The organism is Shinella sp. 838, assembly GCF_029623935.1.
Classification (GTDB): domain Bacteria; phylum Pseudomonadota; class Alphaproteobacteria; order Rhizobiales; family Rhizobiaceae; genus Shinella.
On the sequence record NZ_JARSBQ010000005.1, the window covers coordinates 111,667 to 339,089 of the forward strand.

Genomic DNA, 227,423 nt, shown 5'->3' on the forward strand with positions numbered 1-227,423 from the left:
GTGCTCGACCCGGGCCTGCTTGACCCAGATGACGTCGTCAAAAAGCAATTCATGGCAATTGGAAGGGGTCAGGCGGGCCAGTGCTGCGCCAGGCCGGTGGACCAGAACACGTCGAAGCTTTCCGACCTCCGAGTGAACGCCATAGGTGAGGGTCATTGGAAATCTCCTTTATGCAATGACGGTGGCGACGCTGAGGCTCGCCATGATGATGACGGTGAGGATCACCAGCAGGGGCCACATGAAGCGCAACCACCGCTCGTAGGGCACGCGGCCGATGGCGAGCGCTCCCATGACGACCGCGAAGGTGGGGTTGATGAGATTCACCACGCCGTTTGCCGACTGATAGGCGGTCACGACGTGGTCACGGCCGACACCGGCAAAATCTGCGACCGGCGCCATGATCGGCATGGACAGAACCGCAAGACCGGATGACGACGGCACGAAGAACGACATCAGCACCTGAAGCCAGTACATCACGTTGATGAAGGCGACCTTGCCCAGGCCCGCGACCGCCCCTTCTGCCCAGTGCAGGATCGTATCGGTGATCTTGCCGGCATCCATGATGACGACGATGCCGCGCGCCAGGCCGATGATCAGGGCGACACCGAGAAGGTCACGAGCTCCATTGACGAAAGCATCCGTGAAATTCTTCTCACCCGTTCGGGCTATGAGGCCGACCACAATGGCGGACGCGAGGAACAGGCCACTCATTTCGCCCATCCACCAGCCGCCCTTGAGCACTCCCCACACCATCACGACAAAGGTGAGAGCGAAGAGGGCAAGCACCAGCTTGTGGGTCGTGGTGAACTCGGCTCCATCATGATGCGTGCTGAGGAAATGTCTCTCGTTGTCAGCCTTCATGTCGTAGACCAGCGATCTGGTGGGATCGAGCCGAACCCTTTCCGCATAGCGCATCACATAAGCAACGCAGGCGAGCCAGCTGAGGCCAAGGATGACGATACGCAGCACGAGCCCTTGGGTGAACGGCACGCCGGCAGCATCCGAAGCGATGACAGTGGCGAACGCATTGACGGTCGAGCCGAGAACGCCGACGCCCGCACCCAGCAGGATGATGGCAACGGCAGTTACTGCGTCATAGCGCGCCGCGATCATGATCGGGATCAGAAGCATATAGAAGGCGAGCGTTTCCTCGGCCATGCCGTAGGTGGTGCCGCCGAAGGCGAACAATGCCATCAGGAATGGGATCATCCATTTCTCACGGCCCTTCAGACCTCTCATGGCCCGCTCGATGCCCGCATTGATCGCGCCGGTGGCGGTCACGACCCCGATGAACCCGCCGATCACCAAGACGAACAGAGCGACGTCGATGGCGTTTGCCGTGCCGGCCGCGGGATCGTAGAACCCGCGGATCGGCGCCATGAAGACCTCAACGATTCCCTGGGGCGCCGAATCTGTGATAGCATATGTTCCCGCAACGGGAACCTCTTTGTTCAAGGCAGCGTTCTGGACGCGCGTATACTGACCGGCTGGAACGATCCATGTCAGCGCCGCGACCAGAATGATCAGGCCGAACAGGATGGTGAAGGCTGTCGGAAACCGGAAGCTGCCTTCCTTGGATGCGTCTGTATCAATGCTCATTTACCCCCTCCAGGGAAATACCGAAATCTGCAATGAATTTCGCGCGCTCCGCTGCAAGTATCGTCATGCAACGAGAGGCATCATCGCGCTTTGACGGCTGGCGATGAGACAATTGGCCAATTATTAGGCTGATTGATCGCAGGGAGTCAACAGCTGATGACCATCAACATCGATTTGGTGCGATCTTGCCTTTCTGCTGGGAGCCCCTGGTGCGTTTAGTGAAAGCTTTCGCCGGCCAATCCAGTAGAACAGACCCTGCGGGTGTGTTCGGGCACGCCTCGTTTTCTTGAGATATTTCTTAGTCGGTGCGGATTACCGCGCGCCGGTTTCCAGGTGTGGGTAAACAACGACCTCGGCACCTCAGGCCGCTTACTGGGAAAAACTCGCACCCGGAATTCCCTCCACGACGCATTGCACAGCGCGCAGTTGAAGCTCCGTCAAGTCCGCTCTCACAACCGTCACCGTTCCCTCACTGACATCGACCTGAAGTAGCTCAGGGCCGAAGCCGAGGTCGTTGCGGATGCGCGCCGACGCTGCAACCCTGATGCCTTCATCTCCCCGCGCAATCTGTTCGATTCCGGAAAAGGATGTCGCCTTGAGGAGATCGCGGCGGCTGACGATACCCACAACCGCACCATCCGAGATCACGGGAAGCCGTTTGACGTTGAAGGTGAGCATCGCTTGCGCCACCTTGATCAACGGCGTGCCGGGTTCCACGGTCCTGACCTTGGCTGTCATGACGTCGCCGACGCGCCAGCTGTTGGAATGAATGTAGTTTGCGAGATCCTGCTCATCGGTCATCGGTTGGTCCTGCCGGTCGAGCAAGGCCGTTCCGATCTCCCTGCGGGACATCAGATCGCCCTCGGTAATGATCCCGACAAGGTTGCCATCACTGTCCGTCACCGGCAGACCGCTGACACCTCGCTCCAGCATCCGGGAAATGGCATGACGCACGTGAGCATCAACACTGATCGTGGCAACATCGCGCGTCATGATGTCAGACGTAATCATACTCACCTCCTTTAGGCCCGGCACCGAGTGCGGTCAGGCCGTCATCGCCGCCATGTCAAGAACCATCCTGCCCTCGATCCGGCCGGCCTTCAGGTCATCGAATATCCGGTTGATGTCGTCGAGGGCGCAGCGGTGACATGCGCCTTGACCTTGCCCTCGGCAAAAAAGGCGATGGCCTCGTCGAGATCCTGGCGCGTGCCGACGATTGAGCCACGCACCGTTATCCGCTTCAAGACGACGTCGAAGATAGGGGTCGCGAATTCACCGGGGGGCAATCCCACCAGGGCGACCGTACCTTTTCGCCGAACGAGTTGGGGTGCCTGCGAGAACGCTGGCGGCGATACGGCTGTGACGAGCACGCCATGCGCTCCGCCGCCTGTTGTTTCAAGGGCTTCGGCGACCGCGTCGGATGACCGCGCGTCGAGAGCCAGATCAGCACCCGTTTGCTTGGCCAAAGCGAGCTTTCCAGGCGACACGTCGAGCGCAACGACCTTCAACCCCATGGCTTTCGCATACTGGATCGCAACCTGTCCCAGTCCGCCGATGCCCGAGATCGCCACCCACTGGCCGGGGCGCACTTCGGTTTCCTTGAGGCCCTTGTATGTCGTGACCCCGGCGCACAGAATGGGCGCGACCGCTTTAAAATCAACGTTGTCAGGCAGTCTTGCTGCGAACGCGGCGTTGGCGATCGCGTATTCCGCGAAGCCTCCATCGCAGCTGTAGCCGGTATTGTGCTGATGCTCGCAAAGCGTCTCCCAGCCCGTTTCGCAGTGTTCGCAACGCATACACGCATCGTGGAGCCAGGCGATGCCGACGGCATCGCCGATCTCAAAATCCGTGACGCCCGGGCCGATGGCAGCAACCGTGCCGGCGACTTCGTGGCCGGGAATGAAGGGCGGCGATGGCTTGACCGGCCAGTCGCCGGAAGCAGCATGCAGGTCCGTATGGCAGACGCCGCACGCCATGACCTTAACCAGCAGTTCCCCGGGGCCCGGCACTGGAATCGGGACGCTTACGATGGTCGTCGGTTTCCCAAATTCATGAACGACCGCAGCTTTCATCAGTTCTTGCATGGTCATTATCTCCTGATCCGGATTTATAGTTGTTACCCTTCGATCGAGCGGTTTGGTCCGTTGCACGGTACCCGCTCCTATCGTAGGAAGCTTCGGAAGCGGCGCAGCGCGAATACGAACAGTGCCGCCCCGATCAAAACGAGCGTCAGCAACTGCGGCCACACCACATCGAGGCCCGCCCCGCGAAACAGGATCGACTGGGCGAGGATGACGAAATGTGTGTTCGGCGCGGCCATCATGATGTCCTGGATGACCTGAGGCATGCTCTCGCGGGGCGTGACGCCGCCTGACAGGACCTGCAACGGCAGCAGGACGAGCATCAGCAACAGGCCGAACTGCGGCATGGACCCGGCGATCGTCGCAAGGAAGATCCCCATGCATGTCGTGGCGATGAGCTGTAGCGCCGCCCCTGCCAGAAAAAGGCCGACAGAGCCTTGAATGGGAACCTGAAGGACGCCCTGCACGACGAACACGATCGAGACAGCGGAAGCAACGAGAACGACAAGCCCCATCGACCAGATCTTGCTGAGCATGATCTCGGTCGGCGTCACCGGCATCACCAGCAGATGCTCGATCGTCCCGTGCTCGCGCTCGCGGATGAGGGCCGCGCCGGTGAGGACGATCGACAGCATGGTGATGGACGAGATCACGTTGGTAATGGCGCCGAACCAGCCCTTGTTGAGTTCCTGGTTGAAGCGGGACCGCAGCGCCAGATCGACAGGAACCTCTGTGCCACCCCTGTACCGGTTGAGATATTCGCTGACTTCACTGGAGACGATGGACTGGATGTATCCGCCGCCGCTGAAGGCCTGCGACATGCGGGTGGCGTCAACGTTAAGCTGGATGGTAGGCGCTCTGCCGGCGAGCAGATCGCGCTGGAAATTGGGTGGAATGTTGAGGGCGAAAGTATCGATACCGGCGTCCATGCGACTGTCCATCTCATGTTGCGATATGAGCTTCGGGATCGAAAAATACGGCGGGTAGAACGCGGTCAGGATGCGGAAGGAAACCGGCGACTGGTCCTCATCGACGACGGCGATAGCCGCCTTGTTGAGTGTCTCGGGCATTGAAGTCGATGCCGTGTAGATCGACAGGGTGAAGGCATAGAGGATCAGGACGACGAGCATGGGGTCACGGGCGAGACCGCGCAGCTCCTTGACGCCGAGTTGGGCGATGTTGGCCAAGCGCATGGATCACCCCGCCTGTTTCTTGAGAAGTGCCGCCCCGCAGCAAAGAAGAACCGGGACGGCGATTAAAAGTGGAATGAAGGAGGCGGCGAGATCCTTGAACTCGAGAGCCTTCGAGAACGTGCCACGCACGATGGTGACAAAATAGGTCGTCGGATAAATCTGGCCGATATAGGCGCCCGCACCTTGAAGCGAGGAGACCGGATCGATCATCCCCGAATACTGCACGGCCGGAATGAGGGTTAGCAGCGCTGTGCCAAAAATTGCCGCGATCTGGCTGTTCATGAAGGTGGAAATCAGCAGTCCGAGCCCGGTTGCAGCCGTGACGTAGAGCAGCGCGGCACCCGTCAGCGTCAGGAAGCTGCCAGTCAGCGGCACCTGGAAGACGAAGATTGCGAATGCCGTCAGCATGAAGAAGTTGAGCATGGCAAGCGCGATGTAAGGGATCTGCTTGCCGAGCAGGAATTCGATCCTCGTCACCGGCGTCACATAGAAATTGATGATGGAGCCGAGCTCCTTCTCGCGCACCACGCTCAGAACCGCGAGCATAGCCGGGATCATCATCAGCAACAGCGGTATGACCGCCGGCACCATCGCCTTGAGGCTCTCGACACTCGGATTGTAGCGGTATCGAAGGGCGATCTGGAAATTGCCGATCGTTGCTGCGTCACCATAGAGTTCACGCGCCTTTTGGGTGAGCCATGTCTGATGCATGCCCTGCACGTAGCCTCGTACGGTCTCGGCTCTCGAAGGCATGGCGCCGTCGATCCAGGCACCAATCTCGACATTGGTGCCACGTGCGACATCGCGCCCGAAGCCTGGAGGGATTTCCAATGCGAGGCTGAGTTCGCCGTTACGCATGCGACGGTCCAGATCGTTGTAATCGACAATCGGCGCCTTTTCCGTGAAATAGCGCGATCCGGCGATCTGAAGCGTGTAATCGCGGCTGATCGTCGTGTCGTCCCGATCGAGCACAGCAAAGGACAGGTTCTCGATATCCATGTTGATGCCGAAACCGATGACGAACATCAAAATGACGCTGCCGAGGATAGCCAGCGTCGCGCGGATCGGATCCCTGCGGAGTTCGAGCGACTCGCGTCGTGTATAGGCCAGCATACGGCGCAGATTGAAACTGGAGCTGGCGGATGAGGCCGGCGGGGGCGCAGCGGCTTCATCCGCCTCTTCACGCTGCGTGAGTGGGGCGGACGCAGGTGAAGCCTGTTCGCCGATGGCCTCCTCCAGATAGGAAATGAAGGCTTCCTCCAGCGTCTTGGCTGAACGTGTCTCGATGATGCCGCGCGGTGTGTCGCTGACGAGCACCTTGCCGGCATGCATGAGCGAGATACGGTCGCAAAGCTCGGCTTCGTTCATGAAATGGGTCGAAACGAAGATGGTCACGCCATCTTTGCGCGACAGGTCGGAGAGGATCTGCCAGAACCCGTCGCGCGCCACCGGATCGACGCCCGAGGTGGGTTCGTCAAGGATCAGAATGTCAGGCGCATGGATCATGGCGACCGCGAGCGACAATCGCTGCCGTATCCCGAGTGGCAGCGCATCCGGCAAGGCATCCATGATTTCGGTAAGATCGAAGCGTTCCGCCATCTCCGCAATGCGCGCTGGAATTTTCTCAGCCGGCAGGTTGAACAGCCTGGCGTGCAAGTCGAGGTTCTGGCGGACCGTAAGCTCGGTGTAGAGCGAGAAGGCCTGGCTCATATAGCCGACCTTGCGCCTGACCTCGATATCCTTCGGATCGACCTCTTGGCCGAACAGCTTCGCCGTTCCCTCTGTTGCCGCCAGCAGGCCGGTCAGCATCTTCATCGTCGTGGTCTTGCCGCAACCATTCGAGCCGAGAAAGCCGAATATCTCTCCGCGCGGGATCTGGAAACTAACGTTATCGACTGCGGTGAAGTCGCCGAACCGCATGGTCAGATGTTCGGCCTCGATAGCGAAGTCCGTCTGGGATTCATCGGATTGTGGCGGTATGACGACCTCGCGATGGCCGCGGCGACGTTCTTCCGGGAGCAGGGCGACGAAGGCTGCGTCGAGGTTCGCGGCTCCGGTGCGCGCGAGCAGTTCATTAGGTGTGCCTGTTGCGAGTATCTTGGCGTCATCCATCGCGACCAGCCAGTCGAAGCGCTGGGCTTCCTCCATATAGGCGGTGGCGACGACCACGCTCATCGACGGGCGGTCGCGGCGGATATCGTCGATCAATTCCCAGAACTGGCGGCGCGACAACGGGTCGACACCGGTGGTCGGCTCGTCGAGGATGAGCAGATCGGGGTCATGGATCAGAGCGCAGCAAAGCCCGACCTTCTGCTTCATGCCGCCGGACAGTTTGCCGGCCGGTCGATCAGGAAAGGGGGCGAGGCCCGTGCGCTTTAGCAAATCGTCGATGCGCATTTCTCGCTCGCGTTTGTCCTGACCGAAAAGGCGCGCAAAAAACTCGATGTTCTCGAACACCGATAACGTCGGGTAGAGATTCTTGCCCAGCCCCTGCGGCATGTAAGCGATCTGCGGGCAGATCCGGTCTCGGTGCTTCTTGTCAGCGATGTCGCCGCCCAGGACTTCGATATGGCCGTCCTGAATCTTATGAGCGCCGGCAACCAGGCTGAGCAGGCTGGATTTTCCCACACCGTCGGGACCGATCAATCCGACCATTATCCCGGCGGGAATATCGAGAGAGATCGCGTCGAGCGCGCGCGTCTTGCCATAGGACAGACTAACATCCGCGATCTTCACAACCGCAGGAGCGGGCTCTCGCGCATTTTGCTCTCCTGGCAACGAACCGCTCATTTCACCAGCGCCTCGTTAAGATGAGCAGGCCATTCGGCATCCTGCGCGATGCGGACATAGGCCATGCCGGGAAGCCCTGTCTTGACGTATTGGATATGCTCGCGGAGCAGTTCAGGCGCGATCTTCGCCCTGATGCGGAACATCAGCTTCTGGCGCTCTTCCTCGGTCTCGACGGTTTTTGGCGTGAACTGCGCGACGTCCGCCACGAAGCTCGCTTTGGCTGGGATGACATATTGGGGCGCGGCATCGAGAACCAGACGCACATCCGATCCTAACGGAATGCGGCCCGCCTGCTCTGTGGGCAGGAAGAAGGTCATATAGACATCGCTCAGATCGACGATGTTGAGGACCCGACCTCCAGCCGACAGCACTTCACCCGGCTGGGCTACGCGGTATTGCACGCGTCCTTCGCGGGGTGATCTCAGCGTGCTGTCGTTGATATCAGCAACAATGCTTTCAATAGCAGCCTGGGCGGCCACGACGGACGCCTCGGCATCGACGATCTGGGCCTTGGCGGCGCCGATTGCTGCCTCTGAAGCGGAAAGGGACGCCTTTGAGGCCGCGACGGCGGCGCGGGCTCTCTGTGCGGATGCGCGGTCGTCGTCAAACGTCTGCTGCGATGTCGTGTTGGTGCGGATCAATTGCTCGGTGCGCGCAAGTTTGCGTTCCGCGGCATCCTGTTCGGCTTCCCGCTGGCCGATCACCGCGGCGGCAGCCTCACGTTCCGCTTCACGCTGGGACAGAAGGCTTCGGGCGGTATCGACGCTGATGGCGGCGCGCTGCAGTGACGCTTCGGCCTGCTTTCGCTGCGCTTCAAGCTGTTGCGTATCCATGACGGCGAGGACCTGGCCGGCCGTCACGAACGCGCCTTCATCGACCAGGATCTCCTTGATGCGTCCCGCGGTCTTGGTGGAAATGTCGATTTCGGTCGCTTCGATGCGGCCGTTTCCGCCGGCAATCCCGGCCGGCAGACCGGATGGGTCGTAAATGCGCAATGCGTAATAACCACCGGCAACGACAGCAATGACGACGACGCCAATGATCCAGTTCTTCAGCGATTTCATGAGCGGACTTCCCCTTTCGCGGTTGCATAAGCGAGCTGGGCTTGGACGCGGAAACGATCTGATGTCAGGGTGCAGAGGGTCATTGTCATGGTGAGGAGCCTGCCTTGGTGGCGCAAACCCGCCGTTGGGCGGACGCGAGACGTCACGGCTGCCCAACCGGCTTGCTGATGAAAGTTCGATCTGATGCGGTCACTTGAAAATTCTGGAAATCCGGCAGAAGCGAAGCGTGACCGCCATCCGTCGTCAAAGCAGGTCTTGAACCTGATTTTTCTCGTGTAAGCGAGGCGTATACTTTGGAAAGCCGCCGCGAAAGGCGGTTTTGTTGGAGCGTTCTTCATTGCCCACCTGAGTGTTTGCGTGAAGAACTGCTATTTGCCCCAGTATCATCAGCGCGTGATTTGAAATTCAGAACATATCATCACCTGATGACAGGCATGTCAATGGTCAAGGCTGTAATACCACGGCGTGCCGGTTGCCGGCTTCGTATCTCGTCGGGTGACGACACCGTGAACCATGTCGTCGCTGCAGCCATGACGAAACGAAACGGTTTCATCAGCCGACGAAAGCCGAGATGATTAAGGCATTGACGATATCAATGAAGAAGCCGCATACCAGAGGCACAACGACAAAGGCGCGATGCGACGCGCCATGTTGCTGGGTGACCGCAGTCATGTTGGCGATCGCGGTCGCCGTCGACCCGAGAGCTATCCCGCCGAAGCCGGCTGATATCACCACGGCCTCGTAGTCGCGTCCCATAAGACGGAATACGACGACGATCGTGAAGATGATCGCGAGTGCGATTTGAACGGCCAGGGCGCAGGCAACGAATATGAAGACGCCGTTGAGCTGCCAGAGCTGAAGGCCCATCAATGCCATCGTCAGAAAAAGGCCGAGCGCAAGGTCTGATATCAGAGCAAGGCCGTCATCCACGCCGGGCCATAGTCTGAGCACCCTGGAACTGACAGCAATCGGCATGAGGTTCCGGATGACGATCCCGGCCATGAGGCAGCTTACGAAGCCTGGAAGATTGAGACCGGTGAGAGCGAGAATGTGACTGATGCCGAGACCGAGAATCAGAGCCAGGTTCAGGGCGAGGAGCGCCCAAAGGACTCAGAAATAATCCAGCCCGGATTGCCGGCCATCATTGGAAGCGCCTATGTCGAGTTCCGCGGAATGGGTAGGGACGACGCTATGGCGCTTGATCAGGTAAGCAGCGACCGGGCCGCCGATCATGCAAGCTGCGATCAATCCGATGGTGTTGGCCGCGACGCCAAGTTCCATAGCATTCGGGATGCCAAGCCTTTCGATGAAAATTGGCGCCCAGGCGAGCGTCGTACCGATCCCGCCCGTCAGCGAAATTGATCCCACCATCAGTCCGGCCCTCGCTTCAAGGCCGAAGACCGTGGCCATGCCCACGCCGGTGAGATTTTGAATGAGGATGAAGGCGATTGCGAGCGAGAGCAGAATGGCTAGCGGGCGACCGCCTGCAAGCAATGTCTTGACATCCGCCTTCAATCCGACACCGGCAAAGAATAGCAGTAAAAGGAAGTCACGCATCTGGAGATCGAAAGTGATCCGTCTATCGAACGCCGCATAGAAGAGAGCGACGACGACCGTGCAGAGAAGTCCTCCAACCACGGGTTCCGGAATGGAGTATTTTCGCAGGAGCGGCGTCTTCACGGTGACGATCTTGCCCACCAACAAAAGCGTGATAGCAATGGTGAATGTGTAGAAAGCATCGATTTCCATCTTGACCTGACATTGGACGCGAAGTGATAGACGGCGTTGCGACGCTTGGATCGTTACTGCCGAACAGGATTGCTATGAATCGGATCCCCGCCAAGTAATTCGGCGTGAGTACTCCGAGTTTGCAGGAATGGAACGAACAGACCATTCCAGCGTTAGCCAAAGGGAAGTCATCCGCTGTTGACTAACCACACTTATGCCGATAAACCTTTCAACCGTCAATCTGGAGAGATTATGCCCAACAGACTTATCCGCCCGGTCGTGGAAGACACAACGCGTGACCGCATCCTCAAGGCCGCGATCCTGCGCTTCTCCTCACATTCCTACGAAGAGACAGGGCTTCGTGACATTGCCTCCGATGTCGGCGTCGACATGGCTTACGTGCATCGATCCTTCGGGTCGAAGGAGAAGCTTTTCCGGGAGGCCGTCAGGGCGATGCTTCGCCCGGAGGTCTGGCTGGTCGGAGAGGCGAGCGAGTTGCATATGACACTGGCAAAGGACGTCCTCGCCGACAAGGGCGCCAACGAGATCCGGCCATTCGACATCCTCGCTCGATCCTTTTCCAGCCCCGAAGCTGCGCGGGTCTTTCGTGAGCTCATCGACGAAGGCTTCGTCAAGCCGTTCGCGTCCAAATGTCAGCTCGTGTCCGAGCCGCGCGCGTCAATGATCGCCGCTCTCCTGGCCGGTGTCAGCATCCTTCGTGACGTTATCGGCACGTCAGCCCTCCAGAAGAGCGGCAAGGATCACGAACTCGCGATCCTGATATCCCAGGTCGTCGAGTTTCTTATGAACGATGACAAGGAATGCCAGACAACAGCAACCCTACCGATCAGTCGGGAGCGACAATGAATGATTTGAGCAGGTTGGACGTTGAGGCAACGCAAATCTCTGACAAAACTTTGGGCACAGAGGTCTATCGCACCATCGATCGGACGCGCGAGGCGCTGAGGGCACGGATGACTGGAGGGTCTCCCTCCCATCGCGGCTTCGCCCGGCACCTATGTGTTCCAGAAGTGAGGGCGCGATGGCGGACAATTTGCTGAGAAACCATACCTTCGCCGATCTCAAGGTCGGCGATACCGCGAGCCTCACCCGTGTTGCTGGGCGTAACGATATCGATCTGCTGACTGCCATGGCTGGCGGGAGTTGGCCGGCTTCTTGCGATGCGGCGCCAGAAGCGACGACGCTCTTCAACGAGATCGTCGCCAACGGCCTCTGGACCGGAGCGCTCGTTTCGCTCGTCCTCGGCACAAGATTCCCGGGGCCCGGGACGATCTATCTCGGGCAGGACTTCCGCTTCGTGAAACCCGTCGCCGCAGGCGACACGATCACGGCAAGCGTGAAGGTGAGGCAGAAGAACACCGAAACGCGCATGGTCGCGCTGGAAACGACTTGCTTCAATCAAAAAGGTGAGCTTGTTTTGACCGGGACGGCGACAGTTCTTGCACCCGAACAATCCATCGAATGGACCGAGGCTGCTTCCATCTCTGGCTCCACGGCCTCGGCATCTGCGAGCCGGTACGAATCCTTCGTCGCGGAAGCGCGCAGCCTGCCCCCGGTGCGGGCCGCTGTCGTTCACCCCTGTTCTGCCGGCGCGATCCTGGCCGCAGTCGAGGTTCGCCAGCAGGGCCTGTTCGAGCCGCTGCTGGTCGGACCGGTCGCGAAGATCCGTGCTGCTGCTGATGCTGCGAAGGTCGATCTTGGTGATATGGCAATCGAAGATGTTGCCCATAGCCACGCGGCGGCCGCACGCGCGGTGGAGCTTGCTGTCGCTGGTGAGGTCGCGGTTCTTGTCAAGGGCAGCCTGCATACCGATGAACTTCTGGGCGCTGTCATCGCGACCGGTTCCGGGTTGAGAACCGAACGGCGCATCAGCCATGTCTTCGCGCTCGATGTCCCGGCTTACGACAAGCCGCTGATCGTTACCGATGCGGCGATCAACATCCAGCCGACGCTCGATCAGAAACGCGATATCTGCCAGAACGCCATCGATCTTCTCCGGGCGCTTGGCGTCGAGGAGCCGCGCGTTGCCGTGCTCGCAGCCGTCGAGACCGTCAATGCGAAGATGCCGTCGACCTTGGATGCCGCGGCGCTGACGGTAATGGCGGCGCGTGGCCAGATCACCGGCGGGCGCGTCGATGGCCCACTTGCATTCGACAATGCGATCAATATCGAGGCGGCGAGGACAAAAGGGATCGTCTCGCCGGTTGCGGGCGAGGCCGATGTTCTGCTCGTGCCGGACCTGGAGGCGGGCAATATGCTTGCCAAGCAACTGATCTATTTCGCGGGGGCGACGGCGGCCGGGATCGTGCTCGGCGCTCGCGTGCCGATCGTGCTGACCAGCCGCTCGGATCCGCTTTCGGCGCGCATCGCCTCGGCAACGCTCGCAAGGCTCCTCGTCGCTCGCAACCAGGCGCCGCAAACCGGAGCAACGCCATGAGCGAGCAACTGCTTGTCACCTTCAACGCCGGCTCGTCCACGGTCAAGATCGGCCTCTTTACCCGTTCCGAAGGTGCGCTCACACGCATCGGCAAGGGTATGATCGACTTTCGCAAGACGCCGTTGCGCTTCGAGCTTTCCGAGGGGCCGGATCGCTTCGACATCGAACTGGAAGCCGAAGCCGCGGAGGAATTGGACGATGTCTTGAGCGAGGCCTTCGGCCGCCTCTCGTGGCATTACGACATGTCCGGCGTCATGGCGATCGGCCACCGTATCGTGCACGGCGGCGATCTGTTCGATGGTGCCGTCCTGATCGATGATCGGCTGATGGCGCAGATGGAGGCGCTCGTACCGCTTGCACCGCTGCATCAGCCCCAGGCGCTGCGCCTCATCCGTGCGATCACGCGCCTCCGACCGGAGCTCAGGCAGACCGCCTCTTTCGACACTGCCTTCCATCGCACCATGTCCGAGGTCGCGCGACGCTTCGCATTGCCAAGGGCGCTCCACGAGGAAGGCATCAAACGTTATGGCTTTCACGGGCTTTCCTATCGATCGATAGCGGGGGAACTGGCCCGCAACTGGCCGGAGCATGCGGCGGGCAAGGTCGTCGTCGCCCATCTGGGGTCCGGTGCCAGCCTCTGCGCCATGTGCAACGGTGCCAGCCGCGACACCAGCATGGGGTTTTCGACGCTCGACGGTGTGCCGATGGCAACACGCTGCGGAGCGCTCGACGCCGGAGTGGTGCTGCATCTGGCAAGATCCGGTCGCGATCTCAGCGACATCGAGGACCTCCTCTATCACCAGTCGGGTCTACTGGGGGTCTCCGGCATCAGTGCTGACAGCCGCGCGCTTCTGGAAAGTGAAGAGCCGGAAGCGAAGGAAGCGATCGAACTGTTCTGCTTCAGTGTCGCAGGTGAAGTCTCGCGACTTGCCTCGACGCTCGGCGGGCTCGACGCGTTGGTGTTCACGGCCGGTATCGGCGAGCACCAGCCGGCGATCAGGGCCGATATCTGCACCCGCCTGATGTGGCTCGGCATCGATCTCGACCCGGCCGCGAACGCTGAGAACCGGACAGTCATCAGCAGCCCGGCAAGCCGCCTCGCCGTGCTCGTGATCCCAACCGACGAGGAACAGGTGATCGCTGCCGAAGCCTCAAGCGTTCTGGGAGGCTGATTAATGACTGCGACTATCGGTCTGTCCGGAATACGTGGCCTTGTGGTCGGCATCGCCAACGAAGCGTCGATTGCTGCCGGCTGCGCGGCCGAGGGCTTTGCATTGGCCATGGATGTGTCCTGCCATTCCTTCATCCGGATGGCGCGGCTCGCAGCTCCCCGGTTCGGTTGTCTACGCCGATAACGGGTTCCACATCACGGCCTGGCCGGATGGGACAATCTGGTGCCCCGAAAATACTGACGCCGCCTTTAGCGGCGGCAGGCCTGAACGCTGTTGTTCCGAAAGGCGCGATGGTTCCACAGCACTAGACATTGTTTGGTTTCAGTAAATGCGTGAATTCAGTCTTCGACTTGTATTTCTTCTCCTGACAAGCCTGCTTTCAGCCTGTGCCGGGCGTCCGGGCCCGGAACTGCTTGCCCAAACGGCTGAAACCGTCCAGGGGGCGAAGCTGACTACCGTCTATGTCGCAACCACGCGAAAGCGCGACGCGGCCGGTGTCTACACGACCGGGCGCAGCCGTGAGGTCAGCTACATCCGCTACAGGATATCTATCCCGCCGGGTCACAAGGCCGGCAATGTCGAGTGGCCGAAATCGAAGCCGAACCCGAAGACGGACTTCGTCACCGTAGACCAGCAGCTCCTCGACGCGGTGACATTCGAGGCCGAAGTCACGCGCAAACGCAATGACAAACCGCCAAGCGTTGGCGTGTTTGTGCATGGCTACAACACCAATTTCACCGAGGCCGTCTATCGCGTCGCACAAATGGCAGCGGATGCCGGCACTGGCGCCGCTCCGATTCTGTTTGCCTGGCCGTCCGAAGGGGCTCTGAGCGGCTACGTCGCGGATAAGGATGCGGTGACGTTTTCGCGCGACCAGTTGGCGGATCTGCTCACCACGCTTGCAGCCAAGCAGACGCAGGGACCGATCACGCTCGTCGGCCACAGCATGGGAGGATGGCTGACGACGGAAGCGGTGCGCCAGCTTCGGCTTACAGGCAAGGATGCGGTCATCCGCCGACTGCAGGTGGTGCTCGCGGCGCCAGACATCGACGTTGACGTGTTTGAAGCGCAATTGGCGGCGATAGGGCCACTCAACCCGCCCATGACCATCCTTGTGTCCAGGGACGACAGGGCACTGCAGGTGTCGGAACTTCTATCTACCGAACGTCAGCGTCTGGGCAGGATCGACGTGACGGATCCTAAAATCGAGGAGGCAACGCGCAAGGCGAATGTACAGGTGATCGATATATCGGACGTCGAGGCCTCCGATAGCTTCAGACACAATCGTTTTGTCGGTCTCGCCGCGCTTTATCCGAAACTCTCGGCTCGCAATGGCGCTGGCGACCCGCAAAACATCAGGCAAGCCGGAGCTTTCGTGTTCAATTCCGCCGGTGCGGTTCTTTCAAGCCCGTTCATACTGGCTGGCAAGATCGTCGGCGGCAACTGACACGCGTGAACACCCGCAGTTCCAGGAGGAAAAACCCATGACGACCATGAACTTCAGAATGCTCGATTCCACCGATCTGCGACTGTTACGGTCGCGATGGCAGTGGCTGTTGGCCGCAGGCATAGCACTTCTCTTGATTGCGTTTGCCGCCCTGTCCAATCTTCTGCTGGCGACAGTCGTTTCGGTGCTTTTTGTGGGCGTTACGATGCTGCTGGCCGGTGCGGCGCATATCGTCTTCGCCGTTCAGATGAAGCGTCGGAGCCATTTGCTCGGGTTGATCGCAATCGGCGCGTTGTATGTGTCGGCGGGCCTTGTCACATTCTGGAATCCGGTATTGGCATCCAGCGTCCTCACGCTGCTCATGGCGCTCAGCCTGCTGGTCGCAGGCATTGTCAGATTTGCCGCAGGTCTGGCGGTTCGACCTGTTTCGGGTTGGGGCTGGCTGGTTGCGGCAGGCGCCACCACCGTCCTCGTTTCAATGGTCATTCTGATGGGCTGGCCCGTCAACAGCCTCTGGATCATCGGCGCGCTGCTGGCGATCGATCTGCTGATCACCGGTTGCGGCCTGAGTGCATTGGCGCTTGCACTGCGGCGATCGCCGACTTCAAGCGAGATCATCGATAAACGACACAGAGCCTGAGGTCGTCATGAAACAAGTAAAGTCGTTCACTGTGGCGGTGCGGAAGAAGCGCCGGGTGCAGAAACATCAGACGAATTGTGAGTGGCCTGCTCCGAGCACAGTCGCAGAGCCTCACCCGACGAACGAGATTGAGGCGCCAGAAGGCATCAAGCCCGAGGAGACCTCATCCGGTCACCTGTCGCGATCGCGCAGGAATTGAATGCAGGCTGGAACTGAGCCAGGGGACATATCTCCATCGGTCTTATCATCAGCTGTTGACTAATGATAATCGATCGTTAAGTTGGTCAAGCAGGCGGGCGACGGGGAGATGGAATGAATACGCCAAAAGATATTGTCGTTTATATCGACACAGCGGAAGCTTCTGTCTGCCGGGTCTATATCGATTATGCTGTTTCACTTGCACGTGTATGGGATGCACACGTCGTTGTTGCTTTTGTGCCGGAAGATTTGATCGCAACTCCCTCGCATGGCTTCGCCCGGGGGGCTGCGATCGACAGCATGATAACCGCTTTCGAGAAGCGCCGACACGACGCCGAAGAGCAGCTTCGGAAGATCCTTTCGGAGATTGCCTCCGCCAGCGGTGTAAACTGCGAACTGCGGATATGTTCTCATGAAACGGGCGAAGCGCTCATGTTGCACGCCCGGCATGCCTCTCTGGCCATCGTCGGAACGGGGCGAGATCCGGCTCGTGCGGAGACAGCTCTTACGGTTTCGGAGGATATCATCTTTGCCTCCGGTCGACCCTCGATCCTTTTGCCTGCCACCTGGCCAGGTGACAGCGCCATCCCCGAAACCATCGTGATCGGATGGAATGCCAGCCGGGAAGCGGCCCGCGCCATAGCGGATTCAATGGCATTCCTTACAACTGCTCGCGCCGTTCACGTTGTTGTTGTTCCCGAGCCCAAGGTTGCAAGGCTTCTGGGGGAAGATCCCGGAAGCGATATCGCTCTCCACCTCGCACGCCACGGGATCAGGGTGACGCTTGACCGACTGGAAGGCGACAATGCCGGTGATCTTATTCTATCCCGGGCAGAAGAGCTTGGTGCCGATATGATGGTCATGGGCGCCTACGGGCAGTCCCGGATCACCGAATTCGTTTTCGGTAGCGCAACTCGTACCATTCTGGCCAACCCGACAGTCCCGATCTTTCTCTCGCGATAAAGACTTATCGCTGGGCAGGGCAGGTGGCCCGGGAAGCTACGGAAAAAGTGATGACAACACAGGAGAACAAAGCATGTCCGATCTGATAGTCGTCGGTTTCGATACGGTTGATGAAGCCGACAAGGTGCTTCTCAAACTCGCCGCCCTGAGAAAAGAGTATCTGGTCGATCTGGAGGATGCCGTCGTCGTCGTTCGTGACGGCGAAGGCAAGGTTCATCTCAAGCAGAGCCTTAATCTGACAACCCTTGGGGCGGCGTCAGGCCTGCTGTCGGGCACGTTGTGGGGCGGTCTGGTGGGGCTTTTGTTCCTCAATCCGCTTGCCGGCATCGCCATCGGTGGCCTGACGGGGGCTGGTGTTGGCGCCTTGTCCGGCTCGCTCGCTGACTATGGCATCGACGACACGTTCATCAAATCTCTTGGCGAAACGATCCCGAACAACTCCTCGGCATTGTTCGTGCTTGTCCGAAAGGTGCAGCCGGAAAAGGTGCTGGCGGAGTTCGAGGGGTTGCGCGGTCGTGTACTCAAGACGTCGCTTTCGCCGGAACAGGAAGAGAAATTGCGAGCCGCACTTTCGCAAACGGTTACAGGCTCCTGACGGATATTGAACGGCCCTGTCGTGAACGATCAACCGAGCCCGCGCCGCTCGGTTGATCGCAGGATAAAGGTACCTGCAGCGATACGACCTATAGCGCATATCACAGTTACCCAGATCGCTTTGCAAATTGATCATAATCAATGGCACTGCCGTCGACCTCCATAATCTTATCGGAGGCCGTCAATGTTTCGGGCGAAACCGGGTTGAGTTGAACATAATCGGAGGGGCGTCAGTATTGCAGGTGAGGGTAAAAGGCGGCATCGATCTTCGGTGGGAAGGCAAACCGGCAGAGACGATCGACGAAGAAGTTGCGGTTCGCTCGGCTGCGCTTCTTGGCGATGACTATCCTGACCTGCGCCCCATCTTCGACGTCGCGGAAGGGCAATGCGTGCTAGCGGGGCAGCGGCTTTTTACGGACCGTCGACGCCCCGACCTTAGCTACACTGCCCCCCTTTCCGGAACGGTCCGGGCAATCTCACATGGCCGGCGCAGAAGCCTCGATTCGATCGTCATCGATATTGATGGGGATGATGGCATCCGATTCGACCGGCCCGCGCAGCCGGATCGAGAAGCAATGCAGTCGCTTCTGATGACGAGCGGTTGCTGGCAGTCCTTTCGCACTCGCCCGTTCGGGCGGATCGCCGATCCCGCAAAAATCCCCGACGCGATCTTCCTCACCGCCATGGACACGGCGCCGCTGGCGGGCGATCCGGCGCCGGTCATAAAACGCTTCGAAACATGGTTCCGTTTGGGTGCCGCGGCGCTGTGCCACCTCACCGACGGCCCGGTTTACATCTGTCATGGCAATGATGCGTCGCTACCTGTGGTGGACGGCACCAAATCGGTCGCCTTCTCCGGCAGGCATCCGGCAGGACTTGCAGGAACGCATATCCATCACATTCACCCTGTCGATGCCACCCGGATGGTCTGGCATATCGGCTATTAGGATGTGATCGCGATCGGCTGTCTTCTGGATACGGGCCGGATCTGGACGCAGCGCGTCGTCGCACTGACGGGCCCGGGAACCCGCACGCCGCGTCTGGCTCTTGTGCCTCCAGGAGCCAATCTGCGCGATCTGTTCGAGGGCACGCTCGTGAGCCCCGCAGTCCAGTTGTTGTCAGGCTCCCCACTCTGCGGCATGGTCGAGCACTTCCTGCGGCGCTATGACGTGCAGGCCACTGCCATGCCGCACGGACATCCAGCCCGCCGCTCCTTCGTCGCCCGTTACCTTACCTCATCCGGTGAGCGGTTTCCTGCGCCGCTTATCCCCAACGCCGTCCATGAGCGGGCCGCACCCTGCGGGATCCTGCCTGCGCCGTTTCTGCGCGCTATCAGCACCGGCGATGTGGAAGCGGCCGCGAAACTCGGGGCGCTGGAGATCGTCGAGGAAGACCTCGCCCTGCTCGGCCATGTCGACGGTTCCGGCACGGATTACGGAGCCTTGCTGAGGGCGACGCTCGATGAGCTGGAGAAGGCGATATGACCGCTTTTCTGCAGGATTTGCGCGCCGGGCGCTTCGCACATATCCCATTGGCCAGCGCGGTTATGCCCGCGCTTCTGGGCCTGATTGCGCCGGTTGCGCTCATACTTTCCTTCGCCGGTTCAGCCTTCGCCATACGGCTATTGCTGGCTCTCGTCGTGACGGTCGGCTGGCAGTTTGTTTTCGCCCGCGTGCGAGGCATCGGGATCGGGCTCGACGGCATAATCACCGCCACCCTGATCGCGCTCCTCGTTCCTGTCGACGCGCCGCTTTGGCAACTGGCTCTGGGGATCAGCTTCGGCGTGGTGATCGCCGAACAGGTGTTTGGCGGACGCGGACGCAATTTCGTGCATCCGGCAGTCGCGGCACTGGCTTTCCTGATGTTCTCCTTCACCGATTTCGATTATCGGACTGGTCCCGACATTCCTGTCGCCGCCCTGGCGCCGGCAGCGCTTCTCCTGCTCCTCAGCGGGCAGGCGTCATGGCGTCTGCTGCTTGCCATTGTCGGTGCAATGGTCTTGTCCAGCTGGATGCAGGGTCAGGACGTCGCGTCTCTCCTGCTCTCGGGCGCCATCGGCTGCGCTATCCTTTTCCTGGCGGCAGATCCGGTCTGCTCCGCCGCCACCAATCCCGGCCGCTGGGCACAGGGGATCTTGACCGGCCTGCTCATCGGCCTTTTCTCGCAGGCCGGCTCGGCTTTCGGAGCCGCGATCTTCGCCATCCTGATGAGCAGCATCTTTGCGCCGTTGATCGACTTCCTGGTCGTGACCGTCCATGTGAAACGGAGGGCGAGGCGATATGGCTGATACCCCTCCCGGCAGCCGTCGATCAGGTCTCTGGCGCGGCTTTCTGGACCGGCCGAACACCGATCGCGTCAAGACGATCGGCATGTCGCTGCTGGTGGCCATCGGCTGCGGCGTGACCGTCTCGGTCGCGACTGTCACCCTGCGTCCGATCCAGCAGGCCAATATCGCCGCCCAGCAACAGGGCCGCATGGTCGCAATGCTGGAGAACCTGCCCGGGATCGGCGAGATATTAAAGGAATCCGGCGCGAGCGGCGTCGAAACACTCGTCATCGACCTCGCCAGCGGAACGGTCGCCGCCGATATCGACCCGGCGAGCTTCGATCAGCGCGCCGCGGCGGCGGATACTGAAAGAAGCACGACCGTACCACGCGCGGACGACCTCGCGGGTCTCGGCCGCCGTGAGAATCACGCGCTCGTCTACCTTCTGCGCCGCGGCGACGATCTGGCGCTCGTCGTGCTTCCGGTTCGCGGCGCGGGATATCAGTCGACCATCCGCGCCTATCTGGCGCTGGAAGCCGATCTCGACACGGTCGCCGCCTTCACTGTCTACGAACAGGGAGAAACGCCGGGCCTCGGCGCTCGTATCGCCGAGGATGGCTGGCAGGCGCAATGGGCGGGCAAGCGCATCTTCGACGATGGCGATTTCGCTATTTCCGTGGTGCGCGGAAATGCCAGCGGCCCCTACGAGGTCGACGGCATCTCCGGGGCCAGCGTCACCGGCTATGCGATCTCCGACATGCTCGAATTCTGGATGAGCGAGCACGGCTTTGGACCTTTCCTCGACAAATTGAAGAAAGGAGAAATCCGGTGACGATCGCCTTCCGCAACCTGACCGACCCTCTCGTCGACAAGAACCCTGTCACCGTGCACATTCTCGGCATCTGCTCGGCGCTCGCGGTCACGACATCGATGTCGACCGCTCTCACCATGTCGATCGCCCTGACCGTCGTGCTCGGCCTTTCGGCCGGCATCATCAGCGCGATCCGCCGCCATATCCCGTCCTCCGTCCGCATCATCCTGCAGATCACCATCATCGCCTCCCTGGTCATCGTCGCCGACCAGTTTCTGCAGGCCTTTGCCTATGAGATGAGCCAGCGGCTGACGGTGTTCGTGTCGCTGATCGCGACCAACTGTATCGTGCTCGGCCGCACCGAAGCCTATGCGCTGCACAATCCAGTGTTACCCAGCATGGTGGACGGCGTCGGCAACGGGCTGGGCTACAGCCTCGTCCTGCTGACGGTCGCGGCGATCCGCGAACTGTTCGGCTCGGGCAGCCTGTTCGGCATCGGCGTGCTGCCGCTGGTCGCCGACGGCGGCTGGTATCAGCCGCTGCGCCTGATGCTGCTCGCACCGAGCGCCTTCATCATTCTGGGGCTTCTCGTCTGGGCCGTTCGCAGCCTGCGACCGGCCCAGACGGAAGCGCCCGAGTTCGAGCTGCGCGAGCAGGAAAGGGCGGCGGAGACATGATCGAACTGTTCCAGCGCTCCATTTTCGAAGAGAATCTGGCGCTGTCCTTCTTCCTCGGCATGTGCACCTTCCTCGCCGTCTCCAAGCGCGTGGAAACGGCATTCGGCGTGGGCGTGGCGCTGATCGTGGTGCAGTCGATCAGCGTCCCCTTGAACTATCTGCTGCATGCCCATGTTCTCAGCGCAGGTGCACTCGGCTGGGCCGGCCTGCCGGATGTCGATCTCGGCTTCATGCGGCTCATCACCTTCATCGGCATCGTCGCGGCGATGGTGCAGATCATCGAAATGCTGCTCGATCGCTACGTGCCCGCTCTTTATAGCGCGCTTGGCATCTACCTACCGCTTCTCGCCATCAACTGCGCCATCATCGGCGGCAGCCTGTTCATGGTCGAGCGGCAATATGACCTTGCCGAAAGCACGGTTTACGGCGTCGGCACAGGCATCGGCTGGGCGCTTGCGATCGTCACGCTGGCGGCGGTCCGCGAGCGATTGCGCTACGCCAACGTTCCCGAAGGCTTGCAGGGCCTCGGCATCGCCTTCATCGTCACGGGCCTTCTGTCGATGGCGTTCTCCGCTTTCGTGGGAGTGCGCGTGCTATGACGGAGATCCTGCTCGGCATCGGCTTCATTTCCGTGCTGCTCGTCGTACTTGCAGCTCTTGTCCATACGGTCCGGGACTATCTGCTGCCGTCACGGCCTGTCGCGGTCACCGTCAATGGTAAGCGCGAGATCGCGGCTTTGGCTAACTTCAAACTGCTCGACATCCTTAACGCCAACGGCGTCGCCGTACCCTCGGGTTGCGCGGGCGCCGGAACTTGCGGCTTGTGCCGGGTGAGCGGGGTTTCGGGAACAGGCGACCCGCTGCCGACGGAGCGCGCTCGACTTTCGCCTGCCGACGTTCGGGCGGGAACGCGCCTCGCCTGCCAGATCGTCGTGCGAAACGATGTCGCTGTCACCGTGCCGGACGAGGTCCTCGGCATCACCACGATGCAATGCCGCGTGGCGTCATCGCGCAGCGTCACACCGCTGATCAAGGAAATCGTGCTCGCCCTGCCGGAGGGTGCGCAATTCGACTTTCGCGCGGGCAATTTCGTTCAGGTCACGGCACCTGCCTACCGCCTCGACTTTTCCGACATCGCGCTGGAGCCGCAGCACGCCGCCGAATGGAAGAAGCTCGGCATAGACAAGCTCTCGTCACAGAGCTCCCAGTCGGTCTCTCGCGCCTATTCTGTCGCCAGCCGGCCCCGTGATGCTGGCCTGATCGTCCTCAACATCCGTCTGGCCACGCCGCCGCCTGCCAAACCGCAGGCGTCTCCCGGCATCGTTTCGTCGTGGCTGTTCGGGCTGCGCGAAGGCGACGCCGTCGAAGTTGCCGGTCCTTACGGTCACTTCGGGGCTCAGGACAGCGAGCGCGAAATGGTCTTCATCGGCGGCGGCGTCGGTATGGCCCCCTTACGTGCCATCATAACGGACATGCTTGAACGGCAGGGAAGCCGGCGCAAGATCAGCTTCTGGTATGGCGCGCGCAGCCGGGGTGAACTGTTCTACGCCGAAGAATTCGATGAGCTTGCGCGACGCTACCAGAATTTCCGCTGGGTGCCGGCTCTATCGGAGCCTGCCCGTAACGACGCCTGGGAAGGCGAGACGGGCTTCGTCCACGACGTCGTCTTCAAGGCCTATCTCAAGGATCACTCGGCGCCGGAGGACTGCGAATATTACCTGTGCGGACCGCCACTGATGATCGAAGCCGTCTACGCGATGCTCGATGAATGCGGCGTCGAACGCGAAAGCATCTTCAATGACGATTTCGGGATCTAGGAGCATGAAGACTCGGCGCGACATTTTGCTTGGACTGGGTGGCCTGGCTGGACTGATGTCCATGGCGTCATTCGCGTGGGCCGATGCTGGCGATTTGGTGCGCATCTCCGGTCGCGCCTTCGGCACGAGATGGCAGGTCACCGTACCCGCTGACGCCGATGCCGGTGGGCTTGGTGCGGACCTGCGAAAAATACTGGCGGGGATCGATCAGTCGATGAGCCCGTTTCGCGCCGATTCTGAGCTTTCTCAATTCAACCATCGCTCGAGCACTGCACCGTTCGCAGTCTCCGTTCCATTTAGAACCGTCGCTGGCAAAGCCCTGGAGATCGCGCGGTTGACCGATGGCGCGTTCGATCCGGGCGTCGGGCCAGATGTCCATCGTTACGGTTTCGGGCCGATCGCATCGGGGCAATCCGGTCCTCATATCGCTTTTGCCCTCGGCGCCGAAGGCCTATCCAAGGCGGAGCCGGAACTGTCGCTCGATCTGTGCGGCATTGCCAAGGGCTACGCCGTGGACCGGCTTGCAGAACACCTGGCTGCGCAGGGCGTGCTTGGTTTCCTGATCGAGGTGGGAGGTGAAGTCTCTGCCCGCGGCCGGAGACCTGACGGCGCTCCCTGGCGCGTGGGCATTGCAGATCCGCTACGCACGGGCATCCATACGGCACTTCCCTTGACAGACATGGCGATGGCCACCTCGGGTGACGCCATCAACGCCTATGAGATTGCCGGCCGCCGCTACAGTCATACGATCGACCCCGCCACCCGCGAGCCGGTTCACAACAGCGTTGCCTCGGTTTCCGTCCTGGCCCCGACGGCGCTGGAGGCCGATGCATTTGCGACAGCGCTTCTGGTGATGGGGTCCGAACGCGGCCTTGCCTTCGCCACCGCCAATCGTCTGCCCGTGCTTTATCTGCTGCGAAACCCGGACGGCCTCGAAGTCAGAGCCAACAGGCTCTTCGTCGATCACGGGAGGGCATGAGACATGCAGACGGTTATCGCCGCCATTCTTCTGACCGGGGTCGCCATGCTGGCGCTGTCCGCCGGCCTTCTTGCCGGCCGCGCGCCACTGAAAGGATCGTGCGGTGGCGCGGCCTGCGGCGGCAAGTGCCAAGCGTGCGAAAGACCCGGAGGAATGAAACGATGAAGCTCGACACGGTTGCCGATCATATGCGCACCGACCTGATCACGCTGACTCCGGACATGGAAATCGTGCGCGCCGTCTCCGTCCTGATGCAGAACGAAGTGTCGGGCGCATGCGTGATCGACGACGCGGGCGATCTCGTCGGCGTCCTGTCGAAGCGCGATTGCCTGAAGGCCGCGCTCAACGCCTCCTATTACAAACAATGGGGCGGCAGCGTCGCCGACTATATGAGTACCGAGCTCGAAACGCTCGATGCGGGCATCGATATCGTCGAAGCCTGCGAGCGTTTCGTTGCAAGCTCGTTCAGACGGTTCCCCGTTGTTCGCCATGGCCGCCTTGTTGGCCAGATCAGCCGTACCGACGTCCTCAATGCCCTTTCGCGGCAATGGACATGAGCTGACACTCTTCACAAAAAGGAAAGGACAGATCATGACACAACAGCTTTCGAGAAGGCTTTTTCTCGCCGGAACCAGTGCCGCCGCATCCGCTGGCATCGTCGGTGCGGCCAACGCACAGACGCCCGCAGGCGGTGCCGCCAGTGTCTCGGTGCAGGAGGCTCTTAAGCAGCGCCGCTCGACAAAGCGCTTCGGGCGTGCCGACGTTCCCCGCGAAACAGTGCTGGAAGTCTTGTGGGCAGCCAATGGCGTGAACCGCCCGGACGAAGGCAAGACCACAGCACCCGCCTGGCACGGCTCGAAGGACGTCGACATCTATGTCGCCCTCGAGGATGGCGTCAGCCTCTACAATTCTGCTGCCAATACACTCGAAAAAGTGTCCGATGCGGATATCCGCGCCGATGTCAGCCCCACGGCGTTCGTGCGGCGTGCACCGGTCGTGCTGATCTATGTTTCGGACGGCGAGAAGCTGGCGGCCGCCGCCGGCGATATCGCGACGTCCGCGCCAGAAGAACTGGTCATCGCCGCACGCGTCAACTCGGCCATCATGGCGCAGAATGTCTATCTGTTCTGCGCCGCAGAAGGGCTCGGCACGTGCCTTTTGGGTACCGTGGACCGGACAGCCGTCAAAACGGCGTTGAAGTTCCCCGATCATCTTACCGTGACATATATCCAGCCTGTGGGTGAGATCGGCTGATCCGGGAGGTGGTCGCAGACCGGAACGTGAGCTCAGCTGCTCGTTCGGCGCTCGCGCCGGAGGGAATGCTGTGACGGTCGCAATTATCTGGTCGGTAGCTGGCCTGCTGGCTCTCGTCGGCGGAGCCGAAATGCTGGTGCGGGGCGGTTCGACGCTCGCGCGCCAGCTTGGCATTTCACCGCTGGTCATCGGACTTACAGTCGTCGCATTCGGAACGAGCACGCCGGAGCTTGCCGTTGGCATCGATGCCGCCCTGTCAGGAGAGGGAGGATTGGTGGTCGGCAACATCGCCGGCACGAACACCTTCAACCTGCTGTTTATCCTTGGCTTGTGCGCGCTCCTCAGACCCGTGGTCTTGGAGCCCGCCTCGCTCAGGTTTGAGCTTCCTGCAATGGTTGTCGCCGCAGCGGCCTTCTGGGCTTTAGCAGCAGACGGCTCCCTATCGCGGACCGAGGGCATCATGTTTCTGCTTGGCGGGGTCGGCTATACGATCCTGATCGTCCGGAGTGCGCGCAAGAGAATCTCCCAGGCCGAGAAAGAGTTGCCTGCCCTGCCTCGTAGGGTGCGGGAGGATCCGCACGCAGGATCGATCAGCGCAGTAGCCATGGTTGTCGGGATTGCGATAATCGTTGCAGGCGCCGACTGGCTCGTCTGGGGATCGACCGAACTCGCCCGCCGGCTGCAGGTCTCCGAGGCCCGCATCGGCCTGACCATCGTCGCTATCGGCACGTCGAGCCCCGAGCTCGTGACGACAATCGTCTCGACGATGCGCAACGAACGCGACATCGCCGTCGGTAACCTTCTCGGCAGCGGCTTCTATAACATCGCTGTTATCCTGGGCCTGACCATGTTGGTTCCAGGCAATCCGATGTCGGTGGAGGACAACCTGATCTCCGTCGACATCCCCGTCATGGCGGCGGCCACGCTGCTTTGTGTTCCGGCCTTTCTCAGCGGCAAGAGACTTTCCCGGGCCGAAGGCGCGGGCTTCGTCTGCTGCTACATCGGATATTTCGCTTACCTTATTCTCGCTCGGGGTTGATTTTGATGAGGCTGTATACGAATTTTGAGCGTAATCGACTCGTTTTGAGACGTATTGAATTGACCTTCGAAAACTGCGGACAAGGTAGCAACTACGCGTTGCGCGGGCAGATATTACAGGTCATGCGTCTGCTTCGAAGAGCAAGTTGTGATGTTTGCCCGTCCCCGCAACCATCTTTACTTGCTCGGGGCGCAAGTGAAGATTAGATCCTGCCCCCGCAACCACCGATACTAACAAACCCGTCGCATCAGCGGCGGGTTTTGTCGTTTTGGCAGCCTTTCCAATGGCTTGCCGCTCAACCCAATTGAGGATCGTGCCAAGTTCACCATGCAGCGTGGCGAGAATCTCGCCCCGTTCCGGGCTGGGCTGCTCTGATCCCAAAAAACTGGATCGTTCATAACTGGAGTTTTCCGCGTTAAATTCCCGGCTGGGAACAGGAGCGGAAGCGATGAAGGCATCGAAGTTTTCGGACGCTCAGAAAGCGTTCATTCTGAAGCAGGGCGATGACGGGGTGCCGGTGGCAGAAATTTGCCGCAAGGCGGGCATCAGCCAAGCGACTTATTTCAATTGGCGCAAAAAATACGCTGGGCTACTGCCCGACGAGATGCGCCGGCTGAAGGCTCTTGAGGACGAGAATTCCAGGCTCAAGAAGATTGTCGCAGATCTGACGCTGGACCGCGAGATGTTCCAGGACGTCATCCGGCGAAAGCTCTGAGGCCTGTCCGCCAGCGAAAGCTGATCGACGGGATGCTGGTGGATTGGGGCATATCGATCCGACGGGCTTGCAAGGTCCTGAGGTTCGATACGTCTACTTACCACTACAAGCCCCGCCGAACCGGACAGGCCCCACTCGAAAGACGCATCAAGGAGATTTGTGAGACACGCGTGCGGTATGGCTACCGGCGTGTCCATGTTCACTTGCGCCGTGATGGATGGAAGATCAACATGAAGAAGACACGCAGGATTTACAGCGAGTTAGGACTTCAGCTGCGCAACAAACATCCCAAGCGCCGGGTGAAGGCGAAGCTCAGAGACGATCGCCAGGAAGCGGTCGGGCCGAACGACGTCTGGGCGATGGACTTCGTTCACGACCAGCTCGCGACAGGCAAGAAGCTGCGCATCCTGACCGTGGTCGACACGCACTCGCGCTTCTGCCCTGCAGCCGATGCCCGCTTCACCTACCGAGGCGAGGATGTGGTCCAGACATTGGAAGGCATCTGCCGGCAGGCCGGCTATCCCAAGACGATCAGGGTGGACAATGGTAGCGAATTTATCTCCCGCGATCTCGACCTGTGGGCCTATGCCAACAACGTCACCCTGGACTTCTCGCGACCCGGCAAGCCGACCGACAACGGCTTCATCGAGGCGTTCAACAGCAAGCTGCGGTCCTAATGCCTGAACGCCCACTGGTTTCTGAGCCTTGCGGATTCGCGCGAAAAGTTGGAGACTTGGCGTCGATACTACAACGAAGAACGTCCTCACTCGGCGATCGGGTATAACGTCCCGATTGCCCTGCACAATCCCGGCGGCGCAACCAGCCCGTCATCGTGATCAGAGCCGGAAAACTCCAGCTCCCGGCGGTCCAAGCTTTGGGCTCAGAGCAGAAAACCCAAGACTCTCCGAAACGCTGGAGGAAACTTGGGGCTCAGGTCAGGGCGTCAGCTCAATCTTCTCGATCAGGGCGCGCAGGGTAAGGGAGGCTTGCTGCCGTTCCGCGGCCTGGTTCAGGCCTTGGTCAGCGCCGAGGCCTTCTTTGCATAGATCGCCGACGCGCTCGGAAGGATGTGGGGCGCGTCCACGGGTGCCCCAGCGAGGAGGGCGGTCAACTCCTCCTTGCGCGCCTTCAGCGTGTCCATCTCACCCTTCATGCTCGGATGGAACATGCCAGCCTTGATCGCCTCGCTGATGCCCCTGATCTGCTTCTCGACCTTCAGCAGTTCCGCCTTCCAGGCATCGCCATTCGAGCGGCGGTCGCGGTTCAGCCGGTTGGTTTCCTCGGTACAGGCACGCATGGTGTCCTCGACGATCTCCGGCGCCATCAGCCGGTCCTTCAGGCCGGCCAGCAGGCGGACCTCCAACTCGTCCTGGCGGATGCTTCGGCTGTTTTCGCAGGTACCCTTGCTGATGTGGTTCGAGCAGGCATAGCGCTGCGGGCCGCGAAGCGAGTAGGGGCCATCGCAGCAGCCGCAGAAGATCAGGCCGGACAGCAGTGTGCGCGGCCTGCGCGCGCCGTTAAGCTTGTTGTTCTTGTGGTGCTTGCGCACGCCCTCGGCGAGGTTGACGAACTTCTCGGCGATCTCGCCCTGACGCGCGCGCACGGACTGCCAGAGTTCGTCGTCGACGATGCGGAGTTCGGAGACGTGCTTGACGATCCATTCCGATTCCGGGTTCAGCCGCGACACGCGCTTGCCCGTCGACGGGTCCTTGATATAGCGAAGCCGGTTCCAGATGAGGCGGCCGATATTGAGCTCGTTGTTCACGAGGCCGGTGCCACGCTTCACATGACCGCGGATCGTCGTGTCACCCCACGGCTTGCCGCCGGGGCCGGGCACGCCTTCCTCGTTCAGGGTGCGGGCAATGGTGCGCGGCGCGATCCCGGCGGCGAAGTCGCGGAACACACGGCACACCACAATCGCCTCGGTCTCGTTGATCTCGCGATCGCCCCGGATTGGATCGCCGCGCGCGTCGAGCTGCTTCACGACCTTGTAGCCGTAGCAAAGACGCCCACGGATGCCGCGACGCGTCTGGCCGCGAGGTCTTTGAGGAACAGCGCGTTCATCGTGCCCTTCAGCCCGACATGAAGCTCGCTGATCTCGCCCTCGGCCAGCGTGACAATCGGCACGCTGGCGAACTTCAGGTGCTTGTAGAAGGTGGCGACGTCGGCCTGGTCACGCGAGATGCGGTCCAGCGCTTCGGCCAGCACCATATCGCACTGACCCGCCTGCGCGTCCTGCAGAAGCGCTTGGATGCCGGAACGCAGGATCATGCTCGCGCCCGAGATGCCCGCATCCTTGTAGCTGCCGACGATCTTCCACTGTTCGCGCTTCGCCCGCTCCCGACAGATACGGAACTGGTCCTCGATCGACGCCTCGCGCTGATTGTCGGACGAATAGCGGGCGTAGAGGGCAATGCGGGTCATCGGCGATCACTCCTACGCAACCTTGTCCATCCGGCTCGGCCGGATGAGCACCTCGGCCGAAATCCCGAGGCTGCTGTGCAACTGCCGGATCATGTCGATCGACAGGCTGCGCTTGCGGTTCAGCACATCCGCCACCCGGTTGCGCGGGCCGATCATCGGCTCCAGGTCCTTGCGGGTGAGCCCCTGCTGCTCCATGCGGAAGCGGATCGCTTCCACCGGATCGGGCGGGTCCATCGGATAGTGCTTCGTCTCGTAGGCGTCGATCAGCGTGGCCAGCACGTCCAGCCGGTCGCCTTTCGGCGTGCCGCTCTTGGCGCCCCACAGCCGTTCGACCTCGGCCAGCGCCTCTTCGTAATCCGCTTCCGTGCGGATCGGCTTCAGGTCAGTTGCCATGCTCGATCTCCTTCACGTCGATCCTGTCATAAGCCTTATGCGTGCCCAGCCACTTGATCCAGACGATACCCTTCTCGAAGTCCGCCGACACGATAAGGCGGTAGTCATTGCCCTTGATGTTGAAGACGATCCGCTCGGCGCTGACGATGCTCGCCGTCGCGTAGAGCCGCTTCACATCGGCGGTGCTTGCCCATTGCGCCTTGCTGACTTCGTCGAACCAGGCATCGAGCGCGGCCTTGACGGCTGGCTGCTCTTTCTGCCCCGCGAGGCTTTCGACAAATTCGCGCAAGGTGCGGCGGGCAATGATCCTCATCTGTCACCTATATCATGAGACCAAAACGGTCTCAAGGGAAAACTGCATCAGCCCGGCGCGGGGAGCCCGCTCCGGGTGAAACTCGCCTACCTATGACCAGGGACGACAGCTTGTCAGGACGCCGGGAAATACTTCGCAGGCCGCCGTTTCTTCGCCTTGCGCTCCAGGGGCAATCTCTGCCACTGGAGCGGCCCGAGGAAAACGCATAGAGATTTGGTTTCAGGATGAGGCCCGTATCGGGCAAAGGAACAAGATGGCGATACAGCGGTTCGCATGGCTGCACTTGACGCCGGCGCGATCGATTTTCTGACGAAGCCTGTCAATCCGCTCGAATTCCAGGCGCGGATGCGCAACCTCGTTGCACTCGTCGATGCGCAAAATAAGCTCGCCGACAAGGCCGCGTGGCTGAGAGCCGAAGTCGACAAGGCGGTATCTGAACTACGTTCCCGCGAGGAGGAGATCATCGAGCGGCTCACGCTTGCCGCGAGCTACAAAGATGCGGAAACGGCAAAGCATACCAAGCGTGTTGGTGAATACTCCGAGGCCATCGCGCTGGAGTTCGGCCTGCCTACGACGCTCTGTTCGGACATCAGGCTCGCCTCTCCCATGCACGACATCGGAAAGGTCGCCATTCCGGATGCTGTGCTGCTCACGAAGGGTATGCTGACCGAGCAGGAGTTTGCTGAAATGCAGAAGCACACACAGTGGGCTGCGATATCCTGCATGAATCCAAGTCGAGCCTCCTGCAATTGGCCGCCGAAATCGCCGGGAGCCATCACGAACGGTGGGATAGTCAGGTATATCCGCTGCGACTGACAGGATCGGCAATCCCCCTTTCGGGACGTATCGTTGCCCTTGCAGACAATTTCGATGCGCTGACCACCGCCCGCCCGTACAAGGAAGCTTGGAGTGTCGAGAAGGCGGTGGAGCATATTTTCTTGGAAGAGCGGGGTCCCAGTTCGATCCCACCTGTGTGCAGGCTTTCAAGCGGGCCCTTCCGTCGATCCTGCGCATCATGCTGGAAAACGCAGAAGGCATTAAGCATGAGAGGGCAGCAGCGCCAGACAACAACGCTGCAGTGATTGCTGCGTGATTTCCTCGTAGCTGGCCGCGGCGAGATGTCGCGATAGCGGCGACTGCTCTCGCGACCTCTCTCTAATACGAAGGCATGTTGCAAACTCTTGAAGCTCGACTTTGTGATGTATATTCAACGGTATAAGCAGTCAAAAAGTCGAGGGTTACAGGTCGCGTCGGTTCAAGAGCCATGCCCTTACCAGTCTCTGTGTACTCAGGCCTCCGCAACCAAATCTAAAAGCCTTTCCAGCGGGGAGGGCTTTCTGCGTTTGACGCCGCCAAAACAAACGGCCTTTTCCACGCCGCCAGCCACATCCGTAGAATGCTAACGAAATCGGTAACGGAGACGGAAACCCAGTGACCTGCCACTGAATCTCATCCAGCTGCGACTAGAGCCTCGGCGATTCTGATCAATTCTGACTACGCCAAGTGGCACGGCGGGAGCATCCGACGGAAACGCGAAGCTTTCATCTTGCGCAGCGTTGGAGCCGGTTGCGGCGATGGACCCGGCATAGTCTGCCGGGGCCTGGTATCCGAGCGATGAGTGCGGCCGGAAATGGTGGACGTCATCTGCCCACTCGGCCATGGCACTGCGGGCATGATCGAGGCCGAAGAACAGGCTCTCGTTCAGCAGTTCGTCGGGCATCCGACCATTGAAACTCACTCTATATATAGCCGTTCTGCATGGGTTTTCCTGGCGCGATGCAATGCCACGGGACTTTGTGATTGATGATCACGCCGGTGGTTTGACGATATGCCGTAGGGGCAAGGCGAAAAACGTGGTAAGCGCCACCTAAATTACAAACAGGAGTGTCTCTGTGAGCGAACCGACCGTAGCTGAAGCAAAAAACCGCATTTATGAATCGATCCAAGCGGACAATGCGGATATTGATGCGCATATCGCGATTCTCAAGTCAGCGTTGGCGCGGGAAGGCCTAAAAGAGGCGATATTTGACCCGGCCAGGCTCGCGCACAGCAACCGTTCCGGTAGAAAGCTGATGCAAGCTTACTTTCGGCAGCGCGGCGTGACGGTAAAATTCGCGGTTTCGTGAAGCCTCTGACGAATCTCCCAGGAGGGCAGGGGTTACGCTTGCTCTCCTATGTCTATCTACGGACATTGGGATTATCCGCCATTCGAGACCCATCGATATCGATATGGGAAGTCCGCAGATGTGCTGACCGGCATCCGGGGGCAGCCTCCTGTGCCGCCCCCCGGAACAGGAGCAACCCGACGTGCCGGCCATCGGGTGCTCTCGCGCTCAGTGGCCGATCATCCACTTCTTGCGGGTCGGCGTCGGCTTGTTGCCGATCTTGCACAAGGCACAACCGCAACCGGCGAGATGTGCCTTCTTCACCACCTTCGGCTCGCTGCCGCTTGCTTCCGAACGTGTAAGGGCACCGCGCAGTTTGCCGTTCATCAGGCTGAGGCGTGGTGTAGCCATGTCCCGGTTGCTCTGTTCTTCGCATTGCGGGCATGCGCAGGCTTTGAGCGCATCCTGCATCGACACCCATTCTTCAAACGGTCCACAATCGTTACAAACGTAGTTGTAGAGCGGCATTGCCAGTCTCCCCAAAAGTCATGAATCTAGAAAATGGGCGGGCCGCCAGTCCTTGCCCGCCCGCACGCGATCAATCGTGTTGCCGCGCGGTGCGCCAAGCCGGCATCACAGCTTGCCGTCCAGCAGCAGGAAACCTGGCAACCAGCCGGTGACGATGCCGGCCAGCAGCGTGACGACCGCTGTCAGGCGCAGGATCGGCCGCTGCATTGCGAGCAACAGGAAATACAGGAACCACAGGATCCCCCAGATCACCCAGTTGGACGCCAGCCAGAAATCGGTCGATGTCTGGGCGGAGGAAAGCCCTTGCACAGACACCGGAATGGTGGTGATGGCGACAAACAGGCTGAACCAGCCGAGGCCGCGTCCGTCCACCTTCACCACCCTGTTGTACGCCACCCAGAAATAGGTTGCCGAAAACAGGATCGTCAGCGCGGCACCCTTGATGGAGGCCGCGTCGGCATTGGGACCGAACGCCCAGGCCAGCGACGCGGACAGCGTCACGAAACCGGAGACGACATTGATGACGATGATTTCCCGGTCCTCGATTTTTCCGAGAAGCCAAAGCCCGTTGAGAAACAGGACTGCGCCGACATAAAGCAAGGCAAATCCGAGCAGCATGAAACCCCCTCCCAGGAGAGCAACGGCCAGGGCAGGGCCTGACCGTCGCTTCATTGTTGTTGTGCGGTCTGATCAACTCGTCTTGGCGACGTCTGCCTTGAAGTTCTGCTTCTTCGGCCCGAGCGCATTGGGGTTTATGTCGAAGTCGAAGATCGCCGTCGGTATGGCCAGCGTGGCGCAGACGTTGGGGATATCGACGATGCCGGCAATGCGCCCCTCCACCGGCGCCGTTCCCAGGATCATGTAGGCCTGCTCGCCGGAATAGCCGAACTTCTTGAGATACTCGATCGCGTTGAGGCAGGCCCGGCGATAGGCGACATGGGCGTCGAGGTAATATTGTTCGCCGGTGTGCTCATCGACCGAGATGCCTTCGAAGATGAGATAGTCATCGAAATGCGGGTCGATCGGACTCGGTTTGAAGATCGGGTTGATGACACCGTATTTCGCCATGCCGCCCTTGATGACATCGACGCTGATGTCGACCCAGCCGGCCATCTCAATGGCGCCGCAGAAGGTGATCTCGCCATCGCCCTGCGAGAAATGGATGTCGCCCATCGAGAGGCCGCCACCCTTCACATAAACAGGGAAATAGACTTTCGAGCCGCGCGACAGGTTCTTGATGTCGCAGTTGCCGCCATGTTCGCGCGGCGGAACCGTGCGCCATGCCTCGGCGGCGGCCTTCTTGGCAGCGTCGCCCTTCAGTTGCCCCATCAATGCGGTGTCGGCATAGGGCAGCGCTGCCAGTGGCGGAACGCGGCCGGGATCGGTCGCCACCAGTTCGGCTTCGCGCCGGTTGGCTTCGGCGAGCAGCTTGTGGTCCGGCAGGCAGCCGATCAGGCCGGGATGGATGATGCCGGGATAACGCACGCCCGGAATGTGGCGCGACGTCGTGTAGATCCCGTGAAAATCCCAGCAGGACTTGCTGGCTTCGGGGTAATGCTCGGTCAGGAAGCCGCCGCCGTTTTCCTTGGCGAACAGGCCGTTGAAGCCCCATTCCGAGTCGGGTTTCGCACCGAGGTCGAGAATGTCGACGACCAGCAGGTCGCCGGGTTCCGCGCCATCGACGCCGAACGGGCCGCTGAGATAGTGAACGCGGGTCAGATCGACGTCGCGGACATCGTTGGCGCTGTCGTTGTTGCCAATCTGGCCTCCCGTCCAGTCATGGCACTCCACCCGATAGGTATGTCCGGGCTTGAGGTGATCGACCATCGGAATATCCGGATGCCACCGATTGTGTGTCTTGATGGCATGATCTTCGGGCGCTTTGTTCAGATCGACTGAGAATACTGTCTGTGGCATGCGGCTGTTCCTCCTCAATGCCGGTGTGCAAGAGGTGGCGTGCGCCTCCCTCGTTCTTGCGCTGGGCAGTGCCGCCCGGCATCACCGTGCGTGACCACGATAGGAACCGCATGTAATCGCCATGCATCGGAATGCAGGCTGCTTTGTAATTTTTTGTAACCGGAATGGGTGCGGGCAGTGCGCGCTGCGTGCTGCGATCGTCTCGTTTTAGATAGCATTTTCAATTGATTATGAAATCCTTCCCGTATTTGGAAGGTGCAGGTCCGCCTTCGCCTGTTCTTGCGCGATGCAGGTCGCGACCAAATGCCATCTTCCCTTCTCGACCGCGCCCCCGAATTGCGACTATCGTAGCGGCATGTCCGTTGCCGAACTGAGATCACGCATCCTTATTGTCGACGACGATCGCCGGCTGTGCAGCTTTCTGGAAAAATTCCTGACGAGCGAAAGCTATGCGACTGTCAGCGCCCATGACGGGCGCTCGATGCGGCGTGCATTGGCCGATGAGGCGTTCGATCTCGTTATCCTCGATCTCGGCTTTCCGGTCGGGGAGGACGGGGTAACGCTCGCGCGCAGCATGCGCTCGCAATATGATCTGCCGCTTATCATGCTGTCGGGCAAGAACAGCACGATTGACAAGGTCGTCTGTCTCGAACTGGGTGCCGACGACTATATCACCAAACCCTTCGAACCGCGCGAGCTTCTGGCGCGTGTCCGCACGGTGATGCGGCGCTTTGCCAAGCGGATCGTCCTTCCTGAGGCGATGGAGGCCGATCCCTCGGAGGCCGTTTGTTTCGATGGATGGCGGCTCGATCCGGCGCGTTACAAACTGGCGTCGCCGAACGGCGAGAATGTTCGGCTCACCAGCCAGGAGTTCCAGATACTCTCGGCGCTTGTCGAGCGGCGCGGCCGCATTCTCTCGCGTGAGCAAATTCTCGATATCGTCGCCAACCGCAACTGGTCTCCCTATGACCGCAGCATCGACGTGCTGATCGGCAAGATACGTCGCAAGCTCAGGGACAATCCGCGCGATCCGCAGCTCATCAAGACCATTCGCGGCGTTGGCTACATGTTTACCCCTCAGGTGAGGGACTGAGGCGCGCGAGGCAGGTAGAGATTGATCCGGGTCCCCTCGTCGGGCTTGCTGGAAATGCCGAGGCGCCCACCGGACTGGCGGGCGAAGCCATCCACCATCGACAGGCCGAGGCCGCTGCCCTTTCCAGCAGGCTTGGTACTGAAGAGCGGTTCGAGCGCCCGGCGTTGCACCGCCGCGGGCATCCCGTGCCCGGTGTCGATGACCGAAATGACCACATATTGACCAGGCGGCAGGCCTGACGCCACGCGGGCATCGTCTGGTCGGAGGGCAAGATTGCAGGCCTCGAACCGAAGAGTGCCGCCGTCCGGCATCGCATCGCGCGCGTTGAGCGCCAGGTTGAGCAAGCTGGTTTCGAGCTGCGCCGGATGAACCTCGACAGCGTGCAGGCCATCAGCCAGCTGGAGCGACAAATCGATCTTGCCGTCCAGCGTACGGCGCAACACGCGTATCAGGTCCGGCAGCGCTTCATCCAGGCGAATGCAGACGGTATCGCCTCCTTCCCGGCGGCCGAAATTGAGAAGCCGGGAGGTCAGGTCCGTCCCGGCCTTCACGGCCTCGAGCGCGTCGTCGACCATCTCGGCCAGGTGGGGTTCAGCCTGCACATGCTCCTGCAGCCAGCGCAAATTGGCCAGCAGGACGGCCAGGATGTTGTTGAAGTCATGTGCGATACCACCGGTCAGCTGGCCCATCGCCTCGATGCGCTGCATCTGGCCGAGCCGCTCGGCGGCCAGGCGCTTTTCCTCCATCAGCCGGGTCCGCTCGAAACAGCGCTCGAGGGTCGCCAGCAGGTCGGCGCTGTGGAATGGCTTGCACAGGTAGTCGTAGGCGCCGGCCTGCAACGCCTCAACTGCCGTCTCGACCGAGGCATAGGCCGTCACCATCAGGCAGATAAGGTCGGGGCTCTGCTGCCGGAACGCCCGGACCAGTTCGACACCGTTGCCGATACCCAACCGCACATCGACCAGGGCAACGGCCGGCTGGCACGAGGCCAGAGCGCTTTGGGCGGTCGGTGGATCGTGGGCCGTGATCGTCTGGTAACCCTCAAGCTCGAGCAATCCGGCGAGGCTTGCGGCGAAGTCCTCGTCGTCGTCGACGATGAGGACACGCTTCCTTTCCGCCGGGTCCGTCCCATGCGGGATGACATCGTCGCCAACAAGATCGCTGTGCAGGTCGGTCAGGTCCGTCATGATGAGGCCGCACCCGCCCGCGGGAGAACGATCGATACGCGCGTGCCCGCGCCCTGTTCGCTTTCGATCAGCACCGAGCCGCCATGCTGCTCGACGATACGCTTGACCAGGGGCATGCCCAGCCCCACGCCAAATGCCTTGGTGCTGAACAGCGGCTCGAACACCCGTGCCGCCGTTTCGCGCGACATGCCGGCGCCGTTGTCGGCGACGCAGATGATGGCGCTGTCGGCCTCGCAGCGGGTCGAAACGGTGATCACCGCGTCATCCGCGTTCCCCTCGCAAGCCTGGACGGCATTGGCCAGGACATTGCAAAAGGCCTGCCGCAGCCGCTCGCCATCGGCGGATATCCTGCATCCGGCGGCAAGTTCCAGCTGGATCGGCCGCGCATTATCCTGCTCGGCGACTTGCTGGGCGACCCACCGGTCGATCAGAATTGGCGTCAGCGTCAGTGCGTGCCGGCGCGAGAAGTCGAGCAGGTCTTCGATGATTCGGACACAGCGCCAGGCGTTTCGTTGCAGACGCTGCAATTCGGAGAGCACAGGTTCGTCGGCACTCTTCAACGAGCGGCGCAAGACATCGGCTGACGTCACCAAGGTGCCCAGGGGGTTGCGCAGTTCGTGGCTGACGGTTGCGGTGATCTGGCCGATGGCTGCGAGGCGTTCGTTGCTCGCAAGGTCCCTCTGTGTCTGGCGCAGCTTTTCCAGCGAGGCGACGAGATCGCGTTCGGCGAGCTCACGGCTCTCCTGGGACAGGACGATCCACCAGGCGCCGATACCGAGCAGCGGCAACAGCGCGAGAAAGACCCTGAGAAGCAGTTGGCCGTTTGCTAGATGCGGCTGTTCCGACCCCGGCTCGATCAACCGGTAGGTCAGCAGGAACACGCCGCCGGCAATCACCGCCAGGGCAAACAGCACGCCTGCCACCTTGAGCAGACGCTGCCCCATGCGGGGCGCGATCTTGTCGCGCATGTGGGGCAGCGTCTGGCCGAAATAGCGCGAACTTTCGAGGCCGCCGCCTGGCGACTTGCAGACGTCATGGCAATGCGAATCCAGGCTGCAGCACAGCGAGCAGATCGGCTGCTCGTAGAAGGTGCAGTGCACCATGTCGGAGCGTTCGTATGTGACGCCGCAGATGGCGCAGAGATTGGCATCCAACTTCGCCGCCGGTAGATCGACGGGCGGGCGTGCGAGATAGTAGCGCCCCTTGGTGGCGATGCCGATCGCCACGGCGCTGACAAGGGCCGTGGCAAAAGCGATCGGCGCGGCATAGGCCTGCATCATGACGCCGAGAACGCCGGAAAAACAGACAAGCGCAACGAACGATGCCAGCGCCATCGAGCCGCAGCCGACAGGATTGAAGTTGTAGAGATAGGCGCGCCGGAACTCCGGGTATGCCGGGCTGATCCCCAACGGCTTCAGGATGGCGAGATCAGCGAAGATCGAGCCGATCCACGCTGCCGCAATGATCGAATAGACTGCCAGCACCAATTCCAGCGTCTGGAAGATGCCGAGTAGCATCAACAGCAGCGAGATCAGGATGTTGAACACCAGCCAGACGACCCGGCCCGGGTGGTAGTGGGTGACGCGCGAGAAGAAATTGGACCACGCCAGCGAGCCGGCATAGGCGTTGGTGACGTTGATCTTCACCTGCGAGATCAGCACGAAAACCGCGGCAAGGGCGAGCACGATGCGCGGGTCCGTGCTCACATACTGGTAGGCGATGATGTACATGTGGATGGGTTCAAGCGCTGTCGACCGCGACAGGCCGGCCTGGATCGCGAGCACCGCCAGCAGGCTGCCGCACAGGATCTTGAAGCCGCCGACGACAATCCAGCCCGGACCTGCGGCGACCACCGCCGCCCACCAGCGAAAACGGTTCTCGCGTGTCTTGTCGGGCAGGAAGCGCAAGTAGTCGACCTGTTCGCCGATCTGGATGGACAGGGCGCACAGAACGCCGATGGCCGAGCCGAAAGCAAGGAAATTGAACCCTTCGCTGCCCATGTCGCTGCCGACGAAGGCGGCCCATTCGTCGAGCGTGTCGGGATGCGCGAGCAGGATGTAGGCAAAAGGCGTCAAATGCAGGGCGATCCAGATCGGCTGCGACAGAAGCTGCAGTTTGCTGATCAGCGTCACGCCCATGAAGGTGATCGGGATGATGACGACCGAGGAGATGACATAGCCCAGAACGAGCGGCACATCGGCGAACAGATTGAGCGCCTGCGCCATGATCACGCCTTCGAGCGCGAAGAATATGAAGGTGAAGGTTGCGTAGATCAGCGAGGTGATCGTGGATCCGATGTAGCCAAAGCCCGCACCGCGCGTCAACAGATCCATATCGATGTTGTAGCGGCTGGAATAGTAGGCGATCGGCAGGCTTGTCACGAAAACGAACAGGCAGGTTACCAGGATTGCCGGAAAGGCGTTGGCGAAGCCGTAGCTGAGCGTGATCGCACCGCCGATAGCCTCAAGGGCGAGGAACGAAATACCGCCGAGCGCGGTGTTGGCGATGACAAATGGCGACCAACGGCGAAACGACGTGGCTGCGTATCGGAGAGAATAGTCTTCCAGTGTCTCGTTCGCGATCCAGGAATGGTATGATCGCAAGGCTGGCAGCTGTGGCGTTTCCATCAAGCGCCACACAGATGCGTCGTGGCACGACACTGTAATCGGCACATGAAACGGCTCCTCCCAAAGCGTATTCCTGCGGTGTGGCCGCGCTCAGCCGGGAACGATCTATCATCTCTCATGGGGGTCCATCAAACGGAAGAGAGAACATACCTAGATTTTTGGGGCGGGTTGCCGGGCGCGATTCCGGCCGGGCCTTTCTCGTCATCACGGGCATTGCCATGAACGGTCATATCTTTTTGGAGAGAAACGAACCGACAGGATGGCTGCAACGGCGATCGCACCCATGTGCCACTTCCAGCCCGCTTCAAAGCCGCCCGTCAGGTCGTGCAGGCTTGAAACGATCAGGGGCGGGAGCGCCGTCAGGAGGAACCCGCCACCCTGCACCAATGCCGACAGGGCGCCGGCGCGGGCCGAATCGGAAAAATGATCGAGCGTCACAACAAGGGACAGGGCGAAGCAGCCACCGAAGCCCATGCCGGTCAGCACCACGAACAGGAAGGGAGCGGCGTCCGGGGCCAAAGCGAAGCCGGAAAAGCCGATGAACTGGCAGGCAAGAGTGAGCCACAGCCAGGGGCGGTGGTCACGTCCGGTCCGGCTCGCGAGCATCGGAACCGCCAATGCGGCGAACGCCTGGCAGATCGCCATGATCGCAAGGAGGCTGCCGCTGGCCGATGCGGTCCAGCCGTGCTCCCTGTAGTAGGAGGCGAGCCAGGCGACCACCGAGGAGTAGCCGCCGTTCGCCAGCCCGAAGAAGACCATCAGCAACCAGGTTCGCGGACGGCCAAGGAGAGTCCCGACGATGTTCCGCTCCGGCGCCGGGACGTTCCCGCCCGGCAGGGCAAACCAGACAAGCGGCACCGCCAGAACCCCCAGAATGGCGAGAGACCCGAGCCCGATGCGCCAATCCCCGGTCCTTTCGGCAATCATTGGCAGGATCTGGGCCCCGATCGCGCCGCCACCGAGCAGCATGGCGGAATAGAGGCCCATCACGAAGGCCACGCGCCCGGGAAACAGCTGCTTGATGACGCCGGGAAAGATCGCCTGGACGATGGCGACGCCAAGCCCGGTCACCGCGGCGCTTGCCACCATCACCCAGGCGCTGGTGACAAACAGCCGCGACAACGTGCCGATGCAGACGATGACAAGCGCGGTGATCAGCACCCGTCGCGCGCCGGCGAGGCGTTGCAGGGCACGGCCCAGAAACGCAAGGAAACCCATCAGGGCCATCGGAACGAATGTCAGCGAGGCGATGCCGTAGGAGCCAAGACCGGTTGCGACACTGATATCCTCGACAAGCGGTCCGATGCTCGTCAGGAAAGGGCGCAGGTTGAGGCCGATGGCCGCGACGGCGATCAAGAGGATCCAGTTCGGCCTGTCCTGGCGCAGCATGTCTTTCGTCCTGTCGTCGCGCCTTGCCGGCATGGCGCGCAGCCCGCCGCAATGGCGGAGGGATGAAGAGCCGGTTTCGGGGTCTGGCCGGCGGCCTTTGCTGCCGCCGCACCGATCAGGCCAGACGCGCGTAGTGTCCGACGCCGACCGCTGTCATTGGCACCGCTTCGTGCCGGTATCCCACCGGACGGATCGGGCTCTTGAGCTCCCGTGCCGCAAGCATACGCTCGCGGCGGTGATCGGGGTGCACGATCGGCACGGCGTCCAGAAGCTGCCGCGTGTTGGGATGGGCCGGTGAGCCGAGCACAGCATTGCGAGGCCCGATCTCGATGATCTCTCCCAGATACATGACGGCGATACGGTCGCTGCCGCGTTCGACCACTGCCATGTCATGGGAGATGAACAGGATGGAGATGGAAAACTCCTCCTGAAGCTCTGCAAGAAGGTCGAGGATCTGCCCCTGGATCGACACGTCGAGCGCAGAGACTGGCTCGTCGGCGATGATCACCTTGGGGTTCAGTGCGAGGGCCCGGGCAATGCAGATGCGCTGCCGCTGGCCGCCGGAGAACTGGTGGGGGTAAAGTTCTGCCTGCGCCCGCGTGAGACCCACCCTTTCGAGCAGGGTAAAGACCCGGTCCCGGATTTCAGCCGCGCTTCCCACGCGGTGGATGTGCAGCGGTTCGGCGACGATCTGTTCGACGGACATGCGGGGATTGAGCGATGCATAGGGATCCTGGAAGAGCATCTGGATACGCTTGCGCATGTCCACCATCTCCGATGCTCTGATTTCCTGCAGGTTCTTGCCCTGCAGCAGGATTTCGCCGCTGTCGGGCTGTATCGGCCGCATGATGCTTCTGCCGGTAGTCGACTTGCCGCAACCGTTTTCTCCCACCAGCGAGAGCGTTTCCTTTTCCTTGAGGTCGAAGGAGACGCCTTCCACCGCGTGGACATTCGCCACCACGCGGTGGAACATACCCTGGCGCACGGCAAAACGTGTCACGAGGTTGCGAACGCTCAGAACTGCGCTCGGCTCGCGCGGTATTTCGGGCGCCGGCTGCGCTGCCGGGCTCGATACCGGTTCGACGCCGGTTTCTAGGCGCAGGCTGAGCTTGGGCGCCGCGTCGAGCAGCCGGCGGGTATACTCATGCCGGGGCGCGTTGAAGATGGCGGCGACATCGCCGCTCTCGACCACGTTGCCGTGCAGCATAACCACGACCCCATCGGCGATCTCGGCAACGATACCCATGTCGTGGGTGATGAGCAGGATGGCCATGCCGGTCTCGCGCTGGATCGTCTTCAGCAATGCGAGGATCTCGGCCTGCACGGTCACGTCGAGCGCCGTGGTCGGCTCGTCCGCGATCAGGAGGTCGGGTTTGCAAAGGATCGCCATGGCGATCATGACGCGCTGGCGCATGCCGCCGGACATTTCGTGCGGATATCCGAAGGAGGGCACGCCGATGTTCCGCGACAATTTCGCGGTGCCGGCAAACGCGCCTCATCCTGAAAACGCGAAGATTTTCATCAACTGGATGATGGCCCCGGAAAACGCCGCTGCCGTCTCCAACGCCATCGCCTATGCCAATGCCACCCAGGCCGACCAGTTCCTCAGCGAACAATGGCGCAAGATGGACGCGATCAACATGCCGGAGGAATTCGCCTCGCGTCTCGTGCCGACGCAGGACTGCGCCGGCAAGGCGCGCGAACTGCGCGACCGTATCTGGACCCGCCTGAAAGGCTGAGTTCGGGATCGAAGAGACGGGCACGGCTTTCGTCGTGCCCGACACTGTGAAAAGCAGACACAATGCGTATCACCTTCTTCCAACCGCTGCGGCACCGGTGGCATGTCCACCCATGAACGTCCCGATCGACAGTCCTAAAATCGTTGTGGGACAAGGACAGGCAGCGCTTCGCTGTACCTTCCGGCAAAGGCTGGAAAGTCCATGCTCTCGATGCCCTGCTGGCACCTTTGAACAGGTGAAAAGGCTTTGGTGCCGCCCGTCTTCATCCGGCCAAGACCACGCACCTGGTCAGTTGGAAACCGCTTTGCGTCCAAACGAGAGCAGTTCACGGGTATAGGCCGCGGTGGGCGCGCGGATCACGTCCTCGGTCCTGCCGAACTCGATGATGTCGCCGCGGCGCATGACGAGCAGGGTGTCGGAAACATGCGCGACGACCTTCAGGTTGTGGGTGACGAAGAGCATTGAGAGACCGCGGCTGGCCTTGAGATCGGAGAGCAGGTTCAGGATCTGTGCCTGTACGGAGACATCGAGCGCCGATGTCGGCTCGTCGAGGACAAGCAGGTGAGGTTCCAATGCCAGTGCCCGTGCAATGGCGACGCGCTGTGCCTGGCCGCCCGACAGTTCGCGGGCGCGCCGGCCAAGGAAGTCGGCGGGAAGGCCGCAGTCGGAGAGAAGGCCGGCGATCCTTTCGCGCATTGCAGGGCCATTGCGCCTGCCTGCCGCCAGCATGGGTTCGGCAAGGATTTCTTCGATCGTCAGCCGCGGGCTCAACGACAGGAAGGGATTCTGCGTGACGACGCCGATCTTCTGCCGCGCCTGGCGGAGCGCATCGCCCTTCAGGGCCAGCCAGTCCTGACCTTCCAGGCGGATCGTACCGCTTTCGACCGGTAGCAGCCGGAGAATGGCACGCAGCAGGCTCGTTTTGCCCGAACCGCTTTCTCCAACGATGCCCAGCGTCTCCCCCTGTTCAAGGCGGAAGCTCGCGCCGTTGACCGCCGGTTTCGGACATGCGGCGAAGAGGCCGGCGCGGTAGCGGATGATAAGCGTGTCGATGTCGAGAATGGGGGCCGAAGTCACGCAGCACCCTCCGGTAGGTGGCAGAGCCAGTGGTGGGTATCACGACAGCGTCCCGGCGGCGCCGTGGCAGAACAGACGGGCATCGCCTGCGGACAGCGTGGGGCGAAGGCGCAGCCGACAATTGCAGACCGCGGCGGCGGGATGGAGCCGTCGATGGCGGCGAGGCGCGCGCCATGCGGCGCGGCATCGGGAAGGGCCGAAAGCAGGGCACGCGTATAAGGATGGGCGGGGTGCCGAAGTATCGCACCGACCGGCCCCGTTTCGACGGAACGCCCTGCGTAGAGCACGGTGGCGCGGTCGCAGGCCTCCGCAATGACGTCCATGTCATGGGTAATCATCAGTACCGTGAGGCCGCGCTCGTTGACGAGTTTGCGCAGAAGCGCCAGGACCTGCGCGCCGACCGAAACGTCAAGTGCCGTCGTCGGCTCGTCGGCAATCAGGAAATCTGCACCGGTCGCCAGTGCCTGGGCGATGACCACGCGCTGCTGCATGCCGCCTGAGAGCTGGTGCGGGTAGCTCTTCAGCACCTTTTCCGGGTCTGGAAGGCCGGTTGCGGCCAGCAGCGCCGTTGCTTCTGCTTGGCGGACCGACCGGGGCAGGTCGCGATGGGCGCGGATCACGTCGTCGAGCTGGCGGGCGATGCTGAGCACGGGATTGAGCGCGGCCGCCGGATCCTGCGAGATGAGGCCGATCCGTCGGCCGCGCATCCCCCGGGCATTTTCCCGGAGGTCTTCGCCGTCGAAATGGAACCGGTCGGCAGCGATGCGGGCGCCCTTCGGCACAAGGCCGAGCGCTGCCATGCCAGTCATGGTCTTGCCGCAGCCGGATTCGCCGATCACGCCATGGATTTGGCCGCGCTCGATTTGGAGATCGACCGAGCGTACGGCATGGACGTCGCCGTCGGGTGTTGGGATGCTGACGGAGAGTTTGCGGACATCAAGCAGAGCCACGGGCAGCACCTCCCTTGCGGTCGCGTAACGCATCACCGAGCACGCTGAAGGCGAGTGCGATGATGAAGATGGTCATGCCGGGCATGGCCGAGTACCACCAGCGCGCCGGGAAGAACTTCCGGCCGGCATCGACCATCTGGCCCCAGTCGGCAGTCGGCGGCAGCACACCGAGGCCGAGGAAGGAGAGTGCGGCGGCCGTCAGCAGCGCCGGCCCGACGTCAAGCGCAGCCTGCACGGTCAGCGGGCGCCCGGTCGCCGGCAGGATATGGCGGATGATGATGCGCGGATGGGAGACGCCGGCAAGCCGTGCGGCCTCGACATAGGGCTGGCCACGCAACACCAGCACCTCCGCCCGGGCGAGACGTGCATACCAGGGCCACCAGGTTACGGCGACGGCAATGACGCTGTTAAGGAAGCCCGGGCCAAGCGCTGCGGCCATCAGCACCGCCAGTAGCAGTGCTGGGAAGGCAAGGAAGACGTCCGTGCCGCGCATCAGCGCCTCGTCGATCCAGCCGCCGAAATAGCCGGCTGCGAGGCCGACCGGCAGACCGATGAGCAGCGAGAAGGCGACGATCAGCACGCCGTTTGTGAGGGAGATGCGGGTGGCGTAGATGATGCGGCTCAGGATATCGCGGCCGAGATGGTCCGTACCGAGCCAGTAGTCCGCGGATGGCGGGGAGAGCTTTGCCGCCACATTGGGTGCGCCGGCGCCCTGCGCCGGGTACGGCGCGATCCAGGGCGCCAGAATGGCGACGGCGAAGAAAAGGACGACGACCGCAAGCGCGATGGTGCCAGGCCAGCCGAGGCGTTGAACGAGCTTCTTCATGAGAGCGCCACCCGTGGATCGACCAGAGCCTGGGCGGTGTCGATCAAGAGGTTCATCACGACATAGCAGATCGTCACCACCATGGTGACGGCAGCGATGACGGGGAAATCCTTGGCGAGGATCGCTTCGGAGACATAGCGGCCGAGGCCTGGCCAGGCGAAGATGATCTCCACCAGGACCGCGCCCGTAAGAGCGTAGGCGAAGGAAAGGCCGATCACCGTCAATGCCGGCCCCATGGCGTTGGGCAATGCATGGCCGAACAGGATGCGCGGTTCGGAAAGACCGAGTGCGCGGGCGGCGACAACATGACGGCGTTCGAGGATTTCGATCATCGCCGAGCGCGTCAGCCGCATGGCAACGCCGGCCGGATAGGAGGCCAGTGTCAGGGCCGGGAGGATCAGATGGGTCAGCGCACTTCCGAAGGCGTCCAGCCGGCCGGCGAGCAGCGCATCGATCATATTGAAGCCGGTCACCATCGGCAGCGGTGCGGAGATCGATATCTCCCGCGATAGGCGCCCGGAAAGCGGCAGAATACCCAGCCATTGAGCAAAAATGAGCTGGAGGATCATCGCGAGGAAGAAGGTCGGCATGGCGACGGCCGCGATGGAGCCGAAACTGCCGATCCTGTCCGGCCATCGGCCCTGCCGTGCTGCGGCGACGACGCCGAGCGGAATGCCGATCAGCAGCGCAAGGCTGGTGGAGAAGATCGCAAGCTCAAGGGTCGCCGGTAGATAGGCCCGCAGATCCTCGGCAATGAGGCGCCGCGACTTGTAGGAGATGCCGAAGTTGCCGGATGCCATGGCTGTGGCAAACGTTGCGAAGCGGGCGGGAAGGGACGCGTCGAGGTTCAGTTCCTGACGCGCCTTCTCGATCTGCTCGGCCGTAGGGCGGGGCCCTGCATAGAGTGCCGCGGGATCCGAAGGAACCACCTGTGCCACCACGAAGACCAGAAAGGTCACGCCCACCACCACGAAGGCGGAAAGGACCGTGCGGCGCAGGATATAGCGTAGAAGTTCCATCAGACCCCCACGCGCCCTACCGGCTCAGTTCGTTGACGAAGGTGATGTGCCCGTAGGCCGGGTTGTCCGCATAGCCCTTGATGTCCGAGCGGATGACATGGACGTTGGGCTGATCCAGCATGAAGATCGCCGCCGCATCCTCGATCACCTTGCGCTGCGCTTCGATGAACAGGGCCTCTGCGCGCGGGCGGTCGGTGCCCGAGAGCTTGGCCGCCTCTTCGATCTTGGCATCCACCTCGGGGTTGGAGTAGTAGCCGAGGTTGAAGTTCGGCTTTTCCTCGCTGTGAAACAGGTTGAAGAGATAATCGTAAGGCGTGACGAAGGTTGGCCACCAGAACATGACGAAAATGTCCTGCGCGGCTTCCGGGCTCGACTTGCCGAGTTGCCACTGTGCCTCCCAGGCCATCGGCTGCAGTTTCAGCGTGATGCCGAGCGTTTCCAGGTTGGCCTTCCAGAGTTCGCCCGCAACGGCCTCGATCGCTTGCGCGGAGGAATAGGTCATCGTCAGTTCCAGGCCGGGCTCGATGCCTTCCTCCGCAAGCAGCGCCTTGGCAGCTTCGAGGTCGGTTTTCGGGATGGGCGCTTGGGCGTCGTGGCCCCAGATGCCGGCGGGAACGACACCCTTGGCACGCGTACCGAAACCGCTCGTGCCCGCGGTGATCACGTCGTCATAGGGGAAGGCGAGCGACAGGGCCTGGCGCACCTTGACCCTGTCGAGCGGCGCGCGCTTGACGTTGTAGAGGCCAAACAGCGTTTCGAAGGATGGATTGATGACGACGTTGAGGTCCAGATTGGACTTCAGCGCCTCGAGGTTCTCGTAAGGCAGGCTGTAGGTCCAGTCGGCCTGTCCGCTCTCGATCATGTTCTGGGCGAGCGTTGCATCCTCGGTGATCTCGAACGACACGGTCTTGAAGCCGTTTTCCGGCACTTTGCCCCAGTAGCCGTCTGCGCGGTCGAGTACGGCGCGCTGGCCCGGCTCGTAGCGGCTGATCTTGAACGGGCCGGTGCCGCCATCGTTGCCGGCGTTGAACCAGGCGTTGTCCTTGTCCTGTACCGAGGGGGCGTAGATCCAGGCGGCAAAGCCTGCCGAGGCGATGAGGTCGAGTGGTTGCGGTTCGGAAAGCTGGAAGACGACCTTCAACGGCTCGGGCGTTTCGATGGAGGTCACCGGTCCCCAGATGAAGGATGCGCCGCCACCGATTTTCTTGGTGCGCTCGATCGAGCCCTTGACGGCTTCGGAGGTGAGCGGGCTACCGTCGTGGAATTTCACGCCGTCCCGGAGGGTGAAGGTCCAGGTCTTGCCGTCGGTGCTCACGTCCCAGCCGGTGGCAAGCAGGGGCTCTATCTTCGCCTCCTCGGTGTCGGTCGCCGGAATGTAGCGGGCAAGGCCCTCATAGACATTGGCGAGCACCGCACCGTCGTTGGAGAACGAGGTGGCGGGGTCGAGATCCGGGAAACTGGTCGGGCAGGCAAGCGTGAAGATGCTACCAGCGCCTTCCGCCATGGCGAAGTTCCAGCGCGCGCCGGCGGCAGCGAGGGTTGCGAGGGCCGTTGTCTTCAGAAAATTGCGGCGATTCATTTTCGTTCTCCCATGGAGGTTGGCCGGGGTGGACGCTCAGGCGCCTTCTTCGATGTATTGGGGGACGGCGAGGGCATCGGTGCTGATGCCCTGTGGCACGAAATCAAAATCATAGCCGAATGCACGAGGACCGACGGATTCAAGCGCGATCGCGCTGCGCAGCAGCACCGGGGCCGGCATGGAGAGCACGTCGATACGCAGGCCGTAGCGCAATTCCTCCGTGCCGATGGCGCGGCCGGTCTCGGAATCGACGATGCAGATCAGGTCCGGCACCATGGTGATGATGTCCTCGCCTTCGCGGGCGATCAGATATTCGTTCTGGATCTCGATGGCGATCGAGCGGCCGGCATCGTCGTCAAGCCCGGCGACGGTGAGTGTGCCGCGGTTGAAACCGGCTGCGATGCGACGGGCGATATCGGTGACCTTGCCACGCATCAGGCGCACGCCGCCCGATTGCCTGAGGATCGCTTCCACCGGATCTTCCTTGGCGGCGCGGGCATTCAGCACGGCATCGCCGAGGCTCCAGGCCTGGCTCGTCGTGTGCGGCACGCCGTAGCGGCGCACGAAGTCGCCGGACATGGGCGCCGTCGTCATCAGTGCCGTGCAGCCCATGGCGATCGTGCTGGCGCGCAGCAACTTCTCCAGCATCTTCGGCGTGGTCGCCTCGGTGACGATGAGGACGTTGCCGTCCGCATCGGCCAGCGCCGCTGGCTGGACGGGCTGGCCGTGAATGAAGAATGTGGTCATCTGCACTTCGGGGAAGGCGCGGCCCATGCCGTCGGCATCCACCACAGGCAGGTCGACCATGGCGGCGGTCAGCATGGGTGAAAGGCCGTTGCCGCCGCCCACCTCGTCGCCGAGCAGCGCATCGACCTTGCGGCCCATGTGGTGTTCGAGGGCATGGAGCAGCCGCACGCCCTCAGCGCCTTCGGCGATCTTCTCGATGCCGACGGTCGGCGCGCCGATACCGCCGATGCCGATGATCTGTGCGTCGGGCGCCATGTCGGCCGGGCGCACCATGCGGATGCGCTTGCCCTCGCGCAGCAGTGCCTTGGCACGCAGCGACGCATGATAGGTGCTGCCGCCGCCGCCGGTGCCCAGAATGCCGCAGCCGATGGCGATGCGGTCGATATCCGCCTCGGTGAGCGTCCAGTACTTCATGCCCTGAGTTCTCCAATGACTTTCGCCGCGATGCGCACGGCGTTGCCGGGCAGGTAGGCCAGCGGCGTTTCCTCGATTTCGGCAAGGCTCACCGTTTCGTGCGCTGCACCCGCTTCGACAGCGCGTGCGCGCGCTTCGGCAACGATGGAGTCCAGCGCCTTCTCCCGTGTCGTGCCTTCCAGGGAGACGACGCTGTCCACTTCGCCGGAGACCTGCGCGATGGCTGCGCCGATCGCATTGGCGGAGCCGAAATGATCCGGCTTCAGCGACACCGAGGTGCCCTCCAGCAGCCCTTCCACGAGCACCGAGCCGCCACCGACGAGGATCGCCGGGATCGGCTCGGCGCTCGGTTTCATGCGGTCGAGAACCGTCTCGATGCTGGCTTTCATCTGCGCCAGCATCTGTCGGGCGAATTCGGGTGTGATATGGCTGAGCCGGTCGCGGTCCCCGAGATCGACGAGGCCGGCGGCCACTGCGATGTCCGTCGCCGTCAGCGTGTCGCCACCGAAGCAGAGCGCTTTTTCCGGCAGGCGGAAGCCGACCGAATCCGGGCCGACTGTCGAGGGCGGTCCGGACCGCACGATGCTGCCACCGCCAAGGCCGAAGGAATGGACGTCCGGCACGCGGAAATTGGTCGGCACACCGCCGATCATCGCCCCTTCGCTGCGGGTGCGCGGGAAGCCGGCGACCAGCATGCCGATATCGGTGGTGGTGCCGCCGATGTCGATCACCGCGGCGTCGGACAGTCCGGTTAGAAAGGCCGCTCCGCGCATGGAGTTGGTCGGGCCGGAGGCGATGGTGAAGACCGGATAGCGCTCGGCGAAGTCCGCCGCCATCAACGTGCCGTCGTTCTGGGTGAGGTAGAGCGGGCAATCGAGGCCGAGTGTGACGAAGGCCGAGCGGAAGGCGCCGACGGTCTCGTGGCCGAGCTTGTGCAGGCTTGCGTTGAGGATCGTGGCGTTCTCGCGGGGCAGAAGGCCGGTACGGCCGACACGGTGCGACAGGCTGATCGCAGCGTCCGGCATTTCCTCGGCAACGATTTCGGCCGCCTCGTTTTCCATGCGAGGATCCACCAGGGCGAAGACGGAGCAGATCGCGACGGCGGAGATGCCTTTGGCACGCCAGTCGCGACAGGCGGCACGGACTGCGGCCACATCAAGTGGGGCGATTTCGGAGCCGTCGTAGTTCACGCCGCCGCCCACCATGGCTGCGCCGCCTTCGACGATGGGACGCAGGGCGTCGGGCCAGTCGATCATCGGCGGCAGAGAGCGCGTCGCTGCGCCGCAAAGCCTGAGAACACCGACCTTTTCAAGATGGCGCCCTTCGACGACGGCGTTGAGGAAATGCGTCGTGCCGATCATGACAGCGTTGACGGCGGCGGCGGTGATGCCCGCTTCGGCGAGAACCGTGCGGATTGCCGCGCCGACGCCAGAGGTCACGTCCGCCGTGGTCGAGGCCTTCACCGTTGCCAGAACATCGGTGCCGCGCAGCAGTGCCGCATCCGTATTGGTCCCGCCCACATCCACCCCAATGCGCAACATGGGTTATCCTTTCTTCTTGCCGCCGAGGTCCGTGCCGCGGCCGATCGCGGTGGTTCTCGTGCCGAATACCTTGTAGAGCCGCAGGACCGCCGAAGTCGTCACGCGTTTGACGCCGGGCAGCTTGCCCAGTTCCTGATCCATGAATTCGAGAAGCGCCGCGTGATCGGCGACGAAGAGCGAGGCGCTGAGATTGGCTGTGCCGCTGGTCGCGGCCAGGTAGCCGATCTCCTCGTACTCCGCGAGCTGGATGGCAACGTCTTCTATCTTGCCGGCTTCGACCTCGATCAGAAGCTCGACCTGCACGTCGCGCCCGAGCGCCACGGGATCGGGAATGGCGCCGATCACGATCATCTTCGCCTGGAGCAGGGCGGCGATGCGATTACGGATCGTGCGTTCGGAGACGCTGCCGATCCGGCCAGCGATTTCTGCCGCCGAGAGGCGCCCGTCCTCGGAGAGATAACGGATGATCTCGCGGTCCAGATCGTCAACGACATAACGCTGTGTCATGGGGCGTTTCCATTTCGGCCTGTTTTAAGCAGTAAATTTCCGAAACGGAATTGTGTCAAGAATATTTCAGCCGCATAGGGTGAATTTTTCCGAAAATGACCCGAATATGGTCCTTGAAGTACGATTTGTTGCCGAATCGGAAATTAGCAGAGTGCCATGACGTGTCGTCTGGGAGGCGCGCTAGGGTTTGCTGATCCTTTTGAGGGGATCTCTGTCAAGGGAGGCGAGCGCACTAGGCGGTGCTGAGGTGGGGCGACCCCAGCACGGCTGCCATCCGCGCTTGGTGCTTGTCACCACTCGTCGGGTGCCTGATCCTGAAGCTACTGCTCGGTGGATGCCATGTGGGTGAAGAGATGGGTGGCATGGCCGCTGTTGAGCACGGCACGGATAGCATCCGTCTTGTTGGCGTCGCCGGCCACGCACAGTCGCCGCGGGAGGCTGAGCAGATCGTCGAGTTCGATGCCGATGACGCGGTTGTCGAAATCGTCGGTATTCTGCCGTCCTCGCCGTCGATGAAGCGGCAAATCAAGACCGCGGCGGCGCCGAGATCGCACCATGATGGCCGCGCAGAATTCCGCGGAAAGTTCCCGGTTTCCCGCAGATGCGCCGGTGACTTGCACCACGCTCAGGCCCTCGGGGGGTGGGCAGTTCCAGGGTGATAAAAATACATAAAGGCATAAGTATTTCTTTATGTCTATTGACAATCCGGCCTGGATACCATGAAGTCCTGATGTCGTGGTTCCCTGGAGCGGTTCTGCCTCTCCAGGGCTAAGAGGGAATCCGGTGCGCCGATCATTCGGCAATGCCGGGGCTGCCCCCGCAACTGTAAGCGGTGAGCCGCTGTCCAGGATGTCACTGAGGCGCCTGCCTTGGGAAGACGGACAGCAGTGACGACCCGCGAGCCAGGAGACCTGCCAAGACGAAACAACGTCCACGGGCGGGGTGTCCCGGTGGTTGCTGCGGTCCGTCTTTGACGGGGATGGCCGCACGCGTCCGCTTACCCATGCCCCCACCAACCAATGGGGTATGACAATGTCCAACAAAACTCTCTCGGTCGGCTCTCTCGGCTTTCCGCGCATCGGCCGCCACCGCGAACTGAAGTTTGCGCTCGAAGGTTTCTGGTCCGGCAGGATCACCGAAGACGATCTTCTTGAAACTGCGAAGACGCTGCGGGCGGAAGCCTGGATGCTCCAGCGCGATCGCGGGATCACCAGAATCCCCTCGAACGACTTCTCCTTCTACGACCATGTGCTCGATACCGCGGTCATGGTCGGCGCAATCCCGGCGGGTTATGGCTGGGAGGGCGGCGACGTGCCGCTGTCTGTCTCTTTCGCCATGGCGCGCGGCAGCCAGGAGGGGGGGCACGCCGGTTGCGGCCATGCCCATCACGGCCACGGCGTTCCCGCGCTCGAAATGACCAAGTGGTTCGATACCAACTACCACTACATGGTGCCGGAGGTTTGCGAGGATCAGGTCTTCACGCTGACCGGGCAGAAGCCGGTCGATCATTTCCTGGAGGCCAAGACGCTTGGCATCCATACGCGTCCGGTCGTGCTTGGACCGGTCACGTTCCTGAAACTTGCCAAGGCTCGTCCCGCGACCTTCAAGCCGCTCGATCTTCTGACAAGGCTGCTGCCGGTCTATGAAGCGTTGTTCCGCCGGTTGCACGCCGCCGGTGCGGACTGGGTGCAGGTGGACGAACCGGTCCTCGCCCTTGACCTGACCGAAGGCGAGCGCCATGCCTTCAAGGTGGCGTACGCGGCCTTCGCGGCGGCCGTTCCTGAACTGAAGATCATGCTCACCACCTATTTCGGGTCGTTGGGCGACAATCTCGATGCCGCAGCCGCACTTCCGGTCGCCGGCCTCCATGTCGATCTGGTGCGCGCTCCGGAACAGCTTGATGCGGTTGCAGCGGCTATGCGTCCCGATCAGACCTTCTCGCTCGGCGTCGTCGACGGCCGCAACATCTGGCGTGCAGACCTTGCCGCCCTTCTGGAGCGGTTGGCACCGGTCGTTGCCGTGCGCGGGGTCGATGCCATCGAGGTCGCCGCGTCGTGCGCATTGCTGCATGTCCCTGTCGACCTCTCCCTGGAGACGGCACTCGACGAGGATCTGAAAGCCTGGTTGTCCTTCGCGACCCAGAAGCTGGATGAACTCGCGATCCTCGGCAGGGGCCTGGCCGCGGGCAAGGATGCCGTCCGGCAAGCCGTCGACGATGCCACGCAGGCGATCACCGCCCGGGCCTCCTCGCCGAAGGTGACCGATCCCCTCGTCCAGGGCCGCATGGCCGGTATCGACGGGGGGATGAAGAAGCGCTTGAATACCTTCGAGGACCGGCGGCGCCTGCAGGCGGCGGCGATCGGGCTGCCGCTGTTTCCGACGACGACGATCGGTTCGTTCCCGCAGACCAGCGAGGTTCGCAAGGCGCGGTCGGCGCATGCCAAAGGTGCCCTCAGCTATAAGGACTACGAGGCATTCCTGCAGAAGCAGACCGAGGACGCCATCCGCTGGCAGGAGGAGATCGGCCTCGATGTGCTCGTTCACGGCGAGTTCGAGCGCAACGACATGGTGCAATATTTCGGCGAGCAGCTCTCCGGTTTCGCCTTCACGCAGTGCGCCTGGGTGCAGAGCTACGGATCGCGCTATGTGCGCCCGCCGATCATTTTCGGCGACGTCTCCCGCCCCAACCCGATGACGGTACGGTCGTGGCGTCACGCCCAGTCGCTCACCGAAAAGCCGGTGAAGGGCATGCTGACGGGGCCGGTGACGATCCTCAACTGGTCCTTCGTGCGGGACGACGTTGCGCGCAGCACGGTTTGCCGGCAGATTGCGCTCGCCATCCGCGATGAGGTTCTGGATCTCGAAAGGGCTGGTGCGAAGCTGATCCAGATCGACGAGGCTGCGCTTCGTGAGGGCCTGCCGCTGCGCCACAGGGACTGGCGGCACTATCTGGACTGGGCGATCGAATCCTTCCGCCTTTCTTCGGCGGGCGTCGCGGACGAAACCCAGATCCATACCCATATGTGCTATTCGGAGTTCAACGACATCATCGCGGCCATTGCGGCGATGGATGCCGACGTCATCTCCATCGAGACGTCCCGTTCCAGGATGGAGCTGCTCGATGCCTTCCGGAACTTCAAGTATCCGAACGAGATCGGCCCCGGTGTCTACGACATCCATTCGCCGCGCGTGCCCGACGTCAAGGAGATGGCAGACCTCCTCACACTGGCGCGGGGGCGTCTCGAGGATCGCCAGATCTGGGTCAATCCCGATTGCGGCCTCAAGACCCGCAAATGGGAAGAGGTCAAGCCGGCGCTCCTGAACATGGTGGAAGCGGCGCGGCAGCTGCGCGGGTCGCGCGCTGCGGCGGCCTCGGGGCCGTGAGGACCACGCGCTGATCGACGATGCCGGGAGCAATCCCGGCGTCTGCGGGGCCGCGTGGTCGCACTGGCCGCTGCCGGCGAATTGTATTGCTGGCCGGAGCAACGAGCACGACGGCTTGCGCGCAGTTTCGGTGGCTCAGGAGGATGCTTGCCTTCCTGTCACAAGAGGAAACGCCGGGCAGTCGCCGTCACCTCCCGGGTGAGACCGGCCAGCCGATCCGCGGCGAGGCGGTTTATCTGCCAGGAGAGCGGAATGTCGAGGGGGGTCTGTGGGCGCAGTGCCACCAGCCGCCCCGTCTTCAGATGCGCTTCAGCGAGCGGTTCGGGGTTCATACCCCACCCCAGGCCGGCAAGGCTCGCATCAATGAAGCCCTGCGTTGAAGGCAGCCAATGCGCCGGGCAGGCGAGGTCCTGCCCGAAGACCTGGCGGACCCAGCGGTTCTGCAGGCGGTCCTTCTGGTTGAAGACGAGCGACGGCGCGCGCATCAGCGCCTCGACCGTGACGCCTGCCGGGAAGTGCCGCTCCATGAAGTCCGGGCTCGCCGTCGCATGGTAGCGCAGCGTGCCAAGCGACAGGCGGCGACAGCCCTGCACCGGTTTCTCAAGGCTGGTGACCGCTGCCAGAACGCGGCCGCGCTGCAGCCATTCGGCGGTGTGATCCTCGTCGTCGATCGCGACATTCAGCAGATAGGGCGCATCCTTCGAGAAGTTCGCTATGGCTGTGAGGAACCACGTCGCGAGGCTGTCGGCATTGGTTGCAATGTGCAGTGTGACGGCCTTGCGGGTTTCGTCGGGCGGGGCGAGGGCCGGCAACTGGTGCAGCAGCTCGCTTTCCAGCATGCCGACATTCTCCATGTGCCGGCAGAGCCATTCGCCCGTATCCGTCGCGGTGCACGGGTTGCCGCGCGCGATCAGCACGGTGCCGAGCCGTTCTTCCAGCTGCTTGACGCGCTGGGAGACGGCGGAGGGTGTCACGCCCAGAAGGCCGGCCGCCTTTTCGAAGCTACCCGACTGCACCACGGCAGCGACGGCGCGGAGAGCGGAATAGTCGAGCACGAGTTATTTTTCCTTAATTGGAGTAAGCAGCATTAATTATACTAAATCCTCTTGCGGCGCTATGGAGGACATAGCGAAGAGGGGGCACCGCCGCGCATGAGCTTTTCCGTCTATGTCACCGGCCTTTCCATGGGCCTCAGCCTGATCCTCGCCATCGGCGCGCAGAACGCCTTCGTGTTGCGGCAGGGGCTGCGCAACGAGCATGTCTTCGCCATCTGCCTTACCTGCGCCCTGTCCGACGCGATACTGATCCTCATCGGCATCACCAGCTTCCGGCAGATCGCCGCGGTGCTTCCCTGGCTTGAGCCGGTGATGCGCTATGGCGGCGCTGCGTTCCTCGTCTGGTATGGCGCAAAAAACCTCTGTTCCGCTTTTCGCTCCTCCGGCGCGCTCTCGGCGGGGGAGGGGAAGGCTGCCGGCCTCGGCAAGGCGCTTCTCACCTGCCTTGCGCTCACCTGGCTCAATCCGCATGTCTACCTCGACACGGTCGTATTGTTGGGCACGATCTCGACGCGCTTTCCCGGTCTGGAATCCTCTTTCGCCGCTGGCGCAGTGACGGCCTCGTTTCTGTTCTTCTTCTCGCTTGGCTATGGTGCGACGAAGCTGCGGCCGGTCTTTGCCAACCCGGCCGCCTGGCGGGTGCTGGAGGGGATTGTCGCGGTGACAATGTGGCTGATCGCCTTCAAGCTCGCCAGCGGTCTATGATCGGCAGCACAGAGGGGGAGCCATGACTATTTTTCGCGGCCTTTCGGCCTTTTCCATCACGCCGACAGATACGGCCGGCCGTGTCGACACGGTCGCGCTTGCCGGTCTGCTCCAGCGCATCCAGGCTGCGGGTGCTGATTCCGTTGGCCTTCTCGGCAGCACCGGTGGCTATGCCTTCCTGTCGCGCGACGAGCGGCGCCGGGCTGTCGATGCGGCGATGAAGAGCGTCGGCGGGAGGATCCCGCTCATCGTCGGCGTCGGCGCGCTGCGCACCGACGAGGCCGAGGTGCTCGCGCGTGACGCAAAGTCGGCCGGGGCCGATGGCCTGCTGCTCGCCCCCATGTCCTACACACCCCTGACGGAGGAGGAGGTTTTCCAGCACATGGCCGCGGTTGCGACGGCGGGTGGCCTGCCGCTCTGCATTTACAACAATCCCGGCACCACCCGCTTCGTCTTCGGCGAAGGCCTGATCGCACGACTTGCAAGATTGCCTGATATTGTTGCCGTCAAGATGCCGCTGCCGGCGGACGGTGATTTCTGCGCGGAACTCGCCCGGCTGCGCGTCCTGACGCCGAAGGATTTCTCCATCGGCTACAGTGGGGATTGGGGCGCGGCGCAATCGCTGCTTTCTGGCGGCGATGCCTGGTACAGCGTCTCGGCCGGCCTGCTTCCCGCCGAAGCCCTTGCGCTCACCCGCGCCGCGATGGCCGGTGACCGGGCCGACACGGAGCACCGTGACGGTTCTTTCCAGCCGCTCTGGGTGCTTTTCAGGGAGTTCGGCAGCTTCCGTGTCATGTATGCCATCGCCGATCTTCTCGGCCTTTGCCGCGTCACCCCGCCGCGCCCGATCCTGCCACTCGGTCCCGATGACATGCCGCGGGTGAAAGCGGCGCTTGAAAGCCTCGGTCTCAGGATCTGACACCTTTCGATCGGCGCTGAACCATGTGCCAGACGGCATGCCTTGGCTTCGTTCGCGTCATCGCCGGCGTGATCGTCCTGACACGGCCCGCGAAGAGGAGACCCGTTGCGGCACGCATTCCCCCCTGTGCTGGCTGTCGGGCATGCGCGTTCGGCTTGCGCCATACGCCTTGGCAAACCGCGTGGCCTGAGCGGCGACCGTGTTCTCACACCGTCAGGTGGCGGCGGGCTTCTTGCGTGTCGAGCGTCTCGGCCGCGCCCTCGTGCACGATCTCGCCGCGATCCATGATGTAGACGTGGTCGGCAAGCTCGCGGCAGAAATCGAGGTACTGTTCGACCAGCAGGATGGCCATGCCGGTGGAATCGCGGAGATATTTGATCGCCCGGCCGATATCCTTGATGATCGACGGCTGGATGCCCTCGGTCGGCTCGTCCAGCACGAGGATTTTCGGGCGCGTCACCAGCGCTCGGCCGATGGCGAGCTGCTGCTGCTGGCCGCCCGAGAGATCGCCGCCGCGCCGGCCGAGCATGGATTGCAGCACCGGGAACAGGCTGAAGATCTCGTTTGGGATAAAGCGCTCCGAGCGCTTCACGGGAGCATAGCCGGATTCGAGGTTTTCCTTGACCGTCAGCAGCGGGAAGATTTCTCGCCCCTGCGGCACATAGCCGATGCCGTGCTTGGCGCGGTTGTAGGGCGCCATGCCGTCGAGCTTCACGTCGTTGAAGGTGACGGTTCCGGCGGAGAGCGGGTGCTGGCCGGTGATGGCACGCAAGAGGCTGGACTTACCGACACCGTTGCGGCCGAGCACGCAGGTGATCTTGCCCATCTCGGCGGTGAGCGAGATGCCGCGCAGCGCCTGGGCGGCGCCGTAGTGGAGGTTGGCTTTTTCGACGGTCAGCATGCGTCGGCTCCTTTTGTGGTGGAGGCCGTGTCACCCCCCTCTGCCCTGCCGGTCTCCCCCGCAAGAGGAAGGCTGTCGCATATGGAATTCGACGTAGCCGTTTTCCCCTTCTCCCCAGCGGGGAGAAGGTGGTCCGAAGGGTCGGATGAGAGGTTGATACGGAAGGAGTCTTCCGCTTTTTTGCCTTCGGCATCCCCCTCATCCGCCTGCCGGCACCTTCTCCCCGCTGGGGAGAAGGGGATGTAGCAACGGTTTCTCGCCATAGGCGATCGCCTTCCTCTTGCGGGGGAGACCGGCAGGGCAGAGGGGGGTGCCCAAGCAACCTGCTCCAGCGAAAGAAACACCGAATACATCCTCACCTCCCCAGATAGTTCTCGATGACCTTCTGGTCGGCGCTGACGAAATCGATCGAGCCTTCCGCCAGAACCGAGCCTTCCGCAAGGCAGGTCACCTTCACGCCGAGATCGCGGATGAAGCCCATGTCGTGCTCGACGACGACGACCGAGCGCGTCTTGGCGATTTCCTTCAGCAGGATCGCCGTTTCCGCCGTCTCGGCATCCGTCATGCCGGCAACGGGTTCGTCCACCAGCAGCAGCTCCGGCTCCTGTGCGAGCAGCATGCCGATTTCCAGCCATTGTTTCTGGCCGTGGCTGAGGTTTGCTGCAAAGTCGTCCTTGCGGTTCATCAGGCGCACCGTCGAGAGGATTTCCTCGATGCGCGCCTTGTCCTCGGCGGTGAGGCGATAGAACAGCGTGGAGAAGACGCCGCGGTTGCGGTTCAGCGCCAGTTCCAGGTTGTCCCAGACGGTGTGGCTCTCGAACACCGTCGGCTTCTGGAATTTTCGGCCGACGCCGAGCTGGGCGATCTCGGCCTCGTCCTTCTGGGTGAGGTCGATCGTGCCCTTGAAGAAGACTTCTCCCGAATCCGGCCGCGTCTTGCCGGTGATGATGTCCATCATGGTGGTCTTGCCCGCGCCGTTCGGGCCGATAATGGCGCGAAGCTCGCCGGGCTCGATGACGAAGGAGAGCGCATTCAGCGCCCTGAAGCCGTCGAAGGAGACGGAGACGCCGTCGAGATAGAGGATGCTGGTGGGTTTTGCATTCTGTGCGAGCGTGTTCATGTCGGTTACTCCGCCGCCTGAGGTTCTGCCGCCGCAAAAGCGCGCGCCTCTTCCGCCGCTTTCGCCTTGCGGTGCTCCCGGCGCCGCTCGACGGCCTGGCGCACGGTGCCGACGATGCCCTTGGGTAGGAAGAGCGTGACGAGGACGAACAGGCCACCGAGTGCAAACAGCCAGAATTCCGGGAAGGCGGCGGTGAAGATGCTTTTTCCCCCATTGACGAGGATGGCGCCGACGATCGGGCCGATCAGCGTGCCGCGCCCGCCGACCGCCGTCCAGATGACGACCTCGATGGAATTGGCCGGATCGAACTCGCCGGGATTGATGATGCCGACTTGCGGCACGTAGAGCGCGCCGGCGACACCGGCCATCATGGCGGAGACCACGAAGGCGAAGAGCTTCATATGTTCGACGCGGTAACCGAGAAAGCGCGTGCGGCTTTCGGCGTCACGCACGCCGACGAGGATCTTTCCGTATTTCGAGCGCACGATGCCCGACGTGATGATGAGCGAGAGGGCGAGCGCGATGGCCGACGCCGCGAAGAGCGCGGAGCGCGTGCCGTTCGATTGGATGTTGAAGCCTAAAATATCCTTGAAGTCGGTGAGGCCATTGTTGCCGCCGAAGCCCATGTCGTTGCGGAAGAAGGCGAGCAGCAGGGCGAAGGTCATCGCCTGGGTGATGATCGAGAGGTAGACGCCGTTGACGCGCGAGCGGAAGGCGAACCAGCCGAAGACGAAGGCGAGCAGGCCCGGCACGAGGATCGCCATCAGCGCGGCGAACCAGAACATGTCGAAGCCTTGCCAGAACCAGGGCAGTTCCTTCCAGTTGAGGAAGACCATGAAATCCGGCAGCAGCGGATTGCCGTAGGAGCCGCGCGCGCCGATCTGGCGCATCAGGTACATGCCCATGGCATAACCGCCGAGCGCGAAGAACGCGGCGTGGCCGAGCGAGAGGATGCCGCAGAAGCCCCAGACGAGATCGAGCGCCAGCGCGAGCAGCGCATAGGTGAGGTACTTGCCAAACAGCGAGACGATGTAGGTCGGCACATGCAGCGGGTGGTCCGGCGCGGTCAGCAGGTTCAGCGCTGGCACGAGGGCGGCGAGGACCAGCAGGATCGCGACCGTGATGACGATGTTGCGCCCGAGGGCTTTCGCGAGAAACGAGGTGATCATGCTTCCACCGCCCTGCCTTTGAGTGCGAAGAGCCCGCGCGGCCGCTTCTGGATGAAGAGGATGATCAGCACGAGCACGAGGATTTTACCCAGCACCGCGCCGGCATAGGGTTCCAGGAACTTGTTGAGGATGCCGAGCGTGAAGGCGCCGACCAGCGTGCCCCAAAGATTGCCGACGCCGCCGAACACCACGACCATGAAGCTGTCGATGATGTAGCCCTGGCCGAGGTTCGGCGAGACGTTGTCGATCTGCGAGAGCGCGACGCCGGCAATGCCGGCAATGCCCGACCCCAGGGCAAAGGTCAGCGCATCGACCCAGGGCGTGCGGATGCCCATGGACGAGGCCATGCGGCGGTTCTGCGTGACGGCGCGCATCTGCAGGCCCATCGGCGTCTTCTTGAGCAGGAAGAGCAGGAAGGCGAAGACGGCGAGCGAGAAGACGATGATCCACATGCGGTTCCAGGTGACCGTCAACCCGCCGAGTTCGAAGGCGCCGGACATCCACGAGGGGTTGGCGACTTCCTGGTTGGTCGGGCCGAAGATGAAGCGGACAGCCTGTTGCAGGATCAGCGAGACGCCCCAGGTGGCGAGCAGGGTTTCGAGCGGCCGGCCGTAGAGGAAGCGGATGATGCCGCGCTCCATGACGAGGCCGACGGCGCCGGTGACGAGGAAGGCGAGCGGCAGCGCGATGGCCAGCGACCATTCGAACAGGCCCGGCCAGGCGGCGCGGATGTAGGCCTGCACCACGAAGGTTGTGTAGGCGCCGAGCATGACCATCTCGCCATGCGCCATGTTGATGATGCCCATCACGCCGAAGGTGATGGCAAGGCCGATCGCGGCGAGCAGCAGCACCGAGCCGAGCGACAGGCCGTACCAGATGTTCTGCGCGCCGGCCCAGAGCTCTAGCTGGTCCTCGATCTCTCGGATGCCGGCCTCGATATCGGGGCGCAGGCTTTCATCCGCAGAGGCGAGCGCGCCGGAGAGCAGCGACAGCGAGTCCCGCCCGCCGGTCTGAACCACGGTCGCGACGGCCGCCTTCTTCTCCTCCACCGGGCGATCGGACACCAGGATGGCGGCGGCGCGGGCCTTTTCGAGCACGGCCTTGACCGCGCCGTCGGTTTCCGCGGCAAGGGCGGCGTCCAGGCCTTCGAGCGCATCGGCGGATGGCGTGCGCAGGATGGTGCTCGCGGCCTGAAGGCGCACGGACGTATCGGGGCTCATCAGCGTCAGCCCGCCGAGCGCAGCACGTATCACCCGGCGCAGCCCGTTGTTGACCTTGACCTTTTCGAGCGCGGCCTTGGCTTCCTCGCCGGCCGCATCGCCCGTCAGGGCATCGATGAGCGCGAAATTGGCGCCGGCCGGCTTGACGATGAAGACGGTGCCGTCGGCCTTGCGCTGGTAGAGATCGCCCTCGGCGAGCGCTTCAAGGGCGGGCACGATCTTGGGATCGCCGGTCTTCGCCAGCGCTTCGACCTGTTTCTGGTTTTCCTGGAAATTGCCGCCGCCCAGCGCATTGACCATGCTGCGCAGGTCGTCTGCCGCGCGAAGGTCGGTGGCGAGCAGCGTCACCATCACGCAGAAGGCGACGAGCAGGCATTGCAGGAAACGATGGATGAGCCGCATGTGCATCTCATGGCCTCGAGGCGTTGGGTTATGTGGCCATTCCGAGTGGCGGGATGGCGGTTGGTCGGCAGGCCCCTCATCCGCCTGCCGGCACCTTCTCCCCGCAAGCGGGGAGAAGGGACTATGCCGTACCGCTTCCCCAATCCGCACCCTTTTTCGGGGCACGTCCCCTCTCCCCGCTTGCGGGGAGAGGGGTAGGGTGAGGGGCAAACCACGCACCGGCTGGAAGGTGACCCGAAGGGTTTAGCAAAGGGGCTTCATGCACTCCCCTCAAGCCATCAGATCAGGAGCCCTTGCCGCCGCACTTGCCGGTGGCGACGTTGAAGTTGCCGCATTCCATGGGCTTGCGCCAATCGGCGATCAGGTCCTTGGAGTCGGGCAGGAAGTCCGACCATTCGTCGCCGACGACGAGGCCGGAGGTCTGCCACACGGTCTCGAACTGGCCGTCGGCCTGGATTTCGCCGATCAGCACGGGCTTGGTGATGTGGTGGTTCGGCATCATGGTGGAGAAGCCGCCCGACAGGTTCGGCACGGAGACGCCGATCATCGCGTCGAGCACGGCGTCCGTATCGGTCGTGCCGGCCTTTTCCACCGCCTTCAGCCACATGGCAAAGCCGATATAATGGGCTTCCATCGGGTCGTTGGTGACGCGCTTGTCGTTCTTGGTGAACGCCTTCCACGTCTTGATGAACTCGGCATTTGCCGGATTGTCGACGGACTGGAAGTAGTTCCAGGCGGCGAGATGCCCGACGAGCGGCGCGGTGTCGAGGCCGGCAAGCTCTTCTTCACCCACCGAGAAGGCGACGACCGGAACGTCTTCCGCCTTGACGCCCTGGTTGCCGAGTTCCTTGTAGAAGGGAACGTTGGCATCGCCGTTGATGGTGGAGACGACGGCCGTCTTCTTGCCGGCCGAGCCGAACTTCTTGATGTCGGAGACGATCGTCTGCCAGTCCGAGTGACCGAACGGCGTGTAATTGACCATGATGTCCTCGGGCTTCACGCCCTTGGAGATCAGGTAGGCTTCCAAAATTTTGTTGGTCGTGCGCGGATAGACATAGTCGGTGCCGGCCAGAACCCAGCGCTCGACGCCTTCGTTCTCGGCGAGGTAATCGACGGCCGGGATCGCCTGCTGGTTCGGCGCGGCACCCGTGTAGAAGACGTTGCGCTGGCTTTCTTCACCCTCGTACTGGACGGGGTAGAACAGGATGGAATTCAGCTCTTCGAAGACCGGCAGGACCGATTTGCGCGACACCGAGGTCCAGCAGCCGAACACGGCCGAGACCTTGTTGACCGAGACGAGCTCGCGCGCCTTTTCGGCAAAGAGCGGCCAGTCGGAGGCCGGGTCGACCACGACGGCTTCGAGCTTCTTGCCGAGAAGGCCGCCCTTCTTGTTCTGCTCCTCGATGAGCATCAACATGGCGTCCTTGAGCGTCGTCTCTGATATCGCCATGGTGCCGGAAAGCGAATGCAGGATGCCGACCTTGATCGTGTCGTCGGCCGCGAACGCGCCGTGAAAGGCCGTCGTCGAGAGAATGGCTGCGAGCAGTGCGCCGGTGGCGCGCGCCTTGATGGACATGGTCTGAACCCCTCTGTTCTTTTGACCGCAACGGGTCGGATTGGTTTTTTACCGTTGCTTGAGAAACTATCGGGCGGGGATGCTGCGCTGCACATACGTCATACTGCGTAGACGGGAGGGAGAAGCGGGAAGCTTTTGCAGTGCAGCAGGAATTTCGGTGGCGCTGCATGTGTGTTACGAAAGCGTCAGCTGCCGGGCGTGCTCCGCCCCAATGCACGCGTGAAGGTCGGGTGAACACGGCCTCCGAACGACCAAGGGGAACGACAGCAACACATGGCCGCACGCCAGCGCATCATCCCGGTCCGCCGCGAATACAATCGCTGGGTCGCCAACCAGACGCTGGAAGACTATGCGCTGCGTTTCACCGCCAAGAGCGCGCGGCGGTTTTCGTCCGACCGCATTTCGCAGACCGCCATCGGCGCCATCTCCTTCCTCGCGCTGGAAGCCATCGGCGGCGCGATCACCATGTCCTACGGCACGACGAACGCGCTCGTCGCCATTCTCGTCGCCAGCTTGATGATCCTTCTCGTCGGCCTGCCGATCAGCCGCTACGCCATCCGCCACGGCGTCGACATCGACCTTCTGACGCGCGGCGCGAGTTTTGGCTATATCGGCTCGACGCTGACCTCGCTGATCTATGCGAGCTTCACCTTCATCCTCTTTGCCATCGAGGCATCGATCATGTCCGGCGCGCTGGAGCTGGCGCTCGGCATCCCCTTGTGGATCGGCTACATCATCTCGTCCGTCGTGGTGATCCCGCTGGTCACGCACGGCGTGCAGCTCATCTCGCGTTTCCAGCTCGTCACCCAGCCGTTCTGGATCGTGCTCAACATCCTGCCTTTCGTCTTCATCGCCTTTGCGGATTTCGAGAAGGTTGGCGAATGGCTCGCCTATTCGGGCCTCAACCACCCCTCCGGCCCGCCCGGCACCTATGCACCGTTCAACCTCGTGGAATTCGGCGCGGCCTCGGCCGTCATCTTCGCGCTGATGGCGCAGATCGGCGAACAGGTCGACTTCCTGCGCTTCCTGCCGCCGGACGGGCAGAGGAAGCTGCACCACCGCATCGCCGTGTTCCTCGCCGGCTCGGGCTGGGTCATCGTCGGCGCGCCAAAACTGGTCGCCGGCTCCTTCCTCGTCGTTCTGGCGCTGTCATCGGGCGTGCCCTCGACGCGCGCGGCCGATCCGGCGCAGATGTATTACACCGCCTTCGGCTACATGCTGCCGTGGGACATGGCGGCGCTGCTATTGATGGTCGCCTTCGTGGTGGTCTCGCAGCTCAAGATCAACGTGATGAACGCCTATGCCGGCTCGCTCGCCTGGTCGAACTTCTTCTCGCGCCTGACGCACAGCCATCCCGGCCGTGTCGTCTGGCTGGTCTTCAACGTGGCGATCGCGCTGCTCCTGATGGAGCTCGGCATCTACCGGCTGCTGGAGGAAACGCTGGGCGTCTTCTCCATCGTCGCCATGGCCTGGCTCTGCACCATTTCGGCCGATCTCTTCGTCAACAAGCCGCTCGGCCTTTCGCCGCCCGGTATTGAATTCAAGCGCGCCCATCTCTACGACATCAACCCGGTCGGCCTCGGCGCGATGAGCTTTTCCGCCGTCATCGCGCTTATCGCGCATTTCGGCACGTTCGGCGAAATCCCCGCCTCGCTCGCCCCCTATATCGCGGCGCTCGCCGCCTTCGTCGCCTCGCCGCTGATCGCCTGGGCAACGCGCGGCAAATATTACCTCGCGCGAAAACCGCGCAGGAGCTGGGCACTCCGGCAGACCATCACCTGCTCGATCTGCGAACACCCCTTCGAGCCCGAGGACATGGCCTGGTGCCCTGCCTATGCGGCGCCGATCTGCTCGCTGTGCTGTTCGCTCGACAGTCGCTGCCACGACCTCTGCAAGCCGAAGGCGCGCTTCAACGCGCAGGTGGCTAGCGTCGCGAAAACCATCCTGCCGGAACCCGTGACATCGGCGCTCGCCACCCGGCTTGGCCGCTACGGCATCGCGACCGCGCTTTCGATCACGGGGATGGGTGTCATCCTTGCCATGATCGCCTACCAGGTCGGCACCCATTCGCCCGAGACGGCGGCGGTGGTGGAACGCACCGTCGCCGTGGTCTTCTTCGTCTTCGCCGTCGTGGCCGGCGTCGTCTGCTGGTTCTATGTGCTGGCGCATGACAGCCGGGTGGTGGCGGAGGAGGAATCCTCGCGCCAGACGACGCTGCTCCTCAAAGAAATCGCCGCGCACAAGAAGACGGACGCGGCGCTCCAGCGGGCGAAGGAGACGGCGGAAGCTGCGAACCGCGCCAAGAGCCGCTATGTTGTCGGCCTCAGCCACGAACTGCGCACGCCGCTCAACGCCGTGCTCGGCTATGCCCAGGTGCTGGAGCGCGACGAGAGCATTCCGCCGCAGCGCCAGGGGGCGATCCGCGTCATCAAGCGCAGCGCCGACCACCTCTCCGGCCTCATCGACGGCCTGCTCGACATTTCCAAGATCGAGGCGGGCAAGCTGCAAGTCTATTCCAACGAGATCAACATCCACGATTTCCTCGACCAGATTTTTGAAATGTTCCGCCCGCAGGCACAGGTGAAGGGCGTCGCCTTCACGCATGAGCGCGCGAAAAACCTGCCGGCCTATGTGCGGACCGACGAGAAGCGCCTGCGCCAGATCCTCGTCAACCTCATCTCCAACGCGCTGAAATTCACCGACGCCGGCGAAATCCGTCTCGATGTCGCCTATCGCAGTCAGGTCGCCACCTTCACCGTCGCCGACAGCGGCCGCGGCATCCTCGAAAGGGACCTTTCCCGCATCTTCGAACCCTTCCAGCGCGGCGATGCCGAACATGGCCGTATGCCGGGCCTCGGCCTCGGCCTCACCATCACACGGCTTTTGACGCAGACGCTTGGCGGCGAGATTTCGGTGACGAGCGAGCGCGGCAAGGGCACAGAGTTTCGCGTACGGCTGATGCTGTCGGCCGTCGATCGCCCCACGGCGCCGAAGGTGCGCCACATCAAGGGCTATGCCGGCGCGCGCCGCACCATCCTCGTCGTTGACGACAATGCCGATCATCGCAACCTGATGGAAGAGGTGCTGCGGCCGCTCGATTTCACCGTGCTGACGGCGAAGGGCGGGGCGGAATGCCTTGATCTTGTCGAAGGGCTGAAACCGGACCTCTTCCTCATCGACATCTCCATGCCCGGCATGAACGGCTGGGAGCTGGTGGAGCGGTTGCGCGCGCGCGGCCAGGCCGCGCCGATCGTCATGCTCTCGGCCAATATCGGCGACGGCTCGGCCTCCCGGACGGGCCACAACGACACGCTCGCCAAGCCCTTCGACCTGCGCCAGCTCACCGACACGCTCGCGCTCCATCTCGGCCTCGCCTGGACCTATCACGGCGAGGCGAAGGCGGAGGAGACGGCGGAGGCCAGCATTGTGATCCCCGAAAAGGACCATGTCGACGAGCTGATCCGGCTCGGTGAGATCGGCTATATCAGGGGCATCGAGGCGAAATTGGCCGAAATCGCCCGCGTGGCCGAACACCAGCCCTTTGCGGAGGCGGTGCGCGCCTATGTGCAGGTGTTCGACCTTGCCGGCTATGACGCCTTCCTCAAAACCATGGACCCGGAGAAAGGACGCCGCCCGTGACCGAGGCCGCCACCCCGCGCGACATCGTGCTCCTCGTCGACGATTCCCCCGAAGCGCTCGGCTTCCTGACGGAGGCGCTGGAACAATCCGGCTTCTCCGTGCTGATCGCCACTTCGGGCATGGCGGCGCTCAACATCGTCGATCGCATCACGCCCGACATCATCCTGCTCGACGCCGTCATGCCCGGCCTCGACGGGTTCGACACCTGCCTGAAGCTGAAGGCGAACCCCGCCGTCAGCCCCGTGCCCGTCGTCTTCATGACCGGCCTTACCGAGACCGAGCATGTGGTGCGGGCGCTGGAGGCCGGCGGCGTCGACTATCTGACGAAGCCGATCAACATCGACGAACTGCGCGCCCGCATCCGCGTGCACCTTTCCAACGCCCGCTCCGCCCAGAGCGCTCGGGTGGCGCTGGATGCCGCGGGCCGGCACCTGCTCGCCGTCAGTGGCGAGGGAAAGATCCGCTGGTCGACGCCGCAGGCGACGCGTCTCGTCAACGCCGCGACCGGCAGCGACGACGGCCTCGACGCCGTCTCCGGCCATATCAACACCTGGATGAAGACCCGTGGCACCGCGCGCGAAAACACGTTCGCCATCCGCCAGACGGGCCAGGCGAGCCTGCAACTCGCCTTCCTCGGCGCGATCGGCGCGGACGAATATCTCTTCCGCCTGACGGCCGAGAACCGACTCTCCGAGGACGAGGTGCTGCGCCAGCATTTCGGGGTGACGCAGCGCGAATCCGAGGTGCTGCTATGGATCGCCAAGGGCAAGTCGAACCGCGACATCGGCGAGATTCTCGGTCTCAGCGCCCGCACGGTAACGAAACATCTCGAACAGATCTATGTGAAACTCGGCGTCGAAAACCGCGCCTCGGCGGCGGTGAAGGCCGCACATGTGCTGCACGAGGTCTGACGCGTGCGGAAATATCCAAATTTCTAACGTGGTGGCGGAGATCGACGGCCGGACGATCGTGATGGCCGGTGGCGATGGGGTGGAGAGCGGTGCCGCCGCCGCTTTGGGGCATTGCGAACATGAGCCTCCCGCAAAGGCAGATTGCAGCCGTGATGCCGCGCGCCGCGCAGGTGTGTCCCCAAGCCAGCGCCGACCATATGGGAGGAACATCCCAGCGCAGACGGGCGATGACGGCGGGCGCAATCCAGCCCAGCAGAAACAGGATTGTGGCCAGCGTCACAGCTTTCGTCGGCGCTTCGGGGACTGTGTCCGTCATTGACAAAGACACCGGCGATCGACCGACCGGCCATTCCGTCCATGCCCAACAGAGAGCGCCATGCCGCTCCATTGTCGTTCGTCCGTAGCCTGCGGAAGAATACGATCGCCGGAAAGCCCCGTGCCAGTAGTGCGAGGAGGCGAGAGAGATCGGCAGGATCCATGGGCTGTGTGCGTCCATTTCATTGGGGTGCCACGCCACGATCTGCGCGCCGTGGCTGATTTTCAGCAAGGCCTTCTTTGGGTTCGCCGTAAAATCCGTATTGCTCTGGGCCTTTCTCCGTGCGGCTTGTCGGGCTTTTCAGCTGCTGCATCGGCCTTGCCATGCCGTCCTCTAAACACACCGGACGCTCGAGATGGGGATTGACAGGTACGTCACCCTCTAATAAGTTCGGTGACAGAACGAACTAAATAGGGTTGCAATGACCGACGCGCCTCGTATCTCCCGACAGTTCTCCCAACGCGCCGTCATGGAAGCGATCGTTCAGGGCGGTCCGATCTCGCGAGCGTCCATCGCGAAGCTGACGGGTCTGTCGAAACAGACGATCTCCGAGATCGTCCGGGACCTTGAGGATGGCGGTTGGGTCCGCGAAACCGGCCGGACCAGCGGGCATGTCGGTCGCACGGCCGTCACCTACGAATTGGTGGTCGATGCCGCCTTCATTGTCGCGGTCGATCTCGGCGGCACGAAGGTTCGCGTCGCCGTTACGGATCTTGCCGGGCAGATCGTGGTCGAGGATGCGGCGCCGACCGATCCGCGCGGCGGCGGCCATCTCGTGAGCCAGATTGCCGATATGGCCCTTTCTGCCGCGGCGAAGGCGGCGGTGCCGCGGGCGAAGCTGCGGCTTGCCGTCGTCGGCGTTCCGGGCGCACCCGACAACCGGACCGGCCGCGTGCTGCTTGCGCCCAATATCCGCGATTTCGACAGCATGGACGTGCTGGAGGCTTTCCGGCGGGCGCTCGGCTTCGATGTCGTTCTGGAGAACGATGTCAATCTCGCGGCGCTCGGCGAAAGCTGGCAGGGGCAGGGGCAGGGCATCGACAATCTAGCCTATGTCGCACTCGGCACCGGTATTGGTAGCGGTCTCATCCTTGGCGGTCATCTCGTGCGTGGGGCGGCGAGCGCCGCTGGCGAAATGGGCTTCCTGCCGATCGGCACCGATCCCTTCGATCCGGAGTCCCTGCGCGTCGGGGCTTATGAGCGCGCGGTCGCCACCCACGGCATCATCGAACGGTATGAGGCTGCCGCGGGTCGGAAGATCGATGTCCCCGCTATCTTCGAACGTGCGGCGGCGGGCGAGGCCGCGGCCGTTGCCGCCATCGACGAAACCGGCCGTCAGGTGGCCTGCGGCATCGCCGCCATCTGCGCCATCGCCAATCCGCAGCTCGTGATCCTCGGAGGCTCCATCGGCCTGCGCCCCGAAATCCTGGAGCGCGCCCGGCACTTTCTGCCGCAATGTTTCCCCTATCCCGTCGATCTCGTCTCCAGCGACCTCGGAGCTCGGGCAGCGCTTGTCGGGGCTACGGCTATCGGTCTCAGCCAGTTGCACAACACGTTGTTCGGTGTGGCGACACCGAATGCCAGCCTTTCCCTTCCGCCCGCCGGAACGGACTCGCCTCAGGAGGCCGCAGAATGACGGCAGAGAACGATCTCTTCGCCCGCCTTCGGGCAGCCCTCGACCGTGACGCTGCGATCGACCTGTTCCGTGGCGCGATCCGGCATGACAGCATTACCGGCAACGAGGCGAATGTCGCCGCCTATCTCGCTGAGGCGATGCGCACGCTGAACCTTTCGGCCTTGCAGACGGCGGATTTCCTGCCCGGTCGCCCGAATGTCTGGGGCAAGCGCGTCGGCGCGGGGCGTGGCCCGCACCTGCTTTTTATCGGCCATACGGATGTCGTGCATGTCGATGGCTGGCGCGAGAACTGGGTCGGCACGGAGCGCGAGGATCCCTTCGGCGCCGCCATCGTCGACGGCGCTGTGTGGGGACGCGGCGCGGGAGACCTCAAGGCCGGCATCACGTCTTCGCTCGCCGCCCTCGCTCTCCTCGATGCGGCGGGCATTAAACTTGCCGGCGATGTTTCCTTCGCCTTCGTCGGCGATGAGGAGAGCGGCCAGCCGGGCACCGGCGTTTCGGCCGGCATCAAGGATTATGTCACGCGGATCGAAACCGGGGAGATCGAGCGGCCTGATTTCGTCGTCTATGTCGAGCCGACGCAGCTTGCGGTCTATCCCGCACAAATCGGCTTCTTCATCACCGACATTACGATCACCGGGCGCTCGGCCTATTTCGGTGTGCCGGAGCTGGGCAAGGATGCGTTGCGTGCCAGCCATGGTGTCATGAGCGCGCTCTGGAAGCACTCCGACGAAATTTCCGCCCGGGCCGAGCATGCGCTTGTCGGCCGCTCGTTTCTGCTGATCACCGGGCTTGCCGGCGGCGGCTACATCGCGGTGCCGGAGAAATGCGAACTCTCGCTCATCCGCAAGCTCCTGCCGGGCGAATCGCTCGATCAGGCGGCGGCCGAGATCGAGGCGACCGTGCGCGGTGCTATCGACGATCCCGAAATCACGGTGGCGTTTTCCTATCCGGCCGGCCGCGACCATGCGCTCGGCGGTACGGCGGCGGAGATCGATGCTGATAGGCCGGAGGTTGCGATGCTGTCGGAGGCGATCAGCGGGGCGCTTGCGGGCCGCGGCAACATTGCGGGCGCGCCGTTCTGGTCGGAATCGCCGTTCTTCGTGAACCGGCTCGGAATTCCCGCGGTCTACTGCGCGCCCGGCGATATCCGCAACTGCCACACCTACAACGAACATGTCGAGATCGAGGAATTCCTCGCGGGAGTCGTCGGCTTCGCGGCCTTCATGGCGCGCTTCTGCGGAACGGTGGAATGAACAACTCAAGCAAAAGAGGGAACAGGACCATGCAGATGACGAAATGGCTGGCCGGGGCATTGGCCGCCGGTCTTATCATGAGCGCCGCAACCGCCATCGCCCAGACCGTCGGCCCGGCCGGCGAGGCGGCGACGCCCAGCGCCGACGTGGCGTTGTCAGATGCCGATATCGCGGCGCTGAAGGACAAGGGCTACAAGGCGGCGCTCCTCTGGCACACCTCGTCGGATTTCACCAATGCGGTCGGCCAGGGCGCGACGGATGAGTTCAAGCGCGCCGGCATCGAGATCGCCGTGACGACCGATGCGCAGTTCGATGCCGCGCGTCAGCGCAGCGACATCGAGACGGCGCTTGCCGCCAAGCCGAACGTCATTCTCGCCCTGCCGCTCGATCCGGTCACGTCGGCGGAGGCTTTCCGGCAGGCCGTCGCCGACGGTGCCAAGCTGGTCTTCCTGTCGAACGTGCCGAAGGACTACAAACATGGTGCGGATTATGCGTCCATCGTGACCGACGACCTCTTCCAGATGGGCAAGCAGGCGGCTGATGCGCTCGCCAAGTCGATCGGCGGCAAGGGCACGGTCGGCTACATCTTCCACGACGCGACCTACTACGTCACCAATCAGCGCGACCAGGCTTTCAAGTCGACCATCGAGAAGGATTATCCGGATATCAAGATCGTCGCGGAACAGGGCATTTCCGACCCGGCGCGCGCCGAGGAACTTGCCAATGCCATGCTGCTGCAAAACCCGGATCTCGACGGCATCTATGTCACCTGGGCCGAGCCCGCGGACGGTGTGCTGGCGGCGCTGCGTGGCGCGGGCAACACGAAGACGAAGATCGTCACGCTCGATCTCGCCGAGCCGGTGGCACTCGACATGGTCAAGGGCGGCAATGTGACGGCACTTGTCGCCGACAAGGCCTATGAGCTTGGCCGCGCCATGGCTGCTGCCGGCATGAAATCGCTGCTCGGCCAGGAAACGCCGGCCTTCGTCGTCGCCCCGGCGCTCACCGTCACCAAGGAGAACGTCTCCCAAGGCTGGAAAGACTCGCTGAACCGCGACGCGCCGCAATCGGTGCTCGACGCAGCGAAGTGACCGCCTGACTGCGGCGGCGCCAAACCGCCGCAGCCCCATCGCCCCAATGTTGCAGTTTCACGGGAGGAAACCATGCGTATCGCAACCACGCTCGCTTTGATGACCGGCCTTTTCGGCGCGCACGCCTTTGCCGCTGACGGCGCGACGACAGGCCCGCGCGGCGAGAAACCGACGGCCGCCAGCACCGTCACGCTCACCGCCGAGGAAGAGCAGAAGATCAAGGACGGAAAATTCACCGCGGCCCTCGTCTGGCACGAGATGAGCGAATACACCAATGCGGTCAATGCCGGCGCCCAGGACGAGTTCAAGCGCCTCGGCATCGAGGTTGTCGCACAGACCGATGCCGGCTTCGACGGCGCGCGCCAGAAAGCGGATGTCGAGACAGTGCTGGCGAAGAAGCCGTCGATCATCGTGTCCCTGCCGGTCGATCCGGCCAGCGCCGCTTCCGTCTATGACCCGGCCCGTGCGGCCGGCGTCAAGCTCGCCTTCGTCGACAATTCGCCGGCCGGCTACGAACACGGCAAGGACTATGTGACGATCGTCTCCGACGACCTCTTCCAGATGGGCAACAAGGCCGGCGTCGCCATGGCCGAGGCCTTGGGCAAGAAAGGCAAGGTCGGCTACATCTTCCACGATGCCGATTTCTACGTGACCAACCAGCGCGACCAGGCCTTCAAGAAGACCATCGAGCAGGATTACCCTGATATGAAGATCGTCGCCGAGCAGGGTATGGCCGATCCCGCCCGCAGCGAGGAGATCGCGCAGGCGATGGTGACGCAGCATCCCGATCTCGACGGCATCTATGTCACCTGGGCCGAGCCGGCGCTGAGTGTGCTTTCGGCACTGCGTTCGGCCGGCAACAGCCACACCAGGATCGTCACGCTCGACCTCAACGAGCCGGCCGCGCTCGACATGGTCAAGGGCGGCAGCGTCGCCGCGCTGATTGCCGACGAGGCCTACAATATAGGCGTCACGGCGGCCCGGTCCGCGGCGGGCGCGATGCTCGGCAAGGAGGCTGCCCCGTTCCTCGTCGTCGATTCCCTGGCGGTCACCAAGGACACGGTGAAGGAAGGCTGGAAGACGTCGCTGAACAAGGACGTTCCGCAGTCCATTGCCGACGCCTTGAAATAAGCGAAGCCCGGTCGGCTCTCATTCACGGAGGTAAATCATGTCCAGTACCAACCAGGGTGCCGCGGTCCGTGCGGCGGGGCTGGCCGGCCGCGTCAACCTGCAGCAATATGTCGTCTATTTCGGCTTCCTTGCGATCTTCCTGTTCTTCGCCATCGTGCTGAAGGACAGCGGGTTCCTGACGGTCCGCAACCTCTCGAACATCGTGCTGCAGACGGCGCCGGCGACGATCATGGCGATCGGTCTCGTCTTCGTCATGTCGGCGGGCGAGATCGACCTTTCCATCGGCTCGACGGTCGCCGTCGCGGCGCTCGCCGCGGCCGTCACCATGCAGAGTTACGGCATGGTGCCTGGCATCGCCGCCGGTCTCGGCTGCGGCCTGCTGATCGGTCTCGTCAACGGTGTGCTGGTCGCCTATGTGCGGCTGCCGTCCTTCCTCGTCACGCTGGCGACCCTCGGCCTCTTTGCCGGCGTCTCGCGCTCGATGACGGACCTGCGCAGCATTCCCGTCACCAACGAGACCTTCACCGGCTTCTTCGGCTCCGGCGCGCTCCTGGGCATTCCCTCGCTCATCTGGTGGACGGCCATCGCCGTCGCCTTCGGCCACATCCTCTACCGCGAGACCCGCTTCGGCGCCCATGTGCTGGCGGTCGGCGACAATGCGCGGGCGGCCAGCGTCTCCGGCATTTCCGTACCGAAGATGCGCCTTGCCGTGCTGATGATATCAGGTGCGCTCGCCGGGCTTGCCGGCCTGCTCTATGCCGGCCGTCTCCAGGCTGCGAAGTATACGCTTGGCGAGACCGACCTGATGACGGTCATCGCCGCCGTCATCGTCGGCGGCACGCTGCTCAACGGCGGCAAGGGGTCGATCATCGGCGCGCTCGTCGGTTCGCTGATGATGGGCATGCTCAACAACGGCCTCATCCTGATGGGCCTTTCCGTTTCCGACCAGATGATCGTTCGCGGTCTCATCATCCTTGCCGCAGTCGCCGTGTCGCTGCGTGAAAAATCCCGCTGAGGAGAACCTGAATGTTTCTCGACGTTCTGCGCCGGCGCAATCCCGGTTTCATCGAAGCCGCCCAGAAACTTCACCGCGAGGGCAAAATCCCGGCCAATGCCTATGTGATCGATCTCGACGCGATCGAGCGCAACGCCCGCATCCTCAAGGACGAGGCAACGCGGCTCGGCCTGAAAACCTTCGCCATGACGAAACAGTTCGGCCGGTCGAGCTCGGCTTGCAAGGCGATCCTCGCCGGCGGCATCGATCGCGCCGTCGCCGTCGACATGGCCTGCGCCAAGGCGACCCACCGGGCGGGCCTGAAGGTCGGCCATCTCGGCCATCTCCAGCAGGTTGCCCGTCATGAGGCGAACGGCGCCGCCGGTGTGCTCCAGCCGGATTACTGGACGGTCTTCAACGAGGCCAAGGCGCGCGAAGCCGCCGCCGGCGCCAAGGCGGCCGGCCGCACGCAGAACCTGCTCGCCCGTATCCACGCGGAAGGCGATACCTTCTATCGCGGCCATGAGGGCGGCTTCGACGCCAGCGATGTGGTCGCCGTTGCTGAGATGTTTGATGGCCTCGAAGGTGGCCGCTTCGCCGGCATCACGACATTCCCGGCGCTGCTCTTCGATCATCAGGCCCGCAAGGTGTTGCCCACCCCGAACCTTGCGACGCTGACGAAGACCGCCGAGGCGCTGGCGAAGGCCGGACGCCGCGACATCGAGGTCAACGCCCCCGGCACCACCTCCAGCGTGCTGCTTGCCGCGCTGGCGGAAGCCGGCGCCACGCAATGCGAACCCGGCAACGGCCTGCACGGCACGACGGCCCTGCATGTGGTGGAAGACCTGCCGGAGCTGCCCGCCATGCTCTACCTCACCGAGGTCTCGCACCTCTCGGGCGGCAAGGCCTATTGCTTCGGCGGCGGCTTCTACATCGATCCGATCTTCCCGGACTATGACGTGAAGGCCATCGTCTCCGACGAGCCGACTGTCGCCGCAAATGCCTTGCGCAGCGTCGAAATCCCGCCGCCCTCGGCCATCGATTATTACGCGATGATCGATGCAACCGGCCCGGGCGCACCAAAGCCGGGTGACACCGCTATCTTTGGTTTTCGCGGCCAGGCCTTCGTCACCCGTGCCTATGTCGTTGGCGTTTCCGGCATCTCCTCCGGTGCGCCGAAGGTCGAGACCATCGAGAATACGGCTGGCGAAACCGCCGCCTGGCCGATCTGGGAGCAAAGGGCATGAATGCGAACGCTGCCACTACGACCGGCCAGCCCATCCTGGCGCTGAAGGACATCCGCAAGACCTTCGGTGGCGTCGTCGCCATCGAAAACTTTTCGCTGGATGTCCATCCCGGCGAAATCGTCGCCCTTGTCGGCGACAACGGTGCCGGCAAGTCGACGCTGATCAAGATCATCTCCGGCGTGCACCCGCCGACCTCGGGTTCGATCGCCATCGAGGGCGAGCCCGTCGCCATGTCGAACGCGACGATGGCGCGTGCACACGGCATTGAGGTCGTCTACCAGGACCTCGCGCTCGCCGACCAGCAGACGGTCTACATGAACATGTTTCTGGGCCGCGAGCCGACCAGGGCTTTCGGTCTGCTCGACCGTCGCCGCATGATTGACGAGACGGAAAAGCTGGTGAAGGAACTGGACGTGCGCATCCCCTCCGCGCATGCGACGATCCGTGACCTCTCCGGCGGTCAGCGCCAGGGTGTCGCTATCGCCCGCGCGACTCATTGGGCCAGCAAGCTGATCCTGCTCGACGAACCGACCGCCGCGCTCGGCGTTGCCGAAACCGCCAAGGTGGAGGAGATCGTCGCCTCGCTGAAGACACGCAATATCGGCGTGCTGATCATCAGCCACAGCCTCGACCAGGTCTTCAAACTCTCCGACCGCATCTGCGTTTTGCGCCGCGGCAGGCAGATCGGTATCCGCGAGACGAAGAAGACCGACAAGAACGAGATCATCGCGATGATCACTGGCTTGCAGCAGAGCTGATTGCCGCTTTCAGGGTAACGGTATCTCGCCTGTGACATGCGGGACCGCGTAGCCGCGTTTCACGGGTGCGCGGCCTGCCATTGCGAGATACCAGCGCTGTACCTTGGGAAAGTCGCCAAGATCGATCACGTGGCGCTGGAAGCGCGAGACCCATGGCCAGATCGCGATGTCGGCGATCGAATAGTCGCCGGCGATATGCTCGCGACCGGCCAACCGTGCCTCGAGGGTGCCGTAGAGTCGGCGTGTTTCGCCCGCGAACAGGGCCTCGGCGAAGGGTGCCTTTCCGGGATTGTAGGTGAGGAAGGTATGCGCGTGCCCCAGTGTCGGGCCGAAGCCTCCTGCCTGCCAGAAGAGCCATTCGACGGCCTCGATCCGGGCGGGGCCGCTCGCCGGCAGCAAGCGGCCGGTCTTTTCCGCAAGGTAGAGAAGGATCGCGCTTGAATCGGAAAGCGTGACGCCCGTGTCATGGTCGATGATCGCCGGGATCTTCGAACCGGGATTGATTTTTCGGTATTCCGGCGAGAACTGGTCGCCGCGGGTGATATCGATCGTGTGGGGGCGATAGTCGAGGCCGAACTCTTCGAGCGCGATCGAGACCTTCAGACCGTTCGGAGTGATCCAGGTGTAGAGGTCGATCATCGTCAGTCGAACATCCTGTCCTCGACCGGCAGCGCCCGCATGGCGAAGCGCCCGGTCACGTCGTCGAGGCCTGCATAGAGCTGGCGCAGGGTATGCACGATCGCCTCGGCCCTTGGATCGCCGACACGATAGACGATCGCCTTGCCCTCCCTGCGCGCCATGACGATGCCGGCTTCACGCAGTTCGGCGAGCTGCTGCGACAGCGTTGGCTGGCGGATGCCGAGCTCCTCTTCGAGGGCAGAAACGGAGGCCTCCGTCTCCATGAGATAACAGATGATCGCGAGGCGATTGGCATTGCCAACCAGTTTCAGGAGCTCGCTGGCCTCGCCGACGCTGCGGCAAATTCGATTGGAGACCGGCTTGGTCAAGGACACACTCCCTATTGCTCTATAAAAAAGTAAAATGTCTCTCGCTCAAATTCAACGGCCGGGACAGCGCTTCGCCGACGGAAGCAGAAATATTCCCTATTCTATCGATTTAGTAGAATTCGCATTGCGATCACGCCCGCAGGCCGGGACAGCCTTCCTCGCTTTCAATCTATAAAAAAGTAAATTGTCTCGCAGAATTGACATGCGGGAGTGAAAATGCGGATCGGCGTCCATCCGAACAATCTACATTTGCGGCTCGCCCGGCTCTGGCCGGGCAGCTTCGCGAAACTTGACCCGGAATTCGTGCCTTATGGCGAAGGGCGCGATACCGCCCGCTTGCTTGAAAGCGGCAGGATCCATTTTGGCGGCACGGGCTCGACACCGCCGATCGAGGCCGATGCGCTGGGGCTCGGCGTGCAGTACATCGCGGCTTCGGCGCCGCGCCCGGCCAATGGCGCGATTTTCGTGCGGGTGGACAGCGATATCCAGTCCATGGCCGGCCTTGCCGGCAAGCGGGTTTCCCTCGTCGATGGCTCCTTTCACACGTATCTGCTGGCGCGCAGCCTGGAAGGCCAGGGGCTCGGCCTGGCAGATGTGACGAGGGTCGAGAGCGCCCACCACGATTCCCTGGAGGAACTTCTGGAGGGCCGGGTCGATGCCTGGGTCGCCATGTCGCCACGCCTCGAAAGGGTCTCGGGCAGGCCGGACCTGCGACTGCTCGTCCGCTGCGGCGGGACCATTCCAAACCGCTCCCTCTTCTGGACGCTTGAACGGCACGCGCTGCCGGCCGAAACGATCCGGACCATCACGGACGAACTCGATCGTGTCGGCCGGGAAGTGACGGCGGATCTCCGCAAGGCGGCGGAGCTGCTGGCCGCGGAAGAGAACAGCGATGGCGATGCGGATGCCTGGGAGCGTGTCCTTCGCTCTCGGGATTTCTCCGTCGGTCCGGCGGGCGCGGAGATTATCGCCGAACAGCAATCCGAGGCCGACACCCTTCACCGGCACGGTCATTTTTCCACCGGGGTCGCATTGAAGCGATCGATCCTGTCCGCTTGAGGAGCCTTCGATGAACGTTCTCTGGTATATGTGCGCTCCGGATGGGGCTTATCCTTGGCAACCAGAAGGCTCCCGCAAGGTCGATCTCGGATATTACAAGCAGCTCGCCCAGGCCTATGACCATCTCGGCTTTACCGGTGCGCTGTTTGCGACCGGTGCGCACGACGTCTGGGTGCTGGCAAGCGCGCTGCTGTCTTCCACGGAACGGATGAAACTCCTCGTCGCGATCCATCCCGGCCTCGTCGCGCCGACGCTGCTCGCCAAGATGGCGGCGACGCTGCAGGAGTTCTCGCGCGGGCGGCTGTTGATCAACATCGTCTCCGGCGACGCGAAGATGCTCGGCGCCTATGGCATGACCATGCCGCATGACGAGCGCTACGATATGGCGGATGAATATCTGCAGATCTGGCATCGGCTGTTTGCCGGCGAAACCGTCACGCACCAGGGCAGGTATTTCAAGACGGACGGTGCTCGGCTGGCGTTACCGGTCGGCGAGACCATCGCGCCGCCACCGCTCTGGTTCGGTGGATCCTCCGACAAGGCACTCGACGTCGCCGCCAGGCATGTCGACACGTATCTGTCGTGGGGCGAGACGCCGGAGCAGATCAAGGAAAAGGTCGACGCGGTGAAGGCGAGGGCGGACCGCTATGGCCGCAAGCTTGAATATGGCATCCGGCTCTACGTGATCGTGCGCGACACGGATGCCAAGGCCTGGGAGGCTGCTGCGGATCTCTACGACCGCATGGACGACACTGCAATTGCAGCCAATCAGCGCTTTGTCGGCCGGAGCGACTCCGTCGGCCAGCAGCGCATGACCGCGATGCACGGCGGCCTGAAGCCCACCAACCTGCGGGACCTGGAAGTCGCTCCGGATCTCTGGGCTGGCATCGGGCTTGTCCGGCCGGGACCGGGTACGGCGATCGTCGGCTCGCCCGATACCGTTATCCGGACGCTGGAGGCCTACCGGAAAGCCGGCGTCGAAACCTTCATTCTCTCCGGCATGCCCCTGCTCGAGGAAGCCTATCGTTTTGGCGAGACGGTTCTGCCGCGGCTCGATGTTTCCCGGGAGGTGTCGCAGGCGCGGCAATTCACCTGGTCGACACTCTTCGACCGCGACCTCTCGACGGTCAAGAGCGCCTGAGAGCGGAAAGGTAAACGCGTGGCCATCAGCCAGTCCTCCATCCTCGACGCGCCGGCCGCGCCCGCGCGCAATCTTGCCGAACATGCATTGAAGCGGATCGAAGATGCGCTCGGTGCCTTCGCGGCCTTCATTCTTACCGTGCTGCTTGCGGTTGTGCTGGTGAGCGTCGGATTGCGCTATTTCTTCTCGACCGGCTTCGTCGGCTCCGAAGATCTTGCAATCTGGCTGCATGTCGCGCTGATCGCGCTTGGCGCGCCGCTCAGCCTCGGCAGCGCGCTGGCTATGCGGCTCGATGTTTTCATTCGGTTGCTGCCGGCGCGTTTGCTGCCCCTGGCTCAGATGCTCGCGGATGTGTTCACGGTCCTTGCCGCGTCGATCCTGCTTTTTGGCGGCAGCGAGATTATGGCCATGCTGGGCGGCGTATCGCCGACGCTTGGCATCCCGGAATGGATCCGCTTCGGTTTTCTTGGTGCGGGAGGCGGCCTCGTCCTCGTCGTGCTTGTCCTGCGACGGATCGGAGAGGGCAGGATCGGCGGCGTATCCGCATCGCTCGTGCTCGGTGCGGCGGTCTATTTCGGTGTCCCGGAGACCGGATTTGGCACGGACCTGCCGCCAAGCCTCTTTCTGGCGGTCGTGGCGGGGCTTGGCCTGCTTCTGGCCGCGCCGCTGGCGCATGCCTTCCTTGCCGCGGCCTATGTCGCGATCGCCTTCGGCAGCAGCCTGCCGGAACCGGCGATCGTTTCGACGACCGTTACCGGCATGTCGAAGTTCCTGCTGCTCGCCATTCCCTTCTTTCTCCTGGCCGGCGGGCTCTTGACGGCGTCTGGCGTCGCCAACCAGCTCGTGCGTTTCGCCGCCTCCATGGTCGGCCACCGGCGGGCCGGGTTGGCGCAGACGACGCTTCTGACGAGCGTGCTGTTTTCAGGCGCCTCCGGCTCGTCTGTCGCCAATGCTGCCTTCGGTGCATCGACCTTCCAGCCCGAACTTGTCCGCCACGGTTATCCGCCGGCGCAGGCCGGTGCGATCATCGCCGCGACCTCGGTACTGGACAACGTCATTCCGCCCTCGATCGCCTTCCTGATCCTTGCTGCGGCGACCAACCTGTCCGTGGGTTCGCTTCTGGTCGGCGGTTTCTTTGCCGGCGGGCTGATGGCCGTCTGCCTTGCGGTGGCCATTCACCTGACGGTCCGGGAGCAGGTAGGGCAGGTCCGTGCGACGGGCGCCGAACGTGGAAGGGCCGCCATAGCGGCCATTCCGGCCTTCGGCCTTGGTATCATTGTCGTGGTGGGCATCCGCGTCGGCGTCGTCACGACGACGGAAGCTGCCGCCCTCGCTGCGCTCTACACGCTCGGCCTTGCGGCCTGGTCGAAACTCGGGTTCGGTTCCGTCTTTCTTTCCTTCCGCCAGGCAGCGACGGAAGCGGCTGCGATCGGTTTGCTGATCGGCACCGCCGGCCCCTTCGCGTTCCTGCTCGCCGTGGATGACGTCTCGGGCCTCGTCACCCAATTCGTGACAGTTTTGGGCGGAAGTGCGCTTGCGGTCCTCATCCTTTCGAACATCATCCTTCTCGTCGTCGGCCTCGTGCTCGATATCGGCGCGGCGATCCTGCTGTTCGGCCCGATCCTGCTGCCGGCCGCGGTGGCCGCCGGCATCGATCCGATCCATTTCGGGGTCATTCTGGTGGTCAATCTGATGATCCACGGCCTGACGCCGCCGCTCGGCATGCTCATCTTCGTGGTGAGCGGCGTGACCCGCACTCCCGCCACAGCGCTCTTTCGGGCCGTCGTGCCCTATCTCGCCGCGCTTCTCGTTTCCCTGGCGATCCTTTGCGCCTGGGCGGTCCTTTTCTAACGCATCTTGTCATGGGGACATCAGACATGGGCAATCTCAACCGCCGTACTCTTTTGAAGACCGCTGCCGCCACCGGGCTCGCCTTTGCGGCGCCGGCCTATATTCGCGCGGCATCCGCCAGCGCCACGACGATCACGGTCGCCTCGCTCTTGGGTGACGACAAGCCGGAAACCAGGGTGTGGGTGAAGATCAGCGAACTGGTGGAGGCGCAGCTTCCGGGCCAGTTCCGCTTCAATATCGTCAAGAACGGCGCACTGGGCGGCGAGAAGGAAGTGGCCGAAGGCGCCCGCCTCGGTTCCGTTCACGCCAGCCTTTCGACAGTCTCCTCGCTTTCGGGCTGGGTACCGGACCTGCAGATACTCGACCTGCCCTTCCTCTTCCGGGATGCCGCCCATGTGCGCAAGACGGTCGATGGCGACGTCGGCGCCGACCTCCGGCAAAAGCTTGCCGCGCAGAATTTCGTGGTCGGCGACTTCATCAACTACGGAGCGCGCCATCTCCTCACCAAGGAGCCGGTCACGCGCCCGGACCAGCTGAAGGGCAAGAAGATCCGGGTTATCCAGAGCCCGCTGCACACGAGGTTGTGGAGCGCTTTCGACACCACGCCCGTGGGTATTCCGATCACCGAGACCTACAATGCGTTGTCGACCGGCGTTGCCGATGCCATGGACCTTACCAAATCCGCCTATGCCGGCTTCAAGCTCTACGAAGTCGTGCCCTACATGACGGAAACGGGCCATATCTGGGCGTCGGGGGTCATCTTCTACGCCGCCGGCTTCTGGGGCCAGCTTAACGATGAGCAGAAGGCCGTCTTCCAGGATGCATCGCGCCAGGGGGCGGCCTATTTCAACCAGCTCATTGTCGAGGACGAAGCGAAGTCCATCGAGCAATCGCTGAAGAACGGCGGCAAGGTGCTGAAACCGGAAGCGTTTGACGAATGGCAGAAGGGCGCGCAGGGCGTCTGGCAGGATTTCTCAGCCGTCGTTGGCGGCGTCGAGCGTATCAGGGCCGTCCAGTCGGCATAGCCCTTGCCCCGTACAGGCGTTCAACACGGCTCTGCCGCCCGGCGTATTTTTTGCGCCGGGCGGTTCAACGACGGTCAGAACTCGATCACGACCTTCCCGAATGGTCCGCGATCGAGATGTGCAAAGGCCTGATCCGCCTCCTCGAAGCGATAGCGCCTGTCGATCACCGGCTTGAGGCCGATGCTGTCCACGGCCCGCACGAAGTCCTCCAGTGCCCGGCGATGACCGACCGAAATGCCCTGCACGACCGGCGACTTGAGAAGAAGCGCGGAGGCGGGACCGGAGATTTCGAACCCTTCGAACACGCCGATCAAGGAGACCCGCCCGCCGACAGCCACCGCTTTCAGCGCCTCTCCAAAACCCGCGCCGCCGGCGATATCGAGCACGTGGTCGGCGCCATGGCCGTCCGTCAGGTCGATGAGCTGCTCGACCCAGCCGTCACGCGGGAGCAGATGGTCGGCTTTGAGCGCGCGCAGCCTTTCGCGCTTTTCTGCGCTCGACGACGTGACGAAGGTCTGCGCGCCGTGCGCCCGTGCAATCTGCAAGGCGAAGAGAGCGACCCCGCCTGTTCCCTGGATCAGCACCTTCTCGCCGGCCTTCAGGCTTCCGCTCTCGATGAGTGCCATCCATGCTGTAAGGCCGGCGCAGGGCAGCGTGCTCGCTTCCCCGGCATCCAGCGTCTTCGGTGCGGCAACGAACCAGTCGGCCGGGAACGTCACATATTCCGAGAGCACGCCGGGATGCGCACCGCCGAGCGTCCTGTAGGGCGGATTGCGCGCATCGCCCAGGCCCTTGCCCTCGATCCGGCCGGGCATGAAGGTGGAGATCACCTTGTCGCCCGCCTTGAAGCGGCTGACGCCGGGGCCGACGGCCTCGACCACGCCGGCCATGTCGGAGGCGGGCACGAAGGGATAGTCCAGCGGCAGGCCCATGCCGCTCTCCAGAACGAGCTTGTCGCGGTAGTTGAGGGAAACGGCTTCGGTGCGCACGCGAACCTCGCCATGCCCGGGTTCCGCGATTGCCGCAGTGCGGATCGCGAAGTCCTTCGGACCGATCGCCGCCATGCTCCACTGCCTTGCCATTGTCATCGCTATTCTCCTTCTCGATGCGTTGAAGGAAGCCTATCGTTGAAAACTCATCGGCAGTTGCGGTATTAATTCGCCACACTGGTTCCTGAATGGATACAATATGGAGCACCTGAAGGACGTCTCGGTTTTCGTGGAAGCGGTCGATGCCGGTGGGTTCTCGGCAGCGGCGAAGCGGCTCAACCTGACACGCTCGGCCGTCGCCAAGACGATCGCGCGCATGGAGACGCGGCTGAAGGTCAGGCTCTTTCATCGCACGACGCGCAGCCAGGGCATGACGGAAGAAGGCCGCTATTTCTATGAACGGTGCCTGAGGGCGATCGAGGAGATCCGGGCCGGCGAGGCCGAGCTGGAATCGGGCCGGCGCGATGTCCGCGGCAAGCTGCGGGTCACGATGCCTGTCATCTTCGGCCGCCAATGCGTCGCGCCGCTGCTGATCGGCCTGCTAGACCACCATCCGGGGCTCGAACTCGATCTGTCCTTCAGCGACCGTGTCGCCGACCTGCGGGCCGACGGGTTCGATCTTGCAGTGCGCAATGGCCGTCTCAAGGACGATGCCGACACCGTCGTCCGGCGGGTCGCCTTTCAGCGCCTGACGGTCTGTGCCTCGCCGGCCTATATCGAGATGCATGGCGAACCACAGCGACTGGAGGATTTGCCGAACCACGAGGGCATCATCTATGGCAAGAGAGAGAGCCACGATACGTGGGTGTTTCCATCGCCCGATGACCCCTGGCGCGTCGTCCTGCCCCGCTCCCGCCTAAGGCTGGATGATCTCGAATCGATCCGGGATGCGGCCTGCCGCGGGTTGGGGCTCGCCTGGCTGCCCTGCTGGATGATCAGGAACGATGTTGCTACGGGGCGACTTCGACAGGTCCTGAAGGCTGTGCCGTCGGTCACCTTCGAAACCCACGCTGTCTGGCCGCGCTCCCCCGTCATGCTGCCGCGCGTCCGGCTGGCGATCGATACCCTGGCGGTTGGGCTGCCCGGCATGATGGAGTAGAGGGGAGATGTGGGTGCCGGGTGGACATCCTTCCGGCGTCCCGGCAATATCCCTGCTTTGTCATTGTGACATTCGCATCTTCACCGGAGGCACGCCCGTTTTGAACCGGCCGGGACACCATCGCGGCGCGGGCTGGCGTCTGTTGCTCGCTTTCATGCTGCTTTTTTCCGCGCATGAAGCACGGGCGGCAGACCTGTCGATCATCACCTCCTATCCGCCTTCCTTCTACGAGCCGTTCCAGCGTGCCTTCGAGGCGCACAATCCGGATATCCGCGTTACGGTCGTGCAGCGCAACACCGGCAGTGCGAGCCGCTTCATTCTCGAAAAGCCCGAGGTCGCAGCGGATATCTTCTGGGCATCGGCGACGGACGCGTTCGAACTCCTGAAGCGCAAGGGTGCCCTGCGAGCGATCCAGCCGCGGCAGACCGGAGCGCCGGAGCGCATTCTCGGCTATCCCGTCAACGATCCGGAGGGCTTTTATCTGGGCTTCGCGCTGTCCGGTTATGGGCTCGTCTACAACGCCGCCTACCTCGCGCAATACGACCTGCCGGTGCCACAAAACTGGCAGGACCTGCTGATGCCCGTCTATGCCGGCCATATCGGCATCACGTCGCCCTCCCGTTCCGGTACCACGCATCTGATCGTCGAGGCGCTGTTGCAGACCTACGGCTGGGAGCGAGGCTGGGCGTTGCTGTCGGAGCTCGGTGGCAACCTCTCGACTGTGACGGCGCGCAGCTTCGGCGTCGCCTCGGGCGTTGCGCAGCGCCGCTTCGGCATCGGCGTGACGATCGACTTCCTTGCAAAGGCGCCTGATGTCTCGGGCGCGGAAAACGTCTTCGTGCTGACGCCGGATCCCGTCTACGTGCCGGCCAACATCGCCATCCTCTCGCGAGCAAGAAACGCGGAGGCTGCCGAGCGGTTCGTCGACTTCCTGTTCTCGCAGGAAGGGCAGGACATCCTCCTGCGCCCGGCGATCGGACGCATTCCGGTGCGGGCGGCGCTGAATGCCGGGTTGCTGCCCGCAGAAAATACTGGTGGGCTGCTGGCGGCGAACGGTTTCAACGCGCGCCTTTCGGCTGAGCGCTACGGCATCGTCAACCTGATCTTCGACGACTACATCGTCCGTCGCCGGGCGATGCTCGCCCGTCTCTGGGCACGGCTGCGGGCGCTTGAGGGCGAGGCTGCGGGGGATGCCGGCAGGCGCAGCACTTTGGCGAGTGTGCGCCGGCTGCTCGGCACACCCCCGCGCTCTTCCGACGATGTCGAGAGATTGGCCGAAGGCCTGAAGGGGGAATGGCCGCGGGGCATTGCCCGCACGACCGAACAGCAGGCCTTTGCACGCGACATCCGCGGCGCCGTCGAGCGGAATCTTGCCCGGGCGGAAAGCCTGCTTGTTGGCATCTCGACCGCGGCCGGGCGGCGATGATAGAAGCCGCCGCCATGGAGACGAGCAAGAAATCACGATGGAACGGGCAGAGCCGCTGGCGTTTCGGTATCGGTGCGCGTCTTGGCGCGGCCTTCGTCGCCATCGTCGGCCTCGCCGTCTGCGCCAGCCTTGTCGGCTGGCTCTCCTACCGGGAATTGTCGGGCGAGCTTTCGCGCATCGCTGAAGTGCAGATGCCGCAGCTCGCTTTCGCCTCCCGGCTTTCCAAGGCGGGTGCCGATATCGGCTCGGTCACCGCCGCGCTGACCGGCGCGGAGACACGGGCGGAATATGACGAGACGAGGCGTGTCTATGCCGAACGGTTGGCGGCGCTGCAGGCGCTCCTGGAAAACCACGAGCCGGAGCCGTCGGTGCAATCCCTGCTGCCATTGGCGGCGTCGATCAACGGCAATCTCGCCCGGATCGACCTTGCCGCCGGCAAGCGCTTCACGCTGGCCGAGGCGATGCGCGCGGATGTGGAGGAGCTGCGCTGGGTTCAGGCCGATCTTATCGAAGAGGCCGATCCGTTGGTCGACGATATCCGCTTCAACATCGAGGCGGAGACACGCAACGGCCGCAGTGCCGCAGCGCTCGGAGAACAGCGGCGCAGCGAGGCGCTGCTCACCGTGGTGTCGCAGGCCAATCTTGCCACAGGGTTGATCGCCCGGCTGGTCAGCAGCGCGACGGCGGAGGAGGTTCAGGAGGCCAATGCCTTTCTCGGTGACAGCGCGGACGAGCTTGCCGCGCGCCTTGCGACGCTGGAGGGCTGGCCGGACAGCCTGACGGTGCGCCAGCTCGCCCGGCGCATCCTGCAGCAATCCGATCCCGCGACCGGCACGCCCAACCGGAAGCGCTCCGAAATGCGCGAGGCGGGCCGGCTCGGAGAACTGGCAAAGGAGAACAGCCGGCTCGTCGCGGAACTCGGCCAACGCATCGAGGCGGAGGTGGTGGCGATCGAGGCACGGGCGGGTACGGCGGCGCAGCGGGCTGCCGCGGCCATCGATCTCGGGCGAAAGCTGCTTGCGGCCATCGCCGTGCTGGCGGTGGTGCTTGCCATCGGCATCGGCGTCTTCTACGTGCATCGCAGTCTGCTGGCGCGCATCGATCAGCTCGCCCATGCCGCGATGGCGATCAGTGCGGGCAATCCGGCGGTGCGGATTCCCGCCGGTGGTGACGACGAGTTGGCGGACCTCGCCCGGGCCCTTACCCTGTTTCGCCAGACGCGTGACGAGCTGGTGCAGTCGGCCAAGCTGGCGGCGCTGGGCCAGATGGCGGCGGGCATCGGGCACGAACTGAACCAGCCGCTCGCGGCGATCCGCGCGCATATTCACAGTGGGTCGACGCTGATTGCGCGCGGCAACAGCGAGCAGGCGCTGAACAATTTGGAAAAGATCCGCGCTCTGACAGCCCGCATGGCCGGCCAGATAAGCCATATCCGTCGCTTCGCGCGCCGGCCGGATGCGGAGCTGCACCCCGTCGATCTTCCGGCTGTCGTACATGAAGCCCTGAGCCTTCTAGAGCACCGCTTCGAGGAGGAGCGGGTGACACTGAAGCTCGCCCTGCCGCCCGATATGCCGCGCGTGATGGCCGAACCGGTGCGGCTGGAGCAGGTCGTGGTGAACCTCATCGCCAATGCGCTCGATGCCGTCGCCGGTCGGCCTGAACGGGTAGTAACAGTGACGGCCGAGAAAAGCGATGCGGGAGCGAGCCTGATCGTCGGTGACACCGGCGCGGGTATCGCCGCGAAGGATCGCGGCGCAGTCTTCGATCCCTTCTTCACCACCAAGCCGGTCGGCGCCGGGCTCGGGCTCGGCCTTTCCATTTCCTACAACATTATCAAGGACTTCGGCGCCGACATCGGCGTGCTGGAGACCGGGCCCGGCGGCACGCGTTTCATCGTGTCCCTGAAAGGAGCGGCATGACCGCATCGACCGACATCATTCTCGTCGACGACGACGCCAATGTGCTAGACGCCTGCCGCGAACTGCTCGAGATCGAAGGATTTCGCGTCAGCGCGCATGGCTCCGTCGCCGCTGCGCTTTCCGGCCTGCAGGCGGACAGCGAGGCGGTGATCGTGTCGGATGTGCGCATGCCCCAGCAGGACGGCTTCGACCTTCTCGCCGCCGTGCGGGCCATCGACCGGGAGATTCCCATCGTGCTGATGACAGGCCATGGCGATATCCCGATGGCACTGCGCGCCATGCGGGATGGTGCCTGGGACTTCCTCGAAAAGCCGGCCGACCCGGTCCATCTCATCGAGACCGTACGTCGTGCGCTCGCCCATCGCCGGTTGCTCGTCGAAAACCGACGTCTGCGCCTTTCCGTTGCCATGGATGGTTGGGAGGCGCGGCTGATCGGCCATTCGGCGCCGATGGTGCTGCTGCGTGAGCGACTGCAGCGCATCGCCGGGGCCGCGACCGACATCCTCGTTCTGGGGGAAACCGGCACCGGCAAGGAGGTGACGGCGCGGGCGCTGCACGATTTCAGTGGGCGCAAGGGCCGCTTCGTCGCGGTCAATTGTGGCGCGATCCCGGAGACCATGCTGGAATCGGAACTGTTCGGCCATGAGGCCGGCGCCTTCACCGGGGCGAAGGACAAGCGCATCGGCAAGATCGAACATGCCGACGGCGGCACGCTCTTCCTCGACGAGATCGAATCCATGCCGCTGTCCGCGCAGGTCCGCCTGCTGCGTGTGCTTCAGGAGCGCGTCATCGAGCGGCTCGGTTCGAACGACGAGGTTGCGGTCGATCTCCAGGTCGTTGCCGCGACGAAGGCGGACCTGCATCAGCTCGCCCGGCAGGGCAGGTTTCGCGAGGACCTTGCCTACCGGCTCGACATCGCCCGCGTGGAGCTTCCCGCGCTTTCGGCGCGTCGGGGCGACGTGGCGCTGCTCTTCCGTCACTTCCTCGATCTTGCCGCCCGCCGCCAGGGCCGCGCGGCGCCGCATGTGGATGCGACCTTCCTTGCCGATCTCGACCGCCGCAGCTGGCCGGGCAATGTGCGGGAGCTGCGCAATGTCGCCGAACGCTATGTGCTCGGCCTGGAAGACCTGCCGGTCGGCGGGAGCGGGTCATCCGGGGAAACACTGGAGGCGCGCATGGATCGGGTGGAGCGGGCGATCCTCGTCGACAGCCTTGCCGAGCAAGACGGCCGCATCGGCACCACAGCCGATGCACTCGGCATCTCGCGCAAGACGCTCTATCTCAAGATGCGCAAGCACGGCCTCGGGGGCGAGGAGGAGGCGTGAGGTTACCGTTCTGACCCCGAGAATTGGGGGCGATGTTACCTTTCTTTCCCATTCTCCGGGCGGAAACACCGGTTTTCCGGGATTTTCGAAACTGGCACGGGCCTTGCTGACATCCTGATGACCGCCGGAGAGCCGGCGGTGCCATTGGGAGGAAAACCATATGCTCAAGACCATTGCCGCGGCGATGCTGATGTCGGCTGCCGCTCTTTCGACTGTTTATGCTGAGGACGGCGGAAAGGTCACCGTCATCACGTCCTTCTCCAAGGACGTCACCGATCCCTTCAAGGCCGGCTTCGAGGCCGCCAATCCCGGCTATACGCTCGACGTGCAGAACAAGAGCACGAGTTCCGGCGTCAAGTTCGTCGACGAGACGAAGGCCAACAACCAGGTCGACCTGTTCTGGGCTTCCGCGCCTGATGCTTTCGAGAATCTGAAGGGCCGCAACCTGCTCGCCAAGTTCGCTCCGTCCGTCACGGGCCTGCCGGAGAAGGTCGGCTCCTATCCCGTCAACGATCCGGATGGCTACTATTTCGGCTTTGCCGCGTCCGGCTACGGCATCATGTCGAACGACCGCTATCTGGAGGCCAACAACCTGCCGCAGCCCACGGAATGGAGCGATCTGCTGAAGCCGGAGTATCATGATCACATCGCGATCGCTGCGCCTTCGCGTTCCGGCACGACGCATCTCACCATCGAGACCATCCTCCAGGGTGAGGGCTGGGAAAAGGGCTGGGCGACGCTGACGGGCATCGGCGGCAACCTCCAGCAGGTGACGGAACGCTCCTTTGGCGTGCCGGATGCGGTGAACTCCGGCCAGACGGGTATCGGCATCGTCATCGACTTCTTCGCCTTCTCCGCCAAGGCGAGTGGTTTCCCCGTCAGCTTCAGCTATCCTTCGATCACCACCGTCGTGCCGGCCAATGTCGGCATCATCGCCAATGCGCCGAACCCGAAGGGTGCCGAAGCCTTCGTGAACTACCTGCTGTCGGAAAAGGGGCAGGCCGTTCTGCTCGAACCGGCAATCCGCCGCCTGCCGATCAATCCGGCGCTCTACAAGGACGCACCCGAAGGCTTCCCGAATCCCTTCGAGGATCCGCGCTTCCAGTCGATGATCACCTTCGATTCGGATGTTTCCAAGAAGCGCACGGATGTCGTCGACGCCCTCTATGACCAGCTGATCACCTTCCAGCTCGACAGCCTGCGCGATGCGACCAAGGCGATCCATGCTGCTGAGAAGGCATTGGCGAGCAACGACCAGGCCGAAGCGCGGGCGCTGATCGCCGAAGCGCACGGCCTGATCTCCAAGATGCCGGTCACGGCGGAGGAAGCTGCGAGCGACGAAATGCGCGCCGCCTTCACCGGCGGCGAGGAGAAAACGGCCCGCCAGGCCGAGCTGGAACAGGCGTGGGCGGCATTCGCCGGCGAGAAATACGCTGCCGCCAAGACCAAGGCCGAGCAGGCGCTCGACCTCATCGACTGACGCCTTGAGGGTTTCCGCGTCTCCTTGAGAGCGGAAACCCTCTCCTTCCTGTTTTCCCGTCCTGTCTTCGTTCCCCCGGTGCCCATCGGCCGCCGGGCCGGCCGATCTCATTCCGGAGACTGCCTCATGGCTTTCGCACTTTCATCCCTTCCTGCCCGGCGCATTACGGCGCGGCCCGGCCAGGTTCTGGCGGTGACGCTGATTGCGCTGTTTCTCGCGATCTTCCTCGTCATTCCCGCCGGAACGGTGATCTACACCGCCTTCACGGAGAAGGGCACCGGCGCGCTCACCGCCGTCAACTTCGTCGACTTCTTCAGGACCGACCTCTTCCGTCGCTCCTTCTTCAATTCCGTCTATGTCTCGGCCATGTCCGTCGTCTGGGCGAGCGCCATCGCGTTGCCGCTCGCGGTACTGACGACGCGCTTCGACTTTCGCGGATCGCTGGTCATCCAGACGCTCGGCTTCGTGCCGCTCATCATGCCGCCCTTCGTCGGCGCGGTTGCCATGCAGCTGCTGTTCGGCCGCAATGGCACCGTCAACCTTCTGCTCAACGACTGGTTCGGCGTCCGCATTCCTTTCATGGAAGGCCTGAACGGCGTCATCTTCGTGCAGTCGCTGCACTATTTCCCCTTCATCCTGATCAACCTCTCCACCAGCCTGCGCAACATCGACCGGTCGATGGAGGAGGCGGCGCAGAACCTCGGTTCGTCCGGCATGCGCCTCTTCCGCCGCATCGTCTTCCCGCTCGCCATGCCCGGCTACCTTGCCGGCGCATCGCTCGTCTTCGTCAAGGTCTTCGACGATCTCGCGACGCCGCTTCTCCTCAACGTCAAGGACATGCTGGCACCGCAGGCCTATCTGCGCGTGACCTCGGTTGGCCTGACCGACCCGATGGGCTACGTCATCTCCGTCATCCTCATCGTCGTCTCGATTTTCGCCATGTGGCTGTCGGCGGTCGCCATGCGCGGCAAGGACTATGCCACCACCCAGCGCGGCGGCGGTGGCCTGTCGCGGCGCAAGCTTGGCCTCGGCGAAAGCATCCTTGCCTACGGTGTCGTCGGCCTCATCCTCCTGCTCGTGCTCTCGCCGCATATCGGCCTGCTCATGCTGTCCTTCGCCACGGTCTGGTCCTTCAGCCCGTTGCCGGATGCGGTGACGCTGGCACATTACGGCCGCGTCTTCGGTGAAAGCTCGATCTACATCAAGAACACACTGATCTACGCGACGCTTGCCGGCCTCATCGACGTGGTCGTCGGCGGTGCCATCGCTTATCTCGTGCTGCGCACCAAGATCGTCGGCCGCCGCTGGCTTGACTGGGCGGCGACCTCGGCGCTCGCCATTCCCGGTGTCGTGCTTGGCATCGGCTATCTGCGCACCTTCTACGGCGTGACGCTGCCGGATGGTACGCCGCTCGCCACGCTTTGGGTCATGGTCGTGCTGGCGCTCGCCATCCGACGCCTGCCCTATGCACTGCGGGCCTGCTATGCCGCCCTGCAACAGGTGTCGGAATCGCTGGAAGAGGCGGCGGAAAACCTCGGGGCGACCAAGCAGCGGACCATCCGCCGCATCGTGCTGCCGCTGATGACGGGCGGGCTTCTTGCTGGCTTCGTCACCAGTTTCTCGACTGCTGCCGTCGAGCTCTCCGCGACGCTGATGCTCATCCAGAGCAATTCCGACGCCCCGCTCGCCTACGGCCTCTACGTCTTCATGCAATCGCCGGCCGGCCGCGGCCCCGGCGCTGCGCTCGGCGTCATCGCGGTCGTCATGGTCGCGCTCTGCACGCTGTTGTCCCACTACGTCATCGAGCGCCGCCAGAAGGCGCTCGGCATCGGCAAATGATCCGGGAGGAACGGACTATGACCATCAACATCGACAAGACGTCCCTTGCGGACAGCCCCGCCAAGGCGATCAGCATCCGCGACGTGAACCTCTACTACGGTTCGCTGCATGTGCTGAAGGACATCAATCTCGACATCCAGCCCGGCGAGTTCTTCGCCTTCCTCGGTCCGTCCGGTTGCGGGAAGACGACGCTGCTGCGCCTTATCGCGGGCTTCAACCAGGCCCAGAACGGTGCGGTCGTCGTCGGCGGCGAGGATGTGCTCGACATGCCGCCGTGGAAGCGCGACATCGGCATGGTGTTCCAGTCCTACGCGCTCTGGCCGCACATGACCGTCGCGCGCAACGTCGCCTTCGGCCTCGAGGAACGGCGCCTGCCGCGCGCCGAGGTGGACAAGCGGGTGGCTGCGGCCCTTGCGCTGGTCGGGCTCTCGCATCTTGCCGACCGGCGACCCTCGCAGCTTTCTGGCGGCCAGCAGCAGCGCGTGGCGCTTGCCCGCACCATCGCCATCGAGCCGAAGGTGCTGCTGCTCGACGAGCCGCTGTCGAACCTGGACGCGAAGATGCGCGTGGAGGTGCGGCGGGAGCTGCGCGAGCTCCAGCAGCGACTGAAGCTCACCACCATCTTCGTCACCCACGACCAGGAGGAGGCGAACACGGTCTGCGACCGCATCGCCGTCTTCAACGAGGGCCGTATCCAACAGGTCGGCACGCCGATGCATCTCTACGAGAAGCCGGCCAATCTCTTTGTCGCCAACTTCCTCGGCACGGCCAATATCCTGGAGGGCAGTGTGAAGGGCGAGGGCGCGACGCGCAGCTTCGAGGTTGCCGGTGGCGGCAGCATCCCGGTCCCGGCCGGTGTCGAGGTTCCGGCCGGTGCCAAGCTCGTTTTCCGGCCGCAATATGCGACGATCGGCACGGTCGAAACCGATGCCGTCCCGCTTTCCGGCACCATCGCGCACCGGGAGTTTCTCGGTGCCACGGTGCGCTACGGCGTGGAGGTGGGCAAGGCGACGGTGCTGGTCGATGCCCCCTTCCATTCCGGCGACGGCCTGCTTGCTCCGGGCAGCCAGACGGTGCTCGGCATCAAGCCGGCCTCCGTTCTGTGGCTTGCCGATTGACCCTCATAGCCTTCGCCGCTCCGGCGGCGAAGGTTTCTCCATGCAAAGGCCTCATGACATGACCGATACTCTGCCCACCCTCCTCGTCATTCGCCACGGGGAGACCCAATGGAACGTCGCCGGGCGCCTGCAAGGAAGCCGCGATACGCCGCTCACCGCCAATGGCGTGCGGCAGGCGCAGGCCGTAGCTGTGCGGCTTTCGGAAACCGTGGCCGGCCTGCAGGATGCAGCCTTCTGGGTGAGCCCTCTTGGCCGTGCCCGGCAGACCGCCTCCATCCTCGCCGATATCTGGGCGGTGCCCTTCGACCGCTTTGCCGAGGAGCCACGGCTTGCCGAGCGCAGCTACGGCGTTTGGGAAGGGCGCCTGCACGATGAGATCGAACGGGATCTGCCGGAGCAATATGGCGCAAACGCATCCGACCCCTGGGAGTACGCGATGCCGAGCGGCGAGAGCCGGACGGGGCTGACCGGGCGGTTGCAGGCATGGCTCCAGACCCTCGATCCGGCCCGCCCGCATATCGCCGTCACCCATAGCGGTTGCCTGCGCGCCTTGCGTGGTCTCTATACGCGCGCCTCACGCGCCGAGATCCTTGCCTATCGCGAGCCGCAGACGGCGGCGTTTCTCCTGACCGACCGGGCCGAGAGGCTGCTCGACGTCGCCCCTAACCTGCTGAAAGCATTCGGATGCGAAGGCGAAGGGAGGACGGTCTGGATATAGGGTACGATGGCGGCTTGCCGCGTGCCTTCGGGTGCCCTGCCGAGAACGGGCGGCAGCCATCCCGGCGCGACGCCTGCACGCGGCAAGCCTCATCCCCCCGCGCTTCGACGGTAGGAGAAAAAACTACGCTATCCCGGGCAAGTTGGAATGCACGCTCTCGATTAGATTAAATTCTATAGATTATATAATTTATTGAACTGTCGAAGGAGAACACCGTGACGATTGCAGGTTGCGCTTTACCCGTCGCGTCTGCTCCTGACGGTGCGATCGATCCCGGCCACGCTCGGCAGGCGCTTGCCGATGCACGGGCGGTCGATCTCCAAAGGCGAGTCGTCAACGCCGTCCAGCGCCTTCGGCCGTGGAGCGGCCTGCGCATCGTTTCTATCGAGGAGCTTTCATGACCATCCATACCAAGCCCATCCATTTGCCGACGATCGATTTTTCCCGCTTCTATGGCGGCCCAGCCGAGCGGGAGGGCTTTGTCCGGGAACTGACCCGCGTCCTGCATGATCACGGCTTCTTCTACCTGACCGGCCACGGCGTGCCACAGAGCCTGATCGACGACGTGCTCGCTGCCTCCAAGCGGTTTTTTGCGCTGCCGGAGGCGGAAAAGCTGTCGATCGAAATGGTGAAGTCGCCGCATTTCCGCGGCTACAACCGGGCGGGCTATGAACGTACCCGCGGAGAACAGGACTGGCGCGAGCAGCTTGACATCAACACGGAGGGCACCGCGATCGAGACGGCGCCGGCGACGCCCTGGAACCGCCTCTACGGTCCGAACCAGTGGCCGGCGGCCCAACCGGAGTTGAAACAGCTGCTGCTGCGCTATCAGGCGGAGGTCACCCGTATCGGGATCGATGTGCTGAAGGCCATTGCGCTTTCGCTCGGACAGCCGGAAGACGCCTTTGCCGAGATCTACGAGCCGTCGCCTTCGCAGCTTCTGAAGATCATCCGCTATCCCGGCCGTGAGGCCGCTGGCAGCGACCAGGGCGTCGGGGCGCACAAGGACGGCGGCTTCGTCACGGTGTTGCTGCAGGACACGACACCGGGTCTGCGTATCCGTACGGAAGAGGGTGTATGGATCGAGGCGCCGCCGGTGCCCGGCACGTTCATCATCAACAGCGGCGAGCTTCTGGAGCTGGCGACAAACGGGTTCGTGCGGGCGGACGTGCATGACGTCGTCACGCCGCCTGCCGGCACCGAGCGTTTCTCCGTCGCCTTCTTCCTCGGCGCGCGCTACGACGCGACCATCCCCGTGATCGCGCTGCCGGAGGAGCTGAAGCGCGCCGAACGGGGCGTGACGGTCGATCCGCTGAACCCGATCTTCCGCGAAGTCGGCATCAATCATCTGAAAAGCCGCCTGCGTTCCCACCCTGATGTCGCTGCCGCGCATCATCCGGATTTGCTGCATCTGCTGGAAAAGCCGGCCAAGGGATGACACCTGTGCCCGCTCGGAAGGGCGGGCGTCCCACGACGCCAGGGGTGATGAGGTGATTGGTCCGGGTGGCAGGCTGCCACCCGGATCATTTGCGAGAGGAAGCCACGTCTACGATGCGGAGGTCAGCTTGACGTTGCCGCCATGGCCGCCGCCGCCGAAGACCTGATGGCCGCCGAAGGAGGAGCGCAGCTGGTTGCGCGGGCCGGGCAGACCGAGTTCCGGAAAGAGCAGCTCGGAGACGCGGTAGGCCTCCTCCACATGCGGATAGCCCGACGCGATCACCGTATCGATCCCCAGCGCCTGGTATTCGCGAAGCCGCGCCGCGACCGTCTTCGGCGAGCCGACCAGCGCCGTGCCGGCGCCGGACCGCACGAGGCCGATGCCGGCCCACAGGTTGGGCGAGACCTCCAGCCTGTCGCGCCGGCCGTTATGCAGTGCCACCATGCGCGCCTGACCAACGGAATCGGAGTTCTTCGTCAGCACGTCCTGCGCCGAGGCGATGGCCTCGTCGGAAAGCTTCGAGATCAGTCGATCGGCGGCCTCCCAGGCCTCCTCGTCCGTCTCGCGCACGATGAAATGCAGGCGGATGCCGAAGGTCGCGGTGCGGCCTCTGGCGGCGGCGGCCCTGCGGGCATGGGCGATCTTTTCGGCGACCTGGGCCGGCGGCTCTCCCCAGGTGAGGTACTTGTCGACGATGCCGCCGGCGAAGTCGATCGCCGCATCGGACGAGCCGCCGAAATAGATCGGTGGGCGCGGCGCTTGCACGGGCGGCAGGCCGAGCTTGGCGTCGATCGCCTTGATGTACTTCCCGTCAAGGGTGGAGCGGCCGGTCTCGATCAGCTCGTTGAAGACCTGGAAGAACTCGCTCGCGTGGTCATAGCGTTCGTCGTGCGGCAGGAAGATGCCGTCGCCGGCAAGTTCCTCGGCGCTGCCGCCCACCACGATGTTGAGCAGAAGCCGGCCGTTCGACACGCGGTCGAGCGTGGAGGCAAGGCGAGCGTAGTAGGCCGGCGTCGCGGTGCCAGGGCGGATCGCCACCAGGAACTTCAGTTTTTCCGTGCGGGCAGCGAGATCGGCGGCGAGTACGAAGGATTCCTCGCAGGCGGCGCCGACGGGAATAAGCACCCCCGAATAGCCGAGACGGTCCGCCGCTACCGCAATCTCGCGGAAATAGCCCGGATCCGGCGGGCGACTCAGATCGTCGGAGCCGAGATAGGCGCCGTCGCCGGAACTCGGGATGAACCAAAGGAAATCAAGGGGCTGGTCGGTCGTGCTCATGCTGTGTCTTCCGGATTGGAGTGGATCACAATATGATAATAAATTCTATAGTTTGAGTAAGGAATTATATTCTTCGTACCGCTAACGGTGGAGTTATTCCTTGCGCGGCGCCTTCGGGGCGCCGGTTTGCGTCCTGCTGCCCGAAAGCCGGCGCTCCAGCCACCGGCTGTAGCGGGACGCGCCAAAGCAGATAACGAAGTAGACGAGGGCGACGACGAAATAGGCCTCATTGTAGAAACCCAGCCATTGCAGATCGGTGGCCGCCGCACGGGCGGCGTTGAGAAGATCGAAAATGCCGATGACGGCAAGAAGCGATGTCGCCAGGAGAAAGCCGATGGCGAGATTGACCATGCCGGGGATGACGATGCGAAAGGCCTGCGGCAGGATGACGAGGTGCTGTGTCCTCCAGTAGCCGAGGCCGAGCGCCGTTGCCGCCTCCCGTTGCCCGCCGGGAATGGCCTGCAGCCCGGCGCGGATGACCTCGGCGATGTAGGCGGCCCAGAACAGCGTCACCATGAGGATGGCGCGCAGCATCTTGTCGAAGGAGAGGCCGTCCGGCAGGGCCATGGGCAGGATCAGCATGGCTGCATAGAGGATGCCGACCATCGGCGTACCGCGCATCAGTTCGATATAGAGCACCGAGAAGGTGCGCAGCCCGCCGAGCGAGGAGCGGCGGGCCAGCGCCAGCAGTACGGCGATTGGCGTTGCCGCGGCAAAGCAGACGGCCCAGACGAAGAGCGTTACCGGCAGGCCGCCCCACTGGTTGGAGGCGATGGGGGTCGCGGTGAAGGTTCCGGCCAGGAGAAGCCAGCAGGCAAGGATCGCCAGCGGCCAGGCGAGAAGCAAGGTGCGGCCCCAGAAACGGGGCAGGGCGCTTGCCGTCAGGATCGCCGCGATGAGCAGGATGACGAGCGCTGGCCGCCATTGCAGGTCCGGGGGATAGAAGGCGAACAGAATGAAGCGCAGCTTCGCCGAAACGAAGGCCCAGCAGGCACCCTCCCGTGTGCAAGCGCTCGCATCGCCGCTGAAAGTGGCATCGAGCACGGCCCAGCGCAGCAGTGGCGGCAGGGTCTGCGACAGGACAAGCAGCGCCGCGGCGGTAATCAGCGTGTTCGTGCGCGTGCCGAAGAGGCCGGTGCGGAGCGTCGCGAGGGTTCGGGTCGCCGCCGTCATCGTTTGCCTCCACGAAGGGCGACACGGTTGTTGTAGGTATTCATGAGTGCGGACAGCGAGAGGTTGATGGCAAGGAAGGTCCCTATCAGAATGATCAGCGCTTCCATGGACTGGCCGGTCGTGTTGGCGGTCGTGTTGATGATGCTGACGAGGTCGGGAAAGCCGATGGCGACGGCAAGGCTCGAATCCTTCGTAAGGTCGAGATAGCTCGATGTCGTCAGCGGCGTGATGACGCGCAGCGCCTGGGGCAGCACGACAAGGCGGATGATCTGGCCGTCATGCAGCCCGAGCGCACGGGCTGCTTCCCACTGGCCGGCGCCGACCGATTGGATGCCGGCCCGCACGATCTCCGCGATCAGCGCGGAGAAGCGCACGACGAGACCGGTCAACAGCGCGGCGAATTCCGGTGAAAGATTGAGCCCGCCGCGAATGTTGAAGCCGGAAAGTGCCGGGGTTTCGGCGACTGGTTGGGCGCCGGAGAGGAGGAGAAAGGAAAGCGGTGCGGCGGTGGCAAGGACGACCGCCGCAAGGCCGGTCAGACGTGTAAGCCGGTGCGCGGCGCGCAGCGCGAGAAGGAGCGCGATGGCGCCAAGACCTGCAAGCGCCAGCGCCGCCGGCAGGCCGAATGCACCGCCCTCCAGCGACAGAGAAGGTATGTAGATGCCGCGATTGGTGAGGAAGACGGCGCCGAGGAGCGCGGTGGCCTGGCGCGGGGCGGGCAACGCCTTGGCGAGCCCCATCCAGAAGAAGAGCTGCAGCAGCAGCGGCGTGTTGCGGGTGATCTCGATGTACCAGCGCACGAGCGAGGAAAGCAGGAGATTGCGCGAAAGGCCGGCAATGCCGACGGCAACGCCGAGGACCGTCGCAAGCAGGCAGCCGAGGAGGGAGACCTTCAGCGTGTTGACAAGCCCGGCAAGGATCGCGCGCAGATAGGTATCGCCCGCGCGAAAGGCGATCGGGCTTTCGCCGATCTCGAAATTGGCGGAGCCGGACAGGAAGCCGAAGCCGGGCAGGATACCGATGCGTGCCATGGTTTCGAGCATATTGTGAACGAAGAGGGCCACGAAAAGTGCGACGACGGCAAGGAAGGCGAGCTGGCTGAGCGGCCAGCCACCCCACCAGGCGCGCACCTTCCCGAAGATGCCGGGCCTTGATGGGCCCGGCATCACGGCGCGAAACACGCGTCTGTCCGACATCAGCGGAATGGCGGCGAGTAGAGCAGGCCGCCGTTGGTCCACAGGCTGTTGTAACCGCGGTCCCACCCGAGGGGCTTCAGGTTGCGATCGAAGATCTCGCCGTAATTGCCGACGGTCTTGATGATGGTATAGGCCCATTTCGGATCGAGCCCGAGCTCGTTGGCGAAGGACGGATCGACGCCAAGGAAACGCTGGATGGCCGGATCGTCCGTCTCCAGGAATTCATCGACATTGGCCGAGGTGATGCCCCACTCTTCCGCCTGGATCGTCGCGTTGACCGTCCAGTTCACCAGTTCCAGCCAGCGGTCGTCGCCGCCGGCGATCGCCGGTGCGAGTGGTTCCTTGGAGAGGCGCTCGGGCAGGAGCACGTAGTCATCGGGTTTCTTCAGCTGGGTCCGCTTGCCGACGAGGTCGGAGGAGTCCTGCGTGATTGCATCGACCCGGCCGGATTCGAGCGCGTCGATGAACTGTCCGGTATCCTCGATGGTGACCGGCGTGAAGGTCTTGCCTGTCTTGCGGAAGAAGTCGGCGACGTTGAGTTCGCCCGTCGTGCCGCTTTGGGCGCCGATGGTTGCGCCGTCGAGGTCGGCTGCCTTGGTGACGCCGAGGTCCTTGCGCACGAGAATGCCCTGGCCGTCGTAGAAGACCGTCGGGCCGAAGTGGAAGCCGAGCTTGAAGGCGCGGGTGGTGGTGACGGTCACGCCCGAGAGCAGGATGTCGAACTCGCCGCTCTGCAAGGCGGGAAGACGCTGCTGTGGCGAGGAGGAGGTGAACTCCACCTTGTCCGGTGTGCCGAAGACGGCGATGGAAAGGGCGCGGCCGAAATCGATGAAGAAGCCCTGCCACTTGCCGTTGCTGTCGGGTGCGAAGAAGCCCGGCGTGGTACCGACGCCGACCTTGATCGTGCCGCGCTGGTTGATCTTGTCCAGCGTCGGGCCGGCATGGGCGAGACCGGAAAGCATGGTGGTGGTGAGGAAGGCCGCGGCCGCGGCCGATTGAATGATCCGCCGGAAGGATCTTTGCACTATCATATTGAAATGTCCCCATTTTCAAAAAAAGGATCGAACTTCCGGTGTGCGGGCGCTTTGGCTTGCACGGAAGGTATGTAGATATTATCTATATAATTAGTGTATTTAAGAAATGAACGTTCAATTTTGCCTGGAAGGAGAAGAAATTTGCTTCCCTGTCGGCGTCGTAGCGGACGGTTTTAACCGGCCGGGTGGAAAAGAACGCGGAACGCTCTGGTCGATTTGCGATCAGCGTTACGCGCTCCGCGATGGGGCCTAGGTTGAGAGAGCGTTCCCCTGTGGCAAGTCCTCAAAGGGAGACGGAAAAAGGGCCCGTTCGGGTCTGCCGCAATCCTGTTTGGGGGCGACGCTCTCGGGGTGGGAGAATGCAGGAAGCGTGGCGCCAGCGAATGGCAAAAGAATATTCCTCCTTGAGGCAACGTTATAATCTATAAAATCTATAAACTATATCAATTTTTGATAGACTGGCCTCCATCATTTCGCGAGGGGACATCCGATGAGCCGGCAATCTGAAACCATTCTTTCCAAGGGCCTGTCGCGCCGCGGCCTGATCAAGGCTGCGGGCGTAACCGCCCTGGCTGCCACGGCCGGGGTGATCGGCGCACGGTCGACGCGCTATGCTGTCGCCGGCAATCTCATTCCGATCAAGCTGGAATGGACCGAGGTCGCGGCCTGCCATTCGCCCGTCGGCTTTGGTCTTTCCAAGGGCATCTATGCAAAGCACGGGCTCGACGTGGAGCTGTTCTATCAGGGTGCAAGCGGGCAGACGCTCATTCAGGCGCTCGCCACCCGCAAGGCCGAAGCCGGTCCGGGCCTGCTCTATGACTGGCTGAAGCCGATCGAGCAGGGTTTCGACGTTCGGCTTTTTGCCGGCTCGCATGGCGGTTGCCAGAGCATCCTCGTAAAGCCCGACTCCGAGATCAGGACGCTGACTGACCTCAAGGGCAAGACGATCGGCACCTTCGACGTCATGTCGCCCTCGCGCGTCGCCTTCTCCGTCGCGCTCGCCAAGGCCGGCCTTAATCCGGAAGCCGACGTCACCTGGAAGGTCTTCCCCTTCGATCTCGTTGCAGAGGGCGTGCTGAAGGGCGAGGCGGATGCCGTCGCGCATATGGATCCCTGGGCCTATTCCTATGAGAAACAGCACGGTTTCCGCCGTGTCGCCGATACGCAGACCGGCACCTTCCAGGACCGCGTCTGCTGCGTGCTCGGCGTCAACGGCGATTATTACGAAGCCAACAAGGACGCCATCAAGCGGGTTGCGGCCGCCAATCTCGAGATCCACCAGTACACGGCAAAGCACCCGGACGAAGTCGCCAAATGGTACTTCGATACGCTGAGGCCGGGCCTGTCGCTGCAGGATCTGACCGAAGTCCTCGCCGCCTTCACCTATCATGACCATTGGTTCGGCAAGGAACTCCTGAAGGAAGTGCAGATCGGCTATGAGGACCTCAGGCTGACCGGTGTCATCGATGCCTCCACCGATCCGGAGGAGATCGCAAACCGCATCACCATCGACATTTTCGCGTGACGGCATGAGCACGGCGATCGAGGAAACCTTCGGCGGGGCAGGGCGGCGTTCGCTTGCCCTTCCTTTTTCGGGCATCTGGCGCAACGGGCTTTGGGCGGCCGGCACATGGTCTCTTGCCGCAGCGCTCACCTACGGCCTGCCCGATGTCATTGTCTGGGGGGCGACGGAGCTGTTTGCTGCCGTCACGCTCGCCGGCGCGGGGATTTTTCTCGTGCTGTCGGTCACGGTCGGCAGGCTTGGCCGCGTCGGGCAAACGCTCATCCATTACGGGCCGTGGTTCATCGTGCTCGGCCTCTGGCTCTCTGCCTGGGAAGTGCTGACGGCCAAGCTCGGCTGGCTGCCGAAACCGTTCTTTTCGCCGCCGCAGGGCCTCCTGCATGTCTATGTCACGGACTGGGACAGGCTGCTGATCTGCATCGCCTATACGGGGCGCCTCTGGGCTCTCGGTTTCTTCTCGGGCGTTCTTGTCGGCTTTGCCGGCGGCGTCGCGCTCGGCTGGTCGAGGCGTTTCGCCTATTGGGGCATGCCGCTTTTGAAGCTGATCGGGCCGGTACCGGCGAGTGCCTGGATCCCCTGCACCTTCTTCCTCTTCCCGTCGACCTTCCACGCCTCCATCTTCCTCGTGGCGCTGGCATCGGGCATTCCGGTTGCCATCCTCACCGCGGCCGGGGTCAGCCAGGTGAACCGTTCCTTCTATGACGTCGCCCGCACGCTCGGCGCGGACAACCGTTTCCTTATTTTCAAGGTTGCGATCCCTGCCTCGCTGCCGAATGTCTTCGTCGGGCTCTTTATGGGGCTCTACTATTCCTTCGCCGTTCTGGTTGTGGCCGAGATGCTCGGTGCCAAGTTCGGGCTCGGCTGGTATCTCCAGTTCAACACGGCCTACTCGGCCTATGCCAATGTCTATGCCGCCCTCATCGTCATGGCATTGATCTGCGCGGGGCTCGTGCGGCTTCTCTTCCTCGTGCGTGATGAATTGCTCGGCTGGCAGAAGGGGATCCTCTGATGGCGCTCGCCCTTCCAGAAGCCCCCGCCGCCAGCATTGCGCTCGATGTGGAAGGCGTTTCCCACCGCTATGCGCTCGATGGCAAGGAGCTGCAGGTTCTCGACGATGTGAGCCTGAGGATTGTGCCCGGCGAGTTCGTCGCCCTGCTCGGCCCTTCGGGTTGCGGGAAGTCCACGCTGCTGCGCCTTGCCGCCGGGCTGGAGACGCCGACGGCCGGCAGGGTGCTGGAGGACGGTCGCCCGGTCACCGCGCCGAACCCGGATCGTATCCTGGTCTTCCAGGATGCGACGCTGTTTCCCTGGCGCACGGTGCGCGCCAATATCGCAACGGGTCTGGAAGCGCGGGGCCTCATCCGCGAGCGGGAATACCGCATCGACGAGGTGCTGAAGCTCGTCAAGCTGGAAGGCTTTGCTGATTTTTATCCGCACCAACTCTCGGGCGGCATGGCCCAGCGCGCCGCGCTCGCCCGGGCGCTGGTCAACGATCCCAAGCTGCTGCTGCTGGATGAGCCTTTCGGCAAGCTCGACTCCCTGACGCGGCTCAGAATGCAGAACGAACTCCTTGAACTGTGGAAGAGCGCCGGCTTCACCGCGCTGCTCGTCACGCACGATGTCGAGGAGGCGTTGCTTCTGGCCGATCGTGTGATCGTGCTCTCCGACAGGCCTGCCGCCATCGTCGCCGAGGTGCGGGTCGACCGGCCGCATCCACGCCGAAGGGACGACGCAAACCTCATCGCGCTGCGCCGCACGCTTCTCGAAACGCTCGGAATTTCCCATGACGTCTAGCGCGCGCCTCGGCCAGCATGTCGTTGCCCTTGCCGGCGCCGTCCTCGCCATCGCCGCCACCGGCTGGTGGTGGCTGATCTTCAGCAAGGTCGTCGAGAGCGACTATCTCACCGTTCGCCAGGCCGTAACATGCCTTGCGGGCGCAAGTGATCTCTGCGCGCTCGCCCAGGCGCTCTGCACCAACGACCATGTCTACGGCATCCGGTGGTACGCGCCGGAAGCCTTCTGGGCCGCAGCAAGCATCCTTGTCGCGGGCGTGGTTCTGTCCGTCCGCCCCTCCCACGCCTGAGCGCGCCCTACCAAAAGGAGAAATGCAATGACGATCCATCAATCCCCGGAGGCCGCCGAGCAGGATATCGTGACCGTCCCGGCCGGAACCGCCACCTTCAAGAGCCGCCATCCGGAAACCATCGCCCTGCACGGCGGCAGCTTCCGTTACGACCCGACGAGTGGTGCGGTCGCGGTGCCAATCTACCAGACCTCGTCTTTCCAGTTGCCCCGTACGGATGGCGCCGACAAGCTCTTCGCCCTCGAGGCGCCGGGGCATCTCTACACCCGTGTTTCCAACCCGACGCAGGACGCCTTCGAGCAGCGCCTTGCCGAGCTGGAGGGTGGCGCGGCCGCTCTGGCACTCGCCTCCGGCCAGGCCGCCTCGGCCTTTGCGATCCTCAATGTCGCCCGCGCCGGCGACAATATCGTCAGCGCCGCCGGTCTCTATGGGGGCACCTGGGCGCTCTTCGCCGCCACCCTGAAGAGCTTCGGCATCGAGACCCGCTTTGTCGATGCGTCCGACCCCGAAGCCTTCGAGACGGCGACGGATGCGCGCACGCGTGCCTATTATGCCGAATCCTTGCCGAACCCGAAGCTGGAGGTCTTCCCGATAGCGGAGGTTGCCGCCATTGGCCGCCGCCACGGCATTCCGCTGATCGTCGACAACACCGCCGCCCCCCTCGTCATCCGTCCACTGGAGCATGGTGCGGCCATCGTCGTCTATTCGACGACCAAATATATCGGCGGTCACGGTACCTCGATCGGCGGCGCGATCATCGACAGCGGTACTTTCCCCTGGACGGAGAACCCGGCCCGCCAGCCGAACCTCACCGAACCGGATGCGAGCTACCAGGGCAAGACCTGGATCGAGAAGGCGGCGGCCATCGGCTTCCACCCCTACATCCTGCGCGCCCGCGCCGTGCTTCTGCGCGATCTCGGTGCCGCCATCAGCCCGCAAAATGCCTTTCAGTTCATCCAGGGCCTTGAAACCCTGCCGCTGCGCCTGCGCCAGCACAACGAGAACGCGGTAAAGGTCGCGGACTTCCTGAAGGGCCATGCCAAGGTCGATCGCGTCATCTTCCCGAAATTCCAGGAGGGCGCCGCGAAGGCGCGTGCGGACAAATATTTCAAGCAAGGCCACTTCGGTGCGCTGGTCGGTTTCGAGCTGAAGGGCGGGAGGGAGGCCGGCCGTCGCTTCATCGACAGCCTTCAGCTTTTCTATCACCTCGCCAATATCGGCGATGCGCGCTCGCTGGCGATCCACCCCTCGACGACCACCCACTCGCAGCTCTCGCTGGAAGACCAGCAGGCGACCGGCGTCACGCCCGGTTATGTGCGCCTCTCCATCGGCCTCGAACATCCCGATGACCTGATCACCGATCTTGAAAGAGCCATCGCGCTGGCCTGAAGCCGGCCGGCTTGATCGGTGTATGACCCCGGCGCTGCCTCCTCGCGCCGGGGTCTTTTGTTTGGGCCGTCCCCGAACCGTCTGCGGAAAGAAACAGCATTCCATTTTATAGTATATAAAAAAGATAGAATTTCTGTATTTCGCTCGCGCGATGGCTACTCTCCTCGTCAATTCCAAGCGTGCCCCGCCCGCAAGGCCGGCACGGCAGCGACGAGTAGAATGCATGACGCAGATCGAGAATGCCTGGGGCGCCGGCCCCGGTGAAGCCTATGAGGCGCTCGCCGCGCCGTTCCGGCCGATTTTCGCCGAGATCGCCGCGGAGGCGACAAGGCGCGACCTGGAGCGTGACCTGCCGCACAAGGCGATCCGCCTGCTGAAGGAAGCCGGCTTCGGCGCGGTGCGCCTGCCGGTGGCAGCGGGCGGCAAGGGCGCGAGCCTGCCGCAGTTCTTCAACCTCCTGATCGAGCTTTCCGCCGCCGATTCCAACATCACGCAGGCGCTACGCGGTCATTTCGGCTTTGCCGAGGATATCCTGAACACCAGGGATGCGGCACGCCAGTCCCTCTGGTTCGGCCGCATCGGCCGCGGCGAGATCACCGGCAACGCCTGGAGCGAGATCGGCACGGGCGCGGCGCTCGAGCGCTTCTCCACCAACGTTGCCGAAAAGGACGGCCGGCTCGTCCTCAACGGCGCGAAATATTACACGACGGGCTCGTTCTTTGCCGACTGGATCGATGTCGGCGCATCCAATGCGGAGGGCGAGGGCATCTCGGTCGCCGTGCGCCGCGAGGCCGCCGGCGTCGAGGTGATCGACGACTGGGACGGTTTCGGCCAGACGCTGACGGCAAGCGGTACCACCACCTTCCGCGACGTCGCCGTCGAACCTGAGGACGTCGTCATCGACGACGAGCGCTTCAAATATTCCGCCGCCTTCTACCAGCTCGTGCATCTCGCCACCCTCGCCGGCATTGGCCGGGCGATTACCGCCGACGTCGCCAAAGCCGTGGCGGAGCGCCGCCGCACCTATACCCACGCCGCCGCCGCGCGCTCCAGCGAGGATACGCAGGTCCTTCAGGTCGTCGGGCGCATCCGCGCCGCAGCCTATGCGGCGGGCGCGATCACCCTTCAGGCCGCCGCCAGCCTCGAACGGGCCTTCGCGGCGCATTTCGAGGACGACCCGGAGGCCGAGGAAAAGGCCAATGCCGTCGCCGAGCTGGAAGCCGCGCAGGCCCAGACGGTCGTCTCCGACCTCATCCTCGACGCCTCGACCCTGCTCTTCGACGCGCTCGGCGCGTCCGCCACCAAGAAGTCCGCCGGCCTCGACCGCCACTGGCGCAACGCCCGCACGCTCGCCTCGCACAATCCGCGCATCTACAAGCACCGCATCATTGGTGATTTCGCCGTCAACGGCACGCCGCCGCCCTACCAATGGCGCATCGGCGCCAGCGCGGGCTGACGGCGATGATAAGGCTCGAACGCATCACCAAGAGTTTTCCCGGCAAGGAGGGCGCCGTCGCCGCGCTCGACGGGGTCGACCTCTCCATCGCCAAGGGCGAGATTTTTGGCGTTATTGGCTCCTCCGGCGCGGGAAAATCCACGCTGGTGCGGCTCATCAACCTCCTGGAGCGTCCGGGCGGCGGCGATGTCTTCGTTGCCGGCGAGCGGGTGACGGACGCAAGCGGCGCGCGCCTTCGCGCGCTGCGCCGGTCGATCGGCATGGTCTTCCAGCATTTCAATCTCTTGAGCGCCCGCACCGTCGCCGGCAATGTCGCCTATCCGCTGGAGCTGACCGGCGACTACGGCAGGATCGAGATCGCCGAGCGCGTTGCCGCGCTGCTCGCCCGCGTCGGCCTCACCGAACATGCGCAAAAATATCCGCGCCAGCTTTCCGGCGGGCAGAAGCAGCGCGTCGGCATCGCACGGGCGCTCGCCTGCGAACCCTCGGTCCTGCTCTGCGACGAGGCGACCAGCGCGCTCGACCCGCAGACAACAGGCGCGGTGCTCGATCTCCTGCGCCAGATCAACCGCGACCTCGGCGTCACCATCGTGCTCATCACCCATGAGATGGACGTCATCCGCCGCACCTGCGACCGCGTCGCCGTGCTCGATCGCGGCCGCGTGGTGGAGGAGGGGCCGGTGACCGACGTCTTCCTGCATCCGCGCCACCCCGCAACCTTGCGCCTGGTGCGCGAGGCCGAGCCGGACGGCGGTTCGCTCGACGCCGTCGCCGATCCCGGCGGCCGCACGGTGCGCCTCACCTTCACGGGGCCGGCGGCGCACAGGCCCATCCTCGGCCGCATCGCCCGCGAAAACCTCGTCGATTACGCGATCCTCGCCGGCCGCATCGGGCATATCCGCGAGACGCCCTATGCGCAGTTCATCGTCTCGCTCAGCGGGCGGGACGTGGCGGGCGCCATTGCGGGGCTGGAGGTGAGCGGCGTCGATGTGGAATTGCAGGGCGGCGCGCCGTTCGCCGTGATCGAGGAAAGGCCGCGCCATGTCGTTTGACAACATCTATTGGGGCGATATCGGCGCTGCGCTCGGGCAGACGCTCGCCATGGTCGGCGGCGCGCTGCTGCTCACCGTTCTCGTCGGCCTGCCGCTCGGCGTCCTGCTCTTCCTTACCGGTCGGCAGCAGCTCTTCCAGGCGCCGGTCGCCTATGGCGGGCTGTCCTTCGTGCTGAACATCATCCGGTCGGTGCCCTTCATCATCCTGCTCATCGTGCTGATGCCGGTCACCGTCCTTGTCACGGGCACCTCGCTCGGCATTCGCGGCGTCATCTTCCCGCTCGTCGTCGGCACCGCGCCCTTCTTCGCGCGGCTGGTCGAGACGGCGCTGCGCGAGGTCGACCGCGGCGTCATCGAGGCGAGCCTCGCCATGGGCGCTTCCACCAGCCAGACGATCCTGCGCGCCGTGCTGCCCGAAGCGCTGCCGAGCCTCTTGGCGGCCGTCACCGTCACGGCGATCGTGCTGGTCGACTATACGGCGATGTCCGGCGCGATCGGCGGCGGCGGGCTCGGCGACCTTGCCATCCGCTATGGCTACCACCGGTTCCAGACCGAAATCATGCTGGTCTGCGTCGCTATCCTCATCGTCTTCGTCCAGCTCATCCAGGCGAGCGGCAACCGTCTCGTCACCCGTTTTTCCCGCAAATGACCCGCGCCAGGAGGACCCCCATGCGCATCCTGAAATCGCTTACCATTGCCGCCAGCCTCGCGCTCGCCGCTTTCGGCTCCGCCAAGGCGGACGAAACACTCGTCGTCGGCGCCACCGCCATTCCGCACGCGGAAATCCTCGAATTCGTCAAGCCGATCCTCGCCAGGGACGGCCTCGACCTCGATATCCGCGTCTTCACCGATTACATCCAGCCGAACGCCCAGCTCGTCTCCGGCGAACTCGACGCCAACTACTACCAGTACCGGCCGTTCCTCAACGACTACAACAAGCAGCGCGGCACGGAACTCGTGCCGATCGTGCCCGTGCACATCGAGCTCTTCGTCGCCTATTCAACGAAGATCGACGCGGTGGAAAAGCTCGCCGACGGTGCGACCGTCGCGATCCCGAACGATCCGGTCAATGGCGGCCGCGGCCTGCTGCTCCTGCAAAAACTCGGCCTGATCAAGGTTTCCGGCAAGCCGGAGCTGACCTCGCCGGAAGACCCGCTGCCGACCGTCAAGGACGTTGTCGAGAACCCGAAGAACCTGAAGATCGTCGAGCTGGAATCGGCGCTGCTGCCGCGCGCGCTCGGCGAGGTTGACCTCGCGGCACTCAACGGCAACTACGTCTTCGAGGCCAAGCTCGACATCTCCAAGGCGCTGCTGATCGACCGCGGCCAGGACGGCTACAATGTCTGGAGCGAATATCTCGTCACCCGCCCGGAGACCAGGGACGACGCGCGCGTGGCAAAGCTCGCCAAGGCGCTGAACAGCGAAGAGACGCGGAAATTCATCGCGGAGCGCTACAAGGGACAGGTGGTCGCCGCCTTCTGATGTTTGCCTTTCGCCGCCGGGCTGCGCCTTGCCGCAGCCCGGCAACCCCTTTTTGAAGTGACGGCCAAATCCATGACCCCGACCCAAGCCACCGCCAGACAAACCCCTGTCGATCCCGCGCCCGGCGAAGCCGGCTGGCTGCCTGCGCCGCCAGCAAGGCCCGCCCATGTCATCCAAGACGACGCGGAGGCGATCGCTGTTGCGGAACGGCTGAAGCCGCTCTTCGCCGCCGAGGCCGGGGAGCGCGACCGCGAGCGGCGTCTGCCCTTCGCCGAAGTCGATCTCTTCTCCGAAAGCGGCCTCTGGGGTATCACCATCCCGAAGGAATACGGCGGGGCGGGCGTCTCGCAGGTCACGCTGGCAAGGGTTTTCGCGACGCTTGCGGCCGGCGATCCCTCGCTGACCCAGATCGCCCAGAACAGTTTCGAGATCATCGACGTCATCCGCCAGACCGGCAGCGAGGCGCAGAAGCGCGCGCTTTTCGGCGCGGTGCTGGCCGGAAAACGGCTCGGCAACGCCTTTTCCGAATTCGGCGGCAAGAACGCCGAGGCCTTCGAGACGAAGCTTGTCCGTGAGGGCGACCAGTTCACCGTCTCCGGCAAAAAATTCTATTCCACCGGCGCGCTCTTCGCTCATCTGGTGCCCATCGTCGCGCTCGATGAGGACGGCCATGTCGTCGTTGCCGTCGCGGACCGGGATGCGGCGGGGCTGGAGGTCGTCAACGACTGGTCGGCCTTCGGCCAGCGCACCACGGCGAGCGGCACGGTGATCCTCGACGCGGTGGCGATCCCGGCGGACCGGGTGCTGCCCGCCCATATCGTCTACGAGAACCAGAGCGCCATTGGCCCACAGAGCCAGCTCATCCACGCGGCGATCGACGCCGGTATCGCCCGCGGCGCCATCGAGGCGACCATCGACCTGGTCCGAAACCACGCCCGTCCGTGGATCGACAGCGGCTCCGACAGGGCGGCGGACGATCCCTATACGATCGCGGCGATTGGCGACCTGAAAATCCGCCTGCACGCCGCCGAGGCGCTGCTGGAGCGCGCCGGCCGCCAGCTCGACGAGACCATCGCTGACGTCACCGACGAGACGATCGCCAAGGCGAAGGTCGCGGTTGCCGAAGCCAAGGTGCTGACGACGGAGGTGGCGCTGGCCGCCGCCAACAAGCTTTTTGAGCTCGCCGGCACGCGCTCGACGCTCGGTGCGCACAATCTCGACCGCTTCTGGCGCGACGCGCGCACCCACACGCTGCATGATCCGGTGCGCTGGAAGTTCCATTCGATCGGCCAATACTACCTCAACGGCGTACAGCCGCCGCTTCATTCCTGGATTTGAACGGGAAGGGCGCGCCGTCCTCCGTAAGAGACATGCGAAAAGAAATCCTCCTCAACGCCTTCACCATGAACTGCGCCGGCCATATCAACCATGGCCTGTGGACCCACCCGCGCGACCAGTCGCACCGCTACACCAAGCTCAACTACTGGACCGAGCTGGCGGCGACGCTGGAGCGCGGCCTGTTCGACGGCGTGTTCCTCGCCGATGTCGTCGGGGTCTATGACGTCTACCAGCAGTCCGTCGACCTGACCCTGCGCGAATCCATCCAGCTTCCGGTCAACGATCCCCTGATGCTGATCTCGGCCATGGCGGCGGTGACGAAGGGGCTCGGCTTCGGCGTCACGGTCAACGTCAATGCGGAGGCGCCGGCGATTTTTGCCCGGCGCATCTCGACGCTCGACCACCTGACGGAGGGCCGCATCGGCTGGAACATCGTCACCGGCTATCTCGACAGCGCCGCGCGGGCGATGGGCGAAAGCGCGCTCGGCGAACACGACCAGCGCTACGACCGAGCCGACGAGTTCCTCGACCTCCTCTACCGGCTCTGGGAGGGAAGCTGGGACGACGACGCCGTCCTCCGCGATCGCCGCGCCCGCGTCTATGCCGACCCCGCCCGCGTGCGGAAAATCCGGCACGAAGGCCAATATTACCGCATGGAAGCCTATCACCTCAGCGAACCCTCGCGCCAGCGCACGCCGGTGCTCTATCAGGCCGGCACTTCCGGCCGGGGCCAAAAATTTGCCGCCCGCCATGCCGAATGTGTCTTCATCTCCCCGCCGGATACGGGCGTCGCCCGCACCGCGGCGCGCGCCATCCGCAAGGGTGCGGTGGAGGCGGGCCGGCGGGCCGAGGATGTGCGCATCTTCGCCGGCCTCACCGTCGTCGTCGACCGCACGGAGAAGGCGGCGAGGGAAAAGTTCGAGGACTATGCGCGCTACGCCAGCCCCGAAGCGGGCCTTGCGCATTTCTCCGCCGGCACGGGCATCGATTTCTCGCAATACGAACCCGACGAGCCGATCACCTACGGCACGGGCAATTTCGTGCAGACCTCGGTCGATCTCGCCCGCGCGCGCGGCTGGACTAAGCGCAGCATCCTCGCCGGCATGGCGCTCGGCGGCCGTTATCCGCTGGTCGTTGGCAATCCCTATCAGGTGGCCGACGCGCTGGAGGCGTGGATCGCCGAGGGCGAGGTGGACGGCTTCAACCTCGCCCGCACCGTCGCGCCCGAAAGCTACAAGGATTTCATCGATCTCGTCATCCCGGTCTTGCAGGAGCGCGGCCGCTACAAGACCGCCTACGCCGCCGGCAGCCTGCGCAACCGTCTTTTCGGCACGGGCGATCGCCTGCCGGACCGCCACCCGGGCGGCGCGTTCCGGGCGAGGGCGGTGGCTGCGGAGTGAGGAGAGTGGTGAGGGAACTTCCGTACTGGTCGTATTCGGCTTGAAGTCAATTTCACCGTCTTGGAACGCCGCTATCTTCACACTCGCGCCGGAGAGCAGAGAATAGATTGACTCCCGATTTCCCTAATGGTTGTGTTTTTGTGGAGCTAAACTTCTAGGGGATGGAGTCGAAATGCCGAAAAAAGAAAATTCGCGTTCGGAGCGAGGGATTTTTTCGGTCCTCTTCGCCGGTTTCGGGCTATGCGGCTGTGCCATTCAGTTGACGCCACCAACTCCGCAACAAACTGTAGACGTGGTTGTCGTGATCAACACCCTGAAGTGTGAGCTGGCGCAATATCTGACGAACCCCTCAATCACAAAAAATGACAAGTTGAGATTGAAGGGTGGAACGATCGCGGCAACTCTTTCACTCAATGTCGTTGATACCCAATCTGCCGGCATCTCGGTGGAGGCAGCCAAGCTTCTGGTCTTTGGAACGGGGACATCGGGCCCAACGCTGGGTGGTGGCTACAAGGTGAAGCGAACGGTGAATACGAACTTCACCATCAACATGAAGGCGGAGGCCGCGAACCAGAATGCTTGTCTTGACAAAAAGAGGATGGGAAATGGTGTCGGTCTCTACACTTGGCTTGAGACAATAAGCGGTCAGCTGCGGGGTGCTCCGGCTTACGAGCCAAAGGCAACAATGGGTGCTTTTAACTACGAATTGGTGTTTGGGGTCACGAGAAACACCAATGCCAAATTGAAGGCGGATTTCTTGCTTGCGCGCGTTGCCGCCACGCCCGAAATCGCCTGGGAAAGGGATGATGTTCAAGGGGTGAAGCTCGCCTTCGTGCCCGCGCCGATAACCGGCAACCCGGAGTTCTTCACCCTCAAATCGCGTATCGATCCAAAAATTCTGCTCCCAACTGAGTGACGGCCTTTTAAAGGGCTCGTTCGCCCAAGGCGCTCGAATATTCTCCCAACCCGCCCGCATTTTGGAAAATCCTGCCTGTCCTCGCTCGTTAGTCTATATAATTTATAGATTATATGACTATTGATCCAGCGGGGACATCATGACCGACGACACTCTTTCCGGCTTCAACCGCCGCAATCTCCTGAAGCTCACCGCCGTCGCCGGCGTGGTGGCGGGCGCGGGGCTTCTTTCCACGCGCACGGCCGCGGCTGAGGAGGGGCTTTCGTTGAAGGGCAAGCGCATCGGCATCAGCACGGCCGGCACCGATCATTTCTTCGATCTGCAAGCCTATAACGCCCAGATCGAGGAGGTGAAACGCCTTGGCGGCGAGCCGATCGCAGTCGACGCCGGCCGCAACGACGGCAAGCTTGTCTCGCAGCTCCAGACGCTCATCGCCCAGAAGCCGGACGCCATCGTCCAGCTTCTTGGCACGCTCAGTGTCATCGACCCCTGGCTGAAGAAGGCGCGCGATGCGGATATCCCGGTCTTCACCATCGATGTCGGCTCGGTCAACTCGATCAACAATTCCACCTCGGACAACTGGGGCATCGGCAAGGACCTCGCCCTCCAGCTCGTCTCTGACATCGGCGGCGAAGGCAATATCGTCGTCTTCAACGGCTTCTACGGTGTGACACCCTGCGCCATCCGCTACGACCAGTTGGTCAATGTGGTCAAATATTTCCCGAAGGTGCAGATCGTGCAGCCGGAGCTGCGCGACGTGATCCCGAACACCGTCCAGGACGCCTTCACCCAGATCACGGCGATCCTCGCCAAATATCCGGAAAAGGGCTCGATCAAGGCCATCTGGTCGGCTTGGGATATCCCGCAGCTCGGCGCGACGCAGGCGCTCACTGCCGCCGGCCGCACCGAGATCAAGACCTATGGCGTCGATGGCAGCCCGGAAGTGCTCCAACTCGTCGCCGATCCGAATTCGCCGGCCGCCGCCGACGTCGCCCAGCAGCCGGCCGAACTCGGCCGCGTGGCGATCCAGAACGTCGCCCGCCATCTCGCCGGCGACACGCTGCCGCGTGAAACCTACGTGCCGGCGCTCCTCGCCAACAAAGTGAATGTCGGTGACGTCTCCAAAAAGCTCGGCATCGGTTGATTTTTTAGGAGAAGCCCCCTCATCCGGCCCTTTCGGGCCACCTTCTCCCCTCGGGGAGAAGGTGCCGGCAGGCGGATGAGGGAGTTACAACGAGGACAACAGCCATGGCGGACACGGCAAAGAGCGGCGAGGCGATCATCCGCCTCGAAAACATCGTCAAGCGTTTCGGCGGGGCGCAGGCGCTTTCGGGCGCCTCGCTCACCGTTCGGCGTGGCGCGGTGCATGGTCTCGTCGGCCAGAACGGCGCGGGCAAGTCGACGCTGATCAAGCTGATCGCTGGCCTTCACCGGGCGGACGAGGGCACGGTGGAGATCGACGGCAAGACCTATGACCGGCTGACGCCGCATCTTGTGGAAGAACTCGGCGTGCACTTCATCCACCAGGACCGCCTGCTGGTGCCGACCTTCACGGTCGGCGAGGCGCTGTTCCTCGGCCGCGAGCTGCGTTTCCCCGGTACGCCCTTCCTCGACCGCGCGGCGATGCGGCGCAAATCCGCCGAAATCCTCGAACGCTACTTCGGCCTCGCGCTGCCGCATTCCGCGCTGATCGCCGATCTCTCGGCGGCAGAAAAGCAGATCGTGCAGATCACCCGCGCGCTGATCGCCAATCCCAAGGTGCTGGTCTTCGACGAGCCGACCGCCGCGCTCGTCCGGCGCGAGGCGGACCTGCTCTTCCAGCTCATCCGCCGCCTCAGCGCCGAGGGCGTGACGGTGCTCTACATCTCGCATTATCTCGGCGAGATCGTCGATCTCTGCGACACGGTCACCGTGCTGCGCAACGGCCGCGACGTCGCCACCCTGCCGGTCGCAGAAACCTCGGCGGCGGAGATCGGCGCGCTGATGGTCAACCGCGCCATCGGCGACCTCTATCCGAAGCCGGCTGTTGCGCCCGGCGCGGTGATCCTCGACGTCGAAAACCTCGCGCTGGCGGGCCGTTTCGAGGCGGTCTCCCTCACGCTGCGCAAGGGCGAGGTGCTGGGCCTCACCGGCCTCGTCGGCTCGGGAGCCAAGGAGGTGGTGCGCACGCTCTTCGGCCTCGACCGGCCGACCGGGGGTACGGTCCGTGTCAAGGGGGAGACGGTGTTCTCCGCCGATCCCGCCGCCGCCACCGATCGGCGCCTGGCACTGGTACCGGAGGATCGTCGTCGCGACGGCGTCGCGCTCGACCTCTCCGTCACCGAAAACACGACACTTGCCAGCCTCGCCCGGTTTTCCCGTGGGCTGATCGACCGCGGCGCGGAACGCCGCCAGACGCAAGATCTCGTCAAGCGGCTTGAGATCAAGGCCGACGGCGTCGAGGCGCTGGTGAAGACGCTTTCGGGCGGAAACCAGCAGAAGGTGGCGATCGCCAAATGGCTGAGCCGCCAGTCGGAAATCTACCTGCTCGACGAGCCGACGGTCGGCGTCGACATCGGCGCCAAGGTGGAGATCTACCGGCTGATCGGCGAGCTTGCCGAGCGCGGCGCGGCCGTGCTGGTGCTCTCTTCCGATATCGAGGAACTGCTCGGCGTGACCGATCGCCTCCTCGTCTTCTTCCGCGGCCGCGTCACGCGGCAATTCATCTCTTCCGAAACTAGCCCGGGTGAGGTCCTCGCGGATGTCACGGGCGCCCACGAGACGCTTCGCCATGCTGGTTGACGCCCCCTATATTCCGGCCTCCATCATCGAAATCGAGGCGCAGAAGGCTTTCGAGACAGGCAAATCCCACTCCGCTTTCGGCCGCCAGCTCGCCACACTCGCGCTGCGCGGCGGCGCGTTGGCTGTCTTCATTGGCGTTCTCGCGGTCTTCTCCGTAAGCGCGCCGTTTTTCCTCACCGTGGGCAACATCGGTAACGTGCTCGGCCAGTCGGCCATCGCGGGCGTGCTGGCAATCGGACTCACGATCGTCATCATCGCGGGCGGCCCGAATGTCGTGACCGGCGGCATCGACCTGTCGCTCGCCGCCAATATGGGCCTCAGCGCCGCCGTCTACGCCTCGCTGGTTCAGGCCGGGCAGGGTGATGGTGTCGCCATCCTCGGCGCGCTCGGCACGGGGCTCGCCATCGGGGCGGTCAACGCGGCCGCTGTCACGCTCGCCGGCATCGTGCCGCTGCTCGCAACGCTTGCCGTCATGAACGTCGTTGCCGGCCTTGAACTGGTGCTGACACAGAACACCGTCGTCCCCGCCTCGACGGATTTCCTCTCGGCGCTCTCCGCCGGCGGACCGTTCGGTATTCCAGTGCTCGCCTATGTCCTGCTCGGCTTCACGCTCATCGTCGCCGCCGTGGTGCAGTATACGCCGCTCGGCCTTCGCCTCTACGCGGTCGGCGCCTTTCCGGATGCGGCGCGCGCGGCGGGCCAGCCGATCAAAACCTTCGTTGCCGGCTCGTTCCTGGCGAGCGGCCTCACCGGCGGCATTGCCGGCATCCTCTCGGTCTCCTATCTCTCGGGCAGCACCACGGGGGCCGGCGACATGCTGCTGCCGGTCGTCGTCACCGCCCTGCTGGGCACGGTCTTCTCCCGCCGGCTGGTACCGACGATCACGGGCACGCTGCTCTCGGCGCTCTTCGTCGGTTTCCTCGTCAACGGCTTCCAGCTTCTTAACATTTCCAGCACGCTGGTCAGCGGCGTGCAGGGTCTTCTGATCCTGCTCGTCGTCTCCGCTACCACGCTGCTCGGCCGCAAGGAGACCGCCTGACATGGCGACCGCCGTCCTCCCCGCCTTCGCCCAAGGGCTGACGCGTTATGCGCTTGTCGCTGCGCTCGCCGCGGTCTTCGCCCTGTTCGCGACGCTCGCGCCTGGTTTCCTCTCCAGCGCGAACCTCCTCAGCGTGCTGGTCAACAATTTCGCCCTGCTCGCCATCGTCGCCATTGCCATGACCTTCGCCGTCTCGGTCGGCGGCATTGACCTTTCGGTCGGCACGGCGGTGGATTTTGCAAGCTTCGCCTTCGTCTCCCTCGTGCTCGCCGGGCAGCCGGTCGTGCTCGCGGCGCTCGGCGGACTTGCCGGCGGGGCGCTGGTCGGCCTGTTCAATGCCGTGCTGATCGCCGGCATCGGCATCTCGCCGTTCCTCGCGACGCTCGGCACGCTCTTCGTCGGGCGCAGCGTGCAGCAATTGCTGACCAATGGCGGCAACCCGGTCTACCTGCCGCCGGCCGGCGTGCCGGAGGCGTTTCGCTTCCTCGGCCATGGCGCGATGGCGGGCATTCCCGTGCCACTGGTCGTCACGGCGCTGGTCGTCGCCGGCGCCTGGGTCGTGCTGGCGCGCAGCCGCTTCGGCCGGGTGGCGCTCGCCACCGGCATCCAGGCGAGCGTCGTGCGCTATTCGGGCCTGCGCCTCTCGCGCATCACCGCGCTCACCTATATCCTGGTCTCGACCATCGCCGCTGTGGTCGGTCTTATCCTCACCTCCACGGTGACGGTCTACATCCCCTCGTCCGGCAACGCCTTCCTGCTCAACGCCATTGGTGCGACCTTCATCGGCACCACCTTCGATCCGCATGGCCGGCCGAACGTGCCGGGCACCGTACTCGGTGTGCTGCTGCTCGGCGTCGTCGCCAACGGGCTCCTGCTGTCGGGCCTCAATTTCTACTGGCAGCAAGTCGGCACCGGCCTTCTCATCTTCTCCGTCCTCGCCATCGGCTTTGCCAACCGCAAGGCCGCCGGCCGGGCGTGATCCCTGACTTTTCGAAAGGATTTTTCATGAGCAGCGTCACCCGGCTTGCCGACCGACAGGAAACCGCCCACCGCATTGCCAGCGAGGATGAGGCACTTGCCATTGCGCGCACGCTGGCTGCCGAATTCGAAGGCGGTGCAAGCCGGCGGGACTACGAGCGGGCCCTGCCGTTTGAGGAATTGGACCGTCTTTCCGCCTCCGGCCTGCTCGCCATCACCGTTCCCGCCGAATATGGCGGCATCGACGTCTCCAACGCCGTGCTCGCGGAGGTGACGGCGATCCTGTCGGAAGCCGACAGCTCGATCGGCCAGATCCCGCAGAACCACTTCTATATTCTCGAAGCGCTGCGCCACGACGGCAACGAAACGCAGAAGCGCTTCTATTTCGGCCGGGCGCTTGCCGGCGACCGGTTTGGCAATGCCCTTTCCGAAGTCGGCACGAAAACCGTCGGCGATTACAATACGCGCATTGCGCCCGATGGCGCGGGGTTCCGCATCAACGGTCGAAAATTCTATTCGACGGGCGTGCTCTTCGCCCATTGGGTGACGATCTTTGCGCTGGACGGGGAGGACCGCCTCACCATGTCCTTCGCCCCGCGCGAGACTGACGGCATCGAGATCGTCGACGACTGGGACGGTTTCGGCCAGCGCACCACGGGCAGCGGCACGACGATCCTGCGCGACGTCTATGTGCCCGCCGACGCTGTGGTGCAGCACCACAAAGGCTTCGAGCGCCCCGGCACGATCGGCTCGGTCGGCCAGATCATTCATGCCGGCGTCGATCTCGGCATCGCCCGCGCGGCGCTGAAGGAGACGATCGGTTATGTGCGCGACAAGGCGCGGCCGTGGACGGGCAGCGGCGTCGAGCGTGCGGCCGACGATCCGCTCACCGTCGCGCGTATCGGCGAACTCGCCATCCGCGTCGAGGCGGCCGAGGCGACATTGGAGCGGGCCGGGCGCAAGGTCGATCAGGCGCAGGTGAACCTCAATGCGGAGAATGCGGTCGCCGCAACATTGGCGGTGGCTGCCGCCAAGGTGCTGACGACGGAACTCGCGATCGACGCGACCAACGTGCTCTTCGAGCTGGCCGGCACCTCGGCGACGAAGCGTGGCCTCAACCTCGAACGCCACTGGCGCAACGCGCGCACCCATACGCTGCACGATCCGGTGCGATGGAAGTACCACGTCGTCGGCAACTATCACCTGAACGGCGTCACGCCGCCGAAGAACGGCGCGCTCTGAAATCCAACCCTCGTGGTGGGGGTGGTCCCCTGGCCGCAATCCTCTGGGATTGCGGCCCTTTTTTTGACCAACAAAAAAGGGCGGCCCTCCTTGCCGCCCCCTGGCAGGTCGTTTGAATGCCCTCAGCTATAGAGGCTTGGTTCCGGCACCCGGTCGTTCAGGGTAAAATCGCCGACCTCGCGCGCCTTGTAGAACACCGGATCATGCAGCGTGTGGGTGCGCACGTTGCGCCAGTAGCGGTCGAAGCGATGGTGCGCGGCTGTCGAGCGGGCGCCGGTAAGCTCGAAGATGCGGGCGGTGACGTCGAGCGCCACATGCGTGGCGTTGACCTTGGCCGCATAGGCCTCGATTGCAGCCTCGCCGCGTTCGCGGGCACTAACGCCCCGGCCACGCGCAAGCGCCGACTGAACGGCGGTTGCGGCAGCATCGGCAAGGGCGGCGGAAGCCTTCAACGCTGCACGGAACTCGCCGATGCGCTCCAGGATATAGGGATCGTCGCTCGCCTTCTCGACGCCCGACGTGATCCAGGGCCGCGTCGTGGTCCGCACATAGTCACCAGCAGCGATAAGCGCGCCTTCCGCGGTGCCGAGATAGAAATTGACGAAGACGAGCTGGATCAGCGGCGTGTTGAACGTCGCCTGCACGGGCGGAGCGCTGTCCTTCCCGGCTAGGGGCAGAAGAAAATCGGTTTCGTAGACCGGAAAATCACGGAACTCGACGCTGCCGCTGTCGGAAAGCCGCTGGCCGATATTGTCCCAGTCGTCGTTGGCGATGTAGCCGGGCCGCTCGGTCGGCAGGACGAGGTTGGCGATCTGGTCGCCGAAGGCAGCATTGGCGTTGATACGGTCGGAAACATGCGCGCCGGTCGAGAAGGTCTTCTTGCTGTTTAGCAGGTAGTGGTCGCCGCTGCGTGTCAGCACGAGGCCGGGATCGCGCGGGTTGACCGCGGCGCCCCAATAGAGCCGCTTCGCAACCGTCTCGACGCCGAGGTTCCAGGCCTTGTCCGGATCGTCCGCCGCCCAGTAGATGTACTGGCTGTTGACATAGTGATAGCCGAGAAGCTGGCCGATCGAACTTTCACCGCGCGCGAGAATGCGCACCAGCTTCAGCCCGTCCACCCAGTCGAGCCCGCCGCCGCCGATCTCGACCGGGTGTAGCGCCGTCAGCAGGCCCTCGCTCTTTAACCGGGCGATTTCCGCCTGTGGCGGCTTGCCTTCGGCATCGAGCTGCGCGCCGCGGCGGGCAAGATCGGCGGAAATCGCTTCGGCGCGCGCAAACAGGCGAGCCCGGTCGTCTTGAAGTTCAGGTTCCTTGACAAGATGCAGGGCAGTCATGGTCGGTCTCCAGCGGTCTGGCCGATACGCGGCAGGGCGCCACGGTCGGGTTTGGGGGATCGGTGCGTACGGGTGTTCGTCGCTCTGCCGCATCTTCCCAAAGCCCTCGGGCAGCGGCCAGAAAAGCCATTTCTGAAATTAGTATATATAAAAGATAGAAGTTCTGTATTTAAGATACGGAGGCGTTATTCTCGCCATATGTCCGTGCCGTCAGGCATTCCCGCATCCCTGGAGAGATTCCCATGGCCCGCCATATCCGCTTCAACGCCTTCGACATGAACTGTGTCGGTCATCAGTCGCCGGGGCTGTGGGCGCATCCGAACGACAAATCCTGGAAATACAAAGACCTGGATTACTGGCAGGATCTTGCCCGCACGCTGGAACGCGGCGTCTTCGACGGCATCTTCATCGCCGATGTCATCGGTTACTATGATGTCTACAAGGGTTCAAACTACCACGCGATCCATCAGGCGGCACAGATTCCGGTGAACGACCCGCTCCAGCTTGCCGCCCCCATCGCGCTTGCCACGGAGCATCTTGGTATCGGCATCACCGCCTCCACCTCCTTCGAGCATCCCTACACCTTCGCCCGGCGCCTCGCGACGGCGGACCATCATTCGAAGGGTCGCGTCGGCTGGAATATCGTCACCTCCTACCTGGAAAGCGGCGCGAAGAATGTCGGGCAGGGTGGTTTGCGCCGGCACGACAACCGCTACGAAGTCGCCGCCGAATATGTCGAGGTGCTCTATAAGCTGCTCGAAGGCTCGTGGGAGGAGGGTGCGGTGGTGCGCGACGGCGGCAAGCGCATCTTCACGCACCCGGAAAAGGTCCACGAGATCGCCCACAAGGGCAAGTACTTCGAGGTTCCCGGTTATGGCCTGACGGAGCCTTCGCCGCAGCGCACGCCGGTTCTCTACCAGGCCGGCGCGTCCGGCCCGGGCAAGGCCTTTGCCGCCGCCCATGCCGAATGCATCTTCGTCGCCGCGCCGACCAAATCGGTGCTCAAGGCCTATGTTGCCGATATCCGCCAGCGCATTGCCGCTGCCGGCCGCGATCCGAAGAAGGTCTATATCTACACGCTCGTCACCATCATCACCGATGAGAGCGAGGCGAAGGCAGAGAAGAAGTTCGAGGACTACAAGAGCTATGTCTCCTACGACGGCTCGCTCACCTTCATGTCCGGCTGGAGCGGCATCGACTTCGGCCAGTATGCACCGGCGGACGTGGTCGAGAAGATAGAGACCAATGCCATCCACTCCTTCGTCGAGCACATCGCCGGCGGAGACAAGTCCTGGACGATCGACGAGCTCGCCCAGTTCGGCGGCATCGGCGGCATGGGACCGGTCTTCGTCGGCTCGCCGGAGCGCATCGCCGATATTCTGCAGGAATGGGTTACGGATACGGACGTCGACGGCTTCAACCTTGCCTATGCTGTCACGCCGGACAGTTTTGAGGATGTCGTTGCCCATATCGTGCCGGAACTGCAGAAACGCGGTGCCTATCCCACGGGCTACCGCCCCGGAACGCTACGCGAAAAACTGTTCGGTGAGGGGCCGTATCTGCCGAAAACCCATCCGGCCGATGGTTATCGGGATATCGAGGCCGTCAAACGCCGTGACGCCGAGCGCATTCCGGCATTGAAGTCGGTCGGAGCGTGATGCCGGCGCTTCGGCATCGCTGCTGGACAGCAAGCGCGGCGGCGATGCCTTGGAGCGCGGCAGATAAAACTTGACCATTGGCGTCATGATAAAATAGGAGACATCAACTTCACCTCATCCGGAGCCTGTCGTGGTGTCTTCCTTGTTTTCTTCTCTGCGTCTTGCAATGCTGATCGCCGTGGCGGTGCCCGCTGCCGGTTTTGCGCAGCAAGTGTCGATCACCGATTCCCGCGGGCAACAGGTCACGATTGAGCGGCCGGTGGACAGCGTGGCGATCTTTCCGCTGCCCATCCCCGAAGCCATGATCGCGCTTGACGGGGGAACCCAGCGCCTCACCGCCATCAATCCGCGGGCGCAGGCGGCGTTGATGAACGGGGTGATCGGTCAGCTTTTCCCCGAGATTGCCGATATCCGCACCGATCTGGTCGCCGGCAACTTCATCCCCAATGTCGAAGAGATACTCGCTGCAGGCCCCGATGTGGTGCTGCAATGGCAGGCCAAGGCCGACGAGCGTGTTGCCCCGATGGAGAATGCGGGCATCAAGGTGGCCACGGTCAGCACGGAATCGCGCGAAACCCGGCGCGGCTACATCGCCATGCTCGGCCAGATCCTCGGCAAGGAGGATCGGGCCAAGGCCTTCCTCGACTGGGAGGACAAGACCGTCGCCGACATCGCCGCGGTGCTGAAGGCCGCAGGCAAGCCCCGGCCGCGTATCGTCTTCATCGACAGCATGAGCGACAACGAGTTCGTGGTGTTCGGCCGTGAGGAAGCCTATTTCGCAGCATCGGGCCTGATCAATGCCGCGACCGAAGCGGGCTTCACCGAAGGATCCGTCACCGTCGGCGCGGAATCGCTGCTCGAATGGAACCCGGACATCGTCCTCGTCAACTACTACAACGACACCATCAAGCCTGACGATATCCTCAAGCATCCCGTGCTGGGCGCGCTGGCCGCGGTCAAGGCGGCGCGGGTCTACAAGACCCCGGCAATCGACCCGGCGACGGCGGCTGGCGGCGAACTCGCCTACCAGTGGTTTGCCGAAATCGGTTATCCCGATCTGTTCGACACCAACATGCGCACCGCTGTCGTCGATGGCTTTCAGTTCCTCTACGGCAAAACCTTGAACGACGAACAGGTCGACAAGCTCATGCAGATGGAATGGAACGGCGGCAGCGCAGGCTACGCCGACGCCTTCGGGCGGACTCGATAGTTTTCGGGATCGAGCCAGGATCGGGGAGGGTGCCTTGAAGGATATCGGCTTCATCACGTCGGGTGACGGCGCGCAGCTGCAATGCTACCGCGATTATCAGGCCTATCTCGATGCGGAACTCTATCTGCGTACCCTCGACAAGGTCGATCTTACGGGGTTCCGCGCCATCGTCGTTCCCGATTTCTCCAACCAGGACCTGTTGCGGCGGCATGCCCGTCAGCTCAACGACTATCTTGCCGGCGGTGGCTTCCTCATCGTCTTCGAGCCCAATCGCATGGACGAATGGCTCGATGTCGTGGAGGTCCAGTGGTTCTCGCGTGAGACAGAGGACTGGAAATGGTGGATGCGGCCGGGAGGGCGCATGGAGGCGTATCAGCCGCGGCCCGAGCATTCCATGGCCCGGGCTATTCCCCTTGCGGATATGTGCTGGCATTTTTTCGGTGCCTTCCGGCTGCCGCCGACGGCAACGCCGATCCTCAATCTCGACAACGACGAAGGTTGCCTGCTCTATGATCAGGCTGTCGCCGGCGGCGGACGGCTGATTGCCTCCACCATCGACCCGCATACCCATCACGGGCGCCGTTTCATGCCCGCAACGACGCGGTTCCTCAACGGCTTCTATCCCTGGCTGAAGCGCGAGGTGCAGAACCATGGCTGACCGTGTTCTCCGCCATGACGGCCGCAGGCCGCATCTGCTCTATCTGCGCTCCACCCGCAGCTACAACCGCGATCGTATCGGCGGGCTTGTGCCGCAGGACTGGCGTTACAGCGCTGCCGATGTTTATGACCTCGAGACGATCGATCTTGCCGAGGTCGATGTGGTCATGCTCTCGGGCATGGCCGACCAGATCTTCCTGAAGTCCATCGAGGCGAAGCTGGTCGACTATCTCGCTGGCGGCGGCCACTTCCTGCTCAATGGCCATATCCTGCTGCCGTTCCTGCCCTGCCTCAGCCCGTTCCGCGCCGTTCCGCCAAAGCCGTTCACCAACTGGATGATCCGGCCTGCGCAGCCCGGCGCCTATTTCGGCCGGATGGACTTTGAAAACTTTCATCGGCACGAAGGGATCCTCGGCCAGTATGCACGCGGGTTTTCCGACGCGCCCGCCGGCGCGCAATGGCTTTGCCTCATCGGGGGGCCGGGGCCGGACGGCACCGTGCTTGAAGGCCCGGTCGACTGGGTCTGGCGCATGCCCGGCGGTGGCAAGGTCTTCATGCACAATGGCGACCATATCGAGCAGTTCTGCTCCGATCCCCGCCAGCAGCCCAACCTTTTCCATGACATTCTGAACGCGCTGGTCTTCTCCGACGAACCGCCGGCGGCTCCCGCGGAGGGGCGGCCGTGACGGATGGCGTCGCCGCGCCGGCTGCCGGAGACCCGCCGCTCGACGTGCGCATGGTCATGACGGGTCTGGTCGGGCTGCTGGTTCTTGCCATGATCCTCTCGCTTTCGGTCGGCCGCTATGGCGTGGGTCTCGGCGATCTCGCGACATTGGTCGGCGGTTGGTTGCGCATCGGTCCCGGTCGCGATGGCGTTGCCGAACCGGTCTGGCGGGTCGTCGAGCTGGTGCGCGTGCCGCGCCTGCTGATCGGCGCCACGGTCGGAGCAGGGCTGGCCCTGTCAGGTGCGGTGCTGCAGGGCGTGTTCCGCAATCCCCTGGTCGATCCGCATGTCATTGGCGTTTCCTCCGGTGCCGCCTTCGGGGGCGTGCTTGCCATCCTGCTGGGGCTTGGGGCAGCCGTGCTCTGGGTAATGGCGTTCGGTTTCGGGATTGGCGCCCTGCTCCTCGTCGTCGTGATGAGCCGCAAGTCCGGTCGATCGTCATTGCTCATGCTGGTGCTTGCGGGCATTGTCGTCTCGGCGCTGTTTTCCGCACTCGTATCGCTTGGCACCTATTTCGCCGATCCCAATGACACGCTGCCGGCCATCGTGTTCTGGCTCATGGGCTCGTTTGCCAGCGCAACCCCCGAACGGGCGCTCTACATGGTGCCGCTCGTCATGCTCTTCGCCGTGCCGCTGCTGTTGATGCGGTTCCGGATCAACGTGCTTTCGCTCGGTGACGAGGATGCCCGCGCGCTCGGCCTCAAGGTCGAGCCGACGCGGTGGTTGGCGCTCTGTTGCGTTACCGGCATTACCGCCGCCAGCGTTGCCAATTCGGGCATCATCGGTTGGGTGGGGCTGGTCATTCCCCATTTCGCTCGCACGCTGGTAGGCCCGGATCACGGCCGGTTGCTGCCGGCAGCGGCGCTGCTCGGCGCGATCTTCATGCTGCTGGTCGACACGCTGGCGCGCACGATGATCGCCGCCGAAATACCCCTCGGCGTGCTGACGGCGATCGTTGGGGCGCCGGTCTTCTTGATTTTGTTGCATCGCAACCGGGGGGACGCATGGTAGTCGCCATAGAAGCCCGCGGCGTCGGCTTCCGCTATGATGATGCCAATCCGTGGCTGTTCGAAAAACTGGATTTCACGCTGCGCAAGGGCCAGACGCTCGTGCTTCTCGGTCGAAACGGCCGCGGCAAGACCACGCTGCTCAAGTGCCTTGCCGGCCTGATGCAGCCAAGTACAGGTCATGTCAGCTGTGCTGGCATGCTCGGATATGTGCCGCAGCAGTTTGCCGCGCCCTTCTCCTATTCCGTTTTCGACGTCGTGCTGATGGGCCGCGCCCGGCATGTCGGGCTGTTCTCCAGCCCCACTGCGCTCGACCGCGAGCACGCGCGCGAGGCTTTGGCCCTGCTTGGTCTCTCCAGCTTTGCGCATCGGGCCATCGGGACGCTTTCGGGCGGTGAGCGGCAGCTGGTGCTGATCGCCCGCGCGCTCGCATCGAACGCTGACATCCTGTTGCTCGACGAGCCTGCCGCGGCGCTCGATTTCCACAACCAGGCGATCATGCTCGCCATGCTTGGACGGCTTGCCGCCGAGCGCGGCCTGACCATCGTCATGACCACGCACGAACCGACCCATGCGCTCGAAATCGGCGATCGCGCCGTTTTGCTCTACGGGTCCGGCCGCTGTGAAGAAGGGGCGGTAGCCGACATGTGTGCCCCGGAGCGGCTGTCGGCCCTCTATTCCATCGGCATGCAGCGCCTGGATCATGCAGACGGCCAATCCGCCAGCATCGCGGCCCGTTTTCGCTCGGTCGGGCACTGGCCGCAACCGGATGCCGGCAGCATGAAGGAACGCGGCCGCCGTTTTGCGGATCTTGATCAGGGCACGTGACAGCCTGCTCCTTTAGCTGCGTGGACAAGAGGCGGCGTCACCCGAACTGCGAGATGCCCCTTTCTGATGATGGCACGGTTGCACTGTCGGAGTGTGCCGCTTCGGTCCGCCAGGTCTGGAGCCACCGGTCAAATCCCGCTGCCCGCTCGGTGGCCTGTCCCGCGATCTCGTAAGCACCGACGATTGGGTTGATTGCGGGGCAGAGCTGGATGAGCTGGCCGTCGCGCAATTCCCGCTCGATGAGCGACGGGCTTGCCTGGCCGACGCCGAGGCCGGTCATGCAGGCATCGATGGAGGCCTCGTCTGTATCAAAGGTGAGACTGCCGCTGCGCGGCTGGAACGCAATGCCCGCCGCCTCGCACCAACGCTGCCACGACCAGGCATCGGCGGTGTCGAGCAGGATCGGCAGGCCCAGCAACGCGTCCGGCGTCACCGTCTTCGCCAGGCTGCCGATCAGCAGGGGCGAGCAGACGGCGACCGTTCGATCGAGCAGGAAGGCGCTGGGAAAGCGCGACTCGTCTGAGCCGCGCTTGTAGCTGACCGTGACATCGGGAACGTCGCTGGCGCCAAGCGCGAGTGACTGGATGTTGAGGTCGACGCTGGGATTTTCCTGAAGATAGGCGCCGAGCCTTGGAATGAGCCAGCGCCGTGCCAGGGTGATCGGTGCCTGGATCACCAGGCGTATGCGATCCGGCAGAACGGCGCGCGTGCCGTTCTCCAGCGTGGCGAGCGCTGCATTCACGTGGATCAGGTATTGTCGGCCGGCATCGGTGAGCGAAATCGCATTGTGCCCGCGATGGAAGAGCTGGACGCCGAGGGCCTCCTCCAGCGACTTGATCTGCCGGCTGATCGCGCCGGGTGTCAGGTGCAGCTCGCGCGCTGCCAGCGTCAGGCTGCCGGTGCGCGCGGCGATGGAAAAGGCCGGCAGTGTTGCCAGTGGCGGCAGTTTGGCGCGGACGGTTTGAGGATTTCTCATGCCGGCGTGAGAATCTTTCGCTTGCAAATAACTTGACCATATCTATCCACATTCTGCCAGAACGACAAGAATGATCGGGGAAGCCTGCCTTGAAGACCGACGTCCGTCATCCGTGCGATCGATGCGAACAGGGCTTTCCTCAAGAGCGCAGCATGCATTCTGTGCAACCGTTCATGCTGTCAGCCGTCCGCCACTGTCATCACGGATCACCTTGAGGGAGAGAACAATGTTTTCCAGTTTTGCCTTGCCGAGCAGGCGTGCCCTTCTGTCCGGCGTGTTTGCCGCCTGCGTCGTTGCGGGCATGAGCTCTGCGCTTGCAGAAGACGCCACGCAGAAAGTCACTGACGACCGCGGCGTCGAGGTGACGGTTCCTGCCCATCCGAAACGCGTCGCCTCCATCTCGTTCTTCGCCGATGACGTGGCGCTGGCGCTCGGCATCAAGCCGGTGGCGAGCACCTATATGGTTGCGGACCGCCCGCCGGAGTTCCTGCTCGGCCTCACCAGGGACATGGTGCAGGTCGGTCAGCGTGCCAAGCCGAACCTCGAACTTCTCTCGGAAGCAAAGCCGGATCTCATCGTCGCGATCCGCCGCTACACCGTCGGCAATGCGCCGCAGCTCGAGAAGATCGCGCCCTATGTCGCCTGGAACATGGAACTGCTCGACGGCAGCGACAAGGAAATCGAGGCGCTGGCGAAAATCCTCGGCAAGCCTGAGCGCGGCGTCGAGTTGAACAAGGAATTCCGCGCGCATCTTGCCGAGGTCGCGGCCAAGGCGCCGAAGGACAGCCATCCCCGCTACGCCATCATGTGGGGCGGGGAAGCGCCGTTCGCCTTCCATGACGAGAACACGTCTGCCTCGATCCTGAATGCCATCGGCGGCGAGAACATTGCCGGCGCCATGACGCCGGGCGGCGAATTCGGCGTGGATCTCAGCCTGGAGACCATGCTGGAAAAAGATCCGGAAGTCCTCTTCATCTATGATTACGGTCCGGATCGCCCGCACGAGAACAATCCGATCTGGCAGGAGCTCACGGCGGTCAAGAACAACCGCGTCTTTTATGTCGGCGACCAATGGGTGGAGACCAACGGCCCTATCGCCCGCGAGATCGTGCTGCGCGAAGCCGCACACTACCTCTATCCGGATGTTTTTCCCAAGGTTGACGTGAAGGCGGAAGCGGCCAAGATCATCCCGGCCGAACTCCAGAAGTAAGCGACTGACCGCGACGGCGATGGACGCACGCAAATCCTCGATAGCCATCGGTTGCATCTTCGTCGCGACCCTTCTCGTCATCGCTGTCGGCTTGATGCCCGGCGCGCGCACGCTTTCCGCCGGCGCGGTCCTGCAGGCGCTTTTCAGCCCCGACGGCAAGATCGAGTCGATCCTCGTCTGGACGCTCCGGCTGCCGCGCAGCCTCGCCGCCGCGACGGCCGGTGCGGGGCTTGCCGTGTCGGGCTATCTTCTTCAGGCGCTGACCCGAAACCCGCTCGCCGATCCCGGCATAACCGGCGTCACCGCCGGGGCGATCGCGCCGATCGTCACATGTTTCGTCTTCCTGCCCTGGGTTTCCGGGCACTACTATCCGCTCGTCGGACTCGCCGGCGGACTTGCCGCCGCATCGGTGACGTTCTGGGTGGCGCGCGGCGGCAACAGCCATCCGCTGCATCTGGCCCTCGGCGGCGTCAGCGTCTCGCTCTTCCTCGGTGCGATCACCATCTACGTGCTGCTTTTCGCCGGGCCGCAATCGACGGCGCTGCTGTTCTGGCTGGCCGGGGGCTTTGCCGGGCGGACCTGGGGGCATCTCGTCCAGATGTTGCCCTGGGTGCTGGTCGGGGTGTCGGGCGCCTTCTTCCTTCATCGGGTGATCGCCATGTTCGCGCTCAGCGACCATTCCGCCGCGGCGATGGGGGTACAGCTCACGCTCTGGAAGCCGGTCCTCCTCCTGCTCGGCATCTGCCCGGTGGCGGGGGTTGCGCCCGTCGCCGGGCCTGTCGCCTTCGTCGGTCTTGCCGCGCCGCATATCGCGAAGTTGCTGCGCCCGCGCGGCATGGCCTGGGAGATCGGCCTTACGGCCGCCATCGGGGCGCTGATCGTGACTGCGGCAGACCTTGTCGCGCGCACCGTCGCCATTCCCAAGGAATTGCCGGTCGGCATCGTCACCGCGCTCATCGGCGGGCCGCTTTTCGTCTATCTCATCCAGCGCGGCCGGCTCGATTTCAAGGGAGAGGGCGCATGAGCCTGGGCGCCCCGACGATCGGTCGGCCGAAGCGCTGGATCCTGCCTGCTGCGCTTGCGCTCGTCCTCCTGTCGTTCGTCGCCGCCATCTTCCTCGGCATCGTCGACCTGCCCGTCTGTGATGTCCTGTCGGCGCTGACTGGAAGCGGTTCGCCGGAGGCACGCTCGATCATCCTCGATATCCGGCTGCCGCGCATCGTGACCGGCATTTTGGCCGGCATGCAGTTCGCGCTCGCCGGCCTGCTTCTCCAGACCATCACCCGCAATCCGCTTGCCGATCCCTCGCTGATGGGCGTCTCGCAGGGCGCGACGCTGACCGTGACGCTCTTCCTTCTCTTTACGGTCTATCTCGCCAATCCCGACTCTTACTCCGTCAACGAGCTCCCGATCGCCTGGCTCCCGCCCGCCGGCATGATGGGCGGTATGATCGCCGGCGGTATCATCTACCTGCTCGCCTTCCGCCTCGATCTCAGTCCGCTCCGGATCACGCTCTGCGGCATCGCCATCGGCGCGGTGCTGCACGCCATAGCCATCGGGCTCATCGCGGGCTGGGGGTCGGCCCGCATCGAGATCATTCTCGAATGGCTCTCCGGCAGCCTTTATGCACGAACCTGGGACCATGCGCTCTTCCTGTTGCCGTTCACGATTGCGGGCCTTGCAATGCTGCCGCTGATCTACCGCCCGCTGATCCTGCTGCGGTTCGATGCGACTGTCGCTCGCTCCTTCGGCCTTCCCTACAAGGCACAGTTCTCGCTGGTCCTGCTTGTCTCCTGTGCGCTGGCATCCAGCGCCGTCGGCGCCGTCGGGCCGGTCGTCTTCGTCGGCCTCATCGTCCCGCATCTGGCGCGCTTCCTCGCCGGACGGCATTTTCCGCTGGTCCTTCCGCTCACCGTCGTGCTCGGCGCCGTCATCGTCACGCTGGGCGACCTGATCGGCCGGCTGGCCGGCGGGCCGGAGGAAGTGCCGATCGGCGTCGTCACCGCCCTCATGGGCGTTCCTGTCCTGCTTGCGCTTCTGCGCAAGGTTCCGTGAGATCGCCCATGCCGCTCACCGCTTCACACCTGTCGGTCCTCTACGGTCGCCGCAAGGCGTTGACCGACTTCTCGCTGTCGATGGAAAAGGGCGAAATCCGCGCCCTCATCGGCCCGAACGGTTCGGGTAAGAGCACGGCGCTCCAGGTGCTGGCCGGTCTCATCACACCATCAGGCGGCAAAGCCCAGATCGAAGGCACCGCCGTCGCCGCGATGTCGCGGCGCGCGATCGCGAAAAAACTCGCCTTCCTGCCGCAGCAGCCGGCAGCGCCCGACGAGATGACGATCGCCCAGCTTGTCCGGCAAGGCCGTTTTCCCCATGTCGGCCTGTTCCGCTCCTATGACCGGAAGGACGAGGCGGCGATCGAATGGGCGCTTGAAAGCACGGGCCTCACGCGCTTCGCCGACCGGACGCTACAGGAGCTTTCCGGCGGCGAGCGCCAGCGCGCCTGGATTTCGGCGGCGCTGGCGCAGGAGGCGGGCATCCTGCTTCTCGACGAACCGACATCCTTCCTCGACATCGGCTACCAGGTGGAGGTGCTCGACCTCGTGCACCGCCTCAGCCGCGAGCGCGGCGTGACGATCCTGATGGCGATCCACGACATCAATCAGGCGATCGCCGTCAGCGACCGCATCTCTCTTCTGGAAAAGGGCGAGCTTCGTTTCGACGGCGCGCCGCGGGCGCTCGCCGGAAGCGGCCTGATTGAACGGACCTTCCGGGTGAAAGGGCGGTTCGTCGAGGTCGCGCCCGACAAGCCGCCCCATTTCGATGTCGAGCTTACGACGCTGCACCGGCTGGGGTCTTGACCAGCCGGAAGACGATTTTGGTCTGCGTGTAGTAGTCGAGCGCGTCGGCGAAGTCGGGCGTCCAGCCGTCTTCGAAGAACGGGATGAAGCCATCGTATTCCAGCTTGCGGCCGGAGACCGTGAAACCGGCTTTGGAAAACGCCCTGGCATAGTCGGTGATCGACCGGTCCTGCACGACCGTGTTGGTACGTTGGGCGACGAGATCGCGCCACTTCGGCCAGAGCGGATTGTCGGTATGGCAGCCCGTGACGGCGTAGTAGACGCCCCCCGGCTTCAGGGCCTTGAAAATATCGGCGGCATGGGCGTCGATGTCGGAAACGAGATAGATCACCTCATGGCTGATCGCGAGATCGAACTCCTCGCCCCAGCCGTCCAGCGTTCCGCCGACAGCGTGCTGGACGGGAATATTGCCCTTGAATGCCTCGGCCTTGGCGATCGACTGCTCGGCGATATCGATGCCGAGCGCCTTGCGGAAGGGCCTGATGGCATAGAGGTGCCGCAACAGGCCGCCCTGGTTGCAGCCGAAATCGAGCACGCTTTTCTGGCTGAGGTCGCGCTCGGAGATGAGATCGATCAGGTGCCGCCAGATGGGCGCATGACCATCCGACATCCGGTCCTCGGCGTCCGGATCGACATACCAGGTGGTGATGGTCTTGTTGTTCTGGCTCACGGCAAACCTCCGGTACCATCCTCGTCGTGATGGTGTTCTAGAGCAACGGGACTCCTGCGGGTAGCCCCATTCATGTGCGCAACGGGCTGCCGGCCAAGATAGTCCTGGCATCGCAATCAGATCCGAAATCCGCGACCTGCATCAGCGCTCCGCGACGCCCCTCTCTGGCAATGTCGACCGCGCGTTGCCGGTCCGTTTCCCTGAAGGTCTTTTGCCATTTCTGCAAAGATGCGACCGGATTGAGTGCGTCCTCAAGGCTGGGACACCCTGATTTGGCTAGACATTGCCGGGCATGCCGCTGCGTCCTGCCGATAGGGGGCGCTCGTTTGCGTCCTCGGTGATCAGCGCTGGCGCTTGACAGGCTCGGCTAAAAGAATGCAGGATTTGTAACAGTGCAGGTTTAGGCCTCACATGAAATGCCCCGCTCAACGCAAGTTGATGACGATCCGGAGCTCGCACCTCCTGGAACAGGGTCCTGGCGAAACCGGTCAACCGACCGGTCCAACTGTGGAAACTGGTGGGGCATGCAGAGAAATACTCTCTTTCCAGATGACTGTTGTTTGGGCCGCGCTTCGGCGCCCTTGTTGCCGTCCGCTCAGCGCCTGCTTGGCAATGTGCCATCGGGTTTTTCGCGTGCGCCAGTACTGCAACCGGCAGGGAGCGCCGGCGAGAGGTGAGGTTCCGGTATGCGCCAGCGCCCCGGCGCCATGCCGAAGCAATCGACTGAAACGGGGCAAACCGCAGAATTCAACGCAAGCAAAGGTAGGGAGGAGTTTACCTTGGCACATGCAGACGAAGAAAGTGCAACCGTCGCACGCCCGGAAGACGAAAAACTAAGCGTCGGCGCCAACATCGCCTATGGGCTTCAACATGTCCTGACGATGTATGGCGGTATCGTCGCCGTACCGCTGATCGTCGGCCAGGCCGCGGGACTGAGCCCGAGCGATGTCGGCCTGCTGGTCACGGCATCGCTGTTTGCCGGCGGCCTTGCCACCATCCTGCAGACCCTCGGACTGCCATTCTTCGGCAGCCGCCTGCCGCTGGTGCAGGGTGTTTCGTTCTCCGGCGTTGCGACGATGGTGGCGATATCGGGCAATGGCGGCATTCCGTCCATCCTGGGCGCCGTTATCGCCGCTTCGCTGATCGGGTTGCTGATCACGCCGGTCTTCTCGCGCATCACCCGCTTTTTCCCGCCGCTCGTCACGGGCATCGTCATCACCACGATCGGGTTGACGCTGATGCCGGTCGCCGCCTTCTGGGCCATGGGCGGCAACAGCAGCTCGCCTGATTTCGGTAGCCCGGCCAACATCCAGCTCGCCGCTGTGACACTGGCCATCGTTCTCCTGCTCAGCAAGGTCGGCAGCGCTTCGATCTCGCGGCTGTCCATCCTGCTCGCGCTTGTGATCGGGACAGGCATTGCCTATGCCGTCGGCATGACCGATTTCTCGCAGGTGTCGAACGGTCCCTTCTTCGCGCTGCCGACCATCTTCCACTTCGGCTACCCGACCTTCGAGATCGCCGCCATCATCTCCATGCTTATCGTCATCATCGTCACGCTGGTGGAGACATCGGCCGATATTCTCGCCGTAGGCGAGATCGTCGAGACGAAGGTGGATTCGCGCCGTCTGGGCGATGGCCTGCGCGCCGATATGCTGTCGAGCATTCTCGCACCGATCTTCGGCTCGTTCACGCAAAGCGCCTTTGCGCAAAATGTCGGGCTTGTCGCCGTCACCGGCGTCAAGAGCCGCTATGTGGTGGCGACCGGAGGCCTTTTCCTCGTGATCCTCGGCTTGCTGCCGGTCATGGGGCGTGTCGTGGCGGCAGTGCCGAGTTCGGTTCTCGGTGGCGCCGGCATCGTGTTGTTCGGCACGGTCGCGGCCAGCGGCATCCGAACCCTCTCCAAGGTCGACTACCAGAACAACATGAACCTGGTGATTGTCGCGACCTCGATCGGCTTCGGCATGATCCCCATCGCCTCGCCCGGCTTCTACGAGCACTTTCCGGCCTGGGTCGCGACGATCTTCCATTCGGGCATCAGTTCCGCTGCCCTGATGGCGATCGTCCTCAACCTGCTGTTCAACCATGTCAAGGCCGGCAATTCGGACCAGCAGTCCGTCTTCGTGGCGGCCACCGAGCGAACGATCCGCTACACCGATATCGCCCGACTTCATGACGGCGACTACTTCCTCAATGGCAAGCTCTATGACGCCAAGGGCGTCGAGATCCCGATGATCCCGGAGGCTGCGCACTGAGGGCGCCCGACACCCCCTTGCTCCGGATCGTGCCCTGTCCCTGATCCGGACCACCTTTTCCCACGACACCAACGGAGACACAATGTCAGAAGAAACCGAAACCCGAAGCCTGCTCGATGCCCTGTTCGGCACGATGGAGGACGGCATCATCCCCACCACGGAGGCCGGCGTTGCTGCCGGCAACAAGGTCTTCGGCGCGGCGCTGCTGCGCAAGTCGGACCTGTCCACGGTGCTCGTCGAGACCAACAACGAGACGGAAAATCCGCTGTGGCACGGGGAGGTCCACACCCTGAAGCGGTTCTACGAGATGCCGCAATGCGATCGGCCGGACTCCAAGGACCTCATCTTCCTGTCGACGCACGAGCCTTGCTCGATGTGTCTGTCGGCGATCACCTGGGCCGGGTTCGACAATTTCTTCTACTTCTTCAGTCACGAGGATTCCCGCGACGCGTTCTCCATCCCGCACGACCTGAAGATCCTGAAGGAGGTCTTCACGCTCGACGCCGGCGGCTACAACAGAACGAATGCCTTCTGGAAGGGACAGTCGATCCACGCACTGATCGACCGTCTTCCCGAGCCGCAGCGGTCGCAGTTCAAGGAACGCGCCGAGGCCATCCGGCTGAAATATGACGATCTCTCGGTCGTCTACCAGACAAGCAAGGACGGCAACGCCATCCCCCTCAACTGATACCTCCCCCGGATACGCCGCCGGCGGCTTGTCCCGCCGGTGGTGCGTTTGGCGTTGGGGCACCGACATCCGGTCGGAGCGACGAGCCGGCGAGGCACATGCGCTGCGGCTCGCCGGAAGCAGTCTCTACCGGCTTGCCACGAAGTCCGCCATGCGGCGGATGAGGAAAGCCCCCACTGTCGCGCCCGCATCCTGCAGGCCGATGGTCTTTTCCTGGAAGGCCGCGGCCTTGCCATGCTGGGCAAGCAGGGACTTGGTGGCTTCGAGCGCCTGCTCGGCGGCGTCTGCCGCGGCGTTGAGCGCATCGGCAAGCGAAGCGCCGGCAACGGCCTGTGCTTCCAGTGTCACCGCAATCGGGTCGAGCACGTCAAGCAAGGTCTTGTCGCCGACCTTCGCCTTGCCGCGTTCGGCAACGCCATCGCGATAGGCGCGCCAGAAGGCGGCCATGTCCGCCGTTTCCAGCACATCCTTGCCCTCAACGGCCTTGCTGGCCCGCAGGAATCCGGTCGCCGTCAACGTACCCATGGTGGAGGGAGCGGTGCGGGCCATTGTTGCCCCGGCTGTACGCAGGAGCTTGGCGATACCTGCCGCTTCGCCCTCTGCCTCCAATGCATCGGCAGCGGCGGCGAAGGATTTGCTCATGGTGATGCCGAGGTCGCTGTCGCCTACCTTGCCGTCGAGCGCGATGAGGAATTCACGCTGTTCGGAAAAGAGATCCTTCCAGCTCTTGAAAAGGTCGATCAGGCCTGCGGCATTCAATGTCTCGATCGTCATCGTTTCACCCTGCAATGTGCTGGAAGAACGGCGTGTTGGCCGGAGCGGCGACAAGGCGGTCGAGCTCGTCGTCGAGATGCAGGATCGAGATCGACGCGCCGGCCATCTCCATCGAAGTGGCGAATTCGCCGATCCAGACATGTTTCGCGGTAACGCCGCGCGCTTCCAGAAGCTGCGCGACGCGGCGGAAGAGGATGTAGAGCTCCTCCAGCGGCGTGCCGCCGAGGCCGTTGACAAGCACGGCGACGTTGTCGCCGGACTTGTAGTCCGTTTCCGCGAAGATGCGCTCCATCATCTCGTCGACGACCGCATCGGCCGGCGCCAGCGTCTTGCGGCTGATGCCGGGTTCGCCATGGATGCCCATGCCGATTTCCATCTCGTCTTCACCTATGGAGAACGTGGCGTGGCCGATTTCCGGAACGACGCAGCTGGAGAGTGCGACGCCCATGGTGCGGGTATGCAGCCGTGCCTTGTCGGCAAGGCGCGCGACCTCATCGAGCGGGAGGCCTTCGGCGGCCGCTGCACCGGCGGTCTTGTAGATGAAGAAGATGCCGGCGACGCCACGGCGCTTGTGTTCCTCCCCGACCACCGAGGAGGCGACGTCGTCATTGCCGACGACCTGCTTGACCACGATACCGTCAAGATCGGCAAGTTCGGCAGCCATGTCGAAATTGATGATGTCACCGGTGTAGTTGCCGTAGATGTAGAGGACGCCGGCACCTTGATCGATATGCTTCGTTACCTGGTACATCTGCTCGGCGCTGGGCGACTGGAAGACGCCGCCAACCGCCGCTCCGTCGAGCATGCCCTCGCCAACGAAGCCGAGGAAGGTCGGCAGGTGGCCCGAGCCACCGCCGGTCGCGATGCCGACCTTGCCGGGTTTGGTTCTTGCGCTGACCAGGCAGCGCAGGTCGTTGGCCGTATAGGTGACGGCGGGATGCGCCTTGTAGATGCCTTCCAGCATCTCGTCGACGAAATTGACGGGGTCGTTCAGAAACTTCTTCATGCTCTTGCTCCGGGAATTGGGGATTATTTCTTGCGCTGGCGCGTGACGAAGAAGGCGGCGGCCAGCAGGATGAAGCTGCCGACGACGAGCCGCTGCCAGGTGCTGGGAATGCCGACCATGACGAGCACGCTGTTGATGACAACGATCAGGAGCACGCCGAGTAGGGTGCCGAGGACCGTGCCGGTGCCGCCGGTGATGCGCGCGCCGCCGAGTACGACGGCCGCGATGACGTTGATCTCGGTGCCAACGAGATCGAAGGGATTTGCCTGCCGGTTGGCGCAGACATGGATGATGCCGGCAAGGCCCGCGAGCGCGCCCGCATAGCCGAACAGGAAAACATGCACGGTGCGCAGGTTGTACCCGAGGCGGCTTGCGATGTCGGCATTGCCGCCGACGGCGAAGATGGCGCGGCCCATCAGGGTACGGTTGAGGATCCACCAGGTCACGAAGGCGGCAATGGGCAGGACGAGGAAGTAGAACGGCAGCGTGATCAATGCGCCATTGGCGGATTCGAGCTGCAGGAGCGGCATGCGCCCGAAGCTGCCCATCTGCGGCGGCAGCGACATGATCCAGACCGTACCGATGAAGGAGAGCAGGAAGCCGCGGAAGAGATACTGTGTGCCGATGGTGACGATCAGCGATGGCACCTTCAGGTGATGAACGAGCAGTCCGTTGACAATGCCGAGCGCCGCGCCGCCGACCGTTGCCATGAGAATGATGAGGGCGATGGGCAGGTTCGGCAGATAGGTCTGCACCAGCACGGTCATCGAATACATGGTGAAGGCCGCGATCGCCGTGAAGGACACGTCGATGCCGCCTGCCGCCAGGATGATGAAGACGCCGAGCGCGAAAAGCCCCATGACCACGCTGGCGCGGCCGATGTCGATAAGCGTCGAGGGTTGCAGGAAGGCCGGGTTGGCGATGGTGACGCCGACACAGATCGCCACCAGAAGCAGGAACGTGATGGTTTCCGGTCGGCGGCGCACGAGTTCGCTGAAGCTGAAGGAACGCGACGGGCCGGCGGTGCCGTGGAGTTCATCGGTTCGTGAGGCACTCATTGCATGGTCTCCGTCGTGGTCGCCAGCATTGCTTTGTAGAGCTGGTCTTCGGTTGCCTCTCCGGCGCCCATTTCCGCGACCACCCGGCCGCTGTTCATGACGAGGATGCGGTCGGCGTTCTGAAGGAGTTCGGGCAGGTCGTCGCTGACGATGACGAGCCCCATGCCCGCTTCGGCAAGGGCCTGTATGACGCGATAGATCGTGTCCTTGGAGCCGACATCGACGCCGACCGTGGGCCCGTGCAGCACCAGCAGTTTCGGTGCGATGCTCAGCCACCGGCCGATCAGCACGCGCTGCTGATTGCCGCCCGAGAGCGCCCCGACAGGCAGGTCGAGATTTTTCGTGTTGAGCCGCATCTCCTCGGAAAGACGGGCGGCGATCCCGCGTCCTTCTTCCCGGTCGACAACGCCAAGCGAATTGGCAAGGCGCGAAACGATGAGGGCGATTTCGTTCTCGAAGATCGACTTGTCCAGGAAGAGACCTTCGGCAAGCCGGTCCTCCGGGACATAGCCGATACCATGCGCGATGGCTTCCGCAGGCGAGCGGACGGAAACGACCTTGCCATCGAGTGTCACTGTGCCGCCCGTGGCAGGGGCAACGCCGGTCAGGGCCAGGGCAAGCTCGTTGCGGCCGGAATCGGCAAGACCCGTGATGCCGAGGATTTCGCCCTTTTTCAGGGAGAAGCTCATCTCCCGCACGCCATCGACAACGAGCCGCTCCACTTTGAGCAGCTCCTTGTCTGACAGTTTGCCCGTGCGGTAGCGCTGGGCATCGATGGAACGACCGGTCATCAGTTCGGCGAGTTCCTTCTTGCTGTAGGTTTCGATAGGCCCCTGAGCGACGCACTGGCCATCCCGGAAAACGACGGCGTGGCCGCCGATGCGATAGCATTCGTCCAGCTTGTGCGTGACGAAGAGTACGGCGACGTTTTCAGAACGCAGGCGCTCGACGACCTGGATGAGATTGTCCACTTCCCGGCGTGTCAGTGACGTGGTCGGCTCGTCCATGATGACGAGTTTGGCGCGGGTCGCTATGGCCCGGGCGATCGCGACAAGTTGGCGGGAGGCGAGCGGCAGGTCGGAAACGATTGTGTTGAGGAAGGTCCGGTCGCTCGGCAGGCCTACGGCGGCCAGCGCCCGCTCCGCGGTTTCCTTCAACCGCTTGCGATCGAAGAGACGTGCAAGACGGCCGCTGGCGTTCACCAGCTGCTCGTTCATCGCGACGTTCTCGGCGACCGTCAGATTGGGCAGCAGCGACAGATCCTGGTAGACGGTCTCGATGCCGGCGGCGAGCGACTGGATCGGTGTCAGCGACGCAAAGGTCTCGCCACCCAGCACGATCTCGCCTGACGTCGGGGCATGCGCACCCGACATGATCTTGATGACGGTGCTCTTGCCGCACCCGTTCTCGCCAAGAAGGTGGTAGGCCTCGCCCGGATGGAGCGTCAGATCGATGCCGCGCAGGGCATGGACGCCGCCGAACCACTTCTGGATGTTCCTGAGTTCAAGGAGCGCTGCCGGTTGCTGCGCTGTTTGTGCTTGTGCCGCCACGGAAATTGTCCTCATGCTGACCGGCGTTTTGCCACGCCGGGCGATCCCGGCCGGAAGGGGAACCTTCCGGCCGGCTGACGGTTTGTCGATTAGAACAGGTGTTCCTTGTAGGTCGCCTTGTCGGCGAGGACCATGCCGTTGCCGAGGATCAGCAGGCCCTTGCCCGGGCCCTGCTTGACCGAGACCTTGTTGTAACCTTCGACGCCGAGGTCCATGCCGTCGGTGACTTCCTTCTTCTCCAGCAGCAGGCGTGCGACGGCGTTCATCGCCATGCCGGCCTTCTGCGGGTCCCAGAAGCCAATCGCCGTGATGGCACCGGATTCCAGCAGGTCGGCCGAGGGGTTCGGCAGGCCGGTGCCGACGAGGCAGACCTTGCCGCTCAGACCCGCTTCGTCGATAGCGCGGCCGACACCGAGCACGTCGTTGCCCGCCGAGGTCTGGAAGCCCTTGATGTCGGGGTGCTTGCGCAGGATTTCCTTGGCTTTCTCATAGGTGCCGTTGGCATCGTCGAAGGATTCGTTGTTCGGATCGACGAGTTCCATGCCGGCATGTTTCTTGGCGTTCTCCTCACCGGCGCCGACCCACTGCATGTGCGTGCGGCTACCGAGCGAGCCGACGAAGGTCGTCCACTTGCCTTCCTTGCCCATGCATTCGGCGAGGCGTTCGTTCAGGGCCGAGCCATAGTCTGCATTGTCGAAGGCCTCGACGTCGGCATGGGTGTTCACCTGGTTATCGGCTTCATGGGTGACGACGACGATGCCGCGCTCCATGGCGCGCTGGAAGGTGCCTTCCAGAACGGCCGGGTCCATCGGCACGACGGCAAGGGCGTTGACGCCCTTGGCAACGAGGTCGTTGACGATCTGCAGTTGCTGGGCCGAGTCCGCTGTTGCCGGGCCACTCTGGCTTGCAACGACGTCCGGATTGGCTTCCTGATAAGCCACGACGCCGGTGTTCATGCGGTCGAACCACGGAATGCCGCTGATCTTGACCACGGTGGCGATGACCGGCTTTTCCTGTGCGACCAGCGTGCCGATCGAGCCGGCAAGCGCAACGGCCGCAACTGTCGTTCCAGCCAGTACCTTCTTCGAAAACGATTTCATGTTTTCCTCCACGAATTTTCCCTCCTGTTTCACTTCGGCGTTTGAGGGACAGGCACCGAAGGGGTTGGCGAGCGGCGTCCCGGGGACAGGAAGCCAGCGATGTCGTAGCGGCCGACGGCCAGGAAGGTGAGCAACAGCAGCCCCCAGGCGAAATCACGCACGAAATTGGAAAGGCCGCTGAAATTGAGCAGGCTCGACATGAGCTGCAGGGCGATGGCGCTGAGGACGACGCAGACGACGCGCCCATAGCCGCCCTCCGGCTTCACCCCGGCCATCACGGCAATGAGGATGGCGATGAGCAGGTACGAGCTGCCGTAGTCGAACTTCACATTGACGTTGCGTGCCGCGATGATGATGCCGACAAGGCCCGACAGCAGGCCGGATATCGCGTAGGTGGCGACGATCACGCCGTTTCTGGGAAAGCCTGCATAGACGGCGGCCTTGGGATTGGTGCCCATCAGCATCAGCCACAGGCCATAGGGCGTGAACTTCAGCAATGCGGCGACAGCGGCCGCGACCAGAACGAAGACGAGGAAGCTGATCGGAACCCCGGCGATCATGTCGTTGCCGATGCCCGACAGCAGCGCTGGGCTGCCGACCGTCACGGCCTTGCCGCCGGAGACGACCACGGCGAGCCCCATGAAGGCCATCTGCGTCCCGAGTGTGCAGAGGATGGGCGTGATGTTCAGCCGAGAGATGAGGACACCGTTGATGATGCCGCCGGCAAGGCCGACGAGGAGGGCGCCCAGGATGAAGGCGAGACTGAAGGCCGTTCCGCTTTCCGCCGCCGAGATAAACGACGAGACGATGACGGCCGACAGGACGCCGGAAAGGTTAGCGAGCGCAATGCCCGAAAGATCGATACCGCCATTGCCGGCGCACATGGCGAGCATCACGCCGATGGCCAGGAGACCGATTTCCGGAACCTGGCTCGCCATGGACTGGAGATTGAAAAGGGAAAGGAACGAGCCGCCGGAAATCAGGGCGCCCGCCACCAGCAAAAGGCCGTTTATCACAGCAAGCATCGCCAGCTGTCTGCCGGTTTTTTGCATGATTTCCTCCCATTTGTTTACTAAATAAAGTCTAGCTTCACTAAAACGCTAGCAAAGGACTTTTGGCCTGACAAGCCCCGTCGGAGTGGAAAATTGGTTGCGAATGGGGTCGATTTGCCCTAGGTCTCGCAAAGTTCATCTAAATCGTTTAGTAAACTTGTTCGCAGTCGCAGCATGAAAAGGCCCGCATCTCCGCATGAAGAAACCGGGAAAACCGACCATCAGGGATATTGCCGAGACGGCAGGCGTATCGCCCGCGACGGTTTCGCTCGTGTTGAACGGCAAGGGAGAGATTTCCGGCGTGACGCGGGCGCGGGTGCTGGAGGCGGTGGCAAACCTCAACTACGTACCCCGGGCAACGCGAAGCAGCGCGGAGCCCGGCGAAACACTGCGTTTCCTGAAGATCGCCAAGCATGGCCATACCGTCAACCGCGACCATAGCGTCTTCATCTCCGACTATATCGACGGCATGTCCGCCGAGGCGACACGGCGCAACTACACGCTGGAGGTCGTGAGCTTCGAGGGCCAGCCGATCAGCACGGTGGCGGAATCGCTGGCCGGCGCGCCGATATCAGGCGTCATCGCGCTCGGTACGGAGCTGACGGAAGCCGATATCAGGCTTATCCAGGGCCTGGGTTTCCCGACCGTCTTCATCGATACGTTCTATGACGTGCTCGAAGCGAATTTCGTCGATATGAACAACGAGGATGCGGTCTACAAGGTGGTCTCGCGTTTCCGCATGCAGGGGTTCCAGCGTATCGGCTTTGTCGCTTCTCATGTCGACACGACCAACTTCCGCCTGCGCCGCGAAGCGTTCTTCAAGAACATGGAGCGGCTGGGCCTGCCGGTGAACGGGGCTGACATCCTCTCGGTGGAATCGACCTATGACGGCGCCTATCTCGATACGCGCGCGCTGCTGTCGGCCGGGCTCGATCTTGCGGAATGTTATTTCTGCACGAACGACATCATCGCCTACGGCTTCATCCGCGCACTTCGCGAACATGGCATTTCGATTCCGCAAGACGTCTCGATCATCGGCTTCGACAACCTGCCGCAGAGCGCGACGATGGAACCGGGGTTGACGACGATCGACGTGTCGAAGCGCAAGATCGGCTATCTCGCCGTCACCGTGCTCGATGACCTCATCGCCGCCGCCGAGCCTCAGCCGCCGGTCAAGATCCTCGTTGGCGCGGAGCTCGTTCTGCGCGCCAGCCACGAGCACGGTGTCTCGAAGACGGTGCCGGAGCGCCCGAAGCGCAAAACCCGGCAGCCGGCGCAATAGAACCTGGGAGAAGCATCATGGAATACAGGACGCTCGGCCGCACGGGCCTCAAGGTTTCGGCGATCGCCATGGGCACCTTCTCCTTCGGCGGGGTCGGCGCCTTTGCCCGGGTCGCCAACCAGGGTGTCACCGAAGCGCGCCGTCTCATCGACTGCTGCATCGACGGCGGTGTGAACCTCTTCGACACGGCCAACATGTATTCGCTCGGTCGCTCGGAGGAAATTCTCGGTGAAGCGCTCGGTGACAAGCGCGAAAAGGTGCTGATCTCGTCCAAGGCCCGCATGCGTATCGGCGATGGGCCGAACGATGAAGGCACGTCGCGCTACCATCTCATCCGCGAATGCGAGCGCAGCCTCAAGCGGCTGAAGACCGACCACATCGACATCTACTTCATGCATGAATGGGACGGTGTGACACCGGTCGAAGAAATGCTGTCGGCACTCGATACACTGCGCCAGCAGGGCAAGATCCGCTATGTCGGCTGCTCCAACTATTCCGGCTGGCACATCATGAAGGCGCTCGGCTTGGCGGAGGCGAAGAACCTGCCGCGCTTCGTGACCCAGCAGATCCACTACACGCTTGAGGCACGCGAAGCCGAATACGAGCTTCTGCCGATTTCTGTCGATCAGGGCCTCGGCGTCATGGTTTGGAGCCCGCTCGCCGCCGGTCTGCTTTCCGGTGCCTTCGGACGCGACAGGACGCCTGCCGATTCCCGTCAGGCCGTCGGTTGGAGCGAACCACCGATCCGGGACCGGGAGCGCCTGTGGTCGATCGTCGACGCGCTTGAGGTCATCGCCAAAACCCGTGGTGTCTCGGTGGCACAGGTCTCACTGGCCTGGACCCTCTCGCGCCCTGCCGTTACAAGTCTCGTGGTCGGCGGCCTCAGCGAGGATCAGTTCCGTGACAACATCGCCGCTGTCGATCTGAAGCTGAGCGAGGAGGAGCTGGACGCGCTGAACAAGGTCAGCCGCCCACCTTACATCTACCCTTACTGGCACCAGCACAACTTCGCCGCCGCGCGCTTCAGTGCTGGCGACCAGGCCCTGCACGACAGCTACGCAGATCTCGGCATGATCTAGGCTCAGGGCTCGTTGATCAGATCCAGAATATGACGGCGGCTGTGATGCAGATGGCGGATAAGAATGTGTGTGCGCACCGGTCGTAGAGTGTTGCGATGCGCCGCCAATCCTTGAGTTTGGCGAACAGGTTCTCGACCTTGTGGCGCTGACGGTAGAGCGTCTTGTTGTAGGCGAATGGGACTTTGCGGCTGCGACTGGATGGGATGCAGGGCTCGATGCCTCTGGCTTCGAGCTCCTGGCGGAACCAGGCGCTGTCAAAACCGCGATCGGCGATGAGGTGTTCGGCCGGTGGCAGGGCATCAAGCATGAGGCGCGCGCCTTTGTGGTCGCTCATCTGGCCTTGCGACAGGAGCAAGATGATCGGCCGGCCGTCACCGTCGCAGACGGTGTGGAGCTTGGAGTTCAGCCCGCCCTTGGTTCGCCCGATACGACGGGAAATATCCCCTTTTTTAGTAGGCTCGCCGCGGTGCGATGAGCCTTCAGTTGCGTCGATCATGATGCGTTCGGGTTTTGGCCCTTCACCCGCAAGGCCAGCGAAGATGCGGTCGAACACGCCCATTAGGCTCCAGCGGACGAAGCGGTTGAAGAGCGTCTTGTGCGGGCCATACCCTATCGGCGCGTCCTTCCACTGCAAGCCGTTCCTGATGACATAGACGATGCCGCTGATCACTCGCCGGTCGTCAACCCTCGGAACACCGTGCGACAGCGGGAGGAACGGCGATATCAGCGCCATCTGGCGCTCGCTCAGCGCAAAAGATCACCCATCACAGCCTCCTTCAACAGAGATCCTGAATCACATCTCAATCCAAATTAATAGGTCCTGAGCCTAGGCGATATGTAAGGATTCGGTTGCGGCAAGTTATGGCGCTTCTCTCGCATGCGGAGATGATCCTGCATGTGAGGGAGGCGCCATAAATTATTGATTATGCTCGGGAGGATAGCAAAGTCAGTGTCTGCTGGCAGTCTTGCAGGCGCGGGATCGCGCGTGCGGTGCTTTGGCCGTCATCCTACCTGCTGCGCGAGGTCCGGGTCCACTCGGTCTTCGGATTCGTGATCGAGACCGTGCCGAGCCGCTCGTTCGTCCGTTCGACCTTGCCATTGTCGAGTACGCGGAACGTGACGTCGGGGTCGGAAAGCGAGCGGGCGGTATCGCCCGGCTTGCCGTGTCCCTGGACGATGCTGCCCAGCACGCTGCTTGTCGCGTTCATCCCGCTGTTGGCCGATGCCGAAGCCGAGGCGGCGGCGAAGAGGAGGAGGGTGATGGTGGCGATCTTGATGGTCATGGTGTTGTCCTCGTCATAGCGCTGCTTCGTTGCAGCAGGAGGACAGTACGAAGCGGATTTCACGCCCCCATCGCGTGAAGCTTACAAATTTGTCAAAGCATAGTGCGGGAAAGCGGGACTTGTTTTGTCTGGATATGCGCTCATGGATGCTTCTTTCTGTCCAGGCGCAAGGCGAACCCTGCCGGTTGTCTTGAATGATCCATTCTCTTTCAAGAGGACAGAGGAAATGTATCAAAAATACAACAATCTCTCGCCGAGCGCCCGGCTTACAGTGCTGTAAACTTCAGGAAAATCTGCCGAAAACTTGGGCGCGCCAAGTGGAGCGGCCCCGACATTGGGGTAGTTGCTCTTCTTGAGGTGAAAGATGAAATCCATTCGCACCGTCCTGTTGGCCGCCGCTGCTGCGTCAACCTCTTCCCTTGCCTACTCGGCCGATGCCGTGGTCGCCGCCGACCCGGAACCCATGGAATATGTCCGCGTCTGTGATGCCTTCGGCAACGGCTATTTCTACATTCCCGGAACGGAAACCTGCCTGAAGTTCAGCGGCTATGTTCGCTTCGACGTTCAGGGCGGCGAGGCGCTCGGCCGTGACACCGATCTTGACGGCGATGGCGATGCCTTCGATGCCCGTTCCCGTTCGTTGCTCCGCATCGATACTGCGTCCGATACGGAGTATGGCCCGCTGAAAACGCATACCGAGATTCGATTCAACTATCACGGCGGCTATGCAGGCCCGAACTACGCCTCGTCGGGTTATGATGCCGGCACAGACATCTTCCTCTACCAGGCCTTTATCGATTTCTATGGCTTCCGTGTCGGTAAGGGCGAGTCCGCATTCACGACATACACGAACTACGCCGGCAATGTCATTCAGGACTGGGTGACGAAGTACGGACCGTTCGAGACCAACTTTATCGCCTACAACTATGACAATGGTAACGGTCTCACCGGCGTGCTCAGCCTCGAAGACGACCGCGGCGAGGGCAAGGGCTACATGCCCGATTTCGTGGTCGGTATCGGTTATTCGGCAGGCGCCTATGGCGTCAAGCTCGTCGCGGGTTACGACGAATCGATGAAGGAGGGCGGGATCAAGGCCCGTGTTGACGGATCCTTCGGCGGTTTTTCTGCCTTTTTCATGGCCGGCTGGAACACTGATGGCGACCGCGGGCCGAATCGCTTCGCTGCCTGGTCCGGCGACTACGCGCTCTGGGCTGGCGTTTCCGCGCCCCTGGCTGAAAAATTCGTGCTGAACACCCAGCTTTCCTATGACGAAGCCGACAATTTCGCTGCGGTCGCCAATGTGGACTTCAAAGTCGTGGACGGCTTCACCGTCACGCCGGAGGTTCTCTACATGGACAATTTCGACCGCAAGGACGCCGACGCCTGGGGTGGCATGCTCCGCTTCCAGCGCAAGTTCTGACCATGAAGACCGGGCGCCCTTGGTGCCCGGTCCCGAAGCCTTTCGCATATATCACAAATTTGTAAACAAGCTTGTCTCAGTTTCGTCCAAACAACCCGCAATCGATCTGGCGGGCGGCGCTGCTTCCATCTGCGCTTCGCCCGGTGGAAGCATGAGGGCCTGAATGAAGATTCTTTTACTCGAGGACGACAGCAAGACGGCCTCGTATCTGGTCAGGGGCCTCTCCTCGGAGGGGCATGTCGTGGATCATGTTACGGATGGGCGGGATGCGCTGGCACTTGGTCTCGATTGCACCTACGAGGTGATGATCGTCGATCGCATGGTCCTCGGCCTCGATGGCCTGAGCCTCGTCAAGGCGCTGCGCTCGGCCCATGTCCAGACACCCGTCCTGTTCCTGACCGCGATGAGCGGTATCGACGACAAGGTCGAAGGTCTGCAGGCCGGCGCTGACGACTACCTCGCCAAACCCTTCGTGTTTTCCGAACTGATGGCGCGGATCGGCGCCCTGACACGCCGGCCCCCGCTCTCCCAGGAAAAGACGCGCCTCAAGGTGGGAGACCTGGAGGTCGATCTGATGCGCCGGACCGCCGAGCGCGCCGGTACACCGATCGAGCTGTTGCCGCGCGAATTCGCTCTGCTGGAGCTCCTGATGCGCAATGAAGGCCGGGTTCTGACGAAGACGATGCTGCTCGAGCGGATCTGGAACTTCAACTTCGATCCGCAGAGCACCGTTGTCGAGACCCATATCAGCCGGCTGCGGGCCAAGATCGACAAGCCCTATGGCCGCTCCCTTCTGCATACGGTGCGCGGCAACGGATATTCCCTGCATGCGCGGCAGTAGCTTCCTGCGCAGTACGGCGCTGAAGCATGCCGCCGCCTACATGATGCTGTTTGCGGTTGCCAATCTCAGTGCCAATCTTATCGCCCATCGCATGGTGCTGAATTTCCTCGACGATCGCCTCAATGCCAGTGTCCTGGAGCGGTTTCGCGAAATCTCCTCCGCCTTTGATGTGGGGGGCGTTGCCGCGGCGGTCACGATGATCAAGAGCCACGGGCCGGCGATCCGGGGGGAGGAATCCGTCTACAATCTGCGGGATCCAGGCGGCCGGCTTCTCGCTGGAAATGTCGAGCTGCCGCAGGCGGGCAAGGGGTTCTCGAGCCTCAATCCGGCGCGTTCGGACGACGGCGCACTCGCCTACAAGCTCTATCGCGGCGACCTTGGTGACTATGCCCTGACGGTGGGGGTGAGCTACAAAGACACCGACAGGCTGACGCGGATCGTGACGACCAGCTTCGGCTGGGCGACGGCGATCTCCTTCGGCCTCGGGACCGGGGGCGCCATCCTCGTTGCCGGGCGGCTGCGCCGGCGCGTCCGAAGGCTGGTCAGGGTCGCCCATGCGATTGGCAATGGCGAACTTGCCCTCAGGCTTCCAGTCTCCCGGCAGGATGATGAAGTCGATCATTTGGCCAAGGAACTGAACGGGGCCATCGGGCAGCTGGAATCGAGCGTCACCGCGCTGAAGCAGGTGACGACCGACATCGCGCACGACCTGAAGACGCCGCTCGGCCGGATCTTTCTGATGCTGGACGAGTCCCTGCAGGCGCAGGATGCAGAAAGCGGCCGCGCCTTTACAAGTGCCGCGCTCTCGGAGCTCGCCGGCATTTCGACCACCTTCGATGCCCTCCTGCGGATCGCCCAGATCGAGGCGCGCGACCGCCGCACGAATTTCCGGTTCTTCGACCTGCAAACCCTTCTTGCCGATATCCACGATGCGTTCCGGCCGATTGCGGAGGATGACGGCTACATCCTGCATCTTGAATGCGACGGCGCGGCCATCGTCTTTGGCGATGCCGATCTCATCCGCCAATTGTGCGTGAACCTTCTCACCAACGCGCTGCGCCACACGCCGCCAGGCACGACGATCGAAATCGCATCGCATCTCACGCCCGGCCATGTGCATCTTGTCATATCCGACAACGGTCCGGGCATTCCCGATCGCGAGCGCGGGAAGGTCTTCGACCGCTTCTACAGGCTGGACAAGAGTCGGAATTCGCCGGGAACCGGCCTCGGGTTGAGCCTCGTCAAGGCGATCGGTGAATTGCACGGCGGCACAGTGGCCCTGTCCGACAATGCGCCCGGGCTTGTCTGCACCGTGCGCCTGCCGTCTGCCGGCTGATCCGGACGGTCCACCCTTCGCCAGTTTGAATTTTTGTAAGCTTCCCGCCGAACTGCCACAAAGTCCGCGCACTATCATTGGCGCGGATACGGAGGAGACCTGCCCATACCGTTTCCACTGCCGCCTGCTCGAGACTGACCTCCTCGGGCAGGCGGCATGCGTTTGTCCGGGGTGGATCGCCGTCCTCACGTCGAAGCGAGTTGGGAAAGCCGCACGACGATGTTCTCGTCTTCAACTATCCGGCAGATTTCGCCGCGTCCACGTCCTCCGCATCCGCAAGTGCGCGAAGGAAATGGTCGTTCTCCTCCCGCGAGCCGATGCTGACACGGATGAATGTCTCGAAGCCGGGTTGCTTCCAAGGTTTGACGATGACGCCACGCTTCAGCAGCGCCACGGCCAGATCCGAAGCATTCTTTCCAGCATCGATGAATAGGAAGTTTCCTTTCGACGGCGCGATCCGGTAGCCGGCGGCAGCGAGGGCTGTCTTCAGCCGTTCCCGTTCCGTAAGGGCGCTCTTGACCGATTGCGCGAGGTGATCCAGGTCTTCGAGGGCGGCGACCGCCGAGGCCTGGGCAATGGCGTTGGTGTTGAACGGGGTGCGGGCGCGGTTGAAAAAATCGCAGAGACCGGTGTCGCTGACGACGCCGTAGCCGATACGCAGGCCCGCGAGGCCATAGGCCTTGGAGAAGGTGCGCAGCACCACCCAGGGGATATCCTTGCCCTTGAGCATGTCGATCGCCGACGGATAGTCGTCGCCGGCGGCATATTCCGCATAGGCCTCGTCGATGACCAGCAGCGTCTCTGCGTCGAGCGCGGCGATGACCGCCGCCAACTCATCCGGTGTCAGCCAGCAGCCGACCGGGTTCATCGGGTTGGAGAACATCAGCATGCGCGGCTTGCGGGATGCGGCGGCAAGGAGCGCCGCCTTGTCGATGGTCAGGTTCTCGGTCACCGGCACGCGCTCGATCCGGCCACCCATCAGCGCCGTATAGTCTTCATGCAACGGGAAGGAGGGGTAGAGCGTCGCGACCGTGTCGCCGGGGCGCACGACCGAGCGGCAGATGACGCCGATCAGGTCTTCCGAGCCGTTGCCGAGGATGACCTGCCGGCTATCGACGCTGAAGCTGGCGGCGAGCCGGGTGCACAGGGCGCGGCCCTGTGGATCGGGATAGAGGCGGGCGAGTTCGCCGATGTCGGAAAACAGCCGTCGCAAGGCCGGCGAGGGGCCAAGGGGGTTCTCGTTGGAGCCGAGCTTGGCGATGGTGTCCACCTGATACGTGGCCCGCACTTCTTCGAGCGTCAGTCCGGCATTGTAGGGCGGGATAGAGCGGATTTCTCCGCGGATCAGGCTTGAAGGGTCTGCCATTTTGCGGCTCCATGCGATCGGTTTGCCATGCCGCATTCATACGCCCGGAATTTTGATCTGTATATATGTATAGACATTTTCTTGCGGAAGTGCTGTCCTCTGGCAGGAAGTCAATCGAGGTGCCGCCATGAACCGTCCGATCTTCGATCTCTCCAGCCGCCGCGCGCTTGTCACCGGGGCCAGCCGCGGGATCGGCCAGGCCATTGCGGTGGCGCTTGCCGAAGCCGGGGCGGATGTCGCCGTCACGGCGCGTGCGCTTGAGGGGCTGGCGGAGACCCGGGCGCTGGTGGAAAAAGCCGGACGGCGCTGCGTGGCGCTCGTGCAGGATGTCCGCGACGTGGAGGCCAGTGCGGCCGTGACGGCCGTGGCGGCCGATGCGCTGGGCGGCCTCGACATCCTCATCAACAATGCCGGCTTCGAAAATGTCCGCCCCTCCTTCGATGTCGATGAGGCCCTGTGGGAATCGATCCTCTCGACGAACCTGAAGGGCGCCTTCTTCTGTGCGCAGGCGGCGGGCCGCATCATGGCCAGGTCCGGTGGCGGCGCGATCGTCAATCTCTGCTCGCTGACCTCCTATGTCGGCATTCCGACGGCGGTGCCCTATGGAGCGTCGAAATCGGGTCTTCTCGGCGTGACGCGGGCGCTTGCCACGGAGTGGGCGCCGCACAATATTCGCGTCAACGCCATTGCCCCCGGCTACTTCCGCACGGCCATGACGGAGGCGTTCTACGAGAACGAGGAGTGGCAGACGCGGATGCTGGACAAGATCCCGCAACGCCGCTTTGGTGGTGAAGGCGATATTGGCGGTGTGGCGGTTTTCCTGTGCAGTGATGCGGCCGCCTATGTCACCGGCCATTGCATTCCGGTCGATGGCGGCTACCTTGCCTCGATCTGACAGCGCCAGCGCCTTGTATCGCTCGTGCCGTCTTTAGAGGCAGGCATGAGAGGCGATTTTTCGCTATTGCACAAAATTTAGGCGGATGGTTTTGCAGTGCAAAAAATGCGCATATTTGGTTGACGGAGCTTGTATGCATATGTATAGACAACCTTACGAGATGCTCGGTCGCCCGCCCGCGGCCGTAGTGGCAAGAGGAAGCCTTCCAGCGCCCCTGCGTCGCCGGTAGGGCAGCACAGGGGAATGTCATGGGCGTTGTCGATGCCGAACAGCGTGCGGCCGAGCCGCTCGACCGGATTGCGGTCTCCGTCAAAGATGTCAGCATGGTCTTCGGCAATGTCCATGCCGTAAAGAGCGCATCCTTCGATCTGCCGAAAGGCCGGTTTCTCACCATCCTCGGGCCTTCGGGATCCGGCAAGACGACCTTGCTGCGCATGATCGCGGGCTTCGATCGCCCGACCGGCGGCGAGATCTTCATCAATGGCCAGCCCGTCAGCGCCGTGCCGCCGCATGGCCGGGCTATCGGCATGGTGTTCCAGAAACTGGCGCTTTTCCCGCACATGACAGCGGGGGAGAATGTCGCCTTCCCGTTGAAGATGCGCCGCCACGATGCCCGCCGCATACCGGAGAAGGTGGAGCGCTATCTCGATCTCGTCCGCCTTGGCGGCTACGGAAACCGGCGTATCAACGAGCTTTCCGGCGGCCAGCAGCAACGCGTGGCCATTGCCCGTGCCCTGGTGTTCGAGCCGGATCTCCTGCTGCTCGACGAGCCGCTTGCCGCGCTCGACCGCAAGCTGCGTGAGGAAATGCAGCTGGAGTTCCGCCGTATCCAGAAGGAGCTCGGCGTCACGACGATCAACGTCACACACGACCAGCGCGAGGCACTTGTCGTTTCCGATGAGATCGTCGTCATGGACGGTGGCTCGATCCAGCAGAAGGCGCGCCCGGTGGATGCCTATCGTGCGCCCTCGAACGCTTTCGTCGCCAACTTCATCGGCGTCACCAACTTCATCGAGGGCAGGGTGGTCGAGCTTGCCGGAGCGCGCGCGACGATCGAAGCCAGCGGTCTTCGCCTTGCCGGCCTTGCGGCGGACGCAACGCTTGCGACCGGAAAGGCCGGCACCGGCGCGGTGCGGGCCGAGCAGATCCGCGTCGCGCCCAGGAACGGTCGGCTGGATGGCCTCGAAACCGTTGTCGATGGCCTCGTGGACGACTGCATCTTCGAGGGCGAGCGCGTCGTCTATGAAATCCGGGTTCCACAGCTCGGCGACGTCATGATGCGCGTCTTCGATCACGACCCCGAATCCCATTTGCAGTTCGGCCCGGGCGACGCGGTACGCCTCGGCTGGAATGCGAGGGACATGCATGTCTTTGCAAGATAACCAACGAAGGCTGAGCCAGAGGAGAACGCGTAATGTCGCATGATAAATTTTCTTCCATGCAGATCCGTCGCCGCACGCTGCTGGCGTCGATGGCCGCGGCCGGTGCGTCCGCGGGTCTTTCGACGCTCGGCGTCAGCCGCGCCTTTGCCCAGGAGCCTGAAAAGCCGGCCGAGATCATCGTCCGCGCCTGGGGCGGAAGCTGGGTCGAGGCGCTGAAGGCCGGTGTTTCCGACAGCTTCACCAAGGCGACGGGGATTGCCGTCCGTCATGACCTGACGGAAGACAACGAGATCCAGCCGAAGGTCTGGGCCGCCGTCGCCCAGAAGCGGGTGCCGCCGATCCACATCAACTGGGACACGACCACCAACGCCACCAAGTCGGCGCTGCGCGGTGTGACGGAAGACCTGTCGGACCTGCCGAACCTCAAGAACACCACCGATCTTGCCAAGCCCGTCGGGCTCGATGGCTATCCGATCGTCAACACCTATGGTTATGTCTACGTGCTGGCCTACCGCCCGTCGGCCTTCCCGAACGGTGCACCGAAGTCCTGGAAGGATCTTCTTGATCCGAAGCTGAAGGGCCGCATCGCGCTCTACAACGACGGCATCGGCTTCCACTTCCCGGCGCAGGTCGCCGGCGGCGGCAAGTTGGAGGACATTCCCGGCAACATGCAGCCGGCCTGGGACTTCATCTCGAAGATCAAGGAGCAGCAGCCACTGCTCGGCGAGGATCCGGACTTCACCACCTGGTTCCAGAAGGGTGAGATCGACGCCGCCTGCACCATTTCGACCAATGTGCGCGAAGCCAAGAAGAACGGCATCGAGCTTGCCTGGGTGGTGCCGGAAGAGGGCGCCAAGTTCGATACGGACGGCCTGTGGATCCCGAAGGGCCTGCCGGAAAACGAACTCTACTGGGCCAAGCAGTACATCAACCATGCGCTGACCAAGGAAGCCCAGCAGGTCTGGCTCGACGGTCTCGGCCTGCCCGGCGTCGTGCCCGGCCTTACCCCGCCGGCCGATCTCGTCAACGACCCGTCCTACCCGACCACGGAAGAGGCCTTCAAGCACCTCATCCGCATCTCGTCCAAGGTGCAGGTCGAGAACGAGAGCCAGTGGTTCGCCAAGTTCAAGGAAATCATGCAGGGCTGATGCCCTGTCTGCCCGCCGCACACCATCGGCGGCGGGCACTCTCCTTTCGTTAAGAGGATCGGTTCATGCGCACTCCCCGTGCCGCATATCCCGTGACATGGCGTGTCATGGATATGCTCGAACGCCTTGCGGCCGCCGTCTGGCCATCGAGTTTCCAGCGGGGCTTGCCCTATCTCATGCTCATGCCGGCGATCGTTCTGGTGGGGCTGCTGGTGCTCGGCCTCCTGCAGATCGGCGATACGAGCCTCAGGACGCTCGATACCAGCACGTTTCTGATGTCGGAGACCTATACGCTCGCCAACTACCAGCGTGCGCTGACGGAGAGTTTCTTTGCGACGGTGGCCGGCCGCAGCCTGATGGGCTCTCTGATCGTCACCGCGGTTACGCTGCTCTTTGCCTTCCCCTATGCCTACCTGATGGTGCGCACGCCCTCCTCGGCGCTGCGCAAGTTCCTGCTGGTCGCTCTCTTCCTGCCGTTCTTCATCGGCCAGGTCGTGCGCGCCTATGGTTGGCTCATCATCCTCGGCAACCAGGGCATGGTCAACGAGGCGCTGGGGCTCGTCGGTGTGCCGCCGATGCGGCTGCTCTACAATTATCCGGCCGTGCTGTTCGGCCTCGTGCAATACATGCTGCCCTTCGCGGTGCTGATGCTGGCTCCGGCGCTGACGGCCATCCCGAACGAGCTGGAGGCTGCTGCCGCCTCGCTTGGCGCCGGTTGGGTGCGTACCTTCCGCCATGTCGTGCTGCCTTTGTCCCGTCCGGGCCTTGTCGGCGCCGGCCTCGTCGTCGTCACGCTGTCGCTGACGGACTTCGCCATCCCCGCCATCCTTGGCGGCGGCACCCAGGATTTCATCGCCAATGCGATCTACGACCAGTTCTTCCGCACTTCCGATCAGGGGCTCGGCGCGACGCTGTCGCTGATGCTCGTCGCCGTCGGATCCATCCTCGTCGGGGTCGTCTTCATGCTCTTCGGCGCCGGCACGCTTGCCATGGGGGAGACGCGTAAATGACCGGTAGCCGCAGCAAATCCGTCGTCCTGTGGACCTTCGTCGTCGCCGCGCTTCTCATGCTCTCCGCGCCCACCATCGTGGTGCTGGGCGCCTCGTTCACGGCCGGCAACATCATCACCTTCCCGCCGGACGGCCTCTCTCTCAAATGGTACGGCGCGATTTTGCAGGCAAGCGATCTCCGGCAGGCATTCCTGCGCTCGCTGATCGTCGCCACCATCTGCACCATCGTCGCCATCCCCGTCGGCACGCTTGCCGGCATCGCCCTTGCCAAGTACCGCGTGCGCTTCGCCCGCTCCATCCAGATTTATCTGCTGCTGCCCTTCACCATCCCGTTGATCGGCTCCGGTATCGGCCTGATGCTGGTCTTCGGCAATGCCGGCGTGCTCGGCAAGCTCTGGCCCGTCGGCATCGCCTGCTGCGTCATCAACCTGCCCTTCATGATCTGGGCCGTGACCGCGAGTGCCAGCAACCTCTCGCCCGACCTGGAGCTGGCGGCGGCCAATTGCGGGGCGCCGCCCGTGCAGCGTTTCCTCTACATCACGCTTCCGGCGGTGCTGCCGGGCGTCATCACCGGCTCGCTCCTGATGTTCATCCTCGCGCTCAACGAGTTCCTGGTCAGCCTGCTTCTGGTGGATGCCCGAAGCGTTACGCTGCCGGTGCAGATCTACAATTCCATCCGGTCGATCATCACGCCGGATCTGGCCGCCATCTCGGTGGTCTTCATCGCCTGCGCCGCCGTGGCGATCGCCCTGCTCGATCGCCTGGTCGGTCTCGACATCTTCCTCAAATCGAAGTGACCCTTCGGCCCTTAGGGGCCAGCCATAAGGACAAGACGATGACATCAGTGTCTTTCTACGAGTATTCCAGGCTCAACGCCGAGGAGAAGGCGGCCCTCCTGCGCCGGTCGGAGAGCGATATTTCGAGCTTCATCGAGAAGGTCGCGCCGATCCTGGAGGCTGTGCGCACCGAGGGCGACAAGGCGCTGGCGCGTTTCGGGCGCGAGCTCGACAAGGCCGCCGTGACCGAAGCCAACCTCAAGGTCACCGAGGCGGAGTTCGACGCGGCCTTCAAGCTGGTCGATGCGAGCGTCGTGGAATCCATCCAGTTCGGTATCGACAACATCCGCACCTTCCATGAGGAGCAGAAGCCGGAGGCCATGTGGCTGAAGGAGATCCGGCCCGGCGCCTTTGCCGGTGACCGTTTTACGCCCATCCAGTCGGTCGCCCTCTATGTGCCGCGCGGTAAGGGCTCCTTCCCCTCGGTGACGATGATGACCTCGGTCCCTGCTGTCGTGGCCGGCGTGCCGAAGCTTGCCATCGTCACGCCGCCGGCGCCGGACGGCTCTGTCGATGCCGCGACGCTGGTCGCCGCGCGCCTTGCCGGCGTGGAGACGGTCTACAAGGTCGGCGGGGCCCAGGCCGTGGCCGCGGTCGCCTACGGTACCGAAACCGTCAAACCGGCGCTGAAGATCGTCGGACCGGGCAGCCCCTGGGTGGTCGCCGCCAAGCGCTCGCTGTCCGGTGTCATCGATACCGGCCTTCCGGCCGGCCCTTCGGAGGTGATGATCCTTGCCGATGAAACGGTGCATGGCGGGCTTGCCGCGCTCGATCTCTTGATCGAGGCCGAACACGGCCCGGATTCGTCTGCCTACCTCGTCACCCACAGTCGCCGGGTCGCGGAGGAGGCGCTTGCCGCCCTGCCGGACCACTGGGCGCGCATGTCGGAGCAGCGCGTCGCCTTCTCCAAGGCTGTGCTGACCGGCAAGACGGGCGGCATCGTGCTTACGAGCTCGATCGAGGAAAGCTACGCCTTCGTCAATGCCTATGCGCCGGAGCATCTCGAGCTCCTCTCGGAAGAGCCCTTCATCCATCTCGGCCACATCACCGAGGCGTCGGAGATTTTGATGGGCACGCACACCCCGGTCAGCATCGCCAACTTCTCGCTCGGGCCGAACGCGGTCCTGCCGACGAGCCGCTGGGCCCGCACTTTCGGTCCGCTCTCCGTTACCGATTTCGTCAAGCGCAGCTCGATCGGCTATGTCACCGCGCCAGCCTATCCGGAGTTTGCGCGGCATTCGCACAATCTGGCGGTCTACGAGGGCTTTTCGTCCCATGCGCTGGCCGTGTCGCCGTTGCGCCAGACCTATCTGAAGAAGGGCGGCTGAGACCATGAAGGCGGTGCGGCTCCACGATGCGAAGGACCTGCGGGTGGAGGCGGTGGCCCCGCTTTCCGCACCGTCTGCCGGCTTCGTCAATCTCGCGGTCCGGGCCGCCGGCATCTGCGGCTCCGACCTGCACAACTACCGCACCGGCCAGTGGATCACACGCCGGCCTTCGACGGCGGGGCATGAGTTCTGTGGCCGCGTGACGGCGGTCGGCGAGGGCGTCGGCCATGTCGCCGTCGGCGATATGGTCTGTGCGGATTCCCGCGTTGGATGCGGCACCTGCCCGGCCTGCCGCAGCGGGCGCATCAATGTCTGCGAAAGCCTCGGCTTTGTCGGCGAAGCCTGCGATGGAGGCTTTGCCGAGGCGGTGCAACTGCCTGCCCATCTCGTGCTGCGCCATGATGCGGCGCTTTCGCCGCGTGTCGCCGCGATGGCCGAACCGCTGGCGGTGGCGCTCCATGCCGTACGCCGGCTGGCCGCTCCGGCGGGTGAGCCGGTGCTCGTCGTCGGCTGCGGCACGATCGGCGGGCTGAGTGCGCTGCTGCTCTCGCGTCTGCACGACGGCCCGCTTCTTCTCGCAGACCTCAATCCTGAAAAGGCGGCGCTGGTAAAGGTGGTGGCGGGCGGTACGGTGGTTGCCCTGGAGCGGGATGCCCTCGACACGGCGCTTTCCGGCCGGCGGCTGCGCTATGCGCTTGATGCGACGGGCAGTGTCCGGGCCATTGCCGGTGTGCTGGACCTTCTCTCCGGCGGCGGCGCGCTGGCCCTCGTGGGCATCGGCCACGGCAAGCTTGATCTCGACCCCAACACCCTCGTTGAGCGGGAAATTGCGCTCGTCGGCTGTCACGCTTTCGCGGGCGAACTTTCTGAGGCTGTCGGCCTGCTTGCCGAGCTTTCCCCGGCGCTTGAGCGCTTGATCGAGGTCCTGCCGGGGCTCGATGCGGTACCGGCGGCCTATGAGCGGCTTTTGCGGGGAGAAAGCCGGGCGCTGAAGACAATCGTCGCCGTGGCCGACTAACCGCTGCGTCATTCCGGTTGCCGGCCCTTCATGCTGGTGGAGACAGTGAACCATGAACACGCTTTCGGATTCGGCATCGCCGCTCTACGAGAAGGTCAAGGATTTCGTCCTCGGCAATATCGGCAGCGGCAAATGGAGCCGCAACAGCCGGCTCCCGTCGGAGAACGAGCTCGTCTCCGCGCTCGGCGTCTCGCGTATGACTGTACACCGGGCCTTGCGGGAACTGACCTCGGAGGGGCACCTGCGCCGCATCCAGGGCGTCGGCACCTTCGTTGCGCCGCCCAAGCCGCAATCGACGCTGATCGAGATCAGCAACATCATCACCGAGATCAAGGCGCGCGGCAGCCGCCACCGGGCCGAGGTGGTCGTGCTGGAACGCATCAAGCGGCCGGATCCGGAGCTGCTGCTCGCCTTCGAGTTCGAAGCCGTCCGGCCCGTCGACCATTCGGTCTTGATTCATTTCGAGAACGACCTGCCCGTCCAGCTCGAGGAGCGCTACGTCAATCCGGACCTCGTTTCCGGCTATGTCGAGCAGGATTTCAGCATTGCTGCGACCTACGACTATCTGCAGACCGCTACGCCGCTGACCGAGGTCGAGCACCTGATCAGCGCTTTACCGGCCGGCGAGGAAAATGCGCGGCTCCTGCAAATCCGCCCAGGCGACAGCTGCCTCGTCCTGCACCGCAAGACCTGGACGGGGCCGGTCGTCGCCACCGTCAACACGCTGACCTATGTCGGCAGCCGCTATTCGCTTGGCAGCCGATACCTGCACGGCAGCAAGTAAACCCCGTCCACCCGGAAAGAATGCCATGACCCAACCCACGAGCCGCACAGCGGAAATCAGGAAGCTCGCCAAGACCGGAAGCGGGGAGGCGGAGCGGCTTTTGGCCGACCTGTTGCGCGATCTCTTTGCAATCGACGCGCGCAATGTGGCGATCAATCACGACCAGTACAGCCTCAACTCGCTGAACGGCTTCTTCGAGACAGACGAGGGCGCCTTCTTTTTCAAATTCCACCAGGAAGAGGGGGAGGAGGCGATGAGCGGCGAGTATTATCGCGCCGACATTCTGGCGAAAGCCGGCCTGCCGGTGGACCAGCCGCTCTTGATGTCGGTGCTGCCCGGCGAGCAGATCCTCGTCTATCGCCGCCGCACCGATCCGCGCTTCTCCGACGTCTTGCGGGCGCTGGACGTGAAGGACGATGTCGCGGCACGCGAAAAAGCCGTCGAGGCCGAGCGCGGGCTGAGCGAGGCCGTGCTGAAGGTCTATCTCGACACGCTGCATCCGGTGAGTGCCGCCGAGGTTGCCGCCGAGCCGATCCACCGGCTGTTCTACGAGCGCCTGATCGATGCGCCGGCCGGCAGCTATCCCGGCGGGCGGCTTTCGCGCTTCTATGTCGGTGAGGATTTTGCCTTACCCGGGCTTACGCTTGGCTGGGACCAGCTTTCGCGCTGCCGTTTCGTCATCAACGGCATCGAATACGAGGAGGGGATCGGCGCACTTTTCGACGCCGCACATCAACGGCTCGCCCCGGCGTGCCTCGCAGATGCCGGCGGTGTCGTCGCCCATGGCGATGCTCACAATGCCAATGTCTGGTACGAGGAGCACGATGGCTCCGCGCGCCTTGCCTTCTTCGATCCGGCCTTTGCCGGTGAGAACATCCCGACGCTGCTCGCCGAGGTGAAGACAACCTTCCACAACATCCTTGCCCATCCCTTTTGGCTGTACGATCCTGCCGAAGCAGCAGCACGGTACGAGGCCAGCGCCGTCCTTGCGGGTGACCGGCTGCACGTCACCATGGACTTCACGCCGAGCCCGGTTCGGCTGGCGCTGCTGGACGTCAAGGCTGAAGCCCTGTGGCGTCCTTTGCTGGCGACCCTGAAGGCGCGCGGCCTGCTGCCCGCCGATTGGCGCCGGGTCGTCAGGCTCGGGCTCTTCCTCTGCCCGACGCTGGTGATGAACCTTCGCGCCGGTGCCACGAGCCACAATCCCGTATCCTCGCTCATCGGCCTTTCCGTTGCTGTGATGGCTGGCAGCGAGTCGGTGGCGGGGGAGGATGCTGTCACCCGCTTTCTCGATGCGATCGACCCCGGCAGAGGCTGATATGGCCCCGGTCAACATCCACGACTTCCGCGACCTCGCCCGGCGTCGCCTGCCGAAGATCTTCTTCGACTACATCGATGGCGGGTCGTTCGAGGAGGAGACCATGCGGGCGAACCGGTCGGATTTCGCCCGCTACGGCCTGCGCCAGACCGTGCTGGTGGAGCCGCGCCCACAGGATCTTTCGACCGCCTACCTCGGGCGCCGCCATCCCCTGCCGTTCATGCTGGGGCCGGTCGGTTTCCTTGGCCTCTATTCCGGCGATGGTGAGGCAAGGACCGTGCGTGCCGCCCATGCCGTCGGCATCCCCTTCTGCCTGTCCACCTTCTCGATCGCCTCGCTTGCCGATCTTCGCGCGGTGACGAACGGGCCGCTGCATTTCCAGCTTTATGTGCTGGAGGATCGCTCGCTTTGCGAGGAGTTCTTGCAGGCGGCAGAAGGGGCCGGCGTCGATACACTGTTCGTCACGGTCGACACGGCCATTACCGGTATTCGCGAACGGGATGTGCGCAACGGCTTCCGCTCGCTGACGCGGGTGACGCCGGGGCTTCTCGCCCGGCTGGCGTTGAAGCCGCGCTGGCTTGCCGATGTCGCACTCCGCGGTATGCCCTCCGTCCGGGCGATCGAGCATCGGCCGGACTTTGGCCGTGGCGCCCTGGAACAGGCGGCCAATCTGTCGCGCCGCATCGACAAGACGCTGTCCTGGAAGGACATCGCCTGGCTGCGGGAGCGCTGGACCGGAAAATTGGTCGTCAAGGGGGTCCTCGCGCCACAGGATGCCGTTACCGCCCGCGACCTCGGCTGCGATGGCGTGGTGATCTCCAATCACGGCGGCCGCCAGCTCGATGGTGCGGCGAGCACCATCGGTGCGCTTCCGGCGATCCGCGCCGCCGTCGGCCCGGATTTCTGCCTCATGCTGGACGGCGGTATCCGCCGCGGTACCGATATTCTCAAGGCAGTGGGGCTCGGCGCCGATGGTGTGATGCTCGGCCGTGCCTATGCCTATGGCCTTGCCGCGCAAGGAGAGGCCGGTGTCGCCGAGGTCATCGCGATCCTGACCCGTGAAATCTCGATCAGTCTCGCTTTGATGGGCATCGCCTCGATCGATGAGCTCAAGGCCGCGGGCAGTGCAGCCGTACAGTATAAGGGCGGTGGGGGCTGACCCAACGGTCTTCACGCGAAAACGCTTCAGCGGGGAGTGGGACTGAAAACCCTTTCCATCCCCCGGCAGGGTGGCCCGGGTTGCGTCTTGACGAACTTTGTAATCATGGATAAAAAATATCCGTGATTAGTGAGGTGCAAGATGAAACTCAGCGATGGCGTGGAGCAGGCCATTCACAGCGTGACGATGCTCTCGGGGCTTTCCGCAGATGGCGTTCTGTCGGCAGCTGCCCTCGCGGAATTCCACGGGGTTTCGCCGAGCTATCTTTTGAAGCACCTGCAAGCGCTGTCGGGGGCCGGCATTGTCCAGACTCTTCCGGGTCCGAAGGGCGGATACCGGCTCGCGCGGCCCCCCGAAAAGATCACGCTGCTCGACATCGTGCTCGCTGTGGAGGGGGCAGGCCCGGCATTCCGCTGCAACGAGATCAGGCGGCGCGGGCCAAACCCTCTGCCCGCCCATCTGCTCACCAAGCCCTGCGGGATCAATGCGGCGATGTTGCGCGCGGAGCAGGCCTATCGCGCTGAACTGCGCCGGGTGAGCATTGCCGACATTCTCGCCGATGTCGGTGCGATGGACGATGGCACTATCGTCGCAAGAGGTTGTGCCTTCCTGGACATCCACGAACGAAAGTCAGGCAGCAAGGCCTGATCCGGACATTCCAAACCCTCAAAAGGAGAACACCATGCAGGCACGTTTCGATTTTCCGAAGGCCGCACCTGACGCCTACAAGGCCGTCGCCGCGCTGGAAAAGTATGTGAGGGAGGATTCCGGTATCGACCACCGCCTCCTGCATCTCATCAAGCTGCGGGCCTCGCAGATCAACGGCTGCGCTTACTGTGTCGACATGCATGTCAAGGAGGCGCGTCGTGACGGACTGAGTGAGCAATGGATCAACATGGTCAGCGTTTGGCAGGAATCCCCGGTCTTCGATGCGCGTGAGCGAGCTGTCCTCGGCTGGACCGAAGCCCTCACCAATGTGGCCCAGACACGCGCGCCCGATGCGGATTTCGAGCCGTTGCGCGCCTTCTTCTCCGAACCGGACATAACGAGGCTGACGGTCGCGATCGGCACGATCAATGTGTGGAACCGTCTTTGCGTCGGCTTCCGGTCGCAGCACCCGCTGGACGCGGCATAGGGTTGTCCAGCCTCTGTCATGGCGCGCCTCTCCCATAGGGAGGCGCGTCGAAAGCAAGGCTCCACGGCTTGTGGTCGAGGACCTCAAGCGGCATTGCCATCCTGCCGTCACGGAACGGTGCCTGATCGGCGGCCACAAGGTGACGCCGATCCGCACTGCCTGCATGGGCATGGGTTTGTTGGGCTCCCGGAGGACTGTATCCGAGAGGAATCGGGGCCGGAAAGCTGAAACCGTTGCCGCTCCAAGAAGGGGCGGAACAATAGCCCGCGATTTATCTTGTCTATCTCGATCCTGATGATGCGGGGCCTGGTGCCGTGAGGCTTGGCCAGATCATCCAGGAGGAGGCGCACAAGTGCAAATGGCGCTTGTGCGACGACTGGTGGCGCGCCCGCGCCGCCTCATGGAATCGGGGGGGGCGCTCCGCCGCCGCTGCCAGTCTCTCCAACCGTCACCGGCGTCGTTGGAGGCGTGGCTCTCGATCGACATATCCCACCTGTTCTGCCGGATGTGGTTGCAAAACACGCCGTTTTGTATCGGTGCGCGTGGTTTTCGCGGGAAGCCTATTGACAAGCGGCCGCTCATCAAGCTTCATGCATTCGTCCGATAAAGCAGACATATGTACATTATATCGGACATATGAATTTCTTTTGGGGGAGCACCATGACCATTTCCTTTCGCGCCGGCGCGCTGACGCTGGCTGTTTCCGCTGCGCTGTTTTCCACGCCGGTTCTCGCCGACGGCAGCAAGCTCGATGAAGTCATTGCCCGCGGCCACCTGGTCCTCGGTACCGGCAGCACGAATGCGCCCTGGCATTTCAAGAGCGCGGAAGACAAGTTGCAGGGCTTCGACGTCGATATGGGCCGCATCATCGCCAAGGCACTGTTCGGCGACCCGGACAAGATCGAGTATGTCAACCAGTCGTCCGACGCGCGCATCCCGAACATCACCACGGACAAGGTGGACATCACCTGCCAGTTCATGACGGTGACGGGCGAGCGCGCCCAGCAGATCGCCTTCACCATTCCCTATTATCGCGAAGGTGTCGGCCTGATGCTGAAGGCGGACGGCAAGCATGCCGACTATGCGGCGCTGAAGGCGGCGGGTTCCTCCGTCACCATCTCGGTTCTGCAGAACGTCTATGCCGAGGCGATGGTGCATGCCGCACTGCCCGAGGCGACGGTCGACCAGTACGAGTCCGTCGATCTGATCTACCAGGCGCTGGAATCCGGACGTTCCGATGCGGTCGCCACCGACCAGTCGTCGCTTGCCTGGTACATGACGCAGAATCCCGGCCGCTACAAGGATGCCGGCTACGGCTGGAACCCGCAGACCTATGCCTGCGGCGTCAAGCGTGGCGACCAGGACTGGCTGAACTTCGTCAACACGGCCCTGCATGAGGCCATGACCGGCGTCGAGTTCGATTTCTACGCCACGTCCTACAAGACCTGGTTCGGCAAGGAACTGACGCCTCCGCAGATCGGCTTCCCGGTCGAATTCAAGTGATTGTCAGGGGAGCGGGGCCTGCCCCGCTCTCCGAATCGGGATAGCCTGCCATGGGTTACACGCTGAACTTTGCCGCCGTCTGGCGCAGCTTCGATCTCCTGCTCAGCGGCCTTGCCCTGAGCCTCGGCCTTGCCGTCATCTCCATCCTCATCGGTGCGGCCATCGGCCTTGCCGTCGCCTTCGCGCTGACGTCGAAGAGCCGGTTCGTCAGTGCGCCGGCGCGGCTCTACGTCACGATCATCCGCAACCTGCCGATCCTCGTGCTGGTGCTCTTCGCCTATTTTGCGCTGCCGCAGATGGGCTTCCGGCTGGGCAAGATCGAAAGCTTCGTGCTGGTGCTTTCGCTCTATTCCGGCGCCTATCTTGCCGAAGTCTTTCGTGCCGGGCTCCTGTCCATTCCGCGCGGGCTGACAGAGGCGGGGCTTGCCATCGGCCTCACGCCCATGCAGATTCGCAGCTCGATCATCGCGCCGCTGATGCTGCGCAACGTGCTGCCCTCGCTCTCCTCCACGGTCATCTCGCTCTTCAAGGATACTTCGCTTGCCGCGGCGATCGCCGTGCCGGAGCTGACCTTCGCGGCGCGCAAGATCAATGTCGAGAGCTTCCGCGTTATCGAGACCTGGATGGTGACCTCGGCCCTCTATGTCGCCACCTGTTTCCTCATTGCCGCATTGCTCCGCCTGGTCGAGCGCCGGCTGGCCCTGCCGAGGTAGACCCGGATGACCTCCTTTGCCTTTCTCGAACAGCTCTGGATCGCGCGCTACGTCATCATGACGGGCCTTGCCACCACGGTCTCCATTTCCCTGCTCGCCATCGTTGCCGGCTCCCTGTTCGGCGTGCTCGTCGGCCTTGCGCTCGTCTATGGAGGGCGCGTGTTGCGCTTCATCGTGCGCGCCTATACGGATATCATCCGCGGCACGCCGGTGCTGGTGCTCGTTCTGGCGAGCTACTACGTCTCCGCTGCCGCCGGCGTGGATCTCGGTCCCTTCTCGGCCGGCGTCCTGGCCCTTGCCGTCTTCTGCTCGTCCCATATCGGCGAGATCGTGCGCGGCGCGCTTCAGGCCATTCCGAAGGGGCAGACCGAGGCGGCCAAGGCGATCGGCCTCACCTTCGGCCAGACCTTCACCTCGGTGCTCTGGCCGCAGGCCCTGCGCCAGTGCCTGCCGGCCTGGGTCAACACGGCGGCCGAGATGGTGAAGGCCTCGACGCTGCTGTCCGTCATCGGCGTTGCGGAACTTCTCCTGCGCACGCAGGAGATCATCTCGCGCAACTTCATGAGCCTCCAGTTCTATTTCCTGGCCGGCGCCCTCTATTTCATCGTCAATTTCGGCATCGAGCGCCTCGGCAAGTATGTCGAGCGCAAGACCGCCCTGCCGTCCTGAGGAGACCCCGATGGCCAAGACCATTCTCGACATCAAGGGCCTGCGCAAGACCTACGGCCAGAACGAAGTGCTGAAGAGCGTCGACTGTGCCGTGGAGGAGGGCGAGGTCATTTCCATCATCGGCTCGTCCGGCTCCGGCAAGACGACCATGCTGCGCTGTATCAACATGCTGGAGGAATTCCAGGGCGGCACGATCCGCCTCGACGGGGAGGAGATCGGCTATCACGCCGAGGGCGCCAAGCGTCGGCGCAAGAGCGAGAAGGAGATCGCCCGCCAGCGCGCGCTGACCGGCATGGCCTTCCAGCAGTTCAATCTCTTTCCCCACATGACTGCTGCCGAAAACGTCATGCTCGGTCTCGTCAAGGTGAAGAAGATGGCCAAGCCCGAGGCTCGCGCCATCGCCGAGAAATGGCTCGACCGGGTCGGCCTTGCCGCCCGCACGAACCACTATCCCGGGCAGCTTTCCGGCGGCCAGCAGCAGCGCGTCGCCATCGCCCGCGCTATCGCCATGTCGCCGCGCCTGATGCTGTTCGACGAGGTGACCTCGGCGCTCGACCCGGAACTGGTCGGCGAGGTGCTGCAGGTCATCAAGGGTCTTGCGGCCGACGGCATGACCATGCTGCTCGTCACCCATGAGATGCGCTTTGCCTTCGAGGTCTCCTCGCGGGTCATCTTCATGAACCAGGGCGTCATCTGCGAAGAGGGCGACCCGAGGGAGATGTTCGTGCGCCCGAAGACCGAGCGGCTCGCCGAATTCCTGAAAACCTCCAGCTTCAACTGACAAGGAAACACATCCCATGACGATCAAACGTTACGGTGCCGGGGAAACCGGTGCTGGCGGCCAGCCGCTGCCCTTCGCCCGCGCCACCGAAGCTGCCGGCTGGCTCTATGTCTCCGGCCAGGTGCCGATGGAGAAGGGGGAGATCGTCTCCGGCGGCATCGTCGCAGAAAGCCGCAAGGCCATCGAGAACATGATCGCCATTCTCGACGAGGCCGGCTACGGCCTGGAGGATATCGTGCGCATCGGTGTCTGGCTCGACGATCCGCGCGATTTCTGGAGCTTCAACGGCGTCTATGCCGAATATTTCGGCAAGAACCCGCCGGCGCGCGCCTGCGTCCAGTCGCGCATGATGGTCGATTGCCGGGTCGAGATCGACTGCGTCGCCTATCGCGCCGATCGCGCCTGACGGCTGAACACCAGCCCGGGCGGGTCAGCCGGTCTGCGGCGACCCGTCCGGCAGCTCCGCGCCGAAGCTTCTGAGCGCCCAGCGTCTTCCATCGCTGGTCAGAGCCAGCAGTCCGAGCGGCTCGACGTCGATGCGCCAGATCGAGGTCAGCGGGGCGCAGACTACATGCAGGAAGAGCAGCTTCAGGACAATGGCATGGGTCACGGCGAGCATGTGCCCGCCTTCTGCAGGAAGCTGGTTCAGCCAGGCCACGGCCCGGTCCTGCACTGCCTGCAGGGTTTCACCGCCATGCGGAGCGGAGGATGGATCAGACATCCAGCACTGCAGATCCTGCGATGATTCTTCCGCTACCTCCGCCACCGTCCGGCCGTTCCACCGTCCGTAATCGACATCCCGGAGCGCGAGGCATGCTGCTGCGCCTGGAGAGAAGGCGGCGGCTGTTTCGGCCGCAGAATGTTCGGGTGCATGCAGCACGGAGGTGAACCGGCCGAGGTTTTGGGCCCGGTTGCTCAATCGAACCCGCTCCTTGGGCAAGAGCGGAGCATCGGAGAAAAAGCGGGATTGCTGGTTGGCCGCGGTCGCACCACGGCAGAGGATCGTCAGGCGCGTTGCCCTGACGGCCGTCGGCTTCGGCTCTTCCGCGGGTGTGTTCATGGTTCCCCAGCCTCCTGAAATCGGCTTCACGCTGTCGATGGATGCAGTCTCGTGTCGAGGGCAAAGCCTTCCTGGAATTTCAGGGTGTAGGCGCTGGGGGCAGCACCGGCGAGAAAGATCAGGTTCCAGCTGTGCGGCGAGACCGCGCTTGGAATGGCAACGAAGCGGTGCCGCCGGAGGAGATCATCGCCGAAGGCCTGTTGACCCGCGCCGGGAATGCCGGGGCGTAGCCAGTTGGGGTTGGGCACCGTTTCCGGGTCGACGATGTGGACATCGCCGATATCGGCGATGACGGCGGCCGTCATGCGGTGCGCGACGGTGTCGAGTGCCCGAAACCCCTTGTGGACCGCCACTTCGAGAATGGCCGTGGCAGGATCGAGCGAGCAATAGACAGCGCGTGTGCCCTTGCTGTTCCAGCGGCCGCCGACGCGGTAGGCGCCTTCGCCGCTGTCCCAGGTCGGCGCATGGATGGCCTGATCGAGCCGCCAGGCGACCAGCTCGCTCCCGCCGAGCGCAATGGGCAGAAAGGTCATGCGTAGACGCCGTATTCCAGACGGTCGAGATGGTCCTCGACGAGCTCCACGCCGGCAGGCGTGCCGAGAAGGTCGATGGGACGACGCTGGTCAAGCCCGATGGCCGGCCGCTCCAGCCATTGCTCGGCTTCCGCCTGCGATCCGAAGATATCGGTCGCCTTTGCCAGGATCTCGGCGAATTTCCACGTCCGTCCGCTCTGTTCCAGGCTGAGTGGCTTGGAGGGCGTGTCCTTCCGCCGCTGCCAGGTGCGCAGGCTCATGCCCACGGCCTTTTCGAGCGACTCGTTCTTGCCGATGAAGACGAGGCTGCCGACAAGGTGATCGAGTGCCGAGGCGGGCAAGCCGTGCAGCAGCAGTTCATGGGCGTCGAGCGCATTGGTCAGGCGGCGCGACAGGATGCGCGAACCGCCGAGCAGGGCTTCGATTTTCTGCAATTCGCCACCGGCTGCTGCCGGGATTGCCTTTGCCGCGACGGCCATACCTCTTCTCCACGTCATATGTCGCTTGAAATATGCCATCTGTCGCAGGCGATTTCAAGCTCTGGACCGTGCCCGCCGCTAGCTGTCGTATCCGTGGGGGCTTTTACGCCGGCGGCATCCGGTCGAATTTGGGCAAAGCCGGGTCGAGATGGTCCCAGGCATGGCCTGCAGCGGTCCAGGAGACGAGTTGCGGCCGGTAGTGGCCGGGGTCGTCGAGGCTCGCCGGTGTGACGATGAAGACATCGGGCATGTCGGGAAAGCGCAGGTAGACGGGCGCGCCGCAGGTGGGACAGAAGCCGCGGCGCTTGACGGTTCCACCATCCCCGACCGTCTGCCAATGGGAGGCCTCGCCCGTGACCTTCACCTCGGCCGTGACAAAGGTCAGGTGCGATTGATGGCCGGTGCCGCTGTCGCGCTGGCACTGTCGGCACTGGCAATCGACCATGACAGCCGGTTCGCCCGAGATTTCATAGCGGACCGCACCGCAAGCGCAGCCGCCGGTATAGGGCATGGGCATGACGTTCTCCCGTTCTCTCAATGCTGTTGCTCTGAGGTGGCCACTTCGGTGACGACAGTGTCGAGTTTTCTCACCACCTTCTTCCAGCCTTCGCTCATGTTGCGATAGGCGGTGTCGTTTTTCGGAAGCTGGAAGCCGGAATGGGTGAGGCGAAGGCGTGTGCCCGCCTCGGCCGCGATCAGGCTGAAGGTGACGACGGTTTCCAGTTTCGAGCCATAGCCCTCGTTGCGCTCGTCGCCGCCCCGCCAGGCATAGGAGAGCTGCTCATTCGGCACGACCTCCAGGATTTTGCAATGGATGGTGCCGTCCCAGGCACCGGCGGCGACCGTCTGAAAGGTGAAACGGTTGCCGATCACGGGTGCAAAACCCTGCGGGGCCATCAGCCAGCGGCCGATCAGGTCGCCGCTGGTCAGCGCTTTCCAGAGGACATCGGGCGCATGCGGGAAGACTTCGTCGAGCACGATGACCTGCATGTCCGGATTGGCGGTCTGGTTCATGGGTCGATTTCCTTCAGCAGGGTTCTCAGATTGGTGAAGCGTTCGCGCCAGAAGACGCCGTAGTGGCTCATCCAGTCCGCCAAGGGCTCCAGTCCGCCGGGCTCGGCTCGGTAATAGACATTTCGGCCCTCCGGGCGCTCGCTGACGAGGCCGGCCTTTTTCAGCGCCTTGAGATGCTGGGAAATGGCGCCCTGCGTGACAGTGCTGCTGCGCGTCAGTTCGACGACCGTAATCTCATCGGAATGGACGATGCGCTCGAACACGGCCCTGCGGGTGGGGTCGGCAAGGGCGCGCATGACGGTGGTGATGGTTTCTGCCTGGATCATGAGAATCAAATAGCCGATACTAATCAATTAGTCAATGCTATTCAAATATGCTGCCTACCGTCTGTCTTCCCGGTGGATTTCTGCCCGCAAGCAATTTCGCAGATCCGGACGTGCGACTAAGGTGCCGCTACCATCGCAAGGGGACTGCACATGCGGAGAGCGGCCGAATGACCACCATCACCGTGGACGACGTACTCGACCGCGCCGGCGCCGGCGCCTACCAGCGGCGGCTTCTGGCGATCTTCGGGCTGGTCTGGACTGCCGATGCGATGCAGGTCCTAGCAGTCGGCTTCACGGCCGCCTCCATTGCCGCGACCTTCGATCTCACCGTTCCGCAGGCCTTGCAGACCGGCACGCTTTTCTTCTTCGGCATGCTTCTCGGTGCCGCCGGTTTCGGCCGGCTTGCGGACCGCATCGGCCGCCGGCGGGTCCTGATCGTCACGGTCGCCTGCGATGCTCTCTTCGGCACGCTCTCCGTCTTCGCGCCCGATTTCACCATCCTGCTCGTTCTGCGTTTCCTCACCGGGGTTGCTGTGGGCGGCACGCTGCCGGTCGATTATGCGATGATGGCGGAGTTCCTGCCGGCGCGAAACCGCGGCCGTTGGCTAGTCATGCTCGAGGGGTTCTGGGCCGTCGGCACGCTCCTTGTCGCGCTAGTCGCCTGGGCCGTCAGCCTTGCGGGCATGGCTGACGGCTGGCGCTACATCTTCGCAGCGACGGCAATCCCGGCGCTGCTGGGTATCGGCCTGCGCTTTCTGGTGCCGGAATCACCGCTCTATCTCCTGCGCCTCGGGAAGATACGGGAGGCGAAGGCCGTTCTCGACGGGATCCTCGTTACCAACGGCAAGACGCCACTGGCGGCGGATGCGTCGCTGGTATCGCTTCCCAGCACCGGGCGGTCCGGCATCTTCGGTGCGGATCTGCGCCAGCGCAGCCTGATGATCCTGATAATCTGGTTCCTGGTCTCCGTCTCCTATTACGGCGTCTTCACCTGGCTGCCGCCGAGGCTTGCGGGCGAGGGCTTCGGCTTCGTCCGCGGTTACGGCTTCCTCGTCTTTCTCGCGCTGGCGCAGATCCCCGGTTATGCGCTGGCCGCCTATGGTGTGGAAAAATGGGGCCGGCGGCCGACGCTGACGGGCTTCTGCCTGCTCTCGGCGCTGGGATGCCTGCTGTTCGTCGTGGCCGGCACGGGCACGCTGATCGGCGCCTCCCTGCTGCTCATGAGCTTTGCCTTGCTCGGCACCTGGGGTGCACTCTATGCCTTTACCCCTGAACTCTACCCGACAGCCTCGCGGGCGACAGGCATGGGCACGGCGGGTGCGGTGGCCCGTCTCGGCGGCCTTCTGGCGCCGTCCCTGACGGGACTGGTCGTGGAACAAAGCTTCGGTCTTGCCATTGGCATTTTCGCCGGCCTTCTGGTCGCTGCCGCGGTTGCAGCCCTGCTGATCGATGCGGAGACGCGCCAGGCATCGCTGGCCTGAACCGGGCCCGCCAGCTATTCATGCATCGTGGCGGGCAGCCTTGGCAGGCGCCCGCCATTGACGTCGCACGACGGGCCGGTGCCGCCCGGCACAGAGCCAAACGGTGCCAGCGGAGACTTTGCCGCGTCAACCCGCAGCGAAGGGGACGGTGACGAAGCTTTGCTCGTCCTGGCGCTGCACCAGCAGTAGAACGGCCTTGCGGCCCGCCTTGCCGGCTTCGGCGACGGCGGCCTTCGCCTCGCGTGCCGAGGTGACGGGCTTCTGGTTCACCGAGAGGATGACGTCGCCGGGCTGGAGGCCCATCTCGGCGGCAGGCTTGTCGGGGTTCACGCCTTCCACAACCGCGCCGCTTTCGCCCTTCGGCAGGCCGAGCGACTGGCGCATGTCGGCGGTGAGGTCGCCGAGCTGGACACCGATCGTCGGCACGCGCTGGGCGGCTTCGCCCGATTTGCTGCCGGCATCGGCGAGGACCTGGCGATCGCCGTCGTCATTATTGCCGATGGTGATGGACAGGTTTTTGTCGCTGCCGTCGCGCCAGACGGTGACGCGTTCCTTCGTGCCCGGTGCAAGGTCGGCAACGATGCGCGAGAGTTCGCGTGGCGAGTTCACCGTCTTGCCGTCGAGCATGGTGATGACGTCGCCGGACCGGATGCCGGCTGCGGCAGCCGGGGTGCCTTCATCGACCTTCGCCACCAGCGCGCCTGCGGGTTTTGCAAGGCCAATCGCATCGGCGACATCCGAAGTCACCGGCTGGATCTGCACGCCGATGAAACCGTGCTCGATCGAACCATCCTTCATCAGCCTTGCGACCACCCGCTGCGCCTGATCGGACGGAATGGCGAAGCCGACGCCGACGCTGCCGCCGTTCGGCGAATAGATCGCCGTGTTGATGCCGACGACCGTGCCGTCGGCGCCGACGAGCGGGCCGCCGGAATTGCCGTGGTTGATCGGCGCGTCGATCTGGATGAAGTCGTCATAGGGGCCGCTGTGCAGGTCGCGGCCACGGGCCGAGACGATGCCGGCCGTCACGGTCGTGCCGATGCCGAAAGGATTGCCGATGGCAAGGATCGGGTCGCCGGCGCGCAGCTTGTCCGATTCTCCCCAGGCGATCGTGGCGAGCGACTTGCCGCTGTCGATCTTCAGCACGGCAAGGTCGGATTTCGGGTCGGCGCCGACAAGTTTTGCGGGCAGTTCCGTGCCATCGTCCAGCGTCACCCTGATCGTGCTCGCCTTGTCGATGACGTGATTGTTGGTGACGATGTAGCCGTCGCCCGTCAGGATGAAGCCGGAGCCGAGTGCCTCGGCCTTGCCGCTCGGCCGCTGCTCCGGCATCGGCATTTGCCGTTCACCGAAGAAGTCGCGGAACTGCTGATCGAAGGGCGAAATGCCGCCGAAGGGGGAGATGCCGTCGGCGGAGGCGTTCTCCGCCTTCAATGTCGTGGTGATGGTGACGACGGCGGGCTTGTCGGCTGAAACGATCGCGGCGAAGGAGCCTTGCGCAAGGGCCGTACCAGAGCCTTGGGCGGCGGCGGCCTGGGCCGGCCGGGTGCCAACGAGGCTGGAAGCGGCGATCGGCAGCACGAGAAGAGCAACGCCGAGAAGCGCTGCAACGCGGTGTCTTTCGATGATCCTGGTCATGATTGTCGTCCTTTGTTCAGCGCTCCGGTGCCCGCAGGGCCGGTGCCGGAGCGCACGAAACCGGGCCGCAGGTGCAGGGCGGCCGGTCTCGTCTTCGTGGTCCGGGTGTCTTTCCGATCAGGCTGTCCGGTGCCGTCGCGTCGCGGCTTTTCATCCGCCGGCGGCATCCAGCCTGGCATCATCTATAGGCCCGGCAGGCGGGGAAGGTCATGTTACAATTAAATAAAGTTCCGGGCGGCGATTTTGCCAAACTATCGCCCGGATCGAGGCGTGCGCGTTGCGGATTTCCGTAAAGAGTTGTTTCTGCTCAAATGCTTATGATTTTTCATGCGGCATCGAGGTGGTCCGCGGATCATGACCGGATTGTAATCTTTCCCTCCGCCTCGCGGGAGGCCCGCCACCCACCGGCGGTATAGCGGCCACACGGTTCTCGGCAGGCCATGCGAAAACCTTGAGCCCCCCTGCGCGGTTTCGCGCCGCTGCAAACCCTTGTCTTTCCGGTCTGCATCATGGCATGAGGGCGTCTTCATGCGGAGACTGGTACATGATCAAGAACACAATGACCGGACGACCATGGAAGAGCCTGGTGCTTGCTGCGTCGCTTTTCATGGGGGTGGCGGCAAACGCAACGCCGGTGCTCGTCGTGGATGCCGACAATCATCAGGTCCTGCATGAGGAGGATGCCGGGGTACCCTGGTATCCTGCCTCGACGACCAAGCTCATGTCCGCGCTTGTGGTGTTCGAAGCTATCCGCGCCGGTGAGGTGAACCTGACGACGCCGGTCGTCATGTCCCGCAACGCGACGAAGCAGGCTTTCCTGGAATCCGGCCTGGTCCTCGGGCGCACGATGACCCTGGAAGACGCGCTCTTCGCCATGATCACCGCATCGGCGAACGACGTCGCCGTCGCCTTGGCGGAAGCGGTGGCCTCCGACGAAGCCTCCTTTGTGCAGCGCATGAATGAGACGGCCGCTCGTATCGGGCTCACAGGTACGCATTTTTCCAACCCGAACGGCCTGTTCGACCGGAAGAACTATACGACCGCCCGCGACCTTGCGCTGCTGGGCATGGAAGTGGACCGGCTGTTTCCGGAGTATCGCCGCTTCTTCCTGGCGTCTGCCGTTTCGATCGACGGCAAGGAGATCAAGTCCAACAATCTGCTTTTGACCCGCTTCAACGGCACGGTCGGGATGAAGACTGGCTTCCTCTGCGCCTCCGGGCGCAATTTCGTGGGCTTGGCGACGCGCAACGGACGGCGCGTGATGGTGGTCATTCTCGGTGCGACGACCGAGCGGGAACGCAACGAGCGATCCGCTCAATATCTGACGCAGGCCTTTGACGGTCGCCTGTCTTCCAATGCGGGGCTTCTGGAAAACCTGCAGAACCGGGCCGATGTCGCACCGGAGGACATGCGCATCCGCCTCTGCACCGACAAGAGCGCGGCCTATGAAGCGAGCCGGGATGCACTGTATCCGATGGGCCTGCCAGGCCACGAGACCTATCTGCAGGACCAGATACCGGCCCAGATCCGTGCGATCAGCACCTGGGCTACCGACATCGCGGATGACGTACCGGTCCCGACACGCCGTCCTTCCTGAACGGCGCGATCGGGGTCTGCAAGGGCCTCAGGCGTAGCGCGCGACGGCAAGGTCGGTGGCATCGATCTCGGGCTTCCTGCCCGAAACGAGGTCTGCGACAAGGCGGGCCGAGCCGGAGCTCATCGTCCAGCCGAGCGTGCCGTGGCCGGTGTTGAGGTAGAGGCCGGCGACCTTCGTCGGGCCGATGACGGGCGTGCCGTCCGGTGTCATTGGGCGAAGACCTGACCAGAAGCTTGCCTTCGACACGTCGCCACCGGGGAAGAGATCGGTCACGGAGTGCTGCAGCGTCAGGCGGCGGGGCTCGCCAAGATCGTTGGTGTAGCCGGAGATTTCCGCCATGCCGCCGACGCGGATGCGGTCGCCGAGCCGTGTGATGGCGATCTTGTAGGTTTCGTCCATCACGGTCGATTCCGGCGCGCGCGTGGCGTCGGTGATCGGGATCGTCAGCGAATAGCCCTTGACCGGATAGACCGGCAGGCGGATGCCGTGCGGACGGACGAGCAGTGGCGAGAAGCTGCCGAGTGCGACGACAACGGCATCGGCCGTGAGCACTCCATGGGCGGTAACAACGCCGCGCACACGGCCCCCTTCGACGTCGAGCCCCCGGATGATGCTGCCGTAGTTGAAGCGCACGCCGAGCGCCTCGGCCTTTGCGGCCAGCGCATTGGCGAACTTGAAGCAGTCGCCGGTCTCGTCCTTCGGGGTCAAAAGGCCGCCAACGATCTTTTCGCGCACATGCTTCAGCGCCGGTTCGACGCGGATGCAGCCTTCGGGATCCAGCACTTCGTAGGGAATGCCGTCGGCGGCGAGCGCCTTGACGTCCTTGGCCGAGGCGTCGAGCTGGGCTTCGGTGCGGAAGAGCTGCAACGTGCCCTGCATGCGTTCGTCGTAGGCGATACCCGTCTCCTCGCGCAACGCGGCGAGCGAGATGCGGCTGTAGTCGGCAAGGCGCAGCATGCGGCTCTTGTTGAGGGCATAGCGCGCCGAGGTGCAGTTGCGCAGCATCTGCGTCATCCAGGAAAGCATGGCCATATCGACCTTGGGGCGCAGGATCAGCGGCGCATGCTGCATGAACAGCCACTTCATCGCCTTCATCGGAATGCCGGGGGCGGCCCAGGGCGAGCAATAGCCGAAGGAGACCTCGCCGGCATTGGCAAAGCTCGTCTCCAGTGCGGGGCCGGGCTGGCGATCGACGACCGTGACCTCGTGGCCGGCACGGGCAAGCTGGTAGGCCGAGGTGACGCCGACGATGCCGGCGCCGAGAACGATGACTTTCATGATGTCCTCATTGGGGAAGAAACAGGCTCAGCGGTATTGCCGCTGGTAACGGTGACCGAGGCCGGTCAGGATTTCATAGGCGATGGTGCCGGCATCGCGCGCCACGTCCTCCAGGCTCTGGTGCGGGCCGAGGATTTCGACGCGGCTGCCTAGGGCAAGGCGCCCCTCCGGCAGGGCGGAGATGTCGATGGTGATGCTGTCCATCGATACGCGGCCGACTATGGGCAGGCGCACGCCGTCGCAATAGGCGGCGCCACGGCCCGAGAGGCTGCGCGGCAGGCCGTCGGCATAGCCGGCGGCGATGGTGGCAAGGCGTGTCGGGCCGGCCGTGACATGGGTGGCGCTGTAGCCGACGCGTGTGCCTGGGGGCACGCTGCGGGTCTGCACCACGGCAACGTCGAGCCTGACGACCGGTTCCATCGGGTTCGCCCGCCCGCCGGTCGGCGCGCCGCCATAGAGCGCGATACCGGGACGGGCGAGCACGCCGTGATAGTCTTTGCCGAGGAAGATGCCGCCCGAATTGGCAAAGCAGACGTCGTAGGCGGGAAATTCCGCCGCCACGCGATCCATCTCGGCGCGCTGGTCGCCGTTCTGCCCGCTGGCGGGGTCGTCGGCGGAGGCAAGGTGGCTCATCAGGAACAGGACGTCGATGCCGCCACCGGCAGTGACGAGGCCGGCGAGCGCCGCGCGCTCCTCCGGTGGCACGCCGAGGCGGGACATGCCGGTGTCGAACTGCAGCACCGCCGGCAGCGTGCGGCCGAAGGCTTTCGCGGTGCCGCTCCACGCATGCCACTGCTCCAGCGAATTGACGACCGGCACGATGTTTTCGCGGGCGCAGGCACTTTCGTTGCCGGGCTGCAGGCCGTTCAGCACGAAGACCGTGGCATCGGCCGCCAGAAGCGGGCGCAGGCGACGCGCTTCGACGAACTGGGCAACGAAGAAATGCCGGCAGCCGTGGGCGTAGAGTTTTGCTGCTACCTCGCCGGCGCCGAGCCCGTAGGCATCTGCCTTGACGACGGCCGCAGCGCGTGCCGGGGCGACCTCTGCGGCAAGCTTTTCGTAGTTGCGGGCGAGGGCGCCGAGATCGATGCTCAGATAGCCTGATGCACCGTCGATCACCGCCGTCGCGCCGCTTCTGTTGCTTTGCAATCCACCGTCCATCCCAAGCCCCCTCAAGTGTGCGAAGCCTAGTGAAACGATCGTGAAATTACCGAGGAATCAGCGATTGATTGTTGTGTCAAAGCATGATTTTTGAACGAAACGATGACGATTTGGAATGATCTGCCATGGCTGCCCTCGATGCGATCGACCGCAACATCCTCCGGCTCCTGCGGCTCGATGCGCGCATGAGCAATGCCAGCCTTGCGGCCGATGTCGGCCTGTCGCCGTCTGCCTGCCTCCGCCGGATCAAGCTGATGGAAAAGGCGGGTGTCATTCGCGGCTATACAGCGCTGGTGGACACATCGAATGTCGAGGCGACGATCGCCGTCATCATCAACATCACGCTGGAACGACAGACGGAGGACCACCTCGACCGCTTCGAGGCGGCGGTGCGCAAGCACCCGGAAATCCGCGAATGTTTCCTGATGACGGGCGGTTCGGATTATCTGCTGCGTGTCGAGGTGGCCAATGCCGGCGAGTTCGAGCGCATCCACAAGGAAATCCTCTCGGCCATGCCGGGCGTCTCACGCATCCATTCGAGCTTCGCGATCCGCAATGTGCTGGCGACGCGGCCACGCGGGCGGCGATAGACGGCCTGTCGTCTGTCAGGTCCGGTTGCCGTAATATTTCTCCGCAATGCCGCGGGCGGCGGTGGCGACCTTCCGGCCGATCTCCTGCATGCGGGCAAGGTCGGCGCGCGCGGTCGGCGCCGCCACGGCGAGCGCGCCCACTGGCCGCCCGCCGGGTGTCAGGATCGGTGCTGCGGCGCTGATGACGCCGATCTCGAACCCCTGCTGGCTGATCGAATAGCCGCGCTCCAGCGTTTCACGCAGGAGCGTGCGCACGGCTCCGGCATCGGTGACGGTCTCGGCTGAAAAGCGCTCCAGCGGCCGCGCCAGCGCGCGGTCGATCTCGTCGGGCGGAAGGAAGGCGAGATAGGCGAGACCCGAGGCGGTGGCATGGAGGGGCAACACAGCCCCGGGTTCGACGATCACACGGTGGGCCTGCGACGAATCCTCAACATGAATGGTGGAGAGCCGCCCGCCGGAAAACTCCGAGAAGTGCACCGTCTCGCCGGCCTGTTCCGCCAGCGCCTTGGCGAAAGGGGCAGCCACGGCGACGAAGGGGAAACGCGCCTGGCGAAGGCGCGCCAGCCGGACGGGCGCCGCGCCGAGGCGATAACGGCGCGTGTCTTCGTCCTGTTCCACGAAGCCGTGCCTTTCGAGTTCCACGAGAAAGCGTCGCGCGGTCGCCTTGTCGAGTGCGGAAAGCCGCGCGAGGTCGCTGAGGCCGATATCCTTGTCGAGCTCGGAAATCAGATCGAGGAGGGAAAGGGCCTTTCCAATGGTGCTCATGCATGCGCTCCACAGTGTCCTGCCAGTCTCCTGCGAGCGGTCGTCCTCTCCGTTACCGCTCCTGTTCCGCACGCTCTATAAGTCGAGATACTTAACATGAGAAATAACTTGACGCCGGAACTGGCTTTTGCAAATCTATAATTAAAATAACGGTTCAAATAATGAACCACAAGGAAAATGTTTCGTGGGAACCGCCGTCGCTTTTGGCGCGGCATCGGACACGCGGCCGCCGGATGTATGAGGGCAGCCGCCAGGATGGGAGCAAGATCATGACAGAACACAGCGTGCCGTCTGGCGGCGCGAACCAGTTGCGCAAGAACAGCCTCGGTGTCGGGGCTGTCACATTCCTCGTCGTCTCCGCGGCTGCGCCGCTGACGGCGGTTGCTGGCGGCGTGCCGCTGTCGATGATGCTGGGCAACGGCCCAGGCATTCCGCTGACCTTCGCCTTCGTAACGACGGTGCTGCTGCTCTTTGCCATCGGCTATGTCGCCATGGCCCGGCATATCAGCAATGCCGGCGCCTTCTATGCTTATACGGCGCAGGGCCTCGGCGGTCTTGCCGGCGGCGCTGCCGCGCTGATTGCCATCCTCGCCTACAATGCCATGCAGATCGGCGTCTTCGGCCTGTTTGGGGCGGCAACGGCCGGCTTTTTTGCCGGCTATGGCCTCGACCTGCCCTGGTGGGTCTGGACCTATATCGGCATCGCCCTCGTTGCGGTCTTCGGCTACCGGCGGGTGGACTTTTCCGCCCGCGTGCTCGCCGTGCTCGTCGTGCTCGAATATCTGGTCGTGCTGGTCATCGATGCGGCCATCCTCGTAAAGGGCGGCGACAGTGGCCTTTCCGCTGCGCCCTTTACGCCGTCAGCCTTCTTCTCGGGGACGCCGGCCATCGGCATCCTGTTCTGCTTTGCCGCCTTCATCGGCTTCGAGGCGACGACCATCTACAGCGAGGAGGCCCGCGAGCCGGAAAAGACCGTGCCGCGCGCCACCTACATCTCCGTGCTGATCATCGGCCTCTTCTACATGCTGACCTCCTGGCTGATGGTCAACGGCGCGGGCGTCGACAAGCTGGTGCCGGAAATCCAGGGCCTTGCCGATCCGACCACCTTCCTCTTCGGCCTCGCGGATCGCTATGTCGGCGGCGGCATCACCACCATCATGAGCATTCTCTTCATCACCAGCCTCTTTGCCGGCGTCGTCGCCTTCCACAATGGCGTTGCCCGCTATCTCTATGTCGCCGGCCGCGAAGGTCTGCTGCCCAAGGCGCTCGGCGTCACCCATCCGGTGTTCCAGAGCCCGCATGCCGGCTCGGTCGTGCAAACGATCATCGCCGTCCTCGTCGTGGCGCTCTTCGCCTTCACGGGGCAGGATCCGGTGCTGGCGCTGTTCTCCTGGCTCACCAATGTCGGCACGCTGGCGATCATTCTCCTGATGGCGCTGACTGCCTTCGCCATCGTCGCCTTCTTCGGCCGCAATCCGGGCCTCGAAGGCAACCGGATCGTCACGACCGTGCTGCCGGTATTGACGGGCCTCATCCTGCTGGCGCTGGTGTTCTATATCGCAACGAACTTCGGCGCCCTGGCCGGTGCGGAGGGACCGCTTGCCGTGTTCCTGCCGGGCCTTGTGCTGATTGCCGCGATCATCGGCCTCCTTTGCGCCCTGCGCCTGAAGGCGGGCGATGCCGGCGCCTTTGCCCGGCTCGGCGTCCGCCGGGAAGTGTGAGACCAGGGGTGGCGCTTCGGCGCCACCTGCCCTTTGAGGAAAGACCATGCAGGAAAAGATCAACGCACTCCGCAATCTGGCGGTCGCTCCGCAGGCGCTGTTTATAAACGGCATTTGGCAGGACCCGGCGGATGGCGCGGCGCTGGATGTCGTCTCGCCCATCGACGGGCGCACGCTGACGACGATTGCCGACGCCGGTGCGGCCGATGTGGACCGGGCGGTAAAGGCCGCCCGTACCGCTTTCGAAAGGGGGCGCTGGGCAAAGGCGGCGCCGGCCGAGCGCAAGCGGGTGCTGCTGAAGATCGCCGACCTGATCGAGCAACACGCGCTGGAGCTTGCCGTGCTCGGCGTGCGGGACAACGGCACCGAGGTTTCCATGGCACTGAAGGCCGAGCCCGGCAGCGCCGCCGGCACGTTCCGTTACTATGGCGAGGCGATCGACAAGATCTATGGCGAGATCGCACCGACGGCCGGCGACATCCTCGGCCTCGTCCACCGCGAGCCGGTCGGTGTCGTCGGTGCCATCGTGCCGTGGAACTTTCCGCTGATGATCGGCGCCTGGAAGATCGCCCCGGCGCTCGCTGCCGGCAACTCCATCGTGCTGAAGCCGGCGGAGGCCGCCTCGTTGACGCTGCTGCGCCTCGCTGCCCTTTGCGCCGAGGCGGGGCTGCCGGAAGGCGTGCTGAACGTCGTGACCGGTCGTGGCGCGGTTACAGGTGAGGCGATGGGGCTGCATCCGGACATCGACGTGCTGGTCTTTACCGGTTCCGGCCCCGTCGGCCGGTGCCTCCTGGAATATTCCGCCCGCTCCAACCTGAAGCGCGTCTATCTTGAACTCGGTGGTAAATCGCCGAACGTCGTCTTCGCCGATGCACCGGACCTCGACCGCGCGGCCAAGGTCTCGGCCTATGGCATCTTCCGCAATTCGGGGCAGGTCTGCGTGGCCGGTTCGCGGCTGCTCGTCGAGCGTTCCATTGCGGAGGCGTTTTCGCAGAAGGTGGCGGAGGTTGCCGCGGCGATGGCGGTCGGCGATCCGCTGTTGCTGACCACCGAGGCCGGTGCCATTTCCAGCGAGGCGCAGCTTGGCAAGAATCTCGGCTTTGCCGAACAGGCGCTATCCGAGGGCGCGCGGCTGCGCACCGGTGGAAAGCGTATCCTTGCCGAGACCGGCGGCTTTTACATGCAGCCGACCGTCTTCGACGTTACGCCGGGCATGACGCTTGCCCGCGAGGAGGTGTTCGGACCGATCCTCTCCATCATCCCCTTCGACGGTGAGGATGAGGCCTTGCGCATCGCCAATGGCACGGACTTCGGCCTCGCCTCGGCCGTCTGGACCGCCAATCTGTCACGGGCGCATCGCATGGTGCGCGGCATCCGTGCTGGTGTCGTGCATGTCAACACCTATGGCGGGGCGGACAACACGGTGCCGCTCGGCGGCGTGCGCCAGTCCGGCAACGGGCACGACAAATCCCTGCACGCGCTGGACAAGTATCTCGACCTGAAGACGGCCTGGATCCAGCTTTAAGTCCCCACGATTTTGCGTAGGAGCCCGACTGTCCGTAAGGATACGCCGGGCTCCGGCGCATGTCATGTCAGCGAGCGGGCGATTTCCGTAATGACCGCGAAGGCGTTGTCCGCGTCGTCGCGGGTCATCTCGAACTGGCCGGCCTGGAAACGGATGGCGATGCGTCCATCGACGCGGGTCTGTGTCAGGTAGATACGTCCGTCGTCGTTGATGGCGTTGACGAGGGCGATATTGTGCTGGTCGGCCTCTGCGCCGCCCGTGTGGCGGAAGGAGAAGAGCGAGAGCACCGGTTCGCTGACGATCTCGAAATCCGGCTCCCCGGCAAGCCGCTCCGCCAGTTCCCTCGACCAGGCGACGTGGTTGCGGATCATCGTGCGCAGGCCTTCAAGGCCATGATAGCGCATCAGGAACCACAGTTTCAGCGCGCGGAAGCGCCGTCCGAGCGGTACAGACCATTCGGAATAGTTGATAATGCCGTCATGGCCGTGCGTCTTCAGGTATTCCGGCTGGATGGCGAGCGTGCGCACCTGGTCCTCGGGACTGCGGATGAACTGCACCGAGCAGTCGAAATTGGCGCCGAGCCATTTGTGCGGATTGAAGACGATGGAATCGGCGGCCTCGATGCCCTCCCAGAGGCTGCGGAATTCCGGGCAGATCATGGCCGAACCCGCCCAGGCGGCATCGACATGCAGGTAGAGACCATGTGCCTTTGCCACTGTTGCCACATCGCCGATCGGATCGCAGGCGCCGATGGAGGTGCCGCCGGTGCAGGCGATGATGCCGGCCGGGACGTGGCCGGCGGCAAGGTCCGCGCGGATCGCGGCGTCGAGCGCCTCGGGGTCCATGCCGTTGAGCGGCCCCTTGGTCGGAATGCGCACGAGGTTCGCCTCGCCGATGCCGGCAATCCAAATCGCCCGGTCGATCGAGGTGTGCACCTGTTTCGAGGCATAGACGCGCACTGCGCCGTGCGCCGCCAGTCCCTCGCTGTTGCCCTTCCAGCCGAGTGCCTTCTCGCGCATGACCAGCACGGCGGCGAGCGTCGCGGTGGAGGCGGAATCCTGGATCACACCGGAAAAGCCATCCGGCAGACCGAGCGCCTGGCGCAGCCAGTCGACCACCCGCGTTTCAAGCTCGGTGGCGGCGGGCGATGTCTGCCAGAGCATGCATTGGGCCGCGACGGAGGTGACGAGATAATCGGCGATCACCGAAACGGGCGCGGCATTGGCAGGAAAGTAGGCGAAGAAGCGCGGGTGCTGCCAATGGGTGAGGCCATCGGGGATGATGCGCTCGAAATCCGCGAAAATCGCCTCCATCGCCTCGCCCCCTTCCGGGGCCGTATCGGCGATCTGCCTGGCGATGTCGCCAGGCTTCGTCTGCGCCCGCACCGGCCGGTCGCGCAGGCCCGCCCGGTAGTCGGCGCCCCAATCAGCTACCGTGCGCGACCACCGGCGGAATTCTTCGCTATCCATGTCTTGCTCCCTGTTTGCGTTGCGCATTTCTCGATGCTTGCCCTGCGATTTGCAATGTCTTGTCGGCATGTTGTGCCGATAGGCGCGCGTATGCGCCGGGGCAGATGTGCCGGATTGCGGTTAATTAACACGTTAATAAACTGGCGGCTTCTGTCAAGAGTGCCCAGGATATCGGGCCACGTCCCTTTGGTAGCTTCCGCTTGAAGGAGCCTGGATCGGAAAAGCAGAAAGGATTCCAACGGTTCATTATGCAAACCATAGCTTCAAATACAGACTTGCAAACGATCAAACTTCCTGCCAGATTAATTCGCATGTTAAGTATCTGTCGTAACATCTCGCGACAGCGCCTGAGGGGAGCCGGGCTTGACGGGGAGAGAACGGGTATGAGTGCCACAGCCAGCATGGGTCGGGACGTCATGTCCGTGAAGGGCGCGGGGAGGGGGCTGACGCGGATGGCGGGCGCCGGGTATCTTCTCGTGCAGGGGCGCCGGGCGCCGGGCCACGCATCGGTTGGTTCCAATGCATTCTATCAGGTCGGCCGGAAGGTCGGTTCCGCCATTCAATCGAGGAGGAATGGTCGATGAGCGCCAGCGCCCGTCTGCCCCATATTCTGGTGATCGGCACCGGAGACACCAAGAGCGAGGAACTGCTGTTTATGGCCGAGGTCATCGGCAAGGCCGGTGGCGTTCCCGTTCTGGTCGATGTCAGCGTGCTCGGCGACCCGCCCTATGTGCCGGGCCATTCCAAGCATGACATCGCCGCCGCCGCCGGCACCACAATGGAGGCGATCACCAGCAGCGGCGACGAGAACACCGCTATGGCGCTGATGGCCAGGGGCGCGGCGGCGCTGGTGCGCCGGCTCTCTGATGCAGGAGCGGTGGACGGCATGATCGCGCTTGGTGGCTCGCTCGGCACCGACCTTGCGCTCGATGTCGCAGCCGTGCTGCCGCTCGGCGTGCCGAAGTTCATCGTCTCCACCATCGCCTATTCCCATCTCCTGCCGCCGGAGCGCATCGCGCCCGACCTGATGATGATCCTGTGGGCCGGCGGGCTCTACGGTCTCAATCCGATCTGCCGGGCGGTGCTGTCGCAGGCGTCCGGCGCGGTCGTCGGCGCTGCCAAGGCTGGCGAGCGGCCCGGCCGCCAGCGCCCGCTGGTCGGCATGACCTCGCTCGGCTCCTCCTGCCTCAGCTATATGAAGGTGCTGAAGCCGGAGCTGGAGCGGCGCGGCTACGACGTTGCCGTCTTCCATTCCACAGGCATGGGCGGGCGTGCCTATGAGGCGGTCGCGGCGCAGCGGGGCTTTGCCGCCGTCTTCGATTTTTGCATCCAGGAAGTGACCAATGCGCAGAACGGTTCGGTCGCCGTCTCCGGGCCGGACCGTATGGAAAATGCAGGCCGCGCCGGCATTCCGCAGATTGTCGCGCCCGGCGCGGTCGATATGGTGGATATGCCCGCCTGGCAGGAGACGCCGGATCGTTTCGCCGGCCGGCCCTATCATGCACACAATCGGTTGATCGCCTCCGTCACCGTCTCGCCCGATGAGCGCCGCGCAGTTGCCCGCGTGGTCGCCGCCAAGCTGGGAGGCGCGAGTGCGCCGGTCGCCTTCCTGCTGCCGACGCAAGGCATCCAGGAATGGGACCGGGAGGGCGAGCCGCTGCATGAACCGGATGCGCTGGATGCCTTCCTCGACGAGATGCGCCGTGCCATGCCGGCCTCGGTCGCCTTCGAAGAGGTCGATGCGCACATCAATGCTCCTGACTTCGCCGCAAGGGCGCTGGAAGTTTTCGACCGCTGGGTCGCCGAAGGCATCGTCGAGAAGGGGCAGGCGGCATGACGGAAGCGCAGCGGGCATTGATCCTCGATTTCGGCGGTGTCGTCACCCGCACGCTGTTCGAAACGCACGACGTTACCGAGCGGACGCTCGGCCTTCCGGCCGGCACGCTGACCTGGCGCGGTCCGTTCGACCCCGCTACCGACCCTCTGTGGGTATCGCTGCAGACGCGAGAAATCACCGAGCGCGACTATTGGATGACGCGCACGCAGGAGGTCGGCGCGCTGCTCGGCGAGGACTGGACGGACATGAAGACCTTCGTACAGCGGGCGCGCGGGGCGGATCCCGAGCTTGTCCTGCGCCCCGAGGCGCGCGATGCGATCCTGAAAGCCAAGGCGGCCGGGCTGAAGCTCGCCATCCTCTCCAACGAACTCGACCTTTTCTACGGCGAAAGCTTTCGCAAGCGCTTTCCGCTGATCGACCTTTTCGATGTCATCGTCGATGCGACATACACGAAGATCCTGAAGCCCGATCCACGCGCCTACGAACAGGTGCTGGCGGAACTGGGGCTTGCCCGCGCCGACTGTGTCTTCGTCGATGACCAGAAGAAGAACATAGAGGGTGCGGTGGCCATCGGCCTTCCCCATGTGCATTTCGACGTGACCCGGCCTGCCGAAAGCTACGCGCAGGCGCTGAACATGCTTGGACTTTGAAAGGATATCCCATGCGCGATTCCAACTTCCTGATCGAGAACAACGCCCGCCATCTCTGGCACCCCATGGCGCATCCGGCCGAAATGCAGGCAAAGCCCCCGCGCATCATCAATGCAGGCGAGGGCGTTTCGGTGGTGGATATCCACGGCAAGACGGTGCTGGATGCCGTCGGTGGCCTGTGGAACGTCAACCTCGGCTATTCCTGCGAGCCGGTGAAGAAGGCGATCCGCGACCAGCTCGACGAACTGCCCTATTATTCCACCTTCCGCGGCACCACCAATTCGCCGCTGATCGAACTGTCCTATGAGCTGGCGGCGTTTTTTAAGGAGGACGGCCTTACCCGCGCCTTTTTCACCTCGGGTGGCTCGGATTCCGTCGAGACGGCACTCAGGCTCGCGCGCCAGTTCCACAAGATCAACGGTCAGCCGGAGCGCACCAAGTTCGTGGCGCTGAAGAAGGGCTATCACGGTACGCATTTCGGCGGCGCCTCGGTCAACGGCAACGCCAATTTCCGCCGCAACTACGAGCCGCTGCTGCCCGGCGTCTTCCATCTTGCCGCGCCCTATCCCTATCGCAACCCCTTCAACACCAGCGACCCGGCTGAAATCGCCCAGGCGATCGCCCGCCAGTTCGAGGACGAGATTGCCTTCCAGGGCGCCGACACCATCGCCGCCTTCATCATGGAGCCGGTGCTGGGCGCCGGCGGTGTCATCGTGCCGCACGAGACTTTCATGCCGCTGATGCGCGCCATCTGCGACAGGCACGGCATTCTCCTCATCGCTGACGAGGTTATCACCGCCTTCGGCCGCACCGGGGCCTGGACCGGCTCGCGCGGCTGGGGCGTCAAGCCCGACATGATGACCACCGCCAAGGCGATCACCAACGGCTACTTCCCCTTCGGTGCGGTGATGATCGCCGACAAGGTTGTCAATGCCTTCGAAGCCAACAAGGATTCCTTCGGCGCCATCGGTCACGGCTATACCTATTCCGGCCATCCGGTCGGCGCGGCGGCGGCACTGGCGACGCTGAAGGAAACCGCCCGCGTCGACACCGCCGCCAATGCGGCCGCACGCGGTGTCGAGCTGATCACCGGTCTTGAGGGGCTGAAGGCCAAACACGAACTGGTCGGCGATGTGCGCGGCAAGGGGCTGATGGTGGCGCTGGAGCTCGTCTCCGACCGCCCGAATAAGAGTGCAGCCGCCAAGGATGTGGTGCAGAAGGTCTACGATGTTGCCTATGATGAGGGCGTGATGGTCCGCACGTCGGGCAGCAATGTCATCATCTCGCCGCCGCTCGTCATCACGGCCGCTGATGTAGAGAAGATCGTCTCGGCGCTGGATGCCGGCCTCAGTGCGGCGGAAGGGCGCTAGAATGACCGGCGCACAAGCCTTGCGCGCCCGCCGCGAGCAGCTGCTCGGCCGCAACATGTCGCTCTTCTATGACGACCCGGTGCATCTGGTCAGAGGCGAGGGCGTCGTTTTGTGGGATGCGGACGGGCGCAAATATCTCGATTGCTACAACAACGTGCCGCATGTCGGCCATTGCCATCCGCGGGTGGTCGAGGCGATCTGCCGGCAGGCCTCGACGCTCAATACCCACACACGCTACCTGCATGAAGGGATTCTTGACTATGTCGAGCGGCTGACGGCGACCTTCGACAGAAGCCTCGACACGGCCATCCTTACCTGCACCGGCAGCGAGGCCAACGACGTGGCCTTGCGCATGGCGCAGGCGGTGACCGGCAGGACGGGTGTCATCGCCACCGATTTCACCTATCACGGCAACACGACGGCGGTCTCGCAACTCTCGACGCGCATGCCGCCGGTCGGCGGCTACGGTGGCCATGTCCGCCATGTGCCGGCGCCGGATGCCTATCGTCCGCTCGGCGGGGAGGGCGGCAAGACCTTTGCCGAGGCCTGGGCCGCTGCGGTGGAGGCAGCAATCGCCTCGCTGCAGGAAAGTCCCTTCGGCTTTTCCGCGCTGATCATCGATCCGTTCTTCGCCAATGAGGGTTTTCCGGACCTGCCGGAAGACTTCCTGGCGCCCGCCGTCGCGGCGGCAAGGAAGGCCGGAGGCCTTGTCATCTGCGACGAGGTGCAGCCCGGTTTTGGCCGTACCGGCACCCACCTTTGGGGGCACCAGAAGGCCGGCATCCTCCCTGATATCGTCACCCTCGGCAAGCCGATGGGCAATGGCCATCCGGTCGGTGGTGTCGTCGCCGCATCCGAAACGCTGAATGCGTTTCGAAAGGCGTTTCGTTACTTCAACACCTTTGGAGGCAATCCGGTCTCCTGCGCTGCGGCCATGGCCGTGCTCGACGTGCTGGAGGAGGAGAAGCTGCAGGAGAACGCGCTTCATGTCGGCGCCTATGCCTGTGCGGGGTTGCAGAAGCTGGCGGACAAACACCCGCTGATCGGCAATGTGCGTGGCAGCGGCCTGTTCTTCGGGGCCGAACTGGTGCTCGACCGGCAGGAAAAGACGCCCGCCTCGGACATCGCCACGCGGGTCGTCAACGGCATGCGCGAGCGTGGTGTGCTGATGGGCAAGCTCGGCATCCACCAGAACGCCACAAAGATCCGCCCGCCCATGCCCTTCTCCCGGGAGAATGCCGATTTGATGCTGGCAGCGCTCGACGACGTGCTGGGTGGGCTGTGACGCGATGGACGACATGATCGCAACCCTGACGGCACGGGCGGCGAGCGCCATTGCGCATTGGAACCTGCCGGACCAGGTGCCTGAATTGTTGAAATACCGCGAGAACGCGGTCTTCAAGGTCCGCCTGCGGGATGGCCGTCCGGCGGCCTTGCGGCTGCACCGCCCTGCTTATCATTCGCCCGTGGCGCTTGCCTCCGAACTCGCCTTCATGGCGGTGCTGCGTGAGAAAGGCATATCCGTGCCGCTGCCGATCGCCGCGGCGGATGGCAGCCTGCTCGCCGTCCTGCCTTCTCCGGAGAGCTCTGCTCCGCACTATGCCGATCTGATTGGCTGGATGGAGGGCGAGCCGCTCGGCCATACCGGAGCTCCGCTTCCGCGTACCGGCCGCGACCTGCCGGCGCTCTTTCGCGTCATCGGGCAGGAAATGGCGCGCCTTCACGACGTAGCCGATGGTTTCGTGCAGGCGGCGGGATTCGAGCGCCCGGCCTGGGATGTCGAAGGGTTGCTGGGGCAGGCGCCCTTCTGGGGCCGGTTCTGGGATTGCCCGCTGCTTGCGCCGACGCAGCGGGATGACCTTGCGCGCCTGCGGGACCGTCTGCTGCCACCGCTTTCGGCGCTGGCGCCAGGTCTGGACTACGGCCTGATCCATGCCGACCTCGTGCGCGAAAACGTCCTCGTGGCGGATGGCGCGGTCGCCTTCATCGACTTCGACGACTGCGGCTTCGGTTTCCGGCTGTTCGATCTGGCAACCGCGCTGCTGCGCAACAGGCACGAGCCGGACTACCCGCAGCTGCGCGCGGCCTTGCTGGAAGGCTATACTGCCGTCCGGCCGCAGGCGGAACCGGATTTCCAGCACCTGCCGCTGTTCCTGCTGCTGCGCGCGCTCACCTATATCGGCTGGGCGGCCGCGCGACCGGAGCTTCCCGACAATCCCGCCCGTTTGCGGCGGTATCTCGGCGACATCGAAACGCTCGCGAAGGATCTTCGCGTTTGAAGAGCGCGTGCCCCCGCCGATCGATGCGATCAGCGGGATTGCCGTGAATGGAAAGGTCGTTGGCTTCGGTAGGCCTGCGGATTCGTGCGACAGCAAAAGCGTTGCTCCAACGTCCAGCCTCCTGTCCTTCTGGCACCACGAGCACCCGCGAGGTGAGATATGCGTGGGGGCGAATTCGGAATGGCCACCCTGCCTGGCGGATGTTTGCCGGGGTGCAGCTGCGACGTGCTCCTCGAAGACAGGCCAGAAACCCTGTTTCCCCGCGAATAGTTTTTCCTCTGAAATGACAAATGTCTAATATTTGCCTCGGATCGCGACATTTAATTCTGTATTTTTCATTCATTTTATAAGAAATTCTTTGAATCGTTATATCTGTGCGAATATATCGACAATTGATATTGCGCAAAAGTATTCTTGAGTAAAATGGAAATATTTATTTCACTTTATTTTCAGGGGGGCAATGCTAGTATTGCGGCACTGAATGGTATCGGAGGACATGTTCCTTGTCTGAGGTCGCCCCGGAACAACTGACGCCGCAACAACCCGTATCTCGACGGCGACGGGAGCTTGTTACGTTCTTTGTCCTTGCTTTCGGCATCTGGCCGATCGTCGCTGTCGGTGTGGTCGGCGGTTATGGTTTCCTCGTCTGGATGTTTCAGATCCTCTACGGCCCGCCGGGTCCGCCCGGTCATTGAGGCACGGTCATGACGCAGCAAGTCCTTTCCAGGCGGATGTTTCTGAGCGGTGGCAGGCGCGCCGCGGTCGCCGGTATTCGCCCGCCCGGGATTGCGGAAGGCGGGCTTGCAGCCTGCACGGGCTGCGGGCAATGCGTCGAACACTGTCCGACCGGCATTGTCGGTCTTGTCGATGGAGTGCCTCTTCTCGATTTTTCCGTGGCGGAATGCACTTTCTGCGGCGCCTGCGCGCAAAGCTGTCCCGAGCCGGTGTTCACCGATGGGCTTGCCGCCCGCTTCGATCATGCCGTTGCCATCGGGCCTTCCTGCCTGCCGTTCCAAGGGGTTGATTGCCAGGCCTGCCGTGACGCCTGTCCCACCGGCGCCATTCGCTTTCGGCCGGTGCGTGGCGGGCCGTTCGTGCCGGAGCTGACGGCCGAGGCCTGCACGGGCTGTGGCGCCTGCATTTCCGTCTGTCCCGTCGGCGCGGTTGCGACCGCGCCGCGAGGCGCGGAGGCCGCCCATGTCTGAACAGCGGCGCCATCATATCTCCAGCGCTGTGGTCGCCACGAAGCTGGGCGCGCTTGACAGCGTGTTGGCGACACTTGCGACCATCGACAATGTCGAGGTGCACGGTGCGGACAAAGGCAAGATCGTCGTCGTCATAGAGGGGCCGAACACCGGTGTGCTCGGGGATACGCTGATGCGCATCTCCGTCCTCGACGGCGTGATCGCGGCGAACATGGTTTTCGAGCATGTCGAATTGGAAGAGGACGAGGTGCATGGGCAGCGAACTGACGCGGCGTGACATCCTGAAGGCCCAGGCGGCGGGCGTTGCGGCGGCGGCGGCAGGCATCGCGCTGCCTGCCGTCGCCCAGCCGGTTCCGGGCGGGGTGAGCGCGCTGGAGATCAAATGGGACAAGGCGCCCTGCCGCTTCTGCGGCACCGGCTGCGGCGTCATGGTGGGCGTCAAGGAGGGCAAGGTCGTCGCCACGCACGGTGACATGCAGGCTGAGGTCAATCGCGGTCTCAACTGCATCAAGGGCTATTTCCTGTCGAAGATCATGTACGGTACGGACCGCCTGACAGCGCCGCTTCTGCGCAAGCGAAACGGCGTCTATGCCAAGGACGGCGAGTTCGAGCCGGTGACCTGGGAAGAGGCCTTCGACGTGATGGCCGACCAGGCCAAGAAGGTGCTGAAGGAAAAGGGGCCAACCGCTGTCGGCATGTTCGGTTCCGGTCAGTGGACGATCTTCGAGGGCTATGCCGCGACCAAGCTGATGCGCGCCGGCTTCCGCTCGAACAATCTCGACCCGAACGCCCGCCACTGCATGGCCTCTGCCGCCGTCGCCTTCATGCGCACCTTCGGCATGGACGAGCCGATGGGCTGCTACGACGACTTCGAGCATGCCGATGCCTTCGTGCTCTGGGGCTCGAATATGGCGGAGATGCACCCGATCCTGTGGACGCGCATCGCCGACCGGCGGCTTGGCAACGAGCATGTGCGCGTGGCCGTTTTGTCCACCTTCACCCATCGCAGCATGGACCTTGCCGACATCCCGATGGTCTTCAAGCCGGGCACGGACCTGGTGATCCTCAACTATATCGCCAACCACATCATCCAGTCCGGCCGGGTGAACGAGGATTTCGTACGCAACCACACGAAGTTCGTGCGCGGCGTCACCGATATCGGCTATGGCCTCAGGCCGGACGACCCAGTGGAGGTCAAGGCGGCCAATTCCGCCGATCCGGGCAAGACGGAACCGATGGACTACGAAGCCTTCAAGGCCTTCGTTGCCGAATACACGCTGGAAAAGGCGGTCGAGATGACCGGCGTCGAGGCTGGCTTCCTCAAGCAACTCGCCGAGCTCTATGCCGACCCGGACCGCAAGGTCATGTCGCTCTGGACCATGGGCTTCAACCAGCATGTGCGCGGCGTCTGGGCGAACCAGATGGTCTATAACCTCCATCTTCTGACGGGCAAGATCTCCGAGCCCGGCAACAGTCCGTTCTCGCTGACCGGCCAGCCGTCGGCCTGCGGCACGGCGCGCGAGGTCGGAACCTTCGCCCACCGCCTGCCGGCCGACATGGTGGTGACAAACCCGGAACACCGCAAGCATGCGGAAGAAATCTGGCGCGTGCCGCACGGGCTCATCCCGGAAAAGCCCGGCTACCACGCCGTCCAGCAGGACCGCATGCTTCGTGACGGCAAGCTCAATTTCTACTGGGTGCAGGTCAACAACAACGTCCAGGCCGGTCCGAACACCTCGAACGAGACCTACAAGGGCTATCGCAACCCGGAGAACTTCATTGTCGTGTCGGATGCCTATCCGACGATCACGGCGATGAGCGCGGACCTCATCCTCCCAGCCGCCATGTGGGTGGAGAAGGAGGGCGCCTACGGGAATGCCGAGCGACGAACCCATGTCTGGCATCAGCTTGTGCAAGCGCCGGGCGAGGCGCGGTCCGATCTCTGGCAGATGGTCGAGTTCTCCAAGCGCTTCACCACGGACGAGGTCTGGCCGGCGGAGATCCTGGCGGCCAACCCCGCCTACAAGGGCAAGACGCTCTACCAGGTGCTGTTTGCCGAGAGCGATGTGGCGAAGTTTCCCGTCAGCGAGATCAGTCCCGACCACGCCAACAACGAGGCGCAGCAGTTCGGCTTCTACCTGCAGAAGGGGCTGTTCGAGGAGTATGCTGCCTTCGGCCGCGGCCATGGCCACGATCTTGCGCCTTACGACACCTATCATGAGGTGCGCGGTCTGCGCTGGCCGGTGGTCGACGGCAAGGAGACGCTGTGGCGTTACCGTGAGGGTTACGATCCCTATGTGAAGGCCGGCGAAGGGGTTAAATTCTACGGCAACAAGGACGGCAAGGCGGCGATCATCGCCGTGCCCTACGAGCCGCCGGCCGAATCCCCCGACAACGAATACGACACCTGGCTCGTCACCGGCCGCGTGCTGGAGCACTGGCACTCCGGCTCGATGACCATGCGCGTGCCAGAGCTCTACAAGGCCTTCCCCGGCGCGCGCTGCTTCATGAATGCCGACGATGCGCGCAAGCGCGGCCTCAACCAGGGATCGGAAATCCGCATCATCTCCCGGCGCGGCGAGATCCGCTCGCGCGTCGAGACGCGCGGGCGCAACCGCATGCCGCCGGGCGTGATCTTCGTGCCGTGGTTCGATGCCAGCCAGCTCATCAACAAGGTTACGCTCGACGCCACCGACCCCATCTCGAAACAGACGGATTTCAAGAAATGCGCAGTCAAGATCGAACCCGTCGCCTGACCCCGAGCCCCGGATGGATTTTCGCCGCGATCGGCGTTGCGGTGCTTGCCACCGGGGCCATGGCGCAGATGGTGCCGCAGCTTTCCGGCCCGCAGGGGGACGCGATGCAGACCCTGCCGGCCGATCCCCTGCCGAAATGGATCGTCGACGATATCAGGCGCATGCGCGCCTACCCGGAACAGCCGCCGGTCATCCCGCACTCGATCGACGGCTACCAGTTGTCGGTCAATGCCAACCGCTGTCTTTCCTGCCACAAGCGTGAATTCTCGCAGGATGCCGGCGCGCCCATGATCAGCATCACCCACTACATGACGCGCGAGGGCCAGATGCTCGCGGACGTCTCGCCGCGGCGCTACTTCTGCACCGCCTGCCATGTGCCGCAGGCCGACAGGAAGCCGCTCGTCGAGAACACGTTCAAGGACATGAGCGAGATGGGTGTCACAAAGGCGGGAAGCGAGTGATGGTGGCGCGCATCAAGGCACTGATCGCTTGGGTCTGGACCATGCTGACCACGCCCGCGGCAACGCTCAGCCTCGCCTTCCTGACGCTTGGCGGCTTTGTCGGCGGGGTCATGTTCTGGGGTGCCTTCAACACGGCGCTGGAGCTGACGAACACGGAGACATTCTGCACCTCGTGCCATGAGATGCGGGACAACGTCTATCAGGAACTAACCAATACGGTGCATTTCACCAACCGCTCCGGCGTGCGTGCCTCCTGTCCGGATTGCCATGTGCCGCATGAGTGGACCGACAAGATCGCCCGCAAGATGCAGGCATCGAAGGAGGTCTGGGGCAAGATCTTCGGCACGATCAACACGCGCGAGAAATTCCTCGACAAGCGGCTGGAGCTTGCCCAGCACGAATGGGCGCGGCTGAAGGCGAATGACAGTCTGGAATGCCGCAACTGCCATTCGTCCGTGGCGATGGATTTCACCAAGCAGACCCAGCGTGCGGCGGACATCCATGCCAAGTTCCTCCTGCCCGGCAAGGCGACCTGCATCGACTGCCACAAGGGTATCGCTCACGAACTGCCCAACATGGAAGGCGTCGATCCCGGCTGGAAGATGCCGCGCGAGCTGGAGGGCAAGGAGCGTCCCACGGCATCCAACGGCGCGATCGAGGACTTGCGCAAGGCGGTGGCAAGCGCGCATGGGGCAATGACGTTCTAATGGCGGGACTTGAGCGCTACGGCTGCTTCCGCGCCAGCGTGTCCGTCAGGCGGTTGCGGCCGACGCGGATAACCGTTTCCATGGCACGCCGGGCGCCGTCTTCGTCGCGCCGGCGAATTTCCTCGACGATACGCATATGGCTCGCGGCGACGTCGCCGATCTTGATCTGGTCGGCGGCGGGCGAAGAGAGCTTGAAGATGCCGGCCAGCGCTGCCTCGATGAGGCTGCCCACCGTACGCATGAAAGGATTGCGCGCGGCGTCGATCACGCTGAGGTGGAAACGAAGATCGGCGAGCGCCAGGGTTTCCGGTGTGTGGGCCGGATCGCCCATGGCGACGGCAAGCAGCATCATCTGGTTGATGTCGGTCTCGCTCGCGTGGCGGGCGGCGAGGGCGGCGGCCTGTGGCTCGAAACCGAGGCGGATCTCGCTGAGGTGAACGAGGAACTGCTCGTCCACACCGACGGCGAAGTGCCAGGTAAGAATGTCGCTGTCGAAGAGGTTCCACTGGGTCTTTGCCGTGACGCGCGTGCCGATGCGGGCGCGGGGAACGACGAGCCCCTTGGCTGCCAGCGTCTTCATCGCTTCGCGAAGCACCGTGCGCGAGACGCCGAAGCGGGCCTCGAGTTCCGCGTCGCCCGGCAGCGTGGCGCCAACCGCAAATTCGCCGGCGACGATCGCCCTGCCGAGTTCGCCCACGACCTGCGAGTGGCTGGTGCTGGCCACGGGTCCGTTCATCATCGTTTCGAGCAGGCCCTTCTTGCGCACCGGTTCGTCCCCGCCTAGCCGTCGGGGTTTCGGATACGGGCGAAGGCGGCAGGATGCGTTTCAGGCATGTTGCCTCCGCCGATCCGCCACGAGGATCAGGCCCTTCTGGAGCAGGATGAAGGCGAACAGCAACAGGCCGATCAGGATCTTCGTCCACCAGCTCGACAGCGATCCATCGAAGGTAATGTAGGTTTGGATGAGGCCCTGAATGAGGATGCCGACCAATGTGCCGGCGACGAAGCCGGAGCCGCCGGTCAGCAGTGTGCCGCCGATCACGACCGCGGCGATCGCGTCGAGCTCCACGCCGACGGTGGCAAGCGAATAACCGGCAGAGGTGTAGAGCGAGAAGACGATGCCGGAAAGCCCTGCAAGAAAACCGGAAAGGGCATAGATCATCACCGTCGTGCGCCCGATCGGCACGCCCATCAGCCGTGCCGTCGCCGTGCCGCCGCCGAGCGCGTAGATGTTGGCGCCGAAGCGGGTGCGGTGGGCGATCAGAATGCCGGCAGCGAAGACGAGGAGCATCAGCCCGCCGATGAGGGTGATGCGCCCGCCACCGGGCAGCTTGTAGTAGACGCTCTTCAGGGTAGCGTAGAAGGGGTGCTTGATCGGGATGGAATCGATCGACAGCACGAAGGCCATGCCGCGCGCCAGGAACATGCCGGCGAGCGTGACGATGAAGGGCGGCATTTCGAGGTGATGGATGATCGCACCCATCAAAGCGCCAAAGGCGGTGGTGACGAGAAGCGCCAGCACGAAGGCGGCAAGCGGATGGATCGCCGTCGATTGCAACAGCACGGCGAGAAGCACGCCCGTGAAGGCGATGATCGCACCGATCGATAGATCGATGCCGCCCGACAGGATCACGAAGGTCATTCCGACCGCCGCGATTCCGAGGAAGGCATTGTCGGTCAGGAGGTTGCCGATCACCCGCGTCGACAGCATGTTGGGGTACTGCGCGAAGCAGACGGCATAGGCGATGAGGAAGATCGCAATCGTAGCGGTGAGGGGAAGATAACGCGGGTTCATTTCGTCTCCTCGCCGGTCTTGCTTGCCGCCGCCTGCGCGCGGGAGAGGAAGACGAAGGCCGACTGTGCGCGCGGCGACTGGATGACGAGGATCAGAACGATGATCGCCGCTTTGATGATCAGGTTGAACTCGGGCGGGAAGCCGGACAAGAGGATGCCGGTGTTGATCGACTGGATGATGAGGGCGCCGAGCAGCGAGGCGGCGATGGAGAAGCGCCCGCCGAGCAGCGAGGTGCCGCCGACGACGACCGCGAGGATCGCGTCGAGCTCCAGCCAGAGGCCGGCATTGTTGGCATCCGCGCCACGGATATCGGCGGCGGCGATGATGCCGGCGAGGGCGGCGCAGAGGCCCGAGAGCACATAGGCGGCGATCAGCAGCACGCCGGTGGAGACGCCCGAGAGCGTGGAGGCGCGCCGGTTGACGCCGAGCGCCTCGATGAGCATGCCGAGCGCCGTGCGGCGCACGAGCATGGCCACGGCAAGGCCGAAGACGAGCCAGATGACGATCGGCATGGGCAGGCCGAGAAACGAGCCGCTGCCGATGAAGATGAGACCGGCATCGTTGAAGGTGAGGATCGCCCCTTCGGTGATGAGCTGGGCGATGCCGCGTCCGGCGACCATCAGCACCAGGGTCGCGATGATCGGCTGAATATCGAGCACGGCAACGAGGACGCCGTTCCACAGGCCGCAGAGAAGTCCTGTGCCGATGGTGATGGTGAGCGTCGCCACCAGCCCGTAACCTTCCGTGATGCAGGCGGCGGCCACTGCCCCACAGATCGCCATGATGGCGCCGACCGACAGGTCGATGCCCTTGGTGGCGATGACGATAGTCATGCCGATCGCCAGCAGCGCCACCGGCGCGCCGCGGTTGAGGATGTCGATGACGCTGCCATAGAGACGGCCGTTCTGCATTTCGAGGCGAAAGAAGTCCGGAAAGGCGATCGACACCATCAGGAGGATGATGGCGAGCGCCGCGATCTGCGGAAAGAGCCTGATGGCGTAGGTTTTCACGGTCGTGTTCATGCGTCGATCCTCCCGGTGGAGGTAGCGATCGCCTCGACGATGCCGTCCGTGGTGACCGCGCTGCCGGTGAGTTCGGCGACATGCGCCCGGTCGCGCAGCACGATGACGCGGCTGGAATAGGCGACCAGCTCTTCGAGTTCGGAGGAGATGACGATCAGCGACATGCCTTTCTCGCAGAGGGATTCGATGAGCCGGATGATCTCCGTATGCGCGCCGACATCGATGCCGCGCGTCGGCTCGTCGAGGATGAGGAAGTCCGGGTTGGTGGCGAGCCAGCGGGCGAGGATCGCCTTCTGCTGGTTGCCGCCGGAAAGCAGCTTGATCGGCTTCTCCCGATCGCTCGTGCGGATGTCGAGCGCCTTGATGTAGTGGTCCGCCAGCCGGTCCTGTTCGCCACGGCTGATCGGCCGCGCCCAGCCGCGGCGGGCCTGGAGGGCGAGTGCGATGTTTTCGCGCACGGAGAGGTCGCCGATGATGCCGTCGATCTTGCGGTCTTCCGGGCAGAAGCCGAATTTCTCGCGGATGGCGGCGCGGGGGGATGAGAGGTCGAGTGCCCGGCCGTCGCCCTCCGCCGTGCCGCTGTCGGCGCGCTCGGCGCCGAAGAGGATCTCGGCGGTTTCCGTGCGGCCGGAGCCGAGCAGGCCGGCAATGCCGACGACCTCGCCGGCGCCGACATCGAGGTCGAACGGCTGGATATGGCCCTTGCGGCCGAAATTGCGGAAGCGGAAGCGGACCGCGCGGGCCTCGGCCTTTGCGCCATGTTCAGCCGAAACTTCCTGCACCAGTTCGCGGCCGAGCATCATGGCGATCAGGTCGCGGCGCGGCAGGTCTGCCGTCTCGCGTGTGCCGACGCGTTGGCCGTTGCGCAGCACGGTGATGCGGTCGGAAATCTCGTAGACCTGCTCGAGGAAGTGGGTGATGAAGACGATGCCGAGGCCGCGGGCCTTCAACCGACGCACAATGCCAAACAGCATCGCCACTTCGTGCGTGTCGAGGCTGGCGGTTGGCTCGTCGAGGATCAGCACCTTGCCCGACAGGTCGACCGCGCGGGCGATGGCGACGACCTGCTGTACCGCGACGGAATAGGCAGCGAGCTCGGCGGTGACGTCGATGTCAAGATCGTATTCGGCAAGCAGCGCTCTCGCCCGGTGGTTCATCTCGCGGGTGTCGATAAGACGGAAACGTCTTGGCTGACGACCGAGGAAAAGGTTCTCGGCGACTGTCAGGTTCGAAAGCAGGTTCACTTCCTGGTAGACGGTGCCGATGCCGAGGTTCTGGGCCTCCAGCGTGCTTTGCGGATCGACGTCGGCGCCATCGACGAGGATGTGTCCGCCATCCCGGCGATAGGCGCCGGTGAGGCACTTGACGAGCGTCGACTTGCCGGCACCGTTTTCGCCGAGCAGCGCATGCACCTCGCCGCGCCGCAGAGAGAAATCGACGCGGCTCAGTGCCTTGGCGCCTGGGAAGATCTTGTCGATCCCCGTCGCCGAGAGAATGTAGGAACTGGCAGGCTGCATGATCCCGACCCGGATGTGGATGGCCGCCCGCCGCCTCCAGGAGAGGCAGCGGGCCTGGCAGTGCGCCGCGCCGGCCGGTGGCCGGATGCGGGGCTCCAGAGAGATCAGTAGCCGAGGCCCTTCTTCTCCTCGTAGACCTTCGCCGGATCATCAGCCTGCGTATAGAGCTTCGATTCCGTCTGGATCCACTTCGGCGGTGCCTTGCCGTCCTTGCGGAAGGCATCAAGCGCGTCGAAGGCGGGGCCTGCCATGTTCGGCGTCAGCTCGACCGTGGCATTGGCTTCGCCGGCGGCCATCGCCTGGAAGATGTCGGGTACGGCGTCGATCGAGACGACGAGGATGTCCGTGCCCGGCTTCAGGCCGGCTTCCTTGATCGCCTGGATCGCGCCGACGGCCATGTCGTCGTTGTGGGCGTAGAGCGCGCAGATGTTCTTGCCGCCGTCTTCCGCCTTCAGGAAGCTTTCCATGACTTCCTTGCCCTTGGTGCGGGTGAAGTCGCCGGTCTGACTGCGAATGATCTTCAGGTTGTCCTTGCCGGCCAGCGCCTCCTCAAAGCCCTTCTTGCGGTCGATGGCCGGCGAGGAACCGGTCGTGCCCTGGAGTTCGACGACATTGCACGGCTTGCCGGCGACGGTGTCGACCAGCCATTTGCCGGCGACATTGCCCTCGTGCACGAGGTCGGAGGTGACGGCTGTCAGGTACAGGTCCTCAGAGGCATCGACCGTGCGATCGAGCAGGATGACCGGGATTTCCGCATCCTTGGCTTCCTGCAGCACCTCGTCCCAGCCGGTTGCCACGACCGGGGCGACGAGAATGGCATCGACACCCTGCGCAATGAAGGAGCGCAGCGCCTTGATCTGGTTTTCCTGCTTCTGCTGCGCATCGGCGAATTTCAGGTCGATGCCGCGCTGCTCGGCCTGCTGCTTGGTGAGCGTCGTCTCGGCGGCGCGCCAGCCGGACTCGGACCCGATCTGCGAAAAGCCCACGGTCAGCTCGGCGGCGGATGCGGCGCTGAACATCGAGGCAGCAAGGATCGTGGCACTCGCGAGTGCGATTTTGAATTTCATGATGTCCTCCCAAAGAAAGCTGCTCCTCAGCAGCGCGGGTAAAACATCATATTGTATTACTATTGTAAACCATCAAATTTGCGGGGCCGCGATTTTCCTTGCCCGGAAGGGCCAGTGGGTGGCAACCGCGGGGTGGCTTTGGTGAGGTGTTTCAAGGCGTTGCCGGCTGGTGCGAGAAATCGCCGGCCCAGCCGTAAAATCGCTGCGCGTATGGGGATCGAACGTCGAGGCCGCTTGTGGATCCGTCTTGTCGAGCAAGAGGGAGGGGAGGGCAGGGCTGCGGATTGGCGATAGCCGTGCCGTGGAGGTCCGATCCGCAATTGGAACCTGCTGTCGGCGTTGCGCGTGCCGCAAGAAAAATTCGACGCGGATTTGCCTCGCATGGGCGCAGCGGCAAGGGAGGCGCCGCCGTCAGGGTAGGGCGAAACACCGAGGCCGCTAAGGTGGTGCGGCTCCTACCGGCTGGAGCCTTCCAGCGTTTCGCTGACGCGCTCCCAGGCCTTCTTCAGGTGGCGTCCGAGAACTTCGGACAAGCGGCCGGCATCGCGCGCTTCCAGCGCTGCCACCATTTCCTCGTGTTCGCCAACCGCGGCAGCCCACTTCTCCGGACCTTCATGGCCGACGAAGCGGATGCGCTTTAGCCGGGTCTGCAGCATGCCGTGCACCTCGGCGAGGGCGGCATTGCCGGAAATGGCAACGATGCGCGTGTGGATCGCCTGGTTGAGCTTGTAGTATTCCAGGCGGTCTCCTGCCTTGTAATGCCGGACCATGTCATCGTGCAGACGGCGGATTTCCGCGATCTCCTCGTCGCGCGCGCTCGCGCAGGCAAGCCTGCCGGCCAGTTCCTCCAGCGTGGCTAGGACCGAGAGCATGTCCTTGACGTCCTTCGCCCCGAAACGCTTCACGACCGCGCCGCGGCTGGGAACGAGTTCGACCAGACCTTCGCTCGCAAGATATTTGATGGCCTCGCGCAAGGGCGTCCGCGAGACGCCGAGCATCTGGCCGAGCTGACCTTCGTTGAGGCGCGTTCCGGGAGAGAGGTGCCCTTCGATGATCATGTCGCGCAGACGGCTGACGAGCGTGTCGTGCAGGGCCGTGCGGCGGATCGGTTCCGGCAGGCTGCCTTCCGGGAGCCCCAAGCTTCTGATCTCATCCATGTCTTTGATCTTGCGTCTTTCAAGTCCAGCCCGAGGGCGCCGGCCGCGTTGGCGATTTGGTGCGAGCATGAAGAGCCCGGGCGGTGGCGTCAATAAAAAATGCTGCATACAGAATACAAAAGACTTGATGCAGCATTTTTGATGCCGTATGAAAGCTGCATACAGAATGCAGCGGAGGAGTTTCATCATGACCGAGAGCGCAAAAGACGCGCGCCCCGTTATCGCGCTCGCCATGGGCGATCCGGCCGGTATCAGCCCGGAGCTGACCGCCCGCATCATCGCGCTCGACGATGTCAAGGCCGCGGCCCATCTCGTGGTCATTGGCGATCGCCGTATTCTCGATGAGGGCGCCAAGGCGGCTGGCATCGATCTCGACCTGGAAACCGCAACGCTCGAGACCTTCGGTGCGGCGAGCGGCGAGCGCCATGTCTTCATCGATCTTGCTCATCTCGACCCGGCGGATGTGGTGCGCGGCGAGGCGACGCTTGCCGGCGGCACCTTTGCCACCGCCAATTTCCGCACAGCGTTGCAGCTTGCCGACCAGGGCAAGGCTGGTGCCGTCTGCTTCACGCCCTTCAACAAGAAGGCCATGCGCTACGCCTATCCGGGTTATGACGACGAGATCCGCTTCGTCGCCGACGTCATCGGCTTCACCGGAAAGGTCCGCGAATTCAACGTGCTGGAAAAGGTCTGGAATGCGCGTGTCACCTCGCACATTCCGCTGAAGGACGTGGCGGCGGCGCTTTCGCTCGAGGCGATCCTCGCCGAGATCGAGCTGACCAGCAATTGCTTGAAGAATGCGGGCTACGACAATCCGAAGATCGCGGTCGCCGGCCTCAATCCGCATGCGGGCGACGGCGGTTCCTTCGGCATGGAGGAGATCGACATCATCGAGCCCGCGGTCGCCGCGGCGAAGGCGCGGGGCTTCGATGTCGAGGGTCCGTTCCCGGCCGATACCGTCTTCCTGCGCGCCCTGAAAGACGGCTTCCAGGCGGTCATGACCATGTATCACGACCAGGGCCAGATCGCGATGAAGCTCATGGGCTTCGACAAGGGCGTCACCATGATGGGTGGCCTGCCGTTCCCGCTCTGCACGCCGGCCCACGGCACGGCCTACGATATCGCCGGAAGGGGCATTGCCGATGTCGGGGCGAGCCGCGAGGCGCTGCTTCTGGCCGCGCGCATGGCGAGAAAGGCCGCCGCGCTTTCGGCGGCCGCCTGATCGATCGAAATTTTGAGGTATACCGGCACGGAGGAGGTTCGTGCCGGGATCATCCCAACGGAGGAGCAAGATGAAAAAGTCCCTTACCATTGCCTGCATCGTCGCGGCTGCATCGGGGGTCGCGCTGCCGGCCTTTGCCTTTGAGCCGGAGCGCCCCGTCGAATTCGTCGTCACGGCCGGCCCCGGCGGCGGCACCGATATCTTCGCCCGCACCATCCAGTCGATCATCGCCAAGTACGAGCTGATGAAGGCGCCGGTGGTGGTGACGAACAAGGGCAGTGCCGGTGGTGCTGAAGGCTTCGTCTATGCCGCGACGGCAAAGGGCGACGCCCACAAGCTGACCTTCGGCACGAACAATGCCTATCTGCTGCCCGTGCGCGCCAAGGTGCCCTACACCGCAGCCGACCTGACGCCGGTCGCCGCGCTCGCTTCCGACGAATTCGTGCTCTGGGTCAACGGCAAGTCCGACATCAAGACGGCTGCCGACTTCGTCGAGAAAGCCAAGGCGGCGCCGGGCACGCTCAAGGTCGCCGGCAGCCAGTCCAAGGACGTCGACCAGATCCTCACCTCCATGATCAACGAGGCGACCGGTTCCGATATCGGCTACGTTCCCTTCAAGAGCGGCGGGGAGGCGGCCGTTCAGCTCGCCGGCGATCACGTCGCGGCGAATGTCAACAATCCGAGCGAGAATCTCGGCCAGTGGCAGGCCGGCATGGTCAAGCCGGTCTGCGTCTTCAAATCGGAAAAGCTGAAGAGCGATGCGAAGGTGGCCGGCGACCAGGGCTGGGCCGACATCCCGACCTGCAAGGACAGCGGCATCGCCATCGACAACTACGCCATGCCCCGCACCGTGTGGCTTGCCGCCGGCGTCGAGTCCGATGTCGTCAGCTTTTATGCGGATGTCCTGAAGAAGGTGTCCGAGACGCCGGAATGGCAGAAATATCTTGCCGACACCTCGCAGTCCGGCACCTATATGAGCGGCGCGGAGTTTGCGGACTTCATCAAGAAGGACGAGGCCACCGTCAGCGCCGTTCTGAAACGCGAAGGCTGGCTTGCGAACTGAACCTCCCAAGGTTCCGCGCGGATGCCGACACGGCATCCGCAACCCCTTTCGGAAAGGTCTGATCCATGCGTGAGAACAGCGCGAATGGGCTTTCCCGTTTCGCCATGGAAACGGGCGTCGCACTCCTGACAGGCGCCTTCGGCATCGCCGTCGCCTACGGCTCGATCGAGGCCGGCGCGGGCTGGACGGAGATGGGGCCGGATGCCGGCTATTTCCCCTTCTATATCGGTCTCCTGATCGTCTTCGGCAGCGCGATGAACCTTGCCTATGCTGTCGTCAAGCATCGCGGCAGCGGCGAGATCTTCGTCGACATGGCGCGCTTCAAGGTCGTGCTCGGCTTCCTGCTGCCGCTTGTTGCCTTCGCTGCGGTCGCCACCTTCCTCGGCCTCTATGTCGGCACGGCGCTCTACATCGCCGGCACGATGACCTTCCAGGGCAGATACAAGTGGTGGGCGAGCCTTGCCGCGGGCGTCGGCGTCGCCCTCTTCTTCTTCGTCATTTTCGAGATCGGCTTCAAGGTTCCGCTCCTGAAGGGTCCGGTCGAGGCCTTCTTCGGGATCTACTGATCCGCGCGAAGGCGCCGGTCTTCGGAGGAAAGACATGGAAAATATCGGTCTTCTCATGGATGGCTTCGGCCATATCCTGAGCTTCAACCACATCCTGCTCATGATGCTTGGCGTTACGCTCGGCATTCTGGTTGGCGTGCTGCCCGGCCTCGGCGCGCCGAACGGCGTGTCGCTGCTCCTGCCGCTCACCTTCTCGATGGATCCCATCTCGGCCATCATCCTGCTCTCGTGCATGTATTGGGGGGCGCTCTTCGGCGGTTCCACCACCTCCATCCTCTTCAACATTCCCGGCGAACCCTCCTCCGTCGCCACCACCTTCGACGGCTATCCGATGGCCAAGAAGGGCGAGGCAAGCCGCGCGCTGACGCTTGCCTTCGTTTCGGCCGGCCTCGGCGCGCTTGCCGGCGTCGTGATGATCACGCTGCTCTCCGGCTGGGTTGCCAATTTCGCGCTGCGCTTCTCATCGCCGGAATATTTCGCCGTCTATTTCCTCGCCTTTGCGAGCTTCATCTCGATGGGCGCCCAGTCGCCGTTCAAGACGCTCGTCTCCATGATGATCGGCTTCGCGCTCGCCTCCGTCGGCATGGATACGATTTCGGGCAACCTGCGCCTGACCTTCGACATTCCCGAACTCATCAAGGGCGTCTCGTTCCTGATCGCCGTCATGGGCCTCTTCGGCATCGGCGAGCTGCTGCTGACGACGGAGGAGGGGCTGCGCTTCGAGGGTATCAAGGCCCACGTCAAGCTCGGCGAGATCGGCCGCACGCTGGTCGAGATGCCGCGCTACTGGTTCACCATCGCCCGCTCCACGCTGATCGGCATCTGGATGGGCATCACGCCCGCCGGGCCGACGGCCGCCTCCTTCATGAGCTACGGCGTCGCCCGCCGTTCGGCCCGCGACAAGTCGCAGTTCGGCAAGGGGGATCCGCGTGGCATCGTGGCGCCGGAGACGGCCGACCATTCCGCCGGCACCTCCGCCCTCCTGCCGATGCTGGCGCTCGGCGTGCCGGGCTCGGCCACCGCGGCCGTCATGATGGGCGGCCTGATGATCTGGGGCCTCACGCCCGGCCCGACGCTCTTCACCGACCGGCCGGATTTCGTCTGGGGCCTGATCGCCTCCATGTATCTTGGCAACATCGTCGCCGTGGTGCTGGTGATCGCCACCGTGCCGCTCTATGCGTCGATCCTGCGTGTGCCCTTCGCCATCATCGGGCCGATCATCGTCGCGATCATCCTGTCCGGCGCCTACCAGGTCGGCAACGCCGTCAGCGACATGTGGCTGGTGCTTCTCTTCGGCCTCGTCGGCTATGTCTTCAAGAAGCTCGACTACCCGCTGGCCCCGCTGGTTCTTGCCATGGTGCTCGGCGACAAGGCAGAGGATGCCTTCCGGCAGTCCATGCTCCTGTCCGGCGGCCAGCTTTCGGTCTTCTGGTCGAACGGGCTGGTGACGACGCTGATGCTGATCGGCCTTGCGCTGCTCTTCTCGCCGCTCGTCTTCTGGCTCCTCGGCGTCTCGCGCCGGCGGCGGTTCGGCGTTCCCAAATCCCCGCAGGGCGGCAGCCCGACGGTCTGATCCGCCGGTGCCCCACCCATCCCCCATCAGGAGTTTGCCATGACCGTTCCTGCGCCCGCATGGACCCGTGAAACCTGGCCGATCGCGGCCGCGATGATCCAGTATCCGAACCTCCTGGCGGACGGCCGCTCGGTGCAGGACCAGTCCGTCGAGGAATGGGCCGAAACGCTCGATGACGTCGTCGATGCCGGCTTCACCGAGCTCGACCCGACAGACAGCTGGCTGCGCCTTGCCGACCTTTCGCCGGGACGGCTCGACACGTTCATGACGCTGGTGGGTTCACTCGGCCTGACGATCCCGGCAATTTCCACCTCCCGCCACAGCGTCATCGATCCGGTCCACGGCGATGCCCATCTCGCCTATGGCCACCGTGTCATCGACACGGCAAAGGCGATCGGCGCGTCCGCCGTCTCCTTCGGCCTCTTCGAGCCGCTGACGGCTGAGCAGAAGAAGGCGCTCTGGTTCTGGACGGTCGACGGCCCGCGCAATCCCGATGATCCGGCCGTCTGGCAGAAGGCCGTCGAGCGCATCCGCGCACTCGGCCGCCATGCCGAGGAACTCGGCATCGAGGTGGCGCTGGAAATGTACGAGGACACCTATCTCGGAACCGCCGAGAGCAGCGTGCGCTTCGTCGAGACGGTCGGCCTGTCGAATGTCGGCATCAACGCGGATCTCGGCAACCTCATCCGCCTGCACCGCCCCGTCGAGCACTGGCAGGAGATGATGGCGAAGGTCGCGCCCTTCGCGAAGTACTGGCACGTCAAGAACTATACGCGCACGGAGGATCCGGGAACGGGGGCGATCATCACCCACCCCGCACCGCTGGAGAGCGGCATCATCAACTACCGCGCTGCCATCCGCATGGCGCTTGCGCACGGTTTCCGCAGCGCCTTCCTCTGCGAGCACTACGGCGGCGATGGCCTTTCGGTCTCGGCTGCCAACCGCGACTACCTGCGGCGCATCCTGCCGCGCCGCTGACAAGACGATCCAGCAAGACGAGGACGATCACCATGACCACCATCTTCGATGCACCGGAGGATTTCGCGGCCACCGCACTCGCCGGTTTTGCCGATCTCTACAGCCGTCATGTGCGTCTCGTGCGCGGTGGCGTGGTACGTGCGACGCAGGTACCGCAGGGCAAGGTTTCGGTCGTTGTTGGCGGCGGCTCGGGGCACTATCCGGCCTTTGCCGGCTATGTCGGCCCGGGTTTGGCGGACGCGGCGGTTGCCGGCGACGTCTTTGCCTCGCCCTCGACGGCGGCGGTCGCGCGCGTCTGCCGGCAGGCCCATCACGGTGGCGGCATCCTGCTCGGCTTCGGCAACTATGCCGGCGACGTGCTGAACTTCGGCGTTGCTGCCGAACGCCTCAGGGCCGAGGGCATCGACGTGCGCATCGTTCCCGTCACCGATGATGTGGCGAGCGCGCCGTCCGAGGCGCATGAAAAGCGCCGTGGCATTGCGGGCGATCTCGCCGTGTTCAAGGTCGCGGGCGCGGCGGCGGACGCCGGACTTTCCCTCGACGAGGTGGAGCGCATCACGCGCCATGCCAATGATCGAACCGTCTCCTTCGGCGTCGCTTTCGGTGGTTGTACCTTGCCCGGCGCGGGCGGTCCGCTTTTCACCGTGCCGAAGGGCCGCATGGCGCTCGGCCTCGGCATTCACGGCGAGCCCGGCATCCGCGAAGAGGCCATCGTGCCGGCCGGGGATATCGCGGCGTTGCTCGTCGAAAGGCTTCTTGCCGAACGCCCGCAGGGCGTTACGCGCGTCGCCACGGTGCTGAACGGTCTCGGCGCCACGAAATACGAGGAGCTCTTCGTCCTCTGGACCCGGATTTCCAAGCTGTTGAAGGAGGCGGGGCTGGAGATCGTGGCGCCCGAGACGGGTGAATACGTTACCAGTCTCGACATGCAGGGATGTTCGCTGACGCTGATGTGGCTGGACGCGGAGTTGGAAACCTACTGGACTGCGGCCTGCGATGCACCGGTCCTCCGGCGCGGCAACGGTATTCGCACGGAGCCCGCCACCGACGCTATCGTCAATGACGATGCCGTGCCGACTTTCGGCCCGTCCTCGGCCGCTTCGCGCGAGGATGCGGCCTGTGTCGCAAGGCTTCTCGGCCTCGCCGCGAAAGGCTTGAAGGATGCGGAAGAGGAGTTGGGTCGCATCGATGCGCAGGCCGGTGACGGCGACCACGGGCAAGGCATGCGCCGCGGCTCCGCTGCCGCCGAGGACGCCGCCGGACAGGCGCTTGCTGCCGGTGCGGGTGCTGCGAGCACACTTGCTGTTGCCGGTGACGCCTGGGCGGACCGGGCGGGCGGCACGTCGGGCGCTATCTGGGGCCTTTTGCTTCGCGCCTGGAGCAATGCGCTTTCCGACGATGCTGCTCTCGACGATGCTGGCGTGGTCAAAGGGGCGCGCCTTGCGCTTGATGCCGTGACGCGGCTTGGCCGTGCTCGTGTCGGCGACAAGACCCTCGTCGATGCCCTGGTGCCTTTCGTCGAGACGCTGGAAGCGTCGTTTGCTGCCGGAAAGTCGCTGAAAACCGCCTGGATCGACGCGGCATCTGCGGCGACGGCAGCGGCCGGCGCCACCGCCGCGCTGACGCCCAAACTCGGTCGTGCTCGTCCGCTCGCTGAACGCAGCATCGGTCATCCGGATGCCGGCGCGGTCTCGCTGGCACTGGTCGCACGGATCATCGGCGAGGCTATCTGACCGGCTGGCAGAGCCACTCCGGAGGCGGGCGCGGTGATTGCGCCTGCGCCCTTTCGGATTCGCTTGCTGTCGATGGCGTCAGGCCCTCAAGGCGGCCGCTGGGCTGAGGCGGAGCGCGCAGAGTGCCGGCACGATCGAGACCAGCACGGCGACGACCATGAACCAGATTGCCAGTGAAAGATCCGCCCTGGCGAATTCCACGGGCATGTGGACGGCTGTTGCGGCGGCGAGGGTGGCGGAAACGGCCTGCGCGGCGCCGTAGCCGATGGTGATGCCGAGGGCACAACCGGCGAGGAGCAGCAGGAACAGTTCCCCCCAGACGATCGCGAAGACCGCTCGTCGTGGCGCGCCGAAGGCCCTCAGCGCGCCGATCTGCCGCCGGCGGGCGCCGACATGCATGATCGTGACGAGCAGGATGGCGGCGACAACGATGGCCTGCGTTCCGATGGCGATCGCAAGCAGCAGGCTGCGCGCATCGCCCAGCGTCGCATAGAGGCGGGTCAATACCTCGGCGGGGAACACGGCGAGCGTCGTCTCGCTGCGATATTCCTGGCGCAGGCGATAGGCATCGCCCATGGTCTTCGGCTTGACGAGGACGGCTGGAATAGCGGGCGTCCCGGCGCCAAACTCCTCGTCAAGCGCCGCGTCGGCCTCGACGTGGATTTCGTGGTCGTGATCCTCTGCAGCAGAACCTTCCGCTTCCTCGCCGGTGTGGCCGTGGTCGTTCTCTCTGCCCATGCCATGCAGCTGCCAGACGGCTTGGATCGGCACGAGGATCGCGCGGTCCCAGGCAGTGCCGGTCGGCGCCATGCGGCCCCGTATCTTGTAGGCGATCTCGACATGGGTATGGCCGCCGGTATCGGCGGCCCCATGCATCGGCTTGATCTCTGCGCCGAGTCGCATCGGTACGTCGGCGCCGACCACCGCCTCGCCAAGGCGGGTGAAGACCGAGCCCTCTGCAAGTGTCGGCGACAGGGCGGCAACCAGCGCCGTCGTCGTACCGACGACCGGCCGGCCATCCGCGGAATCGCCGAAGCCGACGGGGGCGGCAAAGGAGACGCGCGGATCACGCCCGAGTTTCTCCAGCACGGCGCCAGACATCAGCGGCAAGGGGGATGGCTGGAGAAAGACGGCCGACAAGGCGAGCTGCGTCTCGCTGCCGGCGGCGCCGACGACGAGGTCGAACTTTTCCGCCGCCCGCGCGCTGCCCAGCCGCACGGCCCGTTCCTGGAGGGTGACGGCAACGCTGAGGGCGATGGAAAGGGCGACCAGCACGATGACGGCGAACGTGCCGCCCTTGAACCGGCGAAGGTCCGCGAGGATGAAGCCGATCATGCCGCTTCCGCCTTGCCGGCAGCTTCGAGGATGCGGCCACCGTCAAGGACGATGTGCTGGCCGATGCGCTCCACCAGGGCCGGGTCATGGGTCACGACGAGCAGCGTGGCGCCTTCTGAGCGGGCGAGCTGGACGATGAGGTCGGCCACCTCGCCGCCGGTGCGCCGGTCGAGGCTGGCCGTCGGCTCGTCGGCCACGATGACGCCGGGCTTCGACAGCAGTGCTCGTGCCACTGCCACGCGCTGCATCTCGCCGCGCGACAGCGTTTCGATAGGTTGACCCGGGCGGGCGATGCCGGTCATTTCGAGGAGATGAAGGGCCCGCTCGCGATCGGTTGGCTTCAGGCGCCGGGCAAGCCGTATCGGCAGCACGACATTCTCGTAGGCTGAAAGGCCGGGAAAAAGGTGGAAATCCTGCATCACGAGGCCGATATTGGCAGCGCGGAAGGCATCACGCCGACCCGTGGACAGGCGGCTGATCTCCATCTCTCCCCAGCGGACACAGCCCTTCGTCGCGGGCTCCAGCCCGGTGACAACATTGACCAGCGTGCTCTTGCCCGACCCTGAAGCGCCGGTGATCGCGAGCCCGTCGCCGGCGGGAAGGTGCAGCTTTTCGATGGCGAGTACCGGCGTAGCCAGGCCGGGAAAGCGCATCTCCAGGTCGGCAATATCGAGCGCGAGCATCGTCAGACCGTATCGAATGCGGCACCGCGCAGGCGCAGCTGGCTGACGAAGCCGGTTTCGGGATCGACCCACGACCCGTATTCCAGCACACCCTGTGCCTCGATCGGCGCATTGTACTGCACGAAGGTCTGCCGCTCGGCGAGATAGACGACGAGGATATTGTCCGGCCAGTCGGCATCGGAGGAGCAGAAGGGGCAGAGCGACATTGGAATTTCGGTAAGCACGAAGAAGTTCGCCTCGGCCTTCAGCGGCGGCGCCATGAAGCCCTTCACGGCCACCTGCTGCCCGGAGAGCCGTTTGACCTTGTCCGAGAATTCGAGACCGAGGACGCCGAAACGCTTGTAGAGCTCGCCAAAGCCAAGTGTTTCGCTGGCCATGGCGATGCGGGGGAGGGCAAGCATGGGCAAGGCCGCGAGCGTCAAGAGCAGGCCCCGCCTTTCGAACGACACAGGGTCTGTCTTCGTCATGACCAGGCTTCCTTCTTTCATCTGTGAGGTTGTGGACAGGCGGCGCGGGCCGCCTGTCCACAAGACGCCGCTCAATCCTTCGGCACGCCGAGGGCAAAGGCGTCGGCCAGCACGCGATAGACGTCGCTCTGTTCCATGTAGCCGCGGAACCCTTCGGAGCCCGGACCGGCGGCCTGCAGCACGACGTCATCGACCGCATGCACGCCCGTGTCGTCTTCCTTCGGGATGTTGCCCGGGACGAAGACCGCGCCGGGCACGTCCTTGTAGGCTTCGTTGGCGACATATTCTTTCGCCTCGTTCTGCACGGCCGGGACGAAGGGGCCGTCGAGCTTCGGGCGGAAGGTCTCGTAGTGATCCGGCCCGTTGTTGGCGGCCAGGAACAGGCGGCGCGAGACGTCGATGCGATCAGGATAGCCGTCGCCGTCCTTGTCCTCGTAGTTCGGGAAGCCGGCGCTGTCATAGGTGCCGACCTTTTCGCGCATCTCTTCGCCGGGCTTCTCGTCGTCGACCGTGCCGATGATGGCGACGCCATGCGTGTGGTCACCGGTCACGATGATCAGCGTGTCCGGGTTCTTCTCGGCGAACTCGCGGGCGATACCCACGGCCTTGTCGAACTCGATCGTTTCGACGAGAGCGCGATCCCAGTCGAGTGGATGGCTCATCTTGTCGACGGAGGCGGCCTCCACCATCAGGAAGAAGCCCTCCGGGTTCTTCGAGAGCTTGTCGAGTGCGGTCTTGGTCATGTCGACGAGGCCGGGCTGGTTCGGGAACTTGTCGACCGTGCCCTTCTTGAGGAATTCGCGATCGAGCGTCACGTCCAGATTGCCCGTGTGGAACAGGCCAAGCAGGCGCTCCTGGTTCGAACCGGCGGCCGCGTCAAGCTCGGCCTTGTCGGTTGCGATTGCATAATCAGCATTACGGAACTCAGCGATGTAGTCCTTGTCGTCCTTGCGCTTGGAGCCCGGCACGTCCTTCGAGAGGAAATAGGCCGAGCCGCCGCCGAGCAGCACGTCCGGCTTGACGTCGAGCATCATGCCGACGATATCGGCCTTGTCGGCCCGCTTGCGGGTATGCGCGACGAGTGCAGCGGGTGTCGCGTCCTCTACCTCCGAAGTGGTGACGATGCCGATGGATTTCTTGGTGTTCCGACGCAGGGCCTCGGCAATGGTCTCGACCTTCGGATCGTCTAGGCTGGCCGGCGTGCGGTCGGCGTAGACGCCGAGCGCGTTGACGCGCGACTTGTGGCCGGTCATGTAGGCCGACATGGTGTTGGCGCTGTCCGTGGCGATCGAATGGGTGGAAGACGTGCCGATGAAGGCGACGGGCGGGATGTCGTCCATTGCCAGGCGGCCGTTCGCCTTGCCCTCGGTCATGCCCTTGGACATGATGCGTGCACCGGTCCGATGCGCGACGGAGAGGCCGTCGGCGATCAGGAAGATGATGTTCTTCGCCTTCGGCTGGGCGACAGTCTCATAGACATCCCAGTTGACCGACTGCGTTTCGCCGCCGGCGGAAACCTCGACCTTGTACGCGCCGGCCGTGCCGATTGCGAGATCGCGCAGGATGAGCGCCGACCCCAGCACCTTGTCCTCAGCGCCCTTCTCTTCCGCGACGAATTCGGCGGTCTTGCCGAAAATCTCCGCATAATCCTTGCCGTTGACCGTGACCTTGACGTCCTCCGGCTTCACCACGGCATCGAATTCGACCTTGAAATCGAACGGCGAGCCGATGAGGATCGTCGCCCGGTCGATGGGATAGACGGTTGCAGCGTTTGCGGCGCCGGCCAGGAACGTTGCCGATGCCAGGGCGAGGATGAGTTTGCGCATGGGAGAACCTCTCTTGAGCGGTGCGTTGCCTCCCAGCGCATAGAAAGCGAGCATGACAGGCGTATTACACCGCGGTGACCATGCTGTGACCAAAGTGCCTGCATCGGGCTTTCAGCCAATCGACGGATGGAAGACGGGCCGATAGCCGGCACCAAGCGCCAGGACCGTCGATGGCGGGGTCAGCAGGGCGTCCGCCTTGCCGAGGTGTTGCGGCGGCGCGTAGCCTTCGACCGTCCAGCGATGGGCAAGACCGCCACGAAGCGTGTAGGCGTGCCCGGCTGCCGCAAGGACGACCCCATCGGGAAGCTTTGCCAGCGGCCCGGTGATCGGATGCAGGCGCTTGCGCCGGCGGTCCAGGCGCTCACCGTGCAGGACCGCGTCCATCGTGCCCGCGGAGGGCAGCGTCTCGCCTTTCGCGGTTGCCCAGCATGCCTGGAAGTGCAATGCGGATCCCCGCCGGCAGAAAAAGCAGGGCCGATGGCCGGCGGCAAGTGCGACCGCCTCGTCGAGGAAGAACAGTTCGGTCCAGCTCCGTCCCCCCATGACCGGCCGCCGGCGATCCTGAAAATCACAGAGGCAGATGAGCCAGGCCTTCGACGTCCAGCGCTTCGAAAGCAGTGTCTTCGTCGCCGGATCGTGAAGGATGCCCCGATTGCCGGTAAAGAGGCCCCGCTGCGGCAGCGCGACGATTTCGCCAAAGGGCGTGACGCGGTTTTGAAGAGGCATGGCGCTCCATCTCGCTCGAATGACGGTGCCCTACCCTATCCTCAAGCGCAATGCCGCGTCTCCCTTCCTCTCGCCGAGGGCGAATCTGGTGTGGGCGAAGTATCGCCCGGTGAAGTGGCCGTCTTCGAGTGCCCGCATCGGCGGGTTTAGGATGGACCAGGAAGACGGGAGTTCCGCCGGGTTCACAACAGGTCGAGATAAGTCGCAAGCTCCCGGGCCGCCGCCGCGCCTGCGCGGTTGGCGCCGATGGTCGAGGCGGAGGGGCCATAGCCGACGAGATGGATGCGCGGGTCCTTCTCCACCTGCGTGGCGAGGCGCCCGGTCATGACGATCCCGCCGTTCTCCCCGCGCAGCTGCAGGGGCGCGAGATGGTCGAGTGCACTGCGAAAGCCGGTTGCCCAGAGGATGACATCGGCCTTCTGCTCCGTGCCATCCGGCCAGTGCACCCCCTGCGCGGTGATCTCGCTGAACATGGGCAGGCGTTCCAGAGCGCCCCGCGCGGCGGCGGCCCGCAGCGCGGGTGTCCAGGGAATGCCGGTGACGGAGACGACGGAGCCCGGGACCAGGCCGTTGCGCACCTTGTCCTCGACGATGGCGACGGCTGCGCGGCCGTCTTCCGGCGTGAACGGCGTCTCGCGAAACTGCGGTTCACGGCGCGTGACCCAGCTTGTCGTCGTGACCTTGGAGATTTCGTCGAGATGCTGGAGTGCGGAAATGCCGCTGCCGACGATGATGACATGCTGGCCCGCAAATTCCTCGGCTGTGTGGTAGTCACGCGAATGAAGCTGTCTGCCCTGGAACAACGCGGCACCGGGATAGTCGGGGATTTGCGGGTTCTCCCAGGTTCCGGTGGCGTTGATGAGGCCACGCGCGGAGAAGGCCTCGCGATCCGTCTCCACCCGCAGCCTTTCGAAACGGTCGCAGACCACCTTGACCGTGACCGGGCGGTAGATGGGCAACCGGAAGCGTTCTTCGTAGGCGGCGAAATAGTCGGGCACTGCGACGGACGCCTTGGCCTCGGTCTCCCCCGCCGGCACCACTTCGGTAAAGCCCATGCCCGGCAGGTCGTGCACGCGGTTGACGGTGCTCAGCGTCAGCGAGGGCCAGCGGTGTTGCCAGGCGCCGCCCGGCTTCTCGTTCCTGTCGAGCACGATGAAGTTGCGGCCCGGTTTGAGGCCGAGCTGCAGCAAGTGGTAGGCCGAGGACAATCCGGCCTGGCCAGCGCCGATCACAACGATGTCGATCTTGATGGCGGCGCGCAGGCTCGCCTCGTTTGCTGGTGTTGTGGATGGCGATGGCAAATCGATCCCCGTTGCTTCGGCTGCTCGCACCCTTCGGTATCCCATTGCTGCCCTGGAGGAAACCGGGCGCAGCCAGGACAGTCAAGCCGCCCGCGCGTGGTGCTGCCCAGACCTTGCCGCATATTGCGTGCGATGAGCCTGTCGATGCCCTCAGTCGTCGGCCCCGGCGCCCTGCCAGGTCCCGACCAGCATGCGCCGGAAATGCTCGGCGGCGGGCGAGAGTGTGGCGGAGCGGCGGCGCACGATGCCGATGGTTCGGGAAATTCGTGGAGCACCCAGTGGCCGCGTGACGATGATGGGATGGTCGGGGCCCGGGGTTGCCGTGCGCGGCAGGACCGAGATGCCGAGGCCCGCCTCCACCAGGCCGAGGGATGTCGACAGATGCGTCACCTCGTAGGACCAGCGCAGTTCGATATTGGCCCTTGCCAGCGCCGCGTCCAGCATGGTGCGGTTGCCGCTGGAGCGGTGCACGGTGATCAGCCTGTAGGGGGCAAGGTCGGTCCAGGCGACCTCATGCCTTTTCGCCAGCGGATGGTCGCGCCGCGCCGCCAGCACGAACGGGTCCTCTGCAATCCGGTCGAACAGGAGGTCGGGATCCGAGGTTCCCATGAAGTTGATGCCGAATTCCACCTCCCCGCGCGAAACGGCCTGCAGCCCCTCGGTCGCCGTGAGGTCGAGGATGCGGAAGCGGATATCGGGATATTCCTGATTGAACTGCTTGATCACGGTCGGCAGGAAATAGAATGCCGCCGTCGGCAGGCAGGCGATCGTCACCAGTTCGCTGCGCCTTAGCCCCCGGTCGCGGGCGGCGAAGAGTGACCCATCGAACTCCTCCAGCATACGCTGCACAAGCGGCATCAGTTCGAGGCCGAGCGCCGTCGGGGAAACGTGCCGGGTGGTGCGCTCGAGAAGCGGTGCGCCGATGGAGGCTTCCAGCTTCTGGATGCGGCGGCTGAGCGCCGGCTGTGACAGGTTGAGCGCTTCTGCCGCCCGGTGGAAACTCTCCAGCTCCACCACAGCGAGGAAAGCCCGAAGGTCGAGGATTTCGCAATTAATGCGCATTGTGCATCATTGATCCAAAATTTTGCACTTAACTTAATAATCCATGTGGCGCATACCCCTCAAGGGAGAAAGAAGGGATGATGTCTGCCCGGGGCGATCATGGGCTTGGCGTTTCCGACTTTCATGTGTACCTTTGTATACATTTGAACGCATTGCCATTGTGGGAGGAAAAAACATGGCTGATTTTACGCGTCGTCAACTGCTTGCCGCCGGCTCGGCCGCCGCGGCTGTGGGGTTTATGGGAGTGCGCCCCGCCTTTTCGCAGGCATCGGTCGATTTTGCCGGCAAGACGGTTGAATGGTGGATGCCGTTCTCCGAAGGCGGCGGCTCGGATGTGTGGGCCCGCTTCTTCGCACCGTACCTGTCGAAATATCTACCGGGCAACCCCAATGTCGTCGTGCGCAATGTGCCGGGCGGTGGCTCGATCACCGGCTCGAACGAGTTCGTCGCCCGCGCGCGGCCGGACGGGCTTGCCATTCTCGGCACCTCAGGCTCCACGCAGTTCCCTTTCCTGCTCGGCGATCCGCGCGTGCGCTACGATTATGCCAAGCTGATCCCCGTGCTCGTTTCGCCGACCGGCGGCGTCTGTTATCTGCCCGCCAAGTTCGAGGTGAAGTCGCCGGCTGACCTTGGCAAGATCAAGGATCAGGAGCTGGTCTATGGCAGCCAGGGTGCCACCTCTCTCGACCTCGTGCCGATGCTCGCCTACCGTCTGCTCGGCCTCAACGTCCGCCATGTCTTCGGCATGCAGGGGCGCGGCGACGGGCGGCTCGCCTTCGAGCGCGGCGAGGCGACGATCGACTACCAGACCTCCTCGGCCTATCTGACCAACGTCACCCCGCTCGTCGAGGCCGGCACGGCAGTGCCGATGTTCTCTTGGGGCGTTCTCGATGCAGACGGCAATGTCGCGCGCGATCCGACCTTCCCCGACCTGCCGCATTTCGTCGAAGCCTACGAGATGATGCACGGCAAGAAGCCGTCGGGCGTGGAGTACGACGCCTATCTCGCCTTCTTCGGTTCCGGTTTTGCGGCGCAGAAGCCGTGCATGCTGCCGGAAGGCACGTCGGACGATATCGTTGCGACCTACCGCAAGGCCTTTGCCGATGCGGTGGCCGACCCCGAATTGCAGAAGGCCAAGGCTGAGGTTCTCGGCGACTACAAGCAGGCCGTCGGCGGCGATATTGAAAAGCTCTATGCCGTGGCGACGTCGATCAAGCCTGAAGCGCGCGACTGGGTGCGCAACTTCCTGACGACGGAATACCAGGTCAAGCTCTGACCGGAAGCGATCCCGCCGCTGAAAGGGCGGCGGGCACGCCCGCCCGAAGCCATCGGGCTTGAACAGCCATCTGCCGACACTGACGAGGCCGGAGCACCCGCGCCGTCTCGCACCTGTTGCTATCGAAAGGACAGCCACAGTGATCGATGTCTTCGTCACTTCGCTCCACAACCTGCTGACCCTCCACCATCTCGGTTACATGATGATCGGTGTCGCGGTGGGCCTCATCGTCGGCATCCTGCCGGCTCTCGGCGGCATTGCCGGCATGTCGCTGCTGCTGCCCTTCGTCTACGGCATGGAGCCGACCGCGGCGATCGCCATGATGGTCGGCCTGCTGGCGGTCATCCCGACCTCGGATACCTTTTCCTGCATCCTCATGGGCATTCCCGGCTCGTCCGCCTCGCAGGCGACCGTGCTGGACGGCTTCCCGCTTGCCCGCAAGGGCGAAGCGGCCCGCGCACTCAGCGCCTCCTTTTCAGCCTCGATGATCGGCGGCCTCTTCGGCGCGCTCTGTCTCACCGGCATCGTCATCGTCGCCCGGCCGCTCATCCTGAGCTTCACGTCGGCGGAGCTCTTCATGCTGGCGATCTTCGGTCTCTCCATGGTGGGTGTGCTCTCGGGCAGCAGCCTGGCGAAAGGCATCGCCGCCTGTACGCTCGGCCTTGCCTTCGGTGCGATCGGCACGGCACCGGCCAATGGCGGCGAGCGCATGACCTTCGGCTCGCTCTACCTGATGAGTGGCCTCGAGATCACCATCATCGGCCTCGGTATCTTCGCCCTGCCGGAGGTGCTTGACCTGCTGCGCGGTAACTCGAGCATTTCGAGTACCGGCAAGCTCGGCCGCGGCTGGCTGGACGGTGTGCGCGACACCTGGCGGGAGAAGTGGCTGACGCTGCGTTGTTCGACGATCGGCGCCTGCGTGGGTCTGATGCCCGGCCTCGGCGGCAGCGTTTCCGACTGGATCTCCTACGGTCACACCGTGCAGAGCGCCAAGGACAAGTCGCAGTTCGGCAAGGGCGATATCCGTGGCGTGATCGGCCCGGAAGCGGCCAACAACTCCTGCGCCGGCGGCAACCTCATTCCGACCCTGCTCTTCGGCATCCCTGGCTCCGGCTCGATGGCGATCTTCCTCGCGGCGATGATCCTGATCGGGCTTCAGCCCGGCCCCGGCATGGCCGACCCGAACCGTGACCTCAACCTCACCTATACGGTCGTCTGGACGCTGGCGCTCGCCAATGTCATCGGCACGGCGGCCTGCATCGCCCTGTCGCCGAGCATTGCGCGGCTGACGACCATTCGCTTCGTGCTCTTCGCGCCCTTCATGATCCTCATCATCGTGTTCGGCGCCTTCCAGTCGACCCGGTCGTTCGAGGACATCGTGGCGCTGCTGATCGTTGCGCTGACGGGCATTTTCCTGAAGCGCTTCGGCTGGCCCCGCCCCGCCTTCCTCATCGGCTTCGTGCTCGCCGGCCAGGTCGAGACCTATTTCTACCAGGCGGTGCAATTCTACGGATACGGCTTCCCGCTGCGCCCGATCGCCATCGTCATCGCGCTCGTCACCGTCGCCTCGCTCTGGTTCACCAGCCGCTCGCGCATGCGCCAGAAGGAGGAAACCGTGCCCGGTGGCATCACCACCGATATCGATTTCGAGCGCGAGGAGGACGAGACGGCGGCCGCCAGGAACCTCTGGCCTCAGGTCATCTTCACCGCCATCGCTGTCGCCTTCTTCGTCTTTACCATCGTCGAAGGCGCGGAGAACTCGTTCCTCGACGCGGTGTTCCCGATCACCGTCGGCACGGTCGGCCTGTTGACCGCCGCTACCGTATTGTTCTGGCAGGTCCGGGGTGCCACGGGACGCGGTACGGCCGGTACCATGAACTTCGATCTCGATGACGGCGCGACCAGCGGCAGCCTCTGGCGCTTCGTCGGCTGGCTGGTCGGCTTCGTCGCGGCCATCGGCCTCGTCGGCTTCACGCTGGCGCTGATCGGCTTCTTCGTCGCCTTCCTGAGGATCGTCGGAAAGTCGAGCTGGCTGCAGACGCTGGTGCTGACTGGCGCTGCCGTCGGCCTCGTGCTGGTGCTGACCTCGATCCTGCACATGAACCTGCCGGGCGGTCTCCTGCAGAACCGGTTCTACGACCAGCTGGTCTGGCCGCTGCGCTGACCCTCAGCCCCGGCGGCAACGCCGGGGTTTCGCACGCCGATTTGCAAGGTGTGCAATTGCATTCAATTGACTACATCAATCAGCGAGGGCATCATGCCAGCACAACATCCCATCCCCTGCATTCTCATGCGCGGCGGAACGTCGAAGGGACCCTACTTCAAGATGCAGGACATTCCGCAGGATCCCGATATCCGCGCACGTGTGCTGCTGGCGGCGATGGGCTCGCCGGATATCCGCCAGATCGATGGCCTCGGCGGCGCCGACACGCTGACGAGCAAAGTCGCGATGGTCGGTCCGTCGAGCCGCGAAGGTGTCGATGTCGACTATCTCTTCGCCCAGGTCTCCGTCGACAAGGCGATCGTCGATACCTCGCCCTCCTGCGGCAACATGCTGTCCGGCGTCGGCCCCTTCGCCATTGAGACGGGTATGGTGCCGGTCAGTGGGGAGAGGACCAGCGTCGTCATCTACGACATCAACACCCAGAGCCGCATCGAGGCGATCGTCGAGACGCCCGATGGAGCCGTCAACTATGAGGGCGACGCCCGCATTGACGGCGTGCCCGGCACCGCCGCGGAGATCCGGCTCAATTTCATGGATATCGTCGGTTCGAAGACCGGCGCCTTGCTGCCGACCGGCAAGCCGATCGAGGAGATCGACGGGGTCAACGTGACACTTATCGACGTGGCAGTGCCGATGATGATTGTGCGGGCGGCCGATGTCGGCAAGACCGGCTATGAGAGCGCCGCCGAACTCGATGCCGACAAGGCGTTTTTTGCACGCATGGAGGCGATGCGCATGGAGGCGGGCCGCCGGATGGGCCTTGGCGACGTCACCGGCAAGGTGGTGCCAAAAATGGCCATGCTGGCCGCCCCGCGAGATGGCGGCAACGTCGCCGCGCGCTATTTCGTGCCGCACAAGACCCATGCGGCCTTCGCGGTGACGGGCGGCCTCTGCGTCTCCTCCTGCGTGCTGGTGCCGGGCACCGTGGCGGATGGCCTTGCGGAACGGCCGGAGGGGGACGATTGTACCGTAATCATCGAGCATCCGACCGGCATCATCGACGTTGCGATGACGAGCAAGCCGGATGGCAATGCTGTGGAGATCATCAGTGGCGGCGTGGTGCGCACCGCGCGCAAGCTGATGCAGGGCAACATCTTCGTGCCGGCGGCGGCCCTGCTGTCGGCGCCTCCTGCGGCTTGAGCCACCGGTATCGCAGGGTAACCCCGCTTTCTGTTTCTGGAGTTTATGGAATCATGAAACTGCTTGTTCTCCCGGGCGATGGCATCGGCCCGGAAATCGTTGGCGCTACCGTCGCGGTGCTGGATGCCGTCGACCGGCGCTTTGCCTTCGGTTTCCGCTACACGACGCGTGACATCGGCTTTGCGTCACTGGAGAAAGCCGGCACGACGCTGCCTGCGGATCTGCTCGATCAGGCCCGCGGGATGGATGGAACTCTGCTCGGCCCGATCTCGCATCTCGACTATCCGCCGCGCGACAAGGGCGGCATCAACGTCTCGGCGGCTTTCCGCACCCAGCTCGATCTCTTCGCCAACATCCGCCCGGCCCGCACCCGCAAGGGCGTCTTCCACCGGGGCACGGATATGGACCTCGTCATCATGCGCGAGGCGACGGAGGGCATGTATCCGGATCGGAACATGTTTGCCGGGACCGGCGAATACATGCCGACGGAGGATGTGGCGATCTCCATGCGCAAGGTGACGGCAAGGGCGATCGAACGCATTGCCAGGGCCTCCTTCGAGCTCGCGCGCCTGCGCCGGCGGAAAGTGACCGCGGTGCACAAGGCCAATGCCTTCGTGCTGACCGACGGGCTCTTCCTGAAGGAGGTGCGCAAGGTCGCCGCCGGCTATCCCGACGTGGAGCTCGAGGAGGTGCTGATCGACGCGATGGCGGCGCTGCTCGTGCGCGATGCGAGCCGCTACGACGTTATCTGCACCACCAACTTCTATGGTGACACGCTGTCCGATCTCGCTTCCGAACTGTCAGGCAGCCTCGGTCTTGCCGGGTCGCTGAATGCCGGTGCCGACCATGCCGCCGCGCAGGCACAGCACGGTTCCGCCCCCGACATTGCCGGGCAGGACAAGGCGAACCCGACATCGATGATCCTGTCGGCCGCGATGCTGCTGCGCTGGCACGGCGAGCGCACCGGCGATGCGCGCTATGGCGAAGCTGCGACCCTCATCGAAGGCACCATCGACCGGGTGCTTTCCGATGCTGCCACCCGCACCCGAGATCTTGGCGGACCACTCGGCACGGCGCAGTTCACCGAGACGGTCGTTGCGGCCCTTGGCTGAGCCGGCAAAGAAAACGGCACCGGGGTGTGAACCCCGGTGCCGCTGCAACATGATCGTTTTGCCGGCTCCGCTCAGTTGGCGGAATGGACCGGTCCGTCCGCCACCAGCACGCCATCGGCATCCGCATAGAGATAGGCCCCCGTGCGGAATTCGACATTGCCGAAGACGAGCGGCACGTCGCGGGCGCCATGGCCGGTCTTGCCGCTCTTCTTCGGCGCCTGGCCGAGCGCCATCACGCAGAAATCCATCGTGTCGATATCGGCGCTGTCGCGGATCGCGCCGTTGATCAGCAGGCCCCGCCAGCCGTTCACCTGGCCAAGGGCGGCGATCTGGTCGCCCACCAGCGCGCAGCGCAGCGAGCCGGCGCCATCGACGACGAGCACTTTGCCCGTGCCGTTTTCCTCAAGCGTGGCGCGCAGCAGGCGGTTGTCCTCGAAGGTCTTCAGTGTGACGATCTCGCCATGGAATCCCTTGCGCCGGCCGTAGGATTTCCACTGCTTCTCGCAGAAGCGCACCTCGGCATCGTGGCTGTCGACCAGATCCGCCGTCTTGATGATGTCTGTCACGGTCTTCCCTCCGTTTTCGGTGCGGCGAGCACCCGCACGGGCGCACCGTCGCGCCAGGCCCTGATATTGTCCACCGTGTCGCGGTAGAAGGCGGCATAGGCGCCTTCGGTGACATAGCCGAGATGCGGCGTCAGCACGGTATTCGGCAGGGTGCGCAGCGGGTGATCGGCCGGCAGCGGCTCGATGTCGAAGACGTCGAGCCCGGCCTTGATGCGGCCCTGCCGCAGTGCTTCGATCAGCGCCGCCTCGTCAACCAGCGGGCCGCGCGCGGTGTTGATCAGCCATGCGCCCCGTTTCATCAGGCCGAGTTCAGCGGCGGAGACGGTGTGCCGGCTGCGTTCGCCAAGGATGAGATGCAGCGAGACCACGTCGGCCTCGCGAAACAGGATCTCCTTGTCGACGCGGCGGGTGCCGGCCTCGGCGGCGCGTTCGTCCGTCAGGTTCTGGCTCCAGGCGATCACCTCCATGCCGAAGGCTTTGGCGATCGGCACCATGCGGCCACCGAGTTTGCCGAGTCCGACGAGCCCCAGCGTCTTGCCGCCGAGTACGGTTCCCACCGTGCGCTGCCAGCCGCCAGCGCGGATGCGGGCGTCCTCTTCGGGGATCGACCGGGCGAGCGAGAGAATCAGCCCCCAGGCGATTTCCGGTGTCGCATGGGCGGATTCGCCGGCATGGGTGTGGCAGACGGTGATGCCGCGGGCGACGGCGGCCTCCATGTCGATGGTGCGCACGCGCGCACCGGTGACGACGATCAGCTTTAGGGCCGGCAGCCGCTCGATCAGCCCGGAGGAAAGTGGCATGCGCTCGCGCATGAGGCAGAGCACGTCGAATCCGGCGAGCGATGCTGCGGCCTCATCCTCGCTCGCAAGGTTGCGGTCGAAACGGACGATCTCGCAGTCGTCGCCGAGCAAGGTCCAGTCCGCAAGGGAAAGTGCCACATCCTGATAGTCGTCGAGGATCGCGATCCGCAGCATGGTTCAAACCTTTCCGAGCGTGTCGAGGTCAACGGTGAGGCCGGCGAGACCCGCCTGTTCGCGCAGCATGGCAAGGTCGGCTGCGGTAAGCGGGATCCCTTCGGCAAGCCGCGTTTTCATGCGGTTCGCCTCCGGTTCTCCCGGCATCAGGATCGGCTGATCGTCGTCGATCCGCGGACAGGCGCGGGCGCGGGTGACGAGGTCGCCCATGCGCGTGCCATAGACCGCTTCGCCGAGGAAAAGCGAGGGCCGGAAGGCGATGAAGCTGTGGCCGACATTCTGCGGCCGGTCGAGATCGCGATACTGGTCGCCGACCGTGCCGCCATAGGCCGCGCCGCTCATCACGCCGGCCAGGACCTCCATCATCAGCGACAGTCCCGATCCCTTCGGGCCGCCAAGCGGCAGCACGATGCCTTCATAGGCCCGGCGGGCGTCCGTCGTTTCCCGGCCTTCCGCGTCGAGCGCCCAGCCAGCCGGGATCGGTTCGCCTTGCTGAATCGCGCGGCGGATTTTTCCGCGCGCGACGACGGAGGTCGCCATGTCGAGCACGATCGGCGTCGAGCCCTCGCCACCCGGCGCGCCGAAGGCGAAGGGGCTGGTGCCGAGGAAGGGCGTGCGTCCGCCCCAGACCGGCATGGTGGGCGAAGCGTTGGTGAAAACGAAGGCGGCATAACCGGCGTCGATCGCTTCCAGCAGATAGGCCGCGGCCATGCCGAAATGGGTGCTGTTGCGGACGCTCGCCATGCCGATGCCGCATCGCTCTGCGGCAGTGATCGCCTCCTGCATGGCCCGGCGGGCAACCACAAAGCCGAGACCATCATCGCCATCGACATGCGCGGCAGCGGGCATCGGATGCGTGACGCGGATATCAGGTCGGGCGCGCACCAGGCCGCGGCGCAGGCGGTCCGCATAAACTGGAATACGTGAAACGCCGTGGGTGCCGACACCGCGTAGATCGGCAAGCACGAGATAGCGCGCGACGGAGGCAGCATCCTGTTCGGGGACGTCGAGGCCGGCGAAAATCGCGGCGACCAGCGCCTCCAGTCGTTGCGCGTCCACATGCGCGATCGTGTCGTCCTTTCCCGGCATGCGCCCATCCTCCTGCAGGAAGTCCAAGGGTATGAGAGCAAGGTCTACCAGTGAAGGATGCGAATGTATACTATTGTATCCAGAGAATCTGGATGACATGCCGCCCTCGATCTTGACTCTAGCCTGTGCGGGCCAATGCCAGGAACTCCCGGATCGGTCGGGAGAGCGGGCTCGATCCGCGCCGCACGGAAAGCAGCTTTCGGCTGGCCCATTCGTCCGAGAGGCGCACGCTGGTGACATCCGTTCCCGCAAGCAGATGCAGGCTTGTCGAGCGAAGGAAGCCGATGCCGAAACCTGCCTCGACCATGCGCACCAGCGACGGGAAGGTTTCGACGCGCACCCGCTCGCCGAGCGCCCGGCCGCTGCGCGCGGCAGCCTCATTCAGCAGCCGGTCGAGCGCCCCGCTCTGGTGGATGCCCACCATTTCGTATTCGGCCACCGTGTCGAAGCTGACCGGTTTTCCCGATTGCAGGCATGCCGCCAGCGGATGATCCGGCGAACACAGGACGAGCACGTTGTCATCCTCGAAGATCTCCGTTTCGAAGCGTGCGACATCATTGTTGTCTGCGACAAACGCGATGTCCGCCTGCCCATCGTCCATCGCGGCAAGCGCAAGGGCCGCCGACATCTCTTGTATGTCGAGGCTGATGCCGGGATGGCTCTGTGCATAGATTGCCAGAAGCTCCGGCAGCCGGCCCGACAGGGAGGAGCTGGTGCAGGCAAGCCGCAACGAACCGCGCGTGCCCGTCGAGAAATCGACCATCTGCGTGTTGAGGTCGGCGACCTGCCGCAGAATTTCCCGGCAGCCGGAGACATAGACCTCACCCGCCGGCGTCAGGCGTGCGCCCTGCAGGGAGCGGTCGAACAGCGCAACGCCAAGTCTCGCCTCCAGCTCGCTGATGCGCCGGCTGACGGCGGACGGCGCAATGTTCTCATGCTCCGCTGCCCGCCCGATGGACCCGTACCGGGAGACCGCGACGACGAGGCGTGCCGTTACCGGGTCGAAGGGCTGCATGCTGCGCCTCCGTTGCTGTCGGCGGCAGGGATGGATCGGCAAGGCCGAAGTCGCGCCGCACCCGCGCCACGAGGCTCGCGTCGAAACGGTGCAGCGAGTAATCCCCGCAGCGTCGGATGAAGGCGAGATAGCGTTCGATGGCGGAGGCGAGGTTGGAAAGGATGACCAGGATCATGGCACGTTCCACCGATTGGGGGTTGCTCGATATCCATGGCCTATCGGTTCCTGTTGCTGGTGGGTAGCGACGGTTGGCGAGGAGGGCATCGCGCCTCGGCAACACCTGTCTCCTGCCTTCAGCCCTTACCCTCCCCGCCCGACAACCGCAACCAGAGCGGCAGGATCGACGGCGCGGCCAGAACGACGATGATCACGCGACACAGGTGATGCAGACTCACGAAGGCTGGATCGGCATCGAGCGAGATGGCGATCAGGCTCATCTCCGGCAAGCCGCCCGGGACCAGGGCGAGCAGGCCGAGCGCGAAGGGAATATCGAGATAGCGGTCGAAGGCGATGGCGAAGAGTGCGGCCAGGGTGAGGCTGAAGCAGGTGAGAACGAGGCCGAGCACCACGCCGGTCAGCATCGTGCGCCGTGCAACGCCGGCAAAGTGCTGGCCGATCGTCGCACCGATCACCACCTGAGCGACGGCGATGACGAGGTCGGGTACTGCCGCATCCGTCAGGCCTGTCATATGGGCAGCGGCGCTCAGCGCCAGCGGACCGGTCAGGTTCGCCGCCGGCAGGCGGAGGCGGCGACCGAGGATGATGCCGAGCGCGGCGCAACCGGCTAGAATGGCCGCATCCAGCGGCGAGATCGTCAGCGCCCAGTGCATCGTCCTGTCGACCGTGCGCCCGGTGAGCGCGGCAAGCGCGCCGGAAAGGGTGAGCGACAGCGGCACGATCGTGATCAGGAGAACGAGGCGCGTCGCATGCACCATGCTGACACTGCGTACATCCGCCTTGAAGGCGGGCGCCATGGAGATCAGTTCGCTGAGGCCGCCGGGCATGCCGCTCGAGGCGGCCGTTGCCGGATCGAGCCGGCCGAGCCGGCGGCATACGACGATGCCGAACGCTGCGACGATGACGGTATAAACGGCGACGGCGGCAAGGCTCACCGGCCACTCGGCCGCCTGGCGCAGCACTTCAGGCTTGAAGGCGCTGCCGACCATCAGTCCCACAACCGCGATCATCGCCGCACGCGGCTTCGGCGAGGCGCTCACGCGTATACCGACAATCGCCAGCGCCATGGTCAATACCATCGCACCCAGCAGCCAGCCGAGCGGCAGGCCGAGCATGTAGCCGCACCAGCCGCCGACCGTACCGATGGCCAGTGTGCGGAGGGTCTGATGCAACGGAACGGTCTTGCCGTGCCCGGCCGCCTTCAGGGGTGGGGTCTCATGCTTCGACAAAGGTCGTACCATTTCGCTTTTGCTTTGCATCCAATGGCATGCAATTAAACAAGCCCGTGGACAACGCCTTTTTCCTTCTGTAGCCGGAAAGTCCACACGGACGGGAGAGCCAGCCATGACCGCATCCAAGGACCTGCTTTCCAAGACGCGCGGCCAGAGCACCTATCAGGCCATTCTGACGGCCATCCGCGACGGCATCTATCGGCCGGGCGATCCGTTGCGCGAGGAGGAGGTGGCGACCCGCCTCGGGGTCAGCCGCACGCCGGTGCGCGAGGCACTGGGTCGCTTGCAGGAGAAGGGCCTTCTCGAGGCGGCCCCTGGCCGCGGGGTCGCCGTTTCGATCCTCTCCATGCAGCAGATTTTTGAACTCTATGCCATGCGCGAGGAGCTGGAGGGTGTCGTCGCCCGCTTTGCCGCCCGCCATGCGACCGAGGCCGAGATCGCCAATCTGGAGCGGCTCAATGCCCGTTTTGCCGCCTCTGAGGATCCGAAGGTTGCCGCCCAGTGGAACCGGCAGTTCCATGCGCGCCTCTACGATGCCGCCCGCAACCGCTACCTTCGCCAGGCGGTGGAGGACCTGCAGGAGACGATCGCGCTTTTGCCTGACACGACCTTCATCCAGCCGGGCCGCACGACGACGGCG

208 protein-coding genes, 5 pseudogenes and 1 riboswitch (2 of these 214 only partly in view) are annotated in these 227,423 nt (G+C 63.8%); of the genes and pseudogenes, 128 read left to right on the top strand and 85 right to left on the bottom strand.

Going from position 1 to position 227,423, the window contains the following annotated elements; all coding sequences use genetic code 11:
* From arcA to gltS, 8 genes and pseudogenes are all read right to left on the bottom strand, one after another.
* Positions 1-156, bottom strand: partial view of an arginine deiminase gene (arcA, locus tag P9A16_RS17620; protein WP_077548369.1) — the 5' portion only. The gene continues 1,071 nt to the left of window position 1, outside the view; only the first 156 of its 1,227 coding nucleotides appear in the window; its start codon is at positions 154-156; its stop codon lies beyond the left edge, outside the window.
* Between the two features lie 12 nt (positions 157-168).
* On the bottom strand, positions 169-1,599 hold the full coding sequence (locus P9A16_RS17625; protein ID WP_077548370.1) for a YfcC family protein: 1,431 nt from the start codon (positions 1,597-1,599) through the stop codon (positions 169-171).
* Positions 1,600-1,968: 369 nt separating this feature from the next.
* Positions 1,969-2,610 (bottom strand): CBS domain-containing protein, encoded by a 642-nt coding sequence (locus tag P9A16_RS17630; RefSeq protein ID WP_077548371.1) that lies wholly within the window; start codon positions 2,608-2,610, stop codon positions 1,969-1,971.
* Positions 2,611-2,643: 33 nt separating this feature from the next.
* Positions 2,644-3,671: pseudogene (adhP, locus tag P9A16_RS17635) on the bottom strand (alcohol dehydrogenase AdhP).
* A gap of 89 nt (positions 3,672-3,760) precedes the next feature.
* Complete coding sequence (locus P9A16_RS17640; RefSeq protein WP_077548372.1) at positions 3,761-4,873, bottom strand: ABC transporter permease; 1,113 nt, start codon at positions 4,871-4,873, stop codon at positions 3,761-3,763.
* Positions 4,874-4,876: 3 nt separating this feature from the next.
* Positions 4,877-7,663, bottom strand: a complete 2,787-nt coding sequence (rbbA, locus tag P9A16_RS17645; RefSeq protein ID WP_278025782.1) for a ribosome-associated ATPase/putative transporter RbbA — start codon at positions 7,661-7,663, stop codon at positions 4,877-4,879.
* Positions 7,660-8,727: an HlyD family secretion protein gene (locus P9A16_RS17650; protein ID WP_077548374.1), complete on the bottom strand. Its 1,068-nt coding sequence runs from the start codon at positions 8,725-8,727 to the stop codon at positions 7,660-7,662. Before P9A16_RS17650 ends, rbbA begins: the two co-directional genes overlap by 4 nt.
* 552 nt (positions 8,728-9,279) lie before the next feature.
* Positions 9,280-10,476, bottom strand: a pseudogene (gene gltS, locus P9A16_RS17655) (sodium/glutamate symporter).
* A 177-nt stretch (positions 10,477-10,653) separates the two neighbouring features.
* On the opposite strand from gltS, the gene P9A16_RS17660 reads away from it, so the two are divergent.
* The 20 genes and pseudogenes from P9A16_RS17660 (at position 10,654) to P9A16_RS17755 (ending at position 28,320) form a co-directional block, all read left to right on the top strand.
* On the top strand, positions 10,654-11,322 hold the full coding sequence (locus P9A16_RS17660; RefSeq protein ID WP_278025783.1) for a TetR/AcrR family transcriptional regulator: 669 nt from the start codon (positions 10,654-10,656) through the stop codon (positions 11,320-11,322).
* Positions 11,323-11,497: 175 nt separating this feature from the next.
* Entirely contained in the window at positions 11,498-12,913 is a 1,416-nt protein-coding gene (locus P9A16_RS17665; protein WP_112585275.1) for a bifunctional enoyl-CoA hydratase/phosphate acetyltransferase, read from the top strand.
* Entirely contained in the window at positions 12,910-14,085 is a 1,176-nt protein-coding gene (locus tag P9A16_RS17670; protein ID WP_077548378.1) for an acetate/propionate family kinase, read from the top strand. Before P9A16_RS17665 ends, P9A16_RS17670 begins: the two co-directional genes overlap by 4 nt.
* Positions 14,086-14,088: 3 nt before the next feature.
* Positions 14,089-14,268 (top strand): hypothetical protein, encoded by a 180-nt coding sequence (locus P9A16_RS17675; protein WP_077548379.1) that lies wholly within the window; start codon positions 14,089-14,091, stop codon positions 14,266-14,268.
* Between the two features lie 145 nt (positions 14,269-14,413).
* Entirely contained in the window at positions 14,414-15,532 is a 1,119-nt protein-coding gene (locus tag P9A16_RS17680; RefSeq protein ID WP_077548380.1) for an alpha/beta hydrolase, read from the top strand.
* 37 nt (positions 15,533-15,569) lie between these two features.
* Positions 15,570-16,172: an HdeD family acid-resistance protein gene (locus P9A16_RS17685; RefSeq protein WP_077548381.1), complete on the top strand. Its 603-nt coding sequence runs from the start codon at positions 15,570-15,572 to the stop codon at positions 16,170-16,172.
* 312 nt (positions 16,173-16,484) lie between these two features.
* On the top strand, positions 16,485-17,333 hold the full coding sequence (locus tag P9A16_RS17690) for a universal stress protein (RefSeq protein ID WP_112585277.1): 849 nt from the start codon (positions 16,485-16,487) through the stop codon (positions 17,331-17,333).
* Between the two features lie 73 nt (positions 17,334-17,406).
* A complete protein-coding gene (locus P9A16_RS17695; protein WP_077548383.1) occupies positions 17,407-17,928 on the top strand; it encodes a DUF1269 domain-containing protein in 522 nt (173 codons plus the stop codon).
* A 241-nt stretch (positions 17,929-18,169) separates the two neighbouring features.
* A complete protein-coding gene (locus tag P9A16_RS17700; RefSeq protein ID WP_278025891.1) occupies positions 18,170-18,874 on the top strand; it encodes a hypothetical protein in 705 nt (234 codons plus the stop codon).
* Between the two features lie 3 nt (positions 18,875-18,877).
* Positions 18,878-19,411, top strand: a complete 534-nt coding sequence (locus P9A16_RS17705) for a hypothetical protein (RefSeq protein ID WP_112585281.1) — start codon at positions 18,878-18,880, stop codon at positions 19,409-19,411.
* Positions 19,408-20,214, top strand: a complete 807-nt coding sequence (locus P9A16_RS17710) for an RnfABCDGE type electron transport complex subunit D (protein WP_112585283.1) — start codon at positions 19,408-19,410, stop codon at positions 20,212-20,214. Before P9A16_RS17705 ends, P9A16_RS17710 begins: the two co-directional genes overlap by 4 nt.
* Positions 20,207-21,025, top strand: a complete 819-nt coding sequence (gene nqrC / locus P9A16_RS17715; protein ID WP_112585285.1) for an NADH:ubiquinone reductase (Na(+)-transporting) subunit C — start codon at positions 20,207-20,209, stop codon at positions 21,023-21,025. The genes P9A16_RS17710 and nqrC overlap by 8 nt, the downstream gene beginning before the upstream one ends.
* A complete protein-coding gene (locus tag P9A16_RS17720) occupies positions 21,022-21,681 on the top strand; it encodes an NADH:ubiquinone reductase (Na(+)-transporting) subunit D (protein ID WP_112585287.1) in 660 nt (219 codons plus the stop codon). The genes nqrC and P9A16_RS17720 overlap by 4 nt, the downstream gene beginning before the upstream one ends.
* A complete protein-coding gene (nqrE, locus tag P9A16_RS17725) occupies positions 21,678-22,280 on the top strand; it encodes an NADH:ubiquinone reductase (Na(+)-transporting) subunit E (RefSeq protein WP_112585289.1) in 603 nt (200 codons plus the stop codon). Before P9A16_RS17720 ends, nqrE begins: the two co-directional genes overlap by 4 nt.
* On the top strand, positions 22,277-23,497 hold the full coding sequence (gene nqrF, locus P9A16_RS17730) for an NADH:ubiquinone reductase (Na(+)-transporting) subunit F (RefSeq protein WP_112585291.1): 1,221 nt from the start codon (positions 22,277-22,279) through the stop codon (positions 23,495-23,497). The genes nqrE and nqrF overlap by 4 nt, the downstream gene beginning before the upstream one ends.
* A 4-nt stretch (positions 23,498-23,501) precedes the next feature.
* Positions 23,502-24,476, top strand: a complete 975-nt coding sequence (locus P9A16_RS17735) for an FAD:protein FMN transferase (RefSeq protein ID WP_162707403.1) — start codon at positions 23,502-23,504, stop codon at positions 24,474-24,476.
* A gap of 161 nt (positions 24,477-24,637) precedes the next feature.
* Positions 24,638-25,033 (top strand): CBS domain-containing protein, encoded by a 396-nt coding sequence (locus P9A16_RS17740; RefSeq protein WP_112585295.1) that lies wholly within the window; start codon positions 24,638-24,640, stop codon positions 25,031-25,033.
* A gap of 34 nt (positions 25,034-25,067) precedes the next feature.
* Positions 25,068-25,730: a nitroreductase family protein gene (locus P9A16_RS17745; protein WP_162707404.1), complete on the top strand. Its 663-nt coding sequence runs from the start codon at positions 25,068-25,070 to the stop codon at positions 25,728-25,730.
* Positions 25,731-25,800: 70 nt separating this feature from the next.
* Positions 25,801-26,769 (top strand): calcium/sodium antiporter, encoded by a 969-nt coding sequence (locus P9A16_RS17750; RefSeq protein ID WP_112585299.1) that lies wholly within the window; start codon positions 25,801-25,803, stop codon positions 26,767-26,769.
* 448 nt (positions 26,770-27,217) lie between these two features.
* Positions 27,218-28,320 (top strand): annotated as a pseudogene (locus P9A16_RS17755) (IS3 family transposase).
* 173 nt (positions 28,321-28,493) lie between these two features.
* Here P9A16_RS17755 and P9A16_RS17760 read toward each other — a convergent pair.
* The 4 genes from P9A16_RS17760 to P9A16_RS17775 are packed head-to-tail and all read right to left on the bottom strand — an operon-like array spanning position 28,494 to position 30,614.
* Positions 28,494-29,468 (bottom strand): recombinase family protein, encoded by a 975-nt coding sequence (locus P9A16_RS17760; RefSeq protein ID WP_278025784.1) that lies wholly within the window; start codon positions 29,466-29,468, stop codon positions 28,494-28,496.
* The gene (locus tag P9A16_RS17765; protein ID WP_278025785.1) at positions 29,465-29,908 is read right to left on the bottom strand and encodes a recombinase family protein; all 444 of its coding nucleotides are present in this window, start codon (positions 29,906-29,908) and stop codon (positions 29,465-29,467) included. Before P9A16_RS17765 ends, P9A16_RS17760 begins: the two co-directional genes overlap by 4 nt.
* Positions 29,909-29,920: 12 nt before the next feature.
* A complete protein-coding gene (locus tag P9A16_RS17770; RefSeq protein WP_050746706.1) occupies positions 29,921-30,301 on the bottom strand; it encodes a helix-turn-helix domain-containing protein in 381 nt (126 codons plus the stop codon).
* Positions 30,291-30,614 carry a type II toxin-antitoxin system HigB family toxin gene (locus tag P9A16_RS17775; protein WP_050746705.1) on the bottom strand — a complete coding sequence of 108 codons (324 nt, stop codon included), beginning with the start codon at positions 30,612-30,614 and terminating at the stop codon, positions 30,291-30,293. The genes P9A16_RS17770 and P9A16_RS17775 overlap by 11 nt, the downstream gene beginning before the upstream one ends.
* Positions 30,615-30,959: 345 nt before the next feature.
* On the opposite strand from P9A16_RS17775, the pseudogene P9A16_RS17780 reads away from it, so the two are divergent.
* Positions 30,960-31,696: pseudogene (locus P9A16_RS17780) on the top strand (HD-GYP domain-containing protein).
* Between the two features lie 412 nt (positions 31,697-32,108).
* On the opposite strand, the pseudogene P9A16_RS17785 reads toward P9A16_RS17780, so the two are convergent.
* Positions 32,109-32,413, bottom strand: a pseudogene (locus tag P9A16_RS17785) (integrase core domain-containing protein); the annotation flags it as partial.
* Positions 32,414-32,506: 93 nt separating this feature from the next.
* Here P9A16_RS17785 and P9A16_RS17790 point away from each other — a divergent pair.
* On the top strand, positions 32,507-32,740 hold the full coding sequence (locus tag P9A16_RS17790; protein WP_278025786.1) for a hypothetical protein: 234 nt from the start codon (positions 32,507-32,509) through the stop codon (positions 32,738-32,740).
* A gap of 207 nt (positions 32,741-32,947) precedes the next feature.
* Here the strand turns inward: P9A16_RS17790 and P9A16_RS17795 are convergent, their stop codons facing one another.
* The 3 genes from P9A16_RS17795 to fmdA all read right to left on the bottom strand — a co-directional run bounded on the left by P9A16_RS17795 (position 32,948) and on the right by fmdA (position 35,164).
* Complete coding sequence (locus P9A16_RS17795) at positions 32,948-33,247, bottom strand: FmdB family zinc ribbon protein (protein ID WP_050746701.1); 300 nt, start codon at positions 33,245-33,247, stop codon at positions 32,948-32,950.
* A 105-nt stretch (positions 33,248-33,352) separates the two neighbouring features.
* Positions 33,353-33,865 carry an AmiS/UreI family transporter gene (locus P9A16_RS17800; RefSeq protein WP_023515596.1) on the bottom strand — a complete coding sequence of 171 codons (513 nt, stop codon included), beginning with the start codon at positions 33,863-33,865 and terminating at the stop codon, positions 33,353-33,355.
* A gap of 72 nt (positions 33,866-33,937) precedes the next feature.
* Complete coding sequence (fmdA, locus tag P9A16_RS17805; protein ID WP_024271341.1) at positions 33,938-35,164, bottom strand: formamidase; 1,227 nt, start codon at positions 35,162-35,164, stop codon at positions 33,938-33,940.
* Positions 35,165-35,519: 355 nt separating this feature from the next.
* Between fmdA and P9A16_RS17810 the strand changes: the two genes are divergently transcribed.
* Entirely contained in the window at positions 35,520-36,257 is a 738-nt protein-coding gene (locus tag P9A16_RS17810) for a winged helix-turn-helix domain-containing protein (protein ID WP_037408894.1), read from the top strand.
* On the opposite strand, the gene P9A16_RS17815 is transcribed toward P9A16_RS17810, so the two are convergent.
* The 4 genes from P9A16_RS17815 to P9A16_RS17830 all read right to left on the bottom strand — a co-directional run bounded on the left by P9A16_RS17815 (position 36,242) and on the right by P9A16_RS17830 (position 42,913).
* The gene (locus tag P9A16_RS17815) at positions 36,242-37,444 is read right to left on the bottom strand and encodes a sensor histidine kinase (protein WP_278025787.1); all 1,203 of its coding nucleotides are present in this window, start codon (positions 37,442-37,444) and stop codon (positions 36,242-36,244) included. The two genes, P9A16_RS17810 and P9A16_RS17815, sit on opposite strands and share 16 nt — an antisense overlap.
* Positions 37,441-40,071, bottom strand: coding sequence for an ATP-binding protein (locus P9A16_RS17820; protein WP_037408880.1), 2,631 nt, complete (start codon positions 40,069-40,071; stop codon positions 37,441-37,443). Before P9A16_RS17820 ends, P9A16_RS17815 begins: the two co-directional genes overlap by 4 nt.
* Before the next feature lie 204 nt (positions 40,072-40,275).
* Complete coding sequence (locus tag P9A16_RS17825) at positions 40,276-41,460, bottom strand: cyanate transporter (RefSeq protein WP_278025788.1); 1,185 nt, start codon at positions 41,458-41,460, stop codon at positions 40,276-40,278.
* A 115-nt stretch (positions 41,461-41,575) separates the two neighbouring features.
* A complete protein-coding gene (locus P9A16_RS17830; RefSeq protein WP_278025789.1) occupies positions 41,576-42,913 on the bottom strand; it encodes a dipeptide ABC transporter ATP-binding protein in 1,338 nt (445 codons plus the stop codon).
* A 4-nt stretch (positions 42,914-42,917) separates the two neighbouring features.
* Between P9A16_RS17830 and P9A16_RS17835 the strand changes: the two genes are divergently transcribed.
* The gene (locus tag P9A16_RS17835) at positions 42,918-43,199 is read left to right on the top strand and encodes an extracellular solute-binding protein (RefSeq protein WP_278025790.1); all 282 of its coding nucleotides are present in this window, start codon (positions 42,918-42,920) and stop codon (positions 43,197-43,199) included.
* A gap of 288 nt (positions 43,200-43,487) precedes the next feature.
* On the opposite strand, the gene P9A16_RS17840 is transcribed toward P9A16_RS17835, so the two are convergent.
* The 9 genes from P9A16_RS17840 to P9A16_RS17880 all read right to left on the bottom strand — a co-directional run bounded on the left by P9A16_RS17840 (position 43,488) and on the right by P9A16_RS17880 (position 52,416).
* On the bottom strand, positions 43,488-44,276 hold the full coding sequence (locus P9A16_RS17840; RefSeq protein ID WP_278025791.1) for an ABC transporter ATP-binding protein: 789 nt from the start codon (positions 44,274-44,276) through the stop codon (positions 43,488-43,490).
* Positions 44,273-45,226 carry an ABC transporter ATP-binding protein gene (locus P9A16_RS17845; RefSeq protein ID WP_278025792.1) on the bottom strand — a complete coding sequence of 318 codons (954 nt, stop codon included), beginning with the start codon at positions 45,224-45,226 and terminating at the stop codon, positions 44,273-44,275. Before P9A16_RS17845 ends, P9A16_RS17840 begins: the two co-directional genes overlap by 4 nt.
* On the bottom strand, positions 45,213-46,052 hold the full coding sequence (locus P9A16_RS17850) for an ABC transporter permease (RefSeq protein ID WP_023515761.1): 840 nt from the start codon (positions 46,050-46,052) through the stop codon (positions 45,213-45,215). The genes P9A16_RS17845 and P9A16_RS17850 overlap by 14 nt, the downstream gene beginning before the upstream one ends.
* Positions 46,049-47,071 (bottom strand): ABC transporter permease, encoded by a 1,023-nt coding sequence (locus P9A16_RS17855; RefSeq protein ID WP_278025793.1) that lies wholly within the window; start codon positions 47,069-47,071, stop codon positions 46,049-46,051. The genes P9A16_RS17850 and P9A16_RS17855 overlap by 4 nt, the downstream gene beginning before the upstream one ends.
* Before the next feature lie 16 nt (positions 47,072-47,087).
* On the bottom strand, positions 47,088-48,650 hold the full coding sequence (locus P9A16_RS17860; RefSeq protein ID WP_278025794.1) for an ABC transporter substrate-binding protein: 1,563 nt from the start codon (positions 48,648-48,650) through the stop codon (positions 47,088-47,090).
* A 36-nt stretch (positions 48,651-48,686) separates the two neighbouring features.
* Positions 48,687-49,811: a DUF917 domain-containing protein gene (locus tag P9A16_RS17865; RefSeq protein ID WP_278025795.1), complete on the bottom strand. Its 1,125-nt coding sequence runs from the start codon at positions 49,809-49,811 to the stop codon at positions 48,687-48,689.
* A complete protein-coding gene (locus P9A16_RS17870; protein ID WP_278025796.1) occupies positions 49,808-51,352 on the bottom strand; it encodes a hydantoinase/oxoprolinase family protein in 1,545 nt (514 codons plus the stop codon). Before P9A16_RS17870 ends, P9A16_RS17865 begins: the two co-directional genes overlap by 4 nt.
* Positions 51,353-51,355: 3 nt before the next feature.
* Positions 51,356-51,859: an Lrp/AsnC family transcriptional regulator gene (locus tag P9A16_RS17875; RefSeq protein WP_278025797.1), complete on the bottom strand. Its 504-nt coding sequence runs from the start codon at positions 51,857-51,859 to the stop codon at positions 51,356-51,358.
* Positions 51,860-52,179: 320 nt separating this feature from the next.
* Positions 52,180-52,416 carry a sugar-binding domain-containing protein gene (locus tag P9A16_RS17880; protein ID WP_278025798.1) on the bottom strand — a complete coding sequence of 79 codons (237 nt, stop codon included), beginning with the start codon at positions 52,414-52,416 and terminating at the stop codon, positions 52,180-52,182.
* Between the two features lie 162 nt (positions 52,417-52,578).
* A riboswitch (cobalamin riboswitch) is annotated at positions 52,579-52,792 on the top strand.
* Between the two features lie 99 nt (positions 52,793-52,891).
* Here P9A16_RS17880 and metE point away from each other — a divergent pair.
* Positions 52,892-55,243 (top strand): 5-methyltetrahydropteroyltriglutamate--homocysteine S-methyltransferase, encoded by a 2,352-nt coding sequence (gene metE / locus P9A16_RS17885; protein ID WP_278025799.1) that lies wholly within the window; start codon positions 52,892-52,894, stop codon positions 55,241-55,243.
* A gap of 158 nt (positions 55,244-55,401) precedes the next feature.
* Here the strand turns inward: metE and P9A16_RS17890 are convergent, their stop codons facing one another.
* The gene (locus tag P9A16_RS17890; RefSeq protein WP_278025800.1) at positions 55,402-56,298 is read right to left on the bottom strand and encodes a LysR family transcriptional regulator ArgP; all 897 of its coding nucleotides are present in this window, start codon (positions 56,296-56,298) and stop codon (positions 55,402-55,404) included.
* 96 nt (positions 56,299-56,394) lie between these two features.
* On the opposite strand from P9A16_RS17890, the gene P9A16_RS17895 reads away from it, so the two are divergent.
* Positions 56,395-57,003 carry a LysE/ArgO family amino acid transporter gene (locus P9A16_RS17895; protein WP_023512952.1) on the top strand — a complete coding sequence of 203 codons (609 nt, stop codon included), beginning with the start codon at positions 56,395-56,397 and terminating at the stop codon, positions 57,001-57,003.
* Positions 57,004-57,025: 22 nt separating this feature from the next.
* A complete protein-coding gene (locus P9A16_RS17900; RefSeq protein ID WP_278025801.1) occupies positions 57,026-57,922 on the top strand; it encodes a dihydrodipicolinate synthase family protein in 897 nt (298 codons plus the stop codon).
* A gap of 205 nt (positions 57,923-58,127) precedes the next feature.
* Here the strand turns inward: P9A16_RS17900 and urtE are convergent, their stop codons facing one another.
* The 5 genes from urtE to urtA all read right to left on the bottom strand — a co-directional run bounded on the left by urtE (position 58,128) and on the right by urtA (position 64,310).
* Positions 58,128-58,823, bottom strand: coding sequence for an urea ABC transporter ATP-binding subunit UrtE (gene urtE / locus P9A16_RS17905; protein WP_278025802.1), 696 nt, complete (start codon positions 58,821-58,823; stop codon positions 58,128-58,130).
* 355 nt (positions 58,824-59,178) lie between these two features.
* Positions 59,179-59,943 (bottom strand): urea ABC transporter ATP-binding protein UrtD, encoded by a 765-nt coding sequence (gene urtD, locus P9A16_RS17910; protein ID WP_278025803.1) that lies wholly within the window; start codon positions 59,941-59,943, stop codon positions 59,179-59,181.
* Between the two features lie 5 nt (positions 59,944-59,948).
* Positions 59,949-61,112: an urea ABC transporter permease subunit UrtC gene (gene urtC, locus P9A16_RS17915; protein WP_278025804.1), complete on the bottom strand. Its 1,164-nt coding sequence runs from the start codon at positions 61,110-61,112 to the stop codon at positions 59,949-59,951.
* On the bottom strand, positions 61,109-62,740 hold the full coding sequence (urtB, locus tag P9A16_RS17920; protein WP_278025805.1) for an urea ABC transporter permease subunit UrtB: 1,632 nt from the start codon (positions 62,738-62,740) through the stop codon (positions 61,109-61,111). Before urtB ends, urtC begins: the two co-directional genes overlap by 4 nt.
* A gap of 277 nt (positions 62,741-63,017) precedes the next feature.
* Entirely contained in the window at positions 63,018-64,310 is a 1,293-nt protein-coding gene (gene urtA / locus P9A16_RS17925) for an urea ABC transporter substrate-binding protein (protein ID WP_278025806.1), read from the bottom strand.
* Between the two features lie 273 nt (positions 64,311-64,583).
* On the opposite strand from urtA, the gene P9A16_RS17930 reads away from it, so the two are divergent.
* The 9 genes from P9A16_RS17930 to P9A16_RS17970 all read left to right on the top strand — a co-directional run bounded on the left by P9A16_RS17930 (position 64,584) and on the right by P9A16_RS17970 (position 77,289).
* A complete protein-coding gene (locus tag P9A16_RS17930; RefSeq protein WP_278025807.1) occupies positions 64,584-67,949 on the top strand; it encodes a hybrid sensor histidine kinase/response regulator in 3,366 nt (1,121 codons plus the stop codon).
* Entirely contained in the window at positions 67,946-68,860 is a 915-nt protein-coding gene (locus tag P9A16_RS17935; protein WP_278025808.1) for a response regulator transcription factor, read from the top strand. Before P9A16_RS17930 ends, P9A16_RS17935 begins: the two co-directional genes overlap by 4 nt.
* 737 nt (positions 68,861-69,597) lie before the next feature.
* Positions 69,598-70,812 carry an ROK family transcriptional regulator gene (locus P9A16_RS17940; RefSeq protein WP_023512568.1) on the top strand — a complete coding sequence of 405 codons (1,215 nt, stop codon included), beginning with the start codon at positions 69,598-69,600 and terminating at the stop codon, positions 70,810-70,812.
* Entirely contained in the window at positions 70,809-72,068 is a 1,260-nt protein-coding gene (locus tag P9A16_RS17945) for a M20 family metallopeptidase (protein WP_278025809.1), read from the top strand. Before P9A16_RS17940 ends, P9A16_RS17945 begins: the two co-directional genes overlap by 4 nt.
* 29 nt (positions 72,069-72,097) lie before the next feature.
* Complete coding sequence (locus P9A16_RS17950) at positions 72,098-73,159, top strand: substrate-binding domain-containing protein (RefSeq protein WP_278025810.1); 1,062 nt, start codon at positions 72,098-72,100, stop codon at positions 73,157-73,159.
* A gap of 72 nt (positions 73,160-73,231) precedes the next feature.
* Complete coding sequence (locus tag P9A16_RS17955) at positions 73,232-74,290, top strand: substrate-binding domain-containing protein (RefSeq protein ID WP_272790902.1); 1,059 nt, start codon at positions 73,232-73,234, stop codon at positions 74,288-74,290.
* A gap of 37 nt (positions 74,291-74,327) precedes the next feature.
* A complete protein-coding gene (locus tag P9A16_RS17960) occupies positions 74,328-75,305 on the top strand; it encodes an ABC transporter permease (protein ID WP_023512572.1) in 978 nt (325 codons plus the stop codon).
* Between the two features lie 11 nt (positions 75,306-75,316).
* A complete protein-coding gene (locus tag P9A16_RS17965) occupies positions 75,317-76,531 on the top strand; it encodes an alanine racemase (RefSeq protein ID WP_278025811.1) in 1,215 nt (404 codons plus the stop codon).
* On the top strand, positions 76,528-77,289 hold the full coding sequence (locus P9A16_RS17970) for an ATP-binding cassette domain-containing protein (RefSeq protein ID WP_023512574.1): 762 nt from the start codon (positions 76,528-76,530) through the stop codon (positions 77,287-77,289). The genes P9A16_RS17965 and P9A16_RS17970 overlap by 4 nt, the downstream gene beginning before the upstream one ends.
* A gap of 9 nt (positions 77,290-77,298) precedes the next feature.
* Here P9A16_RS17970 and P9A16_RS17975 read toward each other — a convergent pair whose 3' ends face one another.
* The gene (locus tag P9A16_RS17975) at positions 77,299-77,928 is read right to left on the bottom strand and encodes a glutathione S-transferase family protein (protein WP_278025812.1); all 630 of its coding nucleotides are present in this window, start codon (positions 77,926-77,928) and stop codon (positions 77,299-77,301) included.
* Between the two features lie 2 nt (positions 77,929-77,930).
* On the bottom strand, positions 77,931-78,296 hold the full coding sequence (locus P9A16_RS17980) for an ArsR/SmtB family transcription factor (protein ID WP_023512576.1): 366 nt from the start codon (positions 78,294-78,296) through the stop codon (positions 77,931-77,933).
* Between the two features lie 216 nt (positions 78,297-78,512).
* Between P9A16_RS17980 and P9A16_RS17985 the strand changes: the two genes are divergently transcribed.
* Genes P9A16_RS17985 through P9A16_RS18000 form a run of 4 tightly spaced genes read left to right on the top strand, consistent with a single transcriptional unit; the run spans position 78,513 to position 83,372 of the window.
* Complete coding sequence (locus P9A16_RS17985; RefSeq protein WP_278025813.1) at positions 78,513-79,355, top strand: ABC transporter substrate-binding protein; 843 nt, start codon at positions 78,513-78,515, stop codon at positions 79,353-79,355.
* 10 nt (positions 79,356-79,365) lie between these two features.
* The gene (locus tag P9A16_RS17990) at positions 79,366-80,496 is read left to right on the top strand and encodes an LLM class flavin-dependent oxidoreductase (RefSeq protein ID WP_278025814.1); all 1,131 of its coding nucleotides are present in this window, start codon (positions 79,366-79,368) and stop codon (positions 80,494-80,496) included.
* Positions 80,497-80,514: 18 nt separating this feature from the next.
* On the top strand, positions 80,515-82,347 hold the full coding sequence (locus P9A16_RS17995; protein ID WP_443021676.1) for a TRAP transporter large permease: 1,833 nt from the start codon (positions 80,515-80,517) through the stop codon (positions 82,345-82,347).
* Positions 82,348-82,373: 26 nt separating this feature from the next.
* Entirely contained in the window at positions 82,374-83,372 is a 999-nt protein-coding gene (locus tag P9A16_RS18000) for a TRAP transporter substrate-binding protein (protein WP_278025815.1), read from the top strand.
* A 74-nt stretch (positions 83,373-83,446) separates the two neighbouring features.
* On the opposite strand, the gene P9A16_RS18005 is transcribed toward P9A16_RS18000, so the two are convergent.
* On the bottom strand, positions 83,447-84,460 hold the full coding sequence (locus P9A16_RS18005) for a zinc-dependent alcohol dehydrogenase family protein (RefSeq protein ID WP_278025816.1): 1,014 nt from the start codon (positions 84,458-84,460) through the stop codon (positions 83,447-83,449).
* Between the two features lie 100 nt (positions 84,461-84,560).
* On the opposite strand from P9A16_RS18005, the gene P9A16_RS18010 reads away from it, so the two are divergent.
* The 10 genes from P9A16_RS18010 (at position 84,561) to P9A16_RS18055 (ending at position 96,723) form a co-directional block, all read left to right on the top strand.
* On the top strand, positions 84,561-85,460 hold the full coding sequence (locus tag P9A16_RS18010; protein WP_278025817.1) for a LysR family transcriptional regulator: 900 nt from the start codon (positions 84,561-84,563) through the stop codon (positions 85,458-85,460).
* Between the two features lie 154 nt (positions 85,461-85,614).
* The gene (locus tag P9A16_RS18015) at positions 85,615-86,886 is read left to right on the top strand and encodes an ABC transporter substrate-binding protein (RefSeq protein WP_278025818.1); all 1,272 of its coding nucleotides are present in this window, start codon (positions 85,615-85,617) and stop codon (positions 86,884-86,886) included.
* A 14-nt stretch (positions 86,887-86,900) separates the two neighbouring features.
* Entirely contained in the window at positions 86,901-88,805 is a 1,905-nt protein-coding gene (locus P9A16_RS18020) for an ATP-binding protein (protein WP_278025819.1), read from the top strand.
* A complete protein-coding gene (locus P9A16_RS18025) occupies positions 88,802-90,130 on the top strand; it encodes a sigma-54-dependent transcriptional regulator (RefSeq protein ID WP_272790893.1) in 1,329 nt (442 codons plus the stop codon). The genes P9A16_RS18020 and P9A16_RS18025 overlap by 4 nt, the downstream gene beginning before the upstream one ends.
* Positions 90,131-90,290: 160 nt before the next feature.
* Positions 90,291-91,610 (top strand): extracellular solute-binding protein, encoded by a 1,320-nt coding sequence (locus tag P9A16_RS18030; RefSeq protein ID WP_278025820.1) that lies wholly within the window; start codon positions 90,291-90,293, stop codon positions 91,608-91,610.
* 126 nt (positions 91,611-91,736) lie between these two features.
* Positions 91,737-93,449 (top strand): ABC transporter permease, encoded by a 1,713-nt coding sequence (locus P9A16_RS18035; protein WP_023512692.1) that lies wholly within the window; start codon positions 91,737-91,739, stop codon positions 93,447-93,449.
* Between the two features lie 17 nt (positions 93,450-93,466).
* Positions 93,467-94,567 (top strand): ABC transporter ATP-binding protein, encoded by a 1,101-nt coding sequence (locus P9A16_RS18040; RefSeq protein WP_278025821.1) that lies wholly within the window; start codon positions 93,467-93,469, stop codon positions 94,565-94,567.
* Between the two features lie 58 nt (positions 94,568-94,625).
* On the top strand, positions 94,626-95,285 hold the full coding sequence (locus P9A16_RS18045; RefSeq protein WP_023512690.1) for a histidine phosphatase family protein: 660 nt from the start codon (positions 94,626-94,628) through the stop codon (positions 95,283-95,285).
* Positions 95,286-95,500: 215 nt separating this feature from the next.
* Positions 95,501-95,686: a hypothetical protein gene (locus P9A16_RS18050; protein ID WP_278025822.1), complete on the top strand. Its 186-nt coding sequence runs from the start codon at positions 95,501-95,503 to the stop codon at positions 95,684-95,686.
* On the top strand, positions 95,683-96,723 hold the full coding sequence (locus P9A16_RS18055) for an isopenicillin N synthase family dioxygenase (protein ID WP_023512689.1): 1,041 nt from the start codon (positions 95,683-95,685) through the stop codon (positions 96,721-96,723). The genes P9A16_RS18050 and P9A16_RS18055 overlap by 4 nt, the downstream gene beginning before the upstream one ends.
* Before the next feature lie 108 nt (positions 96,724-96,831).
* Here P9A16_RS18055 and ssuD read toward each other — a convergent pair whose 3' ends face one another.
* The 4 genes from ssuD to P9A16_RS18075 form a co-directional block, all read right to left on the bottom strand.
* Positions 96,832-98,001 (bottom strand): FMNH2-dependent alkanesulfonate monooxygenase, encoded by a 1,170-nt coding sequence (ssuD, locus tag P9A16_RS18060; protein WP_050745693.1) that lies wholly within the window; start codon positions 97,999-98,001, stop codon positions 96,832-96,834.
* 93 nt (positions 98,002-98,094) lie between these two features.
* A complete protein-coding gene (locus tag P9A16_RS18065) occupies positions 98,095-99,174 on the bottom strand; it encodes an amino acid ABC transporter permease (RefSeq protein ID WP_278025823.1) in 1,080 nt (359 codons plus the stop codon).
* Positions 99,171-100,370, bottom strand: coding sequence for an amino acid ABC transporter permease (locus P9A16_RS18070; protein ID WP_278025824.1), 1,200 nt, complete (start codon positions 100,368-100,370; stop codon positions 99,171-99,173). Before P9A16_RS18070 ends, P9A16_RS18065 begins: the two co-directional genes overlap by 4 nt.
* Positions 100,370-101,332 (bottom strand): amino acid ABC transporter substrate-binding protein, encoded by a 963-nt coding sequence (locus P9A16_RS18075; protein WP_278025893.1) that lies wholly within the window; start codon positions 101,330-101,332, stop codon positions 100,370-100,372. Before P9A16_RS18075 ends, P9A16_RS18070 begins: the two co-directional genes overlap by 1 nt.
* Positions 101,333-101,894: 562 nt before the next feature.
* Here P9A16_RS18075 and P9A16_RS18080 point away from each other — a divergent pair.
* The 17 genes from P9A16_RS18080 (at position 101,895) to P9A16_RS18160 (ending at position 120,082) form a co-directional block, all read left to right on the top strand.
* Positions 101,895-102,929 carry an ABC transporter substrate-binding protein gene (locus P9A16_RS18080; RefSeq protein ID WP_278025825.1) on the top strand — a complete coding sequence of 345 codons (1,035 nt, stop codon included), beginning with the start codon at positions 101,895-101,897 and terminating at the stop codon, positions 102,927-102,929.
* A 4-nt stretch (positions 102,930-102,933) separates the two neighbouring features.
* Positions 102,934-103,935, top strand: coding sequence for an ABC transporter permease (locus P9A16_RS18085; protein WP_278025826.1), 1,002 nt, complete (start codon positions 102,934-102,936; stop codon positions 103,933-103,935).
* Positions 103,935-104,720, top strand: coding sequence for an ABC transporter ATP-binding protein (locus P9A16_RS18090; protein WP_023512621.1), 786 nt, complete (start codon positions 103,935-103,937; stop codon positions 104,718-104,720). The genes P9A16_RS18085 and P9A16_RS18090 overlap by 1 nt, the downstream gene beginning before the upstream one ends.
* Positions 104,710-105,009: a hypothetical protein gene (locus tag P9A16_RS18095; RefSeq protein ID WP_278025827.1), complete on the top strand. Its 300-nt coding sequence runs from the start codon at positions 104,710-104,712 to the stop codon at positions 105,007-105,009. The genes P9A16_RS18090 and P9A16_RS18095 overlap by 11 nt, the downstream gene beginning before the upstream one ends.
* 27 nt (positions 105,010-105,036) lie before the next feature.
* Positions 105,037-106,398, top strand: a complete 1,362-nt coding sequence (locus P9A16_RS18100; RefSeq protein ID WP_278025828.1) for an O-acetylhomoserine aminocarboxypropyltransferase/cysteine synthase family protein — start codon at positions 105,037-105,039, stop codon at positions 106,396-106,398.
* Positions 106,399-106,621: 223 nt separating this feature from the next.
* Complete coding sequence (locus P9A16_RS18105; RefSeq protein ID WP_278025829.1) at positions 106,622-107,854, top strand: acyl-CoA dehydrogenase family protein; 1,233 nt, start codon at positions 106,622-106,624, stop codon at positions 107,852-107,854.
* Positions 107,855-107,859: 5 nt separating this feature from the next.
* Positions 107,860-108,906: a methionine ABC transporter ATP-binding protein gene (locus P9A16_RS18110; RefSeq protein ID WP_278025830.1), complete on the top strand. Its 1,047-nt coding sequence runs from the start codon at positions 107,860-107,862 to the stop codon at positions 108,904-108,906.
* On the top strand, positions 108,896-109,555 hold the full coding sequence (locus P9A16_RS18115; protein ID WP_278025831.1) for a methionine ABC transporter permease: 660 nt from the start codon (positions 108,896-108,898) through the stop codon (positions 109,553-109,555). Before P9A16_RS18110 ends, P9A16_RS18115 begins: the two co-directional genes overlap by 11 nt.
* Positions 109,556-109,575: 20 nt before the next feature.
* Positions 109,576-110,388, top strand: a complete 813-nt coding sequence (locus P9A16_RS18120) for a MetQ/NlpA family ABC transporter substrate-binding protein (protein ID WP_278025832.1) — start codon at positions 109,576-109,578, stop codon at positions 110,386-110,388.
* Positions 110,389-110,460: 72 nt separating this feature from the next.
* Positions 110,461-111,726, top strand: coding sequence for an SfnB family sulfur acquisition oxidoreductase (locus tag P9A16_RS18125; RefSeq protein ID WP_278025833.1), 1,266 nt, complete (start codon positions 110,461-110,463; stop codon positions 111,724-111,726).
* Positions 111,727-111,758: 32 nt separating this feature from the next.
* Entirely contained in the window at positions 111,759-113,126 is a 1,368-nt protein-coding gene (locus P9A16_RS18130) for an LLM class flavin-dependent oxidoreductase (RefSeq protein ID WP_278025834.1), read from the top strand.
* Between the two features lie 172 nt (positions 113,127-113,298).
* On the top strand, positions 113,299-114,042 hold the full coding sequence (locus P9A16_RS18135; protein ID WP_278025835.1) for a hypothetical protein: 744 nt from the start codon (positions 113,299-113,301) through the stop codon (positions 114,040-114,042).
* 139 nt (positions 114,043-114,181) lie between these two features.
* The gene (locus tag P9A16_RS18140) at positions 114,182-115,186 is read left to right on the top strand and encodes a sugar ABC transporter substrate-binding protein (RefSeq protein WP_430441210.1); all 1,005 of its coding nucleotides are present in this window, start codon (positions 114,182-114,184) and stop codon (positions 115,184-115,186) included.
* Between the two features lie 104 nt (positions 115,187-115,290).
* Entirely contained in the window at positions 115,291-116,823 is a 1,533-nt protein-coding gene (locus P9A16_RS18145; RefSeq protein ID WP_278025836.1) for a sugar ABC transporter ATP-binding protein, read from the top strand.
* Complete coding sequence (locus P9A16_RS18150; RefSeq protein ID WP_278025837.1) at positions 116,813-117,862, top strand: ABC transporter permease; 1,050 nt, start codon at positions 116,813-116,815, stop codon at positions 117,860-117,862. Before P9A16_RS18145 ends, P9A16_RS18150 begins: the two co-directional genes overlap by 11 nt.
* Before the next feature lies 1 nt (position 117,863).
* Positions 117,864-118,841, top strand: coding sequence for an ABC transporter permease (locus P9A16_RS18155; protein WP_278025838.1), 978 nt, complete (start codon positions 117,864-117,866; stop codon positions 118,839-118,841).
* A 26-nt stretch (positions 118,842-118,867) separates the two neighbouring features.
* Positions 118,868-120,082 (top strand): SfnB family sulfur acquisition oxidoreductase, encoded by a 1,215-nt coding sequence (locus P9A16_RS18160; protein ID WP_278025839.1) that lies wholly within the window; start codon positions 118,868-118,870, stop codon positions 120,080-120,082.
* 122 nt (positions 120,083-120,204) lie between these two features.
* Here the strand turns inward: P9A16_RS18160 and P9A16_RS18165 are convergent, their stop codons facing one another.
* On the bottom strand, positions 120,205-121,416 hold the full coding sequence (locus P9A16_RS18165; protein WP_278025840.1) for an acyl-CoA dehydrogenase family protein: 1,212 nt from the start codon (positions 121,414-121,416) through the stop codon (positions 120,205-120,207).
* A 242-nt stretch (positions 121,417-121,658) separates the two neighbouring features.
* Here P9A16_RS18165 and P9A16_RS18170 point away from each other — a divergent pair, with 242 nt between their 5' ends.
* From P9A16_RS18170 to P9A16_RS18195, 6 genes are all read left to right on the top strand, one after another.
* A complete protein-coding gene (locus P9A16_RS18170; RefSeq protein WP_278025841.1) occupies positions 121,659-123,074 on the top strand; it encodes an LLM class flavin-dependent oxidoreductase in 1,416 nt (471 codons plus the stop codon).
* Positions 123,075-123,216: 142 nt separating this feature from the next.
* The gene (locus P9A16_RS18175; protein ID WP_130517706.1) at positions 123,217-124,284 is read left to right on the top strand and encodes an ABC transporter substrate-binding protein; all 1,068 of its coding nucleotides are present in this window, start codon (positions 123,217-123,219) and stop codon (positions 124,282-124,284) included.
* Between the two features lie 34 nt (positions 124,285-124,318).
* A complete protein-coding gene (locus tag P9A16_RS18180; RefSeq protein WP_023512708.1) occupies positions 124,319-124,942 on the top strand; it encodes a hypothetical protein in 624 nt (207 codons plus the stop codon).
* A complete protein-coding gene (locus tag P9A16_RS18185) occupies positions 124,935-125,627 on the top strand; it encodes a hypothetical protein (protein WP_023512707.1) in 693 nt (230 codons plus the stop codon). Before P9A16_RS18180 ends, P9A16_RS18185 begins: the two co-directional genes overlap by 8 nt.
* Positions 125,624-126,676 carry a FecCD family ABC transporter permease gene (locus P9A16_RS18190; RefSeq protein WP_023512706.1) on the top strand — a complete coding sequence of 351 codons (1,053 nt, stop codon included), beginning with the start codon at positions 125,624-125,626 and terminating at the stop codon, positions 126,674-126,676. Before P9A16_RS18185 ends, P9A16_RS18190 begins: the two co-directional genes overlap by 4 nt.
* Positions 126,670-127,500, top strand: a complete 831-nt coding sequence (locus P9A16_RS18195; protein WP_130517710.1) for an ABC transporter ATP-binding protein — start codon at positions 126,670-126,672, stop codon at positions 127,498-127,500. Before P9A16_RS18190 ends, P9A16_RS18195 begins: the two co-directional genes overlap by 7 nt.
* A 37-nt stretch (positions 127,501-127,537) precedes the next feature.
* On the opposite strand, the gene P9A16_RS18200 is transcribed toward P9A16_RS18195, so the two are convergent.
* Positions 127,538-128,476, bottom strand: a complete 939-nt coding sequence (locus tag P9A16_RS18200; RefSeq protein WP_278025842.1) for a LysR family transcriptional regulator — start codon at positions 128,474-128,476, stop codon at positions 127,538-127,540.
* A 226-nt stretch (positions 128,477-128,702) separates the two neighbouring features.
* Here P9A16_RS18200 and P9A16_RS18205 point away from each other — a divergent pair, with 226 nt between their 5' ends.
* Genes P9A16_RS18205 through P9A16_RS18220 form a run of 4 tightly spaced genes read left to right on the top strand, consistent with a single transcriptional unit; the run spans position 128,703 to position 132,547 of the window.
* Positions 128,703-129,686, top strand: a complete 984-nt coding sequence (locus tag P9A16_RS18205) for an ABC transporter substrate-binding protein (protein ID WP_278025843.1) — start codon at positions 128,703-128,705, stop codon at positions 129,684-129,686.
* A gap of 19 nt (positions 129,687-129,705) precedes the next feature.
* Complete coding sequence (locus P9A16_RS18210) at positions 129,706-130,710, top strand: FecCD family ABC transporter permease (RefSeq protein ID WP_278025844.1); 1,005 nt, start codon at positions 129,706-129,708, stop codon at positions 130,708-130,710.
* Positions 130,707-131,741, top strand: coding sequence for a FecCD family ABC transporter permease (locus P9A16_RS18215; RefSeq protein WP_278025845.1), 1,035 nt, complete (start codon positions 130,707-130,709; stop codon positions 131,739-131,741). Before P9A16_RS18210 ends, P9A16_RS18215 begins: the two co-directional genes overlap by 4 nt.
* Positions 131,742-131,749: 8 nt before the next feature.
* Complete coding sequence (locus P9A16_RS18220; RefSeq protein WP_278025846.1) at positions 131,750-132,547, top strand: ABC transporter ATP-binding protein; 798 nt, start codon at positions 131,750-131,752, stop codon at positions 132,545-132,547.
* Here P9A16_RS18220 and P9A16_RS18225 read toward each other — a convergent pair.
* A complete protein-coding gene (locus tag P9A16_RS18225) occupies positions 132,519-133,157 on the bottom strand; it encodes a class I SAM-dependent methyltransferase (RefSeq protein ID WP_278025895.1) in 639 nt (212 codons plus the stop codon). The two genes, P9A16_RS18220 and P9A16_RS18225, sit on opposite strands and share 29 nt — an antisense overlap.
* A gap of 767 nt (positions 133,158-133,924) precedes the next feature.
* Here P9A16_RS18225 and P9A16_RS18230 point away from each other — a divergent pair.
* Positions 133,925-135,469 carry a nucleobase:cation symporter-2 family protein gene (locus P9A16_RS18230; RefSeq protein WP_443021678.1) on the top strand — a complete coding sequence of 515 codons (1,545 nt, stop codon included), beginning with the start codon at positions 133,925-133,927 and terminating at the stop codon, positions 135,467-135,469.
* Positions 135,470-135,551: 82 nt separating this feature from the next.
* Entirely contained in the window at positions 135,552-136,157 is a 606-nt protein-coding gene (locus P9A16_RS18235) for a nucleoside deaminase (protein ID WP_278025847.1), read from the top strand.
* Positions 136,158-136,283: 126 nt separating this feature from the next.
* On the opposite strand, the gene P9A16_RS18240 is transcribed toward P9A16_RS18235, so the two are convergent.
* From P9A16_RS18240 to P9A16_RS18265, 6 genes are all read right to left on the bottom strand, one after another.
* Positions 136,284-136,931, bottom strand: a complete 648-nt coding sequence (locus tag P9A16_RS18240) for a dihydroxyacetone kinase family protein (RefSeq protein WP_278025848.1) — start codon at positions 136,929-136,931, stop codon at positions 136,284-136,286.
* A 4-nt stretch (positions 136,932-136,935) separates the two neighbouring features.
* Complete coding sequence (locus P9A16_RS18245; protein ID WP_050745669.1) at positions 136,936-137,937, bottom strand: dihydroxyacetone kinase subunit DhaK; 1,002 nt, start codon at positions 137,935-137,937, stop codon at positions 136,936-136,938.
* A 23-nt stretch (positions 137,938-137,960) separates the two neighbouring features.
* Complete coding sequence (locus tag P9A16_RS18250; protein ID WP_050745668.1) at positions 137,961-138,995, bottom strand: ABC transporter permease; 1,035 nt, start codon at positions 138,993-138,995, stop codon at positions 137,961-137,963.
* Complete coding sequence (locus P9A16_RS18255; RefSeq protein WP_443021677.1) at positions 138,992-140,560, bottom strand: sugar ABC transporter ATP-binding protein; 1,569 nt, start codon at positions 140,558-140,560, stop codon at positions 138,992-138,994. The genes P9A16_RS18250 and P9A16_RS18255 overlap by 4 nt, the downstream gene beginning before the upstream one ends.
* A gap of 74 nt (positions 140,561-140,634) precedes the next feature.
* A complete protein-coding gene (locus tag P9A16_RS18260; protein ID WP_023512499.1) occupies positions 140,635-141,645 on the bottom strand; it encodes a substrate-binding domain-containing protein in 1,011 nt (336 codons plus the stop codon).
* A gap of 29 nt (positions 141,646-141,674) precedes the next feature.
* Positions 141,675-142,697, bottom strand: a complete 1,023-nt coding sequence (locus P9A16_RS18265; protein ID WP_023512498.1) for an ABC transporter permease — start codon at positions 142,695-142,697, stop codon at positions 141,675-141,677.
* Between the two features lie 196 nt (positions 142,698-142,893).
* Between P9A16_RS18265 and P9A16_RS18270 the strand changes: the two genes are divergently transcribed.
* The gene (locus P9A16_RS18270) at positions 142,894-143,979 is read left to right on the top strand and encodes a LacI family DNA-binding transcriptional regulator (protein ID WP_278025850.1); all 1,086 of its coding nucleotides are present in this window, start codon (positions 142,894-142,896) and stop codon (positions 143,977-143,979) included.
* 17 nt (positions 143,980-143,996) lie between these two features.
* Positions 143,997-145,058, top strand: a complete 1,062-nt coding sequence (locus P9A16_RS18275) for an aldo/keto reductase (RefSeq protein WP_278025851.1) — start codon at positions 143,997-143,999, stop codon at positions 145,056-145,058.
* A 16-nt stretch (positions 145,059-145,074) separates the two neighbouring features.
* Here the strand turns inward: P9A16_RS18275 and P9A16_RS18280 are convergent, their stop codons facing one another.
* From P9A16_RS18280 to P9A16_RS18290, 3 genes are all read right to left on the bottom strand, one after another.
* Positions 145,075-145,806, bottom strand: a complete 732-nt coding sequence (locus P9A16_RS18280; RefSeq protein WP_278025896.1) for an IS5 family transposase — start codon at positions 145,804-145,806, stop codon at positions 145,075-145,077.
* 259 nt (positions 145,807-146,065) lie between these two features.
* The gene (locus P9A16_RS18285) at positions 146,066-146,341 is read right to left on the bottom strand and encodes a hypothetical protein (protein WP_024270403.1); all 276 of its coding nucleotides are present in this window, start codon (positions 146,339-146,341) and stop codon (positions 146,066-146,068) included.
* A gap of 231 nt (positions 146,342-146,572) precedes the next feature.
* Positions 146,573-146,716, bottom strand: coding sequence for a hypothetical protein (locus P9A16_RS18290; protein WP_278025852.1), 144 nt, complete (start codon positions 146,714-146,716; stop codon positions 146,573-146,575).
* On the opposite strand from P9A16_RS18290, the gene P9A16_RS18295 reads away from it, so the two are divergent.
* The 3 genes from P9A16_RS18295 (at position 146,706) to P9A16_RS18305 (ending at position 149,938) form a co-directional block, all read left to right on the top strand.
* Positions 146,706-147,761 carry a porin gene (locus P9A16_RS18295; protein WP_278025853.1) on the top strand — a complete coding sequence of 352 codons (1,056 nt, stop codon included), beginning with the start codon at positions 146,706-146,708 and terminating at the stop codon, positions 147,759-147,761. The genes P9A16_RS18290 and P9A16_RS18295 overlap by 11 nt on opposite strands.
* Positions 147,762-147,924: 163 nt before the next feature.
* Positions 147,925-148,602: a winged helix-turn-helix domain-containing protein gene (locus tag P9A16_RS18300; RefSeq protein WP_023512658.1), complete on the top strand. Its 678-nt coding sequence runs from the start codon at positions 147,925-147,927 to the stop codon at positions 148,600-148,602.
* Complete coding sequence (locus P9A16_RS18305; protein WP_278025854.1) at positions 148,589-149,938, top strand: sensor histidine kinase; 1,350 nt, start codon at positions 148,589-148,591, stop codon at positions 149,936-149,938. Before P9A16_RS18300 ends, P9A16_RS18305 begins: the two co-directional genes overlap by 14 nt.
* A gap of 235 nt (positions 149,939-150,173) precedes the next feature.
* On the opposite strand, the gene P9A16_RS18310 is transcribed toward P9A16_RS18305, so the two are convergent.
* On the bottom strand, positions 150,174-151,304 hold the full coding sequence (locus P9A16_RS18310; RefSeq protein ID WP_278025855.1) for a histidinol-phosphate transaminase: 1,131 nt from the start codon (positions 151,302-151,304) through the stop codon (positions 150,174-150,176).
* Positions 151,305-151,431: 127 nt separating this feature from the next.
* Between P9A16_RS18310 and P9A16_RS18315 the strand changes: the two genes are divergently transcribed.
* The 17 genes from P9A16_RS18315 (at position 151,432) to P9A16_RS18395 (ending at position 167,389) form a co-directional block, all read left to right on the top strand.
* Positions 151,432-152,199 carry an SDR family NAD(P)-dependent oxidoreductase gene (locus tag P9A16_RS18315; RefSeq protein ID WP_023517073.1) on the top strand — a complete coding sequence of 256 codons (768 nt, stop codon included), beginning with the start codon at positions 151,432-151,434 and terminating at the stop codon, positions 152,197-152,199.
* A gap of 248 nt (positions 152,200-152,447) precedes the next feature.
* Positions 152,448-153,581 (top strand): ABC transporter ATP-binding protein, encoded by a 1,134-nt coding sequence (locus P9A16_RS18320; protein ID WP_278025856.1) that lies wholly within the window; start codon positions 152,448-152,450, stop codon positions 153,579-153,581.
* A 32-nt stretch (positions 153,582-153,613) separates the two neighbouring features.
* A complete protein-coding gene (locus tag P9A16_RS18325; protein WP_023513490.1) occupies positions 153,614-154,729 on the top strand; it encodes an ABC transporter substrate-binding protein in 1,116 nt (371 codons plus the stop codon).
* A 65-nt stretch (positions 154,730-154,794) separates the two neighbouring features.
* Positions 154,795-155,739 (top strand): ABC transporter permease, encoded by a 945-nt coding sequence (locus tag P9A16_RS18330; protein WP_023513489.1) that lies wholly within the window; start codon positions 154,795-154,797, stop codon positions 155,737-155,739.
* Entirely contained in the window at positions 155,736-156,536 is an 801-nt protein-coding gene (locus tag P9A16_RS18335; RefSeq protein WP_023513488.1) for an ABC transporter permease, read from the top strand. The genes P9A16_RS18330 and P9A16_RS18335 overlap by 4 nt, the downstream gene beginning before the upstream one ends.
* 38 nt (positions 156,537-156,574) lie before the next feature.
* A complete protein-coding gene (gene hisD / locus P9A16_RS18340; RefSeq protein ID WP_278025857.1) occupies positions 156,575-157,903 on the top strand; it encodes a histidinol dehydrogenase in 1,329 nt (442 codons plus the stop codon).
* A gap of 4 nt (positions 157,904-157,907) precedes the next feature.
* Positions 157,908-158,921, top strand: coding sequence for a zinc-dependent alcohol dehydrogenase (locus P9A16_RS18345; protein ID WP_278025858.1), 1,014 nt, complete (start codon positions 157,908-157,910; stop codon positions 158,919-158,921).
* A 52-nt stretch (positions 158,922-158,973) separates the two neighbouring features.
* Entirely contained in the window at positions 158,974-159,705 is a 732-nt protein-coding gene (hutC, locus tag P9A16_RS18350) for a histidine utilization repressor (RefSeq protein WP_023513485.1), read from the top strand.
* 25 nt (positions 159,706-159,730) lie between these two features.
* Positions 159,731-161,023, top strand: a complete 1,293-nt coding sequence (locus tag P9A16_RS18355; protein WP_278025859.1) for a hypothetical protein — start codon at positions 159,731-159,733, stop codon at positions 161,021-161,023.
* Position 161,024: 1 nt separating this feature from the next.
* Positions 161,025-162,182, top strand: a complete 1,158-nt coding sequence (locus tag P9A16_RS18360; RefSeq protein ID WP_023513483.1) for an alpha-hydroxy acid oxidase — start codon at positions 161,025-161,027, stop codon at positions 162,180-162,182.
* 141 nt (positions 162,183-162,323) lie between these two features.
* Complete coding sequence (locus tag P9A16_RS18365) at positions 162,324-162,830, top strand: RrF2 family transcriptional regulator (RefSeq protein WP_050745655.1); 507 nt, start codon at positions 162,324-162,326, stop codon at positions 162,828-162,830.
* 34 nt (positions 162,831-162,864) lie between these two features.
* Positions 162,865-163,317: a carboxymuconolactone decarboxylase family protein gene (locus P9A16_RS18370; RefSeq protein WP_023513481.1), complete on the top strand. Its 453-nt coding sequence runs from the start codon at positions 162,865-162,867 to the stop codon at positions 163,315-163,317.
* Positions 163,318-163,977: 660 nt separating this feature from the next.
* Entirely contained in the window at positions 163,978-164,820 is an 843-nt protein-coding gene (locus P9A16_RS18375) for a transporter substrate-binding domain-containing protein (RefSeq protein WP_023512893.1), read from the top strand.
* A 50-nt stretch (positions 164,821-164,870) separates the two neighbouring features.
* On the top strand, positions 164,871-165,533 hold the full coding sequence (locus P9A16_RS18380; protein ID WP_278025860.1) for an amino acid ABC transporter permease: 663 nt from the start codon (positions 164,871-164,873) through the stop codon (positions 165,531-165,533).
* A 6-nt stretch (positions 165,534-165,539) separates the two neighbouring features.
* Positions 165,540-166,202 (top strand): amino acid ABC transporter permease, encoded by a 663-nt coding sequence (locus P9A16_RS18385; RefSeq protein ID WP_050745651.1) that lies wholly within the window; start codon positions 165,540-165,542, stop codon positions 166,200-166,202.
* Positions 166,203-166,212: 10 nt separating this feature from the next.
* Positions 166,213-166,983, top strand: a complete 771-nt coding sequence (locus P9A16_RS18390; protein ID WP_023512890.1) for an amino acid ABC transporter ATP-binding protein — start codon at positions 166,213-166,215, stop codon at positions 166,981-166,983.
* 16 nt (positions 166,984-166,999) lie between these two features.
* On the top strand, positions 167,000-167,389 hold the full coding sequence (locus tag P9A16_RS18395) for a RidA family protein (RefSeq protein ID WP_023512889.1): 390 nt from the start codon (positions 167,000-167,002) through the stop codon (positions 167,387-167,389).
* Positions 167,390-167,413: 24 nt separating this feature from the next.
* Here P9A16_RS18395 and P9A16_RS18400 read toward each other — a convergent pair whose 3' ends face one another.
* The 6 genes from P9A16_RS18400 to P9A16_RS18425 all read right to left on the bottom strand — a co-directional run bounded on the left by P9A16_RS18400 (position 167,414) and on the right by P9A16_RS18425 (position 170,395).
* Entirely contained in the window at positions 167,414-168,043 is a 630-nt protein-coding gene (locus tag P9A16_RS18400; protein WP_278025861.1) for a histidine phosphatase family protein, read from the bottom strand.
* A 26-nt stretch (positions 168,044-168,069) separates the two neighbouring features.
* Positions 168,070-168,576, bottom strand: a complete 507-nt coding sequence (locus P9A16_RS18405) for an RES family NAD+ phosphorylase (protein WP_278025862.1) — start codon at positions 168,574-168,576, stop codon at positions 168,070-168,072.
* The gene (gene parS / locus P9A16_RS18410) at positions 168,573-169,055 is read right to left on the bottom strand and encodes a type II RES/Xre toxin-antitoxin system antitoxin (RefSeq protein WP_023512886.1); all 483 of its coding nucleotides are present in this window, start codon (positions 169,053-169,055) and stop codon (positions 168,573-168,575) included. Before parS ends, P9A16_RS18405 begins: the two co-directional genes overlap by 4 nt.
* A 103-nt stretch (positions 169,056-169,158) precedes the next feature.
* Complete coding sequence (locus P9A16_RS18415; RefSeq protein WP_278025863.1) at positions 169,159-169,572, bottom strand: GFA family protein; 414 nt, start codon at positions 169,570-169,572, stop codon at positions 169,159-169,161.
* A gap of 17 nt (positions 169,573-169,589) precedes the next feature.
* Positions 169,590-170,069 (bottom strand): SRPBCC family protein, encoded by a 480-nt coding sequence (locus tag P9A16_RS18420; protein WP_278025864.1) that lies wholly within the window; start codon positions 170,067-170,069, stop codon positions 169,590-169,592.
* On the bottom strand, positions 170,066-170,395 hold the full coding sequence (locus tag P9A16_RS18425) for an ArsR/SmtB family transcription factor (protein WP_050745645.1): 330 nt from the start codon (positions 170,393-170,395) through the stop codon (positions 170,066-170,068). Before P9A16_RS18425 ends, P9A16_RS18420 begins: the two co-directional genes overlap by 4 nt.
* Positions 170,396-170,562: 167 nt before the next feature.
* On the opposite strand from P9A16_RS18425, the gene P9A16_RS18430 reads away from it, so the two are divergent.
* Positions 170,563-171,876: an MFS transporter gene (locus P9A16_RS18430; protein ID WP_278025865.1), complete on the top strand. Its 1,314-nt coding sequence runs from the start codon at positions 170,563-170,565 to the stop codon at positions 171,874-171,876.
* A gap of 126 nt (positions 171,877-172,002) precedes the next feature.
* Here the strand turns inward: P9A16_RS18430 and P9A16_RS18435 are convergent, their stop codons facing one another.
* A complete protein-coding gene (locus P9A16_RS18435; protein WP_278025866.1) occupies positions 172,003-173,514 on the bottom strand; it encodes a DegQ family serine endoprotease in 1,512 nt (503 codons plus the stop codon).
* Positions 173,515-174,058: 544 nt separating this feature from the next.
* On the opposite strand from P9A16_RS18435, the gene P9A16_RS18440 reads away from it, so the two are divergent.
* Entirely contained in the window at positions 174,059-175,111 is a 1,053-nt protein-coding gene (locus P9A16_RS18440) for a D-alanyl-D-alanine carboxypeptidase family protein (RefSeq protein WP_245462219.1), read from the top strand.
* Between the two features lie 27 nt (positions 175,112-175,138).
* Here P9A16_RS18440 and P9A16_RS18445 read toward each other — a convergent pair whose 3' ends face one another.
* Positions 175,139-176,389, bottom strand: a complete 1,251-nt coding sequence (locus P9A16_RS18445; RefSeq protein ID WP_278025867.1) for a D-amino acid dehydrogenase — start codon at positions 176,387-176,389, stop codon at positions 175,139-175,141.
* A 27-nt stretch (positions 176,390-176,416) separates the two neighbouring features.
* Positions 176,417-177,550 (bottom strand): alanine racemase, encoded by a 1,134-nt coding sequence (gene alr / locus P9A16_RS18450; RefSeq protein ID WP_278025868.1) that lies wholly within the window; start codon positions 177,548-177,550, stop codon positions 176,417-176,419.
* 125 nt (positions 177,551-177,675) lie between these two features.
* Between alr and P9A16_RS18455 the strand changes: the two genes are divergently transcribed.
* Positions 177,676-178,140 carry an Lrp/AsnC family transcriptional regulator gene (locus tag P9A16_RS18455; protein WP_023512977.1) on the top strand — a complete coding sequence of 155 codons (465 nt, stop codon included), beginning with the start codon at positions 177,676-177,678 and terminating at the stop codon, positions 178,138-178,140.
* Positions 178,141-178,155: 15 nt separating this feature from the next.
* Here P9A16_RS18455 and P9A16_RS18460 read toward each other — a convergent pair whose 3' ends face one another.
* Positions 178,156-178,905, bottom strand: coding sequence for an IclR family transcriptional regulator (locus P9A16_RS18460; protein ID WP_278025869.1), 750 nt, complete (start codon positions 178,903-178,905; stop codon positions 178,156-178,158).
* Between the two features lie 269 nt (positions 178,906-179,174).
* Between P9A16_RS18460 and P9A16_RS18465 the strand changes: the two genes are divergently transcribed.
* Together P9A16_RS18465 and P9A16_RS18470 are read left to right on the top strand one after the other, a co-directional pair.
* Positions 179,175-180,626, top strand: coding sequence for an APC family permease (locus P9A16_RS18465; protein ID WP_272790865.1), 1,452 nt, complete (start codon positions 179,175-179,177; stop codon positions 180,624-180,626).
* A 46-nt stretch (positions 180,627-180,672) separates the two neighbouring features.
* Positions 180,673-182,151: an aldehyde dehydrogenase gene (locus P9A16_RS18470; RefSeq protein WP_278025870.1), complete on the top strand. Its 1,479-nt coding sequence runs from the start codon at positions 180,673-180,675 to the stop codon at positions 182,149-182,151.
* A 62-nt stretch (positions 182,152-182,213) separates the two neighbouring features.
* Here the strand turns inward: P9A16_RS18470 and P9A16_RS18475 are convergent, their stop codons facing one another.
* Complete coding sequence (locus P9A16_RS18475) at positions 182,214-183,620, bottom strand: pyridoxal phosphate-dependent decarboxylase family protein (protein ID WP_278025871.1); 1,407 nt, start codon at positions 183,618-183,620, stop codon at positions 182,214-182,216.
* A 580-nt stretch (positions 183,621-184,200) separates the two neighbouring features.
* On the opposite strand from P9A16_RS18475, the gene P9A16_RS18480 reads away from it, so the two are divergent.
* The 11 genes from P9A16_RS18480 to P9A16_RS18530 all read left to right on the top strand — a co-directional run bounded on the left by P9A16_RS18480 (position 184,201) and on the right by P9A16_RS18530 (position 194,885).
* Positions 184,201-185,457: a Tm-1-like ATP-binding domain-containing protein gene (locus tag P9A16_RS18480; RefSeq protein WP_278025872.1), complete on the top strand. Its 1,257-nt coding sequence runs from the start codon at positions 184,201-184,203 to the stop codon at positions 185,455-185,457.
* Positions 185,454-186,107, top strand: coding sequence for an HAD family hydrolase (locus P9A16_RS18485; protein ID WP_278025873.1), 654 nt, complete (start codon positions 185,454-185,456; stop codon positions 186,105-186,107). The genes P9A16_RS18480 and P9A16_RS18485 overlap by 4 nt, the downstream gene beginning before the upstream one ends.
* Before the next feature lie 11 nt (positions 186,108-186,118).
* Entirely contained in the window at positions 186,119-187,477 is a 1,359-nt protein-coding gene (locus P9A16_RS18490) for an aspartate aminotransferase family protein (protein WP_278025874.1), read from the top strand.
* Position 187,478: 1 nt separating this feature from the next.
* Positions 187,479-188,762: an aspartate aminotransferase family protein gene (locus P9A16_RS18495; RefSeq protein WP_278025875.1), complete on the top strand. Its 1,284-nt coding sequence runs from the start codon at positions 187,479-187,481 to the stop codon at positions 188,760-188,762.
* A 4-nt stretch (positions 188,763-188,766) separates the two neighbouring features.
* Positions 188,767-189,756 carry a phosphotransferase enzyme family protein gene (locus P9A16_RS18500; RefSeq protein ID WP_278025876.1) on the top strand — a complete coding sequence of 330 codons (990 nt, stop codon included), beginning with the start codon at positions 188,767-188,769 and terminating at the stop codon, positions 189,754-189,756.
* A 503-nt stretch (positions 189,757-190,259) separates the two neighbouring features.
* On the top strand, positions 190,260-190,451 hold the full coding sequence (napE, locus tag P9A16_RS18505; RefSeq protein WP_023514115.1) for a periplasmic nitrate reductase, NapE protein: 192 nt from the start codon (positions 190,260-190,262) through the stop codon (positions 190,449-190,451).
* Positions 190,452-190,460: 9 nt separating this feature from the next.
* Positions 190,461-190,961 carry a ferredoxin-type protein NapF gene (gene napF / locus P9A16_RS18510; RefSeq protein WP_272790857.1) on the top strand — a complete coding sequence of 167 codons (501 nt, stop codon included), beginning with the start codon at positions 190,461-190,463 and terminating at the stop codon, positions 190,959-190,961.
* Complete coding sequence (locus P9A16_RS18515) at positions 190,954-191,238, top strand: chaperone NapD (RefSeq protein ID WP_023514113.1); 285 nt, start codon at positions 190,954-190,956, stop codon at positions 191,236-191,238. The genes napF and P9A16_RS18515 overlap by 8 nt, the downstream gene beginning before the upstream one ends.
* Positions 191,213-193,717 carry a periplasmic nitrate reductase subunit alpha gene (napA, locus tag P9A16_RS18520; protein ID WP_278025877.1) on the top strand — a complete coding sequence of 835 codons (2,505 nt, stop codon included), beginning with the start codon at positions 191,213-191,215 and terminating at the stop codon, positions 193,715-193,717. The genes P9A16_RS18515 and napA overlap by 26 nt, the downstream gene beginning before the upstream one ends.
* Entirely contained in the window at positions 193,687-194,178 is a 492-nt protein-coding gene (locus tag P9A16_RS18525; RefSeq protein WP_023514111.1) for a nitrate reductase cytochrome c-type subunit, read from the top strand. Before napA ends, P9A16_RS18525 begins: the two co-directional genes overlap by 31 nt.
* 2 nt (positions 194,179-194,180) lie before the next feature.
* Positions 194,181-194,885: a cytochrome c3 family protein gene (locus tag P9A16_RS18530; RefSeq protein WP_278025897.1), complete on the top strand. Its 705-nt coding sequence runs from the start codon at positions 194,181-194,183 to the stop codon at positions 194,883-194,885.
* A 16-nt stretch (positions 194,886-194,901) separates the two neighbouring features.
* Here P9A16_RS18530 and P9A16_RS18535 read toward each other — a convergent pair whose 3' ends face one another.
* From P9A16_RS18535 to P9A16_RS18560, 6 genes are all read right to left on the bottom strand, one after another.
* On the bottom strand, positions 194,902-195,624 hold the full coding sequence (locus P9A16_RS18535) for a FadR/GntR family transcriptional regulator (protein ID WP_037406640.1): 723 nt from the start codon (positions 195,622-195,624) through the stop codon (positions 194,902-194,904).
* Positions 195,625-195,711: 87 nt separating this feature from the next.
* Positions 195,712-196,680, bottom strand: a complete 969-nt coding sequence (yjfF, locus tag P9A16_RS18540) for a galactofuranose ABC transporter, permease protein YjfF (RefSeq protein WP_130517751.1) — start codon at positions 196,678-196,680, stop codon at positions 195,712-195,714.
* A complete protein-coding gene (locus tag P9A16_RS18545) occupies positions 196,677-197,702 on the bottom strand; it encodes an ABC transporter permease (RefSeq protein ID WP_130517753.1) in 1,026 nt (341 codons plus the stop codon). The genes yjfF and P9A16_RS18545 overlap by 4 nt, the downstream gene beginning before the upstream one ends.
* Positions 197,699-199,219, bottom strand: coding sequence for a galactofuranose ABC transporter, ATP-binding protein YtfR (gene ytfR / locus P9A16_RS18550; protein ID WP_130517755.1), 1,521 nt, complete (start codon positions 199,217-199,219; stop codon positions 197,699-197,701). Before ytfR ends, P9A16_RS18545 begins: the two co-directional genes overlap by 4 nt.
* A 104-nt stretch (positions 199,220-199,323) precedes the next feature.
* Positions 199,324-200,286 (bottom strand): galactofuranose ABC transporter, galactofuranose-binding protein YtfQ, encoded by a 963-nt coding sequence (ytfQ, locus tag P9A16_RS18555; protein WP_050745625.1) that lies wholly within the window; start codon positions 200,284-200,286, stop codon positions 199,324-199,326.
* A gap of 455 nt (positions 200,287-200,741) precedes the next feature.
* Positions 200,742-201,443, bottom strand: coding sequence for a GntR family transcriptional regulator (locus tag P9A16_RS18560; protein ID WP_050745624.1), 702 nt, complete (start codon positions 201,441-201,443; stop codon positions 200,742-200,744).
* Between the two features lie 187 nt (positions 201,444-201,630).
* Here P9A16_RS18560 and P9A16_RS18565 point away from each other — a divergent pair, with 187 nt between their 5' ends.
* From P9A16_RS18565 to P9A16_RS18590, 6 genes are all read left to right on the top strand, one after another.
* Positions 201,631-202,665, top strand: coding sequence for a 4-hydroxythreonine-4-phosphate dehydrogenase PdxA (locus tag P9A16_RS18565; protein WP_050745623.1), 1,035 nt, complete (start codon positions 201,631-201,633; stop codon positions 202,663-202,665).
* 70 nt (positions 202,666-202,735) lie between these two features.
* Positions 202,736-203,728: a Bug family tripartite tricarboxylate transporter substrate binding protein gene (locus tag P9A16_RS18570; protein WP_023515995.1), complete on the top strand. Its 993-nt coding sequence runs from the start codon at positions 202,736-202,738 to the stop codon at positions 203,726-203,728.
* 65 nt (positions 203,729-203,793) lie between these two features.
* Complete coding sequence (locus tag P9A16_RS18575; RefSeq protein WP_050745622.1) at positions 203,794-204,294, top strand: tripartite tricarboxylate transporter TctB family protein; 501 nt, start codon at positions 203,794-203,796, stop codon at positions 204,292-204,294.
* A gap of 34 nt (positions 204,295-204,328) precedes the next feature.
* On the top strand, positions 204,329-205,867 hold the full coding sequence (locus P9A16_RS18580) for a tripartite tricarboxylate transporter permease (protein ID WP_130517757.1): 1,539 nt from the start codon (positions 204,329-204,331) through the stop codon (positions 205,865-205,867).
* A 39-nt stretch (positions 205,868-205,906) separates the two neighbouring features.
* Positions 205,907-206,845 carry a sugar phosphate isomerase/epimerase family protein gene (locus tag P9A16_RS18585; RefSeq protein ID WP_130517759.1) on the top strand — a complete coding sequence of 313 codons (939 nt, stop codon included), beginning with the start codon at positions 205,907-205,909 and terminating at the stop codon, positions 206,843-206,845.
* 32 nt (positions 206,846-206,877) lie between these two features.
* Entirely contained in the window at positions 206,878-208,578 is a 1,701-nt protein-coding gene (locus P9A16_RS18590; protein WP_130517760.1) for a dihydroxyacetone kinase family protein, read from the top strand.
* Between the two features lie 78 nt (positions 208,579-208,656).
* On the opposite strand, the gene P9A16_RS18595 is transcribed toward P9A16_RS18590, so the two are convergent.
* The 7 genes from P9A16_RS18595 to P9A16_RS18625 all read right to left on the bottom strand — a co-directional run bounded on the left by P9A16_RS18595 (position 208,657) and on the right by P9A16_RS18625 (position 215,978).
* Positions 208,657-209,913, bottom strand: coding sequence for an FtsX-like permease family protein (locus P9A16_RS18595; protein WP_130517762.1), 1,257 nt, complete (start codon positions 209,911-209,913; stop codon positions 208,657-208,659).
* Complete coding sequence (locus tag P9A16_RS18600; RefSeq protein ID WP_130517764.1) at positions 209,910-210,596, bottom strand: ABC transporter ATP-binding protein; 687 nt, start codon at positions 210,594-210,596, stop codon at positions 209,910-209,912. Before P9A16_RS18600 ends, P9A16_RS18595 begins: the two co-directional genes overlap by 4 nt.
* A gap of 2 nt (positions 210,597-210,598) precedes the next feature.
* Positions 210,599-211,063, bottom strand: a complete 465-nt coding sequence (locus P9A16_RS18605; protein ID WP_130517766.1) for a hypothetical protein — start codon at positions 211,061-211,063, stop codon at positions 210,599-210,601.
* Positions 211,064-211,134: 71 nt separating this feature from the next.
* Positions 211,135-212,889, bottom strand: a complete 1,755-nt coding sequence (locus P9A16_RS18610; RefSeq protein ID WP_278025878.1) for an alkaline phosphatase — start codon at positions 212,887-212,889, stop codon at positions 211,135-211,137.
* A gap of 111 nt (positions 212,890-213,000) precedes the next feature.
* On the bottom strand, positions 213,001-213,615 hold the full coding sequence (locus P9A16_RS18615) for a hypothetical protein (protein WP_130517770.1): 615 nt from the start codon (positions 213,613-213,615) through the stop codon (positions 213,001-213,003).
* Positions 213,616-213,797: 182 nt separating this feature from the next.
* Complete coding sequence (locus P9A16_RS18620) at positions 213,798-214,916, bottom strand: FAD-dependent oxidoreductase (RefSeq protein WP_278025879.1); 1,119 nt, start codon at positions 214,914-214,916, stop codon at positions 213,798-213,800.
* Positions 214,917-215,066: 150 nt separating this feature from the next.
* Positions 215,067-215,978 carry a LysR family transcriptional regulator gene (locus P9A16_RS18625; protein WP_023516247.1) on the bottom strand — a complete coding sequence of 304 codons (912 nt, stop codon included), beginning with the start codon at positions 215,976-215,978 and terminating at the stop codon, positions 215,067-215,069.
* A 175-nt stretch (positions 215,979-216,153) separates the two neighbouring features.
* On the opposite strand from P9A16_RS18625, the gene P9A16_RS18630 reads away from it, so the two are divergent.
* From P9A16_RS18630 to P9A16_RS18645, 4 genes are all read left to right on the top strand, one after another.
* Entirely contained in the window at positions 216,154-217,254 is a 1,101-nt protein-coding gene (locus P9A16_RS18630; RefSeq protein ID WP_278025880.1) for a Bug family tripartite tricarboxylate transporter substrate binding protein, read from the top strand.
* Between the two features lie 139 nt (positions 217,255-217,393).
* A complete protein-coding gene (locus P9A16_RS18635; RefSeq protein WP_278025881.1) occupies positions 217,394-219,418 on the top strand; it encodes a tripartite tricarboxylate transporter permease in 2,025 nt (674 codons plus the stop codon).
* A gap of 93 nt (positions 219,419-219,511) precedes the next feature.
* Positions 219,512-220,618, top strand: coding sequence for a 4-oxalomesaconate tautomerase (locus P9A16_RS18640; protein ID WP_278025882.1), 1,107 nt, complete (start codon positions 219,512-219,514; stop codon positions 220,616-220,618).
* A 53-nt stretch (positions 220,619-220,671) separates the two neighbouring features.
* Positions 220,672-221,730, top strand: a complete 1,059-nt coding sequence (locus P9A16_RS18645) for an isocitrate/isopropylmalate dehydrogenase family protein (protein WP_050745611.1) — start codon at positions 220,672-220,674, stop codon at positions 221,728-221,730.
* Positions 221,731-221,801: 71 nt separating this feature from the next.
* Here P9A16_RS18645 and rraA read toward each other — a convergent pair whose 3' ends face one another.
* The 6 genes from rraA to P9A16_RS18675 all read right to left on the bottom strand — a co-directional run bounded on the left by rraA (position 221,802) and on the right by P9A16_RS18675 (position 226,723).
* Complete coding sequence (gene rraA / locus P9A16_RS18650; RefSeq protein WP_050745610.1) at positions 221,802-222,296, bottom strand: ribonuclease E activity regulator RraA; 495 nt, start codon at positions 222,294-222,296, stop codon at positions 221,802-221,804.
* Positions 222,293-223,270, bottom strand: coding sequence for a D-2-hydroxyacid dehydrogenase family protein (locus P9A16_RS18655; RefSeq protein WP_050745609.1), 978 nt, complete (start codon positions 223,268-223,270; stop codon positions 222,293-222,295). Before P9A16_RS18655 ends, rraA begins: the two co-directional genes overlap by 4 nt.
* A 3-nt stretch (positions 223,271-223,273) precedes the next feature.
* Positions 223,274-224,359, bottom strand: coding sequence for an Ldh family oxidoreductase (locus P9A16_RS18660; RefSeq protein ID WP_278025883.1), 1,086 nt, complete (start codon positions 224,357-224,359; stop codon positions 223,274-223,276).
* Positions 224,360-224,477: 118 nt separating this feature from the next.
* Positions 224,478-225,374 carry a LysR family transcriptional regulator gene (locus P9A16_RS18665; RefSeq protein ID WP_278025884.1) on the bottom strand — a complete coding sequence of 299 codons (897 nt, stop codon included), beginning with the start codon at positions 225,372-225,374 and terminating at the stop codon, positions 224,478-224,480.
* The gene (locus P9A16_RS18670; protein ID WP_278025885.1) at positions 225,292-225,549 is read right to left on the bottom strand and encodes a hypothetical protein; all 258 of its coding nucleotides are present in this window, start codon (positions 225,547-225,549) and stop codon (positions 225,292-225,294) included. The genes P9A16_RS18665 and P9A16_RS18670 overlap by 83 nt, the downstream gene beginning before the upstream one ends.
* A gap of 118 nt (positions 225,550-225,667) precedes the next feature.
* Positions 225,668-226,723: an AbrB family transcriptional regulator gene (locus P9A16_RS18675; protein WP_278025886.1), complete on the bottom strand. Its 1,056-nt coding sequence runs from the start codon at positions 226,721-226,723 to the stop codon at positions 225,668-225,670.
* Between the two features lie 172 nt (positions 226,724-226,895).
* Here P9A16_RS18675 and P9A16_RS18680 point away from each other — a divergent pair, with 172 nt between their 5' ends.
* On the top strand, positions 226,896-227,423 hold the 5' portion of the coding sequence (locus P9A16_RS18680) for a GntR family transcriptional regulator (RefSeq protein ID WP_272790839.1). 129 nt of this gene lie beyond the right edge of the window; 528 of the gene's 657 nt are visible here — the first part of the coding sequence; its start codon is at positions 226,896-226,898; its stop codon lies beyond the right edge, outside the window.

Bases quoted from the DNA above. Each gene is read 5' to 3' on its own strand.
- P9A16_RS18440 (WP_245462219.1), top strand. From the start codon at position 174,059: ATGATCAAGAACACAATGACCGGACGACCATGGAAGAGCCTGGTGCTT.
- P9A16_RS17680 (WP_077548380.1), top strand. From the start codon at position 14,414: ATGCGTGAATTCAGTCTTCGACTTGTATTTCTTCTCCTGACAAGCCTG.
- P9A16_RS18360 (WP_023513483.1), top strand. From the start codon at position 161,025: ATGGCCCCGGTCAACATCCACGACTTCCGCGACCTCGCCCGGCGTCGC.
- P9A16_RS17820 (WP_037408880.1), bottom strand. From the start codon at position 40,071: ATGGAAACGCCACAGCTGCCAGCCTTGCGATCATACCATTCCTGGATC.
- P9A16_RS18495 (WP_278025875.1), top strand. From the start codon at position 187,479: ATGACCGGCGCACAAGCCTTGCGCGCCCGCCGCGAGCAGCTGCTCGGC.
- P9A16_RS17775 (WP_050746705.1), bottom strand. From the start codon at position 30,614: ATGAGGATCATTGCCCGCCGCACCTTGCGCGAATTTGTCGAAAGCCTC.
- P9A16_RS18475 (WP_278025871.1), bottom strand. From the start codon at position 183,620: ATGGATAGCGAAGAATTCCGCCGGTGGTCGCGCACGGTAGCTGATTGG.
- P9A16_RS18575 (WP_050745622.1), top strand. From the start codon at position 203,794: ATGCGTGAGAACAGCGCGAATGGGCTTTCCCGTTTCGCCATGGAAACG.
- nqrC (WP_112585285.1), top strand. From the start codon at position 20,207: ATGGCTGATACCCCTCCCGGCAGCCGTCGATCAGGTCTCTGGCGCGGC.
- P9A16_RS18470 (WP_278025870.1), top strand. From the start codon at position 180,673: ATGCAGGAAAAGATCAACGCACTCCGCAATCTGGCGGTCGCTCCGCAG.
- P9A16_RS18290 (WP_278025852.1), bottom strand. From the start codon at position 146,716: ATGGATTTCATCTTTCACCTCAAGAAGAGCAACTACCCCAATGTCGGG.
- P9A16_RS18490 (WP_278025874.1), top strand. From the start codon at position 186,119: ATGCGCGATTCCAACTTCCTGATCGAGAACAACGCCCGCCATCTCTGG.
- P9A16_RS17675 (WP_077548379.1), top strand. From the start codon at position 14,089: ATGACTGCGACTATCGGTCTGTCCGGAATACGTGGCCTTGTGGTCGGC.
- P9A16_RS17955 (WP_272790902.1), top strand. From the start codon at position 73,232: ATGCGTATCGCAACCACGCTCGCTTTGATGACCGGCCTTTTCGGCGCG.
- P9A16_RS17810 (WP_037408894.1), top strand. From the start codon at position 35,520: ATGTCCGTTGCCGAACTGAGATCACGCATCCTTATTGTCGACGACGAT.
- alr (WP_278025868.1), bottom strand. From the start codon at position 177,550: ATGGACGGTGGATTGCAAAGCAACAGAAGCGGCGCGACGGCGGTGATC.
- P9A16_RS18230 (WP_443021678.1), top strand. From the start codon at position 133,925: ATGCCGAAGCAATCGACTGAAACGGGGCAAACCGCAGAATTCAACGCA.
- P9A16_RS17900 (WP_278025801.1), top strand. From the start codon at position 57,026: ATGACTATTTTTCGCGGCCTTTCGGCCTTTTCCATCACGCCGACAGAT.
- P9A16_RS18240 (WP_278025848.1), bottom strand. From the start codon at position 136,931: ATGACGATCGAGACATTGAATGCCGCAGGCCTGATCGACCTTTTCAAG.
- ytfQ (WP_050745625.1), bottom strand. From the start codon at position 200,286: ATGAAATTCAAAATCGCACTCGCGAGTGCCACGATCCTTGCTGCCTCG.
- P9A16_RS18150 (WP_278025837.1), top strand. From the start codon at position 116,813: ATGCTGGTTGACGCCCCCTATATTCCGGCCTCCATCATCGAAATCGAG.
- nqrE (WP_112585289.1), top strand. From the start codon at position 21,678: ATGATCGAACTGTTCCAGCGCTCCATTTTCGAAGAGAATCTGGCGCTG.
- P9A16_RS17770 (WP_050746706.1), bottom strand. From the start codon at position 30,301: ATGGCAACTGACCTGAAGCCGATCCGCACGGAAGCGGATTACGAAGAG.
- P9A16_RS17975 (WP_278025812.1), bottom strand. From the start codon at position 77,928: ATGATCGACCTCTACACCTGGATCACTCCGAACGGTCTGAAGGTCTCG.
- parS (WP_023512886.1), bottom strand. From the start codon at position 169,055: ATGGCCGTCGCGGCAAAGGCAATCCCGGCAGCAGCCGGTGGCGAATTG.
- P9A16_RS18655 (WP_050745609.1), bottom strand. From the start codon at position 223,270: ATGCTGCGGATCGCGATCCTCGACGACTATCAGGATGTGGCACTTTCC.
- P9A16_RS18270 (WP_278025850.1), top strand. From the start codon at position 142,894: ATGAAGAAACCGGGAAAACCGACCATCAGGGATATTGCCGAGACGGCA.
- P9A16_RS18455 (WP_023512977.1), top strand. From the start codon at position 177,676: ATGGCTGCCCTCGATGCGATCGACCGCAACATCCTCCGGCTCCTGCGG.
- P9A16_RS18335 (WP_023513488.1), top strand. From the start codon at position 155,736: ATGACCGGTAGCCGCAGCAAATCCGTCGTCCTGTGGACCTTCGTCGTC.
- P9A16_RS18030 (WP_278025820.1), top strand. From the start codon at position 90,291: ATGCTCAAGACCATTGCCGCGGCGATGCTGATGTCGGCTGCCGCTCTT.
- P9A16_RS18610 (WP_278025878.1), bottom strand. From the start codon at position 212,889: ATGCGCAAACTCATCCTCGCCCTGGCATCGGCAACGTTCCTGGCCGGC.
- P9A16_RS18115 (WP_278025831.1), top strand. From the start codon at position 108,896: ATGTCGTTTGACAACATCTATTGGGGCGATATCGGCGCTGCGCTCGGG.
- P9A16_RS18185 (WP_023512707.1), top strand. From the start codon at position 124,935: ATGGCTGACCGTGTTCTCCGCCATGACGGCCGCAGGCCGCATCTGCTC.
- P9A16_RS17950 (WP_278025810.1), top strand. From the start codon at position 72,098: ATGCAGATGACGAAATGGCTGGCCGGGGCATTGGCCGCCGGTCTTATC.
- P9A16_RS18565 (WP_050745623.1), top strand. From the start codon at position 201,631: ATGACCGAGAGCGCAAAAGACGCGCGCCCCGTTATCGCGCTCGCCATG.
- P9A16_RS18600 (WP_130517764.1), bottom strand. From the start codon at position 210,596: ATGCTCGCGCTCGATATTGCCGACCTGGAGATGCGCTTTCCCGGCCTG.
- P9A16_RS18040 (WP_278025821.1), top strand. From the start codon at position 93,467: ATGACCATCAACATCGACAAGACGTCCCTTGCGGACAGCCCCGCCAAG.
- P9A16_RS17710 (WP_112585283.1), top strand. From the start codon at position 19,408: ATGACCGCTTTTCTGCAGGATTTGCGCGCCGGGCGCTTCGCACATATC.
- P9A16_RS18075 (WP_278025893.1), bottom strand. From the start codon at position 101,332: ATGCTTTCCGGTCTCGCCCATGCCGGCCCGACGCTGGACAAGATCAAC.
- P9A16_RS17880 (WP_278025798.1), bottom strand. From the start codon at position 52,416: ATGGTGCGATCTCGGCGCCGCCGCGGTCTTGATTTGCCGCTTCATCGA.
- P9A16_RS18590 (WP_130517760.1), top strand. From the start codon at position 206,878: ATGACCACCATCTTCGATGCACCGGAGGATTTCGCGGCCACCGCACTC.
- P9A16_RS18170 (WP_278025841.1), top strand. From the start codon at position 121,659: ATGGCCCGCCATATCCGCTTCAACGCCTTCGACATGAACTGTGTCGGT.
- P9A16_RS17940 (WP_023512568.1), top strand. From the start codon at position 69,598: ATGACCGACGCGCCTCGTATCTCCCGACAGTTCTCCCAACGCGCCGTC.
- P9A16_RS17695 (WP_077548383.1), top strand. From the start codon at position 17,407: ATGTCCGATCTGATAGTCGTCGGTTTCGATACGGTTGATGAAGCCGAC.
- P9A16_RS18370 (WP_023513481.1), top strand. From the start codon at position 162,865: ATGCAGGCACGTTTCGATTTTCCGAAGGCCGCACCTGACGCCTACAAG.
- P9A16_RS18020 (WP_278025819.1), top strand. From the start codon at position 86,901: ATGGAGACGAGCAAGAAATCACGATGGAACGGGCAGAGCCGCTGGCGT.
- P9A16_RS18660 (WP_278025883.1), bottom strand. From the start codon at position 224,359: ATGCCGGGAAAGGACGACACGATCGCGCATGTGGACGCGCAACGACTG.
- P9A16_RS18130 (WP_278025834.1), top strand. From the start codon at position 111,759: ATGCGAAAAGAAATCCTCCTCAACGCCTTCACCATGAACTGCGCCGGC.
- P9A16_RS18325 (WP_023513490.1), top strand. From the start codon at position 153,614: ATGTCGCATGATAAATTTTCTTCCATGCAGATCCGTCGCCGCACGCTG.
- P9A16_RS18250 (WP_050745668.1), bottom strand. From the start codon at position 138,995: ATGAGTGCCTCACGAACCGATGAACTCCACGGCACCGCCGGCCCGTCG.
- P9A16_RS18535 (WP_037406640.1), bottom strand. From the start codon at position 195,624: ATGATGAACGGACCCGTGGCCAGCACCAGCCACTCGCAGGTCGTGGGC.
- P9A16_RS18080 (WP_278025825.1), top strand. From the start codon at position 101,895: ATGAGCCGGCAATCTGAAACCATTCTTTCCAAGGGCCTGTCGCGCCGC.
- P9A16_RS18200 (WP_278025842.1), bottom strand. From the start codon at position 128,476: ATGAGAAATCCTCAAACCGTCCGCGCCAAACTGCCGCCACTGGCAACA.
- P9A16_RS17825 (WP_278025788.1), bottom strand. From the start codon at position 41,460: ATGCTGCGCCAGGACAGGCCGAACTGGATCCTCTTGATCGCCGTCGCG.
- P9A16_RS18235 (WP_278025847.1), top strand. From the start codon at position 135,552: ATGTCAGAAGAAACCGAAACCCGAAGCCTGCTCGATGCCCTGTTCGGC.
- urtA (WP_278025806.1), bottom strand. From the start codon at position 64,310: ATGTCCATCAAGGCGCGCGCCACCGGCGCACTGCTCGCAGCCATTCTC.
- P9A16_RS17895 (WP_023512952.1), top strand. From the start codon at position 56,395: ATGAGCTTTTCCGTCTATGTCACCGGCCTTTCCATGGGCCTCAGCCTG.
- P9A16_RS18405 (WP_278025862.1), bottom strand. From the start codon at position 168,576: ATGACCTTTCTGCCCATTGCGCTCGGCGGGAGCGAGCTGGTCGCCTGG.
- P9A16_RS18045 (WP_023512690.1), top strand. From the start codon at position 94,626: ATGACCGATACTCTGCCCACCCTCCTCGTCATTCGCCACGGGGAGACC.
- P9A16_RS18035 (WP_023512692.1), top strand. From the start codon at position 91,737: ATGGCTTTCGCACTTTCATCCCTTCCTGCCCGGCGCATTACGGCGCGG.
- P9A16_RS18300 (WP_023512658.1), top strand. From the start codon at position 147,925: ATGAAGATTCTTTTACTCGAGGACGACAGCAAGACGGCCTCGTATCTG.
- P9A16_RS18525 (WP_023514111.1), top strand. From the start codon at position 193,687: ATGCGCAGTCAAGATCGAACCCGTCGCCTGACCCCGAGCCCCGGATGG.
- P9A16_RS18595 (WP_130517762.1), bottom strand. From the start codon at position 209,913: ATGATCGGCTTCATCCTCGCGGACCTTCGCCGGTTCAAGGGCGGCACG.
- P9A16_RS17690 (WP_112585277.1), top strand. From the start codon at position 16,485: ATGAATACGCCAAAAGATATTGTCGTTTATATCGACACAGCGGAAGCT.
- P9A16_RS18400 (WP_278025861.1), bottom strand. From the start codon at position 168,043: ATGAACACACCCGCGGAAGAGCCGAAGCCGACGGCCGTCAGGGCAACG.
- P9A16_RS17855 (WP_278025793.1), bottom strand. From the start codon at position 47,071: ATGGAACTTCTACGCTATATCCTGCGCCGCACGGTCCTTTCCGCCTTC.
- P9A16_RS18010 (WP_278025817.1), top strand. From the start codon at position 84,561: ATGGAGCACCTGAAGGACGTCTCGGTTTTCGTGGAAGCGGTCGATGCC.
- P9A16_RS18255 (WP_443021677.1), bottom strand. From the start codon at position 140,560: ATGAGGACAATTTCCGTGGCGGCACAAGCACAAACAGCGCAGCAACCG.
- P9A16_RS18580 (WP_130517757.1), top strand. From the start codon at position 204,329: ATGGAAAATATCGGTCTTCTCATGGATGGCTTCGGCCATATCCTGAGC.
- metE (WP_278025799.1), top strand. From the start codon at position 52,892: ATGTCCAACAAAACTCTCTCGGTCGGCTCTCTCGGCTTTCCGCGCATC.
- P9A16_RS18090 (WP_023512621.1), top strand. From the start codon at position 103,935: ATGGCGCTCGCCCTTCCAGAAGCCCCCGCCGCCAGCATTGCGCTCGAT.
- P9A16_RS18065 (WP_278025823.1), bottom strand. From the start codon at position 99,174: ATGACGGCGGCGACCCGAACCCTCGCGACGCTCCGCACCGGCCTCTTC.
- P9A16_RS18560 (WP_050745624.1), bottom strand. From the start codon at position 201,443: ATGGATGAGATCAGAAGCTTGGGGCTCCCGGAAGGCAGCCTGCCGGAA.
- P9A16_RS18105 (WP_278025829.1), top strand. From the start codon at position 106,622: ATGACGCAGATCGAGAATGCCTGGGGCGCCGGCCCCGGTGAAGCCTAT.
- ssuD (WP_050745693.1), bottom strand. From the start codon at position 98,001: ATGAGCACGACCGACCAGCCCCTTGATTTCCTTTGGTTCATCCCGAGT.
- P9A16_RS18465 (WP_272790865.1), top strand. From the start codon at position 179,175: ATGACAGAACACAGCGTGCCGTCTGGCGGCGCGAACCAGTTGCGCAAG.
- P9A16_RS17640 (WP_077548372.1), bottom strand. From the start codon at position 4,873: ATGCGCTTGGCCAACATCGCCCAACTCGGCGTCAAGGAGCTGCGCGGT.
- P9A16_RS18485 (WP_278025873.1), top strand. From the start codon at position 185,454: ATGACGGAAGCGCAGCGGGCATTGATCCTCGATTTCGGCGGTGTCGTC.
- urtE (WP_278025802.1), bottom strand. From the start codon at position 58,823: ATGCTGACCGTCGAAAAAGCCAACCTCCACTACGGCGCCGCCCAGGCG.
- nqrF (WP_112585291.1), top strand. From the start codon at position 22,277: ATGACGGAGATCCTGCTCGGCATCGGCTTCATTTCCGTGCTGCTCGTC.
- P9A16_RS18265 (WP_023512498.1), bottom strand. From the start codon at position 142,697: ATGCAAAAAACCGGCAGACAGCTGGCGATGCTTGCTGTGATAAACGGC.
- P9A16_RS17965 (WP_278025811.1), top strand. From the start codon at position 75,317: ATGTTTCTCGACGTTCTGCGCCGGCGCAATCCCGGTTTCATCGAAGCC.
- P9A16_RS18480 (WP_278025872.1), top strand. From the start codon at position 184,201: ATGAGCGCCAGCGCCCGTCTGCCCCATATTCTGGTGATCGGCACCGGA.
- P9A16_RS18135 (WP_278025835.1), top strand. From the start codon at position 113,299: ATGCCGAAAAAAGAAAATTCGCGTTCGGAGCGAGGGATTTTTTCGGTC.
- hutC (WP_023513485.1), top strand. From the start codon at position 158,974: ATGAACACGCTTTCGGATTCGGCATCGCCGCTCTACGAGAAGGTCAAG.
- P9A16_RS18615 (WP_130517770.1), bottom strand. From the start codon at position 213,615: ATGCCTCTTCAAAACCGCGTCACGCCCTTTGGCGAAATCGTCGCGCTG.
- urtC (WP_278025804.1), bottom strand. From the start codon at position 61,112: ATGATCACCTCGTTTCTCGCGAAAGCCCTCGGGCGCAACATCGTCATC.
- P9A16_RS18380 (WP_278025860.1), top strand. From the start codon at position 164,871: ATGGGTTACACGCTGAACTTTGCCGCCGTCTGGCGCAGCTTCGATCTC.
- P9A16_RS18420 (WP_278025864.1), bottom strand. From the start codon at position 170,069: ATGAACCAGACCGCCAATCCGGACATGCAGGTCATCGTGCTCGACGAA.
- P9A16_RS18545 (WP_130517753.1), bottom strand. From the start codon at position 197,702: ATGAACACGACCGTGAAAACCTACGCCATCAGGCTCTTTCCGCAGATC.
- P9A16_RS17865 (WP_278025795.1), bottom strand. From the start codon at position 49,811: ATGAAGTACTGGACGCTCACCGAGGCGGATATCGACCGCATCGCCATC.
- P9A16_RS18220 (WP_278025846.1), top strand. From the start codon at position 131,750: ATGCCGCTCACCGCTTCACACCTGTCGGTCCTCTACGGTCGCCGCAAG.
- P9A16_RS18445 (WP_278025867.1), bottom strand. From the start codon at position 176,389: ATGAAAGTCATCGTTCTCGGCGCCGGCATCGTCGGCGTCACCTCGGCC.
- P9A16_RS18315 (WP_023517073.1), top strand. From the start codon at position 151,432: ATGAACCGTCCGATCTTCGATCTCTCCAGCCGCCGCGCGCTTGTCACC.
- P9A16_RS17875 (WP_278025797.1), bottom strand. From the start codon at position 51,859: ATGACACAGCGTTATGTCGTTGACGATCTGGACCGCGAGATCATCCGT.
- P9A16_RS17850 (WP_023515761.1), bottom strand. From the start codon at position 46,052: ATGAAGAAGCTCGTTCAACGCCTCGGCTGGCCTGGCACCATCGCGCTT.
- P9A16_RS18015 (WP_278025818.1), top strand. From the start codon at position 85,615: ATGCTGCTTTTTTCCGCGCATGAAGCACGGGCGGCAGACCTGTCGATC.
- P9A16_RS17945 (WP_278025809.1), top strand. From the start codon at position 70,809: ATGACGGCAGAGAACGATCTCTTCGCCCGCCTTCGGGCAGCCCTCGAC.
- urtD (WP_278025803.1), bottom strand. From the start codon at position 59,943: ATGAACACGCTCGCACAGAATGCAAAACCCACCAGCATCCTCTATCTC.
- P9A16_RS18145 (WP_278025836.1), top strand. From the start codon at position 115,291: ATGGCGGACACGGCAAAGAGCGGCGAGGCGATCATCCGCCTCGAAAAC.
- P9A16_RS17800 (WP_023515596.1), bottom strand. From the start codon at position 33,865: ATGCTGCTCGGATTTGCCTTGCTTTATGTCGGCGCAGTCCTGTTTCTC.
- P9A16_RS18285 (WP_024270403.1), bottom strand. From the start codon at position 146,341: ATGACCATCAAGATCGCCACCATCACCCTCCTCCTCTTCGCCGCCGCC.
- yjfF (WP_130517751.1), bottom strand. From the start codon at position 196,680: ATGAACCCGCGTTATCTTCCCCTCACCGCTACGATTGCGATCTTCCTC.
- P9A16_RS17860 (WP_278025794.1), bottom strand. From the start codon at position 48,650: ATGAATCGCCGCAATTTTCTGAAGACAACGGCCCTCGCAACCCTCGCT.
- P9A16_RS17835 (WP_278025790.1), top strand. From the start codon at position 42,918: ATGTTCCGCGACAATTTCGCGGTGCCGGCAAACGCGCCTCATCCTGAA.
- P9A16_RS18205 (WP_278025843.1), top strand. From the start codon at position 128,703: ATGTTTTCCAGTTTTGCCTTGCCGAGCAGGCGTGCCCTTCTGTCCGGC.
- P9A16_RS17985 (WP_278025813.1), top strand. From the start codon at position 78,513: ATGCGGATCGGCGTCCATCCGAACAATCTACATTTGCGGCTCGCCCGG.
- P9A16_RS17765 (WP_278025785.1), bottom strand. From the start codon at position 29,908: ATGACCCGCATTGCCCTCTACGCCCGCTATTCGTCCGACAATCAGCGC.
- P9A16_RS18245 (WP_050745669.1), bottom strand. From the start codon at position 137,937: ATGAAGAAGTTTCTGAACGACCCCGTCAATTTCGTCGACGAGATGCTG.
- P9A16_RS18645 (WP_050745611.1), top strand. From the start codon at position 220,672: ATGAAACTGCTTGTTCTCCCGGGCGATGGCATCGGCCCGGAAATCGTT.
- P9A16_RS17670 (WP_077548378.1), top strand. From the start codon at position 12,910: ATGAGCGAGCAACTGCTTGTCACCTTCAACGCCGGCTCGTCCACGGTC.
- P9A16_RS18415 (WP_278025863.1), bottom strand. From the start codon at position 169,572: ATGCCCATGCCCTATACCGGCGGCTGCGCTTGCGGTGCGGTCCGCTAT.
- napA (WP_278025877.1), top strand. From the start codon at position 191,213: ATGGGCAGCGAACTGACGCGGCGTGACATCCTGAAGGCCCAGGCGGCG.
- P9A16_RS18005 (WP_278025816.1), bottom strand. From the start codon at position 84,460: ATGACAATGGCAAGGCAGTGGAGCATGGCGGCGATCGGTCCGAAGGAC.
- P9A16_RS17870 (WP_278025796.1), bottom strand. From the start codon at position 51,352: ATGTTGCGCATTGGGGTGGATGTGGGCGGGACCAATACGGATGCGGCA.
- P9A16_RS18375 (WP_023512893.1), top strand. From the start codon at position 163,978: ATGACCATTTCCTTTCGCGCCGGCGCGCTGACGCTGGCTGTTTCCGCT.
- P9A16_RS18000 (WP_278025815.1), top strand. From the start codon at position 82,374: ATGGGCAATCTCAACCGCCGTACTCTTTTGAAGACCGCTGCCGCCACC.
- P9A16_RS18515 (WP_023514113.1), top strand. From the start codon at position 190,954: ATGTCTGAACAGCGGCGCCATCATATCTCCAGCGCTGTGGTCGCCACG.
- napF (WP_272790857.1), top strand. From the start codon at position 190,461: ATGACGCAGCAAGTCCTTTCCAGGCGGATGTTTCTGAGCGGTGGCAGG.
- P9A16_RS18345 (WP_278025858.1), top strand. From the start codon at position 157,908: ATGAAGGCGGTGCGGCTCCACGATGCGAAGGACCTGCGGGTGGAGGCG.
- P9A16_RS18085 (WP_278025826.1), top strand. From the start codon at position 102,934: ATGAGCACGGCGATCGAGGAAACCTTCGGCGGGGCAGGGCGGCGTTCG.
- P9A16_RS18055 (WP_023512689.1), top strand. From the start codon at position 95,683: ATGACCATCCATACCAAGCCCATCCATTTGCCGACGATCGATTTTTCC.
- P9A16_RS17960 (WP_023512572.1), top strand. From the start codon at position 74,328: ATGTCCAGTACCAACCAGGGTGCCGCGGTCCGTGCGGCGGGGCTGGCC.
- P9A16_RS18320 (WP_278025856.1), top strand. From the start codon at position 152,448: ATGGGCGTTGTCGATGCCGAACAGCGTGCGGCCGAGCCGCTCGACCGG.
- P9A16_RS18100 (WP_278025828.1), top strand. From the start codon at position 105,037: ATGACGATCCATCAATCCCCGGAGGCCGCCGAGCAGGATATCGTGACC.
- P9A16_RS18355 (WP_278025859.1), top strand. From the start codon at position 159,731: ATGACCCAACCCACGAGCCGCACAGCGGAAATCAGGAAGCTCGCCAAG.
- rbbA (WP_278025782.1), bottom strand. From the start codon at position 7,663: ATGAGCGGTTCGTTGCCAGGAGAGCAAAATGCGCGAGAGCCCGCTCCT.
- P9A16_RS18605 (WP_130517766.1), bottom strand. From the start codon at position 211,063: ATGACGAAGACAGACCCTGTGTCGTTCGAAAGGCGGGGCCTGCTCTTG.
- P9A16_RS17740 (WP_112585295.1), top strand. From the start codon at position 24,638: ATGAAGCTCGACACGGTTGCCGATCATATGCGCACCGACCTGATCACG.
- P9A16_RS17930 (WP_278025807.1), top strand. From the start codon at position 64,584: ATGGCCGCACGCCAGCGCATCATCCCGGTCCGCCGCGAATACAATCGC.
- P9A16_RS18365 (WP_050745655.1), top strand. From the start codon at position 162,324: ATGAAACTCAGCGATGGCGTGGAGCAGGCCATTCACAGCGTGACGATG.
- P9A16_RS18120 (WP_278025832.1), top strand. From the start codon at position 109,576: ATGCGCATCCTGAAATCGCTTACCATTGCCGCCAGCCTCGCGCTCGCC.
- P9A16_RS18310 (WP_278025855.1), bottom strand. From the start codon at position 151,304: ATGGCAGACCCTTCAAGCCTGATCCGCGGAGAAATCCGCTCTATCCCG.
- P9A16_RS18025 (WP_272790893.1), top strand. From the start codon at position 88,802: ATGACCGCATCGACCGACATCATTCTCGTCGACGACGACGCCAATGTG.
- ytfR (WP_130517755.1), bottom strand. From the start codon at position 199,219: ATGCAGCCTGCCAGTTCCTACATTCTCTCGGCGACGGGGATCGACAAG.
- P9A16_RS18670 (WP_278025885.1), bottom strand. From the start codon at position 225,549: ATGATCCTGGTCATCCTTTCCAACCTCGCCTCCGCCATCGAACGCTAT.
- P9A16_RS17665 (WP_112585275.1), top strand. From the start codon at position 11,498: ATGGCGGACAATTTGCTGAGAAACCATACCTTCGCCGATCTCAAGGTC.
- P9A16_RS17990 (WP_278025814.1), top strand. From the start codon at position 79,366: ATGAACGTTCTCTGGTATATGTGCGCTCCGGATGGGGCTTATCCTTGG.
- P9A16_RS18395 (WP_023512889.1), top strand. From the start codon at position 167,000: ATGACGATCAAACGTTACGGTGCCGGGGAAACCGGTGCTGGCGGCCAG.
- P9A16_RS18665 (WP_278025884.1), bottom strand. From the start codon at position 225,374: ATGCAGCCCTTCGACCCGGTAACGGCACGCCTCGTCGTCGCGGTCTCC.
- P9A16_RS18330 (WP_023513489.1), top strand. From the start codon at position 154,795: ATGCGCACTCCCCGTGCCGCATATCCCGTGACATGGCGTGTCATGGAT.
- P9A16_RS18295 (WP_278025853.1), top strand. From the start codon at position 146,706: ATGAAATCCATTCGCACCGTCCTGTTGGCCGCCGCTGCTGCGTCAACC.
- P9A16_RS18140 (WP_430441210.1), top strand. From the start codon at position 114,182: ATGACCGACGACACTCTTTCCGGCTTCAACCGCCGCAATCTCCTGAAG.
- P9A16_RS18630 (WP_278025880.1), top strand. From the start codon at position 216,154: ATGGCTGATTTTACGCGTCGTCAACTGCTTGCCGCCGGCTCGGCCGCC.
- urtB (WP_278025805.1), bottom strand. From the start codon at position 62,740: ATGCACATGCGGCTCATCCATCGTTTCCTGCAATGCCTGCTCGTCGCC.
- P9A16_RS17795 (WP_050746701.1), bottom strand. From the start codon at position 33,247: ATGCCGCTCTACAACTACGTTTGTAACGATTGTGGACCGTTTGAAGAA.
- P9A16_RS17815 (WP_278025787.1), bottom strand. From the start codon at position 37,444: ATGACGGACCTGACCGACCTGCACAGCGATCTTGTTGGCGACGATGTC.
- P9A16_RS18070 (WP_278025824.1), bottom strand. From the start codon at position 100,370: ATGTCGGACAGACGCGTGTTTCGCGCCGTGATGCCGGGCCCATCAAGG.
- P9A16_RS18195 (WP_130517710.1), top strand. From the start codon at position 126,670: ATGGTAGTCGCCATAGAAGCCCGCGGCGTCGGCTTCCGCTATGATGAT.
- P9A16_RS18225 (WP_278025895.1), bottom strand. From the start codon at position 133,157: ATGTCGGATGGTCATGCGCCCATCTGGCGGCACCTGATCGATCTCATC.
- P9A16_RS17685 (WP_077548381.1), top strand. From the start codon at position 15,570: ATGACGACCATGAACTTCAGAATGCTCGATTCCACCGATCTGCGACTG.
- P9A16_RS18260 (WP_023512499.1), bottom strand. From the start codon at position 141,645: ATGAAATCGTTTTCGAAGAAGGTACTGGCTGGAACGACAGTTGCGGCC.
- P9A16_RS18160 (WP_278025839.1), top strand. From the start codon at position 118,868: ATGAGCAGCGTCACCCGGCTTGCCGACCGACAGGAAACCGCCCACCGC.
- P9A16_RS18125 (WP_278025833.1), top strand. From the start codon at position 110,461: ATGACCCCGACCCAAGCCACCGCCAGACAAACCCCTGTCGATCCCGCG.
- P9A16_RS17625 (WP_077548370.1), bottom strand. From the start codon at position 1,599: ATGAGCATTGATACAGACGCATCCAAGGAAGGCAGCTTCCGGTTTCCG.
- P9A16_RS18425 (WP_050745645.1), bottom strand. From the start codon at position 170,395: ATGATCCAGGCAGAAACCATCACCACCGTCATGCGCGCCCTTGCCGAC.
- P9A16_RS18430 (WP_278025865.1), top strand. From the start codon at position 170,563: ATGACCACCATCACCGTGGACGACGTACTCGACCGCGCCGGCGCCGGC.
- P9A16_RS18210 (WP_278025844.1), top strand. From the start codon at position 129,706: ATGGACGCACGCAAATCCTCGATAGCCATCGGTTGCATCTTCGTCGCG.
- P9A16_RS18585 (WP_130517759.1), top strand. From the start codon at position 205,907: ATGACCGTTCCTGCGCCCGCATGGACCCGTGAAACCTGGCCGATCGCG.
- P9A16_RS18165 (WP_278025840.1), bottom strand. From the start codon at position 121,416: ATGACTGCCCTGCATCTTGTCAAGGAACCTGAACTTCAAGACGACCGG.
- P9A16_RS18435 (WP_278025866.1), bottom strand. From the start codon at position 173,514: ATGACCAGGATCATCGAAAGACACCGCGTTGCAGCGCTTCTCGGCGTT.
- P9A16_RS17970 (WP_023512574.1), top strand. From the start codon at position 76,528: ATGAATGCGAACGCTGCCACTACGACCGGCCAGCCCATCCTGGCGCTG.
- P9A16_RS18095 (WP_278025827.1), top strand. From the start codon at position 104,710: ATGACGTCTAGCGCGCGCCTCGGCCAGCATGTCGTTGCCCTTGCCGGC.
- P9A16_RS17745 (WP_162707404.1), top strand. From the start codon at position 25,068: ATGACACAACAGCTTTCGAGAAGGCTTTTTCTCGCCGGAACCAGTGCC.
- P9A16_RS18625 (WP_023516247.1), bottom strand. From the start codon at position 215,978: ATGCGCATTAATTGCGAAATCCTCGACCTTCGGGCTTTCCTCGCTGTG.
- P9A16_RS18640 (WP_278025882.1), top strand. From the start codon at position 219,512: ATGCCAGCACAACATCCCATCCCCTGCATTCTCATGCGCGGCGGAACG.
- P9A16_RS18305 (WP_278025854.1), top strand. From the start codon at position 148,589: ATGCGCGGCAGTAGCTTCCTGCGCAGTACGGCGCTGAAGCATGCCGCC.
- fmdA (WP_024271341.1), bottom strand. From the start codon at position 35,164: ATGCCACAGACAGTATTCTCAGTCGATCTGAACAAAGCGCCCGAAGAT.
- P9A16_RS17650 (WP_077548374.1), bottom strand. From the start codon at position 8,727: ATGAAATCGCTGAAGAACTGGATCATTGGCGTCGTCGTCATTGCTGTC.
- P9A16_RS18460 (WP_278025869.1), bottom strand. From the start codon at position 178,905: ATGAGCACCATTGGAAAGGCCCTTTCCCTCCTCGATCTGATTTCCGAG.
- P9A16_RS18155 (WP_278025838.1), top strand. From the start codon at position 117,864: ATGGCGACCGCCGTCCTCCCCGCCTTCGCCCAAGGGCTGACGCGTTAT.
- P9A16_RS17630 (WP_077548371.1), bottom strand. From the start codon at position 2,610: ATGATTACGTCTGACATCATGACGCGCGATGTTGCCACGATCAGTGTT.
- P9A16_RS17735 (WP_162707403.1), top strand. From the start codon at position 23,502: ATGAAGACTCGGCGCGACATTTTGCTTGGACTGGGTGGCCTGGCTGGA.
- P9A16_RS18390 (WP_023512890.1), top strand. From the start codon at position 166,213: ATGGCCAAGACCATTCTCGACATCAAGGGCCTGCGCAAGACCTACGGC.
- hisD (WP_278025857.1), top strand. From the start codon at position 156,575: ATGACATCAGTGTCTTTCTACGAGTATTCCAGGCTCAACGCCGAGGAG.
- P9A16_RS18275 (WP_278025851.1), top strand. From the start codon at position 143,997: ATGGAATACAGGACGCTCGGCCGCACGGGCCTCAAGGTTTCGGCGATC.
- P9A16_RS18385 (WP_050745651.1), top strand. From the start codon at position 165,540: ATGACCTCCTTTGCCTTTCTCGAACAGCTCTGGATCGCGCGCTACGTC.
- P9A16_RS18110 (WP_278025830.1), top strand. From the start codon at position 107,860: ATGATAAGGCTCGAACGCATCACCAAGAGTTTTCCCGGCAAGGAGGGC.
- P9A16_RS18215 (WP_278025845.1), top strand. From the start codon at position 130,707: ATGAGCCTGGGCGCCCCGACGATCGGTCGGCCGAAGCGCTGGATCCTG.
- P9A16_RS18500 (WP_278025876.1), top strand. From the start codon at position 188,767: ATGGACGACATGATCGCAACCCTGACGGCACGGGCGGCGAGCGCCATT.
- P9A16_RS18570 (WP_023515995.1), top strand. From the start codon at position 202,736: ATGAAAAAGTCCCTTACCATTGCCTGCATCGTCGCGGCTGCATCGGGG.